222 protein-coding genes, 1 tRNA gene, 2 pseudogenes and 2 riboswitches (2 of these 227 running past the window's edge) are annotated in these 225,016 nt (G+C 69.8%); of the genes and pseudogenes, 103 read left to right on the top strand and 122 right to left on the bottom strand.

Translation table 11 applies throughout. The features are described from left to right. A protein-coding gene (locus tag CKY28_RS01610; RefSeq protein ID WP_095996580.1) for an FRG domain-containing protein crosses the window boundary here: on the top strand, positions 1-499 show its 3' portion. 269 nt of this gene lie to the left of the window's left edge; the window shows 499 of its 768 coding nt (coding positions 270-768); its start codon lies off the left edge, out of view; the stop codon is at positions 497-499. After that, complete coding sequence (locus tag CKY28_RS01605; RefSeq protein ID WP_095996579.1) at positions 496-846, top strand: hypothetical protein; 351 nt, start codon at positions 496-498, stop codon at positions 844-846. The genes CKY28_RS01610 and CKY28_RS01605 overlap by 4 nt, the downstream gene beginning before the upstream one ends. A gap of 3 nt (positions 847-849) precedes the next feature. Here CKY28_RS01605 and gcvPB read toward each other — a convergent pair whose 3' ends face one another. The 5 genes from gcvPB to CKY28_RS01580 all read right to left on the bottom strand — a co-directional run bounded on the left by gcvPB (position 850) and on the right by CKY28_RS01580 (position 6,399). After that, positions 850-2,424 carry an aminomethyl-transferring glycine dehydrogenase subunit GcvPB gene (gene gcvPB / locus CKY28_RS01600; protein WP_095996578.1) on the bottom strand — a complete coding sequence of 525 codons (1,575 nt, stop codon included), beginning with the start codon at positions 2,422-2,424 and terminating at the stop codon, positions 850-852. Further along, positions 2,421-3,779: an aminomethyl-transferring glycine dehydrogenase subunit GcvPA gene (gcvPA, locus tag CKY28_RS01595; RefSeq protein ID WP_095996577.1), complete on the bottom strand. Its 1,359-nt coding sequence runs from the start codon at positions 3,777-3,779 to the stop codon at positions 2,421-2,423. The genes gcvPB and gcvPA overlap by 4 nt, the downstream gene beginning before the upstream one ends. A gap of 40 nt (positions 3,780-3,819) precedes the next feature. Beyond that, complete coding sequence (gene gcvH / locus CKY28_RS01590; RefSeq protein WP_095996889.1) at positions 3,820-4,191, bottom strand: glycine cleavage system protein GcvH; 372 nt, start codon at positions 4,189-4,191, stop codon at positions 3,820-3,822. Further along, positions 4,191-5,309, bottom strand: a complete 1,119-nt coding sequence (gcvT, locus tag CKY28_RS01585) for a glycine cleavage system aminomethyltransferase GcvT (RefSeq protein WP_095996888.1) — start codon at positions 5,307-5,309, stop codon at positions 4,191-4,193. Before gcvT ends, gcvH begins: the two co-directional genes overlap by 1 nt. Before the next feature lie 147 nt (positions 5,310-5,456). Further along, a riboswitch (glycine riboswitch) is annotated at positions 5,457-5,554 on the bottom strand. Next, a riboswitch (glycine riboswitch) is annotated at positions 5,555-5,643 on the bottom strand. A 75-nt stretch (positions 5,644-5,718) separates the two neighbouring features. Further along, positions 5,719-6,399 (bottom strand): hypothetical protein, encoded by a 681-nt coding sequence (locus CKY28_RS01580; RefSeq protein ID WP_425442475.1) that lies wholly within the window; start codon positions 6,397-6,399, stop codon positions 5,719-5,721. A gap of 44 nt (positions 6,400-6,443) precedes the next feature. Between CKY28_RS01580 and ispH the strand changes: the two genes are divergently transcribed. The 3 genes from ispH to rnhA are packed head-to-tail and all read left to right on the top strand — an operon-like array spanning position 6,444 to position 8,778. After that, on the top strand, positions 6,444-7,391 hold the full coding sequence (gene ispH / locus CKY28_RS01575) for a 4-hydroxy-3-methylbut-2-enyl diphosphate reductase (protein WP_095996576.1): 948 nt from the start codon (positions 6,444-6,446) through the stop codon (positions 7,389-7,391). Continuing rightward, positions 7,391-8,341: a homoserine kinase gene (gene thrB / locus CKY28_RS01570; protein ID WP_095996575.1), complete on the top strand. Its 951-nt coding sequence runs from the start codon at positions 7,391-7,393 to the stop codon at positions 8,339-8,341. The genes ispH and thrB overlap by 1 nt, the downstream gene beginning before the upstream one ends. Further along, entirely contained in the window at positions 8,338-8,778 is a 441-nt protein-coding gene (gene rnhA / locus CKY28_RS01565; RefSeq protein ID WP_095996574.1) for a ribonuclease HI, read from the top strand. The genes thrB and rnhA overlap by 4 nt, the downstream gene beginning before the upstream one ends. A 146-nt stretch (positions 8,779-8,924) precedes the next feature. Here the strand turns inward: rnhA and CKY28_RS01560 are convergent, their stop codons facing one another. Both CKY28_RS01560 and CKY28_RS01555 read right to left on the bottom strand, forming a co-directional pair. After that, positions 8,925-9,995 (bottom strand): NAD(P)/FAD-dependent oxidoreductase, encoded by a 1,071-nt coding sequence (locus CKY28_RS01560; RefSeq protein WP_095996573.1) that lies wholly within the window; start codon positions 9,993-9,995, stop codon positions 8,925-8,927. Then, positions 9,992-10,906, bottom strand: a complete 915-nt coding sequence (locus CKY28_RS01555; protein ID WP_245841489.1) for an alpha/beta fold hydrolase — start codon at positions 10,904-10,906, stop codon at positions 9,992-9,994. The genes CKY28_RS01560 and CKY28_RS01555 overlap by 4 nt, the downstream gene beginning before the upstream one ends. Positions 10,907-10,986: 80 nt before the next feature. Here CKY28_RS01555 and CKY28_RS01550 point away from each other — a divergent pair, with 80 nt between their 5' ends. From CKY28_RS01550 to CKY28_RS01515, 8 genes are read left to right on the top strand one after another with little or no spacing between them, the layout of a single operon-like run. Beyond that, the gene (locus CKY28_RS01550) at positions 10,987-11,463 is read left to right on the top strand and encodes an A24 family peptidase (protein WP_176472914.1); all 477 of its coding nucleotides are present in this window, start codon (positions 10,987-10,989) and stop codon (positions 11,461-11,463) included. Between the two features lie 43 nt (positions 11,464-11,506). After that, positions 11,507-12,478, top strand: a complete 972-nt coding sequence (gene cpaB, locus CKY28_RS01545) for a Flp pilus assembly protein CpaB (protein WP_095996571.1) — start codon at positions 11,507-11,509, stop codon at positions 12,476-12,478. A 1-nt stretch (position 12,479) separates the two neighbouring features. Next, on the top strand, positions 12,480-14,057 hold the full coding sequence (locus CKY28_RS01540) for a type II and III secretion system protein family protein (protein WP_245841488.1): 1,578 nt from the start codon (positions 12,480-12,482) through the stop codon (positions 14,055-14,057). 28 nt (positions 14,058-14,085) lie between these two features. Then, on the top strand, positions 14,086-14,682 hold the full coding sequence (locus CKY28_RS01535; protein ID WP_095996570.1) for a CpaD family pilus assembly protein: 597 nt from the start codon (positions 14,086-14,088) through the stop codon (positions 14,680-14,682). Then, on the top strand, positions 14,679-15,977 hold the full coding sequence (locus CKY28_RS01530; protein ID WP_095996569.1) for a CpaE/TadZ family protein: 1,299 nt from the start codon (positions 14,679-14,681) through the stop codon (positions 15,975-15,977). Before CKY28_RS01535 ends, CKY28_RS01530 begins: the two co-directional genes overlap by 4 nt. Before the next feature lie 55 nt (positions 15,978-16,032). Next, entirely contained in the window at positions 16,033-17,007 is a 975-nt protein-coding gene (locus tag CKY28_RS01525) for a type II secretion system F family protein (protein WP_095996568.1), read from the top strand. An 11-nt stretch (positions 17,008-17,018) separates the two neighbouring features. Then, entirely contained in the window at positions 17,019-18,023 is a 1,005-nt protein-coding gene (locus tag CKY28_RS01520) for a type II secretion system F family protein (protein WP_176472913.1), read from the top strand. Between the two features lie 50 nt (positions 18,024-18,073). Beyond that, complete coding sequence (locus CKY28_RS01515; protein WP_095996567.1) at positions 18,074-18,577, top strand: hypothetical protein; 504 nt, start codon at positions 18,074-18,076, stop codon at positions 18,575-18,577. Positions 18,578-18,789: 212 nt separating this feature from the next. On the opposite strand, the gene ppdK is transcribed toward CKY28_RS01515, so the two are convergent. From ppdK to CKY28_RS01500, 3 genes are all read right to left on the bottom strand, one after another. Beyond that, positions 18,790-21,498 carry a pyruvate, phosphate dikinase gene (gene ppdK / locus CKY28_RS01510; protein WP_095996566.1) on the bottom strand — a complete coding sequence of 903 codons (2,709 nt, stop codon included), beginning with the start codon at positions 21,496-21,498 and terminating at the stop codon, positions 18,790-18,792. A 283-nt stretch (positions 21,499-21,781) separates the two neighbouring features. Further along, positions 21,782-24,187: a glycine--tRNA ligase subunit beta gene (gene glyS / locus CKY28_RS01505; protein WP_095996565.1), complete on the bottom strand. Its 2,406-nt coding sequence runs from the start codon at positions 24,185-24,187 to the stop codon at positions 21,782-21,784. 224 nt (positions 24,188-24,411) lie between these two features. Next, entirely contained in the window at positions 24,412-25,320 is a 909-nt protein-coding gene (locus CKY28_RS01500) for a glycine--tRNA ligase subunit alpha (RefSeq protein ID WP_095996564.1), read from the bottom strand. 122 nt (positions 25,321-25,442) lie between these two features. On the opposite strand from CKY28_RS01500, the gene CKY28_RS01495 reads away from it, so the two are divergent. The 6 genes from CKY28_RS01495 (at position 25,443) to CKY28_RS01470 (ending at position 29,643) form a co-directional block, all read left to right on the top strand. Then, positions 25,443-26,351 (top strand): TraB/GumN family protein, encoded by a 909-nt coding sequence (locus CKY28_RS01495; protein WP_095996563.1) that lies wholly within the window; start codon positions 25,443-25,445, stop codon positions 26,349-26,351. 146 nt (positions 26,352-26,497) lie between these two features. Continuing rightward, positions 26,498-27,184, top strand: coding sequence for a 50S ribosomal protein L25/general stress protein Ctc (locus CKY28_RS01490; protein WP_095996562.1), 687 nt, complete (start codon positions 26,498-26,500; stop codon positions 27,182-27,184). A 71-nt stretch (positions 27,185-27,255) separates the two neighbouring features. After that, positions 27,256-27,825, top strand: coding sequence for an aminoacyl-tRNA hydrolase (gene pth / locus CKY28_RS01485; protein WP_095996561.1), 570 nt, complete (start codon positions 27,256-27,258; stop codon positions 27,823-27,825). Between the two features lie 162 nt (positions 27,826-27,987). Further along, positions 27,988-28,188 carry a hypothetical protein gene (locus tag CKY28_RS01480; protein WP_095996560.1) on the top strand — a complete coding sequence of 67 codons (201 nt, stop codon included), beginning with the start codon at positions 27,988-27,990 and terminating at the stop codon, positions 28,186-28,188. A 400-nt stretch (positions 28,189-28,588) separates the two neighbouring features. Then, positions 28,589-28,966 (top strand): hypothetical protein, encoded by a 378-nt coding sequence (locus tag CKY28_RS01475; RefSeq protein WP_095996559.1) that lies wholly within the window; start codon positions 28,589-28,591, stop codon positions 28,964-28,966. A 77-nt stretch (positions 28,967-29,043) separates the two neighbouring features. Next, positions 29,044-29,643, top strand: a complete 600-nt coding sequence (locus CKY28_RS01470) for a TIGR02466 family protein (RefSeq protein ID WP_095996558.1) — start codon at positions 29,044-29,046, stop codon at positions 29,641-29,643. Here CKY28_RS01470 and CKY28_RS01465 read toward each other — a convergent pair. Beyond that, a complete protein-coding gene (locus tag CKY28_RS01465; protein WP_176472912.1) occupies positions 29,627-30,220 on the bottom strand; it encodes a phosphatase PAP2 family protein in 594 nt (197 codons plus the stop codon). The two genes, CKY28_RS01470 and CKY28_RS01465, sit on opposite strands and share 17 nt — an antisense overlap. A gap of 143 nt (positions 30,221-30,363) precedes the next feature. On the opposite strand from CKY28_RS01465, the gene ychF reads away from it, so the two are divergent. From ychF to CKY28_RS01450, 3 genes are all read left to right on the top strand, one after another. Further along, positions 30,364-31,464 (top strand): redox-regulated ATPase YchF, encoded by a 1,101-nt coding sequence (gene ychF / locus CKY28_RS01460; protein ID WP_095996556.1) that lies wholly within the window; start codon positions 30,364-30,366, stop codon positions 31,462-31,464. Between the two features lie 164 nt (positions 31,465-31,628). Continuing rightward, entirely contained in the window at positions 31,629-31,937 is a 309-nt protein-coding gene (locus CKY28_RS01455; protein ID WP_095996555.1) for a hypothetical protein, read from the top strand. A gap of 48 nt (positions 31,938-31,985) precedes the next feature. Next, positions 31,986-33,452 (top strand): hypothetical protein, encoded by a 1,467-nt coding sequence (locus CKY28_RS01450; protein WP_095996554.1) that lies wholly within the window; start codon positions 31,986-31,988, stop codon positions 33,450-33,452. Here the strand turns inward: CKY28_RS01450 and CKY28_RS01445 are convergent. Beyond that, positions 33,441-33,935, bottom strand: coding sequence for a YdeI/OmpD-associated family protein (locus CKY28_RS01445; protein ID WP_095996553.1), 495 nt, complete (start codon positions 33,933-33,935; stop codon positions 33,441-33,443). The genes CKY28_RS01450 and CKY28_RS01445 overlap by 12 nt on opposite strands. Positions 33,936-34,001: 66 nt before the next feature. On the opposite strand from CKY28_RS01445, the gene CKY28_RS01440 reads away from it, so the two are divergent. Further along, positions 34,002-35,291, top strand: a complete 1,290-nt coding sequence (locus CKY28_RS01440) for an alkaline phosphatase family protein (RefSeq protein WP_095996552.1) — start codon at positions 34,002-34,004, stop codon at positions 35,289-35,291. 81 nt (positions 35,292-35,372) lie between these two features. Continuing rightward, positions 35,373-35,819 (top strand): MaoC family dehydratase, encoded by a 447-nt coding sequence (locus tag CKY28_RS01435; RefSeq protein ID WP_095996551.1) that lies wholly within the window; start codon positions 35,373-35,375, stop codon positions 35,817-35,819. Positions 35,820-35,899: 80 nt separating this feature from the next. On the opposite strand, the gene CKY28_RS01430 is transcribed toward CKY28_RS01435, so the two are convergent. The 5 genes and pseudogenes from CKY28_RS01430 to petA all read right to left on the bottom strand — a co-directional run bounded on the left by CKY28_RS01430 (position 35,900) and on the right by petA (position 39,993). Then, a complete protein-coding gene (locus tag CKY28_RS01430) occupies positions 35,900-36,511 on the bottom strand; it encodes a hypothetical protein (RefSeq protein ID WP_095996550.1) in 612 nt (203 codons plus the stop codon). A gap of 83 nt (positions 36,512-36,594) precedes the next feature. After that, positions 36,595-37,125, bottom strand: coding sequence for an adenine phosphoribosyltransferase (locus CKY28_RS01425; protein WP_095996549.1), 531 nt, complete (start codon positions 37,123-37,125; stop codon positions 36,595-36,597). Between the two features lie 113 nt (positions 37,126-37,238). After that, positions 37,239-38,081 carry a cytochrome c1 gene (locus tag CKY28_RS01420; protein WP_095996548.1) on the bottom strand — a complete coding sequence of 281 codons (843 nt, stop codon included), beginning with the start codon at positions 38,079-38,081 and terminating at the stop codon, positions 37,239-37,241. A gap of 28 nt (positions 38,082-38,109) precedes the next feature. Beyond that, positions 38,110-39,394, bottom strand: a pseudogene (locus CKY28_RS01415) (cytochrome b). Positions 39,395-39,405: 11 nt separating this feature from the next. Continuing rightward, the gene (gene petA, locus CKY28_RS01410) at positions 39,406-39,993 is read right to left on the bottom strand and encodes a ubiquinol-cytochrome c reductase iron-sulfur subunit (RefSeq protein ID WP_095996547.1); all 588 of its coding nucleotides are present in this window, start codon (positions 39,991-39,993) and stop codon (positions 39,406-39,408) included. 164 nt (positions 39,994-40,157) lie between these two features. On the opposite strand from petA, the gene CKY28_RS01405 reads away from it, so the two are divergent. Genes CKY28_RS01405 through CKY28_RS01395 form a run of 3 tightly spaced genes read left to right on the top strand, consistent with a single transcriptional unit; the run spans position 40,158 to position 42,130 of the window. Then, positions 40,158-40,631, top strand: coding sequence for a tRNA (cytidine(34)-2'-O)-methyltransferase (locus tag CKY28_RS01405; protein WP_095996546.1), 474 nt, complete (start codon positions 40,158-40,160; stop codon positions 40,629-40,631). Between the two features lie 57 nt (positions 40,632-40,688). After that, positions 40,689-41,543 carry an oxygen-dependent coproporphyrinogen oxidase gene (hemF, locus tag CKY28_RS01400; protein WP_095996545.1) on the top strand — a complete coding sequence of 285 codons (855 nt, stop codon included), beginning with the start codon at positions 40,689-40,691 and terminating at the stop codon, positions 41,541-41,543. Then, positions 41,534-42,130, top strand: a complete 597-nt coding sequence (locus CKY28_RS01395; RefSeq protein ID WP_176472911.1) for a GNAT family N-acetyltransferase — start codon at positions 41,534-41,536, stop codon at positions 42,128-42,130. The genes hemF and CKY28_RS01395 overlap by 10 nt, the downstream gene beginning before the upstream one ends. Here CKY28_RS01395 and CKY28_RS01390 read toward each other — a convergent pair. Both CKY28_RS01390 and CKY28_RS01385 read right to left on the bottom strand, forming a co-directional pair. Next, a complete protein-coding gene (locus CKY28_RS01390) occupies positions 42,106-42,840 on the bottom strand; it encodes a hypothetical protein (protein ID WP_095996544.1) in 735 nt (244 codons plus the stop codon). The genes CKY28_RS01395 and CKY28_RS01390 overlap by 25 nt on opposite strands. Beyond that, entirely contained in the window at positions 42,840-43,694 is an 855-nt protein-coding gene (locus CKY28_RS01385; protein WP_095996543.1) for a hypothetical protein, read from the bottom strand. The genes CKY28_RS01390 and CKY28_RS01385 overlap by 1 nt, the downstream gene beginning before the upstream one ends. Positions 43,695-43,798: 104 nt before the next feature. Here CKY28_RS01385 and lipB point away from each other — a divergent pair, with 104 nt between their 5' ends. The 3 genes from lipB (at position 43,799) to CKY28_RS01370 (ending at position 45,721) form a co-directional block, all read left to right on the top strand. After that, the gene (lipB, locus tag CKY28_RS01380) at positions 43,799-44,461 is read left to right on the top strand and encodes a lipoyl(octanoyl) transferase LipB (RefSeq protein WP_095996542.1); all 663 of its coding nucleotides are present in this window, start codon (positions 43,799-43,801) and stop codon (positions 44,459-44,461) included. A 92-nt stretch (positions 44,462-44,553) separates the two neighbouring features. Beyond that, positions 44,554-44,850 carry a hypothetical protein gene (locus CKY28_RS01375; protein WP_095996541.1) on the top strand — a complete coding sequence of 99 codons (297 nt, stop codon included), beginning with the start codon at positions 44,554-44,556 and terminating at the stop codon, positions 44,848-44,850. A gap of 166 nt (positions 44,851-45,016) precedes the next feature. Beyond that, positions 45,017-45,721, top strand: coding sequence for a hypothetical protein (locus CKY28_RS01370; RefSeq protein ID WP_095996540.1), 705 nt, complete (start codon positions 45,017-45,019; stop codon positions 45,719-45,721). Positions 45,722-45,871: 150 nt separating this feature from the next. Here CKY28_RS01370 and queE read toward each other — a convergent pair whose 3' ends face one another. The 6 genes from queE to CKY28_RS01340 form a co-directional block, all read right to left on the bottom strand. Beyond that, positions 45,872-46,504 carry a 7-carboxy-7-deazaguanine synthase gene (gene queE, locus CKY28_RS01365; RefSeq protein WP_095996539.1) on the bottom strand — a complete coding sequence of 211 codons (633 nt, stop codon included), beginning with the start codon at positions 46,502-46,504 and terminating at the stop codon, positions 45,872-45,874. Further along, positions 46,501-47,187: a 7-cyano-7-deazaguanine synthase QueC gene (gene queC, locus CKY28_RS01360; RefSeq protein ID WP_095996538.1), complete on the bottom strand. Its 687-nt coding sequence runs from the start codon at positions 47,185-47,187 to the stop codon at positions 46,501-46,503. The genes queE and queC overlap by 4 nt, the downstream gene beginning before the upstream one ends. Positions 47,188-47,351: 164 nt before the next feature. Beyond that, a complete protein-coding gene (hslO, locus tag CKY28_RS01355) occupies positions 47,352-48,263 on the bottom strand; it encodes an Hsp33 family molecular chaperone HslO (protein WP_095996537.1) in 912 nt (303 codons plus the stop codon). A gap of 135 nt (positions 48,264-48,398) precedes the next feature. Then, positions 48,399-49,298 carry an ornithine carbamoyltransferase gene (gene argF / locus CKY28_RS01350; protein ID WP_095996536.1) on the bottom strand — a complete coding sequence of 300 codons (900 nt, stop codon included), beginning with the start codon at positions 49,296-49,298 and terminating at the stop codon, positions 48,399-48,401. A 156-nt stretch (positions 49,299-49,454) separates the two neighbouring features. Continuing rightward, complete coding sequence (locus tag CKY28_RS01345) at positions 49,455-50,645, bottom strand: aspartate aminotransferase family protein (RefSeq protein ID WP_095996535.1); 1,191 nt, start codon at positions 50,643-50,645, stop codon at positions 49,455-49,457. Positions 50,646-50,762: 117 nt separating this feature from the next. Continuing rightward, positions 50,763-51,959, bottom strand: coding sequence for a hypothetical protein (locus tag CKY28_RS01340; RefSeq protein ID WP_095996534.1), 1,197 nt, complete (start codon positions 51,957-51,959; stop codon positions 50,763-50,765). Between the two features lie 103 nt (positions 51,960-52,062). On the opposite strand from CKY28_RS01340, the gene CKY28_RS01335 reads away from it, so the two are divergent. Beyond that, positions 52,063-52,320 carry an HU family DNA-binding protein gene (locus tag CKY28_RS01335; RefSeq protein WP_176472910.1) on the top strand — a complete coding sequence of 86 codons (258 nt, stop codon included), beginning with the start codon at positions 52,063-52,065 and terminating at the stop codon, positions 52,318-52,320. 99 nt (positions 52,321-52,419) lie between these two features. Here the strand turns inward: CKY28_RS01335 and parE are convergent, their stop codons facing one another. Continuing rightward, a complete protein-coding gene (parE, locus tag CKY28_RS01330) occupies positions 52,420-54,408 on the bottom strand; it encodes a DNA topoisomerase IV subunit B (protein WP_095996532.1) in 1,989 nt (662 codons plus the stop codon). Between the two features lie 238 nt (positions 54,409-54,646). Next, positions 54,647-55,315, bottom strand: coding sequence for a GcrA family cell cycle regulator (locus CKY28_RS01325; protein WP_095996531.1), 669 nt, complete (start codon positions 55,313-55,315; stop codon positions 54,647-54,649). A gap of 69 nt (positions 55,316-55,384) precedes the next feature. Between CKY28_RS01325 and CKY28_RS01320 the strand changes: the two genes are divergently transcribed. Then, positions 55,385-56,227 carry an ABC transporter permease gene (locus CKY28_RS01320; protein WP_095996530.1) on the top strand — a complete coding sequence of 281 codons (843 nt, stop codon included), beginning with the start codon at positions 55,385-55,387 and terminating at the stop codon, positions 56,225-56,227. Here CKY28_RS01320 and CKY28_RS01315 read toward each other — a convergent pair. Genes CKY28_RS01315 through CKY28_RS01295 form a run of 5 tightly spaced genes read right to left on the bottom strand, consistent with a single transcriptional unit; the run spans position 56,224 to position 59,440 of the window. Further along, positions 56,224-56,472: a hypothetical protein gene (locus CKY28_RS01315; RefSeq protein WP_095996529.1), complete on the bottom strand. Its 249-nt coding sequence runs from the start codon at positions 56,470-56,472 to the stop codon at positions 56,224-56,226. The genes CKY28_RS01320 and CKY28_RS01315 overlap by 4 nt on opposite strands. 44 nt (positions 56,473-56,516) lie before the next feature. Next, a complete protein-coding gene (locus CKY28_RS01310; protein ID WP_245841485.1) occupies positions 56,517-57,044 on the bottom strand; it encodes a GNAT family N-acetyltransferase in 528 nt (175 codons plus the stop codon). Then, positions 57,041-57,829, bottom strand: coding sequence for a LysR family transcriptional regulator (locus CKY28_RS01305; protein ID WP_095996527.1), 789 nt, complete (start codon positions 57,827-57,829; stop codon positions 57,041-57,043). The genes CKY28_RS01310 and CKY28_RS01305 overlap by 4 nt, the downstream gene beginning before the upstream one ends. Positions 57,830-57,836: 7 nt before the next feature. Beyond that, positions 57,837-58,235, bottom strand: a complete 399-nt coding sequence (gene apaG, locus CKY28_RS01300) for a Co2+/Mg2+ efflux protein ApaG (RefSeq protein ID WP_095996526.1) — start codon at positions 58,233-58,235, stop codon at positions 57,837-57,839. Continuing rightward, positions 58,235-59,440 (bottom strand): trans-sulfuration enzyme family protein, encoded by a 1,206-nt coding sequence (locus CKY28_RS01295; protein ID WP_095996525.1) that lies wholly within the window; start codon positions 59,438-59,440, stop codon positions 58,235-58,237. Before CKY28_RS01295 ends, apaG begins: the two co-directional genes overlap by 1 nt. 217 nt (positions 59,441-59,657) lie before the next feature. Between CKY28_RS01295 and CKY28_RS01290 the strand changes: the two genes are divergently transcribed. Continuing rightward, positions 59,658-60,887: a glycosyltransferase family 39 protein gene (locus CKY28_RS01290; RefSeq protein ID WP_095996524.1), complete on the top strand. Its 1,230-nt coding sequence runs from the start codon at positions 59,658-59,660 to the stop codon at positions 60,885-60,887. A 143-nt stretch (positions 60,888-61,030) separates the two neighbouring features. Here the strand turns inward: CKY28_RS01290 and CKY28_RS01285 are convergent, their stop codons facing one another. The 15 genes from CKY28_RS01285 to CKY28_RS01215 form a co-directional block, all read right to left on the bottom strand. Continuing rightward, complete coding sequence (locus CKY28_RS01285) at positions 61,031-62,158, bottom strand: glycosyltransferase (protein WP_245841483.1); 1,128 nt, start codon at positions 62,156-62,158, stop codon at positions 61,031-61,033. A gap of 30 nt (positions 62,159-62,188) precedes the next feature. Beyond that, positions 62,189-62,920, bottom strand: coding sequence for a DNA repair protein RecO (recO, locus tag CKY28_RS01280; protein ID WP_095996523.1), 732 nt, complete (start codon positions 62,918-62,920; stop codon positions 62,189-62,191). 39 nt (positions 62,921-62,959) lie between these two features. Further along, entirely contained in the window at positions 62,960-63,853 is an 894-nt protein-coding gene (locus CKY28_RS01275) for a GNAT family N-acetyltransferase (RefSeq protein ID WP_245841481.1), read from the bottom strand. Then, entirely contained in the window at positions 63,853-64,800 is a 948-nt protein-coding gene (locus CKY28_RS01270; RefSeq protein WP_095996521.1) for a polysaccharide deacetylase family protein, read from the bottom strand. Before CKY28_RS01270 ends, CKY28_RS01275 begins: the two co-directional genes overlap by 1 nt. Positions 64,801-64,834: 34 nt before the next feature. Continuing rightward, positions 64,835-66,757, bottom strand: a complete 1,923-nt coding sequence (gene uvrC / locus CKY28_RS01265) for an excinuclease ABC subunit UvrC (protein ID WP_095996520.1) — start codon at positions 66,755-66,757, stop codon at positions 64,835-64,837. 33 nt (positions 66,758-66,790) lie between these two features. Further along, positions 66,791-68,593 carry a DUF885 domain-containing protein gene (locus CKY28_RS01260; RefSeq protein WP_095996519.1) on the bottom strand — a complete coding sequence of 601 codons (1,803 nt, stop codon included), beginning with the start codon at positions 68,591-68,593 and terminating at the stop codon, positions 66,791-66,793. A gap of 59 nt (positions 68,594-68,652) precedes the next feature. After that, complete coding sequence (locus CKY28_RS01255) at positions 68,653-68,973, bottom strand: DMT family transporter (RefSeq protein ID WP_095996518.1); 321 nt, start codon at positions 68,971-68,973, stop codon at positions 68,653-68,655. A gap of 119 nt (positions 68,974-69,092) precedes the next feature. After that, entirely contained in the window at positions 69,093-69,719 is a 627-nt protein-coding gene (locus CKY28_RS01250; protein WP_095996517.1) for a F0F1 ATP synthase subunit B family protein, read from the bottom strand. Continuing rightward, complete coding sequence (locus CKY28_RS01245; protein WP_095996516.1) at positions 69,712-70,206, bottom strand: F0F1 ATP synthase subunit B family protein; 495 nt, start codon at positions 70,204-70,206, stop codon at positions 69,712-69,714. Before CKY28_RS01245 ends, CKY28_RS01250 begins: the two co-directional genes overlap by 8 nt. A 74-nt stretch (positions 70,207-70,280) precedes the next feature. Continuing rightward, positions 70,281-70,508 carry a F0F1 ATP synthase subunit C gene (locus tag CKY28_RS01240; protein WP_095996515.1) on the bottom strand — a complete coding sequence of 76 codons (228 nt, stop codon included), beginning with the start codon at positions 70,506-70,508 and terminating at the stop codon, positions 70,281-70,283. Positions 70,509-70,548: 40 nt separating this feature from the next. Continuing rightward, positions 70,549-71,340, bottom strand: a complete 792-nt coding sequence (locus CKY28_RS01235) for a F0F1 ATP synthase subunit A (RefSeq protein WP_176472909.1) — start codon at positions 71,338-71,340, stop codon at positions 70,549-70,551. A gap of 41 nt (positions 71,341-71,381) precedes the next feature. Continuing rightward, positions 71,382-71,702 (bottom strand): AtpZ/AtpI family protein, encoded by a 321-nt coding sequence (locus CKY28_RS01230; protein WP_095996513.1) that lies wholly within the window; start codon positions 71,700-71,702, stop codon positions 71,382-71,384. Between the two features lie 191 nt (positions 71,703-71,893). After that, positions 71,894-72,271, bottom strand: coding sequence for a YdbL family probable chaperone protein (locus CKY28_RS01225; RefSeq protein ID WP_095996512.1), 378 nt, complete (start codon positions 72,269-72,271; stop codon positions 71,894-71,896). Continuing rightward, positions 72,271-72,456: a YnbE family lipoprotein gene (locus tag CKY28_RS01220; protein ID WP_425442474.1), complete on the bottom strand. Its 186-nt coding sequence runs from the start codon at positions 72,454-72,456 to the stop codon at positions 72,271-72,273. Before CKY28_RS01220 ends, CKY28_RS01225 begins: the two co-directional genes overlap by 1 nt. Then, positions 72,453-75,563 (bottom strand): intermembrane phospholipid transport YdbH family protein, encoded by a 3,111-nt coding sequence (locus CKY28_RS01215; RefSeq protein ID WP_095996511.1) that lies wholly within the window; start codon positions 75,561-75,563, stop codon positions 72,453-72,455. Before CKY28_RS01215 ends, CKY28_RS01220 begins: the two co-directional genes overlap by 4 nt. Before the next feature lie 92 nt (positions 75,564-75,655). Between CKY28_RS01215 and radC the strand changes: the two genes are divergently transcribed. Beyond that, a complete protein-coding gene (gene radC, locus CKY28_RS01210) occupies positions 75,656-76,360 on the top strand; it encodes a RadC family protein (RefSeq protein ID WP_095996510.1) in 705 nt (234 codons plus the stop codon). Between the two features lie 3 nt (positions 76,361-76,363). Here the strand turns inward: radC and CKY28_RS01205 are convergent, their stop codons facing one another. Next, entirely contained in the window at positions 76,364-76,738 is a 375-nt protein-coding gene (locus tag CKY28_RS01205) for a PLC family EF-hand domain-containing protein (protein WP_095996509.1), read from the bottom strand. A gap of 178 nt (positions 76,739-76,916) precedes the next feature. Here CKY28_RS01205 and purB point away from each other — a divergent pair, with 178 nt between their 5' ends. Beyond that, positions 76,917-78,242 carry an adenylosuccinate lyase gene (gene purB / locus CKY28_RS01200; protein ID WP_095996508.1) on the top strand — a complete coding sequence of 442 codons (1,326 nt, stop codon included), beginning with the start codon at positions 76,917-76,919 and terminating at the stop codon, positions 78,240-78,242. A 234-nt stretch (positions 78,243-78,476) separates the two neighbouring features. Here purB and CKY28_RS01195 read toward each other — a convergent pair whose 3' ends face one another. The 4 genes from CKY28_RS01195 to dnaK all read right to left on the bottom strand — a co-directional run bounded on the left by CKY28_RS01195 (position 78,477) and on the right by dnaK (position 83,209). Continuing rightward, positions 78,477-78,971, bottom strand: a complete 495-nt coding sequence (locus CKY28_RS01195) for a GDYXXLXY domain-containing protein (protein WP_095996507.1) — start codon at positions 78,969-78,971, stop codon at positions 78,477-78,479. After that, positions 78,968-80,077 (bottom strand): DUF2157 domain-containing protein, encoded by a 1,110-nt coding sequence (locus tag CKY28_RS01190; protein WP_095996506.1) that lies wholly within the window; start codon positions 80,075-80,077, stop codon positions 78,968-78,970. Before CKY28_RS01190 ends, CKY28_RS01195 begins: the two co-directional genes overlap by 4 nt. A 48-nt stretch (positions 80,078-80,125) precedes the next feature. Then, entirely contained in the window at positions 80,126-81,241 is a 1,116-nt protein-coding gene (gene dnaJ, locus CKY28_RS01185; RefSeq protein ID WP_095996505.1) for a molecular chaperone DnaJ, read from the bottom strand. A gap of 63 nt (positions 81,242-81,304) precedes the next feature. Then, positions 81,305-83,209 (bottom strand): molecular chaperone DnaK, encoded by a 1,905-nt coding sequence (gene dnaK / locus CKY28_RS01180; protein ID WP_095996504.1) that lies wholly within the window; start codon positions 83,207-83,209, stop codon positions 81,305-81,307. A gap of 158 nt (positions 83,210-83,367) precedes the next feature. On the opposite strand from dnaK, the gene CKY28_RS01175 reads away from it, so the two are divergent. From CKY28_RS01175 to CKY28_RS01165, 3 genes are all read left to right on the top strand, one after another. Continuing rightward, complete coding sequence (locus tag CKY28_RS01175) at positions 83,368-83,814, top strand: copper chaperone PCu(A)C (protein WP_245841478.1); 447 nt, start codon at positions 83,368-83,370, stop codon at positions 83,812-83,814. A 157-nt stretch (positions 83,815-83,971) separates the two neighbouring features. Further along, a complete protein-coding gene (locus CKY28_RS01170; RefSeq protein ID WP_095996502.1) occupies positions 83,972-85,987 on the top strand; it encodes an Ig-like domain-containing protein in 2,016 nt (671 codons plus the stop codon). 84 nt (positions 85,988-86,071) lie between these two features. After that, positions 86,072-86,542 (top strand): vgr related protein, encoded by a 471-nt coding sequence (locus tag CKY28_RS01165; RefSeq protein ID WP_095996501.1) that lies wholly within the window; start codon positions 86,072-86,074, stop codon positions 86,540-86,542. Here the strand turns inward: CKY28_RS01165 and CKY28_RS01160 are convergent. Beyond that, entirely contained in the window at positions 86,513-86,881 is a 369-nt protein-coding gene (locus tag CKY28_RS01160) for a DUF1622 domain-containing protein (protein WP_095996500.1), read from the bottom strand. The genes CKY28_RS01165 and CKY28_RS01160 overlap by 30 nt on opposite strands. 45 nt (positions 86,882-86,926) lie before the next feature. Further along, positions 86,927-87,295 carry a hypothetical protein gene (locus CKY28_RS01155; RefSeq protein ID WP_095996499.1) on the bottom strand — a complete coding sequence of 123 codons (369 nt, stop codon included), beginning with the start codon at positions 87,293-87,295 and terminating at the stop codon, positions 86,927-86,929. A gap of 136 nt (positions 87,296-87,431) precedes the next feature. On the opposite strand from CKY28_RS01155, the gene CKY28_RS01150 reads away from it, so the two are divergent. Beyond that, positions 87,432-87,848, top strand: coding sequence for an acyl-CoA thioesterase (locus CKY28_RS01150; RefSeq protein ID WP_095996498.1), 417 nt, complete (start codon positions 87,432-87,434; stop codon positions 87,846-87,848). Positions 87,849-87,998: 150 nt separating this feature from the next. On the opposite strand, the gene CKY28_RS01145 is transcribed toward CKY28_RS01150, so the two are convergent. After that, positions 87,999-89,222 (bottom strand): threonine synthase, encoded by a 1,224-nt coding sequence (locus CKY28_RS01145; protein WP_095996497.1) that lies wholly within the window; start codon positions 89,220-89,222, stop codon positions 87,999-88,001. Between the two features lie 199 nt (positions 89,223-89,421). On the opposite strand from CKY28_RS01145, the gene CKY28_RS01140 reads away from it, so the two are divergent. Next, positions 89,422-89,871, top strand: a complete 450-nt coding sequence (locus CKY28_RS01140) for a DUF4126 domain-containing protein (RefSeq protein WP_095996496.1) — start codon at positions 89,422-89,424, stop codon at positions 89,869-89,871. Positions 89,872-89,874: 3 nt separating this feature from the next. On the opposite strand, the gene grpE is transcribed toward CKY28_RS01140, so the two are convergent. The 3 genes from grpE to CKY28_RS01125 are packed head-to-tail and all read right to left on the bottom strand — an operon-like array spanning position 89,875 to position 93,155. Beyond that, positions 89,875-90,420, bottom strand: coding sequence for a nucleotide exchange factor GrpE (gene grpE, locus CKY28_RS01135; RefSeq protein ID WP_095996495.1), 546 nt, complete (start codon positions 90,418-90,420; stop codon positions 89,875-89,877). A gap of 18 nt (positions 90,421-90,438) precedes the next feature. After that, the gene (gene hrcA, locus CKY28_RS01130) at positions 90,439-91,485 is read right to left on the bottom strand and encodes a heat-inducible transcriptional repressor HrcA (RefSeq protein ID WP_095996494.1); all 1,047 of its coding nucleotides are present in this window, start codon (positions 91,483-91,485) and stop codon (positions 90,439-90,441) included. A gap of 44 nt (positions 91,486-91,529) precedes the next feature. Continuing rightward, positions 91,530-93,155: an inorganic phosphate transporter gene (locus CKY28_RS01125; protein WP_095996493.1), complete on the bottom strand. Its 1,626-nt coding sequence runs from the start codon at positions 93,153-93,155 to the stop codon at positions 91,530-91,532. 121 nt (positions 93,156-93,276) lie between these two features. Here CKY28_RS01125 and CKY28_RS01120 point away from each other — a divergent pair, with 121 nt between their 5' ends. Together CKY28_RS01120 and CKY28_RS01115 are read left to right on the top strand one after the other, a co-directional pair. After that, a complete protein-coding gene (locus CKY28_RS01120) occupies positions 93,277-95,559 on the top strand; it encodes an ATP-dependent helicase (protein ID WP_095996492.1) in 2,283 nt (760 codons plus the stop codon). Between the two features lie 48 nt (positions 95,560-95,607). Beyond that, the gene (locus CKY28_RS01115) at positions 95,608-96,114 is read left to right on the top strand and encodes a hypothetical protein (RefSeq protein WP_095996491.1); all 507 of its coding nucleotides are present in this window, start codon (positions 95,608-95,610) and stop codon (positions 96,112-96,114) included. A gap of 100 nt (positions 96,115-96,214) precedes the next feature. On the opposite strand, the gene CKY28_RS01110 is transcribed toward CKY28_RS01115, so the two are convergent. Then, positions 96,215-96,577, bottom strand: a complete 363-nt coding sequence (locus tag CKY28_RS01110; RefSeq protein WP_425442473.1) for a hypothetical protein — start codon at positions 96,575-96,577, stop codon at positions 96,215-96,217. A gap of 105 nt (positions 96,578-96,682) precedes the next feature. On the opposite strand from CKY28_RS01110, the gene CKY28_RS01105 reads away from it, so the two are divergent. The 3 genes from CKY28_RS01105 to CKY28_RS01095 all read left to right on the top strand — a co-directional run bounded on the left by CKY28_RS01105 (position 96,683) and on the right by CKY28_RS01095 (position 100,420). Beyond that, positions 96,683-97,180 (top strand): DUF5872 domain-containing protein, encoded by a 498-nt coding sequence (locus tag CKY28_RS01105; protein ID WP_095996490.1) that lies wholly within the window; start codon positions 96,683-96,685, stop codon positions 97,178-97,180. Between the two features lie 159 nt (positions 97,181-97,339). Next, entirely contained in the window at positions 97,340-99,457 is a 2,118-nt protein-coding gene (locus CKY28_RS01100) for a prolyl oligopeptidase family serine peptidase (RefSeq protein WP_095996489.1), read from the top strand. Positions 99,458-99,592: 135 nt separating this feature from the next. Next, positions 99,593-100,420 (top strand): alpha/beta fold hydrolase, encoded by an 828-nt coding sequence (locus CKY28_RS01095; protein ID WP_095996488.1) that lies wholly within the window; start codon positions 99,593-99,595, stop codon positions 100,418-100,420. A 150-nt stretch (positions 100,421-100,570) separates the two neighbouring features. On the opposite strand, the gene CKY28_RS01090 is transcribed toward CKY28_RS01095, so the two are convergent. Together CKY28_RS01090 and eno are read right to left on the bottom strand one after the other, a co-directional pair. After that, positions 100,571-100,900: an FtsB family cell division protein gene (locus CKY28_RS01090; protein ID WP_425442472.1), complete on the bottom strand. Its 330-nt coding sequence runs from the start codon at positions 100,898-100,900 to the stop codon at positions 100,571-100,573. 40 nt (positions 100,901-100,940) lie between these two features. Beyond that, positions 100,941-102,218: a phosphopyruvate hydratase gene (gene eno, locus CKY28_RS01085; protein ID WP_095996486.1), complete on the bottom strand. Its 1,278-nt coding sequence runs from the start codon at positions 102,216-102,218 to the stop codon at positions 100,941-100,943. A gap of 129 nt (positions 102,219-102,347) precedes the next feature. Here eno and CKY28_RS01080 point away from each other — a divergent pair, with 129 nt between their 5' ends. The 5 genes from CKY28_RS01080 to CKY28_RS01060 all read left to right on the top strand — a co-directional run bounded on the left by CKY28_RS01080 (position 102,348) and on the right by CKY28_RS01060 (position 104,766). Further along, a complete protein-coding gene (locus tag CKY28_RS01080; protein WP_095996485.1) occupies positions 102,348-102,851 on the top strand; it encodes a hypothetical protein in 504 nt (167 codons plus the stop codon). Positions 102,852-102,853: 2 nt separating this feature from the next. Beyond that, complete coding sequence (locus CKY28_RS01075) at positions 102,854-103,267, top strand: phage holin family protein (protein ID WP_095996484.1); 414 nt, start codon at positions 102,854-102,856, stop codon at positions 103,265-103,267. Continuing rightward, positions 103,264-103,812: a hypothetical protein gene (locus CKY28_RS01070; RefSeq protein WP_095996483.1), complete on the top strand. Its 549-nt coding sequence runs from the start codon at positions 103,264-103,266 to the stop codon at positions 103,810-103,812. The genes CKY28_RS01075 and CKY28_RS01070 overlap by 4 nt, the downstream gene beginning before the upstream one ends. Continuing rightward, entirely contained in the window at positions 103,809-104,348 is a 540-nt protein-coding gene (locus CKY28_RS01065; protein WP_176472908.1) for a hypothetical protein, read from the top strand. The genes CKY28_RS01070 and CKY28_RS01065 overlap by 4 nt, the downstream gene beginning before the upstream one ends. A gap of 190 nt (positions 104,349-104,538) precedes the next feature. Beyond that, entirely contained in the window at positions 104,539-104,766 is a 228-nt protein-coding gene (locus tag CKY28_RS01060) for a DUF4170 domain-containing protein (protein ID WP_095996482.1), read from the top strand. Positions 104,767-104,918: 152 nt separating this feature from the next. On the opposite strand, the gene CKY28_RS01055 is transcribed toward CKY28_RS01060, so the two are convergent. The 5 genes from CKY28_RS01055 to carA all read right to left on the bottom strand — a co-directional run bounded on the left by CKY28_RS01055 (position 104,919) and on the right by carA (position 110,874). Then, positions 104,919-105,506, bottom strand: coding sequence for a rhomboid family intramembrane serine protease (locus CKY28_RS01055; protein WP_095996481.1), 588 nt, complete (start codon positions 105,504-105,506; stop codon positions 104,919-104,921). A 6-nt stretch (positions 105,507-105,512) separates the two neighbouring features. Then, positions 105,513-105,989 carry a transcription elongation factor GreA gene (greA, locus tag CKY28_RS01050; RefSeq protein WP_095996480.1) on the bottom strand — a complete coding sequence of 159 codons (477 nt, stop codon included), beginning with the start codon at positions 105,987-105,989 and terminating at the stop codon, positions 105,513-105,515. Positions 105,990-106,068: 79 nt separating this feature from the next. Next, a complete protein-coding gene (gene carB / locus CKY28_RS01045) occupies positions 106,069-109,416 on the bottom strand; it encodes a carbamoyl-phosphate synthase large subunit (RefSeq protein ID WP_095996479.1) in 3,348 nt (1,115 codons plus the stop codon). Continuing rightward, positions 109,416-109,703, bottom strand: coding sequence for a hypothetical protein (locus CKY28_RS18100; protein ID WP_141243826.1), 288 nt, complete (start codon positions 109,701-109,703; stop codon positions 109,416-109,418). The genes carB and CKY28_RS18100 overlap by 1 nt, the downstream gene beginning before the upstream one ends. Before the next feature lies 1 nt (position 109,704). Further along, positions 109,705-110,874 carry a glutamine-hydrolyzing carbamoyl-phosphate synthase small subunit gene (gene carA, locus CKY28_RS01040; RefSeq protein WP_095996478.1) on the bottom strand — a complete coding sequence of 390 codons (1,170 nt, stop codon included), beginning with the start codon at positions 110,872-110,874 and terminating at the stop codon, positions 109,705-109,707. A 113-nt stretch (positions 110,875-110,987) separates the two neighbouring features. On the opposite strand from carA, the gene CKY28_RS01035 reads away from it, so the two are divergent. The 4 genes from CKY28_RS01035 (at position 110,988) to CKY28_RS01020 (ending at position 118,127) form a co-directional block, all read left to right on the top strand. Next, positions 110,988-111,440 (top strand): GatB/YqeY domain-containing protein, encoded by a 453-nt coding sequence (locus CKY28_RS01035; protein WP_095996477.1) that lies wholly within the window; start codon positions 110,988-110,990, stop codon positions 111,438-111,440. Between the two features lie 146 nt (positions 111,441-111,586). Then, on the top strand, positions 111,587-113,443 hold the full coding sequence (gene dnaG / locus CKY28_RS01030; RefSeq protein ID WP_095996476.1) for a DNA primase: 1,857 nt from the start codon (positions 111,587-111,589) through the stop codon (positions 113,441-113,443). Continuing rightward, positions 113,443-115,476 carry an RNA polymerase sigma factor RpoD gene (gene rpoD / locus CKY28_RS01025; RefSeq protein WP_095996475.1) on the top strand — a complete coding sequence of 678 codons (2,034 nt, stop codon included), beginning with the start codon at positions 113,443-113,445 and terminating at the stop codon, positions 115,474-115,476. Before dnaG ends, rpoD begins: the two co-directional genes overlap by 1 nt. A 131-nt stretch (positions 115,477-115,607) precedes the next feature. Then, positions 115,608-118,127: a calcium-binding protein gene (locus tag CKY28_RS01020; protein ID WP_141243825.1), complete on the top strand. Its 2,520-nt coding sequence runs from the start codon at positions 115,608-115,610 to the stop codon at positions 118,125-118,127. A 128-nt stretch (positions 118,128-118,255) separates the two neighbouring features. On the opposite strand, the gene CKY28_RS01015 is transcribed toward CKY28_RS01020, so the two are convergent. Beyond that, on the bottom strand, positions 118,256-119,755 hold the full coding sequence (locus tag CKY28_RS01015) for a terminase large subunit domain-containing protein (RefSeq protein WP_245841476.1): 1,500 nt from the start codon (positions 119,753-119,755) through the stop codon (positions 118,256-118,258). Beyond that, on the bottom strand, positions 119,742-120,260 hold the full coding sequence (locus CKY28_RS01010) for a hypothetical protein (RefSeq protein WP_095996472.1): 519 nt from the start codon (positions 120,258-120,260) through the stop codon (positions 119,742-119,744). Before CKY28_RS01010 ends, CKY28_RS01015 begins: the two co-directional genes overlap by 14 nt. 157 nt (positions 120,261-120,417) lie before the next feature. On the opposite strand from CKY28_RS01010, the gene CKY28_RS01005 reads away from it, so the two are divergent. From CKY28_RS01005 to CKY28_RS00945, 14 genes are all read left to right on the top strand, one after another. Beyond that, positions 120,418-121,863, top strand: coding sequence for a L,D-transpeptidase family protein (locus CKY28_RS01005; RefSeq protein ID WP_245841472.1), 1,446 nt, complete (start codon positions 120,418-120,420; stop codon positions 121,861-121,863). A gap of 291 nt (positions 121,864-122,154) precedes the next feature. Then, positions 122,155-122,331, top strand: coding sequence for a hypothetical protein (locus CKY28_RS18475; protein ID WP_176472907.1), 177 nt, complete (start codon positions 122,155-122,157; stop codon positions 122,329-122,331). Between the two features lie 101 nt (positions 122,332-122,432). Further along, on the top strand, positions 122,433-125,402 hold the full coding sequence (locus tag CKY28_RS01000; RefSeq protein ID WP_095996471.1) for a M10 family metallopeptidase C-terminal domain-containing protein: 2,970 nt from the start codon (positions 122,433-122,435) through the stop codon (positions 125,400-125,402). Positions 125,403-125,466: 64 nt separating this feature from the next. Next, entirely contained in the window at positions 125,467-126,063 is a 597-nt protein-coding gene (locus CKY28_RS00995; RefSeq protein WP_095996470.1) for a hypothetical protein, read from the top strand. Between the two features lie 137 nt (positions 126,064-126,200). Next, positions 126,201-127,895, top strand: a complete 1,695-nt coding sequence (locus tag CKY28_RS00990) for an ABC transporter transmembrane domain-containing protein (protein ID WP_095996469.1) — start codon at positions 126,201-126,203, stop codon at positions 127,893-127,895. Next, on the top strand, positions 127,879-128,961 hold the full coding sequence (locus CKY28_RS00985; RefSeq protein ID WP_095996468.1) for an efflux RND transporter periplasmic adaptor subunit: 1,083 nt from the start codon (positions 127,879-127,881) through the stop codon (positions 128,959-128,961). Before CKY28_RS00990 ends, CKY28_RS00985 begins: the two co-directional genes overlap by 17 nt. Continuing rightward, on the top strand, positions 128,958-130,415 hold the full coding sequence (locus CKY28_RS00980) for a TolC family protein (RefSeq protein WP_217989537.1): 1,458 nt from the start codon (positions 128,958-128,960) through the stop codon (positions 130,413-130,415). Before CKY28_RS00985 ends, CKY28_RS00980 begins: the two co-directional genes overlap by 4 nt. 349 nt (positions 130,416-130,764) lie before the next feature. Continuing rightward, positions 130,765-131,424, top strand: coding sequence for a DUF6975 family protein (locus tag CKY28_RS00975; RefSeq protein ID WP_095996467.1), 660 nt, complete (start codon positions 130,765-130,767; stop codon positions 131,422-131,424). 31 nt (positions 131,425-131,455) lie between these two features. Next, a complete protein-coding gene (locus CKY28_RS00970; RefSeq protein WP_095996466.1) occupies positions 131,456-132,307 on the top strand; it encodes an AAA family ATPase in 852 nt (283 codons plus the stop codon). A gap of 8 nt (positions 132,308-132,315) precedes the next feature. Continuing rightward, a complete protein-coding gene (locus CKY28_RS00965; RefSeq protein WP_095996465.1) occupies positions 132,316-133,227 on the top strand; it encodes a helix-turn-helix domain-containing protein in 912 nt (303 codons plus the stop codon). 49 nt (positions 133,228-133,276) lie between these two features. Further along, a complete protein-coding gene (locus tag CKY28_RS00960; protein ID WP_095996464.1) occupies positions 133,277-133,819 on the top strand; it encodes a CHAP domain-containing protein in 543 nt (180 codons plus the stop codon). Positions 133,820-133,875: 56 nt separating this feature from the next. Beyond that, entirely contained in the window at positions 133,876-134,856 is a 981-nt protein-coding gene (locus CKY28_RS00955) for a hypothetical protein (protein WP_095996463.1), read from the top strand. 40 nt (positions 134,857-134,896) lie between these two features. Then, positions 134,897-136,075, top strand: coding sequence for a vWA domain-containing protein (locus tag CKY28_RS00950; protein WP_095996462.1), 1,179 nt, complete (start codon positions 134,897-134,899; stop codon positions 136,073-136,075). A gap of 54 nt (positions 136,076-136,129) precedes the next feature. Then, positions 136,130-136,420 carry a hypothetical protein gene (locus tag CKY28_RS00945; RefSeq protein ID WP_095996461.1) on the top strand — a complete coding sequence of 97 codons (291 nt, stop codon included), beginning with the start codon at positions 136,130-136,132 and terminating at the stop codon, positions 136,418-136,420. On the opposite strand, the gene CKY28_RS18470 is transcribed toward CKY28_RS00945, so the two are convergent. Next, the gene (locus CKY28_RS18470) at positions 136,410-136,553 is read right to left on the bottom strand and encodes a hypothetical protein (RefSeq protein WP_176472906.1); all 144 of its coding nucleotides are present in this window, start codon (positions 136,551-136,553) and stop codon (positions 136,410-136,412) included. The genes CKY28_RS00945 and CKY28_RS18470 overlap by 11 nt on opposite strands. Positions 136,554-136,746: 193 nt before the next feature. Here CKY28_RS18470 and CKY28_RS00940 point away from each other — a divergent pair, with 193 nt between their 5' ends. Continuing rightward, a complete protein-coding gene (locus CKY28_RS00940; protein ID WP_095996460.1) occupies positions 136,747-137,205 on the top strand; it encodes a hypothetical protein in 459 nt (152 codons plus the stop codon). Here CKY28_RS00940 and CKY28_RS00935 read toward each other — a convergent pair. Beyond that, a complete protein-coding gene (locus CKY28_RS00935) occupies positions 137,202-138,290 on the bottom strand; it encodes an anhydro-N-acetylmuramic acid kinase (protein WP_095996877.1) in 1,089 nt (362 codons plus the stop codon). The two genes, CKY28_RS00940 and CKY28_RS00935, sit on opposite strands and share 4 nt — an antisense overlap. 239 nt (positions 138,291-138,529) lie before the next feature. Between CKY28_RS00935 and rimO the strand changes: the two genes are divergently transcribed. From rimO to CKY28_RS00920, 3 genes are all read left to right on the top strand, one after another. Beyond that, positions 138,530-139,876, top strand: a complete 1,347-nt coding sequence (rimO, locus tag CKY28_RS00930) for a 30S ribosomal protein S12 methylthiotransferase RimO (protein ID WP_095996459.1) — start codon at positions 138,530-138,532, stop codon at positions 139,874-139,876. A gap of 161 nt (positions 139,877-140,037) precedes the next feature. Further along, positions 140,038-141,435: a serine hydrolase domain-containing protein gene (locus CKY28_RS00925; RefSeq protein WP_095996458.1), complete on the top strand. Its 1,398-nt coding sequence runs from the start codon at positions 140,038-140,040 to the stop codon at positions 141,433-141,435. Beyond that, positions 141,432-142,853: a leucyl aminopeptidase family protein gene (locus tag CKY28_RS00920; protein WP_095996457.1), complete on the top strand. Its 1,422-nt coding sequence runs from the start codon at positions 141,432-141,434 to the stop codon at positions 142,851-142,853. Before CKY28_RS00925 ends, CKY28_RS00920 begins: the two co-directional genes overlap by 4 nt. Positions 142,854-143,037: 184 nt before the next feature. Here CKY28_RS00920 and tpiA read toward each other — a convergent pair whose 3' ends face one another. Then, the gene (gene tpiA / locus CKY28_RS00915; protein ID WP_095996456.1) at positions 143,038-143,784 is read right to left on the bottom strand and encodes a triose-phosphate isomerase; all 747 of its coding nucleotides are present in this window, start codon (positions 143,782-143,784) and stop codon (positions 143,038-143,040) included. A gap of 125 nt (positions 143,785-143,909) precedes the next feature. Here tpiA and CKY28_RS00910 point away from each other — a divergent pair, with 125 nt between their 5' ends. Both CKY28_RS00910 and CKY28_RS00905 read left to right on the top strand, forming a co-directional pair. Then, positions 143,910-145,850, top strand: coding sequence for a peptidylprolyl isomerase (locus CKY28_RS00910; protein WP_095996455.1), 1,941 nt, complete (start codon positions 143,910-143,912; stop codon positions 145,848-145,850). A 12-nt stretch (positions 145,851-145,862) separates the two neighbouring features. Then, positions 145,863-147,359, top strand: a complete 1,497-nt coding sequence (locus tag CKY28_RS00905) for an anthranilate synthase component I family protein (RefSeq protein WP_095996454.1) — start codon at positions 145,863-145,865, stop codon at positions 147,357-147,359. Between the two features lie 365 nt (positions 147,360-147,724). Here CKY28_RS00905 and CKY28_RS00900 read toward each other — a convergent pair whose 3' ends face one another. After that, positions 147,725-148,168, bottom strand: a complete 444-nt coding sequence (locus tag CKY28_RS00900; RefSeq protein WP_095996453.1) for a hypothetical protein — start codon at positions 148,166-148,168, stop codon at positions 147,725-147,727. 121 nt (positions 148,169-148,289) lie between these two features. On the opposite strand from CKY28_RS00900, the gene CKY28_RS00895 reads away from it, so the two are divergent. From CKY28_RS00895 to CKY28_RS00875, 5 genes are read left to right on the top strand one after another with little or no spacing between them, the layout of a single operon-like run. Further along, positions 148,290-148,874 (top strand): anthranilate synthase component II, encoded by a 585-nt coding sequence (locus CKY28_RS00895; RefSeq protein WP_095996452.1) that lies wholly within the window; start codon positions 148,290-148,292, stop codon positions 148,872-148,874. Then, positions 148,871-149,866 carry an anthranilate phosphoribosyltransferase gene (trpD, locus tag CKY28_RS00890; protein ID WP_095996451.1) on the top strand — a complete coding sequence of 332 codons (996 nt, stop codon included), beginning with the start codon at positions 148,871-148,873 and terminating at the stop codon, positions 149,864-149,866. The genes CKY28_RS00895 and trpD overlap by 4 nt, the downstream gene beginning before the upstream one ends. Continuing rightward, positions 149,863-150,645 carry an indole-3-glycerol phosphate synthase TrpC gene (trpC, locus tag CKY28_RS00885; protein ID WP_095996450.1) on the top strand — a complete coding sequence of 261 codons (783 nt, stop codon included), beginning with the start codon at positions 149,863-149,865 and terminating at the stop codon, positions 150,643-150,645. Before trpD ends, trpC begins: the two co-directional genes overlap by 4 nt. After that, positions 150,642-151,112, top strand: coding sequence for a cyclic pyranopterin monophosphate synthase MoaC (gene moaC, locus CKY28_RS00880; RefSeq protein ID WP_095996449.1), 471 nt, complete (start codon positions 150,642-150,644; stop codon positions 151,110-151,112). The genes trpC and moaC overlap by 4 nt, the downstream gene beginning before the upstream one ends. A 49-nt stretch (positions 151,113-151,161) precedes the next feature. Then, a complete protein-coding gene (locus CKY28_RS00875) occupies positions 151,162-152,787 on the top strand; it encodes an MFS transporter (RefSeq protein ID WP_095996448.1) in 1,626 nt (541 codons plus the stop codon). 4 nt (positions 152,788-152,791) lie between these two features. Here the strand turns inward: CKY28_RS00875 and CKY28_RS00870 are convergent, their stop codons facing one another. Beyond that, entirely contained in the window at positions 152,792-155,008 is a 2,217-nt protein-coding gene (locus tag CKY28_RS00870) for a TonB-dependent receptor (protein WP_095996447.1), read from the bottom strand. 127 nt (positions 155,009-155,135) lie between these two features. Here CKY28_RS00870 and CKY28_RS00865 point away from each other — a divergent pair, with 127 nt between their 5' ends. Together CKY28_RS00865 and CKY28_RS00860 are read left to right on the top strand one after the other, a co-directional pair. Then, entirely contained in the window at positions 155,136-155,624 is a 489-nt protein-coding gene (locus CKY28_RS00865) for a sterol desaturase family protein (RefSeq protein ID WP_095996446.1), read from the top strand. Positions 155,625-155,659: 35 nt separating this feature from the next. Beyond that, positions 155,660-156,472 (top strand): fatty acid desaturase, encoded by an 813-nt coding sequence (locus tag CKY28_RS00860; RefSeq protein ID WP_245841469.1) that lies wholly within the window; start codon positions 155,660-155,662, stop codon positions 156,470-156,472. Here the strand turns inward: CKY28_RS00860 and CKY28_RS00855 are convergent. Continuing rightward, positions 156,435-157,706, bottom strand: coding sequence for a glycosyltransferase (locus CKY28_RS00855; RefSeq protein WP_245841467.1), 1,272 nt, complete (start codon positions 157,704-157,706; stop codon positions 156,435-156,437). The two genes, CKY28_RS00860 and CKY28_RS00855, sit on opposite strands and share 38 nt — an antisense overlap. 177 nt (positions 157,707-157,883) lie before the next feature. Then, complete coding sequence (locus CKY28_RS00850) at positions 157,884-158,189, bottom strand: UrcA family protein (RefSeq protein ID WP_095996445.1); 306 nt, start codon at positions 158,187-158,189, stop codon at positions 157,884-157,886. 148 nt (positions 158,190-158,337) lie between these two features. On the opposite strand from CKY28_RS00850, the gene CKY28_RS00845 reads away from it, so the two are divergent. The 3 genes from CKY28_RS00845 to lexA all read left to right on the top strand — a co-directional run bounded on the left by CKY28_RS00845 (position 158,338) and on the right by lexA (position 161,189). Beyond that, the gene (locus CKY28_RS00845) at positions 158,338-159,231 is read left to right on the top strand and encodes a LysR family transcriptional regulator (protein ID WP_095996874.1); all 894 of its coding nucleotides are present in this window, start codon (positions 158,338-158,340) and stop codon (positions 159,229-159,231) included. Positions 159,232-159,265: 34 nt separating this feature from the next. Further along, complete coding sequence (locus tag CKY28_RS00840; protein WP_095996444.1) at positions 159,266-160,462, top strand: molybdopterin molybdotransferase MoeA; 1,197 nt, start codon at positions 159,266-159,268, stop codon at positions 160,460-160,462. Positions 160,463-160,529: 67 nt separating this feature from the next. Continuing rightward, entirely contained in the window at positions 160,530-161,189 is a 660-nt protein-coding gene (lexA, locus tag CKY28_RS00835; protein ID WP_095996443.1) for a transcriptional repressor LexA, read from the top strand. Here lexA and CKY28_RS00830 read toward each other — a convergent pair. Beyond that, positions 161,180-163,291 carry a ComEC/Rec2 family competence protein gene (locus CKY28_RS00830; protein ID WP_095996442.1) on the bottom strand — a complete coding sequence of 704 codons (2,112 nt, stop codon included), beginning with the start codon at positions 163,289-163,291 and terminating at the stop codon, positions 161,180-161,182. The genes lexA and CKY28_RS00830 overlap by 10 nt on opposite strands. Positions 163,292-163,369: 78 nt before the next feature. Here CKY28_RS00830 and gltX point away from each other — a divergent pair, with 78 nt between their 5' ends. The 3 genes from gltX to CKY28_RS00815 are packed head-to-tail and all read left to right on the top strand — an operon-like array spanning position 163,370 to position 166,293. Then, a complete protein-coding gene (gene gltX / locus CKY28_RS00825; protein WP_095996441.1) occupies positions 163,370-164,782 on the top strand; it encodes a glutamate--tRNA ligase in 1,413 nt (470 codons plus the stop codon). 22 nt (positions 164,783-164,804) lie between these two features. Continuing rightward, positions 164,805-166,088, top strand: a complete 1,284-nt coding sequence (locus tag CKY28_RS00820) for a citrate synthase (RefSeq protein ID WP_095996440.1) — start codon at positions 164,805-164,807, stop codon at positions 166,086-166,088. A gap of 4 nt (positions 166,089-166,092) precedes the next feature. After that, positions 166,093-166,293, top strand: a complete 201-nt coding sequence (locus CKY28_RS00815) for a hypothetical protein (protein WP_176472896.1) — start codon at positions 166,093-166,095, stop codon at positions 166,291-166,293. A gap of 6 nt (positions 166,294-166,299) precedes the next feature. Here the strand turns inward: CKY28_RS00815 and CKY28_RS18465 are convergent, their stop codons facing one another. From CKY28_RS18465 to CKY28_RS00790, 5 genes are all read right to left on the bottom strand, one after another. Beyond that, on the bottom strand, positions 166,300-166,488 hold the full coding sequence (locus CKY28_RS18465; protein ID WP_095996439.1) for a hypothetical protein: 189 nt from the start codon (positions 166,486-166,488) through the stop codon (positions 166,300-166,302). Between the two features lie 186 nt (positions 166,489-166,674). Beyond that, positions 166,675-167,994, bottom strand: coding sequence for a sensor histidine kinase (locus CKY28_RS00805; RefSeq protein ID WP_095996438.1), 1,320 nt, complete (start codon positions 167,992-167,994; stop codon positions 166,675-166,677). Beyond that, positions 167,991-169,079: a DUF2336 domain-containing protein gene (locus CKY28_RS00800; RefSeq protein WP_095996437.1), complete on the bottom strand. Its 1,089-nt coding sequence runs from the start codon at positions 169,077-169,079 to the stop codon at positions 167,991-167,993. The genes CKY28_RS00805 and CKY28_RS00800 overlap by 4 nt, the downstream gene beginning before the upstream one ends. 43 nt (positions 169,080-169,122) lie before the next feature. Further along, positions 169,123-170,298, bottom strand: coding sequence for a hypothetical protein (locus CKY28_RS00795; RefSeq protein WP_095996436.1), 1,176 nt, complete (start codon positions 170,296-170,298; stop codon positions 169,123-169,125). 41 nt (positions 170,299-170,339) lie between these two features. Continuing rightward, on the bottom strand, positions 170,340-170,636 hold the full coding sequence (locus tag CKY28_RS00790) for an Hpt domain-containing protein (RefSeq protein ID WP_095996435.1): 297 nt from the start codon (positions 170,634-170,636) through the stop codon (positions 170,340-170,342). A gap of 102 nt (positions 170,637-170,738) precedes the next feature. Between CKY28_RS00790 and CKY28_RS00785 the strand changes: the two genes are divergently transcribed. Continuing rightward, positions 170,739-172,973: a coiled-coil domain-containing protein gene (locus CKY28_RS00785; protein WP_095996434.1), complete on the top strand. Its 2,235-nt coding sequence runs from the start codon at positions 170,739-170,741 to the stop codon at positions 172,971-172,973. Here CKY28_RS00785 and CKY28_RS00780 read toward each other — a convergent pair. From CKY28_RS00780 to gap, 32 genes and pseudogenes are all read right to left on the bottom strand, one after another. Further along, entirely contained in the window at positions 172,970-173,254 is a 285-nt protein-coding gene (locus CKY28_RS00780) for a DUF1467 family protein (protein ID WP_095996433.1), read from the bottom strand. The two genes, CKY28_RS00785 and CKY28_RS00780, sit on opposite strands and share 4 nt — an antisense overlap. Before the next feature lie 13 nt (positions 173,255-173,267). Continuing rightward, positions 173,268-174,905 (bottom strand): ribonuclease J, encoded by a 1,638-nt coding sequence (locus CKY28_RS00775; protein WP_095996432.1) that lies wholly within the window; start codon positions 174,903-174,905, stop codon positions 173,268-173,270. Between the two features lie 48 nt (positions 174,906-174,953). Then, positions 174,954-175,739: a type III pantothenate kinase gene (locus CKY28_RS00770; protein ID WP_095996431.1), complete on the bottom strand. Its 786-nt coding sequence runs from the start codon at positions 175,737-175,739 to the stop codon at positions 174,954-174,956. 8 nt (positions 175,740-175,747) lie between these two features. After that, positions 175,748-176,452, bottom strand: coding sequence for a biotin--[acetyl-CoA-carboxylase] ligase (locus tag CKY28_RS00765; protein WP_095996872.1), 705 nt, complete (start codon positions 176,450-176,452; stop codon positions 175,748-175,750). 152 nt (positions 176,453-176,604) lie between these two features. Continuing rightward, positions 176,605-178,059: an NADH-quinone oxidoreductase subunit NuoN gene (gene nuoN, locus CKY28_RS00760; RefSeq protein ID WP_095996430.1), complete on the bottom strand. Its 1,455-nt coding sequence runs from the start codon at positions 178,057-178,059 to the stop codon at positions 176,605-176,607. Then, a complete protein-coding gene (locus CKY28_RS00755) occupies positions 178,059-179,600 on the bottom strand; it encodes an NADH-quinone oxidoreductase subunit M (RefSeq protein ID WP_095996429.1) in 1,542 nt (513 codons plus the stop codon). Before CKY28_RS00755 ends, nuoN begins: the two co-directional genes overlap by 1 nt. Positions 179,601-179,607: 7 nt before the next feature. After that, complete coding sequence (nuoL, locus tag CKY28_RS00750) at positions 179,608-181,674, bottom strand: NADH-quinone oxidoreductase subunit L (protein WP_095996428.1); 2,067 nt, start codon at positions 181,672-181,674, stop codon at positions 179,608-179,610. Positions 181,675-181,678: 4 nt separating this feature from the next. Further along, positions 181,679-181,993 (bottom strand): NADH-quinone oxidoreductase subunit NuoK, encoded by a 315-nt coding sequence (gene nuoK / locus CKY28_RS00745; RefSeq protein WP_095996427.1) that lies wholly within the window; start codon positions 181,991-181,993, stop codon positions 181,679-181,681. Continuing rightward, a complete protein-coding gene (locus tag CKY28_RS00740) occupies positions 181,990-182,601 on the bottom strand; it encodes an NADH-quinone oxidoreductase subunit J (protein WP_095996426.1) in 612 nt (203 codons plus the stop codon). The genes nuoK and CKY28_RS00740 overlap by 4 nt, the downstream gene beginning before the upstream one ends. Positions 182,602-182,743: 142 nt before the next feature. After that, on the bottom strand, positions 182,744-183,229 hold the full coding sequence (gene nuoI / locus CKY28_RS00735; protein ID WP_095996425.1) for an NADH-quinone oxidoreductase subunit NuoI: 486 nt from the start codon (positions 183,227-183,229) through the stop codon (positions 182,744-182,746). Positions 183,230-183,297: 68 nt separating this feature from the next. Next, positions 183,298-184,344 (bottom strand): annotated as a pseudogene (gene nuoH / locus CKY28_RS00730) (NADH-quinone oxidoreductase subunit NuoH); the annotation flags it as partial. Then, positions 184,341-186,341 carry an NADH-quinone oxidoreductase subunit NuoG gene (gene nuoG, locus CKY28_RS00725; protein WP_095996423.1) on the bottom strand — a complete coding sequence of 667 codons (2,001 nt, stop codon included), beginning with the start codon at positions 186,339-186,341 and terminating at the stop codon, positions 184,341-184,343. The pseudogene nuoH and the gene nuoG, both read right to left, overlap by 4 nt. 1 nt (position 186,342) lies before the next feature. Beyond that, complete coding sequence (locus CKY28_RS00720) at positions 186,343-186,573, bottom strand: hypothetical protein (protein WP_095996422.1); 231 nt, start codon at positions 186,571-186,573, stop codon at positions 186,343-186,345. Beyond that, the gene (gene nuoF / locus CKY28_RS00715) at positions 186,570-187,880 is read right to left on the bottom strand and encodes an NADH-quinone oxidoreductase subunit NuoF (RefSeq protein ID WP_095996871.1); all 1,311 of its coding nucleotides are present in this window, start codon (positions 187,878-187,880) and stop codon (positions 186,570-186,572) included. The genes CKY28_RS00720 and nuoF overlap by 4 nt, the downstream gene beginning before the upstream one ends. Then, positions 187,877-188,545, bottom strand: a complete 669-nt coding sequence (locus CKY28_RS00710; RefSeq protein WP_095996421.1) for a complex I 24 kDa subunit family protein — start codon at positions 188,543-188,545, stop codon at positions 187,877-187,879. The genes nuoF and CKY28_RS00710 overlap by 4 nt, the downstream gene beginning before the upstream one ends. Continuing rightward, complete coding sequence (locus CKY28_RS00705; RefSeq protein ID WP_095996420.1) at positions 188,545-189,801, bottom strand: NADH-quinone oxidoreductase subunit D; 1,257 nt, start codon at positions 189,799-189,801, stop codon at positions 188,545-188,547. The genes CKY28_RS00710 and CKY28_RS00705 overlap by 1 nt, the downstream gene beginning before the upstream one ends. After that, positions 189,798-190,658: an NADH-quinone oxidoreductase subunit C gene (locus CKY28_RS00700; RefSeq protein ID WP_095996419.1), complete on the bottom strand. Its 861-nt coding sequence runs from the start codon at positions 190,656-190,658 to the stop codon at positions 189,798-189,800. The genes CKY28_RS00705 and CKY28_RS00700 overlap by 4 nt, the downstream gene beginning before the upstream one ends. Further along, positions 190,655-191,245, bottom strand: coding sequence for a NuoB/complex I 20 kDa subunit family protein (locus CKY28_RS00695; RefSeq protein WP_425442471.1), 591 nt, complete (start codon positions 191,243-191,245; stop codon positions 190,655-190,657). The genes CKY28_RS00700 and CKY28_RS00695 overlap by 4 nt, the downstream gene beginning before the upstream one ends. Next, on the bottom strand, positions 191,215-191,589 hold the full coding sequence (ndhC, locus tag CKY28_RS00690) for an NADH-quinone oxidoreductase subunit A (protein WP_095996870.1): 375 nt from the start codon (positions 191,587-191,589) through the stop codon (positions 191,215-191,217). The genes CKY28_RS00695 and ndhC overlap by 31 nt, the downstream gene beginning before the upstream one ends. A 110-nt stretch (positions 191,590-191,699) precedes the next feature. Beyond that, positions 191,700-192,515 carry an inositol monophosphatase family protein gene (locus tag CKY28_RS00685; protein WP_095996417.1) on the bottom strand — a complete coding sequence of 272 codons (816 nt, stop codon included), beginning with the start codon at positions 192,513-192,515 and terminating at the stop codon, positions 191,700-191,702. 140 nt (positions 192,516-192,655) lie between these two features. Beyond that, a complete protein-coding gene (efp, locus tag CKY28_RS00680) occupies positions 192,656-193,219 on the bottom strand; it encodes an elongation factor P (RefSeq protein WP_095996416.1) in 564 nt (187 codons plus the stop codon). 37 nt (positions 193,220-193,256) lie between these two features. Continuing rightward, a complete protein-coding gene (locus tag CKY28_RS00675) occupies positions 193,257-193,859 on the bottom strand; it encodes a M23 family metallopeptidase (protein WP_095996415.1) in 603 nt (200 codons plus the stop codon). Position 193,860: 1 nt separating this feature from the next. Further along, positions 193,861-194,889 carry a L,D-transpeptidase family protein gene (locus CKY28_RS00670; protein WP_245841462.1) on the bottom strand — a complete coding sequence of 343 codons (1,029 nt, stop codon included), beginning with the start codon at positions 194,887-194,889 and terminating at the stop codon, positions 193,861-193,863. A 61-nt stretch (positions 194,890-194,950) separates the two neighbouring features. After that, positions 194,951-195,637 carry a thiamine phosphate synthase gene (gene thiE / locus CKY28_RS00665; RefSeq protein WP_095996414.1) on the bottom strand — a complete coding sequence of 229 codons (687 nt, stop codon included), beginning with the start codon at positions 195,635-195,637 and terminating at the stop codon, positions 194,951-194,953. Positions 195,638-195,680: 43 nt separating this feature from the next. After that, the gene (locus CKY28_RS00660; protein ID WP_095996413.1) at positions 195,681-195,932 is read right to left on the bottom strand and encodes a DUF5654 family protein; all 252 of its coding nucleotides are present in this window, start codon (positions 195,930-195,932) and stop codon (positions 195,681-195,683) included. Between the two features lie 18 nt (positions 195,933-195,950). After that, positions 195,951-196,691 (bottom strand): SDR family oxidoreductase, encoded by a 741-nt coding sequence (locus CKY28_RS00655; protein ID WP_095996412.1) that lies wholly within the window; start codon positions 196,689-196,691, stop codon positions 195,951-195,953. Next, complete coding sequence (locus CKY28_RS00650; protein ID WP_095996411.1) at positions 196,688-197,605, bottom strand: class I fructose-bisphosphate aldolase; 918 nt, start codon at positions 197,603-197,605, stop codon at positions 196,688-196,690. Before CKY28_RS00650 ends, CKY28_RS00655 begins: the two co-directional genes overlap by 4 nt. 15 nt (positions 197,606-197,620) lie before the next feature. Then, entirely contained in the window at positions 197,621-197,947 is a 327-nt protein-coding gene (locus CKY28_RS00645) for a type II toxin-antitoxin system PemK/MazF family toxin (RefSeq protein ID WP_095996410.1), read from the bottom strand. After that, positions 197,944-198,204 (bottom strand): ribbon-helix-helix protein, CopG family, encoded by a 261-nt coding sequence (locus tag CKY28_RS00640; protein WP_095996409.1) that lies wholly within the window; start codon positions 198,202-198,204, stop codon positions 197,944-197,946. The genes CKY28_RS00645 and CKY28_RS00640 overlap by 4 nt, the downstream gene beginning before the upstream one ends. A gap of 51 nt (positions 198,205-198,255) precedes the next feature. Further along, positions 198,256-199,446, bottom strand: a complete 1,191-nt coding sequence (locus CKY28_RS00635) for a phosphoglycerate kinase (protein ID WP_095996408.1) — start codon at positions 199,444-199,446, stop codon at positions 198,256-198,258. Further along, positions 199,443-199,850 (bottom strand): MOSC domain-containing protein, encoded by a 408-nt coding sequence (locus tag CKY28_RS00630; protein ID WP_095996407.1) that lies wholly within the window; start codon positions 199,848-199,850, stop codon positions 199,443-199,445. The genes CKY28_RS00635 and CKY28_RS00630 overlap by 4 nt, the downstream gene beginning before the upstream one ends. 175 nt (positions 199,851-200,025) lie before the next feature. After that, a complete protein-coding gene (gap, locus tag CKY28_RS00625; RefSeq protein ID WP_095996406.1) occupies positions 200,026-201,033 on the bottom strand; it encodes a type I glyceraldehyde-3-phosphate dehydrogenase in 1,008 nt (335 codons plus the stop codon). 190 nt (positions 201,034-201,223) lie between these two features. Between gap and CKY28_RS18460 the strand changes: the two genes are divergently transcribed. From CKY28_RS18460 to CKY28_RS19225, 5 genes are all read left to right on the top strand, one after another. Next, positions 201,224-201,400, top strand: coding sequence for a hypothetical protein (locus tag CKY28_RS18460; RefSeq protein WP_176472905.1), 177 nt, complete (start codon positions 201,224-201,226; stop codon positions 201,398-201,400). Then, complete coding sequence (locus CKY28_RS00620; protein ID WP_095996405.1) at positions 201,400-201,693, top strand: cell division protein ZapA; 294 nt, start codon at positions 201,400-201,402, stop codon at positions 201,691-201,693. Before CKY28_RS18460 ends, CKY28_RS00620 begins: the two co-directional genes overlap by 1 nt. A gap of 310 nt (positions 201,694-202,003) precedes the next feature. Continuing rightward, on the top strand, positions 202,004-202,531 hold the full coding sequence (locus CKY28_RS00615) for a 5-formyltetrahydrofolate cyclo-ligase (protein ID WP_281253184.1): 528 nt from the start codon (positions 202,004-202,006) through the stop codon (positions 202,529-202,531). Then, positions 202,528-202,734: a DUF2842 domain-containing protein gene (locus CKY28_RS00610; RefSeq protein WP_095996403.1), complete on the top strand. Its 207-nt coding sequence runs from the start codon at positions 202,528-202,530 to the stop codon at positions 202,732-202,734. The genes CKY28_RS00615 and CKY28_RS00610 overlap by 4 nt, the downstream gene beginning before the upstream one ends. After that, positions 202,635-203,171, top strand: a complete 537-nt coding sequence (locus tag CKY28_RS19225) for a DoxX family protein (RefSeq protein ID WP_281253195.1) — start codon at positions 202,635-202,637, stop codon at positions 203,169-203,171. Before CKY28_RS00610 ends, CKY28_RS19225 begins: the two co-directional genes overlap by 100 nt. 86 nt (positions 203,172-203,257) lie before the next feature. Here CKY28_RS19225 and CKY28_RS00600 read toward each other — a convergent pair. Next, positions 203,258-203,334 (bottom strand) — tRNA-Asp (locus CKY28_RS00600). Positions 203,335-203,379: 45 nt separating this feature from the next. After that, positions 203,380-204,594 carry an AI-2E family transporter gene (locus CKY28_RS00595; protein WP_095996401.1) on the bottom strand — a complete coding sequence of 405 codons (1,215 nt, stop codon included), beginning with the start codon at positions 204,592-204,594 and terminating at the stop codon, positions 203,380-203,382. Positions 204,595-204,651: 57 nt separating this feature from the next. Here CKY28_RS00595 and glpK point away from each other — a divergent pair, with 57 nt between their 5' ends. The 3 genes from glpK to CKY28_RS00580 all read left to right on the top strand — a co-directional run bounded on the left by glpK (position 204,652) and on the right by CKY28_RS00580 (position 207,257). After that, positions 204,652-206,112, top strand: a complete 1,461-nt coding sequence (gene glpK / locus CKY28_RS00590; RefSeq protein ID WP_095996400.1) for a glycerol kinase GlpK — start codon at positions 204,652-204,654, stop codon at positions 206,110-206,112. Beyond that, a complete protein-coding gene (locus CKY28_RS00585; protein WP_095996399.1) occupies positions 206,109-206,819 on the top strand; it encodes an SIMPL domain-containing protein in 711 nt (236 codons plus the stop codon). The genes glpK and CKY28_RS00585 overlap by 4 nt, the downstream gene beginning before the upstream one ends. 87 nt (positions 206,820-206,906) lie before the next feature. Further along, on the top strand, positions 206,907-207,257 hold the full coding sequence (locus tag CKY28_RS00580; RefSeq protein WP_095996398.1) for a PRC-barrel domain-containing protein: 351 nt from the start codon (positions 206,907-206,909) through the stop codon (positions 207,255-207,257). Positions 207,258-207,296: 39 nt separating this feature from the next. On the opposite strand, the gene CKY28_RS00575 is transcribed toward CKY28_RS00580, so the two are convergent. Together CKY28_RS00575 and CKY28_RS00570 are read right to left on the bottom strand one after the other, a co-directional pair. Then, positions 207,297-208,127 (bottom strand): TIGR00266 family protein, encoded by an 831-nt coding sequence (locus tag CKY28_RS00575; protein ID WP_095996397.1) that lies wholly within the window; start codon positions 208,125-208,127, stop codon positions 207,297-207,299. 216 nt (positions 208,128-208,343) lie between these two features. Next, positions 208,344-210,047, bottom strand: a complete 1,704-nt coding sequence (locus CKY28_RS00570; RefSeq protein WP_095996396.1) for a class I adenylate-forming enzyme family protein — start codon at positions 210,045-210,047, stop codon at positions 208,344-208,346. Between the two features lie 195 nt (positions 210,048-210,242). Here CKY28_RS00570 and CKY28_RS00565 point away from each other — a divergent pair, with 195 nt between their 5' ends. The 6 genes from CKY28_RS00565 to CKY28_RS00540 all read left to right on the top strand — a co-directional run bounded on the left by CKY28_RS00565 (position 210,243) and on the right by CKY28_RS00540 (position 218,479). After that, positions 210,243-211,466, top strand: a complete 1,224-nt coding sequence (locus CKY28_RS00565) for a serine hydrolase domain-containing protein (protein ID WP_095996395.1) — start codon at positions 210,243-210,245, stop codon at positions 211,464-211,466. 11 nt (positions 211,467-211,477) lie between these two features. Next, positions 211,478-213,508 (top strand): 3-hydroxyacyl-CoA dehydrogenase NAD-binding domain-containing protein, encoded by a 2,031-nt coding sequence (locus tag CKY28_RS00560; protein ID WP_095996868.1) that lies wholly within the window; start codon positions 211,478-211,480, stop codon positions 213,506-213,508. 121 nt (positions 213,509-213,629) lie between these two features. Further along, a complete protein-coding gene (locus tag CKY28_RS00555; RefSeq protein ID WP_095996394.1) occupies positions 213,630-214,952 on the top strand; it encodes an amidase family protein in 1,323 nt (440 codons plus the stop codon). 5 nt (positions 214,953-214,957) lie between these two features. Further along, entirely contained in the window at positions 214,958-216,142 is a 1,185-nt protein-coding gene (locus tag CKY28_RS00550; RefSeq protein WP_095996867.1) for an acyl-CoA dehydrogenase family protein, read from the top strand. A gap of 137 nt (positions 216,143-216,279) precedes the next feature. Next, positions 216,280-217,422: an acyl-CoA dehydrogenase family protein gene (locus tag CKY28_RS00545; RefSeq protein ID WP_095996393.1), complete on the top strand. Its 1,143-nt coding sequence runs from the start codon at positions 216,280-216,282 to the stop codon at positions 217,420-217,422. Positions 217,423-217,588: 166 nt separating this feature from the next. After that, the gene (locus tag CKY28_RS00540; protein WP_095996392.1) at positions 217,589-218,479 is read left to right on the top strand and encodes an acyl-CoA thioesterase; all 891 of its coding nucleotides are present in this window, start codon (positions 217,589-217,591) and stop codon (positions 218,477-218,479) included. Here CKY28_RS00540 and CKY28_RS00535 read toward each other — a convergent pair. From CKY28_RS00535 to CKY28_RS00515, 5 genes are all read right to left on the bottom strand, one after another. Then, positions 218,476-219,276, bottom strand: coding sequence for an SDR family NAD(P)-dependent oxidoreductase (locus CKY28_RS00535; RefSeq protein WP_095996391.1), 801 nt, complete (start codon positions 219,274-219,276; stop codon positions 218,476-218,478). The genes CKY28_RS00540 and CKY28_RS00535 overlap by 4 nt on opposite strands. 14 nt (positions 219,277-219,290) lie before the next feature. Beyond that, positions 219,291-220,055 carry an SDR family NAD(P)-dependent oxidoreductase gene (locus CKY28_RS00530; protein ID WP_095996390.1) on the bottom strand — a complete coding sequence of 255 codons (765 nt, stop codon included), beginning with the start codon at positions 220,053-220,055 and terminating at the stop codon, positions 219,291-219,293. A 2-nt stretch (positions 220,056-220,057) separates the two neighbouring features. Next, complete coding sequence (locus CKY28_RS00525) at positions 220,058-221,122, bottom strand: phosphotransferase family protein (RefSeq protein WP_176472904.1); 1,065 nt, start codon at positions 221,120-221,122, stop codon at positions 220,058-220,060. A gap of 118 nt (positions 221,123-221,240) precedes the next feature. Beyond that, positions 221,241-222,326, bottom strand: a complete 1,086-nt coding sequence (locus CKY28_RS00520; protein WP_095996389.1) for a Zn-dependent alcohol dehydrogenase — start codon at positions 222,324-222,326, stop codon at positions 221,241-221,243. Between the two features lie 272 nt (positions 222,327-222,598). After that, a complete protein-coding gene (locus tag CKY28_RS00515; protein WP_095996388.1) occupies positions 222,599-223,924 on the bottom strand; it encodes an acyl-CoA dehydrogenase family protein in 1,326 nt (441 codons plus the stop codon). A 122-nt stretch (positions 223,925-224,046) separates the two neighbouring features. On the opposite strand from CKY28_RS00515, the gene CKY28_RS00510 reads away from it, so the two are divergent. After that, positions 224,047-225,016: the 5' portion of a TetR/AcrR family transcriptional regulator gene (locus CKY28_RS00510; protein ID WP_095996387.1), read on the top strand. Its footprint extends 275 nt past the window's final position; only the first 970 of its 1,245 coding nucleotides appear in the window; its start codon is at positions 224,047-224,049; its stop codon lies beyond the right edge, outside the window.

Genomic DNA, 225,016 nt, shown 5'->3' with positions numbered 1-225,016 from the left:
CCATGGCGTGCCGACCCGCTTGTTGGACTGGTCAACCAATCCATTCGTTGCAGCCTACTTCGCTGCGTCAAGTCCGGCCGGACCTAAAGATGTATGTATCGACGGTGTGGACGTCAGAGCCACCCCGGAACGATCGGCGGTCGCGTGTCGCATCGTCGCTACCCGCGTTCGCCGCGCTCAAATGTTGAACATCGATGGAAATACCGACCCGTTCTTGGAAACGGAAGTGCGGTTCGTACAGCCTCGCGCGATTTCAAGCCGCATCGGCTCGCAAAGTGGCCTATTCAGCCTTCACCCTCGCCCTGACCAGAGCTGGGACCTGCCGCTCCAGAAGACAAGGCACATCTTCGATGTTGCGGGCCAGCACCGCGAATTCTTTCTGAGGCGATTGTTTTACCTCGGTGTCGACCCGCTTTATATAATGGGTGGGCTCGACGGTTTAGGCGCACGAGCGGCTTGGCAAGCGGCTCGGGGTGTTCGTTTAGGAGTGATCTCATGACCATCGCCAGAACGACCGAAGAGCGAAGCTCGGTGGATGAGATCATCAACGAGATCAACGCGCTGGATCAGAACGCCTTGGAGGATTTTGGAGCGTGGCAGGCTCTCGCTGACCTCTCGTCGCGAACGCAATTTGAAACGGTCGACGGCGATCCGGACAGCGTCGTCATGGACACGGAGGGCAGGTTCGAGGCGATTGCCACCGTGTATGTGACCCTTGTCTACGGATCATCCGACGATGAGGACTCAATAAGCGACGAGTATCTCGCCACGGTGCGCGGTCGATCCGGTGTCGGCGATGTCACGATCGAAAGCATTCACGTCGACACCAGATCTTTCTACGAATAAGCCTTACTCCGCCGCCTCGGCCAGCGGCTGCTCCTTCCAGACCAGCACGGGCTTGCGCGCCGCCAGCGTCTCGTCGAGCCGCGCGCGGGGGGCGAAGTGCGGGGCGCTCTTGAGGCTCGCGTCGCCGGCCTTGGCGCGCTCGGCGACCGAGCGGAGCGCGTCGATGAACTGGTCCAGCGCCGCCTTCGACTCGGTTTCGGTCGGCTCGACCAGCATCGCGCCGTGGACGACGAGCGGGAAGTACATCGTCATCGGGTGGTAGCCCTCGTCGATCAGCCCCTTGGCGACGTCGAGCGTGGTGAAGCCCTCCGCCAGGCCTTCGTCCGAGAACAGCGCCTCGTGCATGCACGGGCCCGACCCGCCGAACGGCGCGTCGAGCACGTCCTCCAGCCGGCGGAGCACGTAATTGGCGTTGAGCACCGCGTCTTCGGCGACCTGGCGCAGGCCGTCCGCGCCGTGGCTGAGAATGTAGGTCAGCGCGCGGGTGAACATGCCCATCTGGCCGTGGAACGCCACCATGCGGCCGAAGCTGGAGCCGTGCTGCTCCTGCCTCGCCGTCTCCTCCTCGACCAGGACGAAGTGGTCGCCGTGCTTCTCGACGAAGGGCAGCGGCGCGTAGGGCGCGAGCGCTTCGGAGAACACCACGGGTCCCGACCCCGGCCCACCGCCGCCATGCGGCGTGGAGAAGGTCTTGTGCAGGTTGATGTGCATCGCGTCGATGCCGAGGTCGCCCGGACGAACGCGGCCGACGATGGCGTTGAAGTTCGCGCCGTCGCAGTAGACGAAGCCGCCCGCCTCGTGGACCGCGTCCGAGATCGCCTTCATGTCGCGCTCGAACAGGCCGCAGGTGTTCGGGTTGGTGATCATCACACCCGCCACGTCCGGCCCCAGCCGCGCGGTCAGCGCCGCCAGGTCCACGCGGCCCTCCGGCGTCGCGGGAATGTCCTCGACCGTGAAGCCGGCGAAAGCGGCGGTGGCGGGGTTGGTGCCGTGCGCGCTCTCCGGCACAAGGATGACCTTGCGGCCGCTCTCTCCGCAGGCTTCGAGCGCCGCCTTGATCGCCAGGATGCCGCACAACTCGCCGTGCGCGCCCGCCTTGGGGCTCATCGCGACCGAGTGCATGCCGGTCAGCGTAACGAGCCAGTGCGCGAGCTGGTGGATCACCTCCAGCGCGCCCTGGATCGAGTCGACGGGTGCGAGCGGGTGCACATCCGCGAAGCCGGGCAGCCGCGCCATCTTCTCGTTGAGGCGCGGATTGTGCTTCATCGTGCACGACCCGAGCGGGAAGAGACCCAGGTCGATCGCGTAGTTCTGGCGCGACAGCCGCGTGTAGTGGCGCACCGCCTCGGGCTCCGACAGGCCGGGCAGGCCGATCGGGCGCTCGCGGGCGAGGTCGCCGAGGCGGCTCGCGGCCGCATCGACCTCGGGCAGGTCGACGCCGCAGGTCTCGTCGGAGCCGATCTCGAAAATCAGCGCCTCCTCGAGCATCAGCGCCTTGTTGCCCGTCGAGGTCATGGGCGCGCCGCCCTCGCGGGCGTTCATCTGCGGCTTCCAACCGCTCTGGTTGATCGCGTTCATGCCAGCACCTCCTGCAGCGCCGTCGCCAGCGCCTCGACATCCTCGTCGGTCACGACCTCCGTGACCGCGACGACCAGTCCGTTCTTGAGCTCGTCCGCGTCCGGGTAGAGGCGGCCGAGCGATACGCCCGCGAGCACGCCTCGTTCGGCGAGCGTGCGCACTACAGGCCGTGCCTCGGTCGGCAGCTTGAGCGTGAACTCGTTGAAGAAGCGGTCGGTCACGAGCTCGACGCCCGGCACCTGCGCCAGCCGCTCGGCCGCCGCGACCGCTTTGGTGTGGTTCACCATCGCCAGCCCGCGCAGGCCCTTCTCGCCCAACAGCGTCATGTGGATCGAGAAGGCGAGCGCGCAGAGGCCGGAGTTGGTGCAGATGTTCGACGTCGCCTTTTCGCGGCGGATATGCTGCTCGCGCGTGGACAGCGTCAGCACGAAGCCGCGGCGGCCGTCGGCGTCCACCGTCTCGCCGCAGAGCCGGCCGGGCATCTGACGGACATACTTATCCTTGCACCCGAACAGGCCCACATACGGGCCGCCGAACTGCAGGCCGACACCGAGCGACTGGCCTTCGCCGACTACGATGTCCGCGCCCATCTCGCCGGGCGACTTGATCGCGCCAAGCGCCACCGGCTCGGTCACGACCGCGATCAACAGCGCTTTCTTGGCCTGGCACGCGGTCGCGAGCTCCGAAAGGTCGGCGATGCGGCCGAGGATGTCGGGATATTGCACGACGACGCAGCTCGTATCGGCGTCGATCCGGGCGATAAGGTCGGCGACGTCCGTCTCCGCGGAGAGCGTCGGGGCCGCGCTCTCCAGCACGTCGCCCGTGAACTTCGCCATCGTCTTCGCGACGGAGACATAGTGCGGGTGGAGCCCCGACGAGAGGATCGCCTTGCCCCGCTTGGTGATGCGCCGCGCCATGCCGATCGCCTCCCAGCAGGCGGTCGAGCCGTCGTACATCGACGCATTGGCGACGTCGGTCCCGAGCAGGCGCGCGACCTGCGTCTGGAACTCGAACAGCATCTGCAGCGTGCCCTGCGCGATCTCGGGCTGGTAGGGCGTGTAGGCCGTCAGGAACTCGCCGCGCTGGATCAGGTGATCGACGCTGGCGGGCACGTGATGCTTGTACGCGCCGCAGCCCAGGAAGAAGGGCACCTCCCCTGCGACGGTGTTTTTTCGCGCGAGCGCGGTCATATGCCGTTCGACCGCGAGCTCGCTCGCGTGGTCGGGCAGGCCGTGCACGGGGCCGTCGAGCTGCGCGGCCTCGGGAACGTCGACGAACAGGTCGTCGATCGAGCCCGCGCCGACGACGGACAGCATCGCCTCGCGGTCGTGTTGGGTCAGGGGAAGGTAGCGCATTCAATCATCTCCGCCCCTTCCCACGGGAGGGGCTCTCGGGTCAGAGCTTCTTCACGAAGCTCGCATAGGCGTCCTCGTCCATCAGCTCCTCGAGCTCGCTCGAGTCAGACAGCGAGATGCGGAAGAACCAGCCGTCGCCTTCCGGGTCCGAGTTGACGAGCGACGGGTCGTCGGTCAGCGCCGAGTTGCCCTCGATCACCGTGCCGGACGCGGGCGCGTAGACGTCGGACGCGGCCTTGACCGACTCGACCACCGCGGCCTCGTCGCCCTTGGCGAACTCCTTGCCCTCGTCGGGCACATCCACGAACACGATGTCGCCGAGCTGGCTCTGGGCGTACTCGCTGATGCCGACGGTGCCGACGTCGCCGTCGATCTCGATCCACTCATGTTCTTCGGTGAAGTAACGGGCCATCATTTAGCTCCTGCGCGGACATAGCGGTGGGGGACGAAAGGCATGGGGGCGACGGTCGCCCGGTGCAGCTTGCCGCGCTGCGCCAGGGTGACGACGGTGCCGGGCTGCGCCATCGCGGCGGGGACATAGGCCATCGCGATCGGCTGGCCCAGCGTCGGCGCGAAGCCGCCCGACGTGACGCGGCCGACCTCGGACGCCTCGTCGTCGACCACGACCGCGCCCTCGCGCACCGGCTGGCGGCCCTCGACGATCAGGCCCACGCGTTTGGCGATCGGCCCCTGCTCGCGCTCGAGCAGGATGCGTGTCGCGCCGAGGAAGTCGGCGGCCTCGCGGCGACGCTTCGACAGCGCGAAGCCGAGATCTGCCATGACGGGCGAGATCTCCGGGTCCATGTCGTGGCCGTAGAGCGGCAGCCCCGCCTCGAGCCGGAGCGAGTCGCGCGCGCCCAAACCGATCGGCTTCACCTCCGGCTGCTCCAGGAGCGCGTCGGCCAGCGCCTCGGCGTGGCTCTCAGGCACGGAGATCTCGAAGCCGTCCTCGCCGGTGTAGCCGGAGCGGCTGATCCAGAGCGTGGCGCCCCGCCACTCGAACGCACCGCCCGTCATAAATACCAGCCGCTCGACGCCGGGCACGAGACGCGAGACGGCGTCGATCGCCTTGGGACCCTGCACCGCAAACAGCCCGCGGTCGTCCATCAAATTGATCGTGACGTCCTCGGGCAATTGGTCGAGCAGATAGGATACGTCGTCATATTTGGTCGCGCCGTTCACGACCATGTAGAGCGCGCCCGGTTCATCCGAGAACGGGTTGGCCGTGGGCAGGCGCGTGACCATCAGGTCGTCGAGCACGCCGCCGTTTTCGGCCAGCAGCAGCGAGTAGCGCAGCTTGCCCTCGCCCAGCCCCGTCACGTCGCCGGGCAGCAGCCGTTCGAGCGAGCGGTCGACTTCCGCGCCGGTCAGCAGCACCTGGCCCATATGGCTGACGTCGAACAGTCCCGCGGACGTACGCGTCCAGAGGTGCTCGGCCATGATGCCCTCGTACTGGACGGGCATCTCGTAGCCGGCGAACGGGACCATGCGACCGCCCTGCGCGCGGTGCCAGCGATCGAGCGCCAGCATCTGCGGCGCGGGCTCGCCGCCTTCCTCGTCGTGCCGGAACTCGGTGCCTCTGGCGCCGTGTTCGGTGGAACCGCCATGGACTGCTTCGCTCATCAACTCAGCTCCAGACAAAAGGGCGGACCGCGGAAAGCTTCTTCCACTACATCCAGTTCCCCCTCTGTCACGGAACCTGAGAGCTTTCACCGGCCGGCCGGCTTACCCCTTCGGTGGCCCGGCCGAAGGCCGAGCGCTTTCCAGAGTGTCGATGGCCTCGCGCGGTCCTGGTGCCTGAGAGATTCCGGGGCGGTTGCTCCTTCGGCGGCTGCTGAAAGCAGCGCTCTCCCGCGCGCGCCTATGCCGGTCGCCCGACATCGACCCTGTAGGCTGTGCGAGAGCGAAGGGCGGCTGTCAACGCCCGACCGCGCGTCGATCAACGTGTGGCGTTGTAGCGCAGCTGCTCATCGGTGAGCTGAAAGCCGACCAGCGCCTCGAATGTCGCGGCAAGCACGGCCTGGCGCACCTCGGGCTGGGTCAGCGGGTCGACCGCAGCGTCCTCGTCGCCGGCCTTGCGACGGCGGGTGAGCTGGCGACGTACCTCCTCCGGCAGGGTGGCGGCGGCGCGGCTGACGTAGCTTACCGCCTGCGCCTGCGCGCTCGCACGGGGCTGGCCCGCTTCGAAGCGGAGCGCGACTTGGCCGACGCGCTTGGCGGTGACGTTGCTGCCGCCGCGAACGATGGCGATGTAATAGGGTAGCGTGACCTCGCGTGGGGCGTCGGTGCGCGTACGGCGGCCGAGCACATCGAATGTGACGGTGGTCGCGATCTGGTCGCCGGTATCGTTGCACGTCGAGCGCACGTTGGTGATCACCGCCGTCACGTCGATCGCCGACTGCTCGCGGCTGGTGGGCGGGTCGAACAGCGTGATATCGCCCGTCCCCGCCGCCACGCCCACGGTCGGGCAGGCGGAGCGCACCGCGCTGATGCCGCCGGTCGCGTCGATCTCGCCCGTGCGCGCGCAACCGGCGAGGATCAGCGCCGGCGTGAGGAGGACGGCGAAGCGGGGTGATTTCACAGGGAGACCTTCGGACGGGAACGCGGGATGCGCCGTCATAGGAACCGCCTTTCGCGGGGGCAAGGGAGGGGTTAGATGGGGGTGTGACCTATCCAGTCCTCCAACTGTTCATCGCGGCGCCGCGCGGGTTCTGCGCGGGCGTCGATCGCGCGATCCGAATCGTCGAGCTCGCGATCGAGAAGCACGGCCCGCCCGTCTACGTCCGCCACGAGATCGTGCACAACCGCTTCGTCGTGGACTCGCTCAAAGCCAAGGGCGCGGTGTTCGTGGAGGAGCTGGACGAAGTGCCGGACGGCGCGCCCGTGGTCTTCTCCGCGCACGGCGTGCCCAAGTCGGTGCCGACGGCGGCGCAGGACCGCGGCCTCGATTACCTGGACGCGACCTGCCCGCTGGTGAGCAAGGTGCACCGGCAGGCGGAGCGGCAAGTCGCGGCGGGACGGCACATCGTGTTCATCGGCCACGCCGGCCACCCGGAAGTGATCGGCACGTTCGGCCAGGTGCCCGCGGGCACGATGACGCTGGTCGAGACGGTCGACGACGTGGCGAAAATGGAGGTCGCCGACCCGCTGAACCTGTCGTTCCTGACGCAGACGACGCTGTCGGTGGACGACACGGCCGAAATCGTGGCGGCGCTGAAGCGGCGTTTCCCGGCGGTGGAGGGGCCGCGCGGCGAGGACATCTGCTACGCCACGTCGAACCGGCAGGCGGCGGTGAAGGCGATCGCGCCGCGGGTGGACGCGATGCTGGTGATCGGCGCCCCCAACTCGTCCAACTCCTTGCGCCTGGTCGAGGTCGCCGAGCGCGAGGGCGTCAAGGCCAAGCTGATCCAGCGCGCCGCCGAGCTCGACTGGGCGTTCCTGGACGGCGTGTCGACGCTGGGCATCACGGCGGGCGCGTCGGCGCCGGAGCTGCTGGTGCGCGAGCTGGTCGACCGGCTGTCCGAGCGGTTCCAGGTGGTCGAGCGCGAGGTCGAGACGACGCGCGAGAACATCGCCTTCAAGCTGCCGCGCGGACTCGACGCGGCCGCCTGATGGCGGTCTATACGCAGGTGGGGGCCGACGAGCTCGCGCGCCTACTCGAGCGATTCGACGTCGGAGAGCCCGTCGCGCTCAAGGGCATCGCCGAGGGAATCGAGAACTCGAATTTCCTCCTCGACACGACGCGGTCCAGGTACATCCTCACGCTTTATGAGAAACGCGTTTCCGAGATCGACCTGCCGTTCTTTCTGGATTTGATCCAGCACCTCGCCGGGCGGGGCCTGCCCGTGCCGCGCGCCCTGGCGAATCGGAAAGGTGAGCGGATTCAACGGGTCGCCGGCCGTCCGGCGTGCCTGATCGAGTTCCTGCCGGGGCTGGCGGTTACAGAATCCACACCGGAGAAAGCACGGGCGGCGGGTGAGGCGCTGGGGCGCATGCACGCCGCCAGCGTCGGCTTCGACCGAACTCGGCCGAACTCGCTCGGTATGGAGGCCTGGCGGCCGCTTCTGGAGCGGTGCGGGACGGCGGCGGACGAAGTCGCGCCGGGCCTATATGCGCGGCTGGACGAGGCGCTCGCGCAGATCGAGCGTGAGTGGCCGCACCAGCTGCCGCGTGCGGTGATCCACGCGGACCTGTTCCCGGACAATGTGCTGATGCTCGGCGACCGGGTCACGGGGCTGATCGACTTCTATTTCGCCTGCACGGACGTGCGCGCGTACGACCTGGCGGTCATGCACTCGGCCTGGGCGTTCGACCTCGCGGGCGAGCGCTACGACGCGGGGGTCGGGCGGGCGCTGGTCGAGGGGTACCGGTCGGCGTTCCACCTGTCGAACGAGGAGCGGCGCGCGTTGTCGGTGCTGGCGCGCGGCGCGTGCGTCAGGTTCGCGCTGACGCGCACCTGGGACTGGCTCAACACGCCCGCCGACGCGCTGGTGACGCGCAAGGACCCGCTGGCCTATGTCCGCCGGCTCGAATCGTACGAGCGGGAGGATTTGTTCGCGTGACGGAAGTGGAGATCGCCACGGACGGGGCCTGCAAGGGTAATCCCGGCCCCGGCGGCTGGGGGGCGGTGATCCGGGCGGGGGACAAGGAGAAGGAGCTCTTCGGCGCGGAGAACCCGACCACCAACAACCGCATGGAGCTGACCGCCGCGATCGAGGCGCTGAACGCGCTCAAGCGGCCGTGCCAGGTCAAGCTGTCGACGGACAGCCGCTACGTGATGGACGGGCTGACCAAGTGGATCCACGGCTGGCAGCGCAACGGCTGGCGGACGGCGGACAAGAAGCCGGTCAAGAACGCGGAGCTGTGGCAGGCGCTGTTGGAGGCGGCGAAGCGGCACAAGATCGAGTGGGTCTGGGTGAAGGGTCATGCCGGGCACCCGGACAACGAGCGTGCGGACCGGCTGGCGAGCGATGCGGCGTTGGGGGTGGAGAAGCGGTGAAATCCTCCCCCGCTTACAGCGGGGGAGGGGGACCGCGCCCGTAGGGCGTGGTGGTGGGGGTACGGGGCGAAGCCGTATCCCGTCGCTCCCCCTCCGTCGCGCTACGCGCGCCACCTCCCCCGCTGTTAGCGGGGGAGGAATCATAATTAAGAGAAGCGGGTCGGGGCGTAGCGGCTCGGGTCCAGGCCGTAGGCTACGTCGCGGTCGAGGATCAGCGCCGCGCAGAGCGCCGCGGCGGCGGGGGCGGTCTGGATGCCGAAGCCGCCCTGGCCCGCGCACCAGAAGAAGCCGGGAAGGAGCGCGTCCCAGCCGAACACGGGCAGCCGGTCGGGGGCGAAGCTTCGCAGGCCCGCCCACTTCCGTTCCACGGCGGCGACGCGCCAGTCGACCACACGCTCGAAGCGGTCGATCGCGACCGCCACGTCCAGCTCCTCGGGCGCGGCGTCGCATGGGTCGGTAGGCGTCTCGTCGTGCGGGGAGAGCCATAATCGCCCGCCCGCCTCCGGCTTGAAGTAGAAGCCGCCGGCGATGTCAATCACCATGGGCAGGTCGGACGGCGCAGGCGGGTCGGTGCGCAGCTGCGCGAGCGTGCGGCGGTACGCCTTGATCTCCAGCGGCGACGCGCCCGCGCGTTCGGCGACCGGGTCCGCCCATGCCCCCGCCGCGTTCACGAGGATTGCGGCATCGACCTCGCCGACGGGGGTGCGGATGCGCCAGCGGCTCTCGGCACGTTTGGCCTCCTGGAGCGAGGCGCTGGTCATCACCGTCGCGCCTGCCCGGCGCGCGGCGGCGAGGCGATCGGCGTGGAGGCCCGCCACGTCGATATAGGCGCAGCTCGGCTCCCACACGGCCAGCGTCCATTCGGGGCGCAATCCCGGCACCACCATCTTCGCATCGACGGGGCGGAGCTCGACCTGCGTGTCGCGGAAGTCGCGAAGCAAGCGCTCGATCGCGGGCGAGTCCTTCGCACGGCCGATGTGGAGCGAGCCGAGCGGCTGGAGGAAGTTGCGCAGGCTCTGGGCGGAGGCGGAGGTGAGCGGCTGGATGCCGGGTCCGCCGTACGTCTCCGACCAGAAGGCGGCGGAGCGGCCGGTGGCGTGATAGCCGGCGACGTCCTCCGATTCGAGCAGCACGACCGACGCGTGCGGCGCGAGCTCGGCCGCGAGGCTAGCGCCCGCGATCCCCGCGCCGACGATCGCGACGTCGCACCGCGTCATCCCCGCCCCGCCATGCGGTCGAGGAAATCGTCGATGGTGGCGAAGGCGCGCGCCTGGACGGGGAGCGACTCGCGCAGGATCTCGTGCGCCGACTCCGCCGCGCCGAAGCGGACGAGCTCGCACCGGGGCAGCTTGGCCGCGACGCGGAATGACGCGCGCGCGTCCACCAGCTTGTCCGCGTCGGCGACGAGCATGAGGACCGGCGTGCGCACCCGTTCCAGGCGCGGGTCGTTCTCCAGCGCCGCGCCGGCGGCGAAGGCTTCGGCGATCCAGGCCCAGCTCGGCGGCCCGAGCTCCAGGTCGGGCTTGTCGTCGTACCACCAACGCTCGTCCTGCCCGCGCGCGTTGTCGAGCGTGAGGCGCCGTCGGCGACGCTCCACCGCCGTCTGCTCGTCGCTCCACTTCCATGCGGGGCGGGCGGGATCGCCCTTCCCCGCCATGTAGCGCGCGATGCGGGTGCTCGCCCATGCTCCGAAAGGCGAGCGCACCCGGATCATGGGTGCGGACAGGATCGCGCCCGCGGGATCGATCGCGCCCTCCGCCAGCGCGCGGAGCGTCATGTGCCCGCCCATCGAGTGGCCGAGCACGACGTGCGGTCCCTCCCCTTCGGCCGTCCACTCGGCCCAGAAGGCGGCGAGGTCGCGGACGAACACCGAGAAGTCGGTGGCGTGCCCGACGCGCGGATCGGGCGAGAGCCGGCCCGAGCCGCCCTGCCCCCGCCAGTCGAACGACGTCACCGACCAGCCGCGGGCGTGCAGGTGGCCGATCGCCTCCAGATACTTCTCGAACACGTCCGACCGGCCGCCCTGGAAAAGTAGGCGACCGCGCGCGCGTTCCGCGGCCAGGTCGAAGCGGCGATGCCGCCATCCGTCGGGCGCGGTCCAGTCGCCGAGCACGGCGGCGGGAGGCAAGCGTGAAGAAAGAGCGGTAACGCTGTTCACTGACGCGGCGGTTACCCTTTCGTAAGCCGGGCCGTCTAGCCTGCGGGACGATGGGATGGGATTCGGTCATGGCGGCGACGCTGGTCGCCGGGCTTATGCTTCTGCTGTTGTCGGCGGGGCTGCAGGACGTGCGCACGCGCGAGATCGCCAATTGGAAAAACGGGCTGATCGCCGCGCTCGCCCCCTTCTGGTGGTGGGCGGTCGGCCTCGAGCTCTGGCCGGGCGTCGCGGTGCAGCTGGGCGTCGCTGTCGCGGTGTTCGGCCTGTTCGCCGCCGCATTCCGGCTGGGCATGATGGGCGGCGGCGACGTGAAGATGATCGCGGCGCTGGCGCTGTGGTTCCCCTTCCCCGCGCTGGCGCAGCTGCTGGTCGTGATGTCGATCGCGGGCGGCGTGATCACCGTCCTGCTGATGATCGAGCGGCGGTGGCGCAAGGGCGAGATCGAAGTGCCCTACGGCGTGGCCATCGCCATCGCGGGCCTGCTCTCGCTCCGCGAACCGATCCTTAATCACCTCCAGCATACTTAATCCGAGAGAAACCGTCCGCGGTACCGAAAGGCACGAGTGAAGCATGGATAGTCGCAAGGTCATTCTGCTGGTGGGCGCGCTGATCGTGGCGGCGGTCACCGCCTTCATGGCGCGCTCGCTTATCATGGGCGACCCCGCACCCGTGGCGGTCGCCGCGCCGCCCCCCGTCAAGGTCGACGGGCCGGAGGTGCTGGTCGCCACGCGCGCGCTGCCGGTCGGCACCATCCTGGACGCGACCGCGGTCAAGTTCCAGCCCTGGCCCAAGGAGCTGGTGGACGGCGCCTATTTCCTCAAGGAAGGCACCGACATCGGCAAGCTCCAGGGCACGGTCGTGCGCAATCCCGTCACCGCGGGCCAGCCGATCACGCAGGGCCAGCTCGTCAAGCCCGGCGACCGCGGCTTCCTGGCGGCGGCGCTGAGCCCAGGCATGCGCGCGGTCACCTTTCCGGTCTCCGGCGTGAACTCGGTGTCCGGGTTCGTGTTTCCGGGCGACCGGGTCGACTTGATGCTGACGCAGGAGGTCCAGGGGGCCGGCACCGGCGATCCGCTTCGCGTGTCGGAGACGGTGGTGCGCAACCTCCGCGTGCTCGCGACCGACCAGCGCACCGACAACCAGGTCGGCGAGGACGGCAAGACGCAGGTCCGCAACTTCTCCAGCGTGACGGTGGAGGCGACGCCCCGCATCGCCGAGCAGGTCGCGGTGGCGCAGACGCTGGGTTCGCTGTCGCTGTCGCTCCGGGCGCTCGCGGACAGCGGGGCGGAGCTCGACGCGGCGATCGCCGGCGGCACGGTCAACGTGCCTGCGGGCGGGCCGAATGCCGAGGCGGCGGTGCTGACGCGCGCCGTCAGCCGCCCCCAGTCCGGACGCTCCACCTTCTCGACCGGCGGCGACGTCTCGCGCTTCGAGCGCCGCACGGTGCCGGTCAAGGAGATCCAGGCGCCGCCGCCGGCGCCGCCCAGCATGAACATCGCGCGCGGCCGTGCGGTCGAAAAGCTCGAGATCAAAGGAAAGTAAGATGCGGATGGCAGGCAAGTACGGCCGTTCCCTAGCCGCGATCATCGCCGCCGCGCTCGCGGGGGGCATGCCGGGCGGTGCGGCGCCGGCGGCGGCGCAGAGCCCGGCGGCGCAGAAGGCCGCGGTGCAGCGGGCGCTGGCGCGCAAGACGGTCGGGTCGACCGTGGTCCATGTGGCCACCGGCAAGGGCCGGTTGATCACGTTGAACCGACCGGTCACCGACGTGTTCATCTCCAACCCCGGCGTGGCGGACGTCCATGTCCGCACGCCCACCGAACTCTACCTGTTCGGCACGGCGGTGGGCGACACGACGATCTCGGCGACGGGCAAGAACGGCGAGATCGTGTTCTCCGCGACGGTGCGCGTCGGCAACAACATCGACTCGCTGGCGTCCATGCTGAAGCTGGCAATGCCCGAGTCGAAGATCACCGCCACGTCGCTGAACGGGCTGGTGCTGCTGACGGGCACGGTCGCCGCGCCGGAGGACGCCGCCGAGGCCGAACGCCTGGTGCAGGCGATCGTCGGCGACCAGACCAAGGTGCTCTCGCGCCTGAAGACCGCGACGCCGCTGCAGGTGAACCTGCAGGTCCGCATCGCGGAGGTGAGCCGGACGTTCATCAAGAACATCGGCGTCAATTTCGAGGCTCAGGACGCGACGAGCGGCTTCCTTTTCGGCGCGGTGTCCGGACGCGATCCCGGCACGATCACGCGGGGGCCGACGGGTACGTCCTATCTCTACCAGCAGGGTTCGCAGCGGACGACGCTGGGCCTGGCGGGCCGGCTCCTCGGACTCGACATCCTCTCGGCGATCGACCTGGGCGAGACGCTCGGGCAGGCGACGACGCTCGCCCGGCCCAACCTGACGGCGCTCTCCGGCGAAACGGCGAGCTTCCTGGCAGGCGGCGAGATCCCGATCCCGCTCGCTCAGGGGCTGGGCGCGGTGTCGGTCGAGTTCAAGCCTTACGGCATCGGTCTCACCTACACCCCGACCGTCCTGTCGGACGGGCGCATCTCGCTGCGGGTCCGGCCGGAGGTGTCGCAGATCACCTTCGAGGGCGCGGTGCAGATCAACGGCACCAGCATTCCGGCGCTGAGCACGCGTCGCGCCGAGACGACGCTGGAGCTGGGATCCGGCCAGAGCATGATGATCGCCGGGCTGCTGTCGAACGTGCACAGCAACTCGATCGAGCGGACGCCGGCGCTGGGCAACCTGCCCATCATCGGCGCGCTGTTCCGGTCCAACGCGTTCCGCCGCAACGAGACGGAGCTGGTGATCGTGATCACGCCCTACCTCGTGAAGCCGGTGAGCAACCCCGCGGACATCGCGCTGCCGACCGACGGATACCGCACCGCGACGGACGTGGAGCAGGTACTGCTGGGCAGGATGAGCGGGCAACCGGGCCCGAGCCGTCCGGTCCCGACCGTGGCGCCGCCCGTAGCAACTCCCGCGATCGGCGCCGCCGCTCCGGTTCCGCCGGCGCCCGCGCCCGTGCAGCCGAACCGCGACGCCGAGGACCGGCGGGCGCCCAAGGCGGCGCGCAAGGTCAGGGCCGGCGCCGCTCCGGGCTTCTTTAACTGATCCGCCAAGGGCTGGAGGACCGAACCATATGATCCACGCCAAATCCTTTCTAGCCTCGGCCGCGCTGCTGCTGGCGGGCTGCATGGGCACCCAGAACCGCGGGCTCGAGTCGGTGCACCAGCCGGTGGTGCAGCGCTCCGACTATCTCCTCGACCTGCGCGCCGCGGGCCAGGGGCTCGCCCAGGGCGAGCAGGCGCGGCTCGCCGGATGGTTCGACGCGCTTCGCCTCGGTTACGGCGACCGCGTCACCGTTGACGATCCCTCGGGCACGGCCCCGGGCGCGCGCGCCGAGGTGGCGGGCGTGGTCGAGGGCTACGGCCTGCTGCTCGCGGGCGACGCTCCGGTGACCCCTGCGCCGGTCGCACCGGGTACGGTGCGCGTCGTCGTCAGCCGCGCGCGCGCCTCGGTGCCGGGCTGCCCCGACTGGAGCCGCGACGTGACGCAGAACAACGACAACCACACCTCTTCCGGCTTCGGTTGCGCGACCAACGCGAACTTCGCAGCGATGGTCGCGAACCCGGTCGACCTGGTGAACGGCCGCGACGGCGCGGAGTCGGCCGATCCCGCGATTTCCGGTCGGGCGATCAACGGCTACCGTACGCGCTCGACGGGAGGGTCCAAGTGAACGCGCCCTGGAAGCCCGCAGGGCTAGGCTCGCGCGAGCCGTTCATGGCGTTCGTCTGCGACGACGTCGCGGGCGACGCCGTCCGCCCGATCGCGCTCGAGCTCGGCTGGAACGCGGAGAAGGTCAACAAAGGCGGCCTACGCAATGCGGTGCAGACGCTGTCGGTGTCGGCGAGCCCACAGGTGCTGTTCGTCGATCTGTCGGAATCGGGCGACCCGCTCCACGACATCAACTCGCTCGCCGAGGTGTGCGAGCCGGGGACGGTGGTGATCGCCGCCGGGCAGATCAACGACGTGCGGCTGTACCGCGACTTGGTGGCGAGCGGCATCCAGGATTACCTGCTTAAGCCACTGTCGTCCGACATGCTGCGCGACGCGTTCAGCCACGCGCAGGCGGTGCTCAACGCGCCGCGCCACGCCGAGGCCGCGGTCGAGCGGCCGCATTGCGCGGTGGCGGTGATCGGCACGCGCGGCGGCGTGGGCGCGTCCACGGTCGCGACCTCGCTCGCCTGGCTCTTGTCGGCGAAGGAGGGCCGGTCGACCGCGCTGCTCGACCTGGACGTGCATTTCGGCACGGGCGCGCTGGCGCTCGACCTGGAGCCGGGCCGCGGGCTCACGGACGCGATCGAGAACCCCAGCCGCATCGACGGGCTCTTCATCGAGCGCGCGATGGTGAAGGCGTCGGAGAAGCTGGCCGTGCTGTCTGCGGAGGCGCCGATCAACGCGCCGGTGATGACGGACGGATCCGCCTTCTTCCAATTGCAGGAAGAAATGCGCGCCGCCTTCGAAGCGACGGTCGTCGACCTGCCCCGCGCCATGCTGGTCCAGCATCCGCACCTCATCGGCGACATCCAGGTCGCCGTGGTGGTGACGGAGTTGACGCTGGCGTCCGCGCGAGACGCGATCCGCGTACTGTCCTGGCTCAAGACCAACGCGCCGGGCACGCAGGTGATCGTGGTCGCGAACAAGATGCACGGCGGCTCGCAGCTCGAGATCACGCGCAAGGACTTCGAGAACTCGATCGAGCGCAAGCTCGACCTGGTGGTGCCCTTCGACCAGAAACTCGCGGCGCAGGCGGCCAAGCTGGGCAAGCCCCTCGCCGAGGCCGGCAAGAACGGCAAGACGGCCACGCCGCTGGTGCAGTTGGCCGGCCGCGTGACCGGCGCCGTCGAGACGCTGGCCGACGACGCGGAGGCGAAGGGTAAAGGCAAGGGCAAGCCCAAGGGCGACGCCAAGGGCACGTCGCTGCTCGGCGGGCTGAAGGGCCTGCTCGCCAAGAAGCCGGCCGGCAAGTGAGGGGCTCGGCCCGCCGCGCGAGGGTGGCGGGTCGTTGGGAGGACGCGAGCGCGCGATGGAACTGATGCCGGTCATGCTCGTCGCGCTCGGCGCGGTGACGCTCCTGGGAATGCTGCTGTTCGCCTTCGCGGGGCCGTCGGGCGGGCGCGCCCAGTCGCGGCGGCTGCAGGCGGTGCGCGAGCGCCACTCGGAAAACCGCGCCGTCGCCGCCGACGCGCAGCTGCGCAAGATCACCGCGGCGCGCGACACCAAGATGGACTTGGCGGTCGGCCGCCTTCTGCCCAACCCCGCGCAGCTCGCCAAGCGGCTCGCCATGACGGGCAAGAGCTGGACGGTGGGCCAGTACGGCTTGGTCAGCGCGGGCGCCCTCGTCGTGATCGCGACGCTCGCCTGGGCCAAGGGCGCGCCGTTCTTCCTGGCGATGTTTTTGGGGCTGTTTATCGGCATCGGCTTTCCGCACCTGGCGGTCGGGATCACCATTTCGCGGCGCGTGAACGCGTTCAACACGCGCTTTCCGGACGCGATCGACTTGCTGGTGCGCGGCCTGCGTTCCGGTCTGCCGATCACCGAGACGATTGGCGTGGTCGGCCAGGAGGTGAGCGGTCCTGTCGGCGAGGAGTTCCGCGCTATCGCCGACAAGATGAAGATCGGCCGCTCGATGGACGCCGCGCTTCAGGAGACCGCCGACCGGCTCGGCACGCCCGAGTTCCAGTTCTTCGTGATCACCATCGCGATCCAGCGCGAGACGGGCGGCAACTTGGCCGAGACGCTCGCCAACCTCGCCGACGTGCTGCGCAAGCGCGCGCAGATGAAGCTGAAGATCAAGGCCATGTCATCGGAAGCAAAGGCGTCCGCCTATATCATCGGCGCGCTGCCCTTCATCGTGTTCGCGCTGATCTACAACCTCAACCAGAAGTACATGGTGCAATTCTTCGTCGACGAGCGGCTGATCGTCGCAGGGCTGTTCGGCCTGATTTGGATGACCATCGGGGCCGGCATCATGGCCAAGATGATCCGGTTCGAGATTTGAGGGCGTAGACGATGGCGCAGGCAACCGGACCGACGCTGCTGGGCGTGGATGTGATCTGGGTGGCGACGGTCCTGTCGGGGGTCGCCACCTTCGCGGTCATGCTCGCGCTTTACGCCGCGCTCACCGTGCGCGACCCGATGGCGAAGCGCGTCAAGTCGCTGAACGACCGCCGCGAGCAGTTGAAGGCCGGCATCACCGCGTCGACCAAGCGTCGCGCCAAGTTGGTCCAGCGCAATGAGACCACCGACCGCATCCGCAACCTCCTGCAGTCGATGAAGGTGCTGCAGGACGATCAGGTCAAGGTCGCGCAGATCAAGCTGATGCAGGCGGGCATCCGGTCCAAGGATTGGGCGGTGGCGGTGATCTTCGGACGCCTGGTCACGCCCATCATATTGGGCCTGCTCGTCGGGTGGTACGTGTACGGGACCGACCAGGTCGCGCACTGGTCGCCGCTCAAGCGCTACCTGTTCCTCGCGGGCACGCTGGTGCTGAGCTACAAGGCGCCCGACATCTACCTCAAGAACAAGATCCAGAAGCGCTCGGACGCGATCCGCAAGGGCCTGCCTGACGCGCTCGACCTGCTGGTGATCTGCGCTGAAGCAGGCTTGACGGTGGACGCCGCGTTCCATCGCGTCGCCAAGGAGCTGGGCCGCGGCTATCCGGAGCTGGGCGACGAGTTCGCGCTTACCGCGATCGAGCTGGGCTTCCTGACCGACCGACGCCAGGCGTTCGAGAACCTGGCGATGCGCGTCGACTTGGAAGCGATCAAGGGCGTGGTCACGACCATGATCCAGACGGAGAAGTACGGCACGCCGCTGGCGTCCGCGCTCCGGGTGCTGTCGGCCGAGTTCCGCAACGAGCGCATGATGCGCGCGGAGGAGAAGGCCGCCCGGCTTCCCGCGATCATGACGGTGCCGCTGATCCTGTTCATCCTGCCCGTGCTGTTCATCGTTATCCTCGGCCCCGCCGCGTGCTCGATCAAGGACACGCTGATGGCCGGCGGCGGCGTGGGCTGAAACCGGGCGCGGTTCCGATCGTTGATCCTCCGTAACAGGAGGACGGGTCCATGTTGTTCACCACCGCGACCGAATGGGCGGCGCTGGCGCTGACCTTGCTGGGGGGATGGCTGCTGGGATTGGCGAGCCACCCCGGCGGGCGCAAATGGCGCGACCGGTACAATGCCGAGCGCGACGCGCACGCCGCCGTCCGACGCGACTATGAAGCGAAACTGACAGCGACGGAGGAGCGGCTGCGGACCTACGACGCGGACCGGGGCCGCCTGGCGCAGTCGGACGCGCGCATCGCCGAGCTGGAGCGCGACCGCGCGGCGCTGGTCCATGCCAACGAGCGGATCGCGGAGCTGGAGCGCGAGAACGCCCGCCTGCGCACCACGCCCGCGCCGATGCCGACGGGGATGATGTCGGGGCAGCCCGCGCCGGTCGCGACCCGCGCTGCGCCAGTCGCCGCGCCGGAGCCCATGCCTCTGACCCGGCGCGTGGTGGGCGGTTCGTCCAAGCGCGGGTGGTTCGACTGGGGTCCGGGTGGCGACTCGCGCGCGCGGCGGGTGTGACGCACTCCCCTCTCCCGCTTTCGCGGGGGTATCAGGTCGATCATGCCCCCCGGCATGATCTAAACCGTCCGGGGGACGGTTTACCTGATGCGGGTGGCCGAGCGTAGCAAGGTCGGGTGAGGGCCTGTTCTTCGGGATGCGCCCTGTTCAGGCCCTCACCCTGGCGCGTGCCGCACCTGTCCCTCTCCCGCGAAAGCGGGAGAGGGTTCGCACTAGGCCGCTGCCCGCAGGGCTGACTGGGCCGCCGCAAGGCGGGCAATCGGCACGCGATAGGGGGACGCCGACACGTAATCCAGGCCGACCTGCTCGCAGAAGGCGATGCTCGCGGGGTCGCCGCCGTGCTCGCCGCAGATGCCGAGCTTCAGGTCGGGGCGTGTTCCCCTGCCCCGCTCGGCGGCCAGGCTCACCAGCTCGCCGACGCCCTCCACGTCGAGGCTGACGAACGGGTCCTTGGCGTAGATGCCCTGCTCCACATAGGCGGAGAGGAAGCGGCCGGCGTCGTCACGGCTGACGCCGAGCGTCGTCTGCGTCAGGTCGTTGGTGCCGAAGGAGAAGAACTCGCCCACCTCCGCGATCTCGCCGGCGCGGAGCGCAGCGCGGGGGAGCTCGATCATGGTGCCGACCAGGTAGTCGACGCGACGGCCTTTCTCGGCGAACACCGCTTCGGCGGCGCGGTCGACGACGGCCTTCATCAGCTCCAGCTCGCGGCGGGTGGCGACAAGCGGGATCATCACCTCGGGAATAGGCGCCTGGCCGGTGCGGGTCGCGACCTCGATCGCGGCCTCGAAGATGGCGCGGGCCTGCATCTCGTAGATCTCGGGATAGGTCACGCCCAGGCGGCAGCCGCGATGGCCGAGCATGGGGTTGAACTCGTGGAGCTCGGCGGCGCGGCGCTTGAGCTGCTCGACGTCCAAGCCCGTCGCGGCCGCGACGTCGGCGAACTCAGCCTCCTCGTGCGGTAGAAATTCGTGGAGCGGCGGGTCGAGCAAGCGGATCGTGCAAGGCAGACCCGCCATGACGAGGAAGATCTCGGCGAAGTCGTCGCGCTGCTCGGGGAGGAGCTTGTCGAGCGCGGCGCGGCGGCCGGGCTCGTCGGAGGCGAGGATCATCTGGCGGACCGCGGCGATTCGGGCGGCGTCGAAGAACATATGCTCGGTGCGGCAGAGGCCGATGCCCTCCGCGCCGAACTCGTGCGCAGTCTTGCAGTCGGCGGGCGTCTCGGCGTTCGTGCGGACGCGGAGGCGGCGGGTCTTGTCCGCCCATTCCATCAACGTGCCGAAGTCGCCGGCGAGCTCGGGCTGCACGGTCGCGACCTCGCCCAGCATCACCTCACCGGTCGAGCCGTCGATGGTGAGGCGGTCGCCCTCCCTCACCTCGCGGCCGGCCACGCGCATGACGCGGGTTTTGACGTCGATGCTGATCGAGCCCGCGCCGGAGACGCAGGGACGGCCCATGCCGCGCGCGACGACGGCGGCGTGGCTGGTCATGCCGCCGCGCGCGGTCAGGATGCCCCTTGCCGCGTGCATGCCGTGGATGTCTTCGGGGCTGGTCTCCGTGCGGACGAGGATGACCGCCTCGCCGGCGGCCGCGCGCTTCTCGGCGGTGTCGGCGTCGAACACCGCGGCACCGCTCGCCGCGCCGGGGCTGGCGGGCAGGCCCTTGGTGAGCACGTCACGGGGTGCATCGGGGTCGAGCGTGGGGTGGAGGAGCTGATCGAGCGCGGCGGGGTCGACGCGGAGCACGGCCTCCTGCTCGGAGATCAGGCCCTCGGTCGCCATGTCGACGGCGATCTTGAGCGCGGCCTTGGCAGTGCGCTTGCCCGAGCGGGTCTGGAGCATCCAGAGCTGGCCGCGTTCGACGGTGAACTCGATGTCCTGCATGTCGCGATAGTGGCGTTCGAGCGTGTCGAACACGCGCGTCAGCTCGGCGTACAGCTCCGGCATCGCCTCCTCCATCGAGGCGGGCTTGGCGCCGGCGGCCTCGCGGGCGGCGCGGGTGAGGTATTGGGGCGTGCGGATGCCGGCGACGACGTCCTCGCCTTGCGCGTTGATGAGGAACTCGCCGTAATAGGCGCGCTCGCCCGTCGAGGGGTCGCGGGTGAAGGCGACGCCGGTGGCGGACGTGTCGCCCATGTTGCCGAACACCATCGCCTGGACGTTGACGGCGGTGCCCCAATCGCCGGGGATGTCGTTCAGGCGGCGATAGACCTTGGCGCGCTCCGACTGCCAGGAGCCGAACACCGCGCCGACCGCGCCCCAGAGCTGGTCGTGGACGTCCTGCGGGAAGTCGCGGCTCCACTGGTCGCGGACGAGCTGCTTGTACTCGGCGACGAGCTCCTGGAGGTCGCTCGCCGACAGCTCGGTGTCGAGCGTAAGCCCCCGGTCCTCCTTGGCGACCTCAAGCGCCTCCTCGAACGCGCCGTGGTCGAGGCCGAGGACGACGTCGGCGTACATCTGGATGAAGCGGCGATAGCTGTCCCAGGCGAAGCGCTCGTCGCCCGAGGTGGCGGCGAGGCCCTGCACCGTCTCGTCGTTCAGCCCGAGGTTGAGGACGGTGTCCATCATGCCGGGCATCGACACGCGAGCACCGGAGCGGACGGAGACGAGGAGAGGGTCGGCGGGGTCACCGAAGCGCTTGCCCGTGACCTGCTCGATATGGGCGATGCCCTGAGTGACCTCGGCCGCCAAGCTGTCGGGGAAGCGCTCGCCTTCTTGGTAGTAGCGGGCGCACATGGGCGTGCCGATCGTGAACCCCGGCGGGACCGGCAGGCCGATGGACGCCATCTCGGCGAGGTTCGCGCCCTTGCCGCCGAGCAGGTTCTTGTCGCCCCTGCCCCCGTCGGAGACGCCGCCGCCAAAGCGATAAACATAGCGCGGCTCGGCCGCCCGGGGTTGCGCCTCAGCCGTCAGCACGCTCGCCATGTCGGTCGTCCTTCCCTGAATACGTATGTTGTGCGCTGCAGCACGCGCGCGCGTCAAGCAATGAACGGCTGTTCAGGTTCCGGAACGGGACGAACCGTACCGGGCGTTCCAAAGTTCAGGAAGTTCAGCCTACGGGGTGGCTTGTTCGGCATCCTGCTAAATTCGAAAACAGGCGTCCGCCGCGCACGCCGCGGCGAAGCCGCGTCGTCGAACGTAGCTGCGCTACGCCGGCCGGGCTTGGGCGTCTCGCTTCGAGCTTCGCTCGGCGCGTACGCCCGGCGCCTCACCCTTCGATGCGCGAGAAATCCGCCACCCGGTGCACCGCGTCGCGGACACGGGCGAGCAGGTTGAGCCGCGCCTCGCGCTTGGCCGGATCGGGGTCGTTCACCGTCACCTTGTCAAAGAACGCGTCGATGGGCGCGCGGAGCGTCGCCAGCGCGGCCATCGCGCCTTCGAACTCCTCCGCCTCCACCGCGGCCGCCGCCCGCGGCTCGGCCGAGTCAAGGGCGTGGCGGAGGGCAGCTTCCTCCGGTTCGGGCGTGTAGGACAGCGATTTCTCGCCCGCGCCCTCCGCGGCGGTCCAGCCTTCTTTCTTCAGGATGTTGGCGGCGCGCTTGTAGCCGGCGAGCAGGTTGGCCCCGTCCTCCGTCCCCACGAACGCCTGCAGCGCGCGGACGCGGGCGAGCAGGCGAACGAGATCATCCTCGCCGCCGAGCGCGAACACCGCGTCGATCAGGTCGTGCCGGACACCGGCCTCGCGTTGCTGGACTTTGAGGCGGTCGGCAAAGAAGGTGGCCAAAGTAGCGTGAGCGGTAGATTGAGAGTTGGTGAAGCTAGCAAGTACGACGGGCACAATACCCTGAACGGTCGCTATCTTTTCAAGACTAACCTCGTCAACAACACCCTTTAATTCATCCTTAACGCGATCGGATGCTTCGTTCATGTTTTCGGTAATCTGCACGATACGAAATGCCCATGCGAGCGTCAGCGCCTTAATCAGCTTGAACCTGAGCTGGTGCTGCTGAATAAGCGCTAGCACGGCTAATGCGGACCGTCGCAGAGCGAATGGATCCCGAGAGCCGCTTGGACTTTCACCGATAAAGAAAAACGTGGAAATTGTATCCAGCTTGTCCGCCAAGCTCACCGCCACGGTCACGGGCGCAGTGGGGACCTCGTCGCCTTGACCGACAGGCTTGTAGTGGTCGCGGATGGCTTCGGCGGCGGCCGGGTGCTCGCCCTGGGCTGCGGCGTAGTAGCCGCCGATCAGGCCCTGGAGCTCGGGGAACTCTCCGACCATGCCGGTGACGAGGTCGGCCTTGCACAAGCGGGCGGCGCGTTCGGCGAGGGCTGCTAGCTCCTCGCGTGACGACTCTGCGCGTCCCCGGCGTAGGCCGGGGTCCAGTTCGGATACGGCTTGCGGGGTAGGCGCTTCCGATTGAGAGGTGACCGTGACTGGACCCCGGCCTTCGCCGGGGAGAGATCGGACGTTGGTTGCGGGGACAGGATTTGAACCTGTGACGATCCCCTCTTCCACCAACCACCGTGCGAGCTTGGCGACGCGGTCGACCTTGTCGGCGACGGTGCCGAGCTTCTCGTGGAAGACGATCTTGTCGAGCTTCTTCGCCTGTTCCTCCAGCGGCACCTTGAGGTCCTGCTCGTAGAAGAAGCGGGCGTCCGACAGGCGAGCGGCGAGGACCTTGCGGTTGCCTTCGACGATCTTCGCGCCGCCGTCGGTCGCGGCGATGTTGGCGGTGCAGATGAAGGCGTTGGCGAGGGTCGCTCCCGTCGCAACCGCCCCTCCACCAGCCCTCGGCTGGTCCCCCTCCCCGTTCCGGGGAGGAACACGGCAGACGAAGTATTTCTGGTTCACGCGGGCGGTGAGCTGGATGACCTCGGGCGGGACCTCCAGGAACGCCTCGTCGAAGCGGCCGATGAGCGGCACGGGCCATTCGGTGAGGCCGGCGTTCTCGGCGACGAGGCCCTCGTCTTCGATCAGCTCGAGGCCAGCGTCGCGCGCGAGCTCGGCGGCGCGGGTGCGGATGATCGCGGCGCGCTCGTCGGGGTCGACGATGACGTGGCAGGCGCGGAGCTTCTCGACATAGTCGTGCGCGCCGCCGAGCGTGATCGGGCCGGGGTGGTGGAAGCGGTGGCCGAGCGTGGTGGCGCTCGACCGCACGCCGGCGACCTCGACGGGCACGATCTCCTCGCCGAAGATCGCGACCACGCTCTGCAGCGGGCGGACCCAGCGGGGGCTGTCGGTCGCGAGCGAGGCCGCGCCCCAGCGCATCGACTTGGGCCAGGGAAAGGCGCGGACGATCGTCGGGATCGCGGCCGCGAGCACGTGCGCCGTGGGGCGGCCGGGCTTGTCGATGACGGCAAAGAGCACGCCGTCGCGCTCGACGAGCTGCTCGCGGGTGAGGCCCGTCTTGCGGAGGAAGCCGTCTAGCGCTTGCGGCGGGGCGGAGCTGCGGGGGCCCTTGATCTCCTCGGAGACGGCAGCGGTTTCGGGCGGCAAGTCGCGGGCGATCAGCGCCAGGCGGCGGGGGGTGGCGTAAGTGGTGACGCTGCCCGCCTGGAGACCGGCGGCGGCGAGCTCGGCCGCGAACAGGCGCTGGAGGTCGTCCCGCGCCTTGGCCTGCATGCGGGCGGGGATCTCTTCGGAGCGGAGTTCGAGGAGGAAGTCGGGCATGTTCTTACCTTACTCCTCCCCCGCTTTAGCGGGGGAGGGGGACCGCTCGCGTAGCGAGTGGTGGTGGGGGTACAGGGTGATGCCGTATCCCCCACGGCTTGCTTCGCAAGCCGGCTCCGGTCGGCGACAAGCCCCCGGCTTGTCGCCGACCGACCTACGCCCCCCTCCACCAGCTACGCTGGTCCCCCTCCCCCGCTGGGAGCGGGGGAGGAATGGGTCAGCGGTCACGCCGCCCACCCGTTCTTCTCCATCCAGGCCTGGCACGCGCCTTTCGCGAGGTCGCGGACGCGGCCGATATAGGCCTGGCGTTCGGCCACCGAGATCACGCCGCGGGCCTGGAGGAGGTTGAAGGTGTGGCTCGCCTTGATTGCCTGCTCGTACGCGGGGATCGGCAGGCCGCGCCCGAGCGAGTTCTCGCATTCGGCGGCGTGCTTGCGGAACTGGTCGAACAGGCTGTCCGTGTCGGCGACTTCGAAGTTCCAGGCCGACATCTGGCGCTCGTTCTCCAGGAACACGTCGCCGTAGCTGAATTGCGGCGAGTGGGCGCGCAGGTCCTCCGCCGCGCGGTTGGCGAGCGCGCCGCCCTCCACCGCGCCGCTCGGGCGGTCGTTAAACGCCAGGTCGTACACCGAGTCCTTGTTCTGGATGTACATGGCCAGGCGCTCGAGGCCGTAGGTGAGCTCGCCCGATACCGGTTTGCAGTCGAAGCCGCCCATCTGCTGGAAGTAGGTGAACTGCGTCACCTCCATGCCGTCACACCAGACCTCCCAGCCCAGCCCCCAGGCGCCGAGCGTCGGGCTCTCCCAGTCGTCCTCGACGAAGCGGATGTCGTGGCGGGTGAAGTCGATGCCGATCGCGGCGAGGCTGCCCAGGTAAAGTTCCTGCAGGTCGGGCGGGCTCGGCTTCAGGATGACCTGATATTGGTAGTAATGCTGGAGCCGGTTGGGGTTCTCGCCGTAGCGGCCGTCGGTGGGGCGGCGGCAGGGCTGGACGAAGGCGGCGTTCCACGGGTCTGGGCCGAGCGCGCGCAAGGTGGTCGCGGTATGGAACGTCCCCGCCCCCATCTCCATGTCGTAGGGCTGCAGGATCAGGCAGCCGCGGTCGCTCCAATATTGGTGGAGCGTCAGGATCATGCGCTGGAACGATAGGGGCTCGGTCACGGGCGGGGCCGATGCCGCATGGCGGGCGGGGAATCAAGCTGACGCCGGACGGCGCGCATCCTATATCGCACGGATTGCAATTCGGGAGGGATCACATGCCCAAGCTTCTCCGCGGCGCCGTCGCCGCCGCGCTCGCCTTCGCGGCGCTCCCCGCCTGCGCCCAAGTTCCGTCGGCTTCCGGGCCGGCGGCGACCGCCGACGCGGACCCCGCGCTGTGGGTCGTCAAGGACGCGGACACGACCGTCTATCTGTTCGGCACGGTGCACGTGCTGAAGCCCGGCATGAGCTGGTTCGACGAGGCGGTGAAGACCGCGTTCGACGGGTCGAAGGAGGTCGTGCTCGAGATCGCCGACCTCGATCCCAAGGCCGCGCAGCAGGTGGCGATCGCCAAGGGGCTCAACATGTCCGGCCCGGGGCTGACCGAGAAGCTGCCCGTCGACAAGCGCGCGGCGGTCACCAAGGCGTTGACCGACCTGGGGCTACCGCAGCAGGCGTACGACCGCATGGACCCGTGGCTGGCGGCGGTGACGCTGGTGGCGGCCCCGCTGGAGAAGCTGGGCTTCAAGGGCGACAGCGGCGCGGAGAAGGTGATCACCGCGTCCGCCAAGGGCGCGAGCAAGCAGCTCGTCGGGCTGGAGACGATCGAGCAGCAGCTGGGCTATTTCGACTCGATCTCGGAGCCGGAGCAGGTGAAGTTCCTGGTCTCCGCGGCCGAGGACCTGCCGCAGCTGGGCCGCGAGATGGAGCGGATGATCGACACCTGGGCCAGGGGCGACGCCGACGGCCTGGCGGCGATCATGAACGAGAATCTGAAGGACTCGCCGGAGGTGGCGCGCATCCTGCTCACCAACCGCAACAAGCGCTGGGCCGAGTGGATCAACGGCCGCATGGCGCAGCCGGGCACGGTGTTCGTCGCGGTCGGCGCGGGGCACCTGGCGGGCGCGGGATCGGTGCAGGACCAGCTGAAGGCGTACAAGCTCCGCGCGACGCGGGTGAAGTACTAAGTCCTGCCCTCTCCCGCGAAAGCGGGAGAGGGCTTTGGGTTTGCGTTTGCCGGTGTGCGCCGCTACACGCCCGCGCTTCCGCTCATGGTCATCCCTGGAGGCGTGGGCGGAGATCGGAACAACAAGCATCTCGGAGTTAACACTGCATGAGCGACACGCTGACGCTCGCAGCCGAGACGCGTGACCGGGTTGGCAAGGGAGCCTCCCGGGCGCTGCGTCGTGAAGGCCGCGTCCCCGCCGTGATCTACGGCCAGAACCAGGCGCCCCAGGGCGTCCACCTCGAGGAGAAGGCGCTCGTCAAGGCGCTGGGCACCGGGCACTTCTTCAACTCGGTCATCATGGTCGAGGGTGTGGGCGGTCAGGCCGTGCGCGCGCTCGCCAAGGACGTGGCGTTCCACCCCGTCACCGACCGTCCACTCCACGTCGACCTGTTCCGCGTGGGCGAGCACTCGACGGTCACCGTCGCGGTGCCGGTCGCGTTCACGGACGAGGACAAGTCGCCGGGTCTGAAGGCTGGCGGCGTGCTCAACATCACGCGCCACGAGGTCGAGCTGGTCGTCGACGCGGCGAGCATCCCGTCGGAGATCGCCATCTCGCTGGCGGGCCGCGAGGTCGGCGCGTCGATCCACATCTCGGACGTGACGCTGCCGCAGGGCGCGACCCCGGCCATCACCGACCGCGACTTCGCGATCGCCACCATCGTGCCGCCGACGGTCCCGACCGCGGCCGACGACGCGGCCGACCGCGAGGCGGGCGTGCCGACTCTCGACGAGGCGCTGGACCAGCCGGCCAACAGCGACGAGCCGCAGGCGGACACGTCCGAGCAGGGCTGAGCCTCCGAGCTTAGGTCAATAAGGGGCAGGGAGGCGGCGCTTCCCTGCCCTTCTTCGTTCCGGAGAGCGCGATGCAGATCTGGGTGGGGCTCGGCAATCCGGGTCCGCAATATGCGATGCACCGGCACAATGTCGGCTTCATGGCGGTGGACGCCATCGCCGAGGTGCACGGCTTCGGGCCGGTGAAGAAGCAGTTCCAGGGCTGGACGCAGGAAGGCCGGATCGGGTCGGAGAAGCTGCTGCTCCTGAAGCCCGCGACGTTCATGAACGAGAGCGGCCGCGCGATCGGCGAGGCGCTGCGCTTCTACAAGCTGGGCGTGGACGCGCTCACCGTGTTCCACGACGAACTCGACCTCGCGCCGTTCAAAGTCAAGGTGAAGCGCGGGGGCGGCACGGCGGGCCACAACGGCCTGCGCTCGACCGACAAGCATCTCGGCCCCGACTTCCGCCGCGTGCGGATCGGCATCGGCCATCCGGGGCACAAGGACCGGGTGAACGGCCATGTGCTGGGCAACTACGCCAAGAGCGAGCTGGAGCCGCTGACCGACCTGCTCGGCGCAGTCGCCGCGGAAGCCGAGTGGCTGGCGGCGGGTGACGACGCGCGGTTCATGAACGAGGTCGCGCTTCGGCTGCAGGATTAAGATTGCGAGTAAGTCGCATTTCTACTTCGGCCAGTTCGGATTGAGAATAATTTGCAGCTTCGGTGAGAGTTGTTCGCAAGAGTTGTTTGTTGTTGTTTTAGGAACTCTTCGGCGATACTTCGGTTGTCAACGCCGACAACTGATGCACGAGGAGCAACCATCATGGCCCTGACCACCGCCGGAGTCGCCGCTTGCGGCAAGTGCCGCTACTTCGACCAGGCCTCGACCGAGTCGCACGGCGCCTCGCTCGGCCTGTGCCGCTACAACCCGCCGATCAGCCAGCCGACGCAGGACAGCCACGGCGTGTGGCCGAAGGTCGAGGCGAGCGACTGGTGCGGCCACTACGAGCGCGCTGAGGCGTAACGCCTTCCCCTGAGCGGGGTTGACGGGGCCGGGTGCGACGCAAGTCGCGCCCGGCCTTTTCATTCCTCCCCCGCTTACAGCGGGGGAGGGGGACCGCGCCGCTTGCGGCGTGGTGGTGGGGGCACGACGGGATGCGGCTTGAGAGGTGGTCGGTTGCTGGCCCGCGTTATAAAATCGACCCGTCCAACGCGCATCCCTCACGGCTTGCTTCGCAAGCCGGCTCCGGTCGGCGACAAGCCCCCGGCTTGTCGCTGATCGAACTACGCCCCCTCCACCAGCTGCGCTGGTCCCCCTCCCCCGCCGTGGGCGGGGGAGGAACTAGCGGTGGCTTCCACCTGCGTTGACCAGCCCCTCACAATCCGCTACTAAGAGTTATTCTCATTAGCGGATCGCGCCCGTCATGTACGACCTGATCGACCGTCCCGTTGCCGAGCTCCCCACTGCCGACCGCCGCTTGCTTGCCGCCACGCGCGCCTGGGTGCATCAACTGACGATGGCGGGCGAGGCGAGCCCAGCTGCGGCCGAGTCGCTGGGCCGCGGGTCGGCCGCGTTTGATGCGGCGATGCGGGCGCTGGACGAGGGATCGTCGGAGACGCTGGTGTTCCAGCGACCGTGCCACCCGACCGTGTCGGAAACGGAGGCGATGTGGCTGGCCGTGTGGCGGCTGGTACGTGCCGACCGGCTCGGGCACGCTAAGGGCGCGCTCGGCGCACTGGCGGACGAGGCGGCGGTGCCGGCAGTGCTCGCGGCGCTGGTGCGCGCGGCGGCGAAGGTCTGATCCACTCCCCCTCTCCCGCGAAAGCGGGAGAGGGCTTGAGGTTGCGTCGCTCTCGCCTGCCGTGCATCGCGCGGCGGATGACCACGCGGCGGCTCTTCCCCACCCTGCTCCACCAGGCCCGCCTCGGGAACGAGGAACTGCTCGCCGAGCTGGACCACTCCGTCCGCGCGTTGGCCGAGGACGACATGGCCGGCCGCCGATGGTCGCGCGAGCACGGCTATAAGGGCTATACCTCCTATGCGTCGCTCGACGACCTGCCCCGCCGCGACCCGGCCTTCGCCGAGCTGAAGCGCCGGCTCGACCGGCACGTCGCGGCGTTCGCGCAAGCATGCGCGTTCGAGCTCGGGGCCAAGCTCAAGCTCGACAGCCTGTGGGTGAACCTGCTCCGCCCGGGTGGGCACCACTCCGCGCACATCCACCCGCACAGCGTCGTCTCCGGCACGCTCTACCTCGCGTTGCCGCCGGGCGCGGGGGCGATCCGATTCGAGGACCCGCGCCTGGGCCTGATGATGGCCGCTCCGACGCGTGATCCGGCGGTCGAGGAGATGCGCAGCTTCCACACCGTCGCGCCCGAACCCGGCGACGTGCTGTTGTGGGAGAGCTGGCTGCGTCACGAGGTGCTGCCGCACACGGGAAAAGGCGAGCGGATTAGCGTCAGCTTCAACTACCGCTGGTAGCGAGCTTCTCCTCCGCCCAGTCGAATAGGCGCGAGCTGGCCTGCTCCGCCGCCCAGCCGATCACCGCGCCCGCTGCTACGTCGCTGACGAAGTGCTTGCAGCGCGGTATCTGCATCGCGCCGACCCAGGCGGAGAAGGCGAGCCCCGGCGCGGTCGTTTGCGGATAGTCGCGCGCCAACGCTTGGGTGACAGCCAGCGCGCCCGCCGTGTGGCCGGACGGGAAGGACGACAGATCGTGCTCGCGGCTCTCGCCCCGTTCCATGCGGTAGCGCGTCTCCAGCGCCACGTCCGGGCGGGTGCGGTCGATCGAGCGCTTGATGACGGTCTTGATCGCAGTAGCGAGCGTATGGGCGGCGAACATGCGCAGGCCCGTCCGCGTGAGCCGCGGATCGCGCAAGGCGAGCCCGGCGGCCGTCGTGCCGAGGGTCAGGACGCGCATAGGCGGCTGATCGCCAACTTCACTTAGGAACCCGAGCACGCGCACCCAGGGGCGCTCGCTCTGCTCCGCCACGGCTTCGGTCACAGTGACGTCGATCTTCTCGACCGCGGTTTCGGCGTCTTCGAACGGATTGGCCAACTTGCTGAAATCCTTGACGGGGGTCGGGCCTGGGTAACTCATGAGACCGCGCCGAGGTTGCCCTCGCCCGCGAGGCGCGGCAAAGCGCCCCGCATCCTCGCCCGCCCCGTCGCGCGGGCCCTCACCTTCCGGAGTTTTATCGAATGGGTTTCCGCTGCGGCATCGTGGGCCTGCCGAACGTCGGCAAGTCGACGCTCTTCAACGCGCTTACCGAGACCGCGGCCGCGCAGGCCGCCAACTATCCCTTCTGCACGATCGAGCCGAACGTGGGCAACGTGGCCGTGCCCGACGAGCGGCTCTATAAGCTCGCCGACATCGCCAAGTCGGCCAAGGTGATCGAGACGCAGCTCGGCTTCGTCGACATCGCCGGGCTAGTACGCGGGGCGAGCAAGGGCGAGGGCCTGGGCAACCAGTTCCTCGGCAACATCCGCGAGGTGGACGCGATCGTCCACGTGCTGCGCTGCTTCGAGAACGGCGACGTCACGCACGTGGAGGGCAAGGTCGATCCCGTCGCCGACGCGGAGACGGTCGAGACGGAGCTGATGCTCGCCGACCTGGAGAGCCTGGAGAAGCGCGTCCCCAACCTGCAGAAGAAGGGGCAGTCGGGCGACAAGGAGGCCAAGGCCGCCGCGGTCGTGCTGGGCCGCGCGCTCGATCTCTTGCGCGACGGGAGACCTGCGCGCCTCGTCGAGCGCAAGGATCCGGAGGAGGAGCGGCTGTTCGCGCAGGCGCAGCTGCTGACCGCCAAGCCGGTGCTCTACGTCTGCAACGTCGGCGAGAGCGAGGCCGCGGAGGGCAACGAGCACTCGGCCCACGTCTTCGCCAAGGCGGCAGCCGAGGGCGCGGAGGCGGTGGTCGTCTCCGCCGCGATCGAGGCGGAGATCGCGACCATGCCCGCGGAGGACCGGGGCGAGTTCCTGGCAGAGCTGGGACTGACCGAGACCGGCCTCGCGCGCGTGATCCGCGCGGGGTACAAGCTGCTGCACCTCCTCACCTTCTTCACCGTCGGGCCGAAGGAGGCGCGCGCCTGGACCGTCGAGGTCGGAGCCAAGGCGCCGCAGGCGGCGGGGCAGATCCACTCCGACTTCGAGCGCGGCTTCATCCGCGCGGAAACGATCGCGTACGACGACTACATCAAGTTCGGCGGTGAGACCGGCGCGCGGGATGCCGGCAAGTTGCGGCAGGAGGGTAAGGAGTATGTGGTGCAGGACGGCGACGTGATGCTGTTCCGGTTCAACGTATAGTCGCGATCGCGCTTACTTTCTCCGTCATGCCGGACTTGTTCCGGCATCCATCGTTGTGCAGTCGATCCCGACGGAGTGCGCGGACGACGATGGACCCCGGAACAAGTCCGGGGTGACGGATAGCGATGTTGCGCTTATCGCGCCCCGCCCCTAACTCCCGCCCCATGCTCGCCCGCCTCCTCCTGGCGCTGCTCGCCATCGTGTTCGCGACGCCGGTTGCGGCGGCGGCTTGCCACGTGCAGCCGGCGCGCGAGCAGCATGCGGACATGGCGCATCACGGTTCCGCGCCGGCCGATAGCGACGAGGCCGCGCCCGCGGACGCTTGCGTCGGCTGCGTGCCACCGTCCACCTGGATCGCGCCGCGCGTGGCCGAGCCGGTCGCATTCGCCGCGCCGATGCTCGCCGCAACCGTAGCGCTGCTGAGCCTCGGGCGGGGAACGCCGCCCGCTCTGCCCCCTCCGCGGATCGGCTGAGTTCAGCGGGCCTCAGCGCCCGTCCTCGGTACATCCACGGAGTTCACCATGACCAAGACGACCCTGCTCGCCGCGAGCGCGGCGGCGGCGCTGTTCGCCGTTCCGGCGGCGGCCCAGCATCCGCATCACGGCGCGCACGCGCAGCATCAGCAGCCCGCTGCGCCCTCACCTACACCTACCCCTGCTCCCGCGCACGACCACGGCGCGATGGATCACAACCGGCATCAGCCCGCGCCCGCCGCTCAGCCGACGCAGGATCATAGTCAGCACCAGGCCGCTCCGCCCGCGCAGAACGATGGCCAGCACGGCCCCGACCACGCCGGCATGGACCACGCCGCAATGGGTCACGGCCAGGCCATGATGAACATGGGCATGGGCGCGACCGACTATCTCAACGGTTCAGGCACCAGCCGCCTGCCCTACAACGAAGCCCCGATGCGCGGCGCCATGTTCCACGCGGGCGACTGGATGCTGATGGCGCACGGTTACGCCTGGGCGACCTACACCGACCAGGGCGGCCCGCGCGGCGACGATATGGCGTTCGTCACCAGCATGGCGATGCTGATGGCCGACCGCGACCTCGGCGACCGCGTTCATCTCCAGCTCCGCGGCATGGCGAGCCTCGAGCCCGCGATCGGCCCGCGCGGCTATCCCAACATCTTCGCGGTGGGCGAGGTCGCGAACGACCAGCCGCTCGTTGATCGCCAGCACCCGCACGACCTGTTCAGCGAGCTGTCGGCGCGCCTCGATTATCGGCTAGGCGGCGGCGACAGCCTGTTCCTCTACGGCGGCCCGGTCGGCGAGCCCGCGCTGGGGCCGGCGGCGTTCATGCATCGGGCGTCCGCGCGCTACCTGCCGCTGGCGCCGATCACGCATCACTGGTTCGACTCGACGCACATCACCTACGGCGTCCTCACCGCCGGTTACGCCGCCCCGCGCTGGCAGCTGGAGGCGTCGGCGTTCCGTGGGCGCGAGCCGGACGAGCGGCGCTGGAACATCGAAACGCCGAAGCTGGACAGCTGGAGCGTGCGCGCGAGCTGGACGCCCTCGCCCCAGCTCGCCGTGCAGGTCAGCCATGGCTGGCTGAAGAGCCCGGAGGAGTTCCACCCCGACGAGAACGAGGCGCGGACCACGGCCAGCATCAACTACGCCACCGGCCCGCTGACGACGACATTCGCCTACAGCCGCAAGAACCGCATCCCCGGTCCCGTGCTGCCCGCGTGGCTGGCGGAAGCGAGCTACGAGATCGGGCGGCGGCACGCGGTGTTCGGGCGGCTGGAGCACGTCACCGCCGACGAGCTCTTCCCCGACCACGACGACCCGCTCCACGATCGGCAGTTCAAGGTGACGAAGCTGGAGGCGGGTTACGCCTATCGCCTGCCCATCTACGGCCCGCTCGGCGTGGCGCTGGGCGGCACGGTCGCGGGCTATCTCAAGCCGGACGTGCTGAACGCGGCGTATGGCAAGAACCCGGTCAGCTACACGATCTTCTCCAAGCTCGTGCTAGGCCTTTGATCTTCGAGCGAACGGGTCGGGGCCGCCGGACAGGGCGCTCGTAAGCTCGACCAGCCGTTTAAGCCGGGTCGGCGCGGTCTTGGCCGAGCCGACCCGGTGCGTCCAGCCGCGCCGCTTGCCGGGCGTGAGCGCGTCCCATGCCCGGCGCAGCGCGTCGTCGGCGTCGAGCGCGCGCTCGATGTCCGGATGCGCGTCGACCTGGTCCGTCGGTTCGATGCGGAAGCGAACCTCCGCCACATCACCGACCGCCAGCCCGGCGTCGCGGAGCAGCTTCTTGGATAGCATCATGTACCAGCGCCCGCGCGAGGGCTGCCACGCGGCGGCGAAGGCGACGTCGTTTACCTCGCCCGTCGCCCGGAGCCTCGGGCCGTCGAAGGGCAGCTCGGCCGCGAGTTCGTCGGGCAGGAAGATCGCGGTGTAGATCATGCCGCCCAGGTCGTGATGGACGACCGCGCCCTCGAACGCGTAAGGGAAAAAGGCCATGGCCGCGCCCTCCCCGCGCGTCCGATCATTCACGCCCGCGTCACTTACGTTCGTCAAGGCGGCCCCATGCGTTTCAGCTTCGCACCCATCCTCCCCGCCCTGGCGCTCGGCCTGTCGGCGTGCGTCTCCGTCGTCCAGCGTCCCGCTCCGCCCGCGCCGCAAGTGGCGGTGGAGGCGCGCGCGCCCATCACGGTCCTCGTCTCGATCGACGGCTTTCACCTGAGCTACCTCGACCGCGGCGTCACCCCCAACCTGTCGCGTCTCGCCGCAGAGGGCGCGACGGGGGAGATGCGGCCGAGCTTCCCGTCCAAAACCTTCCCGAACCACTGGACGCTGGTGACGGGCATGGTGCCCGACCGGCACGGCATCGTCGCGAACAGCTTCGAGGACCCCGCCCGGCCCGGCGAGACCTTCACCATGGCGTCGGACGACCCGTTCTGGTGGAACGCGGCCGAGCCGATCTGGGTGACGGCGGAGAAGGCCGGCGTGCGCACGGGCACGATTTTTTGGCCGGGATCGAACGTAGGCTGGGGCGGCGCGCGCGCGGGCGAGTGGCCGAACAAGGTTGCGGGCGGTACGCGGCCCTCGTCTTGGCAGCAATACGCCGAGCCGGTGAGCGAAGCGCAGCGCGTCGACGCGGTCGTCGACCTTCTGCGTCGGCCGGCGGCGACGCGGGCGCGCTTTCTCACCCTCTACTTCGAGGCGGTCGATACGGCCGGGCACCAGTTCGGCCCCGCCGCGCGCGAGACGACGGACGCCGTCGCGGAGGTGGACCGCTCGATCGGGCGGCTCTTGTCCGAGCTCGCCGCGCTGGGCCAGCCCGCGAACCTGGTGATCGTGTCCGACCACGGTATGGCGGCCACCTCGACCGAGCGCACGGTGGCGCTCGACAAGGTCGTGCCCGCCGCCGACGCGCGCGTGTTCGAGGCCGGGCCGTACGCGACCTTCTACCCCGCGCCGGGCCGCGAGCGCGCGGTCGAGCGCGCGCTGCTCAAGCCGCACCCGCACATGCAGTGCTGGCGCAAGGGCGAGATGCCGGCGCGTTTCCGCTACGGGACCAACCAGCGCATCCCGCCTTACCTCTGCTTGGCCGAGATGGGCTGGACGCTCGCCAAGACCGCGCCGGCCAAGCCCATGGCGGGCGGCAACCACGGCTACGACCCGCACGCGCCCGAGATGCGGGCGTTGTTCGTAGCGAACGGGCCGGCGTTCCGGCCGGGCGTGAAGCTCCAGCCGTTCGACAACGTGTCGGTCGCGCCGCTGCTGCGCGAGCTGATCGGGCTGCCGGCGGGTCGGGGGCTGGACGGGACGGCCGCGCCGTTCGAGGACGCCCTCACCACCTCCCGTTCGCGCTGAGCTCGTCGAAGGGCTGTACTTCCGCCGCCGACAGCAGGAAGGACGGTGCCTCGACAAGCTCAGCACGAACGGGGTGGTGGCATGCTCTATTGGGAGGACATCGAGGTCGGGGCCGTCCAGCGCTTCGGCGCGTATCCGGTCACGCGCGAGGAGGTGGTCGAGTTCGCGGGCAAGTACGACCCGCAGCCCTTCCATCTTTCCGACGAGGAGGCGGCGCGTACGCATTTCGGGCGGCTGTCGGCGAGCGGCTGGCACACCTGCGCGATGACGATGTCGATGGTGGTCGCGAACCTGAGGGAGCACCGGGTGGCGGGCCTAGGCTCGCCGGGGATTGACGAGCTGCGCTGGCTACGGCCCGTCTACCCGGGCGATACGCTGAGCTGCGAGACGGAGGTGCTGGACAAGCGTCGGTCGGAGTCGCGGCCGGAGATGGGGATCTCGCGCAGCCGCATGACGGTGTTCAACCAGGCGGGCGAGCGGGTGATGACGTTCGTGTCGACGCACCTGACGGCGACGCGGCCGGGCTAGCAGCGTCGCAAACTTACGCCGCCGGTCACGGCGAAGCCGCGCCCTATGGCGCGGTTCGCACGTGCCGGTCGCGCGAAGCGTTACCGCCGAATGTCCCGCCGGTTCTCCCGCCTCAAGCCACGGAAGTCCTGACGCCGCTCCTGCCGGAACGCGCGGCGGTCGGCCTGGCGCTCGGCGCGGAACTGATCGCGGGTGATAGTACCCGCGCGGAAGGCGTCGCGATTGGCCTGACGCTCGGCGCGATAGGCCTGGAGGTCGCCGCGACGGTCCTGGCGGAAGCCGCGGAAGTTCTCGCGCACCTCGCGCCGGTCCTCGCGATACTCGCGACGGCCGCCGGGATAGTCGTAGTTGCGGCGGTCCAGCTGGCGCGTGCCGGCGAAATTACGGCGGTTCTGGAAATAACGGCGCTGGTCGTCGCTCCAGCGATAGGGCCGGCGGTTGCGGTCGTACACGTACACGCCGGAGCCGGGGTAGAAGAAGCCGTTGTACCAGCCTGAATAGCCCGGAAAGCCGCCATAGGCGTAGTCGCCGTAGAAGCCGTCGTCGTAATAGCCGTAACCCGGGTAGCCGTCGTAATAACCCGCGCCGTAGCCGAGCCCGACGCCGCCATAGCCGTAGTCGCCGTAAGCGCAGCCGCCCGCGCCTAGTCCGAGGGCGACGACGCCCAACGCGACTTTGATCCGCTTGATCATGATCTTACACTCCCGCAAAGGGACACGGGTCGAAAACGCGCCCGTGAACAAGCGTGGAACGTACACGCTTCGCCGCAGGTTCCCTAGTGGCCGGGGAACGACACCAGAGCGTCGACCTGGATGCCGTCCGAGCGCAACGCATCGGCGCCGCCCAGGTCGGGCAGATCGACCAGAAACTGCGCTTGGCCCACCTCCGCGCCCGCGCGGCGGAGCAGGCGCACGGCGGCGCGTGCGGTGCCGCCGGTGGCGATCAGGTCGTCGATCAGCAGCACGCGCGCGCCGGGCGCGCAGGCATCGGCGTGCATGGCGATGCGATCCTCGCCATATTCGAGCGCGTACTCTTCGGCGATCGTCGCGCCGGGCAGCTTGCCGTCCTTGCGGATGAGCAGCACGCCCGCGCGGAGCGGCACGGCGAGCGCGGCGGCGAACAGGAAGCCGCGCGCCTCGATGCCGGCGACGAGGTCGACGGGCCCACGGGTCGCGTCGACCATGCGCCGGACGGCGGTCGCGAGGCCGTCGGGGTCGAGAAGCAGCGTGGTGATGTCGCGGAATTGAATGCCCGGCTTGGGGAAGTCGGGGATGGTGCGGATGAGGGAGGCGAGGTCGTCGTTCATGCCTTCCTCCCGTCGTCCGGTGTACGTCACGCCGTCAGACGTGACCGCTACGCGGCCCCGCCGGCCGCCGTGGCGAGTCCTCGGCTCAGCTGCGCTAAGCCGAGGCCGCCTGCCTAGTGCTTCACCCCCGCCCAGACGTTCTTGTACGCGCCATAGGCCAGGAAGCAGAAGATCAGGATGAAGAGCACGCTCGCCAGGCCCGCCGCGTGGCGGCGCTCGAGGTTCGGCTCGGCGGCCCAGGTCAGGAACGCGGACACGTCCTTCGACATCTGGTCCACCGTCGCAGGCGTGCCATCCGAGTAGGTCACCTGCCCATTCGAGGTGATGGGCGGCGGCATGGCGATGTTGAGGTTGGGGAAGTACGGGTTGTAGTGCAGCCCCTGCGGCGTCTTCAGGTCCGGGAACTTCTTGAGCAGCTCGGCCGGCTGCGGGCGGTACCCCGTCAGCAGCGAGTAGACATAGTCGGCGCCGTCGTCGCGCGCCTTGACCATCAGCGACAGGTCGGGCGGCACCGCGTTGTTGTTCGCGGCGCGGGCGGCGACCTCGTTCGGATAGGGCGAGGGGATGCGGTCGGACGGGATGTTCTTGCGCGTCGCGGGCTCGCCCGTCTCCGCGTTCACCGACGGCTGCTCGACCTGCCACTGGGTGGCGATCGCCTTCACCTCGGCCTCGTTGTAGCCGAGCTGCTCCAGGTGGCGGAACGACACGAGGCGCATCGAGTGGCAGCCCGCGCACACCTCCTTGTACACCTGGAACCCGCGCTGCAGCTGCGCGCGATCCCAGCGGCCGAACACGCCCTCGAACGAGAAGCCGGCCGGCCGCGGCTCGAGGTGGAACTCGTGCTCCGCCGTCTCGGGCTGCGGGTTGCGCACCGCTTCGACGACGGTCCCGATCAGCGCGATCAGGAGCACGCCCACGAAGCCGAGCCCGATCAGGAAGGCGATCTTACGTACCATGTTCTCTAGTCGTCCTTGATCGGGAGCTTCAGGCCATCGCCGTCTTGGCGGGGCTGGTGCCGCCGTGGCGGGCGAGCACCGCTTCGGTGATCGAGTTGGGCATGGGGCGCGGACGCTCCAGGCGCGACACGATCGGCAGGATGATGAGGAAGTGCGCGAAGTAGTAGGCCGTCGCGATCTGCCCCAGGATGATGTTGAACGGGATCGCCTCCGCGCCGCCGACATAGCCCAGCACGAGCACGTCGATGATCAGGATCCAGAAGAACCACTTGTACGCAGGCCGGAAGTTGGCGGAGCGCACGGGGCTCGTGTCGATCCAGGGCAGGAAGAAGAGCAGCAGGATCGAGCCGAACATCGCCAGCACGCCCCACAGCTTCGCGTCCAGGATGAAGTCGACGGTGAACGACTTCAGGATGGCGTAGAAGGGCAGGAAGTACCATTCGGGCACGATGTGCGCCGGCGTCGAGAGCGGGTTGGCCGGGATGTAGTTGTCCGGGTGGCCCAGCAGGTTCGGCGAGAAGAAGATCAGGAGCGCGAAGATCAGCAGGAACACGCCCAGGCCCACGCCGTCCTTGGCGGTGTAGTACGGGTGGAACGGTACGGTGTCCTGCGGCCCCTTCACCTCGACGCCCGTCGGGTTGGAGCTGCCGGGAATGTGCAGCGCCCAGATCTTCAGGATCACCACGCCCGCCGTCACGAACGGCAGGAGATAGTGGAGCGAGTAGAAGCGGTTGAGCGCGGCGTTGTCTGGCGCGTAGCCGCCCAGCAGGAACACGCGCAGCGTCTCGCCCACGCCGGGAATCGCCGAGAAGAAGCCGGTGATGACCTGCGCCCCCCCAGAAGCTCATCTGACCCCAGGGAAGCACATAACCCATGAACGCGGTCGCCATCATGAGCAGGAAGATGACTACGCCCAAGAGCCACACCATCTCGCGCGGCGCCTTATACGACCCGTAATAGAGGCCGCGGCCGATATGGATGTAGACGACCGCCAGGAACATCGACGCGCCGTTGGCGTGCGCGTAGCGGAGGAACCAGCCGCCCGGCACGTCGCGCATGATACGCTCCACCGAGTCGAACGCAATCAGGCCGTTCGCGGCGTAGTTCATCGCCAGCGTCACGCCCGTCACGATCTGGATGAGCAGCGCCGCGCCCGCGAGCACGCCGAAGTTCCAGAAATAATTGAGGTTGCGCGGCACCGGATAGCCTGCGCCGATCGCGTTGTAGACCATGCGCGGCAGCGGTAGCTTCTCGTCGAAGTACCGCATCAGGGGGTGCTTAGGCTCGTACTGCTTGGCCCAGGGGAAGCTCATGGCGTGTTACCTCAACCCACCGTGATCACGGTGTCGGAACTGAAGACGTACTCGGGAACCTGGAGATTGGTCGGCGCGGGGCCGGAGCGGATGCGGCCCGCCGTGTCGTAGGCGGAACCGTGGCACGGGCAGAAATAGCCGCCATACGGCCCCTTGTTCTCGCCCTCGCCCGCGCCTAGCGGCACGCAGCCCAGGTGCGTGCAGACGCCCAGGGTCACGAGCCACTGGTTCTTGCCCTCCTTGGTGCGCTCGGCCAGCGTCTGCTTGTCGCGCAGGTCGCCGATCGGCGTCGCGTTGGCGGCCTGGATCTCCTGCGGCGTCAGGTGGCGGACGAAGAGCGGCTGCTTGCGGAACTGTGTCTTGATCGCCTGGCCCGGCTCGATCGCGGAAATGTCGACCTCGGTGGTGGACTCGGCGAGCACGTCCGCGGCGGGCGCCATCTGGTTGACCAGCGGGAACACGATGGCGACCGCGCCTACGCCGGCAAAGGCGACGGCGGCGACGTTGATGAAGTCGCGGCGGCGCGGATCGGGCAGCTCGCCCTCCGCCGCCATCACCGGCGACTCGCCTGGGGGAAGCTGGTCTTCAACAGTCGCCATTCAACACCCTTGAACTGTCTCTGCGTGGCGCGGGCATGACCTCGCGCATGGAAGGTGGTCGGCGCGTTTTCCGAACGGGCCGTCTCGGCCGGCCTGATAGCCACGGCCAGCCGCCTTTGCCAACTCCAATTTACCGCGCCGTCATGCTGGGTTAACGCACCGCGATGCGTGTGGCCCTGTTCGAGCCGGACATCGCCGGGAATGTGGGCACGATCCTTCGCACGGCGGCGTGCTTCGGCGTGCCCGTCGACCTGATCGAGCCGATGGGCTTCCCCTGGGGCACGGCCGCGCTCCGCCGGTCAGGGATGGACTACGCGGACGCCGTAGAGGTGCGTCGGCACGAGGACTGGAACGCGTTCCGCACGGCGACGCCGGGACGTTTGGTGCTCGCGACGACGCGCGGCGCGGTCGGGCTGTGGGACGCGCGGTTCGAGGCAGGCGACGTGCTGCTGTTGGGGTCAGAGGGACGCGGCGCCCCCGACCACGTCCACGCCGCAGCGGGCCTGCGCGTCGCGATCCCGATGCGGCCGGGTATGCGCTCGCTCAACGTAGCGGTCGCGGGCGCGATGGTGCTGGGCGAGATGCTGCGGCAGGTTCACCCAAAACCGTTCGTGTCGAGCCCAGTCGAGACACGGTAAGCGGAGCACCCGCATCCGTTTCTCGACTTCGCTCGAAACGAACGGCAGGAGGAGATCATGTCCCCCCTTCCCGCTCCGCTCGACGCCGAGCAGCAAGCCGCCCGCACCTGGTTCGAGTCGCTCCGCGACCGCATCTGCGCCGAGTTCGAGGCTATCGAGCGAGAGGCCGGTTCCGACGCGCGGTTCGAATACGTCGCCTGGGACCGCGTCGACCCGAGCGGCGGGCCGGGCGGCGGCGGGGTGCGCGGCGTGATGAAGGGCCGCGTGTTCGAGAAGGTGGGCGTCAACGTCTCGACGGTGGCCGGCACGTTCGAGGGCGAGTTCGGCCGCACGATCCACGGTGCGGGCGACGACCCGCGCTTCTTCGCCACCGGCATCAGCCTGGTCGCGCACATGGCCAACCCGCACGTGCCCGCCGTGCACATGAACACGCGCTTCTTGGTCACCACCAAGCGCTGGTTCGGCGGCGGCGCCGATCTCAACCCACCGCTGCCGATCGAGGAGGACACGGCCGACTTCCACCACACCCTGCGCGCCGCGTGCGACCGGCACGACCCGGAGCACTATCCGCGGTTCAAGAAGTGGGCGGACGAGTATTTCTACATCCCCCACCGCGGCGTGCACCGCGGCGTCGGCGGCATCTTCTACGACCACCTGGAAGGCGATTTCGACGCGAACTTCGCCTTCACGCGCGACGTGGGCGAGGCATTCCTGAATGCCTACCCCCGCATCGTCCGCCGGCGTATGCACACGCCCTTCACCGACGCCGACCTAGCGACGCAGCGCGCATGGCGTGGGCGCTACGCCGAGTTCAACCTCGTCTACGATCGGGGTACGCTGTTCGGGCTCAAGACGGGCGGCAATATCGACGCGATCCTCATGAGCTTGCCGCCGGTCGCGACGTGGGACTGACGCCCGTTCCTTCGGACGAGGTCGCGACCGTCGTGACCACGCTGGAGATGCGGGAGCGCTCGCCGCTGTGTCCGCTACCGCCCTCCCCGCTTCGCCTCGTCCGCTGGCGCACGCCGGACGCGAACAAGTACCGCGCGCTGTTCCGGCGCGTCGGCGAGCCCTGGCTCTGGTATTCGCGGCTGCTGATGGACGAGTCGCGGCTGCTGTCGATCATCCACGACCCCGCCGTCGAGGTGTACGCCGTCGAGGACCGCGCGGGCGTGGAGGTCGGCTTCCTTGAGCTCGACTTCCGCCGCGAGCGCGCGACCGAGCTGTCCTATTTCGGCCTCGTACCCGAGCTCGCCGGCCAGGCTCACGGACGCTGGCTGATGGCGCACGCGCTCCAGCTCGCCTGGCGGTCGGGAACCGAGCGCGTCTGGCTGCATACCTGCACGCTGGACCACCCCAAGGCGCTCGGCTTCTATCGCGCGCAGGGCTTCACGCCCGTGAGCCGGACGCTCGAGACCTTCCCCGACCCGCGCGCGCTGGGCGTGCTGCCGGAGGACGCGGCTCCGCAGATCCCCTATCTGGCGACGAGCCGTCGATAGGCGCTGACGGCGATTAGTGCCTGCGCCAGGCCGGTCAGCATCGACACGCCCGCCACCCCGGCGGCGCCGATCGCTACCGTCAGCGGGCTCGCGCCCGCCGTGTCCTTGAGCGCCAGGAAGGGCTGACCCGCGACTACGCCGACCAGCATGGTGATCGCTGCCAGCGCCATCAGCGGCAGTCCCGCCCCGCTGGTCAGCGAGAAGGAGCGGGCCACCGCCGTCGCCGCCGCGATCGGCCGCTCGGCAAGCAGCGCGGGGCCGGTGAGCATGGTGCGTCCCATCAGGTAGACGCCGGGCAGGATCCAGAGGAACAGCCCCGCGCCCACCGGGATCGCGACCAGGATGGCGGCGAACAGGTAGCGCGGCAGCAGCGCGCCCGCCCGGCCCAGCGCGTCGCGGACGCTGTCGGACGCGCGGTCGAGATAGGCGGCGTAGAGCGCGGCGGTCCCGAAGGCGGTGACCAGATAGGCCAACACGTACCAGACGCCGTGCTCGCCCGCCCAGGCCGTGAACCCGTCCGCCCAGGCGAGCAGGCGGGCGTCGCGCGCCTGGCCCGCCCCGTCCGGCGCGGCGGGCCAGGCCGGCACGAACAGCGCCAGCGCGAAGGACGGGAGGAAGAGGAACGGCCCGGCGACCGCGAGCAGCCAGTCCCGGTCCCGCCGGAACAGCGCCCAGGCCTCGGCGAGGACCGGCTGGATACGGATAGGCATCAGGCTGGGCTGCGCGCGTCCTCGAACACGTCCGCCAGGTCGCGGCCGCTGAGCATGGCGTAAAGGCGCGCCACGAAGGCGTAGCTGAGCACGGAGAGGATCGTCGCGACGACCGCGCTCGCGATCCCGCCGACGAACTGCGCGGTGGCGCTGCCGTCCTGTCCCAGGGCGAACCGCGCGACGAGGCCGAAGACGAGTTGCGCCGCGCCGCTCGCGACGATCAGCACGATGAAGTAAAGCAGCACCACGCCCACCAGCTTCAGCCCCATGCCCTTGGTCATGCGGAACGCGCGGCCGATCGCGCGGACGCCCAGCCGCTCGTGCAGCACCGTCGGGACCAGCGGCAGCAGGCGCGCGAAGATCCAGAGCAGCAGACCGAGCAGCACGAGCATGTAGAGGAAGGCGAGCGCGCCGAGCCCGCCGCTGATCTGCGGCGTCTGCCCCGGCGTCATGTTCTCGAAGTCGACGCCCGCCGCGATCAAGAGCGCGATCAGCGGCAGGCCGAGCAGCGTCAGCGCGAATCCGATCACCAGCGACACGCCGATCAGCGGCAGCAGCCGAGCCGTCGCTTGGCGCGTCGCGTCCGCGCTGGTGGTGCTGGGGTGGCTGGTGATCGCGGTGATGGCGAGCGCCCCCCACAAGGTCACGACCAATGCGATAATCGTCACTAGCGAGCCGACGGCGGCGGAACCGGCCGCGGCGACGGCGCCGGGCTGCGGGGCGAGATAGGCCTGCACGGCCGCCTGCGCCACGCTGGGCAGGAAGATCGCCGCCGTGGCGATCGGCGCGATCAGCCCCGCGCGCCCGCGGACCGCCTCGACCGCCGAGTCCCACACCGTGTTGATCCTGACCATCGGCCGCGCCCTCCGCTCGCGTGTCGGGGCGACGCTAGCCCAAGCGGCGGCGCTTTGCCACCGGCGCGGTTGCATCGCGGACGCCGCCGCCGCACATCGCGCCCGTGCACATCCCCCCCGACATCGAATGGCGGGTCAGCGCCGGCCTGACGCCTTATCAGGAGGCCGTGACCGAGATGGAGGCGCGGGCGGCCGCGGTCGCCGCCGGCCAGGCGCGTGAGCTCGTCTGGCTGCTCGAGCATCCGCCCGTCTACACCGGCGGCACCAGCGCCGACGAGAGCGACCTCTGCGATCCACGCTTCCCCGTCGTGCGCACGGGCCGCGGCGGCAAGTACACCTATCACGGTCCCGGCCAGCGGATCGGATACCTCGTGCTTGACCTCGCGAAGCGCGGCCGCGACGTGCGCTGTTTCGTCCACGCGCTGGAGAATTGGGTCATCGCCGCGCTGGCGCGTTCCGGCGTGGAAGCCTTCGCCGTGCCGGGCAGAGTCGGCATCTGGACGATGGACGGCGACGCGCAAGCGAAGATCGGCGCGATCGGCGTGCGCGTGAAGCGCTGGGTAACGCTGCACGGCTTTTCGGTTAACCTGTCGCCCGACCTGTCGCATTTCGGGGGCATTGTCCCCTGCGGAATCAGCGATTCGGGCGTAACCAGCATGAAAAAGCTGGGGATTAACATGGGCCAGGAAACTTTCGACATGGACCTGGCGTTAACGTTCCCGCCCTTTCTCGAAACTCTTTCTTGCCCCCGGCAAAAGGAGGCTTGAGGGCTGGCGGCGTTGCGTTTAATGTCCACCCCGATTTGGGTGATAGGGGCCAGCGAGCAGCCGTCCAAATCCTTCATCTAGGGAGCTTCAGAATGCGTGCACTCATTTCCAAGGTTCTGACCGGCTCGATGGTCGCCGGCGCTGCGCTGCTGGTTTCGGCTTGCGGCGGCAACAACGAGGCCACCACCGAGAACACCACGGTCACTGACCTGAACGCGACCGAGGGCATGGACACCATGACCGACAACATGACGGCGGTCGACGGTGCGACCAACACCGGCATGATGTCGAACGACATGATGATGTCCAACGACATGATGATGTCGAACGACACCATGATGAACACCACCACGACGACCACCAACACGACCACGACCAACACGCTGTAATCAGCGGGTCGGGTTGACCGATCGAAGGGGCCGTCCGGGCGACCGGGCGGCCCCTTCTTCTTTGCGCGACGCGCCCGGCGCATAACGCGACGAAATGGTTAAGAAGCGTTTGAGCCCGGGAGCGGAATGCCCTAGTTTCCGCGCGTTAGGGTCCGGAGGGGTTTCCATGTCTTTGTCGCGTACGGCCGTCGCCGCTCTGCTGGCCGTCGGCGCCGCCGCCAGCCCGGCGCAGGCGCAGTTCTTTCTTAAGTCCAAGAGCCTGGCCGGCCAGCCCGTGCGCGGCGACGAGCCGGGCGTGCTCGCCGCGCCGCTGCCCAACGCCAAACCCGAAGAGCTGCGCGCCGGCCTTGTCTGGACGATGCGCGCCGCGCTCAACGTCGCCGCGCTCCAGTGCCAATTCGAGCCGACGCTCACCACCGTGCGCAACTACAACGCGCTGCTGCTCGACCATCGCGACGAGCTGAAGAAGTCGTTCGACACGCTGACCGGCTATTTCGCCCGCACCGCCAGGTCCAAGGCGGACGGCCAGAAGGCGCTCGACCAGTTCGGCACGCGCACCTATTCCAGCTTCTCCTCGGTCTCGGGCCAGTTCGGCTTCTGCCAGACCGCGCACGCGATCGGGCGCGACGCGAACTTCACCCCGCGCGGCCATTTCGGCGAGTTCAGCGAGACGCGCATCCAGGAACTGCGCAACAGCCTCGTCCCCTTCGGCGAGCAGCGGTTCGTGTGGGTGTCCGATCTCAGCCGCCTCACTGTCTCGCGTCCGCGCCTCGACCCGGTGTGCTGGGACAAGAAGGGCAACTGGCGCGAGAAGAAGTGCGGCCCCGCCGGCTGGCCAACGCCCGCCGCGGTAGCGATGGCGGCGCGCTGACCGATCCTCCCCGGAACGGGGAGGGGGACCGCGCCAGCTTGCTGGCGTGGTGGAGGGGCGCCTGCGACGAGAGCCGTCCTTCGCAACTGCCCCTCCACCACTCGCCCAAGAGGGCGAGCGGTCCCCCTCCCCCTGCGGGGGAGGATTAGGTCACCTCAACCCCAGCAGCTTGTGCGTCTGTAGGCTCAGGCGCCACGACGGCCGCTCCATCACCAGCGCGATCGCCGCGTCCTGGTTCGCCGCGGCGTCCGCGTCATCCATCGGCTGCACCAGCCGGTGCGCGAACCGCCAGCCCTCCAGCGCGTCCAGGTCGATCCCCGTCTGCGGCCAGACGAGCTTGAGCTCGTCGCCCGAGCGCTGGACGACCTCGCTCCCCGCCTTGGGGCTGACGCACACCCAGTCGATGCGCGGGTGCGCGGGCAGCGTACCGTTGCTCTCGATCGCGATTCGAAAACCCGCCGCATGGAGCGCGCCGACGAGCGCGTCGTCGACCTGCAGCATCGGCTCGCCGCCCGTCAGCACGACGAAGCGCCGCTCGCGTCCCTCGCCCCAGTGCGCCTCGACGGCCGAGACCAGCGCGTCGGCGTCGGCGAACTTGCCGCCGCCCGCGCCATCCACGCCGACGAAATCCGTATCGCAGAAACGGCAAACCGCCGTCGCGCGATCCTGCTCGCGGCCCGACCAGAGATTGCACCCGGCGAAGCGCACGAACACCGCGCGGGCACCGGCGTTCACGCCCTCGCCCTGCAGCGTCAGGAACATCTCCTTGACGGCGTAGCTCATGGCCTGGCTGCGTAGTCGGTCGGGTCGGGCACGCCCGCTTCCGCGAAGCCGTCTATCCGTAAGCGGCACGTGTCACACAGCCCGCAATGCCGGTCGCCCGGCGCGGGATCGTAGCACGACCAGGTGATCGACAGGTCGAGCCCGAGCCGTGCGGCCTCGCGGACGTTGTCGGCCTTGGTGTTGGTCATCAACGGCGCGTGGACCTGGAACGGCCGCCCTTCGACGCCCGCCTTGGTCGCGACCTCCGCGAGCCGCTCGAAAGCGCGCACGAACTCCGGCCGGCAGTCTGGATAGCCGGCGTAATCGAGCGAGTGGACGCCGATCCAGATGTCGCGCGCGCCCGCTGCTTCCGCCCAGCCCAGCGCGAGGGAGAGGAAAATCGTGTTGCGCGCTGGGACATAGGTGACGGGAATGCCCTCCCCCGGCCCGTCCTTGGGCACGGCGATATCGTCGGTCAGCGCCGACCCGCCGAACGCGCGCAGGTCGAGCGGCATGACGACGTGCCGCTCGGCGCCGAGCGCGGCCGCGACCCGGCCGGCGGCGGCGAGCTCGACGCGATGGCGCTGGTTGTAGTCGACCGACAGCGCGAGCAGCCGATAGCCCGCTTCGCGCGCGAGCGCCGCCGACACCATCGAGTCCAGGCCGCCCGAGACCAGGGCGACCGCGAGAGGCTGTTCGTGCATGATGGCGCGCGCTAGGCCGGTGGCGGAGCGAGCGCAAGAAAAAGGCCGCCCTCGAGGAGCGGCCGAGTTCGGCTGACTTGCCGACAAGGGAGAGAAGCGTGCCGAGCGGGCACGCCACCTTCATAGGCGCGCAGGCGTGAAGAACCGGTAAACGCCACGGCCGTTCAGGCCATTTCCTCGCCGACCTCGACCGCGAACTTCTGCGCGCAGAAGCGGCAGTCGACGGTGATCATGCCGTCCGCGCCCGCCATCTCGCGCCGTTCCTCGATGGGGAACTTGGCGATGACGCCGCGGATATGCTCGGGCGTACAGCGGCACCCGCGAGACAGCTCGGTCGACTGCAGCGTGCGCACGCCCTCCTCCTCGTGGAACAAGCGCCACACTAGCGTCTCCAGCGACACCGTCGGATCGGCGAGCTCGTCGGCGTGCATGGTGTTGCCCAGCGCCGCGACATGCTCCCACTCCGGGTGGTCGAGCCGCACGTGCAGGCGCTCGCGGCCCAGCTCGCCCTCCGGCAGATGCTGGAGGAAGAGGCCGCCCGCGACCGTAGCGCCGTCGCCGCGCTTGTCGATGCCGACGCGCACGAAGCTCGGGATCTGCTCCGACTGCACGAAGAAATACTGCGCCGCCTCCGACAGGCTCGCGCCGTCGAGCGGCACGATGCCCTGGTACCGCTCCTTCGTCACCGCCAGGTCGAAGGTGATCGCCAGATAGCCCTCGCCGAACAGGTCGCGCAGCGAAGGCTCGGCGGGCAGCTCAGCCAGCCGCTCTTCGTCGAACTGGGCGTAACCGCGCAGCTCGCCGCCCTTGTAGTCGCAGACGAGCAGGCTGACGACGCCGTCCTTGGTCTGCGCCTGCATCGTCATCTGGCCCGAGGGGTCCTTGAGCGTCGAACCCATCAGCGCGGCCAGCGTCAGCGCCTCGGCGAGCAGCGCCTCGATCGCGGGCGGATAGGCGTGCGCGGACAGCACGCGGTCGAGCACCGCTCCCAAGCGCACGATACGCCCCCGCGCGCTGCGCGACGGGATCGCGAAACCGAGCGCGCGGTCGAGGTCGAGATTGTTCGAGTCCTGCATAAACACCGTTCGGGCTGAGCCTGTCGAAGCCCCGTACTCTCCTTCCCACGGTGGCGGAAAGAACGGCGCTTCGACGAGCTCAGCGCGAACGGGGATGAGGGGAACGGGACCTAAATAGGTGTCGCCACCTCCCGATCAACCAACCTGCCCGAAGCACCAGCGCAGGATCGACTTCTGCGCGTGCAGCCGGTTCTCCGCCTCCGCCCAGATCAGCGACCGCGGCCCGTCGATCACCTCGGCGGCCACCTCCTCGCCGCGGTGCGCGGGGAGGCAGTGGAGGAACACCGCGTCCGGCTTGGCCTCCGCCATCAGCGCGGCCGTCACCTGGTACGGCGTCATCGCGGCGAGCTTCGCGTGGGCGTGCGCCTGGCCCATGGAGATCCAGGTGTCGGTCACGACCACGTCCGCGCCCGCCACCGCCTCGCGCGGGTCCGCGACAATCGCGCCATCGCCTGCCAGCCGATACTTCTCTGGGCAGGCCGCGACGACGTCGAACCCGAGCAGCCGCCCCGCTTCGTAGAAGGACGCGAGCACGTTGTTGCCGTCGCCGAGCCACGCGACTTTCAGCCCCTCTAACGCCCGCCCCGTCTCCAGGATCGTCAGCAGGTCCGCGACGATCTGGCACGGGTGCGACGCGTCGGTCAGGCCGTTGATGACAGGCACCGACGCGTGCGCCGCCAGCTCCTCGAGCTTGGCGTGGTCGTCGGTCCTGAGCATCACCGCGTCGACATACCCCGACAGCACGCGCGCGGTGTCCGCCACCGTCTCGCCGCGTCCGAGCTGCATGCTGCCCGCGTCGCTGACGATCGACGTCCCGCCGAGCTGCCGGATCGCCATGTCGAAGCTCACCCTCGTGCGCGTCGAGTTCTTCTCGAACACCATGGCCAGCACGCGGTCGCGGAGCGGCGCGTCGGCGTCCACCCGCCCCTTGGGCCACCCCGCCCGCGCCCGCTTGCGCTCCAGCGCGTCGGCGAGGATCGCGCGCAAGCCCTTCGAACCAACGTCAGAGAAGTTTAAGAAGTGCCGCTCGTTCATGTTCCTCTCCCGCTTACAGCGGGGGAGGGGGACCAGCCGAAGGCTGGTGGAGGGGGAACAACGGGATGCGGTTTCCCGTCATACCCCCTCCACCACTCGCTACGCGAGCGGTCCCCCTCCCCCGCAACTGCGTTGCGGGGGAGGATTTGAGCGACCTTAATCATCCGCCGCCGGCACATACACCCGCGCCGCCTCGCTCAGCTTCTCCACGCACTCCGCGATGTGGCTCTCGTCGATGACGAGCGGCGGGAGCACGCGCACGACGTTCTCACCCGCCGCGACGAGCAGCAACTGATGATTATCGCGCGCGTGCGCCACGAAAGCGCGGCTGTCGCTCTTGAGTTTGATGCCCAGCATCAGCCCGTGCCCGCGCACATGGTCGAACAGCCCGTCGTGGTTCGGGATCATCTGCTCCAGCGCCCCGCGCAACCGCCGCCCCATCTCCTCGACATGGCTTAGGAAGCCGGGCTCCAGGATCACGTCGAGCACCGCCTCGCCCGCCGCCATCGCCAGCGGGTTGCCGCCATAGGTCGATCCGTGCGTACCCGCGATCATGCCCTTGGCGGCCTCCTCGGTCGCCAGGCACGCGCCGAGCGGGAAGCCGCCGCCGATCCCCTTCGCCACCGCCATGATGTCGGGCATAACGCCGTACAGCTCGTGCGCGAAGAAGCGGCCCGTGCGCCCGTAGCCGCACTGCACCTCGTCGAGCACGAGCAGCAGCCCTTGGCTGTCCGCCGCCTCGCGCAGCCCCTTCAGGAACGCCTCGGACGCGGGCCGGACGCCGCCCTCGCCCTGGATCGGCTCGACCAAGAAGCCCGCCGTATGCTCGTCCACCAGCGCCAGCGCCGCGTCGAGATCGTCGAACGGCGCGTACTTAAACCCCGGCAGCAGCGGCTCGAAGCCGTTCCGGAGCTTATCCTGGTTCGCCGCCGAGATCGTGCCGATCGTGCGTCCGTGGAAAGCGTTGTTGAACGTGATCAGGTCATGCCGCTGCGGGTTGCCGTTCGCGAAATGGTAGCGCCGCGCCGTCTTGATCGCGCACTCTACCGCTTCCGCGCCCGAGTTGGTGAAGAACACCGTGTCGGCGAAGGTCGAGTCCACCAGCCGTTGCGCCAGGTGCTCCCCCTGAGGCGACCCGTACAGGTTCGACACGTGCATCAGCGTCGCGGCTTGGCGCGCGATCGCGTCCACCAGCTTGGGGTGGCCGTGCCCCAGCGCGTTCACCGCGATGCCGCTGGCGAAGTCGAGATACCGCGTCCCGTCCTCGCCATAGAGGTAGCACCCCTCGCCTCGCACCGGCCTGACCCCGCAGCGGGGATAGACGGGCATGAGCGGGGTGATGGCCACGGCGGCGGTCCTCCTGAAACGGGAAAGGCGGCCCGCTCGGGGCACCCAGCAAAGCAGTACTTTGCTGGGATCCCGAGGCCGCCCGACCCGCCTAATACGGACCGCCGCGCCCGAGCGTCAACCGCTGGGCGGCGCGTCCGCCGTCAGGTCGGTGACGATGATGCGCGGCTCGCCGCTGCGCATCCGAATACGCGTGCCCGTCGGGACGAAATAGTCCGACGTGAACGTGACGCGCTCCACTCGGAACAGGCCGGGAGCGTCCGCCCCCGCCGTCCTGAGCGGGGCGTAGCGCCGGCCGCGCACCTGGCGCAGCACGGGCTCGACCCACAGCGGCTGGAGCTCGTCGCTGCCCCGCAGCATCTCCGCGTCCTTGACGGTGCCGTCGGGCGCGATGCGGAAGCCGACGTCGATCCACTGCTTCTCGAAGACGTCGGTGCGGACCGGCCCCGTGCTGCTGCGCACTCCGGTTAGCGGGTCCTGGAGACCATTGACCGTTACCGGCGCCATGCCCGGCGCGAACGGGTCGATCGGCGGCGAGTAGACCAGCAGCGGCCGCTCGCTGGAACGCGCGGCCAAGCGCGCGATCAAGCGATCGATCGCCGCCGGGTCGCCGTTCCTCGCGGCGAGCTTCGCCTCCAACAACCCGGCCGCTTCCCGAAAGGCGGCCACCCCCGGCCCGGTCAGGCGTGACAGCTCGCCGATCGCGCGCCGCGCCTCCTGCTCCGCGGCCGCCGACCGGACCCGCCCCGCCGCCGCGCCCGTCCAGATCGACGCGATCCGGAGCAGCGCGTGACCTTCGAACACGGGGCGGTCCAGCGACCGCGCGCGGCGCGCCACGCCCTCGTAGATCGCCAGTCCCTGGCGGAAACGCCCCATCTGGACGAGATTGTCGCCGAGCTCGATCCGCTGCGCGAAGACGCGCGGATCGTCGTCGGGCAACCCGGCCTTGAGCGCGAGCAACGACTCGCTCGCCGCGATCCTGGACCGGTCGCCTTCGCCCAGGTGCGCGTCGATGCGCGACTTCCCGCGCCAGATGTTGCCGATCTCCACGGGAAACTCCCGCTCGCGCCCGCGGACATGGCCGATCGTGCGCAGCAGCGTGCCGCGCGCCGCCTTGTAGTCGCCCGCGACGAACTGGTTCTCCGCGTGCGCGACGGCGGCCGCGATCTCCTGGTCAGGCGGGCACTTGCGCGCCATGCAGTCGAGCCACGCCCGCTCCGTGTCGGCCAGCGGCCTGGCGGTGACGACGACCTCGCGTCCCTCGGCCTGGGCGGGAGCGGCTTGAAGCAACGCGATCACGGCGAGCAGGGTCATGGGCGGGGACCTCCGGCTAGGAGTCGCGACTTAGCATCGCCTGCAGGCGCATCCAATCACCGCCTCGCGCTTTGTCCGGGACGCACCATCAGAGGAGGCCGCGTTGACGCATCTCGAACTCGTCGCCCACGTCGCCGAACGCGAACAGCTGGACGAGAAGGACGTCCGCCGCGTCCTCGACGCCGCGTTCGAGGCGATCGTCGACCGAGTGGCTGAGGACGACAAGGTCGTGGTCGGCTCGTTCGGCACGTTCAAGCGCGGGCTCAAGCGCCGCGGGCCGAAACAGGCCAAGGACTCGCCCCGCAAGGGCAAGCTGGTGCTGACGCCATCGAGCACGATGGATGGCAAGCTGAACGGGTAAACGCGTAGCGCCGCGGCGAAGCCGCGTCGTCGGTCCTCGCTAGAGCGAGGCCGGCCGGCCTTCGCGGTCTCGCGAACAGCTTTGCTGTCCGCGTGCCGCTCAGGCGTCGATGGCCTCGTCCTCCAGCCGCGCCGCGTTCTCCTGGATGAAGGCGAAGCGGTGGGCGGGGTTGTTGCCCATCAGGCGATCGACCAAGTCCTTCACGCCCGCACGCTCCTCATATTCCTGCGGCAAGGTGATGCGGATCATCGAACGCGTCGCCGGGTCCATCGTCGTCTCGCGCAGCTGGGCGGGGTTCATCTCGCCCAGGCCCTTGAAGCGCGACACCTCGACCTTCTTGCCGCGGAACGCGGTGCGTTCGATCTCGGCGCGGTGCGCGTCGTCGCGGGCATAGAGCGACTTGGCCCCGGCGGTCAGGCGATAGAGCGGCGGCTGCGCGAGGTAGAGATGCCCGCGCCGCACCAGGTCCGGCATCTCCTGAAAGAAGAATGTCATCAGCAGCGTCGCGATATGCGCGCCGTCCACGTCCGCGTCCGTCATGATGACGATGCGGTCGTAGCGGAGCGCGCTCGGGTCGCAGTCCTTGCGCGTCCCGCAGCCCAGCGCCTGGATCAAGTCGGCGATCTCCTGGTTCGCCAGGATCTTGGCGCTCGTCGCCGACGCCACGTTCAGGATCTTGCCGCGGATCGGCAGGATCGCCTGCGTCTTGCGGTCGCGCGCCTGCTTGGCCGAGCCGCCCGCCGAGTCACCCTCTACGATGAACAGCTCGGTCCCCTCCGGCGCGTCCGATGAGCAGTCGGTGAGCTTGCCCGGCAGCCGAAGCTTGCGCCCGGCGGTCGCCGACTTGCGCTTGACCTCGCGCTCCTGCTTGCGCCGCAGCCGCTCGTCGAGCTTGTCGAGAACATAGCCGAGCAGCGCGCGCCCGCGCTCCATGTTGTGGCCGAGCCAATGGTCGAAATGGTCGCGCACCGCGCGCTCGACCAACCCCGCCGCTTCCGGAGAGGTAAGCCGGTCCTTGGTCTGCGACTGGAACTGCGGGTCGCGGATGAAGACGGAGAGCATCAGCTCGGAGCCCACCATGACGTCGTCCGCCGTCAGCTCCTTGGCGCGTTTGTTGCCGACCAGCTCGCCGAACTGGCGAAGGCCGCGGACCAGCGCCTGGCGCAGCCCCTGCTCGTGCGTGCCGCCGTCGGGCGTCGGAATGGTGTTGCAGTACCAGCTATAGCTGCCGTCGCTCCACAACGGCCACGCGACCGCCCACTCGACGCGGCCCTGCTCGTTCGGAAAGTCCTGCGAGCCCGCGAAGAAGTCGGCGGTGGCGCACTCGCGCCCGCCCAGCTGCTCGCGCAGGTGGTCGGCGAGCCCGCCCGGGAACTGAAACACCGCCTCGGCCGGCGTGTCGTCGGTCAGGAGCTCGGGCGCGCACCGCCACCTGATCTCGACGCCCGCGAACAGGTACGCCTTGGACCGCGCCAGCCGGTACAGGCGCGCGGGCTTGAAGTGCAGTTCCGGCCCGAAGATCTCTGGGTCGGGCGTAAACGCGACGGTGGTGCCGCGCCGGTTGGGCGCCGCGCCTACCTCCTCCAGCGGCCCCAAGGTGCGGCCCTGGCTAAAGCGCTGACGGTACAGCTTCCGCTCGCGCGCGACCTCCACGACCGTGTCGACCGATAGCGCGTTGACGACGCTGACGCCCACCCCGTGCAGGCCGCCCGACGTGGCGTACGCCTTGCCCGTGAACTTGCCACCCGAGTGGAGCGTGGAGAGGATCACCTCCAGCGCCGATTTGTCGGGGAATTTGGGATGCGGGTCGACGGGGATGCCGCGGCCGTTGTCGGTGATCGTCAGCCGGTTGCCGGGCTCCAGCACCACCTCGATCCGCGTCGCATGGCCCGCGACAGCCTCGTCCATCGCATTGTCGAGCACCTCGGCCGCGAGGTGGTGCAGCGCACGCTCGTCGGTGCCGCCCACATACATGCCCGGCCGCCGGCGGACGGGCTCCAGCCCTTCAAGCACCTCGATGGCGGAGGCGTCGTAGTTGCTCGCTTGGGGCGTCGCGGTGGAGAAGAGGTCGGAAGGCGATGTGGACATAAGGGGAACTTAGGGCGCAGGGCGCACGTTTGCCAGCAAAAGCTGGCAACGAGACGCCCAAGCCCGGCCGGCCTAGCTTCAGCTAGGACCGACGACGCGGCTTCGCCGCGGCGTCCGCCTGAAGAGCAGCAGGCACCTCGAGCCCGAAGCTGTTCACCACCAGCGCCGCAGCGAAGCCGCGTCGTCGGCCCTCGCTATGGCGAGGCCGGCCGCGCTTGGGACCGCGGCTACGCCGCCCTTAGCGGACGCGCGGACCCCCGAACGGCAGGGGCGGCGGCGGCCTGCGGTCCCGGCGCGGCATCTGCGCCTGGTACGCGTGCCCGCAATGCTCCACGCAATACGGGAACCCGGGATTCACCTTCTCGCCGCAGAAGTGGAAGTCCGGCTCTCCTGGATGCCCGAGCGGCCACTTGCACACGCGGTCGTTCAGGTCGAGCAGCGTCGTCTTGCCCGCGATCTCCGGCGAAGGCTTGGCGGGGACCAGGCGGCGCGGCGGCGCAGGCGCGATCGGGGGCTGCTGCTCGCCCGGCGCTTGACGCACGAAGCCGCCGGGGCCGACGGAGCGCAGCACCGGCTCGGCGTCGCGCTTCGGCTCGGGCGTGGGCGGCACGGCGGCCGGAGCGGGCGGCGCGGCGCGGACCGGCTCGGGTTCCGGATCGGGCTCGGGCTCCTCCCAAGGCGCGACGTCCGGCTCGGGCGCGGCGGCGACGGGCTCGGCCGCGGCCGGCTCCGCCGCGACCTCGTTCGGCTTCACGGGCGAGGGACGCGCCTGGAGGCCCAAGCGGTGGGCCTTGCCGATCACCGCGTTGCGGCTCACCCCGCCCAGCTCGTCGGCGATCTGGCTGGCGGTCTTGCCCGCCTCCCACATCGCCTTCAGCGCCTCGATCCGCTCGTCGGTCCAGCTCATCCGCTCATGTTCCAGTATAAAGAGAAAGGGCGTTGCCGGCCCGGATGACGGGGTCTAGTCCCGCCGCCGATGAGCAGCCACCCCGTCGACAAGTCAATGGTTCGCCACGCCCCCGGCGAGCCCGTCATCCGGAACGTCAACTGGGGCGGCTTGAAGACGCTCTATGTTAAGGAGGTGCGCCGTTTCTTCAAGGTGCAGCTCCAGACGATCTGGGCGCCCGCGATCACGACGTTGCTCTATCTCGTCATCTTCACCGTCGCGCTGGGCGCCCGGCACGAGGTGGTGCTCCAGGGCCGCCCCGTGCCTTTCGCCGACTTCATCGCGCCCGGGCTCATCGTCATGGGCATGCTCACCAACGCCTTCGCCAACTCCAGCTTCTCGCTGCTGGTCGGCAAGATACAGGGCACGATCGTCGACTATCTCCAGCCGCCGCTCTCCACCGGCGAGCTGCTGGCGGGGCTGGTCGGCGGCGCGGTGACGCGCGCGTTCCTGGTCGGCGCGGCGGTGTGGCTCGCGATGGCGCTGTGGCCGGGCGTCGACGTCACGCCGCGGCACTTCTGGGCGGTGCTGTGGTTCGGCCTGCTGGGCTCGACGTTTCTCGCGCTGCTCGGCGTTCTCACCTCGATCTGGGCGGAGAAGTTCGACCACGCCGCCGCGGTGACGAACTTCGTCGTGGCACCCCTGTCGCTGCTGTCGGGCACCTTCTACTCGGTCGACGCGCTCGCGCCCGCCTTCCGCGCGGTCAGCCACGCCAACCCGTTCTTCTACGTGATCAGCGGCTTCCGCTACGGCTTCCTCGGCATCGCCGACTCGCCCGTGGCGCTCGGCAGCTTCGTGATCCTGGCGATCGACGCGGCGCTTGCGGTGCTGTGCTACCAGCTGCTCCGCCGCGGCTGGAAGCTGAAGAGCTAGGGGCTGTCAGGCTCATCCTCGTCCTCGTCGTCCACGACGAGGTAGATGCCGCCCGCGATCACCAGCGCCGACAATATAAGGCCGATCGCCGCGCCGGGCGCGCTGAGCTCGCTATCGCCGCTCGTGGCGCTCGCCGTCCGTATCTGCGAGAGCGACAGGCTCGCCGCCGGGTTCGCGGCCGCCGCGACGGGGGCCGCCGCGAGCGCGAGCGCCGCGACGCTCGACGAGATGAGTTTCAGGGACATGCTCGACTCCTCGGAAGCTTGAGCCGACAACAGGCCGCGTCGCGCTAAGGTTGCCACCGCGCTTTCCACTCGTCGCGCAAGAGCCCCCAGACGACGCTATCCCGCACGCCGATATGCGTCTCCCACTCGGCCCGGAGCAGTCCTTCGCGCCTGAAGCCAAGCGACTCGAGCAGCCGGATCGAGGGTCCGTTCTCCGGATCGGTGTCGGCGAAGACGCGCCGGCGCCCCTCCTCCAGGAACAGCAGGTCGAGCAGCCGCGCCACCGCTTCGCGCGCATAGCCGCGTCCCCAGTGCCGCCGCACGAGCAGGTAACCGATCTCGGACACGCCCGACCGCCGCTCGCTGGTGAACAGCGTGCCGGTCACCTCGCCCGTCTCCTTCGCGACGATCGACCAGCCCCGCCCCTCGCCGCTCGGCGTCAGGTATGCGACCGTGTCGTCCAGCGTCCGATGCGGCGCGCTGGACCAGTAGCGCATGAGCGCCTCGTCCCGATACGCCTCGTGCAGCGCCTCCGCGTCCTCGATCCGTTGCGGCCTGAACCGCAGCCGCTCGCTCTCGAACTCGGCGCTCACCCCGCCAGCGCGTCGACCAGCGCGCGCACCTTCTTCTGCCGCCATTGCGGCACGGGCGCGACGAGCCAATAGCCGAGCCGCGACGGCCGCGCCTCGCCCAACACTTCCACGCGGCCGCCCGCGATGTCGGCGCGCGCCAGCAGCTCCGGCACCGTCGCCCGCCCCAGCCCCGCCGCCGCGGCGTCGATCGCCAGCCCCGCGTCGCCCAGACGCACCGGCGCGGTCGCGTCCTCGTCCGGCGAGCCCGGCCAGCCGATCGCGAGGTCCGCCCCGCCGCCCGGCCGCGCCACCGTCACGAACCCGTCCGACTCGAGCGCCTCGCCCTCCAGCCCGCCCGGCCCCTCGCCCCAGCGTATCGCCAGGTCGAGGTTCGCCTCCGTGAAGTCCACGCCCTCATCGGCCATGACGGCGAAGCGCATGTCGCCGTCCGCCGCCGCGATCGCCGCCAGCTTCGGCAGCAGCCACTTGCCCGTCAGGTCGCGCGGGGCGGCGATCGTCAGCGCCTTGGAGGATTGGCCGGCCTGCATCGCCGCCACCGCCTCCTCGAAGCGCATGAACCCGCCGCGCAACGCCTGCAGCCCCGCGTCCGCCTCCGGCGTCAGCTCCAGCCCGCGCGCGGTTCGGCGGAACAGCACCACGCCCAGCGTGTCCTCCAGCGCGCGGATCTGCTGCCCCACCGCCGCCGGCGTAACCGCCAGCTCGTCCGCCGCGCGCGTGAAGCTCAGGTGCCGCGCCGCCGCGTCGAGCACGCGCAGGCCGTTGAGCGGCAGGTGCGTCCGCTTCAACCCGCCCTCACTCGGCCACGGCCGGCGCGACCAGCGCGAATTTCGGGATCGCCACGTCGAAGCTCGCCCCGTCGGCGGCGACCATGTGGTAGCTGCCCTGCATCGCCCCCGTCGGCGTCGCGAGCGGACAACCGGAGACGTAATCGTAGCTCGCGCCCGGCTCGATCATCGGCTGCTCGCCGACCACGCCTTCGCCCTCAACCGTGTGCCGCGCCCCGCGCCCGTCGGTGATGATCCAGTGCCGCGTCAGCAGCTGCACGGGCTGGTCGCCCTCATTCTCGATGCGGATGTGGTACGCCCAGAACCAGCGCCCGCGCCGCGGCTCCGACTGCTCGGGAAGGTAGCTCACCGACACGCGCACGGTGATTCCGCGCGTCGTCGCCGCCTGCGGGAAGAAGGCCTTCATCACAGGCCCGCCCTCCCCAACGCCTGGTCGAGGTCGTCGAGGAGGTCGGCCGCGTCCTCCAGCCCCACGTTGAGCCGGAGCAGCCCCTCGGTGACGCCCATCTCCTCGCGCTTGTCGGGCGCGACGCTGGCGTGCGTGGTCGAGGCCGGGTGCGTCATCAGCGACCGCGCGTCGCCGATGTTGTTCGAGATGTCGATCAGCTCCAGCGCGTCGAGCAGCGCGTGCGCCTGTTCGCGCCCCTCCACCTCGAACGCGAAGATCGGCCCGCACGCGTCCATCTGCTTGCATGCCAGATTATGCTGCGGATGGCTCGGCAGACCGGGGTGCAGGATGCGCGGCACCCGGCCCTCCAGAAAGCGCCCTACCTCCAGCGCGTTGTCCGACTGTCGCCGGATGCGCAGGTCCAGCGTCTCCAGCCCCTTCAGCACCACCCAGGCGTTGAACGGCGACAGCGTCGGTCCCGTGTTGCGCGTGAAGGGCAGCAGCACGTCGTCGATAAAGGCGCGCGTCCCGCACACCGCGCCCGCGAGCACGCGCCCCTGCCCGTCCATCATCTTGGTCGCCGAATAAGCGGTCACGTCCGCGCCCCACTCCATCGGCCGCTGCAGCGCGGGCGTGGCGAACGCGTTGTCGACGACGGTGGTGATCCCGTGCCGCCTGGCGAGGTCGCAAACCGCCCTGAGATCAACCACATCCATGGTGGGGTTAGCAGGCGTCTCGAAGAAGAAGACCTTGGTGTTGGGCCTGATCGCGTCCGCGAATTGCTGCGGGTCGCGCGCGTCCACCACCGTCGTCTCGATCCCGAACCGCGGCAGCAGCGTGTCGGTCAGCCAGCGGCACGACCCGAACGCCGCGCGCCCGCCGACCATGTGGTCGCCCGCCGACAGCTGGCAGAGCAGCGCCGCCGTCATCGCCGCCATGCCCGTCGCGGTCGTCCGGCACGCCTCCGCGCCCTCCATCAGCGCGATGCGGTGCTCCAGCATCTCGACCGTCGGGTTCTGCAGCCGCGAATAGGTCATGCCGACCTGCTCGCCCGCGAACCGCGCCGCCGCGTCGCCCGCGCGCTCGTATGTGTAGCCCGACGTCAGGAACAACGCCTCCGACGTCTCCCCATGCTCCGTCCGCGCCGTCCCCCCGCGCACCGCACGCGTCGCGGGCCGCCACTTGGCGGTGAGCTCACGGTCCTGTCCGGAAAGACGCTTCATGCCCCAGCCTTTGCCGGGGCAGGATCGTACGGGCAAGCCCGCAGTGGGGGTGCACCTCTCGTCAGGCCCCACAACGGTCACCCCGGACTTGTTCCGGGGTCCATCGTCGTACGCGCACACCGATCGGATCATGCGCACTACGATGGACTCCGGAACAAGTCCGGGGTGACGGGGAGGAACTTGCGCGGGCCCGCCCACCCAAGGCAGGACACCCCCCGTGCCCGCCTTCCTATCCCGCCCCCTCCCCGTCGCCATCCTCCTCGCCTTCGCCGCCCAGGCGCTCTTCTCCTACGGCCTCGGCACCCCCGCCATCCTCGTCTTCGACGAGATCCACTACGTCCCCGCCGCCCGCGCCATCCTGGCGCTCTCGCACCCCGTCAACACAGAGCACCCGCTGCTCGGAAAGACGCTCATCGCCGCCGGCATGGCGTTGTTCGGCGACAACCCCGTGGGCTGGCGCGCGCTCTCGACAGTGGCCGGCACCGCCACCGTGCTCGGCGTGTACGCCATCCTGCTCCGCCTGTTCGCCAGCGTCCGCACCGCCGCGTTCGGGGCATTGTTCGCGCTCTTCAACTTCACGATCTTCGTCCACGCGCGCATCGCAATGCTCGACGGTTTCATGGCGGCGTTCGTCGTGCTCGCGGTCGCGGCGATGCTCCAGGCGACGCGCAGCCGCCCGCGCCTGTGGTGGACAGTCAGCAGCACGTTGCTCGGCCTGGCCGTCGGCGTGAAATGGGCGGCCGCGCCCTATGTCGCCTATGCGGGTGCGGCGTTCCTGCTGCTCAAATGGCGACGCCCCGATCTCTGGCCGGGCCTGAGCATCGTCGGCGGGCTCGCGATCCTCGGCGTCGTCAGCATCGCCACCTACTTCCTGACCTTCGCCCCCGCCTTCTTCTACGCCGCCCGCCCGCTCACGCTCGCGACGCTGATCCCGTTCCAGCTCGAAATGTACCAGCTCCAGACGCAGGTCTTGAGCCCCCACACCTACCAGTCGCAATGGTGGAGCTGGCCGCTCCTCCTCCGCCCCATCTGGTATCTTTACGAGCCCGTCGACGGCGCACAACGCGGCATCCTGCTCGTCGGCAATCCAGCGGTCATGTGGGGCGGCCTGATCGCCGTCGCCGCCTGCGCGTGGGCCTTCCTGCGTGACCGCGACTGGAAACTCGGCGGCGCCGCGGCGCTCTGGATCGGCTCATACGGCGTATGGGCGATTATCCCCAAGTCGCTGGGTTTCTTCTATTATTACTACCTCCCCAGCATCTTCCTCTCTATCGCCCTCGCCGCCGCCGCGCACCGCTACATGCGCGGCAAGCTCGAGAGCTGGGACGAGTCATTCCTGGCGCTGGCGGCCGGTCTCTTCCTCTACTTCTACCCCATCCTCTCGGCCGACGCTCTCCCCAACCCCGGCGCGTTCCGCCGCTGGACCTGGTTCGAGACCTGGGTGTGAGCCGCTATTCCTACCCTCTTCCTCGTCATGCCGGACTTGATCCGGCATCCATGCGCGTCCGCTTGCTTGGAAGCGCCTTCGCAAACTGAAGTGCCGCGCATGGACCCCGGCTCAAGGCCGGGGCGACGGGTGGGCGGCTCTCCCTAGTACCGCCCCCAGACGAACCGAGACGACAGCGCGTAATTCCACACCGCGCTTACCGCGATCCCCGCCAGCGCCGGTACGACCCACGCCCCCGCACGCACCCCGTGCAGGAAGTCCGCCACGCCCACATTCGCCACCGCCCCCACCGAACAGGCCAGGCAGAACGACACCCATCCCCCGAACAGCGCCCGCGCGCCCTTCAACCGCGCATCGCGATAGGTCAGCGCGTTGTTGAGGAAGAAGTTGGCCGTCATCGCCACCCCCGTCGCCGCGATCTGCGCCGTCCGGAAGCCCACGCCCAGCCCGGCGTGCATCAGCGCCAGCACGGCCATATGCGGCACGACGCCGATCAGCCCGATCAGGCAAAACAGCGCGAACCGCGCCGGCACGATCCGCCCCACCATGCGGTCCCACAACGCGATGAGGTACTCCATCGCGACCACGTGATCGAGCTTGCTCTCGCCGACCGCCCGCGTTCGGAACGTGTACGGCAGCTCGACGAAGCGCAGCGGCCTGCGTGACGCCGTCATCAGGTCGAGCAGGATCTTGAAGCCGATCCCCGACAGCTCGGGCGCCAGCCGCCGCACGATCTCCGTCCGGATCGCGAAGAAACCGCTCATCGGGTCCTTCAGATCGGCTCTCAATACCCGCCGCGAAAGCCTGGTCGCGAAAGCGGACTTCGCCACACGATCCCGATCCCACTCGCCCGTACCGCCGCCCGCGACGAAGCGCGACCCCACGACCACGTCCAGCGCCGCATCCTCTTGCAACGCGCGCAGCATCCGCGGCAGCAGTGCCTCGTCGTGCTGGAGGTCGCCGTCGATCACCGCCACGACCGGCGCGGCGGTCGCGCACATCCCTTCGATGCACGCGGTGGACAGTCCGCGCCGCCCGATCCGCTGGATCACCCGCACGCGCGGATCGCGCCGCGCCAGCTCGCGCGCGGCCTCCGCGGTGCCGTCGGGGCTGTCGTCGTCGACGAACACCACCTCCCACGCGACGCCCTGCAGCGCCGCCTCCAACTGCTCGACGAGCAGCGGCACGTTGCCGCGCTCGTTGAACGTCGGCACGACGACGGCGAGCTCCAGCGCCCGGACGCCGGTCAGACCTGCGGTAATGTGGTTCACGGCGCGCCCGACATGCCGGGCTACGTCACGTCAGGCAACCGCGCGCCGCAACCGATCGACGAGCCGCGTCCGCGCTGCCAGCGTATCCGTCGCCCGCTCGACCAGCACGTCGCGCGACAGGAAGTGCTCGGACAGCTTCAGCGCCGCGAAGATGTCCGCCCACTCCGCCGTCCCGCCCTCGCGCAGGAACGGCGGCAGCGCGAGCAGCTTGGCCTCATAGCCGCACGCGGCGCCCCGCGACACCGCGCCGCCGCTCCGCGGGCTAACGAACGCCAGCTCGTCCTCCTCGCCCGTGACGACGCACCGCTCCAGGTCGAGCCCGAACCCCAGTTCCGCGAGCACCACCAGTTCGTACCGCGCCAGCGCCGCCGCCCAGCCGCGCGCCGACGGCGCCGCCTCGATCGCGTCCAGCGTCGCCGACAGCGCATCGAAGATGTGCGGATAGGGCTGCGCCTCCGGCAGCGCTGCCGCGGCGAGCGCCGTCGCCCATTGCAGCGCCGCCGCGGGCAACGGCTCCTCGAATAGCGCCGCGCGGCTATGGACCAGCTCGACCGTCAGCCCCGCCAGCTGCTCGCCCGTCCGCGCCCGCCACTCGCCCAGCACCAGGTTCGCGGGCTGCAGCACGGGCCTGATCCGCCGCGACCGCCCGCCGCGCACATAGCCGGGCTGCACGCCGTGCTCGCGCGTCAAGGCGCGCGCGACCGCGCCGTGCTCGCCGTGATTGCGGGTGGAGAGGACGATCGCCTCGGCACGGATGTGCATGGCCCTTAGGTGGCGATTGCGAGCCGTTTCGGCAACGTTTCAGGCCCGTCGCCCCCGCCTCGCCAGCGTCGCGAATGCGGGCCGCTCGGCCAGCCGCTTGGCGACGTCCACCGCCCGGTCGAACGCCTCGACCGCGCCCACCGCCGCCCGGTTCGCGACCGTGTCGCGGAGCAGCAACAGGTCCACGCACGCCACCCCGTCCGTCGCGAACTGGCGCTTGTGCTGCCCTTCGCCTTCCGTGAAGTCGAACCGCTTGAACCGCTGTTCGGCGAACAGCTCCTCGAACGCCGCCGCGTGCAGCACCGTCCCCGGCGACAGCTCCGAGTACGCGGGATCATGCCCGACATAGTCGTAGCGCAATGCGTAGCCCTCCGCCGAGCACCACAGGTAAGCGATCGCCCGCCCGCCTAGCGTCATCAGCCAAGCGCGCGCCCGATCCTCCGCCGCCAGCGCGCGCATCTCGGCCACGAACTCAGGGCCGTTCGGCAGACCCATGCCCATCAGCCGCTCCTGATACGTCACGATCGCCACCGGCCGCGCAAGCGCATGGAACTCCGCCATCTCGTCCGGCAAGCGGAACGACCTGATCATCATCCCGTCAGCATGTTGCGCAAGCTTCTTCTGCTTGCGTCTCAACCCCGACCGCGCGTTCCCGCTCAATCCCGCCAGCCACTGATCATACCGAAGATCCTCGAAGGTGGCGTAATACCGGGTGTAGCGCTGTCGCACAGCGTAGAAGAAACCTCTCCCAACTACCTCACCGACAAGCATTTCCGGCAGCGACGTAATCAGAAATCCGTCCTGCGACCCCGCTAGGCGCGGCACCTTCGGCACCTTCCCCGCCACTGCTTCGTCCAGCGACACCGCCACCCGCTCCAGCCGCCGCGGGATCGAGAACAGGGTCCGCGCCCCAATCTGGAAGCGCAGCGACACTAGGCGCGCTCCTCCACCAGGTTCGACCAAAGCTGCTCCGCCTGCCGCCACCGCCGCCTCAGCGCGCTCGGCCCGAGCGGCTTGTCGTCCCGGTCCAGCGGCAACGCCGGCCGGTCCCGGAAGTGCGCCGTCGGCAGCACGTCCCGCCGCTCCGCCAACATCGCGCACAGCGCGTCGAACCGCCGCACATGCACCCTGTTCGCCTTGAGCCCGCCCCGTGCCGCCAGCTCGAAGCTATGGCTGACGATCGTCACCGCCGCATGTTCCTCCGCGACCGCATGCTCCAGCATGGCCCGCATCTCGCCCGTCGACAGCGCGCAGATCTGCGCCGTGCGCAGGCTCCCCGACGCATCCTCGATGACGGTCACCGGCACCTCGACCACGCCCTGCTCCACCGGCGCGATCCGCCGTCGGTCGAAGCTCGTTTTGCACGGCCAAGGATGGAACGCACCGTTATGGCTGCTGTCATACGCGAAGCCGAGCGCCGCCAGCGCCGCCAACGTCCGATCGTCCGCCGCGTAGCTCCCGGCCCGAAACGCGACCGGCTCCGGCGCGCCCGCCGCGACCAACAGCTCCGTCGCTCGCGCAATCAACGCCCGCTGCTCCGCTTCGAGATAGTCGCACAGCTCGAACCGCACCTCGACCTCGCCCCGGTCGCCCGGCCGCGCCGCCGCCCAGTTCGGATGCAGGTGCAGCTGCACCTCCTGCCCCGCCTCCAAGATCGGCGCGACGAACCGCCGCACCGCGTCCACGCCGTACGTCACCGCCGGCATAGGATCGACGAAGAAGCAGCCCTTCAGCCTATGCTCCGCCATTCGCGCGAGCTGGTATGCGACGCCCACGTCCGCCGGCTCGATCGAGCGGCGATGGATCTCCGGCACGGGCAGCCCATCGACGTGATGACGCCAGGCGAACTCGGTATCGACGGTCAGGAAGACGGTAGTCACCCGCGCGGACTAGCGCGGCCGCGTGAAGGAAGCGCTACCGGGCGTGATAGAAATCGTACACCTGCTGCGCCACCGCCGCCGACACGCCGGGCGCGCGCTTCAGATCGTCGAGGCTCGCGTTCCTGACCGCGCGCGCAGTGCCGAAGTGCATCAGCAGCGCCTTCTTGCGCGCGGGCCCGATGCCCGGCACCTCGTCCAGCGGGCTCGCGCCGATCGCCTTGCGCCGCTTCTCGCGATGCGCGCCGATCGCGAACCGGTGCACCTCGTCGCGCAACCGCTGCAGGTAGAAGAGCGTCGGCGAGTTGGTCGGCAGCGTCAGCTCGCGCCCGTCCATCAGGTGAAACACCTCGCGCCCCTCACGCCCGTGATGCGGGCCCTTGGCGACGCCGACAAGGCACACGTCCTCGATGCCCATGTCCTCCAGCGTCTCGCGCGCGGCGTTTAGCTGCCCGCGCCCGCCGTCGATCAGCACCAGGTCGGGCCACTCGCCCGAGTCGCGGTCCGGGTCCTCCGCCCGCGCCCGCGCGAAACGGCGCTCGAACACCTCGCGCATCATGGCGTAGTCGTCGCCCGGCTTGGTCTCCGCGCGCTTGATGTTGAACTTGCGGTACTGGCCCTTGCGAAACCCTTCCGGCCCCGCGACCACCATCGCACCGAGCGCGTTGGTGCCCTGGATGTGGCTGTTGTCGTACACCTCGATCCGGTCGGGCGGCTCGGGTAGCTCGAACAGGTTCGCCACCTCCTGCATCAGCCGCGCCTGCGTCGTCGACTCGGCCGCGCGCCGCTCCAGCGCCTCGACGGCGTTACGCTTGGCCTGATCCATCAACCGTCGGCGGTCGCCGCGCTGCGGCACCGACAGCGCCACCTTGAACCCGGCGCGCTCGCCGAGCGCCTGCCCCAGCAACTCGCCGCCCGGCAACTCGCGGTCGAGCAGGATCGTCTTGGGCGGCGGCACCTCCTCGTAGAACTGGGCGAGGAACTGCACGAACACCTCCTCCTCGGGCACCTCGGTAGTGTGTTGGGGGAAGAAACTGCGATGGCCCCAATTTTGTCCGCCGCGGATGAAGAAGGCCTGGATACCGATCACGCCCTCGCGGTTCGCCATCGCGAAGATGTCCGCGTCGCCCACGCCCTCCGCGTTGATCGCCTGCGTGCCCTGCACGAACGTCAGCGCCCTGAGCCGATCGCGCAGCACCGCGGCGAGCTCGAAATCCATCGCCTCCGCCGCCGCCTGCATCTGGCTCCCAAGCTTTGCCTGCACCTTGGTCGACTTGCCAGCCAGGAAGTCTTTGGCGTCCGCGACGAGCTCGGCGTAGCCGTCCTTGTCGATACGCCCCGTGCACGGCGCCGAACAGCGCTTGATCTGGTAGAGCAGGCACGGCCGGTCGCGCGTCTTGAAAAACGCGTCCGTGCAGCTCCGGAGCAGGAACAGCTTCTGCAGCGCGTTGAGCGTGTTCGTCACCGACCCCGCGCTCGCGAACGGGCCGTAGTAATTGCCCTCGAACCGGCGCACGCCGCGATGCTTCTGCACGCGCGGGAAGTCGTGGTCGGCGCGGAGCAGGATGAACGGGAACGACTTATCGTCGCGCAGCAGGACGTTGTAGGGCGGGCGGTAGCGCTTGATCAGCTGCGCCTCGAGCAGCAGCGCCTCCGCCTCGTTGTTGGTCGTGACGATCGTCATGGCGCGCGTCTGCGACACCATGCGCTGCAACCGTCGCGGCAGGCCGTTGATCTGCGTGTAATTGGCCACGCGCTGCTTCAGCTGCCGCGCCTTGCCGACGTACAGCACCTCGCCCTTGGCGTCCTGCATCCGGTAGACGCCGGGCCGTAACGGCAACGTCTTCAGTACGTTGCGGATCGCGGCTACGCCAGCATCGAGGTCGGGCGTGTCCGATCCGCGAACGGTGAACGCGGATTTCTCCTCGTTGAAGCGGTCGGGCGTACTCGTCACATCCATCTGGCGGCACTTAGGAATCCGAGGAGTCGGACGCTAGGCCATGCGCTCCTTCACCACGCGCTCGAGCACGGTCAGCGGCATCGCGCCCAGCGTCAGCACGTCGTGGAAGCGCTTGAGGTCGAACCCCGGCCGCTTCCTCGCCTCGTCGCGCAGGCGCACCCAGACCGAATGGCCGATCTTGTAGCTCGTCGCCTGACCCGGCCAGGCGCAGTAGCGGTCGATCTCGCCCTGGCTGCGGCCGCGCGCGATGCCGGTGGTGGCGATCAGGTAGTCGGTCGCCTTTTCGCGGCTCCAGCGCTTGGCGTGCAGGCCGCTATCGACGACCAACCGCGTCGCACGGAACAGCAGCGACTGGAGGTACCCAACGCGCCCGAGCGGGTCGCCCTCGTACATTCCCATTTCGTCGGCGAGCTGCTCCGAGTAGAGCGCCCAACCTTCCGAATAGCCGCTGAACCCGCCGCGCCGGCGGATGAGCGGGATCGACGCGGATTCGAGCGCGGTCATGACCTGGTGGTGATGACCCGGCACCGCTTCGTGGTACGACAGCGTTGCCAGCCCGAACTTCGGCCGGTCGAACGTGTCGCGCAGGTTGATGAAGTAGATGCCGGGCCTGGACCCGTCGAGCGTCGCCGCCTGATAGTAGCCGCCCGGCGCACCCGCCTGGATCGCGGGCGGCACGCGGCGGACCTCGACCGGCGCCTTGGGAATGACGGAGAACGCCTCCGGCAGCCGCGCCTGCATCGCGCGCACCTGTTTGTTGAGCTCCGCCAGTAAAGCCTCGCGGCCCGGGTCGGTGTTGGGGAAGAGCTGGTCGGGCCGCTTGTTGAGCGCGACCAGCCGCTCGCCGACGCTGCCCTGCGACATGCCTTGCGTCTTCAGGATCGCGTCGATGCGGCTGGCGATCTCGGCGACCTGCTCCAGCCCCATGCGGTGGATCTGATCGCCGGTGAGCCGGACGGTGCTCGCCGCCTCCGCCGCCGCGGCATAATAGGCGTCGCCGTCGGGCAGTCGCCACGCGCCCACGTCGTGCGTCGCCTTGCTCCGGAGATCGGTCACGAGCGCGCGCTGGCGGTCAAGCGCGGGGAAGACGTCGCGCTCGACGATATTTGCCGCCTTCGCCGCGTAATCCTGCGTCAGGTTTGCGGTCCGCAGCTTGGCGGCGAACGAGGTCACCGGCATCGACTGGGCCGCGGGCTGGTCGCGGAATGATCCCATCTGCCGGAGCGTGGTGTCGAGCAGGAAGTCGGGCGCGAACACCCCGCGCGCTGCGTCGGCGCGCTGGCGCTCGGTCTCGTCGTCGATCGCCTTCGGAAGGGCCGACAGGCGTGCGAGATAGGCGTCGGCGTCCGCGGCGTTCGCGACGCGATGCTGCGTGTCGAGGAAGTCCGGCACGTCGCGGTACGCGCCGGTCAGCTGGCTCAGCACATAAGGCGCATACCGCCCCGTGCCGCCGCCATAGGTGAAGCGCTCGCCGCCGGAGATGGCGCGGTCGAGCTGATAGTCGACCACGTCATAGTCGAGCCGCGACGCCTCCGAGAGCGCGCCGCGGTTGACGCGGCGCAGTTCGGCGCGCTCCGCCTTGGCCCGCGCCAGGTCGCGCGTCCGCCGCGCGATCGAGCGGTCCGACAATTGCGACTTCAGCGCCGTTCGCTCGCCCGTGTCGAGGCCGAGGCTCGTGGCCGACTCCGGGCTGTCCTGCAGCCGGTCGTAGAAGAAGCGGTCGAGCAGCGTGCGCAACCGCGCATCTTCGTCGGTGGCGGGAGCCTGAGCCCCCACGCCGCCCGACGCCATCAGCGCGGCCGTGCCCGCTCCGGCCATGAACTGACGACGATCCATAAACTCCGCTCCCGATTACCTTTTCAGGAGCGATAGGAGCGGCGGCGCCGCACGGTCAATCAGGCGGGCGAGAGCAGCTTGGTCCCGACCACGCCGACCACCGTCAGCGCCATGAAGCAGCCCTGCGCCAGGCTCACCCGCTCGCCGAACAGCAGGATGCCGCCGAGGATCACGCCCACCGCGCCCAGCCCGCTCCAGATCGAATAGGCCGTCCCCGCCGGCAGACCGCGCATCGCGAGCGCGAGCATGCCCATCGTCGCGAAGCTCAGCACCACCGGCACGACCGCCGCGGCCCAGGTGCCGACGTTCGACGCCCATTTCAGGCTGAGCGCCCAGCAGATCTCCGTCAGCACCGCGAGCACGAGGATGAGCCAGGACATGGGCGATCTCCGTTGACGAAAAAAGCGGGACCCCGGCTCAAGGCCGGGGTGACGAGGGAGGTTGCGGCTGCTTCCACTCCCGTCACCCCGGCCTTGAGCCGGGGTCCCGCTGTCAAATCTTAGGCCGCTCGCCCGAGCCCCAAGATCGTCCGATCCACCAGCGCCCGATCCGTCTGCGCGTCCAGGTTCTCGCGCATCAGCAGCGCGGCGGCCTTGACCGCGGCGTCGGCGGCGGTGGCGCGGACCTCCGCCATCGCGGTGCGCTCGGCGGCGGCGATCTTGTCCTCGGCCATCTTGGCGCGGCGGGCCATCAGCTCCTCCGCGTCCTTCTTGGCCTTGGCGATGATCGCGTGCGCCTCGTTGTGCGCGTGGGAGCGGATCGTCTCCGCATCGTTGTGCGCGGACGCGGCCTTGCTCTGATACTCGGCGCGCAGAGCCTCCGCCTCGGCGCGCAGCCGCGCCGCGTCGTCGAGCTGCCGGCGGATCTCGGCGATGCGCCCGTCGAGCGAGCGGCCGATCAGCTTGGGCACGCCCTTGAACAGCATCAGGAGCAGCACGACCAGCGACGCGAGGCCAACCCAGCCCGTGGTATCGAGGAAGAAGGCGGTCGCTTCGGCGGTGTGCGTGCCGCCGTCGCTGACCTCGCCCGTCAGCGCGTCGCCGCCGTGACCGGCGTTCTCGTTCGTCAGCGGCGTGTTCTCCGCCGCGTCGGCCAGATTGGCGGCGGGGCTGCCGTGGTTAGCCATTGACCATCACCCTGCGCACCGCCGCGTTCGCGGCTTCGGGGCTGACCTGCGCCCCGGACAGCTTCGCCACCAAGTCGCGCGCGGCGTCGGCGGCGATCGCCTCTAGATTGCCCATCGCCGCGCTCTTGGCCTCCGCAACCGCGCGGTCGTGGTGGGCCAAGCGCATCGCGAGCTCGCCGTCGGCGGCCTTGACCTGCGTCTCCATGGCGGCGGTCGCCCGCGCCTTGGCGGCAGTGGTCTCCGCTTGAGCGGCGGCGCGCGCCTGGTCCATTTCGACGCGCCACGCCTCCTCCGTCTCGTCGGCGGCGCGGCGAGCCGCTTCCGCCGCGGCGAGATCGGCCGCGATGCGCTGGTCGCGGCTCTCCACGGCGGCCTGGATCTTCGGCACCATCAGCTTGCCGATGCCGAAATACACGGCGCCGAACGTGACGAGCAGCCAGAAGATCTGCGACGCGTAGGTCGCTGCGATCTGTTCAATCTGAGGCATGGCGATTTCCCGGACCTGTGACGTCGAACCGGAACGCCGACCGGCCAAGCCGGCCGGCTATTCCGGCCGGCCGGTCAGGCGACGAACACCAGGATGATCATCGTCACGAACGCGAGCAGACCCAGAAGCTCGGCGCCCGCGAAGCCGATGAAGAGGCGGCCCTGCTGGCTGTCGGCGGCGCCGGGATTGCGCAGCGCGCCCTCGAGGAATGACGCGAACACGTTGCCCACGCCCAGGGCGGCGATGCCCATGCCGATCGCGGCGAGACCGGCGCCGAGCAGCTTGGCGGCTTCTTGATCCATCTGAAACTCCTGTGGGAAATGTTGAAGAGAAGGACGAAACTCAGTGCAGATTGACGGCGTCGTTCAGATAGACGGACGTCAGCAGCGCGAAGACGTATGCCTGGATGGCGGCGACCAGCAGCTCGAGGAGCGTGATGCCGATCATCAGGATGAAGCTCGGCACCGTGATGATCGCGGCGTAAGCCGGGCCGAGATTGATGCCGTTGATGACGAAGGCGGCGAGCACCTTCAGCAGGATGTGCCCCGCGGTCATCGCGACGAATAGTCGCAGACCCAGCGAGAAAGGACGCACCAGGAAGCTCAGGAGCTCGACGACGAAGATCAGCGGAATCATCAGCGCCGGCGTGCCGTGCGGCACGAAGAGCGAGAAGAAGTGGAAGCCGTGCCGCCCGAAGCCGACGATCAGCACGATGGCGAAGCTGATGATCGCCAGCACGCCCGTGACCGTCAGGTGGCTGGTGACGGTGAAGGGGTGCACGCCGGGGATGACGCCGAAGGGCAGCAATCCCAGCACGTTGGCGAACAGGATGAACATGAAGAGCGAGAAGACATAGGGCACGAAGCGCTTGCCTTCGGGCCCGATGTTCGACGTCAGCATGTTCTGGATGAAGCCGGTGAAGCTCTCCACGGCCATCTGCCAGCGGCCGGGCACCAGCTCGCGGCGGGAGCCGAGCAGCACGAACAGCCACAGCGCGCCGAGCGTGATCACCATCCAGAGCGCCGAATTGGTGAACGTCAGGTCATAGCCGCCGACGATCCAGCGCTGCTCACCGAACGCCGGTTCGATGAGGAACTGGTGCATCGGGTCGATTCTGCCGCTTTGTTCCGCCACGACGGTAGCCCATGCCTCGCTTGATACGGAAAGCGCCCGGGTTACTCCGGGCGCTCGCCTGAAATCCTGATGATCTGCCTGAACGCGACGGCTATCCCGAGGAACAGCATCACGATCAGCGCCCAGGGCGTCGTGCCGAACCAGCGGTCGATGAGCCAGCCGATCAGCGCGCTGCCGACGAGGCTCCCGATGAGCGCGGCGAGGACGCGGTTGCCTTGCGAGTAGCCGCGGTCGGCCTCCTCGCGCACCTGCCCCGTCCGCAACGCTTCGCGACGCCGGGCCTCGCGCAGCCGGTCATCCAGCGCGTCCAGCCGCGGGTCTTCCGCACTCCGGGAATCCCGTCCGGAACCGTTCTCCGCCACGCGGTCCTCCTTCGAACATGCTAAGGGGAACGCACGAGCGGCGAGCGACCCCGCCAAGGCACGGGCCGTTTAGCAGGGGCTTGGGGCCTGTCAACAGGCCCCGGCCCGGCCGGCGTCGGCGTCAGCCGACGTTCGACGACGTGGGACTTGCTCCCACGTCGGGCCTCACTTCGGGATGTTAGGACACCACCTCAAACGCACCGCGGGTCCCGCTCCGGCGCACCCGCGCCGCGCGTCGCCCAGGCCCCGCCCGGCGTCCGGTACTTCTCCCCCGGCGCGGTCTGCGCGATCAGGTTGCAGCCGCTGGTGAACGCCAACTGCTCGACGGTGGCCCCGCTCTCCTGCGCCTTCTGCGTGTACGCCGCCTTGCGCTGAATGTTGATCTTGTTGACCAGCGCGCGGACGTCCGCACCGCCGGACACCACGCCCAGATAGCCGTCGGGCTGCTCGCCCACCTGCCCCGCCGAGCGCGCCGCCGCGTAGGCCGGATCACGCTGCGCCCAAGCGGCTCCCGCGACGCCCACCGCCGCAATCGCCGCCACCGCCATCACCCAATTCCGCCTGCGCATCAGAAGATCCTCGGATTCTGCTGGATCAAGGACTTGGCCTCGTTGTCCAACCTATACACGACTTCCTGCGTCACGTTGATATTGAGATTGATCTGGATCGGCTTGTCGGGCGCAGTGATGTTCACGCATCCCGGCAACGCCGCGATCAGCCCCGATATGGTCGCGACTCTCATCATCACCTTCATGGCATTTTCCTGCTTGCGGGAGGCTGAACCTGTGGTTGCGGCGGCGCGGCGCGCTTGTTCTGCTCCATCAACAGCGCCGGCAGGTTGCGCTGGATGAGCCGCTTCGGGTCGTAGAAGCTCGCGGCCGAGTCGATCAGGCTGCGGAAAGGCGCCTTGATCCGGATGTTGAACACGAAGGGCAGCCGCTGGAGCCGGCGGACGATGAAGTTCGACTTGGCACCCTCGCCCTGGCTCACGCCCGCGAAGCGCACGTCCGTCACCATCTCGCCCGCCAGCGGCCCGTTCACGCCGATGGTCAGATTTTGATAGCGGATTGACTTCAGCGCCTGGAACGCGAGGTCGCCCCAGAAGCCGAGCTCGCGCTGCGTCAGCTCGCCGACATAGGCGAGCGTACCGCCGCCGGGCCGCACGACCAGGCTGCCGCCCTCCACGCGCCCGCTCCGCTCGTCGAACACCATGGGCAGCACGCCGTCGAACACGCCCGTGGCGTTGATGTTTTCGAACTCGAACTGCTGCAGGAACTGCGCCGCCTCCATAGCCGTCACGCGGAAGGTCAGCCGCTTGGGCACGGGCTGCGAGAAGTCGAGTAGCGTCGGCTCCAGCCTGAGCTCGCCGCCCGCGAACGGCCAGCGCCCGCCCTCCACCTGCACGCGCGTTTCGGGCAGCGTCTGGTACCGGATCACGCCGTCGGTCACCCGCACGCCCGGGTTGATCGAGCGCACCGTCGCGACCTGCCCCGGAGCGGAGCGGAGCTGGAGCAGGTCGGTGAAGCGGATGGTGGTCGCCAGCCCCTCCACGGGTCCGAATGCCGCCGCCAGGTCGGTGTCGTCGGTGCGGAACTCGCCGCTGCTCGTCACCGCCTGCGGCGACCAGGCAATCCGCCCCTCGCCGCGCACCGTGCCGCGCACGTCGGCGATCACACCGAAGGTCAGCGGCGTCAGCGCCTCCGGCTGCAGCCGCTCGGTGAACGTCACGCCCGGCACATCGAGCAGCGCCTCCCCGCGGCCGCTTGGCAGGTCGTGCGCGATCCGCACGTCCGCGACCTCCGTCCGCGTCGTCGGCTCGACCAGCGTGCCCGTCATCCAAATGCGGTTGTCCGCCAGCCGGAACGCCACGTCGGGGCTCAGCAGCGGCTCGAACCGCCGCTGCTCCGCGTCGGTGACGGTGGTCGCGCCGCCTAGCGTGAGGACGCCGCCTGCCAGCCGCCACTCGCCCGCCGCGTCCGACAGCAGCAGCGGCACGTTGGCGATCCGCCCACCCGTGCCGGCGAACGTGCCCGCGACCGCGCCGCCGCTGATACGGCCCTGCAATCGCCCAACGTCGATACGCGTGACACGCCCCGGGCTGCCCAGCCGAGCCGCCACGTCGCGCAAGGTGAAGCCCCGGCCGGCGAGCGACACCTCGCCCCCGCTCGCCGCCAACTCGACAGGCGTCGCGCCCAATCGCCCGGCGATGCGCGGCGCGACGATACTTGCGCCGCCGGTCACGCGCCCGTCCGCCACCCGCATGAGCGTGCCCTCGGTCGCGCACAGGCGCAGCCGCGTCGGCGCGAGCGTCAGCCCCGCCACCCGGAGCCGATCGAGCGACGCCGGCGTGCAGCCCGGATTGATCGCGAGCCGGTTCCCGCCGTCCCACACCAAGTTCAGCGGCATCGTAAGACCATCCACGCGTCCGTCGCCGATCGGTCCCGACAGCGTCGCCGTGGTGGCGATCCGCGTAGCCCCGCCGCCCGCTGCGGTGAACGAGACGGGCGTCAGCGCCAGCCTCGCCCCGCCCGCCTCATAGGCGGCGACCCGCGCCAGCCCGCCGATCGGCGCACCCGGCGCGGCCTGGTCGAGCGACACGCGCATGCCGGGCAGCCCGCCCCCGCTCACCAGCGCCGTCCCGTCGACGAGCAGCCCCGCGCGCGACCAGCTCACCCCCTCTCCGCCGTCGAGCCGCACCCGCGCGCCACTCGCCGATCTTGCCGCAAGCTCCGCTACCTCGATCGCCAGCCCCTCGCGCGTGTCGACCGTCAGGCCCATGTCGACCGCGAACGCCCGGCCCGCCTGCGCCGCCGCGGCGGCGACTTGCCGTGCGATGGGCTCCAGCGGCGTACCCGCCAGCGCGTCCGCATCGAGCCGCACGCCACTCGCCGCAACACCCTCGCCCCGCACGCGTCCGTCGAACGCCACGCCGTCGCCGATCCGATATTCACCCCTGAGCGCCAGCCGCCGCGCCGTCGCCGGCTCGCTCGCCAGCCCCGCCAGGGCCAACTCCGCCCGTCCCGCCGTCGCACGCGCATCGCCGTCAAAGCTCACGCTCCCCGACGCCGACGCCGCCCGCGCCACCTCCGCCGCGATCGCGCCCGTCGCGAGCCGCGCCGACCCGCGCCAGCCGTCCAGCGCCGGCGTGAACGCCACGCGCGCGTCCGTCCGCACCGCCTCCGCCGACCCGCCCTCGCAGACCAGCCGCGCCGCGCGCACCGGCCCGTCGACCGTCGGTGCGGTGTCGCTCACGCTCACCCGCGTCGCCGCCGCCACGCCCAGCGCGACGCAACCGCCCGCCTCCACGCGCCGGCTCACCGCCGCGAGCCGCCCGTCGAACCCGTCGTCCAGCCGCCCGCGCCCGCTCAGGCGCAGGCCGACGACGCCCATCGGCGTCTCCAACCTGATCCGCGCGTCCGCCACGTCCAGGAACAGCCGGGGCAGCGCGAAGGGTTTGCCCGACGGCGGCGGCAGCAGCCGGTCGATCGCGCCCAGCGACACGCGCCCGTCCACCAGTCGCCCGCGTAACCGCACATGCCCCGCGCGCACCGCGGTGACCGTCGCCCCGCTCCAGCTCAGCCGCGTGCCCGTTTCGATCCAGTCGGCGACGAGGTCGGGCCGCTCCGGGTCGCCGATGACGACGTCCGTCAGCCGCTGCCGCCCGAGTTCCAAGGTCTCGACATTATAGCGCGCCGGAACGCCCGCGCTCGCCAGCTCGCGGTCGATCGCGCGGCCCGCGATCGGAATGCGCAGCAGCCACGACCCGGCGAGCAGCACGACCAGCGCGGAGAGGACGGTGAGCGCGACGCGCAGGCGACGGCGGGCCGGGCGGGCTGGGCTGCCGTCGCTCTCCTCCGTCAACGCGTCGCTCCGTGGACTAACTCAGGTTCGGGCGTTCGCATGGCGCGACGGTCCTTGCAATCGCGTGAACCGCCGCCCTAGGCTCCCGAGCAATGGCCGACGCCGACCCCGCAGAGAACGAAGCCGTTAACGATGGGGCCGGCCACCGCGCCCGCCTGCGCCAGCGGCTCGCGACCGGCGGCGGCGACGCGCTGCTCGACCATGAGCTGATCGAGTACCTCCTCGCGCTCGCCATCCCGCGCCGCGACACCAAGCCGCTCGCCAAGCGCCTGCTGCGCGAGTTCGGCGGCGTGGGCGGCGTGCTGACGGCGGACGGCGAGGCGCTGCGGCGCGTCGACGGCATGGGCGAGACCTCGGTCGCCGCGGTGAAGATCGCGCAAGCCGCCGCCCTTCGCCTGCTCCGCGCGCCCATCGCCGAAAGGCCGGTGCTGTCGAACTGGCAGGCGCTGCTCGACTATCTGCGCGCGGGGCTCTCACACGAGAGCGTGGAGCATGTCCGCGTGCTCCACCTCAACACCAAAAACATGCTGATCCGCGACGAGCTGATGAGCCGCGGCACGACCGACCAGGCCGCCGTCTACGTCCGCGAGGTGATCCGTCGCGCGATCGACCTAGGCTCGGCGGCGATCATCCTCGTCCATAACCACCCTTCGGGCGACCCCTCGCCCAGCCGCGCCGATATCGACATCACCCGCGCGGTCGTCCAGGCGGGCAAGCCGCTCGGCATCGCCGTCCACGACCACCTGATCATCGGCGCGAACGGCCATGTCAGCCTCCGCGTCCAGGGCCTGATCTGATCCTCAAGCGGGCGAAAGAAAGCCCGTCAGCTCGCCCAGCGTCAGCGACCGCGACTTGTCCGAGTCCGCCTGCGCGAACGCGGCGTTAAGCCAGGTCTTGGTCGAAGGCGCGTCTGCGCGCACGTTCGGGTCGGCGATCGTCTTAAGTTTCACCATCCACTCACCGAACTCGTTCTGGTTCAGCGAGCCGTCGCGGTCGCGGTCGTAGGACGGGAACTCGCGCGCGACGATGGAGGCGACGTCCGCCGAAGTGGCGACCGGCGCAGTCGTGATCGAGCCCGCGCCCGACGTGACGCCGTTCTGCGCGGGCGCCGTCGCCTGCTGCGCCGATACGGGAGCGGCGACGAGAGTCGCGGCCGCGAGAAGAAACTTCCTCATCCCATGTCCTTTCCAAGCCGAGCTCCGGCGTGACTTAGGCTCGACGCGCCGATCACGCGGTCTTTGCTCGACCAGCTACGTGGATGTTTAGCATATAGTTGCGGCGTCGCGTCGTTTGTAGGCCGCCACCCATCCCTGCTAACGCCCGCCCGGTCTCAATCCAGCCGTCAGGATGTAAATGGTCCCCCGCTACGCCCGCCCCGACATGGTCGCGATCTGGACGCCCGAGTCGCGCTACCGGATCTGGTTCGAGATCGAGGCGCACGCGACCGACGCGCTCGCCGACCTCGGCGTAGTGCCGAAAAGCGCGGCGGAAGCGCTGTGGCGCTGGTGGGCGACGGACCCCACAATAGATGTCGAGCGCATCGACGCGATCGAGGCGGTGACCAAGCACGACGTCATCGCTTTCCTGACCTGGGTCGCCGAGCAGGTCGGCGACGAAGCGCGCTTCATGCACCAGGGCATGACCTCCTCCGACGTGCTCGACACCTGCTTAGCGGTGCAGCTCGCGCACGCCGCCGACATCCTGCTCTCGGACCTCGACCAGCTCCTGGCCGTGCTCAAGCGCCGCGCCTACGAGCACAAGCTCACCCCCAACATCGGCCGTAGCCATGGCATCCACGCCGAGCCGGTCACGTTCGGCCTCAAGCTCGCCCAAGCGCACGCCGAGTTCGCGCGCCACCGCGACCGCCTCGCCGCCGCTCGAACCGACGTGGCCACCTGCGCGATCTCCGGCGCGGTCGGCACCTTCGCCAACATCGATCCCCGCGTCGAGGAGCACGTCGCGGCCAAGCTGGGCCTCACGCCCGAGCCGGTCTCGACGCAGGTCATCCCCCGCGACCGCCACGCGATGTTCTTCGCCACCTTGGGGGTGATCGCCGGCTCGATCGAACGGCTCGCGACCGAGGTCCGCCACCTCCAGCGCACCGAGGTGCTCGAGGCCGAGGAGTATTTCTCCCCCGGCCAGAAGGGCTCGTCGGCGATGCCGCACAAGCGCAACCCGGTGCTGACCGAGAACCTCACCGGCCTCGCCCGCATGGTCCGCGGCTACGTCACGCCCGCGCTCGAGAACGTCGCGCTCTGGCACGAGCGCGACATCAGCCACTCGTCCGTGGAACGCTACATCGGTCCCGACGCGACGGTCACGCTCGACTTCGCCCTCGCCCGCCTGACCGGCGTAGTGGACAAGCTGCTCGTCTACCCCGATCGCATGCAGCGGAACATGGACCGCATGGGCGGCCTCATCCACTCGCAGCGCGTGCTGCTCGCGCTGACGCAAGCCGGCGTCAATCGCGAGGACAGCTACCGCCTCGTCCAGCGCAACGCGATGCGCGTATGGGAGAGCGACGGCGCGCTCTCGCTCAAGGACCTGCTCCTGGCCGACCCGGAGGTGACCGCCGCCCTTTCCGCGCAGGAGATCGAGGACAAGTTCGACCTCGGCTACCACCTCAAGCATGTCGATACGATCTTCGCCCGCGTGTTCGGGAGTGCGGAACCCGCCTGACGAGTGCATCCGCTGCATTCGCGATCGCACGCGATAAACGTGCGCCGCCGCGCAACGAACCCATATCTTCCGTGCCGGGCTCTTCCGGCATAGGAGACCATACCATGCGCAGCTTGGAAGCGGTCGCGAGCACCTTCGTGGCGATCGCGACGCAGGCGCTGGTGGTCGGGGTGGTCGCGACCACCTTCTAACCATCGGCCCCCGCCCTCTCGTCGAGAGGGCGGTCTGGCCGTCTCAGGGCGCGGGCTCGAGGTGGGTGGCGATCAGCCGTCCACTCCGCGTCAATCGTGAAACCGCCACCATCGGCCGAGTCTGAAGCTGCCGCTCGAGTTCGGGCGCACGCGCCTCCGATACCCAGATGCGCGTCGCGGCGGTCGCCCGCGTTCCACCACCTTCCGTCGCGTAGCGCACGAACAGCCCGCTCGCCACCGCATCAACGGACGCCGGACAGACGGCACTCCTCGGCTCGACGCGGACGCGTCGCCCGCCATCCTCCATGCACAGCACGCAATCGCCGCTCGGACATGCCGTCCGCCTGCCCGCGACCGTCCAGTCGTACTGAAAGGCGACGTAACGCCCGCGCAGCGGATCGCGCGGATCATAGCCGGTGATCGGGATCCGCCACTCGGTCGCGTCGCGCAGCTGCGCCTCGTTGATCGCGACGCTCGCCAGCGTCCCCGCCACCGGTGCGGCGATCACCAGGATCGCGAGCAGGCCGGCGCGCGTCATCGTCCGCTCCGGCGCATGATGCGCGACCAGCCCCAGGTCAGCGCGATCAGCAACACGCCCGCGACGATCAAGCCGACACCGGTGAAAGCTAGGCTGTAGAACAGCTCGAAGTAGATCAGGAACAGCCGCAGGGCCGCCGCGGCGACCGCAACGCCGAACAGCCTTCGCCAGCCCGCACGCGTCGCCGCAGCCGCGACCGCGCCCCACAGCGCCAGATAGACGAGCGCGCCGAAGAACCGCTCCAAAGGCCCGCTCCCATGGGGCAAGGCGAGCGCGAGCGCTGCGGCCATCGCCGAACCACTGACCACCGTCGCCAGTAGCACCGCCTCTGACCGCGAACGCAGCCAGAACGCGAGCGCCCCGACCAACGCCGCGAGCGCGACCGCGAGCGGCAAGCGGACTGCCCAATCGCCGGCATCGTCCCGATCCACCCCGAACGTCCAGCCTAGCTGCGCCAGGCTAGCCCCGAGCAGCGCCAACACCACCCCGAGCTCCAGCAGTGCATCGTGGAATGCCTTGCGCCGCTCGCCGCCCGACCGAACGAGCCCGATCAGTACCAGCGCCGACGGCAGCGCCGCGGCCAGGTTTCCGCCCAGCACGTCCGCCTCACGCTCTGTGACGTACGCAATCGCGAGCGCCACGAGCATCCCGCCATAGCCATAGGCGGTAAGCCGCGTGCGCCCGAGCAGGAGCAGCGCCGGGGACACCATTAACGTCCACCAGGCGAGCGCCTGCCACAAGGGTCCGGTGAGCTGATACACCTGCGAATGAAGCGCGATCCCGGCCAGGGTCAGCGCCCCAAGGAGGAACAGCGACACCTCGCCCGCGCCGACCCGGTCGTTGCGCGTGAAATGAAGCGCGGCCGCACCGGCCAACGCGAGGAAGAACAGGTGAGCCGCTAACTTGCTCCAGGCGGGCAGCGCGTCCCAGTTCGCCGCCACGACGAGCAGCACGCCCAGCCCGAGCGCCAGCGCGCCGAGCCCGGCGACCGCGAACAGCGCCACCGGCCGATGCCGCCCGTCCTCGTGCGCGCGGATCGCGGCCGCAGCGTCGCCGTCGATCAGGCCCGCGGCCTGCCACTCGTCGAGCTTCGCCCCCAGCCGCATCAACGGCAGCTTAGGAGCGGGTGGGCGCGTCCGCCAGCGGCTTGTCGCTTACCCCGCCACCGCCTTCTTGATCTTGGCGAAGAAGCCCTGGCTCTCGGGGCACTCGTCGCCCGTCTCCGTTTCGCGGAACATCTCCAGGAGCTCGCGCTGGCGGGTGGACAGCTTGGTCGGCGTCTCCACTTCGATCTGCACGACCAGGTCGCCGCTGCCGCGGCCCTGCAGCACGGGCATGCCAGCACCGCGCTGGCGGAGCTGGCGGCCCGACTGGATGCCGGCAGGGATGCGGATCTCGTGGCTCTTGCCGTCCAGGCCGGGGATCTGGAGCGTGCCGCCCAGCGCCGCCGTGGTGAAGCTGATCGGCGCGCGCGCGAAAAGCGTCGTGCCCTCGCGCTCAAAGATCGCGTGCCGCTTCATGTGCAGGAAGATGTAGAGGTCGCCCGCCGGCGCGCCGCGCGCGCCCGCCTCGCCCTCGCCGCCCAGCCGGATGCGCGTGCCCTCGTCGACGCCGGCGGGGATGTTGACCTCCAGCGTCTTGGTGCGCTCGACGCGGCCGTCGCCGCCGCAATCGCCGCACGGGTCGGCGATGACCTGGCCCGATCCCTGGCAGACGGGGCAGGCGCGCTCGACCACGAAGAAGCCCTGCTGCGCGCGTACCTTCCCCTGGCCGGCGCAGGTGTGGCAGGTGCGCGCCTTGGTGCCCGGCTTCGCGCCCGATCCCTGGCAGCCGTCGCACTGCGCCGAGACGTCCACCGTGATCTCGGTCGCCTTGCCGTGGAACGCCTCCTCCAGCGTGATCTCCATGTCGTAGCGGAGATCGGCACCGCGGCGCTGCTGCTGACGACCGCCGCCGCGGCCGTTCATGAACTCGCCGAAGACGCTCTCGAAGATGTCGGAGAAGCCCGAGAAGTCCTGCGCGCCCGCATGCCCGCCGCCATTGCGGAACGCGGCGTGGCCGAACCGGTCGTACGCCGCGCGCTTCTGCGGGTCCTTGAGGCAGTCATAGGCCTCGTTGACCGCCTTGAACTTGGCCTCGGCGTCCTTGCACCCGGCGTTCTTGTCCGGGTGGTACTTCATCGCGAGCTTGCGGTAGGCGGACTTGATGGTCGCGGCGTCCGCCGTCCGCTCACATTGGAGCAGTTCGTAATAGTCGATATCGGTAGTCATACCCGCCCCCACGCCTTCCCCTCGCCACCCCGTTTAGCGGAATGACGAGGGAAAAACATAGCCTTACGCTTTCTGCGAGTCGTCGACTTCCGAGAACTCGGCGTCGACCACCTCTTCGTCGCCGCCGGCCTCGCCCCCCTGCGCCGGGGAGGCGTCGGCCTGCTGCTGCTTCTCGTAAATGGCCTGGCCCATCTTCATCGCGACCTGCGCCAGAGCCTGGCTCTTCTCGGTCATGCGGTCGGCATCGCCGCTCTCGACCGCCGACTTGGCGTCGGCGATGGCGCTCTCGATCTCGCCCTTCAGCGAAGCGTCGATCTTGTCGCCATTGTCGGCCAACTGGCGCTCGGTCGTGTGGATCAGCGACTCGGCGTTGTTCTTCGCCTCGGCCGACGCGCGACGCTTCTTGTCTTCCTCGGCGAAGCGCTCCGCGTCGCGGACCATCTGGTCGATGTCGGCGTCCGACAGACCGCCCGAGGCCTGGATGCGGATCTGCTGCTCCTTGCCCGTGCCCTTATCCTTGGCGGACACGTTGACGATGCCGTTGGCGTCGATGTCGAACGTCACCTCGATCTGCGGCACGCCGCGCGGCGCGGGCGGGATGCCGACCAGATCGAACTGGCCGAGCAGCTTGTTGTCCGCGGCCATCTCGCGCTCGCCCTGGAAGACGCGGATCGTCACCGCGCCCTGATTGTCCTCGGCGGTCGAGTAGGTCTGCGACTTCTTGGTCGGGATCGTCGTGTTGCGGTCGATCATGCGCGTGAACACGCCGCCCAGCGTCTCGATGCCCAGCGACAGCGGCGTCACGTCGAGCAGCAGCACGTCCTTGACGTCGCCCTGCAGCACGCCCGCCTGGATGGCGGCGCCCATGGCGACGACCTCGTCCGGGTTGACGCCCGTGTGCGGCTCCTTGCCGAAGAATTCCTGCACGACGGCGCGCACGCGCGGCATACGGGTCATGCCGCCCACGAGCACCACCTCGGAGATGTCGCCCGACTTCACGCCCGCATCGGCCAGCGCCTTGCGGCACGGCTCCAGCGTCCGCTTGATCAGGTCCTCGACCAGGCGCTCCAGGTCGGCGCGGCTGATCGACTTGACCAGGTGCTTCGGGCCGTTCTGGTCGGCGGTGATGAAGGGCAGGTTGACCTCGGTCGTCTGCGCGGACGACAGCTCGATCTTGGCCTTCTCGGCCGCCTCCTTCAGGCGCTGCAGCGCGAGCTTGTCCTTGGTGAGGTCGATGCCCTCATCCTTGCGGAAGCCCTCGGCGAGATAATCGACGATCTTGTTGTCAAAGTCCTCGCCGCCCAGGAAGGTGTCGCCGTTGGTCGCCTTCACCTCGAACACGCCGTCGCCGATCTCGAGGATCGAGATGTCGAACGTGCCGCCGCCCAGGTCGTAGACGGCGATCGTCTTGCCGTCCTGCTTCTCCAGGCCGTAGGCGAGCGCGGCCGCCGTCGGTTCGTTGATGATGCGCAGCACCTCGAGGCCCGCGATCTGGCCGGCGTCCTTGGTCGCCTGGCGCTGCGCGTCGTTGAAGTAGGCGGGCACGGTGATGACAGCCTGGGTGACGGTCTCGCCCAGATACTGCTCGGCCGTCTCCTTCATCTTCTGCAACGTGAACGCCGAGATTTGCGACGGGCTGTAATCCTTCCCGCCCGCCGCAACCCACGCGTCGCCGTTCGGGCCGCGCGTGATCTTGTAGGGCACCAGCTCGGTGTCCTTCTTGGTGATCGGGTCGTCGAAGCGCCGCCCGATCAGGCGCTTCACCGCGAACACCGTGTTGTCGGGATTGGTCACCGCCTGGCGCTTGGCGGGCTGGCCGATCAGTCGCTCCCCGTCCTTGGCGAACGCGACGATCGAGGGCGTGGTGCGCGCGCCCTCCGTGTTCTCGATCACCTTGGGCTTGCCGCCCTCCATCACCGCGACGCAGCTGTTGGTGGTGCCGAGATCGATGCCGATAACTTTTGCCATGTGTTGCTCGTCTGCCCCTTACGATAAACATGTGGCCGCGCCCCGTTACGGCGGCGCAACCTATTCCAATGGGCCGCGATATAGGTGGGCGTCCGCTTGCCGCAAGGATGCGCCGGCTCTAGGCGGAACCAAAGTGGCGTGAAGGGGATCGGGCGGGCGTGCGACGTATCGTTTCGGCACTGATGGCGCTGGGCGTGGCCGCCTGCACGGGACCGGCCGACCTGGATGTGGAGGACGCCTGGGTGCGCCTGCCCGCCGTGCCCGGCCGCCCCGCCGCCGCCTACTTTACCGTCCAGGGCGGTCCCGAGCCGCGCACGCTGATCCGCGTTACCGCCGACCTCGCGGTCCGCGCCGAGATGCACGAGACGATGTCGGGGATGGGGTCGGGCGGCGGGCACATGTCGATGCGGCCGATTACGGCCGTTCCAATTCCCGCCGGCCAGGAGGTCGCGTTCGAGCCCGGCGGCCGGCACGTGATGCTCTTCGACCTGGACCGCCGCGCAAAGCCGGGCGCGACCACGCTGCTAACGCTGACGTTCGACGACGGCCAGCGGCTCTATCGCAAGGCGTGGATCGCCTCCGCTGCGAGCCAAACTCCCGACTAGTCTAGTCCCGATACGCGAACGCGCATTGGACAAAATGAACGCCGGACCAAGTTGTTCGCAAGTCGAACCTCAGTTAAGAGACAGCTCCACAAGAATAAGGCGGTCGCAACCCACAACCGGGGCGCGGTAAGCGCCCCCGAACGGGAGGACGTGCGCCATGTCACTCACTGCGAACTATACCTTCGTCGGCAAGGGGAACTGGTCGATCGACGGAGCCGGCGGCCAAGCGTCGGGGGCGAACCAGACCTTATCGGCCATCGTGCCCGACGGGTCGCGGATCGAAGCCGCTTTCCTGTACACGTCGACTTACTCGTCCAGCTCGCCGCCCAGCTCGGTCACGCTCACCCGCGGATCGGACTCCGCGACGATCACCAGCTACACGGGTCTCGGCGCGACCGCGGGCCTCCAGGCGTTCCGGTCCGACATCACGACCTTCATCCGTGAAGCGATCGACGACGGCGGCGCGGGGACGTTCGACTTCGACATCTCGGATATCGTCGGCAGCAGCATCGACGGCTACGCGCTCGTGGTCGTCTACTCCAACCCCGGCGAGAGCGTACGCACCATCAGCCTGCTCGACGGCTTCAGCGCCACCACGGGCGACGATTTCGAGCTCGAGTTCTCCGAACCGGTGGACACCGACAGGCCCGGCTTCGAGGCGCAGATGTCGCTCGGCATCGGCTTCAGCTTCTGGCCGAGCAGCCAATTCTCCCGCGTCACGGTCGACGGACGGCAGCTCACCCAGTCCGCCGGCGCCCAGGACGACGGCACCACCGATTTCAGCTCGATCGGCAATGGCGGCCTGCTCACCATCGGCGGCATCGGCGACAGCACGGGCAATCCGGATCCCGACCAGCCGATCAACGGCGTCCGCACCGACGACGAGCTCTACGACCTCGCCAAGGGCAATGTCGACGACGCCACGCCCTACCTGGCCGACAACGCGGAGAGCATCACGGTCAACACCGTGAACCCGTCCAACGACGACAACATCTTCTTCGCCGGTTTCAACATCACCGCCGTGGTCGCGGTCGATACCGACGAGAACGACGCGCCTGTGGCGGTCGGCGACGAGGTGGCCGTCGACGAGGACGACACGGCGACCTTCAACGTGCTGGGCAACGACTTCGACCCGGACGACGACGACACGTTCTCGATCACCTCGATCGACACCTCGGGCCTGGTCGGCACGTTGACCGACAACGGGGCCGGCGGCTTCACCTACGACCCGAACGGCGAATTCGACGCCCTCAACGAGGGCGACGAGGCGACCACCAGCTTCACCTACACCATCTCCGACGGCGAGGAGAGCGCGACGACCACCGTCACGATCACGGTGAGGGGCGTGGGCGACGACGGCCCGCCGCCGCCGTCCGGCTGCCCCACCGTGGACCGTCCCGGCACCCAGGACGGCTCCGCCTCGGCCAACGAGGTGCTGACCGGCCCCGGCTACCACAACACCTTCTTCTTCGATAACGCGGGCGGCTCCACGGGCGACGATCGCATCACCAACTTCGCCAAGGACGACGTCCTGGTCGTCACCGAGCGCCTCGTCGACAGGAACAACGACGGCGTCGTGAACTTCGGCGGCAACGCGCTGTTCGACCTGGGCGGCGGCGACACCGTGCGCATCGACGGTGGCGTGCGCGCCCTCCGCTACCTCGGCGAGGCTTGCGAAGGCAATTTCGTCTATGCGGACGCCAGCGTGCGGCCGAACCGCGCGCGGGAAGGCTTCGTGCTGTCGGACGACGTCCTGTCCGGCGACGCGATGGACGCGAGGGCCGACATCTTCTTCTTCGACACGGCGCTCGACCTCGATCTCGGGGACGACAGGGTCGTCGGCTTCGGCGCGCGCGACATCCTGGTCACCACCACCCCCGTGTTCGACAGCGACTCGGACGGAGTCGTCGACTTCGGGGGCAATGGGCGCCTCGACCTGCCGGGCGGGTTGGGCGGCCCGGGCGATCCCGGCGCTCCGGGCGAGGGCGGGTCCGTCCGCATGACGAACGTCATGGGCGGGCAGATCACGCGCCTGGAGTTCGACGGCGCGGCGACGCGCAACGGCGTCACCTACTATGTCTACAGCGCCCTAGGCTCGGACGCAGGCGTCGACGACCTCGGCCCGGGTTACGCGCCCGTCATGGCGCCTACCGCCCTCATGCCGATGCTCTGACGGGGTTGGGGCGGGTTGCCCTTAGGCGGCCCGTCCCCGCTCGCCCGCGGGAACCGCGGACCTACGGCCGGACTTTGGACGGGCATGCCCGCCGCGTCGCGCCCCCTCACCCCCGGCGAGGTCGACCTCGCCCGCTCCGTGTTCGGCGAGAGCATCGACTATGCCCGCGTGGCGCTGTCCCGCACCAAATGGGCCTTCTTCCAGCCGCGCGGGGTCGTCATGGCCCCGCTCGGCTGCATCCACTTCCATCCCAAAGGCACGCTCTGGCGCGACGACTTCGCGTCGGCCGCGCTCGGCGACCAGGGCCTGTTCATCCACGAGATGGTGCACATCTGGCAGCACCAGCGCGGGCTGTTCCTGCCGCTCCGCCGCCATCCTTTCTGCCGCTACGGCTACAGCCTCAAGCCCGGCCAGCCCTTCAGCCGCTACGGCATCGAACAGCAGGCGGAGATCGTCCGCCACGCCTTTCTGCTCCGCCATGGGCAGCGCGTGCCGGCAGCGCCCGCGCTGTCGCAGTACGAGAGCCTAATCCCCTTCCGCCCCGCCGCCGCCTGACCGCGGCTCCTGCTGCTGCCACGGCCAGCGCCCCTCGATCTCCACCTCCAGCGAGAAGCTGAGGAACGTGCGGATCAGCACGATGCCCGCCAGCACCGCGAGGCTGTCGAGCGTCGGCTCGATCGCCACCGTGCCGACGATGTCGGCGGCGACCAGGAACTCGAGCCCCAGCAGGATCGACCGGCCCAAGGTCGATCGGAACTCCTCGTAGATCCGCTCGCTGAACCCCTGACGGAGCGCCCGAGCGGCGAACACGGCCAGCGATCCGAACGAGCCCGCGACGATGATCGCGATGCCCGTCCATTCGACGATGCGGACGATCGGCTCGACGGCGTCCATCGTGATCGGCCGGCCGGACGGTATTCCCGCCCGGCCGGCGCCCTATCAGTTGTTGTCGGGGCCGTCCTTGTCGTCCTTGCCCTCCGACACTTCCAGCGTGGGCGTGGTGATGTTGACCGTCTCGGTCTTCGTCTCCAGCTCGACCTTCTTGGCGTCCAGGTCGACGTCGGGCACCGATCCGCCCTTCACGCTCACGTCGACGTCCGGCGCCTTCAGCTCGCCGCTCGTATCCGCGCGGAAGAAGCCGGTGGCGAAGCCGATCGCCGCCAGAATGGCGAGCAGCGCCAGCAGGATCAGCAGCCAGCGGCCGATCCCGCCTCCGCGGCGCTCGTGATGGACATGACCGTGGGAGGGTCCCACGTCGACGCGGCGCGCACCGTCGGTATGCGTCCCGTCGCCTCGATAATCACTCATGGCGTCCTCCTGTTATGACGCGGCGTGAACGAGGGTGGCTTGAGGTTGTTCCTGTCCCGCAACGGATAACGAAGTTAATGCGCGGCTTATCTACATTCGTGTCGACCGCGCCGCGGCCGAGTGCTAATCTCGGCGCATGTCCGCGAGCGTCCCCCACGACTTCCCCGTCGGCATCGACCCGGCCGACATCGACTTCATGGGTCACGTCAACAACGCCAGCTACCTGAAGTGGGTGCAGGAGGCGGTGCTCAGCCACTGGCGCAAGCTCGCCCCCGCCGAGGCCGTCGCGACGCACCTCTGGGTCGCGCTCAAGCACGAGATCACCTATCGCAAGCCGACCTTCCTCGACGACGAGGTGATCGCCACCGTGCTCCTCGAGAAGGTACAGGGCGCCCGCGCCTTCTACCAGACGGTGATTCGTCGCGGCGAGGATGTGCTGGCCGAGGTCAAGTCGAGCTGGTGCTGCCTCGACGCGGAGACATTACGTCCCGCGCGATTGGCGACCAACGTGGTCGAGCGCTTCTTTCCCAAGGGGTTCGACGGTCCGGTTTGACCTTCTCCCCTCTCCCGCTTTCGCGGGAGAGGGTGGCCGAGCGCAGCGAGGTCGGGTGAGGGCCTAATTAGCGGGATGCGTCCTGTTCAGGCCCTCACCCTGCTGCTTCGCAGCTGTCCCTCTCCCGCGGAAGCGGGAGAGGGGTGGAGACTAAAGCTTATCGAAATCGATCGGCTGGTGTCGGTCGAGCCAGTTCGGCGCCTCCGGCATCGGGTACTTCAACCCGGTCGCGCAGTTGAACAGCACCACCCGCTCCTCCTCGTCGACCAACCCGTCGCGCAGCGCCTGGTGGTACGCCGCGAGCGTCGCGCCACCCTCCGGACAGAGCAGCAACCCGTCCTTCTTGGCGCACTCGTCCACCGCCTTCAGGATCGCGGGATCGCCGACCGCCAGCGCTTTGCCGCCGCTCTCGCGCACCGCGCGCAGGATCAGGAAGTCGCCCACAGCGCGGGGCACGCGGATGCCGGCCGCGACCGTGGCGGCGTCCTCCCAACGCTCCGCATGCTCCTCGCCCTGCTCGAACGCGCGCACGATCGGCGCGCAGCCGGACGCCTGCACCGCGTACATGCGCGGGCGCTCCGGGCCGATCCAGCCCAGGCGCTCAAGCTCGTCGAACGCCTTCCACATGCCGATCAGTCCCGTGCCGCCGCCCGTCGGATAGAAGATCGCGTCCGGCAGCCTCCAGCCCATCTGAGCGGCGAGCTCCAGGCCCATCGTCTTCTTGCCCTCGATCCGGTACGGCTCCTTCAGCGTCGAGAAGTCGAACCAGCGGCCCTCGGCGGCCCCCTTGCCGACGATTGCGCCGCAATCGTCGATCAGGCCGTTCACGCGCCAGACACGCGCGCCCTGCATCGCGATCTCGCGGACGTTCACCTCCGGCGTGTCCTCCGGGCAGAACACGATCGTCTCGATCCCGCAGCGCGTCGCGTAGGCCGCCAGCGCCGCACCGGCGTTGCCGTTGGTCGGCATGGCGATGCGCGTGACGCCCAGCTCGCGCGCCATCGCCACCGCCATCACCAGCCCCCGAGCCTTGAACGAGCCCGTCGGCAGCCGCCCCTCGTCCTTGACGAGCACATTGGCCCCGCCCGACGCCGGGACCGGCAGCAGCGGCGTCTCGATCTCGCCGAGGCTGACGATCGACTCCGTCCGCCGCACCGGCAGCAGCTCGCGCCAGCGCCACATATCGGTGGCGCGCCGAGCGAGCTCGTCGCGCGAGACTGCATCGCGGACGCCGTCCAAATTATAGCGCACGAGCAAGGGCCGCCCCACGCGTGACAGCCCATGCAGCCGGTCGGCCTCGTACCGCTCGCCGGTCATGGAGCATTCGAGATGCGTGACGAAGGTCGGGCGATCGGCGACTAGATTCTCGTTCATGAGGGCGGCCCTACCCTCGCCACCCACCGTCGTCACCCCGGACTTGTTCCGGGGTCCATCGGGGTACGCGCACTCCGGTCGGTTTGCTCGCACAACGATGGATGCCGGAACGAGTCCGGCATGACGGCTAGTACCGACTTCGGGACCCGCGGCGGGGCCCGCCCGTTGGCGATCTCGACCAACCGCGAGGAACCCCACCATGCTCCGATCCATCCTCATCGGCCTAGTCGCCGGCCAGCGCTCGATGACGCCGCTCGCGATCCTGGCGGGCGCGGCCCGGCGCGGGACGCTGCCGCCCGACGCGTTCGGGGCGAAGCTGCTCGCGAGTCCCCACGGCGCCGCGGGCGCGGTGGCGCTGGCGGCGGGCGAGATCGCCGGGGACAAGATGCGCGACGCGCCCGACCGGATCACCCTACCCGGCCTCCTCGGCCGCGCGCTGACCGGCGGCTTCGCGGGCGCGGTGCTCGCGGCGCGCGACCGCCGGCTGACCGGCGCGCTGCTCGGGGCCGCCGCGGCGGTGGGGTCATCCTTCCTCGGCTTCCACGCCCGCGTCGCCGCGATGCGCCGCTTCGGTCAGACCTCCACCGGCTTCGCGGAGGACGCGCTCATGCTCGGCGCCGCGTCGGCGGTCGTGAACGCGCGCGCCTGAGCGTCAGCCCGCCGCCTTGGCCACCCCCACCAGCGCCGGCCGGAGCAGCCGGTCGCGGATCATGTACCCCGCCTGCATCTCGGTCACGATCGTGCCCGCGGGCTGATCACTCGGCACCTCCAGCATCGCTTGGTGGCGGTTGGGGTCGAGCTGCTCGCCCATCGCGGTGATCTTGGTGATGCCGTGCCGCTGGAACACGCTCTCCAGCTCGCGGCCCGTCGCCTCCAGGCCGGTCACCAAGCCCTTCATGCGCTCGTCGTCGCGCAGCTCGGCCGGGATCGCCTGGAGTCCGCGCTGGAGATTGTCCGCCACCGACAGGATGTCGCGCGCGAACGCCGTCGCGGCATAGGCGCGCGCGTCCGCCGCCTCCTTCTCCGCGCGCCGGCGCACGTTCTGCACCTCGGCCTGCGCGTAGAGCGCCTGCTGCTTCGCCTCGGCGAGCTCCTGCTCCAGCCGGAGCGCGCGGTCGTGCTCCTGCAGCTCGGGCGCCGCTTCCGCCGTCTCCTCGCGCAGGTCATCGGTCTCGTTCACATTGGTTTCGTCGGTCATTCTATCCCCGTTGTTCGGTCAGTGGCCCATAAGGCGGGCCAGCGTCGCCGCCGTGAAGTCCACCATCGGTACGACGCGCGCATAGTTCAACCGGGTGGGCCCGATAACCCCCACCACGCCGACCACGCGCCCGTCCAGCCCCCTGAACGGCCGCGCGATCACCGACGATCCCGACAGCGCGAACAGCTTGTTCTCCGCACCGATGAAGATGCGCGTGGCGTCGCCCGCGCGCGCGCTGTCCAGCAGCGCCGCCACCTCCTGCTTGCCCTCCAGGTCGTCCAGCAGCTCGCGCACCCGGTCCAGGTCCGCCGCGGCGCCCTCGTCGATCAGCCGCGACTGGCCGCGCACGATCAGCACGGGCCGCCGGTCGCCGTCCTCGCTCCACACCGCCAGCCCACGCGCGACGAGGTCGCGCGCCGCGCCCTGCAGCGCCGCGCGCCCGTCCGCCAGCTCGCGCTCGATCCGCGCCCGCGCCTCCGCCAGCGTGGCGCCCGCGGCGGTCGCCGACAGGTAGTTCTGCGCCTCCACCAGCGCCGACGCGCTCATGCCGTGGGGCAGCTCAACGACGCGGTTCTCGACCGACCCATCCTCGCCGACCAGCACCGCCATCGCCTGGCGCGGGCCGAGCGGCACGAAGCCGATCGACCGCAGCCGCGTCTCCTGCTTGGGCACCATCACCAGCCCGGCGCAGGCCGACAGGCCGCTGAGCGCCGCCGTGGTCGCCGCCAGCGCCTCCTCCACCGGCCCGCCGCCCGCGACCTGCCGTTCGATCGCCGCGCGCTCCTCCGCGGACGGCTCCGACACCTGCATCATGCCGTCGACGAACAACCTGAGGCCGCGCTCGGTCGGCATCCGTCCGGCGCTGGTATGCGGGCTCGACAGCAGCCCGCGCTCCTCCAGCTCCCCCATCACGTTGCGGATGGAGGCGGGCGACAGGTTCAGGCCCCCGCCCGCCGCGATCGTCTTGGACCCGATCGGCGCGCCCGTCTGCAGATAGCCGTCCACCACCGCGCGGAATACGTCGCGCGCGCGGTCGGACAGTTCGGTGACGGGCGGCGTAGCCATGCGGAGCTAGTTAGGTCGTCCCGGCCCCGCGTGGAAGGACGGCATCAGCCCACGAACCGCAGGAATAGCCAGTACAGCCCGCCCGACAGCGCCATCGTCGCGGGCAGCGTCGTCACCCAGGCCAGCGCCATGTTGGTGATCGTGCGCCGCTGCAGCCCCGCGCCGTTGGCGACGCTCGCGCCCGCCACGCCCGACGACAGGATGTGCGTCGTCGACACGGGCAGCCCGAACCGCTCGGCGAGGAGGATCGTCGACGCCGCCATCAGCTCGGCCGACGCACCCATGCCGTAGGTCATGTGCGTCTTGCCGATCTTCTCGCCCACCGTGACGACGATGCGTTTCCAGCCGACCATCGTGCCGAGCCCCAGCGCCAGCGCGACCGCCACCTTGACCCAGCCGGGGATATAGCGCGTGCCGCCCTGCAGCAGGTCCTGGAACTCCGACACGGCGACCAGCTCGGGCTCGGTCAGCACCGACGGCCCCTTGCCCGCGATCATGTACTTGGACGTGTCGGCGATCAGGTACATGTCGTTGCGTAAGCCTGCGGTGTCGCTGGCCGGGACCGCCTGGAGGCCGCCATAGCGCGACACTTCGTTCCGCACCGACTCCGTCACCGCGTCGAGCGCCGCGAACGTGCGCGGGTCGTTGACGCGCCGCGCGCGCAGCTCCTCCGTCAGCACGCCGCGCGCCTGCTCGACCGGGAGCACCAGCCCGCTCGCGCGCCGCTCGAACACCGCCTCCGCGCTCGTCGCCGCTTGAACGAACGCCGGGGCGGCCGGCCCGTCCGCCGTGCGGTTGAGCGCGTACGCCGTCGGCGCGCAGCCGATCAGGATGAGCATGATCAGCCCCATGCCCTTCTGCCCGTCGTTCGACCCGTGCGCGAACGACACGGCGGTGCAGGTCGCGATCAGCAGCGCCCGAATGCCGCGCGGCGGCGCCTCGTCGCCCGGCTCGCGGTACAGCTCCGGGTTGGGCAGGAACGCCCGAAGCAGCTTCAAGAGCACGAACGCCCCGATAAACCCGATCACCGGCGCCAGCAGCAGGCCCGTGAACACCTTGCGCGCCTGGCTCCAGTCGACGCCCGCCGTCCCCGCCAGCCCGCCGACGATCAGCTGGTTCGCCAGCCCCACGCCCAGGATCGACCCGATCAGCGCATGCGAGGACGAGTTGGGCAGCCCCACATACCAGGTCGCCAGATTCCACCCGATCGCCGCGATCAGCAGCGCGAAGATCATCGCGAAACCCGCGCCCGATCCGACGTTGAGCAGCAGGTCCACCGGCAACAGCGCGATGATGGAGTAGGCGACCGCCCCGCTCGCGAACATCACGCCCAGGAAGTTCCACACCCCCGCCCAGACCACCGCCACCGGCGCGGACATGGACCGCGTGTAGATGACGGTCGCGACCGCGTTGGCTGTGTCGTGGAAGCCGTTGACGAACTCGAACCCCAGCGCGAGCAGCAGCGCCAGACCCAGGAACACGAGCGTACCGCCCGCCAGGCTCTCGCCCACGGTGGAGGTGTCGGAGATGACGCCATAGGCCGCGTAGAGCAGCCCGCCCACCAGCGCCGCGCCGAACGCGATGCGTCCCGCCACGCCGAAACCGTCGTCGAGCCGAGGTCTCGGGGCATGCGAGACCGACTCACCGCCGGTGAAAGCCGTTGTAGCCATGATGGCTACGAGCCCTGACGTGGATCAGTGACGGTTTTATGACACGGATTGGAGCTGTAACGATGCGGGATGTCGCACGCGCGCTTGCCCCGCCCGCGCGCGTTCCCTAGCTGTTCACGCCGTGACCGACCCCGCCCAGCTCCCAGCCGACCCGCCCTATCTGCGCGGCCTCAACCCCGAGCAGCGCGACGCCGTGCTGACCACCGAGGGCCCCGTCCTCGTGCTCGCGGGCGCGGGCACCGGCAAGACGGCGGCGCTCACCGCGCGGCTCGCGCACCTCCTCTACACACGCCGCGCCTGGCCGTCGGAGATCCTGGCCGTCACCTTCACCAACAAGGCCGCGCGCGAGATGCGCGAGCGCGTCGGCCGCCTCGTCGGCGAGGCCGTCGAGGGCATGCCCTGGCTCGGCACCTTCCACGCGATCGGCGCGAAGATGCTCCGCCGCCACGCCGAGCTCGTCGGGCTCCAGTCGAACTTCACCATCATCGACACCGACGACCAGCTCCGCCTGCTGAAACAGCTCATCGTCGCCGCCGACATCGACGAGAAGCGCTTCCCCGCCCGGTCGCTTGCCGGCCTAATCGATCAATGGAAGAACAAGGGCCTGACGCCCGAGCAGATCGACGCGGGCGAGGCCGAGCGCTACGCCAACGGCCGCGGCCAGGAGCTCTACGCCCAGTACCAGGCTCGCCTCAAAGCCGTAAACGCCTGCGACTTCGGCGATCTGCTGCTCCACATGCTCGTCCTGTTCCGAACCGAACGCGAGGTGCTGGAGCTCTACCAGCAGCGCTTCCGCTACATCATGGTCGACGAGTATCAGGACACGAACAGCGTCCAGTACCTCTGGCTCCGCCTCCTAGCCCAGGAGCGCAAGAACATCGCCTGCGTCGGCGACGACGACCAGTCCATCTACTCGTGGCGTGGCGCGCAGGTGGAGAACATCCTCCGCTTCGAGCGCGACTTCCCCGGCGCCAAGATCATCCGGCTGGAGCAGAACTACCGCTCCACCCCCCACATCCTAGCCGCCGCGTCAGGCGTCATCGCGCACAATGGCGGCCGCCTAGGCAAGGAGCTGTGGACCGAACTCGACCAGGGCGAGAAGGTCCGCGTCCTCGGCGTCTGGGACGGCCCGGAGGAGGCGCGCCGCGTCGGCGAGGAGATCGAGTCCGTCCAGCGCCGCGGACAGAGCCTGGACGACGTCGCCATCCTCGTCCGCGCCCAGCACCAGACGCGCGAGTTCGAGGACCGCTTCATCGCGATCGGCCTGCCCTACAAGATCATCGGCGGCTTTCGCTTCTACGAGCGCGCCGAGATCCGCGACGCGCTCGCCTATCTCCGCGTCGTCCACCAGCCCGCCGACGACCTCGCCTTCGAACGCATCGTCAACGTCCCCAAGCGCGGCCTCGGCGACAAGGCGGTCGCCCGCATCCACCAGCTCGCCCGCGGCATCGACGCGCCGCTGAGTACGGCGGCCGCCCGCATCCTCGACACCGACGAGCTCACCGGCGCCGCGCGCAAGTCGCTCGGCCGCTTCGTCGGCGACATCGCCCGCTGGCGCGACATGGCGAACGAGCTGCCCCACCCCGAGCTCGCCCGCCAGATTCTCGACGAGAGCGGCTACACCGCCGCGCTCCAGGCCGAGAAGTCGGCCGAAGCCGCCGGCCGCCTGGAGAACCTGACCGAGCTCGTCCGCGCCATGGAGGAGTATGAGTCGCTCGAAGCGTTTCTCGAGCACGTCTCCCTCGTCATGGACAACGACGCCGCGAAGGACGCGCCCAAGGTCACCATCATGACCATCCACGCCGCCAAGGGCCTGGAGTTCGACACCGTGTTCCTGGCAGGCTGGGAGGAAGGCCTGTTCCCCTCGCAACGCGCGATGGACGAGGGCGGCACCGCCAGCCTCGAGGAGGAACGCCGCCTGGCCTATGTCGCCATCACCCGCGCCCGCCGCCGCGCCACCATCCTCCACGCCGCCAACCGCCGCATCTACGGCCAGTGGACCAGCTCATTGCCGTCCCGCTTCGTCGGCGAGCTCCCCCAGGAGCACATCGAAACCGAGACCAGCATGACCGGCGGCGAGAGCCTATGGCGCGCCAATTGGTCCGAACATGCGGACCCCTTCGCCAACCTCGCCCGCGGCTCCGGCCGCGGCCCGGGCTGGCAACGCGCCGCGAGCGCCGGCAGCGGCTTCACCACCACCGCCCAACCCCGCGTCATCGAAGCCCGAGCCTCCGCCGTCACCCTCGGCGCCAAACCCCGCGCCGACTTGGCAGTCGGCCAGCGCGTGTTCCACCAGAAGTTCGGCTACGGCGCGATCGCCGAAATCGAGGGCAACAAGCTCGAGATCGACTTCGAGCATGCGGGGCGAAAGCGGGTGATGGACAGCTTCGTAACCGCCGGTTGAGCGCGATCCGCCGTTGTGGCGATCCGGTGCGCACGGTATTCTCGCGCCATGCGCCGCCTCGCCCTGCTCGCCGCCCTGACCGCCGCCTCGCCGGCCTTAGCGCAGCAGGAGATCGTCCCGCCGCCTGGCGCGGTGGCGTACAAGGCGGCGGAGAAGGACTTCGACCAAGTCCGTTACGCCACGATCGAGAGAGGCCAGCTCGCCGGTCCAACCGTCGAGGGACCGCGCCGCTGGACCGTGTACCAGGGGCCGCGCCAAGGCTCCGGCTCCTTCTCCGTTTTTCGCCATCTCCAGAGCCAGGCGGCGCAGGCCGGCTACACGACCGTCTACACCTGCACGCGCACCTGCTCGCACGACCTATTCTACAAAGCGCTGGGCGGTCTGCTCGGCGAAGAAGCCGGCGCCATCGCCCGCGCGGGCAGCGGGTCGATTGAGGACCGCAACTATCTGGTCGCCCGTCGCGAGCGGGCGGACGGAACCGACTGGCTACGCATCGCGACGATCGGGTCGACCCTGCCCGTCGCCTTTGTCGACCAGACATTCGCGCGTCGCTGACGCGGCAATCCGACCTACGCCTTCCCCTACTGGAGACCTCACTCGTTCCGTCGCACGAACCACGCTGCTTCGCGCGCCTCTCGTCACCTTCGACCCGCGCTCAGTCCGCCACCGCCATCAGCGTCTCGCCTCGGTAGCGCGGCTCGCCGGGCCGGAAGAGGCCGCTCCGCTCGAACCGCCGCGCGGTGATACGCAGCGGGTGCAGCCCGGCCAGCTTGAACGTGCCCAGCTTCAGCTCCTTGGGCGGCCTGCCCTCGCGCTCCAGCACGACGCCGTCGACGTACAGCTCGCCGTGCCGCGTGTAGAGGATGTGCGGCGCCAGCGTCACCTCCTGCCGGTTGTAGGTCGCCGCCACGCAGAGCTGCTTGACGATGGCCTCCAGCACGACCGGGGTCGCGCCCGGGTCGACGGGAGCTGGCGTGCGCGGCGCCTCGGCCGTGGGCGCGTCGTCGGTCATGCTCATGACGCTATGCTAGCTCCGCCTTTGCTGCGCTGCAACAAACGAGCACACCCGCGCGCACGTTCCGGCCCGTCGGAACGCACCTGCGCGCCATCGGTTCTGTCCCGCATGAGCGAAACCGCCGAAAAAGTAGACCCCGCCCTGTGGGAGAAGGTCAAAGCCGAGGTGACCGCGGGCGACAAGGGCGGCAAGCCCGGCCAATGGTCCGCGCGCAAGGCGCAGATGGCGGTGCGCGAATATGAGAAGCGCGGCGGCGGCTATGTCGGCCCGCGCGACGACGCCCACAACTCCCTCCACCAATGGACCGAGGAGGAGTGGACGACCAAGTCGGGCAAGAAGAGCCTGGAGACGGGCGAGCGCTACCTGCCTAAGAAGGCGATCGAGGAGCTCTCGGACGAGGAGTACGCCCGCACCTCCGCCGCGAAGAAGGCGGACCTGAAGAAGGGCAAGCAGTTCTCCTCCCAGCCCGAGGACGTCGCGCATAAGGCGGCCAAGCACCGCGACCACCGCACCCGCGCCGAGCTGTACGAGCTCGCTCAAAAGCGCGACATCCCCGGCCGCTCCAAGATGTCCAAGGACCAGCTCCGCGAGGCGCTGGCGTCTTGAGACCCCTGAAACCCGTTCGCTTCGAGCCTGGTCGAGAAGCCTTCACACGACACCGGCCGGCTCCGTTTCTCGACAATGCTCGAAACGAACGGTTTGGGGTGGATCAGGCCGGCAAGAACATGCTCTAACTCGCGCGCTTGTCCCTCTCCGGAGCACCCGATGCGCGCGTTCCTCCTCGCCACCTCTCTCCTCGCCGCTCCTGTCATGGCCCAGACCGCACCCGCCAATCCCAACGACCCCTATGTCTGGCTCGAGGACAAGGACGGCGCCAAGCCGCTCGCCTGGGTCGAGCAGGAGAACAAGCGCACGCTGGCCCGGCTCCAGGCCGATCCGCGCTACCAGAGCTTCTATCAGGAGGCGCTGGCGATCGCGTCCGCCAAGGACCGCATTCCCATGCCGTCGCAACGGAACGGCCGGATCCTCAACTTCTGGCGCGACGCCGACCATCCCCAGGGTTATTGGCGCGCGACGACCGCCGAAAGCTACGCGACGGCTAACCCGCAATGGACGACGCTGCTCGACCTCGATCAGCTCTCCAAGGCCGAGGGCAAGAAGTGGGTCTGGAAGGGCGCCAACTGCCTTCAGCCCGAGGAGCGCTACTGCCTCGTCGCGCTGTCGGAAGGCGGCGAGGACGCGATCGAGTATCGCGAGTTCGACCTCCAGACCGGCCAGTTCGTCCCGAACGGCTTCCGCCTGCCCACTTCCAAGCAGGGCGCGGCCTGGGTCGACAAGGACACGCTGCTCGTCAGCCGCGACTGGGGTCCCGGCACGCTGACCGACTCCAGCTACCCCTTCGTCGTCAAGGAGGTGAAGCGCGGCCGGCCGCTGGAGCAAGCCCGCGAGATCTTCCGCGGCGACAAGACCGACCAGCTCGGCACTTACGCCGAGGTGCTGCACGACGCCGACGGCAACCGCGCCGTCCTGATCGAGCGCCGCCAGACCTTCTTCGGCGGCGACAAGCACATCATGGGGTCCGACGGGAAGCTGGTGAAGCTCGACGTCCCGAACCGCGCCTTCACCGTCGGGCTGGTCAAGGGTCAGCTCGCCTTCACCACGCAGGACCCCTGGGGTTCGCTCCCCGCCGGCTCCATCGCCGCCGCCCCGCTCGCGGAGGTGCAGAAGGGCCGCTTCACGCCCACCGTCGTGTTCGCGCCCAACAGCCGCCAGTCGGTCGACGGCGCGACCGTCACCCGCTCGACGATCCTCGCCAACGTCTACGACAATGTCCGCGGCCGGGCGATGACGTTCACGCCCGGCCCGAACGGCTGGACCGCGACGCGGCTCCAGCTCCCCGACAACCTGGCGGTCGATCTCGCCAGCGCGACGGAGGACAGCGACACCGCCTTCGTAACCGTCACCGGCTTCCTCGACCCGACCACGCTATGGCAGGTCGATGCCTTCGGCCGCACCGCGCCTAAGTCCCTGAAGTCGCTCCCCGCCCGCTTCAACGCCACGACGCACGTCGTCGAGCAATTCGAAGCGACGAGCAGCGACGGTACCAAGGTCCCCTACTTCGTCGTCCGGCCCAGGAACGCGCCGCTGAACGGCTCCACGCCGACGATCATGACCGCGTACGGCGGCTTCAACATCTCGAACACGCCCAGCTACGCCGCCACCGTCGGCAAGCTCTGGCTGGAGCGCGGGGGCGCGTACGTCCTCGCCAACATCCGCGGCGGCGGCGAGTTCGGACCCGCCTGGCACAATGCCGGCCGCAAGACCAAGCGCCAGCTCATCTACGACGACTTCGCCGCGATCGGCCGCGACCTGATCGCGCGCAAGATCACCAACCCGCAGAAGCTCGGCATCTATGGCGGCTCCAACGGCGGCCTGCTCATGGGCGTGCAGTTCAACCAGCAGCCCGACCTCTGGAAGGCGGTGACTATCCAAGTGCCGCTGCTCGACATGGTCCGCTACGAGCAGATCGCCGCGGGCGCGAGCTGGGTGGACGAATATGGCAGCGTCAGCGTTCCCGAGGAGCGCGCCTTTCTTCAGAAGATCAGCCCCTACCACAACATCAAGCGCTCGGGCGTGAACTACCCCGAGCCGTACATCTGGACCACGACCAAGGACGACCGCGTCGGCCCCCAGCACGCCCGCAAGTTCGCCGCGCGCCTGAAGGAGTACGGCCTGCCCTACCTGTTCTACGAGGATACGGCGGGCGGTCATTCGGGCGACGCCGACATCGAACAGGGCGCCCGGCTGCAGGCGCTGCAGATGACGTACTTCGCGCAGAAGCTCATGGGCGGCGCAGGCCAGCAGTCGGCTTCGACCGACTGACTCGGCCAAGCCCGGCCGGCGCGAGCCCGCTCGCGACCGACGACGCGGCTTCGCCGCGGCGCTTGTTCGACTAACCGGTCGGGGAACACCGCCCCACCCCGCCCGTTAGGCGCGCGACCCGACGGGAGGACGCACATGCCCTACATCAAGACGCGCGACGGCACCGACATCTACGTCAAGGACTGGGGCCAGGGCCGTCCCGTCATCCTGACGCACGGCTGGCCGCTCAACGCCGACAGCTGGGATGCGCAGGCCATGGCGCTCGCCGACGCGGGCTTCCGCGCCATCGCCTACGACCGCCGCGGCTTCGGCCGCTCGGGCCAGCCCTGGACCGGCTACGACTACGACACGCTCGCCGACGACCTCGCCGACGTCATGCAGGCGGTGGGCGCCACGTCCGACGCCGCGATCGTCGGCTTCTCGATGGGCGGCGGCGAGGTCGCGCGCTACATGAGCCGCCACGGCGGTCGCGGCGTCATCGCCGCGGGCCTGGTCGCCTCCGTCGTACCCTACCTGCTCAAGACCAAGGACAACCCGGACGGCGCGCCGGAAGCGGTGTTCCAGCAGATCATCGAGGGCATCAAGACCGACCGCCCCACCTTCTTCCGCCAGAAGTTCGCGCCGCAATTCTACGGCGTCGGCTACATCTCCAGCCCCGTCAGCGACGACGTGCTCGACCACTTCACCAGCTTGGCGCTCATGGCCGGCCTCAGGCCCACGGTCGCCTGCGTCGAGGCGTTCGGCCACACCGACTTCCGTCCCGACCTGGCGAGCTTCAACGTGCCGACGCTGATCGTCCACGGCACCAAGGACCAGACCGTCCCCATCGACCCCAGCGCTCGCGCCGCCGCGGCCGGGATCAAGCAGGCGCAACTCGTCGAGTATGACGGCGCCCCCCACGGCCTCAACGTCACGCACCAGGACCGGCTGTCGAAGGACTTGATCACCTTCCTGGGCGGGTAATCGCAATCCTGTCCCACAAACCACCGTCACCCCGGCCTTGAGCCGGGGTCCATGCGCGGTACATCTGTCCGTGAAGGCGCTCCCGAAGAAGCGGACGCGCGTGGATGCCGGATCAAGTCCGGCATGACGGAGAGGCGCGGCCAGCCCGCCCTACCTCAGCGGAACGATTACCTCGTCCGGGTGCGCGACGTTCAGCTTCTGCCGCACCATCTCGTCCACCATGTCCGGGTTCGCGTGCCGCGGATCGAGCAGCGCCACCCGATTGGCGAGCACCGCCCGCTTGCGGTCGAGCTCCTGGTAATAGAGCTCCCGCTTCTCCAGCTGGCTCTGGTACTCGCCGTACGCGAGCACGCCGTTCGCCCCGAACACCGCATAGCCGCCGAAGAAGCTCAGCACCGTCAGCCCCAGCGCAGGCATCGCGGCCCGGCGGAGCGTCTTGTTGATCTTCGGGGCGGAGTTTGGGGCGGGGCGCGGCGTCACGCCCCGACTAATCCCCCTTTAACCACGGCGAATCAAGAGTCTATCGACGCAATACATCGCGTCCTGCGAACCGCGCGGCTCCGGCGAGCTCCTCCTCGATCCGGATCAGCTGATTGTACTTCGCCAGCCGGTCCGACCGCGCCAGCGAGCCCGTCTTGATCTGTCCGCAATTGGTCGCGACTGCCAGGTCCGCGATCGTCGCGTCCTCCGTCTCGCCCGAACGATGGGACATGACGGCGGTGTAGCCCGCGCGCTGCGCGGTCGCGACCGCCTCCATCGTCTCGGTCAGCGTGCCGATCTGGTTGACCTTGACCAGCAGCGAGTTCGCCAGCCCGTCCGCTATGCCCTGGCGCAGCCGCTTGGGGTTGGTCACGAACAGGTCGTCGCCCACCAGCTGCGCCCGAGCGCCCACGGCTTCCGTCAGCATGCGCCAGCCGTCAAAATCGTCCTCGGCCATGCCGTCCTCGATCGACACGATCGGGTAGCGGTTCACCAGGTCCTCCAGGTACCGCGCCATCTCCTCGCTCGACAGCGACAGCCCCTCGCCCGAGATCTCGTAGCGGCCGTTCTTGAAGAACTCGGTCGCCGCGCAGTCCAGCGCCAGCACCACGTCGTCGCCCGGCTTGTACCCCGCCGCCTCGACCGAGCGCATGATGAAGTCGAGCGCGTCCGTAGTGCTCGCCAGGTTCGGCGCGAAGCCGCCCTCGTCGCCCACGCCCGTCGCCAGACCCGCCTCGTGCAGCGCCTTTTTCAGCGTGTGGAAAATTTCCGACCCGCAGCGCACCGCCTCGACGATGTTCGCCGCGCCCACCGGCATGACCATGAATTCCTGGAAGTCGATCGGGTTGTCGGCATGCTCGCCGCCGTTGATGATGTTCATCATCGGCACGGGCAGGAGGTGCGCCGACACGCCGCCGACATAGCGGTAGAGCGGCAGCCCCCGCGCGTCCGCCGCCGCTTTGGCCGCCGCCAGGCTGACGCCCAGGATCGCGTTCGCGCCCAACCGGCCCTTGTTCTCCGTGCCGTCCAGCTCGATCATCGCGGCGTCCAGGTCGGCCTGGTCCTCCGCGTCCATGCCGACGACCGCTTCGGCGATCTCGCCGTTGACGCTCTCGACCGCCTGCTCGACGCCCTTGCCCAGCCAGCGCGCCTTATCACCATCGCGCTTCTCGACCGCTTCATGCGCCCCCGTGGACGCGCCCGACGGCACGGCGGCGCGACCGAAGCTCCCGTCCTCCAGCAGCACGTCGACCTCGACCGTCGGGTTGCCGCGACTGTCGAGGATCTGCCGGCCGTGAATGTCGATGATCGCTGTCACTTGGATTGCTCCCTGTCCTGAGGTCGGGCAGCCTGTATCGCGCAGGTCGGAGCCAAGCAAATACGCACCCGTAATGGAACCGCACGCTTACCCGTACCGTTTTGCGGCAAACTTCTGAAAGGGACCGATATGTCCGACACCGGCATCAAGTATAACAGCGACCTCGACTCGCCTCCCTCGGGCACCTCGTTCGAGCCCGCCGGCTCGCTCGACCAGGGCGTGGAGTTCAACGCCGACGCCCAGGGCGGCTCGCGCCTCGATACCGCCAAGCAGGCCGTCCGCGACAACGCCTCCAAGCTCACCGGCCAGGCCGGCGACAAGGCGCGAGAGTACGCCGACATGGGCAAGGCTAGAGCGTTCGACGCGCTGGGCCAGCTCGCCCGCATGCTTGAGGATGCGGCCGGCCAGGTCGACGAGAAGCTGGGAGGCCAGTACGGCCAGTACGCCCGCTCCGCCGCCGGACAGGTGAACACGCTCGCCGACCGGATCAATCAGAAGGATGTCGACGAGCTAGTCGAGGATGTGCGCGGCTTCGTCCGCCAGAGCCCGGCCGCCGCGATCGGCGCCGCGGCCGCGGTCGGCTTCGTGCTCGCCCGCCTCATCCAGGCCGGCATCGACGATCAGCGGCGCTGATCATGGCCACCGCCGCCCCCACCACCAACGGCTCCGGCCATAAGCCCGGCGATGGGCGCCCCGTCGCCGTCAAGCTCTCCGACGAGAGCGTGCCCGAGCTCGTCGGTCGCCTGGTCGACGACACGCGCGGGCTCGTGGCGGCGGAGGTCGAACTCTACAAGGCCAAGCTGTCGGAGCGCGTCGCAGCCTACAAGGGCGCGGCGATCTTCTTCGCCGCCGCGGGCGTGCTCGCGCTGCTTGCGGGGATCGGCTTGGTCGTCGGCCTGATCATGACGCTCGCCACGCTGATCGGCCCGGGCTTCGCGACGGCGGCGGTGGTGATTGTCCTCCTGACGATCGCCGGCGTCCTCGCGATGATCGGCCGCGGCAAGCTCGCCCCACCAAAGACCGGGGCCAAGACGGGAGCACCCCGATGAGCCAGAACGATCAGACCCGTCGCGAGGAGCAGCGTCAGGACCCGACCCCGCCGGTGGTCCGCCTGGCGTCCGCCGAGGTGGACGTCGCCGCCGCCAAGGACCGCCTCAACGACACGGTCGCGCGCCTTCAGTCCAAGCTCGATCCCAAGCTCCTCGCCAAGGAAGCGACGGACGAGGCGAAGCGCGTCGGCGAGAAGGGCGTGGCCTATGCCCGCGACAATCAGGCGATCATCGGCGGCCTCGCCGGCGGCGCGCTCATTTACCTGATCGGTCGGCCGCTGCTGCGGCTGATCTTCCGCCGGCGTAAGTACCCCAAGCCGCAAAAGGCCGCCAAGCCGATGACGGCGACCGCGCCCAATAAGCGGCTCGCGGCGCGACCGCACCCGACCCAGGCCGCGCAAGCGCCGATGCCGCCTCAGGCCGTAACGCCGCCCCAGGCGCCGCCCACGCCCAAGGCGCCGCTCGCGCCCGCCCACCCGACCATGACCACCGCGCCCGCCGCCCAGAGCAACGAGGGCGCGCAACTGCAGGGAACCCACGCATGACGACCCAGGCCGACAACGACCAGAACTCCAACGGCCGCATCAAGGACGGCCTCGACAGCGCCCGCGCGACCGCGTCCCAGGCGACCGCGCGCGCGTCCGAGACGCTGGAGACGAACCCGCTCGCCATGCTAGCCGGCGGCCTCGCCATCGGCGCCATCGCCGGCGCGCTGATCCCCCGCACCGACAAGGAGCGCGAGCTGCTCCGCCCCGTCGGCGCGAAGCTCGGCGCCACCGCCGCGGCCGCGATCGCCGCGGCGAAAGAGGCCGGCCGCACCGAGCTGGAGAACCGCGGTCTGACCAAGGACTCCGCGCGCGACCAGGTGAAGACGCTGCTTAAGGACGTGGGCAAGGCCGCCGGGGGCGCCGCAAGCGCCGCCGTCAAGTCCGCGCGCCAGGAGGCGACCGGCGCTGAAGCTCAGGGCCAGGGCGGCCAGGCCGACTCGACCGGCGGCAACGGCGACAGGGTGCCCCCGATCAACCCGCACCAGCAGGTCATGACCGGCGACCGCGAGACGAGCTTCTCGCCGAGCGTCTAACCGCGCCGAGAACCGTCTTTCCTTCCAAGTCGTCATGCTGAACTCGTTTCAGCATCCAGCGCCGTTCCCGCGACTGTGGTCGTGGTCGCACGCTGGACCCTGAATCAAGTTCAGGGTGACGGCGAAGGATTGGCGAGGCTTCCGAACAGGACGGTTCACCTTCGCATTCCGACCCGTTAGAGGCGGCCGCATGAGCAAGCTCCACCTCGTTTTCGGCGGCCGCGTCCGCGACCCGCAGGGCCTCGACTTCGTCGATCCGTCCAACCTCGACGTCGTCGGCATCTTTCCCGACTACGCCAGCGCCGAGAAGGCCTGGCGCGGCGCCGCCCAGCGCACCGTGGACGACGCGGAGATGAAGTTCGTCGTCGTGCATCTCCACCGTCTGCTCGAGCCGGACCTGGAAACCGACGGGGCGTAAGCGGCCGTCGACCCTTCCTCCGTTCGCTGGTTGCCCCCCTTCCGTTCGCTTCGAGCGCAGTCGAGAAGCTTTAGACGGCCTCGCTGGTTCCGTTTCTCGACTGGGCTCGAAACGAACGGGTGGAGTTCAGACCGCCTTCTGCTCGCTTACGCTCAGCGCCTCCGCAACGGTCCCGCCAGCGCAAGCCCCGCCAGGAACCCGCCGATATGCGCGCCGACCGCGATCGGCGCGCCCCCGGTCTGGATCGCGCCGATCAGCAACTGGATAGTGATCCACCCCACCGCGAGCATCCCGGCGCGTGCCCAGCCGCCCGTGACCCTTCGACCGAAAAGCATCGCGAACGCCCCGACCAGCGCGGAGATCGCCCCGCTGGCCCCGATCAGCGCGCCGCCGGTCAGCAGCCACTCCGTCCCCGCGGCCGCGTATGCGCCCGCCGCGTAGAGCGTCAGCAGCCCGCGCCACCCGACGTTCCACTCGACCTGCGCGCCGCAGAAGCCGAGCACGGCGATGTTGAGGAGCAGGTGCCCCGGCCCGCCATGCACCAGCGTGGCCGACAGCGGCGTCGCCCAGGCGGGCACGGCGAAGCCCAGCTCCGGCGGCAGCGCCAACCCGCGGAACCGATCGGGGATAAACCCGCCCATCACCGCCATCGGCTCGACCCAGCCGGACAGCAGGATGAACGTCGACGCCGCCGTGATCGCGGCGACGAGCGCGACCGTCGCGGGCGCGCTCGGCTTCATGCGGGGTTAGACGAACTCGATCTTGGACACGAGGTAATAGCGGTCGCCCGACGGCACCGTCACCTCGACCTCGTCGTCGACCCGGCGGCCGATCAGCGCGCGGCCCAGCGGCGAGTTGTAGCTGATACGGCCCGTCTTGGCGTCCGCCTCCGTCTGGCCGACGATCTGGTAGCGCACCGGCTTGTCGTCCTCGTCGAGCAGCGTGACGGTCGCGCCGAACACGATCTTGTCGCCCGACAGGTCGCGCGGATCGATGATCTGCGCGCGGCTGAGCTTGTCCTCGATGTCGGCGATCGACGCCTCGATCTGGCCTTGGCGCTCCTTGGCGGCGTGGTATTCGGCGTTCTCCGACAGGTCGCCGTGCGCACGCGCTTCCTCGATCGCGTCAACCACCTGGGGCCGTTCCTCTTTCAGACGCTTCAGATCCGCGTTGAGCTTCTCATAGCCCTCCTGGAGCATCGGCATCTTCTCGACGGTCGCCATTGGTCGCGCTTCCTTCAACGATACGCCCCCCGGCCGAGCCCGCTAGAGCCCGGCCGCGCAATCTCTGTTCATGCAGGGGTCAGTTTTGCAGCTGCGAATGATAAGCCTGCAACGGGAGCACTTCAAGCCGCCCCTCCTCGCCCTGTACGCCGGCACGGGCGGCGATGGCCTTCGCCGCCTCCACGCTCGCCGACGCGGTGGTGAAATACGGGATCTTCCCTTGCAGCGCCGACTCGCGGATCGCCTTGGAGTCCTTGAGCGACTGCCAGCCCTCCGTCGTGTTGAAGATCAGCTGCACGCCGCCGTCCTTGATCCGGTCGACGATGTGCGGCCTGCCCTGCGCCACCTTGTTGACCGTCACCACCGGCACGCCCGCCGCCGCCAGGTGGCCGGCCGTGCCCTGGGTCGCCAGGATCGTGAAGCCCGCCTCCACCAACATCGTGACCGCCGGCAGAACCGCAGGCTTGTCACCGTCCTTGACACTGACGAACACCGCGCCGTCCCGCGGCAGCACCGTGCCCGCGCCCAACTGCGACTTGGCGAAGGCGGTGGTGAAATCCCGATCGATGCCCATCACCTCGCCCGTCGACTTCATCTCCGGCGACAGCACCGGATCGACGCCGGGGAAGCGCGCGAACGGGAAGACCGACTCCTTGACCGCGTAGAAGTCGATGTGCCGGTCGATCGCGCCCAAGTCGCGCAACCGCTCGCCCGCCATCACGCGCGCGGCGATCTTGGCGATGGGTGCGCCGATCGCCTTGGCGACGAACGGCACGGTCCGCGACGCGCGCGGGTTGACCTCGATGAGGAAGACGCGCCCGTCCTTGACCGCGAACTGGACGTTCATCAGCCCGCGCACCTTGAGCGCGCGCGCCAGCAGCTCCGCTTGCCGCTCGATCTCGGCCACGATCTCGGGGGCGAGACTATAGGGCGGGATCGAGCAGGCGCTGTCGCCCGAATGGACGCCCGCCTCCTCGATGTGCTGGAGCACGCCCGCGACGACCACGTCTTCACCGTCCGAGATCGCGTCCACGTCGACCTCGACCGCGTCGCGCAGGTACTGGTCGATCAGCACGGGCGCGTCGCCCGACACCTGCACCGCCGTCTGGATATACTCCTCCAGCTGCGGCCGCCCGTCGACGATCTCCATGGCGCGTCCGCCCAGCACGTAGCTCGGCCGCATCAGCACGGGGTAGCCGATGCGCTCCGCCACGGCGACCGCCTCCTCGCGGCTCCGCGCGATGCCGTTCGCCGGCTGCGACAGCCCCAGCCGCGCGACCAGGTCCGCGAAGCGCTCACGGTCCTCCGCCAGGTCGATCGCGTCCGGGCTCGTGCCGAGGATCGGGATCCCCGCCTTCTCCAGCGCACGCGCCAGGTTGAGCGGCGTCTGCCCGCCGAACTGCACGATCACGCCGTGCAGCGTGCCCCGGCTCTGCTCGACGTGCAGGATCTCGAGCACATCCTCGGCCGTCAGCGGCTCGAAATACAACCGGTCGGACGTGTCGTAATCGGTCGACACCGTCTCCGGGTTGCAGTTGATCATGATCGTCTCGAACCCGGCGTCCGCCAGCGCAAAGCAGGCGTGGCAGCAGCAGTAATCGAACTCGATCCCCTGCCCGATCCGGTTCGGCCCGCCGCCCAGGATCACGACCTTGCGCCGGTCGGACGGCATGCTCTCGTCCTCGGGCGCGCCGAAGCTCGGCGCTTCATAGGTCGAATACATGTACGGCGTTCGCGCCTCGAACTCCGCCGCGCAGGTGTCGATGCGCTTGAACACCGGCCTGACGCCCAGCTTGCGGCGGTGCTGGCGCACCTCCTCTTCGGTCACGCCGCCCGTCATCGCGACCACCGCCTCGTGGATCAGCCCCGACCCGCGAGCGATGCCGCGCCGCATCCCGCGCAGGTTCGCCGACTGCAGCGCCAGCCAGGCGAGCCGCTTGTCGCTGAACCCCATGCCCTTCAGCCGCCGCATGCCCTCGGCCTCGATCGGCAGCCCGTCGGTCATCACCTCGCGCTCGGCGGCCACGATCTCCTCGATCCGCTGGAGGAACCACGGATCGTACTTCGCGATCGCGTGCACCTCCTCGACCGAGAAGCCCTCGCGCAACGCCTGCGCCGCGATCAGCAGCCGGTCGGGCGACGCCGTCGCCAGCGCCGCCTCGATCTCCGCCCTCGGCGCGCCTATCAGCCGCTCGACCTCGTCGAAGCCGCTGAGGCCCGTCTCCAGCCCGCGCAGCGCCTTCTGCGTCGACTCGTGGATGTTGCGGCCGATCGCCATCACCTCGCCGACCGACTTCATCGCGGTCGACAGCACCGCCTCCGACCCCTTGAACTTCTCGAACGCGAAGCGCGGGATTTTGGTGACGACGTAATCGATCGTCGGCTCGAACGACGCGGGCGTGGCGCCCGTGATGTCGTTCTGGATCTCGTCCAGCGTGTAGCCGACCGCCAGCAACGCCGCGACCTTGGCGATCGGAAAGCCCGTCGCCTTGCTCGCCAGCGCCGAGGAGCGACTGACGCGCGGGTTCATCTCGATCACGATCAGGCGGCCGTCCTTGGGATTGACCGCGAACTGCACGTTCGACCCGCCCGTCTCCACGCCGATCTCGCGCAGGCACGCGATGCTCGCGTTGCGCATGATCTGATATTCCTTGTCGGTCAGCGTCAGCGCCGGCGCAACGGTGATCGAGTCGCCCGTATGCACCCCCATCGGGTCGACGTTCTCGATCGAGCAGACGATGATGGCGTTGTCCGCGCGGTCGCGGACCACCTCCATCTCATACTCCTTCCACCCGAGCAGCGACTCCTCGATCAGCACCTCGGTGGTTGGGCTCGCGTCGAGCCCGCCCCGGACGATCGCGATGAACTCCTCGCGGTTGTACGCCACGCCGCCGCCCGTGCCGCCGAGCGTGAAGCTCGGCCGGATGATCGACGGCAGCCCCGTCCGCTCCAGCACGGCCAGCGCCTCCTCGACCGAGTGCGCAATCCCCGACCGCGCCGACTCCAGCCCGATCTTGGTCATCGCCTCGCGGAACTTGAGCCGGTCCTCCGCCTTGTCGATCGCGTCGGCGTCCGCGCCGATCATACGGACGCCGAACTTGTCGAGCGTCCCGTCCCTGAACAGCGCCAGCGCCGTGTTGAGCGCCGTCTGCCCGCCCATCGTGGGCAGCACCGCGTCCGGCCGCTCCCGCTCGATGATTTTGGCGACCACCTCCGGCGTGATCGGCTCCACATACGTCGCGTCCGCCAGCTCCGGATCGGTCATGATCGTCGCCGGGTTGGAGTTGACCAGCACGATCCGGTAGCCCTCAGCCCGCAGCGCCTTGGCTGCCTGCGTCCCCGAATAGTCGAACTCGGCCGCCTGCCCAATGACGATCGGCCCCGCGCCGATGATCAGGATGGAGGAGATGTCGGTGCGTTTGGGCATCAGTTTCTATCGTGCTCCGCGCCATAGGCCTCATTGCCGACAAAGCCTAAGTTCATCGGCAAATTACTCTTTCTCATTTGTGCAATTAGGCAGCCCACCTGCTCGAACTTCGCGCGCCGAGAAGGCCTAAATAGCACCTCGTTGTTGGGAGGGGCTTTTAGCCACTTACGTGGTGTCGCGCAGGCATCCGAAAACGCGTCGAGTTCCGCTTGATGTATCCTCCGCTCCGATGAAGCAGGCGGCGCATCACCAACTTGCGACACGAGCACGGCGAGCAACTCGAACACCTTAGTTACTCCTCAGTTGCCCCACGAACTTCTCGAACAGGTATACGCTATCCTGCGGCCCCGGGCTCGCCTCGGGATGGTATTGCACGCTGAACGCCGGTCGGTCGGTCAGCTCCAGCCCCGCGTTGGACCCGTCGAACAGCGACACGTGCGTCTCGCGCGCGTTCGGGGGCAGGCTGTCGGGCTCGACCGCGAAGCCGTGGTTCATACTGGTGATCTCTACCGCGCCGTCGGACAGCCTCTTCACCGGATGGTTCGCGCCGCGGTGGCCTTGGAACATCTTGGTCGTCCGCGCGCCCACCGCGAGCCCCAGCAGCTGGTGGCCGAGGCAGATGCCGAACAGCGGCACGCCCGCGTCCAGCACCTGCCGGATCACCGGCACGGCGTACGCCCCCGTCGCCGCCGGGTCGCCCGGTCCGTTGGACAGGAAAACGCCGTCCGGCTCCAGCGCCATGATCTCCTCAAACGTCGCCGTCGCGGGCACGACCGACACCTTGGCGCCCGCGCGGGCGAGATTGCGGAAGATGTTGTGCTTGCTGCCGTAATCGATCGCGACGACGTGCGGCTTCCCGTCCGCTTCGCCTGCGCGGTCATACCCGAACCCCAGCCGCCAGACGCCGCCGTCCCAACCGTAATGCATGTTGGTTGACACGTCCTTCGCCAGGTCCATGCCCTCCAGCCCCGGCCAGGCCCGCGCCTTCTCGATCAGCCGCTCGACGTCGAACCGCCCGTTGCGCCGATGCGCGATGACGCCGTTCGGCGCGCCGCCCGTCCTGATCCGCCGCGTCAGCGCCCGCGTGTCCACGCCCGCCAGCCCGACCCGCGCGTGGCTCCGCATCCACTCGTCCAGCCGCTCGACCGATCGGAAGTTGGACGGCGCGGTCACGTCCTCGCGCACCACGATCCCCAGCGCATGCGGCGCGTCCGCCTCCAGGTCCTCCGGGTTCGCGCCGACATTGCCGATGTGCGGGAAGGTGAAGGTGATGATCTGCCCGGCGAAGCTCGGATCGGTCATGACCTCCTGATAGCCGGTCATCGCGGTGTGGAAGCACACCTCGCCGACCGCGTCCCCCTCCGCACCGAAGCCGCGGCCCCACAATACGTCCCCCGACGCCAGAACTAAGCACCCCGTAGCTCCGGCAGGCGCGGCGAAGGGATTGGCGTCGGCCATGGTCGGCGGGCACTCCTGCGGGAACAACGATGTCGCTAAGCCCCGTCCGCTAGTCGTGGCGTCCGCGCCCGTCAATCTGATAAAGCCCGCCGTTCGAACGTAAGGGGACGAGAGTGATTCGAGACGACATCAAGGCGGCGCAGGTCGCCGCCATGAAGGCCGGCGACAAGACGACGCGCGCCGCCGTCGGCCTGATCCAGGCCGCGATCAAGAACCGCGACATCGAAGCGCGCACCAGTGGCGCGCCCGCCGACGACGACGCGCTCGTGGTCGAAGTGCTGCAGAAGATGGTCAAGCAGCGCCGCGAATCGATCGCGATGTACGAACAGGGCGGCCGCCAGGAGCTCGCCGACGCCGAACGCGCCGAGGTGGAGGTGATCGAGCGGTTCCTGCCCCGCCAGATGGACGAGGCCGAGACGACCGCCGCCATCGAGGCGATCAAGGCCGAGCTCGGCGCGTCCGGCATGAAGGACATGGGCCGCGTCATGGCCGAGCTGAAGGCGCGCCACGGGCCGCAGCTCGACATGAGCAAAGCGAGCGGGCTGGTGAAGGCGGCGCTGGCGTAGCGCGCACGCGTCCAGCCTCGCTGGACGCGAGACGTGCGAGCGCGGCCGGCGCGGCCCTGCCGCGTCCGACGTCACGCGATTTACTCGCGTGACGCGCCCCGCCCGTTGCCTTTGGTCGCCGAAGAGAGCAGTATAAAATCGCGCGCATGAGTCTTTCGCCGCAGTTCCTCGACGAGCTCCGCGCGCGCACCTCGCTGTCGGCTCTGATCGGCAAGACGGTCAAGCTGACGCGCGCGGGCCGCGAGATGAAGGGGTGCTGCCCCTTCCACAACGAGAAGACGCCCTCCTTCTACGTCAACGACGACAAGGGCTTCTACCACTGCTTCGGCTGCTCGGCGCACGGCGATGCGATCCGCTGGATGACCGACCAGCGCGGCCTGCCCTTCATGGACGCGGTGAAGGAGCTCGCCGCCGCGGCCGGTCTGGAAGTCCCCGCCCCCGACCGCCGCGCCGCCGAACGCCAGGAGCGCGCCAAGGGCCTGCACGACGCGATGCAAGCCGCGTCGGACTGGTTCGAGGCCCAGCTCGGCGGCCTGGACGGCGCCGACGCGCAGGTGCTGCTCAAGAAGCGCGGCCTCACCGCCGTAACCGCCAAGGCGTTCAACCTAGGCTACGCCCCCGACAGTCGAGTGAAGCTCCGTCAGCACCTCAAGGACTATGGCGACGCGGCGCTGATCGAAGCCGGCCTGCTCATCAAGGTAGAGGACAAGGAGCCGTACGACCGGTTCCGCGGCCGGTTGATGATCCCCATCCGCGACCCGCGCGGCCGCGTGATCGCGTTCGGCGGCCGCGTCATCGGGGACGGCGAGCCGAAGTACCTCAACTCCCCCGACACGCCCCTCTTCGACAAGGGCCGCACGCTCTTCAACCTCGACCGCGCCGCGCCCGCCGCGCGCAAGGCGAACCGCGTCCTCGTCGTCGAAGGTTATATGGACGTGATCGCGCTGGCTCAGGCCGGCATCGCCGAGGCCGTCGCGCCGCTCGGCACCGCACTGACCGAGGCGCAGCTGGAACGGCTCTGGCGCATGGTCCCAGTGCCCCTCCTCTGCTTCGACGGCGACGCCGCCGGGCAGAAGGCCGCGCTTCGCGCCGCCCATCGCGCCCTGCCCCTGCTCGCCCCCGGCCGCAGCCTCGCCTTCGTCACGCTCCCTGAGGGCCAGGATCCCGACGACGCCGTCCGCACCAGAGGCCGTGACGCGTTCGAGGCGATCCTACAGCGGTCGGAACCGCTCGTTGACCGCCTGTGGACCGCCGAGCTCGCCGCCGAGCCGCTCGACACGCCCGAGCAGCGCGCGGGGCTCAAGCGCCGCCTCGCCGAGCTGGCGGGGATCATCGCCGATCCGGCGGTGAAGTACGAATACGGCCAGGAGTTCCGCCGCCGCTTCGACGCGCACTTCGCGCCCGCCCCGCGCCAGTTCCAGCGCCGCCAATCCGGCGAGAAGTGGAAGCCCCCGCCCGCCCCCGTCACCCCCGACGCTAAGGCGGTGCGCGCCGCGGGCATCGACCGTGTTCTCGCGAAAGCCGTGCTCGCCGGCCTGATCCGCCATCCCGCCGAGATCGCCCGCCACGTCGAGGTGCTGGGCTCCTTGCGCATGGCGGACGGCGCGCTCGGCCGCCTGTTCGAAGCGGTGGTCGACCTGGCGCTCGAAGACCGTGCGCTTGATAGCGACCGCCTCGTCTCCATATTGGCGCGATCCGGTTTCGAAGCGGTCAGCTCCGACCTGCTCCGGGCCGACACGATGCCCTATTCGTTCACGCGGGCGGGCGGCGATCCGGTGCGCGCGCACGTCGACCTCGACGAGGCGATCGCGATCATGGTCGCCCAACCCGAGGTGGAGCAGGAGCTGGCGCACGCGACCGCGGCGCTTCAGGCCGGTTTCACGGAGGAGGCGTTCGAACGGCAGGTGGCGCTCGTGAAGGAGCAACAGGCGTTGAGGGATAGACTTGCAAATCTGTGCCAAGCCGCCGAAGACGCCCGGCAATTCGGGTCTGAGGACGATTAATGGCGAAGGCGAACATGGCGGACGCGGCCGACACGACGGATACGGGCGACGCGCCGCTGATCGATCTCAACGACGCCGAGATCAAGAAGCTGATCGCGCGCGCCAAGAAGCGCGGCTACATCACCGTGGACCAGCTCAACGAGATGATGCCCCAAGATCAGTTCACCACTGATCAGATCGAGGACATCATGTCGGCGCTCAACGAGATGGGCGTGAACGTCGTCGAGAACGACGAGCAGGGCGAGGAAGGCGAGGCCGAGGAGCGTCCCGAAGAGGAGGACGACGCCCCCGACCAGTCCGACGACGGCTCCGCGCCCGTCGTCGAGAAGAAGAAGGAGACGGTCGACCGCACGGACGACCCCGTCCGCATGTACCTGCGCGAGATGGGGGCGGTCGAGCTCCTGTCGCGCGAGGGCGAGATCGCGATCGCCAAGCGCATCGAGGCCGGCCGCGACACGATGATCCTGGGCCTGTGCGAGAGCCCGATCACCTTCAACGCCATCATCGACTGGTCCACCGCGTTGAACGAGGGCACGATGCAGCTGCGCGAGATCCTGGATCTCGACGCGATGCTCAACAAGGACCCCGCCCCCGAAGCGCTGTCCGACGACGCCGACGACGCCGCGGACGGCGAGATCAGCGCCAAGACCGCCGGCCCCGCCTTTAAGGAAGAGGAGGAGGTCGAGGAGGTCCAGTCCGCCGACGAGGAGGACGACCTCACGGAGCGCCGCGCCCCGCGCCCGTCGGACGACGAGGAGGAGGACAATACCCTCAGCCTCGCGCAGATGGAGGAGACGCTCAAGCCCCAGGCGCTGGAGAAGTTCGCCAACATCACCGCGATCTACAAGAAGTTCTCCAAGGTGCAGGGGCAGCGTCTCGACGCGATGGCGGCGGGCGGCGAGCTGTCGGCGGCGGACGAGAAGAAGTACCAGAAGCTCCGCGAGGAGCTGACCGCGGAGGTGGAGAGCGTCCAGTTCCACCAGCAGAAGATCGAATACCTCGTCGACCAGCTCTACAGCTTCAACCGGCGCCTGACCGCGCTGGGCGGGCAGATGCTGCGGCTCGCGGAGCGGCACAAGGTGCCGCGCAAGGACTTCCTCGACCGCTATGTCGGCAACGAGCTCGACGAGAACTGGCTCGACGGCGTCGGCAAGCTCGACAAGAAATGGACGAACTTCGCGACCAACGAGGCCGCGGCCGTCGCGCGCATCCGCAACGAGATCGCGGAGATCGCGCAGGCGACGGGCATGAGCCTGGCCGAGTTCCGCCGCACGGTGAACATGGTGCAGAAGGGCGAGCGCGAGGCGCGCATCGCCAAGAAGGAGATGGTGGAGGCGAACCTCCGGCTCGTCATCTCCATCGCCAAGAAGTACACCAACCGGGGCTTGCAGTTCCTGGACCTGATCCAGGAGGGCAATATCGGCCTGATGAAGGCGGTGGATAAGTTCGAGTACCGCCGCGGCTACAAGTTCTCGACTTACGCGACGTGGTGGATCCGGCAGGCGATCACCCGCTCGATCGCCGACCAGGCGCGCACGATCCGCATCCCGGTCCACATGATCGAGACGATCAACAAGCTGGTCCGGACCTCCCGCCAGTTCCTCCACGAGCAGGGCCGCGAGCCGACGCCCGAGGAGATGGCCGAGCGCCTGAGCATGCCGCTCGAGAAGGTCCGCAAGGTGATGAAGATCGCCAAGGAGCCGATCAGCCTCGAGACGCCGATCGGCGACGAGGAGGACAGCCACCTCGGCGACTTCATCGAGGACAAGAACGCCGTCATCCCGGTGGACGCCGCGATCCAGGCGAACCTGAAGGAGACGGTCACCCGCGTCCTCGCGTCACTGACGCCACGCGAGGAGCGGGTCTTACGCATGCGCTTCGGTATCGGCATGAACACCGACCACACGCTGGAGGAGGTCGGCCAGCAGTTCAGCGTGACGCGCGAGCGTATTCGGCAGATCGAAGCCAAGGCGCTGCGGAAGCTGAAGCATCCGAGCCGGTCGCGGAAGATGCGGAGCTTCCTGGACCAGTAGGCCGCCAGCGGCAAGACGGATTAGCGGCGAGCTAATCCGCACGCCGCCAGGCCGGCCGGCGGTTCGACCTTGACCTAGCCGCCCCTCCGACCATGGTGTCCGACGAGCAGCGGTCGCCGGGGAGAGTTAGCGTGTTGCAAGCGTTCGGATCTCGTCGCTTTTACAATGCGGCTGGCGCGCAGCAGACTTATTACAGCTTCGACGAGGCCAACGTGCCTCGGAACACGTACGACTATGTCGAGAACACCTCCGGGATCGGAGCGCTGACCGGCGGCGGCTATGTCGTCGCCTTTATCGACACGCTGCCGAGCGCGACCACGGTAAAGGCCCAGATCTATACCGCGACCGGCGTACCCGTGGGAGCGGCGATCACGGTCGCGGGTGACGTCGGCTACGATCAGATCCAGCCGGACGTGGTCGGCCTCGCCGGCGGGGGGTTCGCGGTCAGTTGGACGACGGAGTACCCGCCATCACGCAGCTTCGACATAAACGCCCGCGTGTTCGACAGCGCCGGTCGGCCGGTCGGCGCCGCGTTCACGGTCAACTCGTCCGCCGAGGGCTTCCAGACCGCGTCGCACATCGCCTCCCTCGCCGGCGGCGGGTTGGTGGTCGCATGGGAACAGGCCGACGACGGAGTGAACGGCACAAGCGTCCGGGCGCGCGCCTTCGACGCGACCGGCACGGCCGTCACCGGCGAGATAATCACGCTCGCCGGCGCGCCGGACCGTGAGCTCGGCGACGTGATCGGGCTGGCGAACGGCGGCTTCGTCGTGGCGCTGACCGATCCGACGGCTGAAATCGTCGACGGCGCCGCGAGCGCAGGCGCGCGCGCCTTCATCTACGACGCCGCGGGGCGACCGGTCGCCGACGTGGCGATCAACGACTTCGCGCCGGGCGTCCAGCATCGACCCAACCTCGCCGCGACGGCCGATGGCGGTTTCGCGGCGACCTGGATAGGCGTCGGCAGACCCGAGGTCGGCGTCTTCGTGCAACGCTTCACGGCGGACGGGGCCCGGAACGGCGAAGCCACGCCGGTGCTGTTGCGGATCGCCGGAGGCACGCCGTATCTCGACAGCCTTCCCGATGGTGGGTTCCTGCTGTCCATCCCAGACCTGCCGACGTTCTCCAGCGGCGAGCCCATAGCCCGGGCCGGCAGCATCTTCGTTCTGGACTCGGCGGGTCAGGTCGCGAGCGAGAGATTCGCGTTCGGCCCGCCCTATTTTACGGGAAGCTTTCCACCATCTTCAGTCGGCCAGGCCGACGTGGCCGTGCTCGCCGACGGCGGGCTGGCCTTCTCCTACGATGTGACGCCGCGGTTCACGCGCTACCAGCGTGAGGTCGACACGTTGGTGTTCCGCCCCACCATCCGCGGCACCGACGGAGCGGACCTGGTCGGCGGCACGGCGGGCGCGGATTACCTGGTCGGTTATGCCGGGCCTGACACGCTGACCGGCGGCGACGGCGCCGACACGCTCGACGGAGCCCTGGGCGCGGATCGGCTGACGGGCGGCCTGGGCGACGACGGCTACATCGTGGATCAAGCCGACGATGCGATCGTGGAGGCGCCGGGCGAGGGCTACGACGTGGTGCAGGTCACCGCTTCCGCCTATCAGCTCGCCGGCGGCGTCTCGATCGAGCGGCTTTACGCATCGAGCGGGTTCGCAAGCGTCAACATCGCCGGAAACTCGGACAGCCAGGTCATCGAAGGGAATGACGGGGCCAACATCCTTTCCACCGGGGGCGGCGCGCCGGATACGCTGCGCGGCTATGGCGGAGACGATACCTACCGGGTGTTCGCGACCGGCGACGTGATCGAGGACACTTTCGGTTTCGATACGGTGTACGCGTCGGGGACGAGCTATTTCCTGTATTCCACGGCCGCGGTGGAGTACCTGTCCACCGCGTTCCAGGCGGGAACGGAGGCGTTCTACCTCGTAGGCAATGGCGCGTCTCAGGTCGTCGCAGGCAATTACGGCGACAACATCCTCAATGGCCGGGGCGGCGACGACGAGCGGCTGCCCGATACGCTGATCGGGCTTCTCGGCGACGACACCTACGCCGTGTTCACGCAGGGCGACGTGGTCAGGGAAGAGGTGGGGCAAGGCCAAGACGTGGTCTACGCGAACACGAGCTATCAGCTTCGGCAGGGCGCGGAGGTGGAAGCGCTCGCGGCCGTGGTCGGGTCCGCATCGGACGCGGGCTCGGCCTACACGCTGCGCGGCAACGAGTTCGCGCAAACGGTGGTGGGCAACGACGCGGCCACCATCATCGACGGACGCGGCGGAAACGACACTCTGATCGGCTTGGGCGGCGCGGACGTGTTCGCCTTCACCACGGCTCCGGCCGCAGGCAACACGGATACGATCCGGGACTTCGGGGCTGATGACCGCATCGGCCTCGTGGCCGGGCTCTTCCCCGGTTTGGCCGAGGTGACCACCGCCGTGGCGAACGATCGCTTCGTCGTCGGCGCAAGCGCCCAAGATGCCGACGACCGGATCATATACGATCAAGCGACCGGGCGGCTGTTCTACGACGGCGACGGCAACGGCGCGGGCGCTCAGGTGCAGTTCGCGCAGCTCGCAGCCGGCACTCAACTCACAGCCGCGCAGTTCACCATCGTGCAGCCGATCACGGACCTGCCGGGAGCGTAGAGCAACAGTGCGTCGTGCGCGCCCTCTCTCGGGAGTGCCCGATCGACGATGGACCCCGGAACAGGGGTTCCCAGCAAAGTAGTACTTTGCTGGGAACCCCCCGTCCGGGGTGACGGGGAAGTGAGCGCTCAGAAGATGTGCACCCCTACCCTCGCCTGCCGTTTGAGCATCAATTCGGTCAGCGCCCAGACCATCGCGTCGGCGCGGTCGGGGCTGGGGCCCGGGCCTTGGTAGGGCGCGCCGGCGACGAGGCCCAGCAGCTCCGCCTCCAGGTCGGGAAGGCGGCCGTGGAGCGTCACGCGGCCCGCCTCGAACAGGAGGGCGACCGGGTCGGCGCGGGTGGTCTTGCCGTCGCTGGCGTGGACGAGGCGGACGTGGAGGCCGGTGTCGGCGGCGCGGAGCACGGAGGCGACCATCTGGCCGCCCTGGTTGCGCTCGGCGACGACTTCCCGTGTCCCGTGGACCGCGGCGGCGTCGGCGACGGCGCGGGCCCAGCCTTCGGGCGAGCGGCCGGTGACGCTGTGGTCGGCCAGGACGTGGCCGGCGCGGTCCTCGTCCAGCGCGCAGGCGACGATGCCGCAGGTGCCGTCGCCGGAGGGTGGGTCCACGCCGATCAGGGTGCGGGTGAAGGCCGCCCCCTCCCGTTCGTCTCGACCACCCCCTTCCCGTTCGTTTCGAGCGCAGTCGAGAAACCGCGACGTACCCGACGTCGAAGGCTTCTCGACTGCGCTCGAAGCGAACGGGGGAAGGGACGCGCCGCTCCATCGCCGGCACTTCTCCAGCGTCTCGGGAGTCCAGAGGGCGCCGCCGTCGGGGAGGAGGAGGCCGTCGAGTTCCTGCGCGCCGAGCCTGGTGCCGGCGAAGAGTTGTTGGACCGTTTCCTTGTAAGCGGCGGAGGTGTGCGGGTTGTCGGTCGTGCGGCCGCCTGTGGCGACGCAGCCGGGCTCGGCCATGATGCGGCGGAGCGCGGGGCCGGGGCGCGGCGTGGTGGTGACAAGCGCGCGGGGGTGCCGCCCCAAGCGCAGGCCGAGCTGGAGGTTGTTCCAGGTGTCGAGCGGCTTTTCCCATTTGGCGAGCTCGTCGCACCAGGCGATGTGGTGCTCGGGGCCGCGCAGGCGGTCGGGGTTCGCGCCGGAGAAGAGCGTCGCCTCCGCGCCGCCGACGAAGCGGATGAGGTCGCGGCTGGGGCTCCATTCCTCGATCCAGCGGTCGGCGACGCTGAGCAGGCCGCTGCGGCCGTCGACCATGACGCGGCGCGCCTCGTCCAGCGTCGCGGCGACCAGCGCGATACGGAGCGAGCCGTCGGCCTTGGCGGCCTCCAGCACCCAGTTCGCGCCCGCGAGCGTCTTGCCGAAGCCGCGGCCCGCCATCAGGACCCAGGTGCGCCAGTCGCCGGGCGGCGGCCGCTGGCCGTCATGCGCCCATTCGGGCCAGTAGCGCTCGACCGCGTCGCGCTCCTCCTGGCCCAGCTGCCCGATCGCCCGCGCGCGCTTGTCGGCGTCGCAGTCCCAGAGATAGCGGAAGACGGTCATGTCGGGGGCGAGCCGCCGTCGGCGGCCGCGGGGGCGAGGGCGATGGAGGTGGCTCCAGTCGCGTGCCCGCCCCGCGATGCCCTCAGCGCTTGCCATGCATGGCCTCGATCGCCTCGAACTTGGCGAGGATGCCGGCGCTGAGCTCCTCGAGCGAGCGCGGGCGCGCGGGCCGGCCGGGGAAGCGCCCCTCCCCCTTCACGCTCGCGCGGTGGAGCTGGAGCACGGCGATGGCGTCGCGCGCGTTGGTCACGAGGATGGGCGCGTCCGCGTCGGGCGCGAAGCCCTCCAGCGCGTTTCCGGTGGCGGCGACCAGCGCCATCTCGATGCGGGCGTATCCCTGCTCCAGCGCGGCCTGCCACCGCTGGGCGAAGCCGGGGTCGTCGCGGCGGCGGCGGTAGATCGCGACGGTCGAGAAGCCCGCGGCGTCGGCGGAGAGCCGGACGTTGCAGCTCGACGCCAGCGCGTCGAGGAAGATCCGTTCCGCCTCGTCCGACCAGCGTTTGCCGGTGGTGGCGACGACCTGCGGGCCGTCCTTGCCGCCGCGGCGCGTGATCGTGCCCGCCGGACCCCGTGCGTCCGACGGTTTTCCCCTGCTCGCCATGTCTCGTGCTCCCCTGCCCTGTTCCTGCTATGTTCCACATCGGGCCCGGATTGTCAAGGGTGCGAACCGGGGTGGTTCGTTGGGGTGGAGCTCCGTGCGGGCGGGACCCGTTCGCCGCTTGCCGCGTTACCGTCCGCCTAGTTCCAAGGAGTAACGGGTGCGTATCAGCCTGTTCGGTCCGTCACTGCTGGCCCTCTCCCTCGCGGCCTGCAACGTCAGCTTCTCCACCGAATCCAACAGCTCCGCCGCCGAGCCGCAGGCCGCCGCGCCCACCGGCGAGGCGCGCTGGACGGAGGAGACGGCCAAGCAGCTCCGCGACGCGATCGCCGCTCGCGCGGCGCACGGGCTCGACCGGATGCCGTTCGATACCGGCGGGAGCGGCGTCGACGCGGCGGCGCTGAACCGGGCGGCGCTCGCTTATGCGGGGGCGCTGGCGCGCGGCGCGACGGACCCGACGAAGCTCCACGAGGTCTACACGGTGCCGCGGCCCGACCCCGATCTGGAGCAGGGCTTGCGCGGGGCGCTGGCGGCGGGCGACGTGCGCGGGTGGCTGGAGGGGCTGGCGCCGCAGGACGCGAGCTACAAGAAGCTGTCGGCGGCGTATCTGGCGCTGCGCCGCGAGCCGGACCGGGGCGCGCCCGTCGTGCCGCCGCCGCCCGAGCCGCTGAAGCCGGGCGCGACCGACCCGCGCGTGCCGCTGATCGCGCGGCAGCTGGTGGCGAGCGATTACCTCGCGGCGGAGCAGGCTCGGGGCGACCGCTACACGCCCGCCATGGCGGTGGCGGTGAAGCGGCTGCAGGCGGACTACGGCATCAAGCCCGACGGGGTGATCGGCGCGGACGCGCTGGCGATCCTCAACCTGGACGACGCGGACCGGGCGCGCGCGATCGCGGTGGCGATGGAGCGGCTGCGCTGGCTGGAGCGCACGCCGGCCGAGACGCGGATCGACGTCAACATCGCCGCGGCGCGCCTGAGCTACTGGAAGGACGGTCAGATCGCCGACAGCCGCAAGGCCGTCGTCGGCGAGCCGGGGAACGAGACGCCGCAGCTGGGCTCGCCGATTTTCAGGCTGGTGGCGAACCCGACCTGGACGGTGCCGAAATCGATCGCGGCGGAGGAGATCGCGCCCAAGGGGGCGGGCTATTTGCGCGCGAACAACATGGCTTGGGAGGACGGCTGGATCGTGCAGCAGCCGGGGCCGAAGAACTCGCTCGGCCTCGTCAAGTTCGACATGCAGAACGAGCACGCGATCTACCTGCACGACACGCCCGCCAAGCCGCTGTTCAACGAGGTGGAGCGGCACCGTAGCCACGGCTGCGTGCGGGTGGAGGATGCGCTGGGCTTCGCGGAGATGCTGGCGCGCGACGGGGGCGTGACGGATCAGTGGCACCAAGCGCGCGCGACGGCCGAGGAAACGTTCGTGAAGCTCCCGCGCCAGATCCCCGTCAGGCTGCTCTACCACACGGTGCTGTTCGACGAGGTGGGGGAGCCGGTGGTGCGCAACGACCCCTATGGCTGGAACGAGCCGGTAGCGGCGGCGCTGGGGTTCCAGGGCCGGGCGGGCGTCGCGGTGCAGGCGAGGCACGTGGATGTGGGGCCATAAGGCGCCGGGCGCACGCCCGCGCCCCGCGGGCGAGACGCCCAAGCCCGGCCGGCCTAGCGTCAGCTAGGTCCGACGACGCGGGACTTGCTCCCGCGTCGGGCCGCGAGGCGTGGTTAAGCAGCGACCGTGCGCCTCGGCTCGCGCGAACGGAAATTGTACGAATTACCGCGCGATCGACGGCCTCACCCGCCCCTATTCATCGTCAACGTCAACACTTTGGAAACCAGAACAACGCATATTGGCCGCATAAAGGGTCGGTGTTGCGTCAGGTTACTTCCGTTAGGGACGAACATGAGCTGGACGCTGGACGATCTGGAATCCTGGGCCAAGCACGAGGAGCGCCTGGCGCGCGGTGAGGCTATCCCCGCATTACGGGAGGCGCATGTGAGGGCCGCGTCGGTCTACCGCGCCCGCGCCGACGATATGCGCTCGCATTTCCGCGCCTCGTTGGGGCTGGCGCGCCGCTGACCGCCCCGCGCCGGCCGTGGCAAACGGCCGCTATTAACCACGCCTCTTGTCGGTTACGCTAACTGGCCCGGCTATGCCGCGCGGCCAGGGAGGGTGGGACCATGTGCGGTGTTTGCGAGCAATGGGCGCGTGCGCTGGATGCCGAAGGGCAAGGCGGCGCGACGCTCGTCCCGGCGGCGGCGGGCATGATGGTCAGCGACCATACGGCGCTGCTGTCGGGCTCGACGGTGAACGGCGCCGTCGGCCGGCTCGCCTATCTCAGCTTCTCCTTCCCGACCGCCGTGCCGGCGCATCACCGGACGCGCTACGACGCGGATGGGCTGGCGACGTTCGCGCCCTTCGACGCGGGCCAGCAGGACATGGCGCGCAAGGCGCTGCGGGCGTTCGCGGACGTGTCCGGCCTGTCCTTCATCGAGGTCGCGCCGGGCGAGGGCGACGTCCTGTTCATGCGTTTCGAGATGGACATGCTGCGGCCGGGAACGGCGGGCTTTGCCTTTTACCCGTCCAACGGCTGGGGCGGCGAGGTCTATAGCGACATCTTCATGGACCATAGCTGGGCGGGCGACCTGGGCATCCTGCTGCACGAGATCGGGCACGCGGTGGGGCTCAAGCACCCGCACGAAGGCGACGTGACGCTGACGCCCGAGACCGACCATTACGGCAGCACGGTCATGAGCTACAAGTCGGGCGGGTACAGCCGAACAGGGCTCGGGCCGTTCGACGTGTCGGCGGTCAAGCACCTCTACGGCGATCCGGCGGCCAAGCCGGCGGACGCCTGGAACGCCGCGACCTCGACGCTGACGCAAGGTGGGACGGCGGCGTCGGACCGGTTGGGCGCGGTCGGCGGCGCGACCAACGTGATCAGCGGGCTGGCGGGGGACGACCTGCTGCGCGGCGGAAGCGGCGCGGACCGGCTGGACGGCGGCGACGGCGCGGACACGCTGCGCGGCGCGGGCGGCGCGGACCAGCTGATCGGCGGGCTCGGCGCCGACTCGATCGAGGGCGGCGACGGCGCGGACCTGATCGACGCCGGCGGGGACCGCGACACGGTGTGGGGCGGCGCGGGCGCGGACGTGATCGACGGCGGCGACGGCGCTGACATCCTCAACGGCGAGGACGACGCCGACGTGCTGCGCGGCGGGCTTGGGAACGACACATTCCAGGGCGGCGCGGGCGCGGACTCGCTGGAGGGCGGCGACGGCGACGACCTGTTCCACGCGGACGGCGACGACGTGCTCGTCGGCGGCGCGGGTCAGGACACGGCCAATATCGCCGCCACGGGCTCGACCGCGCGGCGGATCACCCTGTCGCAGGCGGCGCGCGAGGTGGAGACGGTGTACGTCACCCTCGGCGCGGGCGACGACGCGGTCGCGGCGGACGGCGCGTTCGGGGGCTCGATCCGCGCGGGCGACGGGGCGGATACGCTCAGCGCGGGGACGGCCCGGCTCGACCTGTACGGCGAGGGCGGCGACGACACGCTGGTCGCGGGAACGGGCATGAACCTGCTCTACGGCGGCGCGGGCGCGGACGACTTCGTCTGGACGGCGGCGTCCCAGTCGACGACGGGCGCGGTCGACCAGGTGATGGACTTCCAGGCGGGCGTGGACGTGATCGACCTGTCCGGTTTCGCGCCGACCGACCTGAAGCTCCAGCCGAGCGGAGGCTGGACCTGGGTGACGGCGTCGAGCGCGGGCGTCGCGTTCAACCTGTGGATCGGCAGCGCCGCGACGCTCGCCGACTTCGTCCTGGGCAGCGGCGCGATCGGCGGCACGGCGGCGAACGACGTGCTGCGCGGGTCGGCGGGAGCCGACACGCTGAGCGGCTTGGGCGGCGACGACGTGCTGGACGGCGGCGCGGGCGACGACCTGCTCGACGGCGGCGAGGGGCGAGACACGCTGGCGGGCGGGACCGGCGCGGACACGCTGCGCGGCGGCGCGGGCGACGACCTGTACCGCGTGTCGTCCACCGCGACGCTCGTCGTCGAGGCCGCGGGCGAAGGCCGGGACGCGCTCGTGGTCGAGCAGGGCAGCTACCTGCTTAGCGGCGGCGCGTCCGTGGAGCTGCTGCGTGCGGCGGCGGGCACGGCGGCCATCAACATCGGCGGCAACGAGCAATCGCAGCGCCTGGAGGGCAACGACGGCGCGAACATCCTGAGTTCCGGCGGCGGCGGCGGCGTGGACACCATGGCGGGCGGGCTGGGCGACGATGTGTACCGGGTGTTCGCGACCGGCGACGTGATCGAGGACACGGGCGGGTTCGACACCGTGTATGCATCCGGCACGAGCTACTTCCTGTACTCCACGGCTGCGGTTGAGTACCTGTCCAACTCGGACCAGGCGGGCACCGAGCCCATCTATCTCGTGGGCAACGGCGCGAGCCAGGTCATAGCCGGCAACTACGGCAACAACATCCTGAACGGGCGCGGCGGCGACGGCCAGGCCTTGCCCGACACGCTCATTGGCCTGTTCGGCAACGACACCTATGGCGTGTTCAGCCAGGGTGACGTGGTGAGGGAGCAGGCGGGCCAGGGCGCGGACGTGGTCTACGCCAGCGCCAGCTACCAGCTGCGGCAAGGGACCGAGGTGGAGGGCTTGGCCGCGACCGATGGCCGGGCGGCGGACGCAGGCTCCGCGTACACGCTCAGGGGCAACGAGTACGCGCAGACCGTGGTCGGCAACGCCGCCGGCAACGTGCTGGACGGGCGCGGCGGCGCCGACACGCTCATCGGCCTGGGCGGGGCGGACACGTTCGCGTTCACCGCCGCGCCGGGCACGAGCAACGTGGACACGGTCCAGGACTTCGCCTCCGGCGACCTCCTCGGGCTCGCGTCCGACGTGTTCGCGGGCGTGGCGGACGGCGGCGTACAGGCGGGCGAGTTCGTGCTCGGCACCGCCGCACAGGACGCGGACGACCGGCTCGTCTACGACCAGGCCACGGGCCGGCTGTTCTACGACGCGGACGGCTCGGGCGCGGGCGCCGCCGTGCTGTTCGCGCAGCTCGCGGCAGGTACGGTGCTCACCGCGGCGAGCTTCGCCGTCGTGCAGCCGGTGGGCGACATACCGGCGGCTTGACTCGCGCGCACGGGTGTAATCTCCTGTCCGAACCGGCCTTTCCGGCCGGCAAGGGGGAACATACATGATCAGACCGACCGTCGCGCTCGCGGGCGCGCTTCTCGTGGCGACCGCCGCTTCCGCGCAGGTCGCGCCGCTCGCGCCCGTGGCGCCCGCGGGCGCCGCCGTGCTGCGCACCGGCACGCCCGTCGCGCTCCGGACGCGCGAGGAGCTCACCATCAAAGGTAAGACCCTGCGCGTCGGCCACCGCTTCCAGATGGAGGTCGCGGAGGCGGTGACGGTGAACGGCCAGGTGGTGATCCCCGCCGGCAGCCCGGCGATGGGCGAGATCACCGACGTGCGCAACAAGGGCATGTGGGGCAAGTCGGGCAAGATCAACGCCCGCGCGCTCCACGTCCGCGTCGGCGACCGCACCATCCGCCTGACGGGCCAGCTGGACGACAAGGGCAAGGCCGGCGGCGTCGGCGCGGTGGCGGCGTCCGCGCTGATCTTCGCGCCCGCGGGCTTCTTCATGACGGGCACGTCCGCCCGGATCCCGCTGGGCGCGCCGATGAGCGCGTTCATTGACGAGGACGTGCCCCTCGCCTTCAGCGCGGCCGCCCAGGCCCCCCTGCAGGTCGGCGCGCCGGCCGCGCCCATGGCGGTGCCGACGTCCCGGTGACGCGCGCGGTCGCGGGCGCGCCGCGCCCGCGACCGCGCCCCCATAGGACGATCCTATAGTCGATATCGGACGGACGCGGTTGCGCGGCGGGCCGTCGCGCCGATATGGGCGGCGGTCCTGTTTGCGGGGTGGGTGACGTGGCGTCGGAACGTTTGGGGTTCAGGGAGGCGGCCGGCTGGCTGGCGGAGATCGTCGGGCCGGACGCCGCCTATGTGCGGCTCGGCATCGTCTACACCGCGGCGATCAGCCTCCTCTCGCTCGCGACGCCCATCTCCGTTCAGCTGCTGATCAACTCGGTCGCCAACATCGCGCTGCCCGCGCCCTTGTGGACGTTGTCGGGCGTGCTGTTCGTGCTGCTGCTGCTGGTCGCGGCGCTCAGCGCGTTCCGCGTCTACGTCATGGCGCTGTTCGAGCGGCGCGTATTCGCGCGCGTCGTCGCCGAGATCACCATCCGCGCCGTCCACGCGCAGAACCCCTTCTTCGCCGACGCGAACCGGGGCGACCTGTTCAACCGCTACTTCGACCTGACGGTGGTCCAGAAGGCGGTGCCGAGCCTCGTCATCGGCGCTTTCACCATCGTGCTGCAGAGCGTGGTGGGGCTGGCGATCACCAGCTTCTACCACCCCTTCTTCCTCGCCTTCAACGCGGTGCTGATCACGGCGCTGCTGCTCGTCTGGCTGATCTGGCGGCGGGGCGCGATCACGGCGGCGGTCGCGCTCTCCCACGCCAAGCACGACGCCGCGCGCTGGCTGGAGAGCGTGGGCGGGTCCAACGGCTTCTACAAGTCGAGCCGGCACTTGGGCTTCGCCATGGACCGGTCGGAGGAGGTCACCGCCACCTATATCGCCAAGCACCGGCGCTATTTCCGCTACAGCTTCGCGCAGACGCTCTCCTTCTTCCTGATCTACGCCACCGCCAGCGCGGCGCTGCTGCTGCTGGGCGGCAACCTGATCCTGCGCGGCGAGCTGTCGATCGGGCAGCTGGTCGCGGCCGAGCTGATCCTGTCGGGCGTGTTCTACGGCGTCAGCCAGCTCGGCTGGTACCTCGACACCTTCTACGACCTGGTCGCGAGCTCGGAGGAGCTGTCGCTGCTCTTCTCCATCCCGCAGGAGAAGTCGCTGACCGACGGGTCGGGCGGCCCGCGCGACGGCGAGCTCAGGCTCACGGACGTGCGCATCGACGGCGCGCGCTTCGACTTCGCGCTCGGCGCGGGCGAGCAGCTGGTGACGGTGGCCGATCCGGGCGCGGAGCGCATGCTGGCGCTGGTGCTCAAGCGCCACGCCCAGCCCGCGCAGGGCCTGGTGTCGATCGGCGGGGCGGACCTGGGCTCGCTCGACATGTACCTGCTGCGGTCGGGGGTCATGGTGCTCGACCGGCCGACGATCGTGGAGGTGACGATCCGCGAATACCTCCGGCTCGCGGCGGGGGACGCATCGGCGGGGCGGATGCTCGACGCGCTGGCGGCGGTGGGCCTGTCGGAGCGCGTCGCGCAGCTGCCCAAGGGGCTGGACACGCAGCTGGCCTCGTCGGGCTTCCCGCTGGGGTTGGGCGAGGTGATGGCGCTGAAGCTCGCCAACGCGCTGCTCGTCGCGCCCAAGTTCCTGCTCTTGGGCCAGCTCTACGACCTCCTGCCGCCGCCCAAGCTCGTCGCGGTGCTCCGGATGCTCAAGGAGCGCGGCACGACGACGCTGCTGTGCACGGGGCGGCCGGAGGACCTGACGCTGGACGGCTGGTTCCACCTCGGGCTCACCGAGCAGCGGCGGTTCGGCGCGCTCGCCGAGCTCGACGAGCACCTCGCGCGACGGGAGGCCGCGAATGCCGTACCGGTCTGAGCACCTGTCGCACTTCCACACGCTGGCCGGGCTCAAGCCGCCGCGGCTGACGGTGTCGCTCGCCTGGATGATCCTGATCGGCATCGCCACGGCGGCGGCGATCATGTTCTTCGTGCCCTGGGTGCAGACCGCGCAGGGCCAGGGACGGACCGTGGCGCTCGATCCCGACGATCGCGTGCAGGACGTGGCGGCGCTGGTGGGCGGACGCGTCGAGCGTTGGTTCGTCCAGGACGGCCAGCACGTTGACCGCGGCGACCCGATCGCGCGCGTGGTCGACGTCGATCCCAACCTCCTGTCCCGCCTCGCGGCGGAGCGCGCGCAGGTGGAGGCGGAGATCGCCGCCGTGCGCCAGTCGCAGCAGGTGGCCTCGATCGACGTGGACCGGACGCGCCAGCTGCTCGCCGAGGGTTTGGCGGCGCGGCGCGACTTCGAGCAGGCGCAGATCAAGGTCGCCGACGCCGCCGCCAAGCTCGCCGAGTCTCGCGCCAAGCTCAACCGCATCGACGTGCAGCTGAACCGGCAGTCCGCGCAGGTCGTGCGCGCGCCCCGCGACGGCCGCATCCAGAACCTGAACGCGGCCGCGGGCGGCGCGCTGGTGTTGCCCGGCACGGTGCTGGCGGTGGTCGCGCCCGAGCGCGTCGAGCGGGCGGTCGAGCTGTACGTGGACGGCCGCGACCTGCCGCTGGTCCGTCCCGGCCGCCCGGTGCGGCTGGAGTTCGAGGGCTGGCCCGCGATCCAGTTCTCCGGCTGGCCCGCCATCGCGCAGGGCTTCTTCGACGGGCGCGTGCGCGTGGTCGACCCCACCGCTAACGCCGACGGCCTGTTCCGCGTGCTCGTCGAGCCCGCGCCCGGCAAGCCCGCCTGGCCCGACCGGCAGTTCGTGCGGCTGGGCACCAAGGTCTATGGCTGGATCCAGGGCGAGACGGTGTCCGTCGGCTACGAGCTGTGGCGACTCCTCAACGACTTCCCGCTCGAGTTCAACGAGGGCGCCCCCGGCGGCGAGGGCAAGGGCCGCTTCAAGGAAGACGAGGACAAGGCGGCGCTCAAGGCGGGCAAGGCGAAGTGACCGGGCGCCTCGTGCTCGCGCTGCTGTGCGCGGCGGTTCCGGCCGCGCCCGCGGCGGCCGCGCAGGCCGGCCCGGCCGCGGCCGCGTCCGACCCCGTCGTCGACCGCGCGGGGCCGCCGCTGACCCTCGACGAGGTGCTGCGCGCCTCCGCGCGGACCGCGCCGCAGATCGTGGAGCAGCTCGCCCGCGTGCGTCAGGCGGAAGGGCGCGCGCTCGCCGCGGAGGGGGCGTTCGATACGGTGTTCGACGTGGACGGGCGCAGCCGCGCGCTCGGCTATTACGACGGCACGGTGGTGGACGCGCGCGCCGTGCGGCCGCTCACGAACAACGGCGGCCAGCTCTACGGCGGATACCGGATCACGCGCGGCGACTTCCCGATCTACGAGGACCAGTTCTACACCAACCGGCTGGGCGAGCTGAAGGTCGGCGTGCTCTACTCGCTCCTGCGCGACCGGCTGGTGGACGCCAGGCGGACGCAGCGCACGCTGGCGGCGGGCGACATCGACGTCGCGCGCTTCGAGACGGAGGCGGTCGCGATCGGCGTGCAGCGGCGCGCGATCGACGCGTATCAGAACTGGGTCGCGGCGGGGTTGCGGCTGCGCGCTTACCGCGAGCTGCTGGAGCTGGCGGAGAACCGCCGCGGCGCGATCACGCGGCAGGTGGAGCTGGGCGCCCGGCCGCAGATCCTCATCACGGAGAACGACCAGAACCTGGTGCGCCGCCGCGCGCTGGTGGTGCGCGCCGAGCAGGACTTCCAGGCCGCGGCCAACACGCTCTCCTTCTTCTACCGCGACGACGAGGGCCGGCCGGTGCTGGTCGGCGCGGGGCGGCTGCCCGCCGACGCCTCCGCGCTGGCGGGCGTGCAGGTCGCGGCGGCGCAGGCCGACCTGGCCGCGCGCCGGCCCGACCTCCAGACGCTGCTCAGGCGCATCGACCAATCGCTGGCCAGGCTGGCGCTGGCGGAGAACGAGCTCAGGCCCCGTTTCGACGTCCGCGGCGAGCTGGGCAAGGATATAGGCCCCGAGGGGCTGGGCGGTTCGACGCGCACGCCGCTCGAGGCGATCGTCGGCTTCCGCTTCTCCCTGCCGCTCCAGAACCGCGCCGCCCGCGGCCGCGTCGCCGAGGCGCGCGCGGAGATCGACGCGCTGGAGGCGCGCAGCCGCTTCCTCCAGGACCAGATCGCGGTCGAGGTGGAGGGCGTCGCCATCGCGGTGGGCGGCGCGGAGCGGCTGGCGGAGGCGGCGGAACAGGAGCGCGCCCTCGCCGACCGGCTCGCGGCGGCGGAGCGGCGGCGCTTCGACCTGGGATCGAGCGACTTCTTCCTGGTCAACCAGCGTGAGGAGACCGCGACCGACGCGCAGGTCCGGCTGATCGACGCCCAGGCGCGCATCGCGGCGGCCAGGGCCGAGCTGGCGGCGGCGACGGCAGACCGGGCGGCGTTGGGGTTGGAGTAAATTCCCCTCTCCCCTCCGGGGAGAGGGGCGAAGCTGCGCAGCAGCGAGGGGAGAGGGGCAGTGTCGAAGCGGCGGTACACTGCCCCTCTCCCGCCTTCGCTTCGCTCAGGCACCCGCATCAGGTAAACCGTCCCCCAGACGGTTTAGGTCATGCCGGGGGCATGACCGACCTGATGCGCCCCGGAGGGGAGAGGGAGATGGGCGTTCTGCGCTCCACCCACCCCATCCCCCGCCCCCTTCGCCTTCCTTAACCCGGCGTATACCCCGTCTTTACGCACCTCGTTATACATGACTCCCCGATAGCCGCTCTCGGCCGCGCTGGTGCGGTCGGCAGCCACATGGACGGAGCATGACGCACGGAACGGCGACCGCCTGGGGCGGCACGGCATGGGAGGCGCTGGACGCGCTCGTCGACGTCGACGGGACCGCGACGCATCCCCATGCGCGGCGGCTCCGCGAGCGCGGCGCCACTCGACGCGACCTGGCGGACGCGGCGCATGCGCTGTGCGCGGTCCACGGCACGCATCCGGGCCTCGCCGACGACGCGTTCGGGCGCGCGGTCGGCGGACCCGCCGCGCCCTGGCTCGACGAGGTGGCGCGCGCCTTCGCCGGCGAACGCCAGCTGCTCGCGCGCGTCGTGTCGGCCGCGGGGCCGCTTCCCTCCACGCCCGGCCAGGCGATGACCGACGTCGCCTACGCCGCGCAGCGCCACGCCTTTCAGATGCTCGCCAAGTCCGATCGCCCCGGCGTGGGCGTCGGCGCGGCCGCCGCGCTGGCGCTCGACTGGGTGGCGATTCGCCGGATCGTGGCGCACGCCGCCGACCTGTTCAGCGCGCCCGTGGTCCCGCTGACGCTGCCGCCGCCGCAGGAGACGGCGACGGTGCTGGGAGCGCTGGGCGACGGCGCCGCGGCCGAGCGCGCGCTGCTGTTCGGCGCGCGGGCGCTGCTCGAGCAGCACCGGGCGCTCTGGTCGCTGCTCGAGGCCCGCGCCGCGGCGCGCGGGGATTGACGGCCAATCCCTCCGGCCCCATCCGGGGCGGATGCAGCGCTTCGAAGGAACCAGCAGTTACGTCGCGACCGATGACCTGAAGGTCGCGGTCAACGCCGCGGTGACGCTCCGCCGCCCGCTCCTCGTGAAAGGCGAGCCGGGCACGGGCAAGACGGTGCTGGCGCACGAGATCGCCCGCGCGGTCGGCGCCGACCTGATCGAGTGGAACGTCAAGTCCACGACCAAGGCGCAGCAGGGCCTGTACGAGTATGATGCGGTGGCGCGGCTTCGCGACGGCCAGCTCGGCGACCCGCGCGTCCACGACATCGCGAACTACATCCGCCGCGGCAAGCTGTGGGAGGCGTTCACGCACTCGACGCCGCCCGTGCTCCTGATCGACGAGATCGACAAGGCGGACATCGAGTTCCCCAACGACCTGCTCCAGGAACTCGACCGCATGGAGTTCCACGTCTACGAAACGGGCGAAACCGTCCGCGCGGCCGAACGCCCGATCGTGGTGATCACCTCGAACAACGAGAAGGAGTTGCCCGACGCCTTCCTGCGCCGCTGCTTCTTCCACTATATCAAGTTTCCCGACCGCGACACCATGCAAGCCATCGTGGACGTGCACTTCCCCGGCATCCAGCGGATGCTGGTGTCCAAGGCCATGGACGTGTTCTACGACATTCGCGAGGTGCCGGGGCTCAAGAAGAAGCCGTCGACCAGCGAGCTCTTGGACTGGCTCAAGCTGCTGCTGCACGAGGACATGCCGCTGGACGTGCTGCAGAACCGCGACCCGACCAAGGCCATCCCGCCGCTCCACGGCGCGCTGCTCAAGAACGAGCAGGACGTGATGCTGTTCGAGCGGCTGGCGTTCATGGCGAAGCGTCAGGCGCGGCCTTGAACGCTTAAGTGATCGAGAGCGGCACGCACACGCCGGGCGTCGACGCCCGCGACTTCGCGTTGCCGCCGCAGACCGCGCTCCGGTACGAGCTGCCCGCGCCCGCCTTGCGGGACTATGTGGCCGATTATCACGTGCTCGACTCGGAGGGGCCGGACGTCGAGGGCGCGGTCAACTTCCTGTTGCCGAGCTGGCCGGCGATCCGCCTGATCCTGACGGATCGGCCGATCTCGCTGCAGGTCGGGCCTCGGTTCTATGATCCCCTGCCGCGCTACGCGCTCTACGGCACGACGAGCCAGGCGATGCGGATGACCTCGAACGGCGGGGTGACGATCGGGGTGGCGCTGAAGCCGTCGGGCTGGGCGCGGCTGTTCGACAGGCGGGCGGACCTGTACCGCGACCGCGTCGCGCCGCTGGCCGACGTCATGGCGTCGGCCCACGTCAACGAGCTCGTCGCGCGACTTGGGGCGTCGGACCGTGGGCCGGCGGTCAAGGGCATCCTGGACGAGTTCCTCGAACGCCGGCTCGGGCCGCCGCACCCGGACGAGCCGCTGATCGGGCGCCTCACCGCGCTGATCAACGACGACGAGACGTTCGACCTCGCCACCGCGTGCGAGCGCGTGGGCCTGGCGCCCGCGACGATGCGACGGGTGAGCCTGCGGCATTTCGGCTTTCCGCTGAAGACGCTGCTAATCCGGACGCGCTTCCTGCGCTCCTTCGCGCGCATCATGATGGAAGGCGCCGACTATTCCAGCGTCGCGCCGGGCTATTACGACGCGTCGCATTTCCTGCGCGACGCGAACCGCTTCCTGGGCATGACGCCCAAGCGGTTCCTGCAGCGGACGCAGAACCCCTATGCCCAGGCCGTGCTGCGCGCGCGGGCGCTGGTGACGGCGGCGGATCGGGCGTCAAGGAACCGCTAACCATGTCGCGCAACCGGGCGCTCACCCTGTTCCGCTATGCCCGGGCGCCATGCGGAAGCTCGCTCTTCGGACGGCGATCGGCCTCGCGGCGCTGCTGACGGCGGCGCAAGGGTCGGCGCGCGAGCTGCTCGATTACTGGGGTCAGTGCGTGCCCTTCGCGCGCGAGGCGTCGGGCATCCGGATCTTCGGCGACGCCTGGACCTGGTGGGAGCAGGCCGAGGGCCGCTACGCGCGTGGGTCCAAGCCGAAGGTGGGCTCCGTGATCGTGTTCGCGAAGACCGATCGCCTGCGCTTCGGCCATGTCGCGGTGGTGAGCCGCATCGTGGAGAAGCGCGTGCTGATGCTGACCCACGCCAACTGGTCGAGGCGCGACGGCAAGCGCGGCTTCGCCGAGCAGGACGTGACGCTGCACGACGTGTCGGACGGCAACGACTGGAGCCTGGTCAAGGTCTGGTACCGCGACACGGGCGGGCTGGGCGGCGGCGTGTACCCGGTCAAGGGCTTCATCCACGGCGGCAAGCCCGCGGACGAGCTGTCGGGCGAGAACCCGGACTATGTGGGCGCGCTGATCGACGCCTACGTGCCGCGCTGATTGCGCGGCGGCGCGGTCCGGCGTAACTTCCGGGAAACGCTCGGGAAGCCGCCGCCATGTTCGTCCGCATCACCGCCGCGCTCGCGGCCGTCCTCCTTCCCGCGGCCGCCCGGGCGGATTGGCGTCATGAGCTGAGCGGCGTCACCGTGCCGGACGTCGTCGGCGACATGTGCCGCGGCGCGGAGCGGCGCGTCGAGCAGGACGGGTCCGACATCTTCGTCCAGTACGGCACCGACGCGGAGCCGGCGACGCTCTACGTCTACCGGTCGAGCCATCCCAACCCCGCGCTCTGGTTCGAGCGCACGCGCATCGCGATGCTGGGCAATGTCGGCGCGTTCGACGGCTCGGCCGCGCCGCGCCCCTTCACGCTCGGGCTGGCTGGAGCGCCCAATGGCCTGCGCGGCGCGTTCGCGCTGCCTGGCCGGCCGTGGAAGTCGACGGCGGTCGCGATCGCCCAGCACGGCGAGTGGCTGGTCAAGGCGCGCGTGACCTCGCAGACGCTCGACCCGGCGGGCGCGGCGAAGCGGATGGACGCGCTGCTCGCCGCGATCCGGTTCGCGGACGCGCCCAAGAGCGCGTCCCTGCCCCTGACCGCACCGGCGGCGTGCGCGGACGCGGCGACGTTCGCCGGCAAGCCGACCACGGACGACAAGCTGCGGGGCACGGGCGCCGCGGTCGGCGTGGTCGCGCTCGCGGAGGCGCACGGGGCCGTTTCGGGACTGGCGGGCAAGCCGGACGAGTGGTGCCGCGAGGAGGTGGGCGAACTCGCCAAGGCGGTCACCTACTATCGCAAGCGCGACGGCAGCGCCTGGACCGCGCTGCTCGGCGACGCGGGCGTGACCGCATCGGCCTACGCCTTTCCGGAGGGCGTGGGCGCGAAGGGCGCGGCGGTGTATCTGAACCGCACCGGCCCCGCGCTGCTGGTCGAGACGTACGACGCGATGCCCGACCTGCGCACGGGCGCGGGCGCGGCCCTGGCGGTGATGGCGGGCCAGCGTAAGCCGCTGGCGAGCATCGGGACCAAGCCGAAGAGCTAGGCCCCTCCCCGAACCGGTTCGGGGACGGTAAGGGGAAGCCATGTTCCTCAACTTCCTCGACGAGCTCCGCCTGGCGGGCATCCCGGCCAGCATGAAGGAGCACCTCGTGCTGCTGGAGGCGCTGGACCGCGACGTGATCGGGCGGTCGCCGGAGGACTTCTACTATCTGGCGCGCGCCACCTATGTGAAGGACGAGGGGCTGCTCGACCGGTTCGACCAGGTGTTCGCCAAGGTGTTCCGCGGATTGGAGACGAGCTATGGCGTGCAAGGCGCGGAGATCCCGGAAAAGTGGCTGAAGGCCGTCGCCGAGAAGTACCTCACGCCCGAGGAGATGGCCGCGATCAAGTCGCTGGGCTCCTGGGACGAGATCATGGAGACGCTGAAGAAGCGACTCGAGGAGCAGCAGGGGCGTCACCAGGGCGGCAACAAGTGGATCGGGACGGGCGGGACCAGCCCCTACGGCAACAGCGGCTACAACCCGGAAGGCGTGCGGATCGGCGGCGAGTCGGTCCACAAGCGCGCGCTGAAGGTCTGGGATCAGCGCGAGTTCCGCAACCTCGACAGCACGCGCGAGCTGGGCACGCGCAACATCAAGGTCGCGCTGCGCCGTCTCCGCCGCTTCGCGCGCGAGGGCGCGGCGGACGAGCTCGACATCGACGCGACGATCAACGGCACCGCGCGCCAGGGCTGGCTCGACGTGGTCATGCGGCCGGAGCGGCACAATGCGGTGAAGCTGCTGCTGTTCCTGGACGTGGGCGGGTCGATGGACCCCTGGGTCGAGCTGTCGGAGGAGCTGTTCTCGGCCGCGACGAGCGAGTTCAAGAACATGGAGTTCTTCTACTTCCACAACTGCCCGTACGAGGGCGTGTGGAAGGACAACAGGCGCCGTTTCACCGAGCGCACGCCGACCTGGGACGTGCTGCACAAATACGGGCACGACTATAAGCTCGTGTTCGTCGGCGACGCGTCGATGAGCCCGTACGAGATCACGCATCCGGGCGGGTCGGTGGAGCATTTCAACGAGGAGTCGGGCGCGGTCTGGCTTCAGCGGATGACAAATACCTATCCGGCGGCGGCGTGGCTCAACCCCATCCCGGAAGCGCAATGGGGCTACTCCCAGTCGATCCGGATCGTGCGGGAGCTGCTGGGCGACCGCATGTACCCGCTGACGCTGGAGGGGCTGGACGACGCGATGCGGGAGCTGACGCGGAAACGGTAGGGCGTTCTGACGCGCCGCGGTTCGTGCTATGCTCCTCCTATCGGAGGTAGTCCCATGCGTGCCATCGTCCTGCTGCTAGCGCTCGCGTCGCCGGCCGTCGCGCAGATGCCCATGACAGGTGCGCCCGAGCCGGCGCGGTGCCGTTCGCCGGGCGCGGACCGGGCGCAGGTCCAGCCGAAGGGGCCGGCGCGGCCTCGGCCGCTGATCGAGATGCCGGACGCGCGGCCGGTGCTGACCGTCTATCGGCAGGTGAACGGGTGCAGCGTGCTGCTGGTGAAGGAAGGAGGCCGCATCGTCGAGGAGCCGGTGGGCGCCCCCGAGCGGCGGCGCGTCTTCAGGCCGTAAGCAGCTCGATCTTGCGTTCGTAGCTCGCCACCAGCTGCAGACGGCGTGCACGCGCCTCCGTCGTCACCGCGCGCGCCGCGGCCAGCTTCTCGGCGCCCAGACGACGAGTGTAATACCGAAGATCAGATTCCATACGAAGTTCCCCGCCCCCGAGTCCCCGCAAACGTTCTAGAACGACCGGAGCGGACATTCCATACAACTTCTCGCACTCGTGCGCCGATTTGAGGGCCTGCTGCGCCGAACGGATCGGGGGCGATACGAAAAGGAACCGGGAAGGTGACCGGCGGTTAACCAGATCACCGGTTTTCCCAAGGAGTCCCACGTAGATGTCGCACATTCCCGCCAGCAAGATGCCCCACGCGCATGCCGAAGGTGACACGATCGACGAGCAGCCGCCGCAGCCGAATAACGCCCAGCCCGAGCCGGAGCCGACCACGGCCACCCCGCTGACCTCGCAGGCGCCCGCCACCGCGACCGGCAACCGCGAGGGTAGCAGCGCGGACGAGACGGCGCGCGACGCGGGCGCGCCGCAGGCGGCGGGCGGCGCGACCGCCCAGCCGGCGGTGGACGGCACGGTGACGGCTCAGGGCGAGAACGCGGACGCCGGGTCGGACGCGACCTCCACGGCCTCCAAGGTCCGCAGCGGCCTGCGCTCGCGCACCGGCATCGCGGCGCTGGCGATCGGCGGCCTCGCAATTGCGGGCGGCATCGCCGCCGCGCTCTTCCCGCGCGGTCAGGCGAAGGATGAAGGCAAGAGCAAGAAGCGGCGGCGGAAGAAGAGCTAAGCGCCCGCCTTGAACAGCGTCCCGCCGGTCAACGGCTCCGGTACGCCGGTCGTGCCGGGAAAGCTGATCGGCAGGCCCTTGAGGCTCCGCACGGCCATATAGGCGAAGCCTTCCGCCTCCACCGCGTCGCCGTTCCAGCCCAGCGCCTCCGCCGGCTCGGGCGTCAGGCCGGTGTAGGACGCGATCATTCGCAGCATCGTCGGGTTGTGGCGACCCCCGCCGGCGACGAGCAGGCGCTTGGGCCGCGCCGGCAGGTGCTCGAAGGCGGCGGCGACGCTGGCGGCGGTGAAGGCGGTGAGCGTGGCCGCGCCGTCCGCCGCCGACAGGCCGCGCGCGGGCTGGATCGTGAAATCGTTGCGGTCGAGCGACTTGGGTGCGGGCAGGTCGAAATACGGGTGGTCGAGCATCGCGGCGAGCACGTCCTCGCGGACCCGGCCCGCCGCGGCGAGCGCGCCGTCGGCGTCGTAACGCGCGCCCGTCTCCGCCTCGACCCAGGAGTCGATCAGGCCGTTGGCGGGGCCAGTATCGAACGCGACGAGCCGGTCGCCGTCGATGAAGGTGACGTTGGCGACGCCGCCCAGGTTGAGCACCGCCACCGGCTGCTCGAGCCCGCCCGCCAGCGCGCGATGGTAGACGGGGAGCAACGGCGCCCCCTGCCCTCCCGCGGCGACGTCGGCGGAGCGGAGGTCGGCGACGACGTCGATGCGGAGCGCCCGGGCGAGCGCGTCGCCGTCGCCGATCTGCCACGTCCAGCCGCGATCGGGCCGGTGCGCGACGGTCTGGCCGTGGAAGCCGACGACGCCGACTTGGTCGGGCGACACCTCCGCCTGCTTCAGCAGCTTGTGGACGGCGAAGCTGTGCGTGCGCGTGATGAGCTCGGTCGCGGCGACGATCTCCGGACTGGGGCGCGGGCGGTCATAGGTGAGCGCGAGCGCGGTGGCTTCGGCGAGCTGCTGGCGGGCGGCGTCGGAATAGGGCTCGCCGCGGAACGCGATCGGGCGGACGAAACCCTCGCCGTCGGTCTCGATCAGCGCGGCGTCGACGCCGTCGAGCGAGGTGCCGGACATCAGGCCGATCGCGAGCATCTTGTCGGGCACAGTTTCAACCTTTCTCCGTCACCCCGGGCAGGGGACCCCAGCAAAGTACTACTTTGCTGGGAACCCTGACCCGGGGTCCATGCGCGGCACCTCTGTTCGCGACCGCGCTCTCGATCAAGCGGACGCGCATGGATGCCGGATCAAGTCCGGCGTGACGAGGGATAGTTAAGGCGGACCGGAGGCCGGCTGGAAAAATCCCGCACCCTCCACTATGTGCGCGCGCTCCCATGGCCACCGTCCTCCCCTCCCCGCCGCGCGTCGGCATGGTTTCGCTCGGCTGTCCGAAGAACCTCGTCGACTCCGAGCGCATCCTCGGGCGCCTGCGCGCCGACGGCTATACGATGTCGCCCGACTATCAGGGCGCGGACGTGGTGCTGGTGAACACCTGCGGTTTCCTCGACAGCGCCAAGGAGGAGAGCCTGGAGGCGATCGGCGAGGCGATCGCGGAGAACGGGCGCGTCATCGTCACCGGCTGCATGGGCAAGGAGGCGGAAGTCATCCGCGCCAAGTTCCCGCAGGTCCTCGCCGTCACGGGCGCACACCAGTACGAGCAAGTGGTGGAGGCGGTGCACGAGGCCGCCCCGCCCGCGCGCTCGCCTTACCTCGATCTGGTGCCCGGCGGCGCGGTCGAGGATACCGGCCTCAAGCTCACGCCCCGGCACTACAGCTACCTGAAGATCTCGGAGGGCTGCAACCACCGCTGCTCCTTCTGCATCATCCCCTCGCTTCGCGGCGACCTCGCCAGCCGGCGGCCGGACGCGATCCTGCGCGAGGCGGAGAAGCTGGTCGCGGCCGGCACGCGCGAGCTGCTGGTGATCAGCCAGGACACGTCGGCGTACGGCGTCGATATCCGCAACGAGCCGCGGATGTGGCAAGGCCGCGAGGTCTGGCCGCACATGACCGACCTCGCGCGCGAGCTGGGGCGGATCGCGCCCTGGGTGCGCCTGCACTATGTCTACCCCTACCCGCACGTCGATCAGGTCATCCCGCTGATGGCCGAGGGACTGGTGCTGCCGTACCTCGACATCCCGTTCCAGCACGCCTCGCCGGCGGTGCTCAGGCGCATGAAGCGGCCGGCGAACGACGCCAAGGTCCTGGAGCGCGTCCGCGGCTGGCGTAGCGTGTGCCCGGACATCGCGATCCGGTCGAGCTTCGTGGTCGGTTTTCCCGGCGAGACGGAGGAGGACTTCCGGTACCTCCTCGACTGGCTCGACGAGGCGCAACTCGACCGCGTGGGCGCGTTCCGCTTCGAGCCGGTGGAGGGCGCGGCGGCGAACGACCTGCCCGACCATGTGCCCGAGGAGGTGAAGGAGGAGCGCTACGCCCGCGTGATGGAGCGCACGGCGGCGATCTCCGCGGCGAAGCTGCAGGCGAAGGTCGGGCGGATGCTGGACGTGATCGTCGACGAGGTAGGCGACGAGGGTGCGACGGGGCGGAGCCAGGCGGACGCGCCGGACATCGACGGGCAGGTGTTCCTGCGCGACGCGGGGCACCTCCAGGTCGGCGACATCGTGCGCGTGGAGATCGAGGACGCGGACGAGCACGACCTGTATGGGGTTCCCGCTTCTATCTAGCCCTTCCCCGGCGAAGGCCGGGGCCCAGCTAGGGCCATATCGCGATCGAGAGTGTCCACCTACAACGGCCATCGTGACTGGGCCCCGGCCTTCGCCGGGGAGGGAGCGATATGAAGGCTCGTGCTTGCCGTTCCGGCGGCGGTCTTGCACAAACCGGGGCCATGAACCCCTACCGCCTCGCGCTCGCGCTTCCGCTCGCCTTCCTTGCCGCCCCCGCCCTCGCCCAGCAGCTCAGCCCTGAGGAGGCCGCCGCCGTCGACCGGCTGGTCACGATGACGCTCGCCGACACGGGCGTGCCCTCGGCGTCCGTGGCGATCGTACGCGGGGGCGAGACGGTGTTCACCAAAGCGTACGGCAAGCAATCGGAGCGGGCTGGCGCGGCGGACGCGAAGGCGATCTACCCGATCGCGTCCATCTCCAAGCAGTTCGTCGCCGCGGTGCTCCAGCAGCTGGAGAATGAGGGTAAGCTGTCGCTCGACGACCGGGTCGCGAAATACGTGCCCGACGTGAGCGGGGCGGATCGGATCACGATCCGGCAGCTGCTGGCGCACACCTCCGGCCTGCAGGATTACTGGCCGCAGGACTACAGCTTCGCGGCCATGTCGACCGCGACCAAACCGCAGGGCATCATCGACCGCTGGGGCAAGAAGCCGCTCGACTTCGAGCCGGGCGCGCAGTGGCAGTACTCCAACACCGGCTATGTCGTCGCCGGCCAGATCGCGAGCAAGGTGACGGGCAAGCCGATCGTGCAGCTTATGCAGGAGCGGTTGCTCAAGCCGCTCGGCATCCGTGCGGTGGATCAGGATGACGCCGTCGGGCCGGGCCATCCGCAGGGCTATCAGCGCTTCGCGCTCGGGCCGGTGCGGCTCGAGCCGCCGGCGGCGCGGGGATGGCTGTACGCGGCGGGCGACCTGGCGATGTCGGCGGGCGACCTCGCCAAGTGGAATATCGCACGGCTCAACCGCGCCGCGCCGCTCACGCCTGACGACTGGGCGGAGCAGGAGACCCCCGTCAAGCTGACGAACGGCGAGAGCAGCGGATACGGACTCGGCGTCGTCGCGGGCAATCGCGACGGGCGTCGCACGATCGAGCATTCGGGCGGCGCGGTCGGCTTTCTGCTGCAGAACATGGTCTTTCCCGACCAGAAGGCGGCGGTGACGGTGCTGACCAATGGCTCCTTCTCCGACACGAGCACGCGGATCGCGACGGGGCTCGCGCGCGTCGTGCTGCCGCCGACCAACGCGGAGGACGCCGCGGTGTTGACGGCGGCGCGGACGCTGTTCGACCAGCTGCGGCGGGGGCAGCCGGACGCGGGCCGGCTGACGGAGAACGCCCGCTTCTATTTCACGCCCGCGGCGCTCGCGGACTATCGCCAGAGCTTGAGCGCGTTGGGCGAGCCGACGAGCTTCACGCAGGCGGGCCGCGCGTCGTTGCGCGGCGGGTTCGTGCAACGGCGGTTCCGCGTGACCTACCCGAACCGGACGCTCGCCATCTCCACGTTCGCCGAGCCGGGATCGAATGGGCGGTGGGAACAGTTCATGGTCTCGCCGACCCAATGATCGACTTCTCCCAGCTCCTCCGGCCCGATCGCGGCGAACAGGCCCGCACCATCACGCTCGTCGACCCGGCGGCGCATGAGGAGTGGCTGGCGGCCCAGCCCAACGCCGTGCGTGACGCGGCGGAGATGCACCGCTTCTCGGCGAAGGACGGCACGCACCTCTTGGTGCCGAGCCCGGGGTCGGACCCGTGGCGCGTCGTGGCGGGCGTGAAGGACCGGACCTCGCCCTGGGCGCTCGCCAAACTGGCGCAGTCGCTGCCGCCGGGCCTGTACCGCATCGCCGGCGACAGCCCGCCCGCTTTGGGCTGGCTCCTCGCGCAGTACCGATTCGAGCGCTACCGCAGGAGCGACGACGCGGAGCCTCGCGTGCTGCTGACGGGCGACGCCGCGGGCATCGACGAGACGGTGCGCCAGGCGGAGGCGGTGGCGCGCGTGCGCGACCTGGTCAACACCGCCGCCGCCGACCTCGGCCCCGCCGAGCTGGAGGCGGAGACGGAGGCGCTGGCGCAGGCGTTCGGCGCGAGCACGGCGGTGACGCGCGGCGATACGCTGGCGAGCGACTATCCGATGATCCACGCGGTCGGCCAGGCGGCGCTGCCCGCGCGCTCGCCCCGGCTGATCGAGCTGGAATGGGGCGACCCGACCGCGCCCCGCGTCGCGATCGTCGGCAAGGGCGTGTGCTTCGACACGGGCGGGCTCGACATCAAGCCGTCGTCGGCGATGCGGCTGATGAAGAAGGACATGGGCGGTGCCGCGCACGCGTTGGGGCTGGCGCGGCTGATCATGGGCGCGAAGCTGCCGGTGCGGCTGCACCTGCTGATCCCGGCGGTCGAGAATGCCGTATCGGCGGCGAGCTTCCGGCCGGGCGACGTGCTCAAGACACGCAAGGGGCTGACGGTCGAGAACACGAACACCGACGCCGAGGGACGGCTGATCCTGGGCGACGCGCTCACCAAGGCGGCGGAGGGGTCGCCCGCGCTGATCTTAGACTTCGCGACGCTGACGGGTGCGGCGCGCGTGGCGCTGGGGCCGGACCTGCCTGCCACGTTCGCGAACGACGAAGCCTTGGCGGCCGAGCTGCTCGCGGCGGGCGCGGCGGTGGAGGACCCGCTGTGGCGGCTGCCGCTGTGGGACGGTTACGACGACATGCTGAAGTCGGACGTGGCCGACATGGTCAACGCGCCGGAAGGCGGCATGGCGGGCGCGATCACCGCGGCCCTGTTCCTCCGGCGGTTCGTGCCGGAGGGCGTGGCCTGGGCGCATCTCGACACGTTCGCGTGGCGGCAGGCGGCGAAGCCCGGACGGCCCAAGGGCGGCGACGCGCTGGGATTGCGAGCGGCGTGGGCGCTGCTGACGCGGCGCTACGGCGCGGCGATGCAGGCGCTGCCCCCGCCCCCGGTGGCGCTGCCGCGGGGGTAAGGATTCCCTCTCCCCTCTGGGGCGCATCAGGCCGGTCATGCCCCCGGCATGACCTAAACCGTCCGGGGGACGGTTTACCTGATGCGGGTGGCCGAGCGCAGCGAGGTCGGGAGAGGGGCAGTACCGAGCGTGGTGATTGCCCCTCTCCCCAACCCTCTCCCCGGAGGGGAGAGGGAGAAGAAGGTCAGCCCAGCTTAGCCGCAGCCTCAATGATCGGCACGAACTTCGCCGCCGTCAGGCTGGCCCCGCCCACCAGCGCGCCGTCGACGTCGCCCGCCCCGAGCAGCGCGGCGGCGTTGGCGTCGTTGACCGAGCCGCCGTAGAGTAGCCGGATCGCATCCGCCTCTCCGCCCGCCAGCTCGCGCAGCCGGGCGCGGAGCGCGCCGTGCATCGCCGCCACGTCCTCCACGGTCGGCGTGCGGCCGGTGCCGATCGCCCAGATCGGCTCATAGGCGACCGACAGCCATTCCCCCGCCGCGCCTTGCGGCAGCGACCGGGCGAGCTGGTCGGTGACCACCTGCTCCGCGCGGCCCGCGTCGCGGTCCTCCAGGCTCTCGCCCACGCAGAGGATGACGGACAGGCCGGCGGCGCGCGCCGCCTCCGCCTTGCCTTTCACGTGCGCGTCGCTCTCCGCTTGGTCGGCGCGGCGTTCCGAGTGGCCGACGATCGAGAAGCGCGCGCCCACCTCGCGCACCATCACGGCGGAGATGCAGCCCGTGTGTGCGCCGCACTCGCCCTGGTGGACGTCCTGCGCGCCGATCGCGACCGCGGACACCCGTTCGACGGCCGGATTGATCAGCGTCGCCGGCACCGCGACGGCGACGTCCACGCCCGGCGTCCCCGTCGCGGCCGCCTCGATCGCGTCCAGCTCGGCCAAGGCCCCGAGCGAGCCGTTCATCTTCCAATTGCCCGCGATCAGCTTGCGACGCATGCACCCTCCCCCGTTTCCGTCCGGCTTCCGATAGCGGGGCCCCGCGGACGCACAAGCTTGAACGACCCGGAACGGGCCCGTAAAGGTCCGCGCTTCGCGTTCATCTCGATCGGTCCAGCCCGCCCATGCTCAATTCCTTCCGGCGCTTCGTCAGGTCACGCGCGGGCGCCGTCGTCGCGTTCGTCGTGCTCGGCCTGATCGCGCTCGCCTTCGCCGCGACCGACATCACGGGCCTGACGCCCGGCGGCGGCGGGGTCGCGCGCAACGACGTGGCCGAGGTGGGCGGCCAGGGCATCGGCGCGGCCGAACTGCGGCAGGTGGCGCAGAGCGAGGTGGAGGCTGTCCGCACGCGCCAGCCGACCTTCGACGTGCAGCAATATCTGGCGGCGGGCGGGCTCGACCAGACGCTGGAGCGGCTGATCGGGTCCCTGGCGCTGTTCCGCTTCGGCGAGGAACAGGGGATGGCGGTCAGCAAGCGCTCGATCGACGGCGAGATCGCGAGCATTCCGGCGCTGCGCGGGCCCACGGGGCAGTTCGATCAGACGCTCTACGAGAGCCTGTTGCGCGAGCGCGGGCTGACGGATGCGCAGATCCGGCAGGACATCGCGCGCGACCTGATGGCGCGCCGCCTGCTCGCTCCGACGCAGGGCGCGAGCCAGGTGTCGCAGCAGCTGGCGCTGCCCTACGCCGCCTTGCTGCTCGAGCGGCGGCAGGGGCAGATCGGCTTCATCCCCAACAGCGCCGCGCCCGCCGGCCCCGCGCCGACGCCGGCGGAGGTCCAGGCCTTCTATCAGCGCAACATCCCACGGTACACCGTGCCCGAGCGGCGCGTGGTCCGTTACGCGGTCGTGACGCCGGGCCAGGTCGCGGCGCGCGCGCAACCGACCGACGCGGAGATCCAGCAGGCCTACAACGCCGACCGCGCGCGCTACGCGCCGACCGAACGGCGCACGATCACGCAGGTAGTCGTGGCGGACCAGGCGGGCGCGAACGCGCTCGCGGCGCGCGTACGCGGCGGCACGAGCGTCGCCGACGCGGCGCGCGCGGCGGGGCTGGCGGCGACGACGCAGGAGGAGCTCGATCGCAACGCCTATGTCGGCATCGCCGGGCAGGCGGCGGCGCAGGCGGCGTTCTCCGCGCAAGAGGGCGCTGTGATCGGGCCGGTGCGCGGGCCGATCGGTTTCATCGTCGCGCGCGTGGACGATGTCGTCCAGGTGCCCGGCCGCACGCTGGAGCAGGTACGTTCGGAGATCGTCGCCGCGCTGACCCAGCGCAAAACGGCGGACGCGCTGGCGGAGACGCAGCAGGCGATCGACGACGCGCTCAACGACAACGCCACCTTCGACGAGATCGTCACCGACCGGCGGTTGCAGCCGACGACCACGCCGCCCCTGCTGGCGAGCGGGATCAACCCAGAGGCGCCGGCCCAGCCGGACCCGGCGCTCGGGCCGGTCGTGCAGACGGCGTTCCAGGTCGAGGCGGACGACCCGCCGCAGCTCGTGCCGACGGGCGCGGACGGCGGCTTCGCGCTGGTGGACGTGGGCCAGGTCGTGCCCGCCGCACCGCGCCCGTTGGCGCAGATCCGCGATCAGGTGGCGCGCGACCTCGTCGCCGACCGCGCGCGTCAGGCGACGCGGCGGATCGCGGCGCAGGTGGTGGCCGCGGCGGGCCGCGGCGGCACGCTCGCCCAGGCGCTGTCCGCGAGCGGGGTGAACGTGCCCGCGCCGCGCCCCGTCGACGTCACGCGTGCGCAGGTCGCCGCCCGGGCGCGCGGCGCGGAGCCGGGCCAGGTGCTGTTGTTCAGCATGGCGCCAGGCACCGCCAAGCTGCTCCAGGCGCCCGACGGCTCGGGCTACTACGTCGTCAAGCTCGACCGCTCGGTCCCGGGCGACGCGCGCGCCAACGCCGGGCTGGTGCGCGACGTCCGCGCCGATCTGGGGCGGCAGATCGGCCGCGAATACGCCGAGCAGTTCGTCCGCGCCGCGCGCGCCGCGGTGGGCGTGGAGATCGACCGCGACGCGGTGACGCGCGTGCGAAGCGACCTCGCCGGCAACAACGCGCAATGAGAAAAGTCCGGCATGACCGGAGCGAATGAGCGGGCACTAAAGGACGGCCGCCCCGTCCTGCTCTCCCGCCGGCAGGTCGCCGACACCGAAACGCCCGTCGCCGCCGCGCTCCGGCTGATGGAGCCGGGCCGGGGCGATTTCCTGCTGGAGTCGGTCGAGGGCGGCGCGATCCGCGGGCGCTACTCGCTCATGGGCCTCGCGCCCGACCTCCTGTTCCGCGCTCATGGCGAGCGAGCGGAGGTCAACCGCGACTGGCTCGCCGACCGCGGCGCGTTCCGGCCGTGCGCCCGGCCTACGCTCGACGCGCTCCGGGAACTGGTGGCGGAGTGCCGCGCGGAGGTGCCCGACGGGCTGCCGCGCGCGCTGGCCTGCCTGGTCGGCTATTTCGGCTACGAGACGGTCGGGCTGGTCGAGCGGCTGCCGCAGCCGGAGGCGGACGCGCTCGGGCTGCCGGACATGGTGTTCGTCCGCCCCACGGTGATCCTGGTGTTCGACCGGCTGGCGGACGAGCTGCACCTCGTCGCGCCCGCCTGGCCCGACCCCCGACGCGATCCGGCGGCGGTGCTCGCCCAAGCCGAGGAGCGGCTGGAGGGTGTCGCGGCGCGGCTGGCGAACACGCCCCTGCCCCCGCCCGTCCGCGCGGAGGCGGCGGAGCCCGCCTACACGCCCGCGCTCGCGCCCGGACGCTACGCCGCGATGGTGGCGCGCGCGAAGGAGTATATCGCGGCGGGCGACATCTTCCAGGTGGTGCTGGCGCAGCGCTTCTCCGCGCCGTTCGCCCTGCCGCCGTTCGAGCTGTATCGCAGCTTGCGGCGCATCAACCCGTCGCCGTTCCTATATCATCTCGACCTGCCCGGCTTCGCGCTGATCGGCTCCAGCCCGGAGATCCTGGTGCGCGCGCGCGACGGCGAGGTGACGATCCGGCCGATCGCCGGAACCCGCCCGCGCGGCCGCACCGCGGCGCAAGACGAGGCGAACCGCGCGAGCCTGCTGGACGATCCCAAGGAGCGCGCCGAGCACCTGATGCTGCTCGACTTGGGCCGCAACGACGTGGGCCGTGCGGCGCGGCCGGGCAGCGTGCGCGTGACCGACAGCTATACGGTCGAGCTGTACAGCCATGTCATGCACATCGTGTCCAACGTCGTGGGCGAGCTCGATCCCACCAAGGACGCGCTGGACGCGCTGTTCGCGGGATTTCCGGCGGGCACGGTGTCGGGCGCGCCCAAGGTGCGGGCGTGCGAGGTTATCGCGGAGCTGGAGCCGGAGCGGCGCGGCGCCTACGCGGGCGGCGTGGGGTATTTCTCGCCGGACGGGTCGATGGACTCGTGCATCGTGCTGCGGACGGCGGTGGTGAAGGACGGGACGATCCACGCGCAGGCGGGCGCGGGGATCGTGGCGGATAGCGATCCGGCATATGAGCAGCGCGAGTGTGAGGCGAAGGCGGGGGCGATATTGGCGGCGGCGTGCGACGCTGTATCGAGGGCGGGAGAGACTCGGTTCGGACAGTAGGACGCCGGGCGGCTTGGCGCGCGCCGCGCCAAGACTCGCCCAAGCCCGGCCGGCGAGCGGGCGAGCCTACTCGCCCGACTCGTTCGACGACGCGGCTTTGCCGCGGCGGGCCGTGTCTCGTCGCCGCGTCCGCCTCGTCACCCCGGACTTGTTCCGGAGTCCATCGTGGTACGCGCGCTCCGGCCGGTTCGTTGGCGCAACGATGGATGCCGGAACAAATCCGGCATGACGGTGTAAGAACGGAGGCTGTGGATAGCGCCGCGGCGAAGCCGCGTCGTCGGCCGACACGCGCGAGAGCGAGTTCGCGCGGTCGCCGGCCGGAGTTCGGCTGATCCTTGCTTAGCGCTCTGCGCTAAGCTCGGGCCTTACTCGTCCTCACCCCCCGGCACCGCTCTCTCCGCCCGCCGCTGCTCCCGCCGCCCCGCGACATAGTCGGGGCTCTGGAACGTGGCGCAGCCCGTCTGGCCGCCCGTGCCGATCGGCGAACAGGTGTTGGGCAGGCCGCCCGCGACCCGGCTCGCGTCGCGCACCACCTGCGCGCGCGCGGCCCAGGCCTGGTTCTGCGCCGGGATCGGGCCCTCGTCGCGCACCGCGGGCGGGATGCGGTAGGGGCTGCCGCCCGGTGAATAGCACACGACTACCTCGTCGGAGGTCGACGGCGGGCACGTCTCGCCCGGCTGCACGGTGACGGAGCGGATGCGCTGCGGCGTGTCGCCGGTCTGCGCGGCCGCGGGAACGGGCGTGCGTGGCCCCTCCTGAATCTGTGCTCCGTTCTGCGCCAGGACCGCCAATATCGCCAGATACATCATCGACCCGTTCTCCTTCCTGCCCCAACGTTCGGCGGGGCGGCTTGCTCCGCGATGGACCGGCGTTCGTCGCAGGGCAACGACCCATTGCGCATGCCCGGCTATAGCTTTAGCCGATCGCCCCATGATCCTCGTGATCGACAACTACGACAGCTTCACCTGGAACCTCGTCCACTACCTTATGGAGCTGGGCGCGGAGGTGGAGGTCGTGCGCAACGACGCGATCTCCGCGGGGCAAGCCTTGTCCAGCGGCGCGAGCGCGTTCCTGATCTCGCCCGGCCCCAAGACCCCGGACGAGGCGGGCGTCAGCCTCGACCTCGTCGCCGCGTGCGCGGACCAGGGACGGCCGCTGCTCGGCGTCTGCCTCGGCCACCAGGCGATCGGGCAGCATTTCGGCGGACGAGTCAAGCGCGGGCACCTGATGCACGGCAAGACCAGCCCCGTGCTTCACGACGGCACCGGCCTGTTCCGCGACCTGCCGAGCCCCTTCCAGGCGACGCGCTACCACTCGCTGGTGGTGAACGACGTGCCCGACGCGCTCACCGTGAACGCGCGCTCGGAGGACGGGGCGGTCATGGGCTTCCGGCACGCCACGCTGCCCATCCACGGCGTCCAGTTCCATCCGGAGTCGATCGCGACCGAGCACGGGCACGCGATGCTGGCGAACTTCCTGCGCGAGGCGGGCGTGAAATTGAAGGAGCGCGCGTGACCTCGCTCGCGCTGCTGCCCGATCCGTCCACGCCGCTCTCGCGCGAGTCCGCGCGTCAGGCGTTCGCCGACATCCTCGACGGGCGGGCGTCGGAACAGGGCATCGCCGAGTTCCTCGTCCGCCTCTCCGACCGCGGCGAGACGTCGTTGGAGATCGCGGAGGCGGCGCGGTCCTTGCGCGAGCGGCTGATCCCCATCGACGCGCCCGCGGGCGCGATCGACGTGTGCGGGACGGGCGGCGACGGGCACCATACGCTTAACGTCTCGACGGCGGTCGCGCTGGTGGTCGCGGCGGCGGGCGTGCCGGTGGCGAAACACGGCAACCGCGCCGCGAGCAGCAAGGCGGGCGCGGCCGACACGTTGGAGGCTTTAGGGCTCGACATGGCGCGCGCAGGCGCGACGGCGGAGGGCTCGCTAAGGGATCTTGGCATCTGCTTCCTGTTCGCCGCCAACCACCACCCCGCGATGCGGCGCATCCAGCCGATCCGGCAGCGGCTGGGGCGGCGGACGATCTTCAACCTCATGGGCCCGCTCGCCAACCCGGCGCACGTCACGCGCCAGCTGCTCGGCATCGCTCGGCCCGACTACGCGCCCGTGTTCGCCGAGGCGCTGACGCAGTTGGGTACGGAGGCGGCGCTGGTGGTGTCGGGCGAGGAGGCGGTCGACGAGGTGTCCGGCGCGGGACCCACGGTTGTGGTGTCCGTGGGTTCGGTCAGCCTGCCTGAACACGTCGCGCCGGAGGACGCCGGTCTGCCGCGCCACCCGATCAGCGCGATCCGCGGCGGCGACGCCTATGAAAATGCCGCCGCGCTCCGCCGTCTGTTGAACGGCGGTGACGGCGCGTACCGCGACGCGGTGCTGCTCAACGCCGCCGCTGCGCTGGTCGTGGCGGGGCGCACAGCCGACTTGCGGCAAGGCGCGGAGATCGCGGCGGGCGCGCTCGACGGCGGCGCGGCGGGGCGGCTGCTCGATGCGTGGATCGCCTACGGGTGACGATCCTCGACCGTATCCTGGAGACCAAGCGCGAGGAGGTCGCCGAGCGCCGCGCGCGCGTGTCGCTGGCCGAACTAGACCACCGCATCGCCCAAGAAGGGCCGCCCCGCGGCTTCAGGGCGGCGCTCGACTGGCGCAGCGCGGACGGTTACGCGCTCATCGCCGAGGTCAAGCGCGCCAGCCCGTCCAAAGGGCTGATCCGCCCCGACTTTGACCCGCCCGCGCACGCGCGCGCTTATGTGGAGGGCGGGGCCGCGTGCCTGTCGGTGCTCACCGACGAGCGGTATTTTCAGGGCTCGGACGACTATCTCGTCGCCGCCCGTGCTGCGGTCCCCCTGCCCGCGATCCGCAAGGATTTCCTGATCGACCCGTGGCAGGTCGCCGAGTCCCGCGCGCTCGGCGCGGATGCGGTGCTGCTGATCATGGCGGCGCTCGACGACGCGGCCGCCGCCGAGATCGAGGCGGCGGCGCTGGAGCTGGGCATGGACGTGCTCGTCGAGGTGCACGACCGCGACGAGATGGATCGTGCGGCGCGGCTCCGGTCGCGGCTGATCGGTGTGAACAACCGCGACCTGCGCACCTTCACCGTCGACTTCGCCAGGACCTACGAGCTCGTCGCGCACGCACCCGAAGGCTGCACCTTCATCGCCGAGAGCGGCCTCACGACGCGCGCCGACCTGGACGCGATGGCCGAGCACGGCATCCGCTGCTTCCTAATTGGCGAGAGCCTGATGCGGCAGCCGGACGTCGCCGCCGCGACGCGGGCGCTGGTGGGATGAGCGGGCTCACCCACCTCGACGAGAGCGGCGCGGCGCGGATGGTGGACGTCGCCGGCAAAGCGATCACCCGGCGCGAGGCGACCGCGACCGGACGGATCACCATGTCGCCGCAAGCCGCCGCCGCGATCCGCGAGGGCGCGGTGAAGAAGGGCGACGTGCTCGCCGTCGCGCGCGTGGCCGGGATCATGGGGGCCAAGCGCACGAGCGATCTGATCCCGCTCTGCCATCCGCTGCCGCTGACCTCGGTCACGCTCGACGTCGTGCCTGACGACACGGGCGTCACCGCCAACGCCACCGTTTCGACCGACGGCAAGACGGGCGTGGAGATGGAGGCGCTGACCGCCGTCTCCGTCGCGCTGCTCACGATCTACGACATGGCCAAGGCGCTCGACCGCGGCATGGAGATCGGCGGCGTGCGCCTTCTCGCCAAGTCGGGCGGGCGGTCCGGGGACTGGACAGCGGATTGATCCGATATATTAGGCGCGCGCTTCGCCGTCCCTCCCCGAGCCGCCCTTCATGATCCTTTCACCACAGGCCGAGGTCTCCGCGACCGAGCGCGAGCGGGGATTGCGCAACCTGCTGATCGACGCCGCCTTCGCGACCGCGATCGGCGCGTTGAATTCCGGCGTGGTGCTGCTCGCGCTCGCGATCCACATCGGCGCGAGCAACCTGCAGATCGGCGTCCTTGCCGCTATCCCGCTCCTTACCCAGATCCTGCAAGCGCCCGCGGTGACGCTGGTCGAGCGCGTTCGGCGACGGCGGCTCATCTCGGTCGCATGCGTCTTCACCGCCAGGCTGGCGCTGCCGATCTACGCGCTCGTCCCCTTCATCCCCGACCGCGACGCGGCCGCCGCTGTGCTGATCCTGGCGGCGCTGATCCATTACGGGCTGAACGCGGTGGGCTCGTGCAGCTGGAACAGCTGGATGCGCGACCTCCTGCCGCAGGATCGGCTGGGCGCCTTCTTCTCGCGGCGCAACCTGTACGGGACGGCCGTAAGCGCGGCGGCGACGGTGGGCGCGGCCTGGGCGTTGCAGCGCGCGACGGGGTCGGAAGCGGCGGGCGACCGCGTCTACGCGTCGCTCTACGCCGTCGGCTTCCTGTGCGGGCTGGTCAGCACCGCCGCGCTCGCGCGCGTGCCCGAACCGCGCATGCCGTCGCCGGCCGGCGCGCCCTCGCTGCGCCGCCTGCTCCTGCAGCCTCTGCGCGACGTAAACTTCCAGCGCGTGCTCCGCTATCTCGCAAGCTGGCAGTTCGCGGTGAACCTCGCCACGCCGTTCTTCACCGTCTATTTCGTGCGCGAGCTCGGTTTCAGCATGGGCTTCGTGCTGATCCTGTCGGTGGTGAGCCAGCTCGCGAACGTCGCGGTGGTGCGCGGCTGGGGACGGCTGTCCGACCGGTTCGCGAACAAGTCGGTCCTCGCGGTCGCCTCGCCGCTCTACCTCCTCTGCATCGCCGCCATGGCGTTCGCGAGCGAGTTCGAGGGTGCATGGACCCGTGCGGGCTATCTGGTGCTGCTGCACGTTCTCATGGGCGCGGCGCAGGCGGGCGTGGGGCTGGCGACGAACAATATCGTCATCAAGCTGAGCCCTGCGGGCGCCGCCACCGGGTACATGGCGACCAACGCGCTGGTGGGCGCGCTCGCGTCCGGCACAGCGCCGATCGTCGGCGGCTGGCTCACCGATTTCTTCGCGCGCCGTCAGCTCACCCTGTCGCTCGACTGGACGGGGCCGAGCGGCACGGCCGAGCTGTTCGGCGTGGGCGTGGCGCACTGGGAGTTCTTTTTCCTGCTTGCCGCCGCGCTCGGCCTGTACGCGCTCCACCGGCTGGCGGCGGTCGACGAGCCGGGTTCGGTCGAGGGCCGCGAGGTCGTCGACCACATCGTCGCTCAGGCGCGCTACAACCTTCGCAACGCTTCCTCGGTGGCGGGCGTGCGCCAGGCGCTCGCCTTCCCGGCGGGCGCGCTCATCAAATCGCGCGAGGGCACGCGCTTCGTGCTGGAGTCGCTGTTCGAGCGCCACCGCGACGTGAAGCAGCCCGCGGCCGCGTCGGAGGCGGTCGGCACGCTGCTCGACGCGACATTCGAGCCGATCCCGGACGACGAATTCGAGGCGTTGCTCAGGAAGCTCGACGAGCGGAGCTGACGCCTTACCCGAACTGGTGCTTCAGCGTGACGTAGGGCAGCAGGTGCTCGTTGCGCTTGCGCAGCTCGAAGAGCGACGGCTCGCGCGTGCGGCGGTCGGGAAAGAAGAAGGTGCGCTCGCGATAACCCGCCGCGTTCGTCAGGTTGTCGATCCCCAGCGTGATCGTGGTGCGCGGGCTGGGCCGGTACTCCGCGAAGATCTCGACATAGGGATAATCGAACCGGCTCAGATCCTCCTCGTCGCGCCGATAGAAGACCGACGGCTCCGCGCCTTCCAGCGAGAAGCCCCAGGCGAAACGCTTGAGGTCCTGGCGGAAGCTCGCCTCGAATACGAAGGGCGACGTGCCGGAGAACTGCCGGAACTCCTGCGTATACGGGTCGCGCACCGACGTATCGACGTACGACAGGTACAGCGTCGCCCGCCCGCCGGGCACGCCTAGCGTCTTCAGGGGCGCGTCGACGCGCCCGCGCGCCAGGAACAGCTCGCCGTCGCCCAGATTGCCCGGCGCGTCGAAGCCTTCAGGCGTCGGCACGCGGTCCTGCACCAGCGAGATGCGGTTGTAGCCGAGCTCCAGCCGGACAAGCCCGTCGCCCAGGATCGGCCGCTCCACGAACGCCAGCCCCTCCCAGGCGCGCTGCGGCTGGAGCTGCGCGTTGCCGCCGTTGACGCGTTCGCTGGCGAGCTCGGCCGCGCTGATGAAGTCCTCGAACTGGAGCTGCGCCACCGTGCGCTTGACCGAGAGCTGCGCGTGCCACTTGCCGCCGGGCCGCCAGTCGAGTGTCGCGCGGGGCTTCAGGAAGGTGAGCACGCGCGACGCCTCCGCGTCGCCCGTCACCGTCAGCTCGGACGCCTCGAACGTGACTCCGACGTCGAGCCGCAGGTTCTTCGACAGGGGCCGGCCGGCGTTCACAAAGATCTCGCCGCGATACTCCTCCACCACCGCATCGTCGATCGGCAGGTCGATGCGCGCCCGCCCGCCCGGCGCGCCCGCGCCCAGTTGGAACAGGTCGGTGCGGCTGTCGAGCCGGTTGAGCACGCCCTCCACGCCGGTCTCCACCGTCCAGCCGTTCAAGTTCGGCCGGTTCCAGACGACGCGCACCAGCGTCTCGTCGCGTTCCTGCTCGACAAGCTGGTCGAAGCCGAGGAAACCAGGGTCGCCGATGCCTTCGAAGAAGAAGTCCTGGTACTCGCGCTGGCGGCGCGTCGCGAGGCCGATCAGCTTGATCGTACCGCCCGCCATCGGCACCGAATAATCGCCGCCCAGCTCCTGCGCGTGCACCACGTACCGCTGGAGCAGCGCGTCGTCGCGCGTCGGGCCCGTAGGAAAGGACACGAGGCTGGTCTGGTCGAGCGACTGCCGATTGCGCGACACGCGCGCGTTCAGGTGCATGGCGCGGCCTTCGCCGCCCAGATGCTCCCAGGCTCCCGATATGTAGCCGTTCGGCGCGCGAAAGCGGTTGAGCTTGTCGCGGAACTCGAGCTCGCGCCCGCTCGGCGTCTCGGCGATGCGGTCGAACCCTTCCTCGGCGGTCTGCCTGTTCTCCACGCCCACCGCGCCGGTGAAGCTCGACCGACCGCGACGGATCAGCGCCGACGCGCTGCCGGTCGGGAAGTACCGCCCCGTAAAGTCCCGCGACACCGTGCCTTCGACGGTCCCCGCGACGCCGCCCTCCGCGCTCAGGACGAGGTTGGCGACTTGCGGCCGGCCCGCATACTCCGCGCCGAACAGGTCGCCGCGCCCGACTTCGACGCGGAGCACGCGCGTCGCCGGAATGCGCTGGAGCACCGTCTCCAGCGTGTCGCTCTTGCTGCTCGGCCGCTGGCCGTTGATGACGACGTTGCCCGCCGCCTGAGAGAAGCCGCGCACCTCCGTGTCGCCCTCGTCCAGCGTGAAGCCGGGCACGCGTTCGATGATCTGGAGCGCGTTGGCGGGCGAGAAGGCGGCGAAGAAGGACGGCTCGTACACCAGCCGGCCCTCCGCGGCCGCGGTGGCGCCGGGCGCGGCCGGGGCGGCGGGCGTCTGGACCGGACGGGGCAGCGAGTCCGCCGCCGGGGCCGTGGCCGGGTCCTGCGCGGGCGGGACGCCGGGCGTGGGCGCAGGCTCGTCGGAACGGGTGGTCGACGGGTCGGCGGCGGGCGCGGGCGGGGTCTGCTCGACCGCTTGCCCGGACGCGGGGTGCAGGCCGGCGACGCCCAATGCGAGCGCGGCGACGCTTCCCAACCTACCAATCAACGACCCGACCCCTTATGATCATGACGCGCGACCCCCCGATCGCGCGCTGCGCGCCGATGCTTACCCTCGCGGTCCGGCGCGGCAAGCGTTATGATGGCGAACGGAAAGTAAAGTGATGAGCTGGGTCGAAAAAGTCACGATCGTCGTCGGCATGGTGCTGTTCATGGAGTGCTTCGCTTGGGGCACGCACAAATATGTCATGCACGGCCGGCTCGGCTGGGGCTGGCACCGCTCCCACCATGAACCGCACGACCACAAGGTCGAGAAGAACGACCTCTACGCCGCCGTCTTCTCCGTCGTCGTCACCGCCATGTTCACGGTCGGCATCTGGTACCCGCGCATCTGGTGGGCGGCGCTGGGGATCACCGTCTACGGGCTCATCTACCTGTTCGTGCACGACATGCTTGTGCACCAGCGCTTCGGCTTCCGCTGGGTGCCCAAGCGCGGCTACGCCAAGCGGCTCCTGCAGGCGCACCGGCTGCACCATGCGGTGAAGGGTCGCGAGGGCACGGTGAGCCACGGCTTCCTCTTCGCCCCCTCCCCCGCCCGTCTGAAGGCGCAGCTCCGCGCGATCGACGAGCGGGCGAAGGCGGACGCGCAGTGACGGAGAGACCCTCTCCTCCTCTCGTCACCCCGGGCTTGACCCGGGGTCCCGCTTCTTCTCTGTCTGCAGGACTAAGCGGGACCCCGGCTCAAGGCCGGGGTGACGGTGGTAGAAGGCGTCCGCGCCAGACCGCGATCGGCCTCACCCTCGCCGCCGCCATCGCGACGGCCTGGCTCGCCATCCACATCGGCGGCATCTTCTTCTGGAAATGGACGCCGGCCGGCATCCTGCCCGCCGCCGTGCTCATCCTGATCCAGGCCTGGCTCTCCACCGGCCTGTTCATCGTCGCGCACGACGCGATGCACGGCAGCCTCGCGCCGGGCCGGCCGCGATTGAACCGCCTCGTCGGCACGGTCGCGCTGGGCATGTACGCCGGGCTCTCCTATCGCCGGCTCGAGCCCAAGCACCACCTGCACCACCGCCATGTCGGCACCGCCGACGACCCGGACTTCAGCGCCGACCACCCGCGCTCCGCGCCGCGCTGGTTCCTCAGCTTCTTCGGCACCTACTACACGCACGCGCAGATCGGACGCATCACCATCGTCGCGATCGCCTACATGCTGCTCGGGGCCTCGCTCCTGAACATCGCGATCTTCTGGGCGCTGCCGGCGCTCACCGCGCTCTTGCAGCTGTTCTTCTTCGGCACCTACCTGCCGCACCGGCACGACGAGGAGCCGTTCGCCGACAAGCACCGCGCGCGCTCGACGCGGGTCGGGCCGATCCTGTCGCTCCTCACCTGCTACCATTTCGGCGGCTACCACCACGAGCACCACCTGTCGCCCGGCACGCCTTGGTGGGCGCTGCCCGCGTTCAGGCGCTCCCGTGCACCGGCGTCCGTTCGGTCGTAAGCGCCTCGTCGATCAGGTCGGCGGCGAGCGCCGCGCCGCCCGACCGGGCGATCTCCTCGCCTAGCTCGCCGGCCGCCCGCGCATAGCTCGGGTCGGCGATGACGCGCTCCAGCTCGCGGCGGATCTCGCCGCGGGTGAGGAGCGTGCCGACCACCCGCCCTGCCCCCGCATGCGCCACCCGCGCGGCGGTGGCGGGCTGCTCGAAGGCGATGGGCGCGATCACGCTCGGCACCCCCGCCGCGAGCGCGTCCATGACGGTGTTGAACCCGCCGTGCAGCACCGCCGCCACCGAGCGCGCGAGCACCGCCTCCTGCGGCCAATAAGCCCGCACCAGCGCGCCCGAGCCGATCCGCGCCGCATCCGCCTCCGACAACAGGCCGCCATGGCCGATCACGGCGCGGAGCTTCAGGTCGGCGCAGGCGCGCGCCATCGCGCGGAACACGCTCAGGCGGTCGCCCTGCAGGCTGCCGAGCGAGCAGAAGACGAGCGGCTCGTCGGGCAGGTCCGCCGCCTCGGGCGGATCGCGGAACGGCCCGCAGTAACGGAACGACGGCGGCAGCGCGCGACGCGGGAAGTCGAGACCGGTCACGCACTGCGCGACCTGTAGAAGCGGCGAAAAGCCGGGCTCCGGCTCTAGCCCCCACGCCTCCGCCGCGCGCGCGACCGCGCCATCGATGGGCCGGAGCAGCCAGTCGGACACGCGATAGCCCCAGGCGTTCCGCTCCAGTCCGCGCGCATCGTCGCGGTAGGACCAGCCGAGATAGGGCGGCGGCACCAGCGGCTCGCGGTTGAGTGGCAGGCCGGTGTGGCTGGTGACGTGAGGAAGCCCCAGCTTGCGCGCGACGAGCGCGCCCGCCGGTTCCGCCGCCTCGGCGACCACCGCCTCCGCACCGATCCGCTCGAGCGTCCCTGGCAGCTCGTCGAGCAGCATGCGCGTGATCCCGGCCGACGCACGGATCATCGCGGGCAAGCCGACCGGCCCGGATGCGCGCGCGAGCCGCCGGCCGTAACGCTCCAACGCGCCGGGGCCGTAGCCCGCCTGACCGACCGCGTGAAACGCGGCCCCGCCGCCGACCAGCGCCCGCGCGTCCGCCATGTGCACGAACGTGACGCGGTGCCCGCGCTCGCCGAGCGCCTCCGCGAGCACGGAGAGCGGGCGGAAATGCCCCGGCACCGGCGGCGCCACGACGGCGATGTGCTTGCCTCCCCCGCTCACCTCGCCCGTGTCGCTCAAACGGGCATAGAAGTCGCGTCCTTTCGCTCCTTCACCCCTCTCCCGCTTTCGCGGAAGAGGGATAGCTGCGAAGCAGCAGGGTGAGGGCCTGTTCCTCGGGATGCGCCCTGCTCAGGCCCTCGCCCTGGCGCTCACGCGCCGGTCCCTCTCCCGCCAAAGCGGGAGAGGGGATGGAGATCACCTTGCCGCCACCGCCGTCGGTCGCGCCGCCGCGACGAGCCGGTCGCGCTCCGCCGTCACGGCGGCCCGCGTCTCCGCCCGGCAACGCCGCGCCTCGTTCTTGCCGCGCACGTCATAATCCGCCGCCACCCCGCACGCGTCGCGGACGGCTCGCCCGATGCGGCGGTCCAGCGTCCTGACGTCGCCCTCCCGGTCGAGGTGCAGGTCGGCGTAGGACACGCGGCGCGTGCGGTCGTCCTGCGCGGACGCGGGCGTCCCCAGGGCCGCGGCGGCGAGCGCCGCGGCCAGCATTATCTTCAACATCGCTGTTCTCCGCTTCGTCGAGAAACCGAAGCGCCGGCGCGGGATCGTTATACGCCCGCCGACCCCCGTCCGCCGAACAACGATGTTGCGCGCCCGTTCTGCATTCCTGCAGATTGGCGGCGCTTATGCGTTACGGCAGGAGGTGCGCGTGCTCGACTGGGACGACCTGCGCCACTTCCTCGCCGTCGCCGAGACGGGCAGCACGCTCGCGGCCGGGCGGCGGTTGCGCGTCAGCCAGACCACCGCCGCGAGACGCGTCGCCGCGCTGGAAGAAGCGCTGGGACTTCAGCTCTTCGACCGCCGCCAGGCCGGGTACGCGCTCACGCCCGCGGGCGAGGCGCTGCTCGACCGCGCCCGCGCGGTGGCGCACGCGGCGGGCGACTTCGCCGACGCGGCGGGCGCGCTCGCGCGCGACGCGGGCGGCGAGGTGCGCGTCACCGCCGCGGCGATCATCGCCACCACCATCATGCCGCCGATCCTGCGCGACCTGCACCACGCGCACCCGGCGATCAGCATCGAGCTCGACGGCAGCGACGAGTTGCGCGACCTGGCCGCGGGGGCCGCCGACGTGGCGGTCAGGACCGGCGGGCCGCCGGACGGCCCCGGCCTGGTCGCGCGCCGCCTCTGCGACGACGAGTGGACCGTTTACTGCAGCCGCGGCTACGCCGCCGAGCATGGCCGGCCCGAGCGCCGCCGCGACCTGCCCGGCCACGAGTTCATCGGCGGCGGTGAGCCCGGCGTCTGGCGCATCTACCAATCGTGGCTGCAGGCCAACGATCTCGAGGCCGCGGTGGCGATGCGCCACAGCACGACCACCGGGCTGCTCGCCGCGGTGCGCTCGGGCGCGGGGCTGGCGGTGCTGCCGTGCCTCGTCGCCGACCAGGATCCCGACCTCGTCCGCTGCCTGCGCCCGCTGCCCAAACCCGAGCGCGGCCTCTGGCTCATCACGCACGAGCGCCTGCGCCGCACGCCGCGTGTCAGAACGGTGCTCGATTTCCTCGCCGCGCGCCTGCACGCGCTCGCCCGCGCATCGGCGGGCTGACGCGGCGGGCGGCTTGGCGGTAAGGGAGCACGCCATGCCCGCCCTGCTCCCCGTCGCCGAAGCGCAAGCCCGCCTCCTCGCCCTGGCCGAGCCCGTCGCGGCGGAGACGGTACCGCTCGCCCAAGCCGCGGGGCGCTGGGCCGTCGAGGACGTGCGCGCGCTCCGCACCCAGCCCGCCGCCGACCTGTCGGCCATGGACGGCTATGCGATCCGCCACGCCGACCTGCCCGGCCCCTGGACCGTCACCGGCGAGAGCGCGGCCGGGCGACCCTTCGCGGGCGCGGTCGGCAGGGGGGAGGCGGTGCGCATCTTCACAGGCGCCGCCGTGCCGCCCGGCGCCGACGCGGTGCTGGTGCAGGAGGAAGCGGAGCGCGAGGGAGCGACGCTGCGCCTGACGGGCGAAGGTCCGCCCCGCGTCGGCGGCAACATCCGCCCGCGCGGGCTCGATTTCTCAACGGGCGACGTCCTCATCCGCGCCGGCGAACGCCTGACCCCCGCCCGCCTGGCGCTCGCCGCGATAGGTGGCCAAAGTGCACTGAAGGTTCCACGCCCCATCCGCGTCGCGGTCGCCGCGACCGGCGACGAACTCGTCCCGCCCGGTTCACAACATATCTCAGCAGACCCGGCCAAGCTGCCGGAATCGAACGGCTTGATCCTGGCCGCACTGCTCGCCGGCTACCCCGTCGAGCTGATCGACCTGAGCATCCTGCCCGATGATGAGGCCGTGATGCGCGACACCTTCGCCAACATCCGCGCCGACCTCCTCGTCACCACCGGCGGAGCGTCGGTCGGTGACCACGACCTGGTCCGCCCCGCGCTGGAGGCGGCGGGCGGCTCCATCGACTTCTGGCGGATCGCGCTCCGGCCGGGCAAGCCGATGATGGCGGGGCGCTTGGGCGATGCGGTCGTGCTAGGCCTGCCGGGCAATCCCGTCTCCGCTTTCGTCACCGCGCTCCTGTTCGTCCGCCCGACGGTGGCGCGGCTGGCGGGGGCCGCCGACCCGCTTCCGCGCACCGCCGCCGCGATCCTGGGCGAGGACTTGCCCGCGAACGGCGAGCGCGCCGACTATCTCCGCGCCGCGCACGGACCCGACGGACGGGTGCGCGCATCGTCGGTGCAAGACAGCTCCATGTTGCTGACGCTGGCGCGTTCTACTTGCCTGATCGTGCGCCCGCCCCATGCGCCCGCGGCTAAGGCGGGCGACTCGGCTGAAATCCTAGACATAAGTTGAAGGTCCGGTTGACAGGGCAGTCGGCGTTCCATATTGGTTCCGCGTTCGTTCCCAGCGGAGACCCGCCATGCTCACGCGCAAACAGCACGAGCTCGTCTGCTTCATCAACGACCGCCTCGCCGAGACGGGCGTTTCGCCTTCCTTCGAGGAGATGAAGGAGGCGCTCGACCTCAAGTCCAAGTCGGGCGTGCACCGCCTGATTTCCGCGCTGGAGGAGCGCCAGTTTATTCGCCGCCTGCCCAACCGCGCCCGCGCGCTGGAGGTGCTGCGCATGCCGGAGCGCCCCGTCGATAAGAAGGCCGCGCCCAAGCCCGCCAAGGCCGCGCCGCCCCAGCCCGCCAACGACGTGGTCGAGATCCCGCTGCACGGCCGCATCGCCGCCGGCGTGCCGATCGAGGCATTTGAGGGCTCGACCATGCTCCCCGTCCCCGCCGCGCTGCTCGGCCAGGGCGAGCATTACGCGCTCGAGGTCGCCGGCGATTCGATGGTGGAGGCCGGCATCCTCGACGGCGACTATGCGCTTATCAAGCGCCAGGAGACGGCGCGCGACGGCGAGATCGTGGTCGCGCTGATCGACGGCGTGGAGGCGACGCTCAAATATTTCCGCCGTGAGGGCGCGATGGTGCGGCTCGACCCGGCGAACCGGGCCTATGATCCCCAGCGCTACGCGCCGACTCAGGTGCAGGTGCAGGGTCGGCTGTCGGGAATCCTACGCACCTACAACTGAGACGGTGCTCGCCGTCCCGGTGAAGACCGGGGCGGTAGCATCCGCCATCGGCCCGTGCGCCACGGATGCCGATCGCCCGGCCTGCGCGTCGTCACTACCCGCCCAGCCGCGAGCTCCACCGCTACACCCCCGCTCCGCTCCAGCGCCGGCCGGTCCAGCTTCAGCCACTTCGGCGCGCAGGTCCGCGGCAGCCGCCGTTCGCTGACGATAATGTCGACCGAGCGACACAGCGCGACGACCTGATCGATCGGCATCAGGTACGCGCTCCGCGTCGCCGCCACCCTGCGCCCACCCACTTCCGCTACGCACATGTCCCGATTGCACGCCGCCTCCGCTTGCTCGGCCAGCAGCAGCGGCTCGCCGTCCACGCCGCCGTTTTCCGCCAGCATGTCGCGGACGTAATCGCCCGTCCGGTCGCGGAGCATCGCGAGGCGGCCGTCACCTAGACGCAGCGCCACGTGCCGCCCGTCGCCGGTGACGAGCAGGTCGGGGGCGGGCGTCGCGATCGCCCAGACCGCGCCCGCCAGCACCGGCGCCGCGCCCCAGCGTCGCCATCGCGTGCGCCACAGCGCGACCCACAACCCGCCGCCGGTCATAAGCGCGAACGACTCCGTCGGCATGGCGGGCAGCGCCGCTACCGCGCCGGGCAGATCCGCGATCCAGCGGGACAGGCCGAGCAGCGCCGCGATGGCGTGGCCGGTCAGCCACCATACCGGCCCACCCAGCCCCACGCCGTCGAGCAGCAGCGCCAGCGCTTCCAGCGGCATGACGACGAACGTCGTGAACGGGATGGCGAAGATGTTGGCGAGCGCGCCGTAGAGCCCGGCCTTGTGGAAGTGGAACACCGCGATCGGCATGAGCGCGAGCTCCACCGCGATGCCCGTCAGCAGCAAGGACGCGACGCTGCGCCCGAGCCGCCGCGCCCACTCTTCCTCGTGCGGGCCGAACCAGGCGCGGACGCGCGGGTGCTCGTGAAGCGCGACGATGGCGGTGATCGCGGCGAAGGAGAGCTGGAAGCTCGGTCCCGCGACCGACTCCGGCCAGACGAGCATGACCAACAACGCGCCCACCGCGACGAGCCTCAGCGTCAGCGCCTCGCGTCCCATCGCGATCGCGGCGAGCACGAGCAGCGCGGCGACGCAGGAGCGGATCGTCGGCACCTGCGCGCCGGTCAGCCACGTATACCCGATCGCCGCGACCGCCCCCGCCCCCGCCGCCACGAGCGGCAGCCTGAGGTTGAGCGCCAACCAGGGCGAGAGCGCTAGCAGCCTGAGCGTGACCAACATCGTCGCGGCGACCACGGCGGTGATGTGTAGGCCGCTCACCGACAATAGGTGCGCGAGCCCCGCCCGGCGCATCGCCTCCGCGTCCTCCTCCGTGATCGCACCGACGTCGCCCGTCGCCAGCGCCGCCGCGATCCCGCCTGCGCTGCCCTCCAGCCGTGACTCGACGTGGCGCGACAGGCGCTCGCGTAAGCGCGACCCACCCTCGCCCGCGCGCAGCACCTCGACGGGTGCGAAGGCCCGACCCGTCGCGCCGACGCCGTCGAACCAGGCGACGCGGGCGTAGTCGTACGCGCCCGGCAGCGCCGCTTCGGGCGGCGGCATCAGCCGCGCGCGCATCCGCACGACCGCGCCGCGGCCGAGACCGGCAGGCGCGTCCACTTGCCCCAGGTTGACCCGTACGCGCGGCGGTAGCCCGGCATCCGGCGCAGGCGCGATCGTAACGCGCACCAGCTCGCGCGCGGGCAGCGGCTCGACACGCTCGACCGTGCCGGAAAAGCTGGCGATCACCGGCCGCGCGAGCACGGGTGCGGCGACCCGCTCCGCGCGCCACCATACCAGCCCCAGGCCGATCATCATCGCCAGCGCGCCGCCCGCGAGCACGACCGACAGCCGTCCTCCCCGCGCGAACGCCGCCCCGCTACACGCGACCGCGCCCAGCGCCAGCAGTGCCGCCCCCCAGCTGCGCTCATCGGGAAGTACGAACCATGCCGCGATGCCGGCGAGCACCGCGACCGGTAACCATAGAGGAAGCTGCTCGCGCTCGGCTTCCAGCTTCTGCTCGACCGCCACGCCCACTCGCGCGTGCCACTCGGCCATTGTTCGCCGCGCGGAGCCTATGCTAGCGGCGCTCGTGGCTGAACTTGCCATTCAACATCACAATGGGAGTAGGCGCGTTTGAGCGCAACCGAAACGAACTCGGGCGTCGTCACACGCTTCGCGCCTTCGCCTACCGGGTTCCTGCATATCGGCGGCGCGCGAACCGCCCTGTTCAACTGGCTGTTCTCGCGCCACCACGGCGGCAAGTTCCTGCTGCGCATCGAGGATACGGACCGGGCGCGTTCGACCGACGCGGCGATCGAGGCCATACTCGACGGCATGCGCTGGCTGGGCCTCGACTGGGACGGCGACGCGGTGTTCCAGTTCTCCCGCGCCGCGCGCCACGCCGAAGTCGCGAACGAGCTGGTCGCGGCCGGACGCGCCTACCGCTGCTATATGACGCAGGAGGAGCTGGCGGAGGCGCGCGCCGCGGCCGAGCGCGAGCGCCGGCCCTTTCGCCTCAACTCGCCCTGGCGCGACGCCGACCCGTCGAGCGCGCCCGCCGACAAGCCCTTCGTCGTACGCATCAAGGCGCCGCGCGAGGGCGAGACGGTGATCGACGACCAGGTCCAGGGCCGCGTGACGGTGAGGAACGAGGAGCTGGACGACATGGTCCTGCTCCGCTCGGACGGCACGCCGACCTATATGCTGGCCGTCGTGGTGGACGATCACGACATGGGCGTGACGCACGTCATCCGCGGCGACGACCACCTCAACAACGCCTTTCGGCAGCTGACCATCGTCAAGGCGATGGGCTGGCCCGAGCCCGTTTACGCGCACATCCCGCTGATCCACGGGTCGGACGGCGCCAAGCTGTCCAAGCGCCATGGCGCGCTCGGCGTCGAGGCATACCGTGACGAACTCGGCATCCTACCCGAGGCGCTGGGCAACTACCTGCTCCGGCTCGGCTGGGGCTACGGCGACGCCGAGATCGTCAGCCGCGAGCAGGCGATCGAATGGTTCGACCTCGCGAACGTCGGCAAGTCGCCGTCGCGCTTCGACCTGAAGAAGCTCGAGAACCTCAACGGCCACTATATCCGCGAAGCGGCCGACCAGCGCTTGGCTGGGCTCGTCGCCGAGCGCCTCGCCATGCCGGATCCCGCGACACGCGACCTGCTCGCGCGTGCCATGCCGGTGCTGAAGGTGCGCGCGGCCAATCTCAACGAGTTGGCCGACGGCGCGCGCTTCCTATTCGCGGTGCGGCCGCTGCCGATGGACGAAGCGGCGACGGGTCTGCTCGGCAGCGACGCGCCCGCGTTACTGGCCGCGGTGCACGCCGCGCTTGACGCGGTGGAAAGCTGGGATACGGAAGCGCTCGAAGGTGCGGTACGGCAGGTCGCGGAGGCGCAGGGCGTCAAGCTCGGTCAGGTCGCGCAGCCGCTCCGCGCCGCGTTGACCGGACGTAAAACCTCGCCCGGCATCTTCGACGTCCTGGTCCTGCTGGGCCGCGACGAGAGCCTGGCGCGGATCGCGGACCGGACGGCCGCCTGAGACGATTGGAGGGTAAAAGGTAATGAGCGACACGGCCAAGCTGAGCCTGGGCGGCAAGGATTTCGAGTACCCGGTCCTGTCCGGCTCGGTAGGCCCAGACGTGGTCGACATCCGCAAGCTGTACGGCCAGACGGACGCGTTCACCTACGATCCCGGCTTCACCTCGACGGCGAGCTGCCAGTCGAAGCTGACCTATATCGACGGCGACCAGGGCGTGCTGCTCCATCGCGGTTACCCGATCGGCGAGTTGGCGGAGAGCTCCAGCTTCATGGAGGTCGCCTATCTGCTGCTGAACGGCGAATTGCCCGCCAAGGACGAACTCGACAAGTTCACCTACACGATCACGCGCCACACCATGGTGCACGAGCAGCTGGCGAACTTCTTCCGCGGCTTTCGGCGCGACGCGCACCCCATGGCGATCATGTGCGGCGTGGTGGGGGCGCTGTCGGCTTTTTATCACGACTCGACGGACATCCACGATCCGGTCCAGCGCGTGATCGCGTCGCACCGGCTGATCGCGAAGATGCCTACGATTGCGGCGATGGCGTACAAGTACTCGGTTGGCCAACCGTTCATGTACCCGGACAATTCGCTCAGCTACACGGGCAATTTCCTGCGCATGACGTTCGGTGTTCCGGCAGAGCCTTACGAGGTGAACCCGGTCGTCGAGCGGGCGATGGACCGCATCTTCATCCTCCATGCGGATCATGAACAGAACGCGTCCACCTCGACGGTGCGTCTCGCCGGTTCGAGCGGCGCGAACCCGTTCGCGTGCATCGCGGCGGGCATCGCCTGCCTGTGGGGCCCGGCGCACGGCGGCGCGAACGAAGCGGCGCTCAACATGTTGCGCGAGATCGGCACGCCCGACCGCATCCCGGAGTTCATCGCGCGCGCCAAGGACAAGAACGACCCGTTCCGCCTGATGGGGTTCGGGCACCGCGTCTACAAGAACTACGACCCGCGCGCGACGGTGATGCAGAAGACGGTGCGCGAGGTGTTCGACGCGCTCAAGGTCTCCGACCCCGTGTTCGAAGTGGCGCTCCGGCTCGAGGAGATGGCGCTCAGCGACGATTATTTCATCGAGAAGAAGCTGTTCCCGAACGTCGACTTCTACTCGGGCGTGATCCTGTCGGCGGTGGGCTTCCCGACGTCGATGTTCACTGCGCTGTTCGCGCTCGCCCGCACGGTGGGCTGGGTCGCGCAGTGGAACGAGATGATCACCGACCCCGACCAGAAGATCGGCCGCCCGCGCCAGCTCTACACCGGGCCGACGCAGCGCTCCTACGTCCCCGTCGGGGAGCGCTGAGCTCGTGCGGCTGCGCCCGCTCTTGATGGTGGCGGGCGCGCTGCTGACGCTTATGGGCCTGCTCTGGATCGGCCAGGGGCTGGGTTACATAAGCTGGCCGTCGTCCAGCTTCATGCTCGGGCAGCGCGCCTGGGCCGATTACGGCGCGGCGCTCGCGGTGCTGGGGCTCCTGATGATCCTGGCGGCGCGGCGGATCAGGCGGTAGCGGCGCTCAGCCGCTGCCGGGCGTCCCCGCCGAGCCCACGCCGCCGCCGGGCGCGTGCGCGTTCGAGTCCTGGCCGCCGGGCGCCTTGCCCGTGTGGCCGCCGCCGGACTTGTTGTCATCGGTAGGCGCGTGCCCGCGGCCGTGCTCCGGCCCGCCGCGCGTGTCGTCGCCGCTGTCGCGTCGCGTTCCGCTCATGTGAAGTCTCCTGAGGTGGGGAGAGCCAACGATCGTGAGTCGCGACGGTTGCGCCTCTTTCCTCTCCCGCTTTCGCGGGAGAGGGACAGCGGCGCAGCCGCAGGGTGAGGGCCCGTTCTAGCGTAAGAGGGTGCCCTCACCCTGGCGCTGAAGCGCCTGTCCCTCTCCCGCAAAAGCGGGAGAGGGTTAGAGAGGCGGGCGGAGTTGCAGCGTGAAGCGCGCGCCCTCGCCCGGCGCGCTCTCGACGGTCAGGTCACCGCCCATCGCGCGGGCGAGGCGGCGGGCGATGTAGAGGCCGAGACCGCTGCCGCCGGGTTCGGACGGATCGACGCGCTCGAACTTCTCGAAGATGCGCGCCTGGTCGTCCGGCGCGATCCCTTTGCCCGTATCGGTGACGGTGACGCTCGCATCCGGATGGACGACGGCGTCAACCGTCGAGCCCTGCGGCGAGTAGCGTACCGCGTTGCCGATAAGGTTGACGAGAATCTGCAAAACGCGCCGGAAATCGCCAATTGCGGGGACGCTCATGTCGGCTTCCGGTCGGGCGATCGTGACGCCCGCGTTGGCGGCGCGGACGGAGAGGAGGCCGGCGGCGCGGCGGGCGAGGTCGGCCAAGTCGATCGGCTCGAGCTCGGGCTGAAAGTCGGGCCGCTCCACCGCTTCGAGGTCGGCGAGGTCGTCGACCAGGCCGAGCAGGTGCCGCCCGGCGCTGGCGATGTCGGCGGCGTAGGCGGCGTAATCGGGTGCGAGCGGGCCGTCGGCGCCCGCCTGGATGCTGTCGGCGTTGGCGATGATGCGGCCGAGCGGCGTACGCAGCGCGCGCTCCAGCCGGTCGCCGATGCTGGCGGCGACGCCCTCGGGCTGAGGACGCTCGACCAGCACGACGCCGCCCGCGAACCCGGCGAACGCGCCCTGGGCGTCGCGGCGCGCGAGCGCGGAGACGAGCACCGGGCGGCCCGACGGGCGCAGCTTGGCGGGCTGGCCGCTGAACGAGCGGCGATTGGCGAGCGCGTCGATGATGGGGAGCTGCCCGGCCGTGTCCGGCTCGAAGGTGAAGAGCTCGGTCACGGGCTTGCCGAGCAGGCCCACGGCGTCGAAGCCGTAGCGGAGGCCCGCCTCGATCGACGCGAAGCGCAGGCGCAGCGCGGCGTCGCTCTCCCAGCGCCAATCGGCGGCGGTGTCGAGCAGGTCGGCCTCGGCGTCCTCACCCTTTGGACGCCAAGCCTGCCGCTCGCGCCAGCCGGCGACGGAAAGGCGGACCCCCTCCGCCTCGGGCTGGGCGCGGACGAACAGCTCGATGTCGGCGTCGCGGTCGGCGACGGTGACGCTGCGCGCGATCGGCACCTGGAGACGCCGGGCGAGCCGCGCGAGCGTGGCGAGTTGCGGCACGGCGACGGGCCGGCCGAGGCCGCCGCCCGCGCGCATGACGAGGCCGAGCAGCGCGTCCTCCGCCTCCGCGAGCCGTCCGTCGGCGTCGACGAGGCCGTGCGCGATCTCCGCCGTCATCGCCGGCTCCTCGCCAGCGCGCGCACGGCGGCGCGGAAATCGTCGGCGAGCGCGAGCGGGGCGAGCGCGACACGCGCCGCGTCGCGGTCGTGCGCTACCGCCCAGTCGATCGCGTCGGCGAGCTGTTCCAGGTCGCGGCGCGGATCGGCTTCGGTCAGCGCGACGCCGATGCGCGCAATGCCGACCCGGTCGAGGCCGACGGCGTGCATGAGCAGGAGCAGCAGGTCGCCGCTCGGGTCCACGGCGAGGTGGCGCACCTGCTCGTAATCCACGCCCGCCGACCGGGCGAGCACGGCCACGAACAGCGTTAGCCGCCGATCCGCGACGGCCTCGGTCAAGAGCGGGCCGAGCTCGTCGGGCTGCGGGTCGAGCGCGGCGGCGAGCCTGGCGGCGGCGGCCTCGGGCCGGTCGGATTCGTCGTGCGCGGCGAGGCTGCGCAGGCTCGCTTCGGTGAGCGCACGGTCGCGGTCCGCCATGCCCGCCATGTCGGGCGACTGTTCGCGGACGGCGGCGGCGACGTACCAGGTGAGCCGCTGGTGCAGCTCGGCGGGCAGCTCGCTGCGGACGGGGCCTGAGCCCTCATGGGCGGCGCGGCGGCGGTTTTCGGTCGCCAGCAGCGCGAGCGCCGCGGTCGCGACGACGCCGTCGGGCGCTTCGGCGAGGCGGATGAGCAGGCTCGGACGGTCGGGTTCTATGACGGCGGTCGGCAGCGATCGGGCGAGCAGGTCGAGCTCGACGCGCGCGATCAGCTCCTCCATCAGCTCCGGGTCGCGGAGCAGGCCCGCCCGGCTCAGGCGGTCGAGCACGGGCTCGCCCCGAAGCAGCGCTTCGGCTTGGGACGTGCCGCCGCGGCCGGCGAGCAGGCGCGCGGCATGGCGGCGCACCTCCGCCTCGGTGGCGGCGACGATGCCGGCGACGACGGCGTGGACGGCGGCGCGCGTCCGGTCGGACAGCCGCGCCTCCTCGGGCATGAACAGGTCGTCGATGGCGTGGCGCAGCCTCGTGTCGACGCGCGCGTCCGCCCCGACGGCGCGCGCATGTGCGCCGTGGGCGGGCCCGTCTTGAGGAGGTGAGCCGGTCGACATCTACCCGCCTCCTAGCCGCGATGCGGTTAAGGGCGCACTAAGCCTAACGACTTCGTCGCCCTATCGCGTCGTACAAGGTGGCGGCGGCGTAGAGCTCGGCGGCGAGGAGGCCGGTGACAGGCGCGCCCGCGAGCGTGGCGGCGAGCGTGATGAGCAGGTACGCGCCGGGGCTCGCCCACCAGAGCGGCCGCTCGACGCCCGCCGCGGCGCGCTCGACCAGCACGCCGAACAGGACGAGCGAGATCGCCGCGACGATCGCCGTCCCCTCGCCCGACCAGCGGCCGAGCGTCCAGGCGAGCAGGAGCAGCGCGAGCGCGGGCAGGACGGCGCGCGCGATCGCCTGCCCGCGCGCGAGCGCCGCCTCGTCGCGCAGGTCGGCGAGCGTACCGCCGAGCGCGAAGGCGATCGTCGAGCCCAGCGCCGCCAGCAGACCGACCGCGTGCAGGTCGGCGTAGATCGCGGCCAGTCCGCCCGCGCCGAGCAGCGCTCCCGCCAGCGCCGCTCCCGCCGTAGGTATGCCGCGGGTGACGAGCGCGGGCAGCAGCAGCCGGCCGACGGGCGCCACGACCCAGCGGTCGAACCAGCCGCGCGCGCCCGACATCGCCGCCTGGAGCACGGTGCGCCCGCGCGCCTCCAGCGCCGCCGCGCGATGCTCCAGCCCGTGGCCCTCGGCCTTGGCCGTGGGCGGCAGCAGCAGGTGCGCGGCCCCCGCCTGTACGCCCGCGCGCAGCAGCGCCGACTGCAGGTCGTAGTCGCGCGGCATGCGGGCGACGTCGCGGATGCGCGGCACCGTCACGCGCGCGGCGCCCGCCCAGGCGAGCTTGCCGCCGATGCGCTCGAAATCGGGCCCGGCCTCGTCCTCGCCGACGACGAGCAGCGTGTCGCCGCCCTCGCCCGCGAGCGGACGCAGGACGTTCTCCGTGGTGACGAGCCCGTCGGCCAGCACGATCACGCGCGCGAGCGGGTGCAGCTTCTCCGCCGCCTCCGCCGCGGTGCGGACCGCGTCGACCGCCAGCCCGCGCTTGCCGATGCGGCTGATCGCGCCCAGCAGGTCGGGGGTGAGGCGCGCGACCGCCACGACGATCTGCGACGCGCCCGCGGCCGCCAGCAGGCGCGCCTGATACTCGATCAGCGTCGCGCCGGCGAACGGCAAGGTGGCGGCAAGCCGGTCGGGCCGGTCCTCCGCGTCGTTGATGGCGAAAAGCAACCCCGCAAGCATGGGGGGCGCTGTTAGGCGCGCGGAGCGGCCTTAGTCCAGTGTCACGCCAGACGGTCGACGGCGCGGCGCAGGCGGCGGAGCGTCTGTTCGCAGCCGACGGGCTGGTCGGCGACGTCGGCGGCGAGCGCCATCAGCCGCACCGCGCCGAAGCTCGCGGCCAAGCCCTTCAGCCGCCACGCGTTCTCTCGCCATTCCGCCTCGTCGGACGCTTTTTCGAGCTGGGCGAGCGCGCGCTCGGCGCTCTCGTGGAAAGCGACGCGGAGCTCGGCGATCAGGCCGGGCTCGTCGCCCACCGCCGCAGCCAGAGCCGCATCGATCGCACCGGGATCATATGCCATGACCTCGGCTCTAGCCTTCCGCGGTTAACGCGGAGTAACGGCTCGCATTGTCGCACGCCGGAAACATGGTAAACCGGCGGTAAGTAATCGGGGGCTTGTGTAGTGGAATATCGCGCCGAAGAAGGTTTCGTGGCGGCCGGCGGCTGGGATCAGCCGGAAGGCGCGATCGAGCATTTCGAGCCCGAGGAGAAGAATTGGCTGCGTCCCGCGGTCGCCGGCGGCGCGGTCGCGCTCTGGTTCGCGCTGGCGCTGTGGCTAGCGGGACCCAGGCTCGGCGCGCTCGACGGGCTCGGCCTCGTCCAGTTCCTGGCGACCCTGTGCGTGGTGCCCGTGCTGGTGATCGGGCTGTGGCTGCTCATCGAGCAGAACGGGCGCGCCCAGGCGCGGCGCTTCGGCGAGACGACGCGGTCGGTCCACGCGGACGCCGCGCAGCTCGACCGCACGGTGGCCGCGCTGTCGCGCCAGATCGACGCGAACCGCACGAAGCTGGCCGAACAGGTCACCGCGCTGCTCGCGATGGGCGACGCGGCGAACACGCGGTTGAGCGGCATCGCCAACGACGTGGGCGTGGAGATCAGCCAAATCGAGGACCATGCGCGCAGCCTGGCGCAAGCGGGCGCGACCGCGCAGACGAGCGTCACCGCCCTCCTCTCCGCGCTGCCGCTGGCGCAGCAGGGCGTGGACGACGCCGCGGACCGGCTGGATCGCACGTTGACCACGACGGCGGAGCAGGCGGCGCACCTCGAGGCGAAGCTGCTGACGTTGTCCGACCGCGGCCGCGACGCCGACGAGATCGCGCGCAGCTCGGCGCAGGCGCTGACGGATCGCGCCACCGACCTGGAGGCGCGCAGCGCGGCCGCCGCCAAGCAGCTGGAGGCGGTCAGCGCCAACCTGTCGCGCACGGTGGACGACCTGATCGCGCGCACCGCAGCGACCGTGGAGGGCGCGCGCGAGGGCCTGGCGGCGCAGGGCGAGGCGATGGTGGCGACGATCTCCGCGCATCAGCGCCAGCTGGAGCGCGTGTCGCGCGAGGGCGCGGAGGCGCTGATCGAGCGCATGGAGACGATCGACGCGCTCGCCGAGCGGCTGTCGGGCCGACTCGACGCTCAGGTGGCGTCGGGCGACCTGATCGTGGAACGTATGCGCACCGGCATCTCGGACGTCGAGGAGCGGATGAACCGCCTCGGCTCCGAGGGCGCGGAGCGGGCGCAGATGCTCGCCGCGTCGATCAGCGCGCTCGGCGGATCGGCCGACGCGATGACGGAGGCGCTGAAAGCGGGCGACGCGATGGCGACGCGGACGATCAGCACCACCGAGTCGCTGCTCATCGCGCTCGACGCCGCGACGCGCGAGATCGACGAGACGATGCCCGAGGCGCTGGAGCGGCTCGACACGCGCATCACCGCCAGCAAGCGGATCGTCGCCGAGACCAAGCCGGAGCTGCTCGCGCTCGTCACCGCGGCCGAGAGCACGCACGACGCGATCGAGGCAATCGCGGGCGTCATCGCCGAACAGCGCCGCACGCTGGATCAGCTGTCGGGCAACCTCATCGAGACGCTGCAGCAGGGCCGCGCCAAGGCGGACGGGCTGGGCCATACGGTCGAGGAGGCGGTCGAGCGGACGCAACGCTTCGTCGACGTCGCCGCGCCGCAGCTCGTCCAGGCGCTGGACCGCATCGGCGACGCCGCCGCCGCCACCGCCGAGGAGGCGCGGCGCACGCTGACCGCGATCATCCCGGAGGCCGCCGCGAAGCTCGGCACCGCGGGCGTGGAGGCGTTCCGGCGCGCCGCGGCCGGCTCGGTCGAGCGGCAGGTGCAGGCGCTCACCGCCGCGACCGAGGCGGCCGCTGAGGCGTCGTCGCAAGCGGCCGAGCGCGTCGCGCGCGAGACGCAGGTCATCGCCGACCAGACGGCGATCATCGAAGCGCGCATCGAGGAGGCGCGCGAGGAGCGCGAGCGGCAAGGCCGCGACAGCATGGCGCGGCAGACGGCCAATCTGATCGAGCAGCTCAACTCGGCCGCGATCGACGTCACCAAGATGATGAGCCCGGAGGTGGCGGACAGCGCCTGGGCGGCGTACCTCAAGGGCGACCGCGGCGTCTTCACGCGCCGCGCGGTGCGCCTGCTCGACGCCGCCGACGCGCAGCGCGTGACGCGCCTCTACGACTTGGAGGAGGGCTTCCGCGACGCGGTGAACCGGTACATCCACGATTTCGAGGCGATGCTGCGCTCGGTGCTGCAGCAGCCGGAGGGGTCGTCGCTGTCGATCACCCTGCTGTCGTCGGACATGGGCAAGCTGTACGTGGCGCTGGCGCAGGCGATCGAGCGGCTGCGCTAGGGTTTCATCCCCGCCCGCTCCCACAGGAACGCGTTCACCGTGGCGGGCGTGATCCAGCCGTTAACGTAGTTGGCGTAGTAGAGCGCGAAGGCGATCGCGGAGACGATCGTTGTGCGCCGCACGAGCTTCTTGAGTGAGAATTCGTGCGGCGCGCTGTCGGCCTGGCCGGGAACGCGCTCACCCCCGGCCTCGTCCGTGGTCCTGACGCCGAACGGCAGGACCACGAACACGGTAAATGACCAGAACAGGATGTAGATCGCGAGGGCGGAGGTCCACCGCATCGCGCCGCCCCCGTCAGGCCTGGATCAGCAGCACGTCGACGACGGGCTTCTTGCCCGTCCAGCGCGTGGCGACGCGGCGGACCGCCAGGCGCACGTCCTCGCGAAGCTTGTCGGCGGGGCGCTTGCGGCCGTTGACCGCCTCCTCCACCGCCTCGACCGCGTCGTCGATGAAGGGCTCGCGGTCCTCCTCGACGGGCACGCCCTGGAGACGAATCTGCGGCTCGCCCAGGATGCCGCCGTTGCGGCCGATCGCGACCGCGACGGAGATCTGGCCGTTAAGCGCGAGCTTGCGCCGTTCGTTGATGGTGGCGCCGTCGGACGGCAGGATCACGTCGCCGTCGAGCACGAGCCGGCCGACCGGCGCGTCGCCGATCTTCTTCGCCGGGCCGGGCAGAAGGCGGACGACGTCGCCGTCGCTCTGGACGAGCGTGTCGGGCACGCCCTCGGCCGCGGCGAAGCGCGCCTGCTCCATCATATGCCGCGCCTCGCCATGCGTGGGCACGAGCAGCTTGGGACGGATCCAACGGTACATCTGAGCGAGCTCGGGCCGGCCGGGATGGCCGGAGACGTGCACGTGCGCCTGGCGCTCGGTGACCATCATCACGCCCTTCTTGGCAAGGATGTTCTGGATGCGGCCGATCGCGACTTCGTTGCCGGGGATCTGGCGCGAGGAGAAGACGACGGTATCGCCCGACGACAGAGACAGCGCGTGGGTGCCCTCGGCGATGCGCGCGAGCGCGGCGCGGGGCTCGCCCTGCCCGCCCGTCGCGACGACGAGCACCTGGTTGGGCGGCAGGCGCATCGCCTCCTCGGGCGAGATCGTGCCGGGGAAGTCGGTCAGATAGCCGCACTGGCGCGCGACCTTGGTGATCCGGTCGAGCGAGCGGCCCGCGATGCAGAGCTTGCGCCCCGTCTCCTCGGCGACGCGGCCGAGCGTGGCGACGCGCGCGACGTTGGAGGCGAAGGTGGTGACGAGCACGCGACCCCGGGCTGCGCCGATCACCTGCAGCAGGCCCTCGCGCACGCTCGACTCCGAGCCGGACGGGTTGGCATTGAACGCGTTGGTCGAGTCGCAGACCATGACGTCCACGCCCTCGTCGCCGATCGCGGCCAGCTGCTCGGGCGAGGACGGCGCGCCGATCACGGGATCATCGTCGAGCTTCCAGTCGCCCGTGTGGAACACGCGGCCATAGGGCGTCTCGATCAGCAAGCCGTTCGCCTCCGGGATCGAGTGCGCGAGCGGCACGTAGCGGAAGCCGAACGGACCCAACGCGAAGCGCTCGTCGGGCTGGATCACGCGGATCTTCACGCGATCCGCGATGCCCTCCTCCTCCAGCTTGCCGCGGATGAGGCCGGCGGTGAAGGGAGTGGCGTAGAGCGGCACGCCCAGGTCCTCGGCGAGATAGGGCAGCGCACCGATATGGTCCTCATGGCCGTGCGTCAGCACCACGCCGAGCAGGTCGTCGGCGCGGTCCTCGATAAACTGGAGGTCGGGCAGGATCACGTCGACGCCGGGATAAGCGCTGTCGGCGAAGGTGATGCCGCAGTCCACCATCACCCACTTGCCGTCGGCGCCGTAGAGATTGACGTTCATACCGATCTCGCCCGAACCGCCGAGCGCGCAGAAAAGAAGTTCGTTTTGCGGAGTCATTCCGTTCTTTCGTGGAGGGTTCGCTGAGCCGGGTTCGGCGCGAACGTTTCAGGTCCGGATATGGGCGCGCTCGCACATGATCGCCAGTCCCTGGATCGTCAGATCGGGCTCGATCACGTCGAAAACGTCCGTGTGCGGCTCGAAGAGCGTGGCGAGCCCGCCGGTAGCGAGAACCTTCACGGGTCGGCCGACCTCGCGCTTCAGGCGCGCGACCAAGCCCTCGATCATCGCCACATAGCCCCAGAAGATGCCGATCTGCATCTGATCGACGGTGTTGCGGCCGATCACCGCGCCTTGATTGGCGGGCGGTTCGATGGCGATACGGGGCAGCTTGGCGGCGGCGGTGACGAGCGCGTCCAAGGACAGGTTGATGCCCGGCGCGATGATGCCGCCCTTATACGCGCCGGTGTAGTCGCTGACGTCGAACGTGGTCGCCGTGCCGAAGTCGATCGTGATGAGGTCGCCCGCGTGCAGCGTGTGCGCCGCGATCGTGTTCACCGCGCGATCGGCGCCCAGCGACTGCGGCTCGTCCACGTCGAGGTTGATGCCCCACTCCAGCGGCGCGCGGCCGGCGATCAGCGCCTCGGTGCCGAAATATTTGGAGCTCAGCACCTGGAGATTGTGGAGCGCGCGCGGGACGACGGTGGCCATCGCCACCGTCTTCACGTCCGCGCGGTCAAAACCTTCGAGCTGGAGCAGCTGGTTAAGCCACACGGCATATTCGTCGGCGGTGCGGCGCGGATCGGTGGCGATGCGCCAGCGCGCGCGGATGCGCCGGCCCTCGACGAGCGCGAAGACGACGTTGGTGTTGCCGGCGTCGATGGCAAGAAGCATGCGTTGCGCTAACCCAGGAGAATGTCGGCGGCGTGGATGACACGGGTGCTCCCGTCCGCCAAGCGCAACCGGAGCGCGCCGTCGGCGTCCAGTCCCGCGAAGAGACCGGGAAGCACGCTCCCGTCCGGCAGACGCGCGGTGAGCACGGCGCCTTCCGCGTGCGCCCGCTCGAGCCAGCGGGTGCGAATGGGTGAGACGCCTTGCCCTCGCCAGGTTCCGAGCCATCGGGCGAACGCCTCGGCCAGCGTTTCGGCGAAGTGGGCGGGCGCGACCGCCAGCCCGTGCTTGGCGAGGCTCGTCGTGGGACGGTCGGGCAGGTTGGGATGGTGCGCGAGGTTCACGCCGACCCCGACCACCACCGCGTCGTCTACGCGCTCCAGCAGCACGCCGGAGAGCTTCGCGCCGTCGAGGAGCAGGTCGTTGGGCCATTTCAGCCGCAGGTCGCCGTCGCGCAAGTAGACGCGGATCCCCTCGTCGAGCGCGACCGCAGTCAGCAGGCCGAGCGTGGCGGGCGGCGGATCGGGCGGGCGCAGGCGGATGAGCGTGCTGGCGTAGAAGTTGCCGGACGGGGACACCCACGACCTGCCCTGCCGCCCGCGCCCGGCGGTCTGGCGCTCGGCGCGGAGCCAGACGCCCTCGCCCAGGCCGGTGCGCGCGAGCGCCGCCATGTCGGCGTTGGTGGAGCCGGTCTCGGGGACGGTGCGGATGGTGATCGTCACGCCTCCTCACCTTATCCCGTCATGCCGGGCTTGACCCGGCATCCATGTGCGTCCGCCGTTTACGAAAACACCGCTTGCAGACACGGACGCGCGTGGACCCCGGGTCAAGCCCGGGGTGACGAGGGTAGAGGTGAAAGGATCGCCCCTCAGAACAGCGAGCGCGCCGCCGTCAGCGACCAGGCGCCGAGCGGGACGATCAGGAACCAGCCGACCGGGAACAGGAACACCGCCGACGCCGCGATCAGGCCGCCTTCGATCCGGCTCGTGACCGGCGGGAAGGAGCCGGCGGGCTCGTCGAAGTACATCGTCTTGACGATGCGGAGATAGTAATAGGCCCCGATCGTCGACAGCGCGATGCCGATCGCCGCCAGCGGCAAGAGCCCCGCCTGCACCGCCGCGTCGAACACGACGAACTTCGACCAGAAGCCGAACAGCGGCGGGATGCCGGCGAGCGAGAGCATGAAGATCGCCAGCGCCGCCGCCAGCGCCGGCCGCGTGCGCGACATCCCCGACAGCGACGCGATGCTCTCGACGGGTGTGCCGTCATGGTCGCGCATCTGCAGCACGACGAGGAAGCTGCCCATCGTCATCGCGATGTAGATCGCCATGTAGGTCAGCACCGCCGACACACCTTCCGGCGTGCCTGCCGCGAGCCCGATCAGCGCGAAGCCGACATTGTTGATCGACGAATAGGCGAGCAGGCGCTTGATGTTTTGCTGGCCTATCGCGGCGACCGCGCCGAGCACGATCGACGCCAGTGCGGCGAAGATGACGATCTGGCGCCACTGAAACAGCGCGGGGCCCATCGCCTCGATCGCTACGCGGACGCCGAGTGCTACGGCCGCGACCTTCTGCGCGGTGGCGAACAGCGCGGTGACGGGTGTCGGCGCGCCCTCGTACACGTCGGGCGTCCACATGTGGAACGGCACGGCGGCGAGCTTGAACGCGATGCCGGCGAAGACGAACACCAGGCCGAAGAGCAGGCCCTTGGACAGCTCGGCCGAGGGCACGGCGTAGGCGGCGGCGATGCCCTCAAACAAGGTCGTGCCGCTGAAGCCGTACACGATCGAGATACCGTAGAGCAGGATGCCCGACGCGAGCGCGCCGAGGATGAAGTATTTCAGCCCCGCCTCCGCCGAACGCGCGTCGCGGCGCATGAAGGTGGCGAGCACGTAGGAGGCGAGCGACTGCAGCTCGAGCCCGACGTACAGCGTCAGCAGGTCGCCCGCCGACACCATGATCCCCGCGCCCGCCGCGGAGAGCAGGACGAGGACCGGGTATTCGGGCCGCAGGTCGTCACCGCTGGTCCGCTCGAAGAAGCCGGGCGCCATGACGATGGCGATCGCGGCGGCGACGTAGATCAGCACCTTCGCGAAGGCAGCGAAGGCGTCGGCGCGGAACAGGCCCTCAAAGGCGACGCCTCCCCCGGACGCCGGGCCGGCGAGCGCGATCAGCGCGCCGCCGACAATTGCGACGGACGTCCAGGACACGGCGCGCGTGGAGCCCTGCCCGCCCCAGGCCGAGACGAGCATCAGGATGATCGCGCCGATCGAGAGGACGAGCTCGGGCAGCGTCAGCAGCAGGTTGGTCGCGTAATCCATCAGTGCGCGCCCCCGTGCGCGGCGGAAGCATGCTGTTCGGCGGCCGGCGCACCGCGGCCGGGCGTCGGGTTGGAGTCGCCGTGCGGCGTCGCGCGCTCGATGCGGGCGAGCAGGCGGCCGACGTCGTTCCTCATCGGGCGCATGAAGCTCTCCGGGTACACGCCCATCCACAGCACCACGCCGGCGATGGGGGCGAGCAGCCACAGCTCGCGGCCGGTGAGGTCGGGCATGGCGCGCACCTCCTCCGACTTCACCTCGCCGTACGCGACGCGGCGGTAGAGGTAGAGCATGTACGCCGCGCCCAGGATGATGCCCGTGGTGCAGAGGAACGCGGTCCAGGTCGACACCTGGTAGCTGCCCATCAGCGACAGGAACTCGCCCACGAAGCCGCTCGTGCCCGGCAGGCCGATCGACGCCATGGTGAAGAGCAGGAAGAACACGGCGAAGGTCGGCATCACGCTCGACACGCCGCCGTAGCGCGCGATCTCGCGGGTGTGGAGGCGGTCGTAGATGACGCCCACGCACAGGAACAGCGCGCCCGACACCAGGCCGTGGCTGAGCATCACGATCATCGCGCCCTCGATGCCCTGCCGGTTGAAGGCGAACAGGCCGATGGTGACGATCGCCATGTGCGCGACCGAAGAGTAGGCGATGAGCTTCTTCATGTCGCTCTGCACCAGCGCCACGAGCGACGTGTAGATCACGGCCACCGCGGAAAGCGCGAAGATAAGCCAGGTGAGCTCGCTCGACGCTTCGGGGAACATGGGCAGCGAGAAGCGCAGGAAGCCGTAGCCGCCTAGCTTCAGCAGCACGCCCGCCAGGATCACTGAGCCCGCGGTCGGCGCCTGCACGTGCGCGTCCGGAAGCCAGGTGTGGACTGGCCACATCGGCATCTTGACCGCGAACGACGCGAAGAAGGCCAGCCACAGCCAGGTCTGCGCCCGGACCGGGAAGTCGTACGCCATCAGGTCGGGGATGTAGGTCGAGCCTGCCGTCCGCGTCATATACAGCATCGCGATCAGCATTAGGAGTGAGCCGAGCAGCGTGTAGAGGAAGAACTTGTACGACGCGTAAATGCGGTTCGCGCCGCCCCAGATGCCGATGATCAGGAACATCGGGATGAGGCCGGCTTCGAAGAAGATGTAGAACAGGAAGATGTCCTGCGCCGCGAAGGTGCCGATCATCAGCACCTCGGTCAGCAGGAAGGCCGACATGTACTCCGGCACGCGCTTCTCGATCGCGCGCCAGCTGGCCCCGATGCAGATCGGCATGAGGAACACCGACAGCAGGATCAGCAGCAGCGCGAAGCCGTCGATGCCGAGCGCCCAGGCGAAGCGACCGAAGACGGGCTGGAACTCCTGGAACTGCCACTGGGCGCCGTTCGGGTCGAAGCCGGCCCAGAGCACGAGCCCGAGCGCGAGGTCGACCAGCGTCGCGCCCAGCGCGATCCAGCGGGCGTCGCGGGGGCTGGCGAACAGGCAGGCGACCGCCGCGACGGCGGGGATGCCCAGCATGAGCGAGAGGATCGGGAACGTCTCCATGGCGGCGTCAGCCCGCGATGGCCCAGGTGACCGCGGCGGTAAGCCCGATCAGCATAACGAAGGCATAGGTATAGACATATCCCGTCTGGAGCTTGGCCGCGGCGCGCGAGCCGGCCTGGGCGAGCCAGGCCGCGCCGTTCGGCCCGAAGCGGTCGATCGTCTTCTCGTCGCCGCGGTGCCAGAAGAAGCGGCCGAAGGCGAAAGCGGGACGGACGAAGAGCAGGTCGTAGAGCTCGTCGAAGTACCACTTGTTGAGGAAAAAGTCGTAGGCGACGCGGAACGTGTCCGCCGTCTTGGACGCCGCGTCGCGCGAGCGGATGTACATGGCGTAGGCGAGCAGGAGCCCCGAGATCATCGCGATCGTCGCCGACAGCTTCACGAGCAGCGGCACCTCGTGCATCGCGTGCGCCAGGTGCTCGCTAAACGCGATGCTGCCGCGCCAGAACTCAGGGCCACCCTCGGGCTCGATGAACGCGTGGTGGAAGGCGAAGCCAGCCGCAATCGCGCCGAGCGACAGCACGCCCAGCGGGATCAGCATGGAGAGCGGGCTCTCGTGCGGATGGTAGCCGGCGGTGCCGTGGGGCACGTCTTCGTGACCGTGATGCGGGTCGGGCGAGTCGCCGTGCTCGGCCTCGGGGTGCGCTTCCTGGTCGTGGCCGTGATGGGCATCACTAGTGTGATGCCCGTGGACGGCGTGCTGGATGTGCTCGGAGCCCGCCCAGCGCGGCTGGCCGAAGAAGGTCAGGAACACGAGCCGCCAGGAGTAGAAGCTCGTCAGGAACGCGACGAGCATGCCGACCATCGACACGCCGAGCCAGCCGCTCGCCCAGGCCGCCTCGATGATCGCGTCCTTCGAGTAGAAGCCCGCGAAGCCGCCCACGCCATAGATGCCCACGCCCGTGATCGCGAAGGTGCCGATCATCATCGCCCAGAAGGTGAGCGGGATCGAGCGACGCAGGCCCCCGTAGAAGCGCATGTCCTGCTCGTGGTGCATCGCGTGGATGACCGAGCCCGCGCCGAGGAACAGCAGCGCCTTAAAGAAGGCGTGCGTGAACAGGTGGAACATCGCCGCGCCGTACGCGCCGACGCCGGCGGCGAAGAACATGTAACCGAGCTGCGAACAGGTCGAATAGGCGATGACGCGCTTGATGTCGTTCTGCACCAGCCCGACGGTGGCGGCGAACAGGCAGGTCGCGGCACCGACCGCGGTCACGACGGCGAGCGCCGCAGGCGCGGCCTCGAACATCGGGCTCAAGCGGCAGACCATGAACACGCCCGCGGTCACCATGGTCGCGGCGTGGATCAGCGCGGAGACGGGCGTCGGGCCCTCCATCGCATCCGGCAACCAAGTGTGGAGGCCCAGCTGTGCCGACTTGCCCATCGCGCCGACGAACAGCAGCAGGCAGAGCACGGTCAGCGTATCGGCGCGCATCCCCAAGAAGCCGATCGTGGAGCCGGTCATGCCGGGCGCGGCCGCCAGGATCTCGGGGATCGAGACGGTGTCGAACACCAGGTAGATGCCGAAGATGCCGAGCATGAAGCCCAGGTCGCCGACGCGGTTGACGACGAACGCCTTGATCGCGGCGGCGTTGGCGCTGGGCTTGTAGTACCAGAAGCCGATCAGGAGGTAGCTGGCGAGGCCCACGCCCTCCCAGCCGAAGAACATCTGGACGAGGTTGTCGGCCGTCACCAGCATCAGCATCGCGAAGGTGAACAGCGACAGGTAAGCGAAGAAGCGCGGCTGGTCCGGGTCCTCGCTCATATAACCCCAGCTATAGAGGTGGACGAGCGCGGAGACGGTGGTGATGACCACCAACATGACGCTGGTCAGCGCGTCGACGCGCAGGCCCCAGGACACGTCCATGTCGCCGGAGATGATCCAGGGCATGACGGGCTCGACATGCGCCTGCGCGGAGCCGGTCAGGAAGCCGAGGAAGATCGGCCAAGACAGCGCGCACGACACGAACAGCGCGCCGGTCGTGATCGCCTTGGCGGGCACGTTCCCCAGATTGCGGTTGCCCAGCCCCGCGATGACCGCCGCCAGAAGCGGCAGGAAGACGATTACCGAGATCAAGCCGTCACCCCTTCATCCGGCTGGCGTCTTCAACGGCGATGTCGCCGCGGTTGCGGAAATAGATGACCAGGATCGCGAGTCCGATCGCCGCCTCGCCGGCCGCGACCGTCAGCACGAACATCGCGAACACCTGCCCCACCAGGTCGTTCAGCGCCGCGGAAAAGGCGACGAGGTTGATGTTCACCGCGAGCAGGATCAGCTCGATCGCCATCAGGATGACGATCAGGTTCTTCCGGTTCAGGAAAATGCCGAGCACGCCCATGGTGAACAGAATGGCGGCGACCACGAGATAGTGGATCAGGCCGATGCTGCCGTTCATAGCTCCACCCCCACGCCGATCGGCTGGTTGACGTTGCGCGTCGCGTCCTCCGGACGGCGCGCGTTCTGGCGCGGGATGCTCTGCGGGCGGACGCCGCCGCGCTTGCGATAGGTCAGCACGATCGCGCCGATCATGGCGACGAGCAGCACCAGGCCCGCCACCTCGAAAATGAACAGGTAGCGCGTGTAGAGCAGGTTTCCGAGCGCCTGGATGTTGGGCACGGGCTGCGCGGCCGGCGCGGTGCGCGCGGCGAGCTCGATGCCCCCCGCCCCGTATGCGCCGATGCCGATGACGATCTCAGCGAGCAGCGCCACCGCGAGCGCGAGGCCCAGCGGCAGGTAGCGCACGAAGCCCGCGCGCATCTCAGCGACGTCGATGTCAAGCATCATGACGACGAACAGGAACAAGACCGCGACCGCGCCGACGTAGACGATGATCAGCAGCATCGCGATGAACTCGGCGCCCGCGAGCACCATCAGCCCCGCCGCGTTGAAAAAGGCGAGGATCAGCCACAGCACCGAGTGGACCGGGTTGCGCGACGAAATGGTCAGCGCGGCCGAGGCGATCGTCACGGTCGCGAAGAGGTAAAAGGCGATGGCCTGGATCAAAGCCGGTCCCTGTTGTTTGCGCCCCCGCCTCGATCTCCCATCGAAGTGGTACTTCGATGGGGTCCCTTAGCGAGGGCCCAGCCCTAACCTAGAAGCCCGGCCCCCCGCGGTGGGCGGCCAGGTGAACGGATTGGCCGCGCGCTTACCGGTAAGGCGCATCCTGGGCAAGGTTGCTCGCCAGCACGCGCTCCCAGCGGTCGCCGTTATCGAGCAGCTTCGCCTTGTTGTAGATCAGCTCCTCGCGCGTCTCTGTCGAGAAGTCGAGGTTCGGGCCCTCCACGATTGCGTCGACCGGGCACGCTTCCTGGCACAGGCCGCAGTAGATGCACTTGGTCATGTCGATGTCGTAGCGCGTCGTGCGGCGCGAGCCGTCGTCGCGCGGCTCCGCCTCAATCGTGATCGCCAGCGCGGGGCACACCGCTTCGCACAGCTTGCACGCGATGCAGCGCTCCTCGCCGTTCGGGTAACGACGCAACGCGTGCTCGCCGCGGAAACGGGGCGAGAGCGGGTTGCGCTCGAACGGGTAGTTGATCGTCGCCTTGGGCTTGAAAAAGTAGCGCAGCGTCTTGGCGTGGGCCTTCAGAAACTCCCACAGCGTGAACGCCTTGATGGTGCCTGCGATGCTCACAACTCAACTCCCGCGCGCGCCGGCGCTTGTGCATGTGCGGTGGTGATCCCGCGTCCCCCCGCCCCTTCGACGCCGACGCGGTCGAACATGAGGATGCCGGAGACCAGGAAGACCCAGAAGAGCGACACGGGCAGGAACACCTTCCAGCCCAGCCGCATTAGCTGGTCGTAGCGGTACCTCGGCACCGTCGCCTTCACCCAGCTGAAGAAGAAGAAGAACAGGCACATCTTGAGGAACAGCCAGATGATGCCCGGCACCGCGTAGAGCGGCGCCCAGTCGATCGGCGGCAGCCACCCGCCCCAGAAGAGCGTGGCGTTGAGCACGCACATCAGAATGACGTTGGCGTACTCACCCAGCCAGTAGAGCGCGAAACTCATCGACGAATATTCGGTCTGGTAGCCCGCGACGAGCTCCGACTCGGCCTCCGTCAGGTCGAACGGCGCGCGCTGCGTCTCCGCGAGCGACGAGATGAAGAACATCACCGCCATGGGCAGGAACAGCGGGTTCAAGCCGAACCCGTTGATCACGCCGAAGATGTGGCCCTTCTGCGCCATCACGATTTGCGACAGGTTGAAGCTGCCGGCGTAGAGCACGACCGAGATCAGGATGAAACCTATCGCGACCTCGTACGACACCATCTGCGCGGCCGCGCGGAGCGCCGAGTAGAAGGGGTACTTGGAGTTCGACGCCCACCCTGCGATGATGATGCCGTAGACGCCCAGTGACGACGCCGCGAGCACGTAAAGCAGGCCGACGTTGATGTCGGCTAGCACCACGCCCGCGTCGAACGGCACCACCGCCCACACGATCAAGGCGACGGTGAAGGTGATGATCGGCGCCAGCAGGAACAGCCCGCGGTTCGCCGCCGACGGGATGATCGTTTCCTGCAGAAAGACCTTGAGGCCGTCGGCGAAGCTCTGGAGCAGGCCGAAGGGGCCGACGACGTTCGGCCCGCGGCGCAGCGCCATCGCCGCCCAGATCTTGCGGTCGGCGTAGATAATCATCGCCACCGTCAGCATCAGCGGCAGCGCGATCAGGAGGATGCCCGCGATCGTGGCGAGGAACCACGACCAGCCGTAGGGCAGGCCGAGGGTGGTGTTGAAGAACTCGGTCATTCCGCGGCCTCGGCGAACGACTCACCGTGGATCAGCTCGGCCGAGCAACGCTGCATCGTCGGGCTGGCGCGGCAGATCGCGTTGGTGAGGTAGAAATCCTGGATCGGGTAGCGCCCGACCGCGCCCGACGCGCTCTCCGAGAGCGACGGCGGCGTCCAGTCGAAGCTGAGCAGCCCCAATTTGGCGAATTGAGGCACGTTCTGGCCCATATGCTCGCGCAGGCCCGGCAGCGAGTCGAACGGCAGCGTGTGGCCGAGCCGCTCGGACAGGGCGCGGAAGATCGACCAATCCTCGCGCGCGTCGCCGGGCGGGAACACCGCACGCTCGCCGCGCTGCACCCGGCCTTCAAGGTTGACGTAGGTGCCCGACTTCTCGGCGTAACTCGCACCGGGCAGCACCACGTCCGCCGCGGCCGCGCCGCGGTCGCCGTGGTGGCCGACATAGACCTTGAAGCCGGTGAAACGGCTGAAGTCGACTTCGTCCGCGCCGAGGAAGAAGGTCAGGCGCGCATAATGCAGGTCGGCGATACCGCCCGGCCGCGCGTAGCCGAGAATCAGCCCGCCCATGCGCGACGCGGCCATGTGGACGACGTTGAAGCCGTTCCATCCCTCACGGACGAGGTTGAACCGCTTGGCGAGCGCGAGCGCCGCGCCGTGGCCGCCCTTGAGCGCTGCCGCGCCGACGATCACCGTTGGCCGCTCGGCACGCTCGAACAGGTCGGCGACGTGACTCGGCAGACTGCCCAATAGCGACAGGTCGTCGCCGAGCCACTCGACGCGATAGGTCAGGTCGACCTCCGGCCCGATCGCGAAGACCTTGGCGCCGCGCTTGATCGCCTTGCGCACACGGGTGTTCAGCAGCGGCGCTTCCCACCGCAGGTTGCTGCCCACCAGCAGGATCGCGTCCGCGCGCTCGAGGCCAGCGATGGTGGTATTGAAGTTCACCGCGGCGAGGCTGGACGTGTCGTAGTCGAGCCCGGTCTGCCGCCCCTCGAGCAGCGACGACCCCATGCTGCCCAGCATCAGCTTGGCCGCGTACATCGTCTCGCAATCGACCAAATCGCCAGCGACCGCGGCGACGCTGCCGCCGGCCTGAGCCGCCATGTCGGCGATCACGTCGAACGCCTCCGGCCAGCTCACCGGCTGGAGCTTGCCCTCGCGGCGCACGAACGGGCGGTCGAGGCGGCGGCGCACCAGGCCGTCGATCATGTAGCGGGTCTTGTCGGTCGCCCACTCCTCGTTGACGTCGTCGTTGATGACCGGGTGGCACTGCAGCACCTGCCGCCCGCGCGCGTCGAGCCGGACGTTGGTGCCGACCGCATCCGACACGTCGATCGCGGGCGTCCGGCGCAGCTCCCAGGGACGCGCTTCGAACTGGTACGGCTTGGAGGTGAGCGCGCCGACCGGACAGAGGTCGACGGTGTTGCCCGACAGCTCGGACTTGACCGCGCTCTCCAGGTAGGAGGTGATCTGCATATCCTCGCCGCGGAAGATCGCGCCGATCTCCTCGACGCCCGCCACCTCCTCGGCGAAGCGGACGCAGCGCGTGCACTGGATACAGCGGTTCATCGTCGTCTTGACGATGGGACCCATATACTTGTCGGTGACCGCCCGCTTGTTCTCGTCGAAGCGGCTATGGCCCTTGCCGTAGGCGACGGCGATGTCCTGGAGGTCGCAATGGCCGCCCTGATCGCAGATCGGGCAGTCGAGCGGGTGGTTGATGAGGAGGAACTCCATCACCCCCTCGCGCGCGTGCTTCACCATCGGCGAGGTGGTGAACACCTCCTGGTTGTCCGCCGCGGGCAGCGCGCACGACGCCTGGGGCTTGGGCGGCCCCGGCTTCACCTCGACCAGGCACATGCGGCAGTTACCCGCGATGCTCAGCCGCTCGTGGTAGCAGAAATGGGGGATCTCCTTGCCGGCGGCATTGCACGCCTGCATCACGGTGGCACCTTGCGGCACCTCCACTTCGATCCCGTCGACCTTCAGCTTGGGCATGTCAGTGTTCCGTATCCGTGAGACCGAGGCGCACCTCGATCCGGTCGACGCGGGTTTTGAGATCGCTGATGTCGGACTGCATACCGTAAATCGAGGTCATAATCCCGCGCTGATGGTCCTCGATTGCGGCGAGCCGAACGCCTTGCGACGCTTGCTCGCGCTTGATCGAGGCGACATCGCTTTGCACTTTCTTCAGGATCTCAAGGATGAGGTCGCCCTGCTCCAGCGTCACTCCGCCGCCTCCTGCATCGGCGCGAACCCGCCGGTACCGTTCCGCTCATGGATGCGGCGCTCGATCTCCGGGCGGAAGTGCTTGATCAGACCCTGGATAGGCCACGCCGCCGCGTCGCCGAGCGCGCAGATGGTGTGGCCTTCGATCTGCTTGGTGACCTCATGGAGCGTGTCGATCTCGCTCACCTGCGCCTCGCCGGTACGCAGGCGCTCCATCACGCGCCACATCCAGCCCGTGCCCTCGCGGCACGGCGTGCACTGACCGCAGCTCTCGTGCTTGTAGAAGTAGGAGATGCGGCTAATCGCGCGGACGATGTCGGTGGACTTGTCCATGACGATCACGGCCGCGGTGCCGAGACCGGAGCCCAGCGCCTTGAGGCCATCGAAGTCCATGGGCGCGTCCATGATCTGCTCGGCCGGCACCAGCGGCACCGAAGAGCCGCCGGGGATGACGGCCAGCAGATTGTCCCAGCCTCCGCGGATACCGCCGCAATGCTTCTCGATCAGCTCGCGGAAGGGAATGCTCATCGCCTCCTCGACCACGCAGGGCTTCTCGACGTGGCCGGAGATCTGGAAGAGCTTGGTGCCCTTGTTATTCTCGCGGCCGAAGCTCGAGAACCATTCGGGCCCGCGGCGCAGGATGGTGGGGACGACGGCGATCGACTCGACATTGTTGACCGTCGTCGGGCAGCCATAGAGGCCCGCGCCCGCCGGGAAGGGCGGCTTGAGGCGCGGTTGGCCTTTCTTGCCCTCCAGCGACTCGAGCATCGCAGTCTCTTCGCCGCAGATGTACGCGCCGGCGCCGCGACACAGGAACACGTCGTAGTCGTAACCGGAGCCGGCGGCATTCTTGCCCAGCAGCCCGCGGTCATACGCCTCGGCGATGGCGGCGTAGAGCGTCTCCGCCTCGCGAATATACTCGCCGCGAATGTAGATGTAAGCGGCGCGCGCGCGCATCGCGAAACCCGCGATCAGCGCGCCTTCCAGCAACTTATGCGGATCGTGGCGGATGATCTCGCGGTCCTTGCACGACCCCGGCTCCGACTCGTCGGCGTTGATGACGAGGAAATTCGGGCGGTCGGGCTTGGGCTCCTTGGGCATGAAGCTCCATTTGGTGCCGGTCGGGAAGCCCGCGCCGCCGCGGCCGCGCAAGCCGCTGGCCTTGACCACGTCGATGATCGCGTCCTGCCCGCGCAGCATCAGCGCGCGCGTATCGTCCCAGTCTCCGCGCATGATCGCGGCGTCGAGGTTCCAGCGCTGGAACCCGTAGACGTTGGTGAAGATGCGGTCCTTATCGGCGAGGCTCATGCCCACTCACCTCGGTAGTCGTGGTTGGCGTCGGCCATCTCGCGCAAGGTCGTCGGTCCGCCCTCCGGGCAGCTCGCGCGGCGGCCGATCTGCGAGCCGGCGTGCGGGGTCTCGCCGCGGGCGAGCGCCTCCAGCACCGCCGTCGTCCGATCGTAGTCGAGGTCCTCGTAATTATCGTCGTTGATCTGGACCATGGGCGCATTGGCGCACGCGCCCAGGCATTCGACCTCCGTCAGCGTGAACAGGCCGTCGGGCGTCGTCTTGCCCTTGACCAGCCCCTTGTTCTTGCACGCGGCGATCACCTCGTCCGAGCCGCGCAGCATGCACGGCGTCGTGCCGCACACCTGGACATGGTAGCGGCCGACGGGCGCAAGATTGTACATCGTGTAGAAGGTCGCGACCTCGTACACGCGGATGTACGCGACGCCGATCTGCGCCGCGACATACTCGATCACGGGCACGGGCAGCCACCCTTGCGTCCGCGTCTCCGCGCCGACCTGGCGCTGGGCGAGGTCGAGCAGCGGGAGCGAGGCGGACTGCTCGCGCCCCTTCGGGAAACGCGCGATGATCTCCGCCGCGCGCCGCTCGTTTTCGGGCGTCCACTTGAACCCGCCCCAGCGCGCGCGGACCTCGGCCTCGTCGGGGATGTTCGGCGCGTCAGCCATCAGCGATCACACTCCCCGAACACGATATCCATGGCTCCCAGGATAGCGGTGGTGTCCGCGAGCATGTGCCCGCGGCTCATGAAGTCCATCGCCTGAAGGTGGCTGAACGCCGTCGGGCGCACCTTGCAGCGGTACGGCTTGTTGGTACCGTTCGACACCAAATACACGCCGAACTCGCCTTTCGGGCTCTCGGTCGCGACGTACACCTCGCCGGCGGGGACGTGGAACCCTTCCGTGAACAGCTTGAAGTGGTGGATCAGCGCCTCCATCGAGCGCTTCATGTCGGCGCGCGCGGGCGGCGAGACCTTGCTGTTGAGGCTCTGGACCGGACCCTCGGGCATCTGCTGCAGGCACTGCTTCATGATGCGCGCGGACTGGCGGACCTCCTCCACGCGGACCATGAAGCGGTCGTAGCAGTCGCCCCGCGTGCCTACCGGCACGTCGAAGTCGACGCGGTCGTACGCGTCATAGGGCTGCGACTTGCGCAGGTCCCAGGGGATACCCGCCGCGCGGATCATCGGGCCGGAGAAGCCCCAGGCGATCGCGTCGTCGCGGCTGACGACGCCGATGTCGACGTTGCGCTGCTTGAAGATGCGATTGTCGGCCACGAGGCTGATCGCGTCCTCGAACAGCTGCGGGAGGCGCGTGTCGAGCCAATCGCCGATATCGGTCAGCAGCTTCAGCGGCACGTCCTGGCGCACGCCGCCCGGGCGGAAATAGTTGGCGTGCATGCGCGCGCCCGACGCACGCTCGTAGAAGTTCATCGTGTCTTCCCGCAGCTCGAACAGCCACAGGTTCGGCGTCATCGCGCCCACGTCCATCACATGCGAACCGAGGTTCAGCATGTGGTTCATGATGCGCGTCAGCTCGGCGAAGAACACGCGGAGGTACTGGGCGCGGAGCGGCACCTCGAGGTCGAGCAGCTTCTCGATGGCGAGCACGTAGCTGTGCTCCATGCACATCGGCGAGCAGTAATCGAAGCGGTCGAAGTACGGCAACGCCTGGATGTACGTCTTGTACTCGATCATCTTCTCGGTGCCGCGGTGAAGCAACCCGACATGCGGATCGATGCGCTCGACGATTTCGCCGTCCAGCTCCATGACGAGGCGCAGCACGCCGTGCGCGGCAGGGTGCTGGGGGCCGAAGTTGATCGTGTAATTCTGGATGGAGACGTCGCCCGCAGGATCGTGCTCGCCCGCGTCAACGGCGAGCTTGCGCGCGACGGCCGGGTCGACGGCTTCGCGTACGTCGGTCATTGATTATGTCCCTCGCCCTTGGTCGGGATCACGTCCGGATCGACCGGCTTGCTCTCGGGCTGATTGCCGGGATGCGGCTGGCCCGCGCCGGTCTGCTGCGTCTGGTCAGGCTTGCCGGTGCCGCCCTTGGCGTAGGTCGAGTCGGACGCCTTGGGAGGCGTCTGCGGCGATTCCTGCGTCGCGGCCTTCTGGACCTTCTCGGCGTCGGCGGTCGTGTGCGCACCCTTGGCCTGCGGCACGGCCCCGCCCTTCTCGTCGCCCGGCAGCACGTACTCGGCACCTTCCCAGCTGGAGAGGAAGTCGAAGTTGCGCCAGTCCTGCGGCAGGTCGGTCGGCTGATAGATGACCCGCTTCTCCTCCTCCGAATAGCGGACCTCGACGAAGCCCGTCATCGGGAAATCCTTGCGGAGCGGATGGCCGCGGAAACCATAGTCGGTCAGGATGCGGCGCAGGTCGGGGTTGCCGGCGAACAGCACGCCGAACAGGTCGTACACCTCGCGCTCTAGCCAGCCCGCGACGGGCCAGAGGTGCGTCACGGTCGGCACCGGCGTGTCCTCGTCGGTGTTCACGCGCACCTGGATGCGGTGGTTACGCGTCAGCGACAGGAGCATGTAGACGATTTCGAAGCGGTCGGGCCGCTCCGGATAGTCGACGCCGGCGATCTCCATGAGCTGCTGATACTCAAGCCCCGGCGTGTCACGCAGCGCCGCTAGAGCCTGCGGCAGCCGCTCGCGGTCAACGAACAGCGACACCTCGCCGACCTTGTCCTGCGCGTGCAGGAGCATGTCGCCGAGCGTGCTCGTCGCGAGGTCGACGACGCCGTCATTGGGGGCGTAGCGGGGAGCGGCAGCCCTCAACGCTCAATGCTCCCCTGGCGGCGGATCTTACGCTGCAGCTGCATGATGCCGTAGAGTAGCGCCTCGGCGGTCGGCGGGCAGCCGGGCACGTAGATGTCGACGGGCACGACGCGGTCACAGCCGCGCACCACCGAGTAGCTGTAATGGTAGTAGCCGCCGCCATTGGCGCACGAGCCCATCGAGATGACGTATTTCGGCTCCGACATCTGGTCGTACACGCGACGCAGCGCCGGGGCCATCTTGTTGCACAGCGTGCCGGCAACGATCATCACGTCCGACTGTCGCGGAGACGCGCGCGGGGCGACGCCGAAGCGCTCCAGGTCGTAGCGCGGCATGTTGACGTGGATCATCTCGACCGCGCAGCAGGCCAGGCCGAACGTCATCCACCAGAGCGAGCCGGTGCGCGCCCACTGGAACAGCTCCTCGGTGCTGGTCACCAAGAAGCCCTTGTCGGTCAGCTCGCCGTTGAGCGAGTCGAAGAAGCCCTGATCGGGCAATACGACGCCCTGGCCGGGGTCGGGCCGCGGCTTGAACTCGACGGGCCCGGAGCTCGGGGTCACTCCCACTCCAACGCTCCCTTCTTCCATGCGTACACCAATCCCAATGCGAGCTCGGCGATGAAGATCATCATCGCGATCCATGCAGTCCAGCCGAGCGAGAAAACCGATACCGCCCAAGGATATAGGAACGCCGCCTCCAGATCGAAGACGATGAACAGGATGGCGACGAGATAAAAGCGGACGTCGAACTGGCTGCGCGGATCCTCGAAGGCGGGAAAGCCGCACTCATATTCGGCGAGCTTGTCGGGGTTCGGCTTGTTGGTGCCGGTCAGCCGCGACACGAGCATCGGCGTGAACACGAACGAGGTCGACAGCAGCAGCGCCACGCCGAGGAAGAGCAGGATGGGCAGATATTGCGACAGGTCGACCATGTAACTCTCGCACATGCGGTTTCGAGCGGCTCTGTAGGCGCGCAGGGGTGGACCGGCAAGGTGGCCGGCCCGTGATAATCACTCGCAGTTAACCCGTTTTGTTCCGCAGGTTAACGCAGCGCACCGGCCAGCAGCTTGTGCAGCTTGGAGTGGAGTGCGTCGTTGGCGGCGAGGAACTCCAACCGCTCCATCGCGCGGTCGCCACCGCGGAAGTCGGTGACGAAGCCGCCCGCCTCCTTGACGAGCAGCACGCCTGCCGCCGCGTCCCAGGGCTTCAGGTCGGATTCCCAATAGCCGTCGTAGCGGCCCGCCGCGACCCAGGCGAGGTCAAGCGCGGCCGAGCCGAAGCGGCGGATGCCGGCCACCTGCGGGGCGATCGCGCCGAAGATGCGGCTCCACTGCGCGAAGTCGCCGTGGCCCATGTATGGAATGCCGGTCGCGATCAGCGCCTCGGACAGCTCCCGCCTGGCGGACACGCGCAGGCGCTGGTCCTGGAGCCAGGCGCCCCTGCCCTTCTCCGCCCAGAAGCTCTCGTCGGTGAGCGGTTGGTAGACATAGCCGTGTGTGATCTCCGGACGACCGCCTGCGCCGCGCGGATCCTCCACGGCGACGGAGATAGCGAAGTGCGGCACGCCGTGGAGGAAGTTGGACGTGCCGTCGAGCGGGTCGACGATGAAGCGGGGCTTGTCGGGATCACCGGGCAGCTCGCCGCCCTCTTCGCCCAGAATGCGCCAATCAGGACGTGCTTTGCGCAGCTCCTCGATCAGCGTCTGCTCGGCGCGGCGGTCGGCCTGGCTGACGAAGTCGGCCGGGCCCTTGCGGCTGACCTGGAGGTGCTGGACCTCGTTGAAGTCGCGACGCAGCCGCGGCCCCGCCTTGCGGCAGGCGCGCTCGATAACGGTGATAAGGCCGGAATGGGCGGGCATTTCAACTTCTTTCTCCCTCTCCCCGCTGGGGAGAGGGTCGGGGAGAGGGGCAGTGCTGAACGCTTCGACGGCGGCTTACTGCCCCTCTCCCGCCCTCGCGTTGCTCGGGCACCCTCTCCCCGGCGGGGAGAGGGAGAAGGTCAATCAGCGCGACGAACGTAGGTCTGCTCGTACACGTCCACCACGATCCGCGTACCGCTCGCGATGTGCGGCGGAACCATCACGCGAACGCCGTTGTCGAGCACCGCGGGCTTGTAGCTGGACGAGGCGGTCTGGCCTTTCACCACCGCGTCGGCCTCGACGATCGTCGCCTCGATCTGGTCGGGCAGCTGCACGGAGATGGGCTTCTCGTTATAGAGCTCCATCACGACGTCCATGCCGTCCTGCAGGAAGGCGGCGGCGTCGCCGAGCAGGTCGCGGGGCAGCGTGATCTGCTCGTAGGTGTCCTTGTCCATGAAGGTCAGATCCTCGCCGTCGGCGAAGAGGAACTGGAAGTCCTTGGTGTCGAGGCGCACGCGCTCGACGGTCTCGGCGGAGCGGAAGCGGACGTTGGTCTTGCGGCCGTCCACCAGGTTCTTCATCTCGACCTGCATGTACGCGCCGCCCTTGCCGGGCTGGGTATGCTGGATCTTCACGGCGCGCCAGATGCCGCCCTCATACTCGATGATGTTGCCGGGACGGATGTCCACGCCGCTGATCTTCATGGCCTGACCTGTTGGAAAGAGCTGGTGGCGGCAGCCCTTATCGGCGGTCCTTCGGCTCGGCAAGCAGCGGGTACGGGTTGACCGGCTCGCCCCCGTACCACCTGTCGCCGTCGGCCATGCGGGATACACCGAAATGCAGGTGATTGTTGCCCGCGCCCGAATTGCCGGTGTCGCCGACAAAGCCGAGCAGCTGGCCGCGCCTCACCGTCAGTCCTTCGCGCATGCCCGGCGCATAGCCGCGGAGGTGGGCGTAATAGTAGCTGGTGCGGCGGTCGGGCGAGCGAACATAGAGCGTGATGCCGCCCGCGCGGCTGTTGAACAGCTTCTCGACGGTGCCGGGCGCGGCGGCGAGGACGGGCGTGCCGCCGGGCGCCATGATGTCGATCGCCTCGTGCGTCCTGGCCCCGCCGGCGCGTGACTGGCCCCAGGTGTCGAGCAGCGTACCGCGCGCGACGCCCTGAACGGGGACGCCCATCCGACCGGTATCGGGCGGCGCGGGCGCGGGCGTGACCGCGAGCTGCCGGACCCGCGGCGCGACCGGCTCCGGCTCGACGCTGATGCGGACCACGCCCGTCGCGAGCAGGGCGGCCGAGGCCAGTGCGACGGCTCCACCAGCGGCGAGGCCGAGGCGCGCCAGCATGTTACGCCTGAAAGATCACCGGCGCGCCGGGCTTCACCATCAGCGCGACGCGCGCGGCGTCCCAGTTGGTCAGGCGCACGCAGCCGTTCGACTCGGCGCGGCCGATCTGGTGCGGCTCGGCGGTGCCGTGGATCCCGTAATGCTCCTTGGATAGGTCGATCCAGACGACGCCGACGGGGTTGTTCGGCCCGGGCGGGATCAGCTGCTCCTTCTTGGTGTCGGGCACGCCCTTCAGGATCTTGGGTTGAAAGCGCCAGTCGGGCAGCGGCGAGATGCTGAGCACCTTCCAATTTCCGAGCGGAAGCGGGTCGCGCTCGGACCCCATGGTCGCCTGGAATTGCGCGACAAGCTTGTCGTTCGCGTCGAGCACGCGGAGCACCGCGTCCGACTTGTCGACGACGATCGTCTCGCCGCGGGGCTGGTTGGCGTCGACGTTGAGCTGGCTGAGCGTCTGCCGCCACTCGGGCTTCACGTCCTCGGGGTAGGCGCGCGACGTGGGAAGCGCGTTGGGGAAGACGAGCTGCTGGCCGGGCGCGAGCCGCCCGTTCGGGTTCAGGGCGGCGAGCACGGCGGGGGTGGTGTGGAACATCTCCGCCAGTTTCTCGATCGGCGCGCGGTACGCCATGGCGGGCAGCTTGGCCTGCGCCTCCGGCTCCTTCGGCAGCGGGTTGATGTACTGGCCCCGGAGCGCGGCCTCGGTTAGGCGCAGCGTGCGCGTGGGGCGGAGCTGGCGATAGGGGTGGAGCGCGCGGAGTGTCGCCTGGTCGGGCTTGCCCGTGATTGGCAGGCCGCGGCTCTCCTGGAAGCCCTTGAGCGCGGCGGTCAGCGACATGCCGCCGCGGCCGTCGAGCACGCCCGGGCCGAAGCCGAGATGGTCGAGGATGACCTGGACGTGGAGGATGTTGCGGTCGATCTGGACGGCCTGGCTCGCCTTGCCCTGCGCCTGGCTCGTGTTCTGCTGGGCGGTCGCCACCGTCATGCCCATGGCCGCTATCGACGCCGCCGCCAAGCCTATTCCAATACGCCTCACGCCCAGTCTCCGATAACCCATGTGAGCGCGAGAACGATCGGGGATGCGGTTGTTTCCGGGCCTAGCGCCCCCCGAGCAGGTCCGTGAAGGCGCGCACGGCCGCGATCTCGTCGCCGTTCCACACCGCGCCGGATACGGCGATGAAATCGGCTCCGGCGTCCACCAGCGGCCGCGCGTTGGCAGCCGTGATGCCGCCGATCGCGACCGAGGGCAGCTCGAACAGCGCCGACCACCAGCTCAGGATCGACGGCTCGGGCCGATGCCGGACCTCCTTGGTCGTGGTCGGGTAGAAGCTGCCGAACGCGACGTAGTCCGCGCCCGCCTCGCCCGCCTCCATGGCGAGATGGCGGCTGTCGTGGCAGGTAACGCCGATCTGCGCGGAGGGGCCGAGCGCGGTGCGGGCCTCGCGCGGGTCGCCGTCGTCCTGGCCCAAGTGGACGCCGTCGGCTCCGAGGCGCTTGGCGAGGCTGATCGAGTCGTTGACGACGAACGCGACCTCGCGGTCGGCGCAAATGCGCTGGAGCGGTTCGGCGAGGCGGGCGGCTTGGTGCTGGTCCATGCCCTTTACGCGAAGCTGGAAGGCGGCGACCGGCCCGGCGTCGAGCGCGCGGGCGAGCCGGTCGGGGAAGTCGCCGCCCACGTCCAGCGGCGAGACGAGGTAGAGCTGGCACGGCGGGCGGCGGTCGTCGCGCTTGAAGTTGGCGGCGAAATCGGGATCGAGAGGTCCAAGAGGGTCTTCATCGCTCATGCCGGGCCCCCTAGCACCGGGTCCGCCATTCACGAAGCGCGGTTCAACCCTCCGCCTCGCGGGTGAACGCAGCCTCCCCGCCGACGCGTGACGCGAGCCGGCCGAGCCAGCTCAGCACGATCACCGCGACGACTGTGGCAATGATCGCATAAGTGTAGAGACCGGCCAGACTGTCGCCCAGGCCGAGCATGGCGAGCGTCGCCTTGATCGCCTCGTTCCACGCGAGCGCGGCGACGAGGCCAAGCGATGCGGAGGCGAGTGCGATCATGGTCTGGACGAAGGCGGCTCTGTTCATGACGTTCTGCTCCGTTTTTCAGAAGTGGCTGAGGTAGCCGCCGTCTACGGCGATCGTCTGACCGGTGACGTAGGACGCGGCGGGTGACGCCAGAAACAGGGCGGCGCCGGCGATCTCATCGGGCCGGCCCCAGCGGCCGAGCGAGGTGCGGCGCTCGAGCCAGCCGGTCACGTCCGGGTCGGCGGCCATCGCCGCGTTCGCCTCCGTCGCGAAATAGCCGGGGGCGACGGCGTTCACCGTCACGCCGCTCGGCCCCAGCTCGGCGGCGAGCGCGCGGGTCATGGCGTCCAGCCCGCCCTTCGCCATGGTGTAGGGCACGTCGCCGCCCCGCGCGATCGGGCCGGCGATGGAGGTGACATTGACGATGCGCCCCCAACCCGCCGCGACCATCGGCCGCGCGGCCTCGCGGGCGAGCGCGAAGGCGGCGACGAGGTTGGCGTCGAGGAGCGCGCGTACTTCGCCGAGCGTAAACGCGTCGAGAGGACGACGGTCGCGGCGGCCGACATTGTTGACGAGAATGTCGAGCCGCCCGAGCCCGCGCACGGCAGCCGCGGCCGCGGCCGTGTTGCCCACGTCGAAGGCGAGCGGCTCCGCCCCCGCTCCGATCCGTGCGGCGGCTTGGCCGAGCCGTTCGGCGTCGCGCCCGTTCAGAAAGACGCGCGCGCCGGCCCCGACCAGCGCGCGCGCGATCTCATATCCCAACCCCCGGCCCGCGCCCGTCACCAAGGCGACGCGGCCGGTCAGGTCGAAGGGGTTCAGGCCTCCTCGCCCTTGTAGATGCCCACGATCTTGTCGAGCATCGCCAGCGCCTCGTCGCGCGGGCGCTGGAAAGTGTTGCGGCCGATGATCGAGCCGTTGCCGCCGCCGTCGCGGATGTCGCGCGCGTCCTGGTAGACGGCGTCCGAGCCCTTGGCCGCGCCGCCCGAAAAGACGACGAGGCGGCGGCCGGCGAAGCAGCTCTGGACGACGTGCTTCACGCGGCTCGCCTGGGACGAGAAGTCCTGGCCTTCGTAGGACTTGGCGGCGTCCTTTTGCTCGACGTGCGAAGTCGGCAGCTTGACCTTGATGATGTGCGCGCCGAGCAGCGCAGCCATGTGCGCGGCGTAGGCGCCGACGTCGAGCGCGAGCTCGCCTTCCTTGGAGAGCTTGCCGCCGCGCGGATAGGACCAGATCACGGTGGCGATGCCGACCGAGGCGGCCTCGGCGCGCATCTCCTTGATCTCCTCCATCATGTCGAACACGTCGTCCGCGCCCGGATAGATGGTGAAGCCGATCGCCGAGCAGCCGAGCCGCAGCGCGTCGTCGACGCCGCCGGTGACCGCCTGGTTGACGCCGGTCGCCCAGCTGTTCGAGCTGTTGACCTTCAGGATGGTCGGGATCTGGCCGGCGAAGGTGCCCGCCCCCGCCTCCAGCATGCCGAGCGGCGCGGCGTAGGCGGACAGGCCCGCGTCGATCGCGAGCTGGAAGTGATAGTGCGGGTCGTAGGCGGGCGCGTTCACCGCGAAGCTGCGCGCGGGGCCGTGCTCGAAACCCTGGTCGACGGGGAGGATCACGAGCTTGCCCGTGCCGCCGAGACGACCCTGCATGAGGATGCGGGCCAGGTTGGCCTTCACGCCGGGATTATCGGATTCGTAGTTGGCGAGAATGGCCTTCACGGTCGGCGTCATCGTCATACAATCTTCCTCAATTCAGAGATCCAGCCAATTCTTCAGCGAACGATTGATCCGGCGCATGACAGTATCGGGCAGAGCGCCGACGACCTGAGCGACGTTCGATCGACGCAGAGTAGTTATGCGGTCGATCTCGACCTCGCTGTCCGCCTGAAGTCCCGTTCCAGGAGCAGCGGCAACGGGCACACGTACGCGCCCAATACCGAAGAGATCGGTCGTGATCGGGCAAAGCGTAACCGTGGCGGCGAGTTCAAGCGTCCAGTCGCCTTGAACGACGACATAGGGCCGCGGCTTACCCGTAAACTGCCCGCGAGCGGCCGCGATGACCACATCCCCTCGCTTCATGCCGCCCGGTGTCGACCGGCCGCAGCTTCCTCATCGCCCTGGAGTTCGGCGGCGAACGCCTCGAGCTCGTCCATCTCCCCGTCATCAACGCTAGCGGCGATGAGGCGCAACTCGCGCTCGCGCTCCAAATCGTCACCCGTTTGGTCAAGGAATCGTCGGATCGCCTCGCGCACGACATCGCTGGCCGAGCGTCCATGCTCGCGCGCGATCCGCCTTACTCTTTGCTCCAGGTCCGGGTCGAGCCGCAGGCCAATCATACGAGTCTCTGTTTAACGTGTTCAACAGATAACCCCGGACACCGTAAGTCGTCAACGTGAAAGAGCCGCGACCCCCGGCAGCTCGCGGCCCTCCATCCACTCCAGGAACGCGCCGCCCGCTGTGCTGACGAAGGTGAAGCGGTCGGCGACTTGCGCCTGGTTGAGCGCGGCGACCGTGTCGCCCCCGCCGGCGACGGAGACGAGGCCGCCGTCTTGCGTCAGCGCTGCCGCGGTGCGGGCGAGCGACACGGTGGCGGTGTCGAAGGGCGGCGTCTCGAACGCGCCCAAGGGGCCGTTCCAGACGAGGGTACGGCAGTTCTTGAGAACGTCGCCCAGCGCTTCGACGGCGGCGGGGCCGATGTCGAGGATCATCTCGTCCGCGGCGACCTCGTGGACGTTGACGGTGCGGGTGGGCGGGTTCGGCTTGAACTCGGTCGCGACCACCACGTCATAGGGCAGGTGCACGGTGCAGCCGGCGCGGTCGGCGGCTTCCATGATCTCTTCGGCGGTGCCCGCAAGGTCGTGTTCGCACAGGGATTTGCCGACGTTCACGCCGCGCGCGGCGAGGAAGGTGTTGGCCATGCCGCCGCCGATGATGAGGTGGTCGACTTTGCTGACCAGATGCTTGAGCACGTCGAGCTTGGTCGAGACCTTGGCGCCCCCGACGACCGCGGCGACGGGGTGCTCGGGGCCGCCCAGCGCCTTGTCGAGCGCGTCGAGCTCGGCCTCCATCTGGCGGCCGGCGAAGGCGGGAAGCCGGCGCGCGAGACCCTCGGTCGAGGCGTGGGCGCGGTGGGCGGCGGAGAAGGCGTCGTTGACGTAGAGGTCGCCGAGCGAGGCAAGTCGTTCAACGACTTGCGGGTCGTTCTTCTCCTCGCCCGCGAAGAAGCGGGTGTTCTCCAGGATGCCAATGTCGCCGGGCTGGAGCGTCGCCACGTTCGCCTCCGCGCCGTCCCAGTCGATGAAGCGGACGGGGCGGCCGATCAGCAGCGTGTAGGGCCGGGTCAGCTGGGCGAGCGACATGGTGGGGTCGGGCACGCCCTTGGGCCGGCCGAGATGAGCTAACAGCAGCACGATCGCGCCGCGGTCGGCGAGTTCGGTGACGGTCGGGATCGTGGCGCGCAGCCGCGTGTCGTCGGTGACCTCGCCGTCCTGCATCGGCACGTTCAGGTCCTCGCGGACGAGCACGCGCTTGCCCGCAACCTCGCCCATATCGTCCAGCGTCTTGAATGGCTTGCTCATGGTTCCTCAATCGTGATGCGATCGCCGACGGTGATCGTGCCGCCCTCCAGCACGCGGGCGAGCGCGCCGCCGCGCCAGTCGGGCGTGAGCGCCGCCTCCAGCCCTGCTGCCACCGCCTCCATACGGATGCAGGGGTCGCATTCGGCGGTGACCGTCAGGAGCACGGGGCCGACGCGGATAAGCTGGCCCGGCGTCTGCGGCAGGTCGAGGCCGTCGACGAGCAGGTTGGCGCGGCGCTCCCACCAAGGCACTTGCCGGCCGAGCTCGGCCATGACCGCGTCCCAGTCGGCGCGCTCCATGAGCGAGACCTGGCGCTTGCCCTTGCCGCCCGGCTTGATGATCCCGCGGCAGTCGCCCTCGACGCCGCGCTCGGGCGTGACGAGGACGGAGGTCAGCACCTCCATCGGTGCCTTCGGGTAGGCGCGCCGGGCTATGCCGGCGAGCGTGCCTTGGCCGTTAGCCCCCACCCTCCCCCGTTCGGTTCGAGCGTGGTCGAGAACGGGATCCAGGCGTGACGCCTGCCCCGGTGTCTCGACTAAGCTCGACACGAACGGAGTTGGGGTGTCCAGCACCTTGTGGTTACAGGAACTTCGCCATCGCGGTCGCGGTGTCGACCATGCGGTTTGAGAAGCCCCATTCGTTGTCGTACCAGCTGACGACGCGCACCAGCTTGCCGTCGATCACCGCCGTCTCCAGGCTGTCGACGGTCGAGGACGCCGGCGTGTGGACGATGTCGATCGAGACGAGCGGCTCGTCCGAATAGGCGAGCACGCCCTTCATAGGGCCCTCGGCGGCGGCGCGGAGCAGCTGGTTGACCTCGTCCTTCGACGTCTCGCGGCCGGGCTGGAAGGTCAGGTCGACGAGGCTGCCGTCGGGCACGGGCACGCGCACCGCCGAGCCGTCGAGCTTGCCCTTGAGCTCGGGCAGCACCTCGCCCACCGCGCGCGCGGCGCCGGTGGTGGTCGGGATCATCGACATGGCGGCGGCGCGGGCGCGGCGCAGGTCCGGGTGGATCTGGTCGAGGATCTTCTGATCGTTGGTGTAGGCGTGGATCGTCGTCATCAGCCCGCGCTCGATGCCGATCGAGTCGTTCAACACCTTGGCGACGGGCGCCAAGCAGTTGGTGGTGCACGACGCGTTGGAGACGATGTGGTGATCGGCGGTCAGCTTGTCGTGGTTGACGCCGTAGACGACGGTCAAGTCGACGCCCTTGGCTGGTGCGGAGACGAGCACCTTCTTGGCGCCCGCGTCGATGTGCTTCTGCGCCGACGCCTTGTCGGTGAAGAAGCCGGTGCACTCCATGACGAGATCGACGCCCATGTCGCCGTGCGGGAGCGCGGCGGGGTCGCGCTGCGCGGTGACGCGGATGCGGCGGCCGTCGATGACGAGGTCGTCGCCCTCGGCCGCGACCTCGCCCGGATATTTACCGTGGACGCTGTCGCGGCTGAACAGCCAGGCGTTGGACTTGGCGTCGGCGAGGTCGTTGATCGCGACCAGCTCGAGGTCGCTCCCCTGCCGCTCGAGCATCGCGCGCGCGACGAGGCGGCCGATGCGGCCGAAGCCGTTGATCGCAACCTTGACCGTCATCCAAGTTCCTCCTGTAGATCGTTGTGATCGCGCCGAAAGCGCCTATCCGAGTCGTTGAAGGCCGCCCCTGGCCGAGCACGGAGGCGAGTCTCGGCCTCGCCCATGCGGGGCGGCGCGCCCGGCTGTCAACACCGGCGCTCGCCCAAGTTTCCCGCTTGTGGACCGGGCATGCTTTGCTAATTCGTCGACCATGACCAGCCGCCCCGCCAGCCAGAGGATCGAAGCGGCGCTCGCCCGCATCGAAGCCGCGATCGACGCCCGCGCCCGCGCCGCCGACGCGCTCGCCCGCCGCCACGACGCGCTCAAGGCGCGCATGGCGGAGGCGGTCTCCGCGTTGGACGACGTGATCGCGCGGGGCGAGCGCTGATGGCGCAGGTCACGCTGCAGCTCGGCGGGCGCGGGTTCGTCGTGGGATGCCGCGACGGCGAGGAGGCGCGCGTCGAATATCTGGGCCGCATGATGGCCGAGCGCTGGGGCGCCGCGTCCAAGGCGGGCGGCTCCTTGGAGCGCTCCTTCCTGTTCCTGGCGCTGATGCTGGCGGACGAGCTGGACGAGGAGATCAACCGGCCGCTGCCCGACAATCTGGTCAGCGAGGAGGAGCTGGAGGTGATCGCCGACCGGTTGGAGCAGCTCGCGGGCACCCTTGAGCAGAAGGCTTGAGGGTTCTGGCCCCAGCGCTTAGATAAGGTCCCGGCGGGTACTGCCCGGTGCGAGCCTCGCATAATCCCTGAGGCTATTCATCATCCATGGGGGCTGTCCCTGCACGGATCCTGGTCCGACGTACACGGTCCCCACCTGACGTGTTGGGCGTCAGTGGATATCAAGGCAAACGGCCATGGCGGTCCCGCCACCGCACGGCGCGCATCGCCGCAGCTCAGCTGCGGCGAAGACGCGCCAGCGCGGCCGGCGGGCGCTAGCGCCCGTTCGACGTCACGAAGCGGCTTCGCCGCGGCGCCCCCCGCTTACCGGCGTGAATAAGCGCTCGCTCCGTGCGCGGATGCGTGAGGCGCGGCTGGCGTTCGCGTCGGTCGAGCCGATCCGGGTCGCGCCCGAGTTCATCAAGCGGCTGCGTGCCGGATCGGTGGTCGCGAGCTACCGGCCGATGCCTGGCGAGGCCGACCCTGCGCCGCTGGAGCGCGCCGCGAGGCAGGCGGGCTGCGCGCTCGCCCTACCCTTCCTGACCGACCGTAGCGCGCCCATGCGCTTCCGGCGCTGGGACGGCGCGCTCGCTGCCGGGCCGTACGGGATCGAGCAGCCGCCGGCCGACGCGCCGGAGGTCGCGCCCGACGTCATCCTGACGCCGCTGGTTGCGTTCGACCGGACGGGCGCGCGTCTGGGCCAAGGCGCGGGCTTATACGACCGGGCGTTCGCCGCGCATCCGGGCGCGTGGCGCGTGGGCGTGGCATGGTCGGTGCAGGAGGTGGACGTGTTGCCGATCGACGCTTGGGACGTTCCCCTCCACGCGATCGCGACGGAGAAGGAGTGGATCACGCCATGACGCCATCCTGGCGCAAACCCGCGGGCGCGCTCGCGATCATCGGGATCATCGTCGTCTGGGCGGTGGTGGTCACGAGCCTGTGGCCGGTGGTGAACGGCTGGCCCTGGTTCGCGCAGGCGCCGTTCTGGCTGGTGGCGGGCATCATCTGGATCGCGCCGTTGAAGCCGTTGCTGCTCTGGATGGAGACCGGCCGCTGGCGCTGAACCTCGCCCGCCTGATCGCCCCGCCCCTGCTGTCACGCGGGGCCGACGCGGCGCTGCTCGCGGCGCGGCTCGTCGTCGGCGCGTTTCTGATCTGGGGCGTGTGGGACAACATCGTCAGCGCGGAGCGCATGAGGGAGTTCGAGGGCTTCCTCGCCGCGCACAGTTTCGCCTCGCCGCCGCTCATGGCGCGGCTGTCGGTCTATGCGCAGTTCCTGGTCGGGCTGTCGTTCGTGATCGGGCTGGGCACGCGCTGGGCGGGGCTGGTGTGCGCGTTCAACTTCGCGGTGGCGGTCGCGATGGTGGACGCGAAGCTGGGCGTGCGCGGCGCGTTTCCTGCGACGGCGCTGGTGCTGTTCGGGCTGCTGTTCGCGACGATCGGCGCGGGGCGGTTTTCGGTGGATCGGGTTTTGGGAAGGTCTGAGATGCGCCGCGGCTGAGCCGCGTCGTCGATCCTGGCCTTGCCAGGTCGGCCGTGCTTGCGCGTCTCGTCGCCAGCTCCGCTGGCGGCGTGCGCGCTGCGCGGTGGCGCGAGTGACGGGGCTCGAACCCGCGACCTCCGGCGTGACAGGCCGGCGCTCTAACCAACTGAGCTACACCCGCTTGGAACCGCGGTGGGGGGCCGATTAGGCGGGGTGCCCCACCCTGTCAACGGCCATTTTCGTCCCCCGCGCGGCGCTCGCGCCGCTGCTGCACCAGCGTGCCGTGCTCGAACAGGAAGCCGGCGATGTCCGGTTTGCCCGCCGCCCCCAGCACCGTCTGCAGGATGATGAGCAGCGGCACCGCCAACAGCGCGCCCGGCGTTCCCCAGACCCAGCCCCAGAAGCTCAAGGAGACGAGGATCAGGATCGGGTTGATCGTCAGCCGATGGCCGACGATGAACGGCGTGATCGCGTTCGCCTCGATCAGGTGACAGACCATCACCGTCGCGGGCGGGATCATCGCCATCCAGATGTCGGTGAACGTCATCAGCCCGCCGATCGCCAGCAGCAGGGCGGCGATGACAGGGCCGAAATAGGGGATGTAGTTCAACAACGCGACGATGCCGCCCCACATGAGCGGATAGGGCATGCCAATCGCCCACAGGATCCCCGCCACCACGAGCCCGAGCGCGACGTTGATGACGGTGATCGTGCCCAGATAGGCGGACACGTCGTCCACCACGTCCTGAATCACGCGCGCGGTCGCCATGGCGCCGTTGAAGCTGGCGCGGTTGGTGATCGTGCGCTTGCGCATGCCCGTCCAGCCGGACAGGAAGAAGAACACCACCAGGATCGCGAAGAAGAACTGCACGATCGCGTGCGGCGCGGAGGAGGCGAGGAAGCCGAGCAGCGAGCTGGGCGGCGCGACCGCGTCGGGCCGGGCCTGGCGGACGGGCGTGTCGGCGATGCGGCGGAGCGTGCGGTTCGCGTACTGCTCCAGGTTCGAATAGAGCTCGAACAAAGGCTGGAGGTTGGTCTGGATCCGCTCGAGCCGCGTCGGCAGCAGCCGGAAGAAGTCGGTCGCGGGCACCACGATCGCCGCGAGCACGACGTTGGCGATGAACAGGAACAGGAACAGGCAGATGAGCGCGGCGAGCGGCGACGGCACGCGCCGGCGCTCCAGCCATTCGAGCGCGGGCACCAGCGCAACCGCGATCACGAGAGCGGCGGTCAAGGGCAGGAAGAACTCCGCCCCCGCCTTGAGCGCGAAGGGAAGGCCGAGCGCGAGGCCGACGCCCGCGGTCAGCGTCAGCGCGGCGAGCAGCCGGTCGCGGCGCAGCGCGATCCGCATCGCGTCCTCCGTCGCGATGCCCGCGGGCACGCCGATCAGCGAGTCGGGCGCGGCGTCGGACACGGGCAGGCTGGGATCGCGATCGGCCATATACCGGTCCTTTTAGCGCGGTTTGCGGGGCCGCGTCATCCCGGCTAGCCTCGGCTGATGGGCGAATATCTGCTGGTCATCGACGAAGGCACGACCTCCACGCGCGCCATGCTGTTCCGGCCCGACGGCGCGTGCATGGCCAGCGAAGCGGCCCCGCTCACCCAATCCTACCCCCGCCCCGGCTGGGTCGAGCACGACGCGGCCGAGATCTGGCGCAAGTCGTTGCGCGTCGCGGGCGCGATGGTCGCGCAGGCCGGCGGTCCGGAGCGGATCGCCGCGATCGGCATCACCAATCAGCGCGAGACGGTGGTGTTCTGGGATCGGGAAACGGGCGAGCCGCTGGCGCCCGCGATCGTCTGGCAGGACCGCCGCACCGCCGACATCTGCCGCGACCTCGCCGAGAACGGGCACGAGGGGATTGTGCAGGAACGGACGGGCCTGCTGCTCGACCCATATTTCTCCGGGTCCAAGATCGGCTGGGCGATGCGCGAATGGCCGCAGCTGACGCAGGCCGGCGACCGGCTGGCGGTCGGCACCGTCGAGAGCTGGCTCGTCTGGAAGCTGACGGAGGGCTTGCATCTGACGGACGCGACCAACGCCAGCCGCACCGCGCTGATGGACGTCCGCTCGGGCGGATGGGACCCGGAGCTGTGCGACCTGTTCGGCGCGCCGCGCGGCGCGCTGCCGGATATCATCGACTGCGCGGGCCAGTTCGGCACCACCCGCGCGTTCGGGCCGCCCATCCCGATCTGCGGGCTGGCGGGCGACCAGCAGGCGGCCTCGATCGGGCAGGCATGTCTGCGCCCCGGCGAGACCAAGGCGACGTTCGGGACGGGCGCGTTCATCCTGACGCACACGGGCGCGCAGCTGCTGCCGTCGGACCACCGGCTCTTGTCGACGATCGCGTGGCGGATCGGCGGCGAGACAGCCTATGCGCTGGAAGGGTCGGTATTCGTCGCGGGCAGCCTCGTCCAGTGGCTGCGCGACGGGCTCAAGCTGATCGACTCCGCGCCGGAGACGGAGGCGCTGGCGCGCGAGGTGCCGGACAATGGCGGCGTGTACCTCGTGCCCGCGCTGTCGGGCCTCGGCGCGCCGCACTGGCGGCCGGAGGCGCGCGCGGCGATCTCCGGCCTGACCTTCTCGGCGACGCGCGCGCATGTGGCGCGGGCGGCGCTGGAGGCGCAGAGCTATCAGGCGCACGACCTGAAGCGCGCCTTCGCGTCGGACGGGCAGGACTGGCGCACGCTCCGCATCGACGGCGGCATGGTCGCGAACGACTGGATGGCGCAGGACTTGGCGGACATGCTGGGCGTCACCGTCGAGCGGCCGCGCTTCGCCGAGACGACCGCGCTGGGCGCGGCGATGCTGGCGGGACTGGGATGCGGGCTGTTCGCGAGCCTGGAGGAGGCGAGCGCGATGCGCGGCGACGTCGAGCGGTTCGAGCCGCGCATCGGCGAAGACGAGCGCGCGGCGCGGCTTGCGGGGTGGGCCGAAGCGGTGAGGAAGGTGCTGCCGTGAATAGACCAGCGTGGCTCACGCCCTTAGTGCTGCTCGCCGCGTGCGACCGGGCCGCGCCCGACCCGCGCGGGGTCGACCGTAATGAGACGCTGCTGCAGGTCACCGCCGACGGCGAGGCGGAGGTCAGGCCCGACGAGGCGCGCTTCTCCGTCGGCGTGTCGTCGATCGCGCCCACGGCGGCCGAGGTCACGGCGGCGAACAACCGCAAGATGAACGCCGTAGTCGAGGCGCTCAAACGCCAAGGCATCGCGGAAGCCGACATGCAGACGCGCCAGCTGACGATCGGCCGCATCGGCTACGGTCCGAATCGCGGCCGGTTCGAGGCGAACAACGTGCTCAACGTCCGCGTGCGCCAAGTGGGCCGCGCGGGCGAGGCGATCGTCGCCGCAACGGGCGCGGGCGCGAACGTCCTGTCCGGCCCCGACCTCCGCGTGGGCGATCCGGAGCGCGCCGGAAGCGCCGCGCGCGCGGCCGCTTTCCGCAACGCGCGCACCCGCGCCGACGCCTATGCGGGAGCCGCGGGCCTGCGCATCGCCCGCGTGCTCGCCATCCGCGACGGCGGCGCGGCCAGGCCGCCTTCCCCGTCCTACGACATGGCGGTGGAGGCGCAGGCCGCGCCCGCGCCCGTCGCCACGCCGCCCGTGCTGGCCGGCACCGACACGCGCACCGCGACCGTCTCCGTCGACTTCGCGCTGGTGCCCCGCTGACGCCCTAAGTTGTTGGCGACTCGACCGGAAAATGGTACAGTTCTGGCCATAACAGGGGACCGAGCGGGGGCTTCACGGAGGCTCAAGATGCTGGACACCGATACCGACCACCACCTTATCGCATCCACCCGTGTCGAGGGCACGGCGGTGTACGACCGCTACGCCAAGAAGGTGGGCACGGTTCACGCGATCATGATCGACAAGGTGAGCGGCCAGGCGGAGTACGCGACCCTGCTGTTCGGCGGCTTCATGGGCATGGGCGCACGCGCCTACCCGATCCCCTGGGCCATGCTGAAGTACGATCGCGACCTCAGAGGATATTGCATCGACGTCCGGCGCGAGGACATCGAGGCCGCGCCGTACATCACGCTCGACAAGGCCGACCGGCCCCACGAGGTGCCGGAACCCGCGTACCGCCACTGGGACCAGTATATGTGACGGCGCTCCGCTCCCGCGCGGGCGGGAGCGGGGCCGCGCTCAGTCGCCGTCGAACATGTCGCCCAGCCCGCCGAGCACGCTGCCCTCGCCGCGGCTGCCGCCGCGTCCGCCGGCGGCCGCGAACATGCGCGCGGCGAGCCGGGAGAAGGGCAGCGACTGGATCCAGACCTTGCCGGGGCCGGTCAGCCGCGCGAAGAACAGGCCTTCGCCGCCGAAGAACATCGATTTGACCCCGCCCGCGGTGACGAGGTCGAAGTCGACGGACGGCGTGAACGCGGCGAGGCAACCCGTGTCGACGTGGAGCTGCTCGCCGGCCGCCAGCTCGCGCTCGACCACCGCGCCGCCCATCTGGACGAACACCCAGCCGTCGCCCTCCAGCCGCTGCATGATGAAGCCCTCGCCGCCGAATAGGCCGGTCAGCACGCGGCGCTGAAAGTGGATGCCGATCGACACGCCCTTGGCCGCGGCGAGGAACGCGTCCTTTTGGCAGATCAGCGTGCCGCCGACATGGTCGAGCTTGATGGGCAGGATGGAGCCGGGCACGGGCGACGCGAAGGCGACGCGCGCCTTGCCATGGCCTTGGTGCGTGAACACGGTGGTGAACAGGCTCTCGCCGGTGACGAGCCGCTTGCCCGCGCCCAAGAGCTTGCCCATGAACCCGCCACCCTGGTCGCCGCGGCCGTCGCCGAAGACGGTGGTCATGTCGACCGACGCGTCCTTCCAGACGAGCGCCCCGGCTTCCGCCACCGCGCTCTCGCCGGGGTCGAGCTCGACCTCGACGAACTGGAGCTCCTGGCCCTTGATCTCGAAGTCGATGTCGTCGGCGACGCCGGCCGAACGGGAGTGGGACCAGGGGGATTGATAGGCCATGCGGGAGGTCTCCGGATGAGGTGCGCGCCCGCTATAGCCGAAGGTGTGTTGCAGGGCCAAGACGCTCTAGGTCCTCCCCCGCTCACAGCGGGGGAGGGGGACCGCGCCGCTTGCGGCGTGGTGGTGGGGGTACAGGGTGATGCCGCATCCCGTAGCTCCCCCTCCACCAGCTTCGCTGGTCCCCCTCCCCCGCTGTAAGCGGGGGAGGAGTTGAGGTCAGGCCGCCACCCTGTCCTCGAACAGCGCCCTCAGCTCGCGCTTCAGGATCTTACCGTTGGCGTTCCTGGGCAGCACGTCGGGCGAGAAGCGGATCGCGACGGGAACCTTGAAGGCGGCGAGGTGCTTGCGCACCCAATCCTGCAGCTCCTGCTCGGTGGCGGTCGCGCCGGGGGCGAGGTGGACCACCGCCGCCGGCTCCTCGCCCAGCGTGCGGTGGGGCACGCCGACCAGCGCGGCGTCCGTCACCGCGGGGTGCGCGTAGAGGCAGTTCTCCACCTCGGTCGAGTAGATGTTCTCGCCGCCGCGGATGATCATGTCCTTGGCCCTGTCGACGATGTAGACGAAGCCTTCCTCGTCGACGCGCGCGAGGTCGCCCGTGCGGACCCAGCCGTCGACGAAGGTCTCGGCGGTCGCTTGCGGTTTGCGCCAATAGCCGCGCACGATCATCGGCCCGCGCGCCCAGAGCTCGCCCACCTCGCCGACCGGCATCTCGTGGCGGCCCTCGGCGTCCATGACCTTGACGTCGGCGGCGGCGACGGGCGCGCCGGCGCTGGTGGGACGGTTGAGATAGTCCTCGGCGGAATGCGTCGTGACAGTGGCGGTCGTCTCCGTCATGCCCCAGCCGTTGCCGGGCAGCGCGCCGAACTCCTGGTGAATGCGCCGCACCAGGTCGGGGGCCGACGGGGCGCCGCCGTACGCGATCGTCTCGAGCGAGGAGAGGTCGTATTTGTCGCGGTCGGGGTGCTCAAGCAGCTGCCACGCGATCGTCGGCACGCCGCCCGTCATGTGGACGCGCTCGCGCTCGATCAACTCCATCGCGCGCACCGTGTCCCATTTGCGCATGAACACGAGCGTGGAGCCGCTGGCCATCGCGCCCATTAACGTCGCCGACAGCGCGGTCGCGTGGAACAGCGGGATGACGGTCAGGAACGTCTTCGGCTCGGGTGCGGCCGGCGGCGTCTCGCCCCGGCGCAGCATCTGGCGCGCCGCGGCGTAGCCCGAGGACAGGATGTTGGTCATCAGGTTGCGGTGCGTGCCGAGCGCCCCCTTAGGGGCGCCGGTAGTGCCGCTGGTGTAGAGGATAGTGGCGTCGTCGTCGGGCGCGACCTGGATCGGCGGCAACGCGCGGTCTGGCAGGTTCGCCCAGTCGTGCGGCGTGCCGACCATGTCTTCCAGCCGCGACGCGTGCCCGTCAAGCGGGACGCGCGAGCGGGCGACTATGACGTGGCGCAGCTCGGGCAAGCGGGCGTAGCAGTCGCGCAACCGCTCGTGCCGCTCGTCGTCGACGAAGGCGACGCTCGCGCCCGAGTCGGACAGGCCGTATTCGAGTTCCGGCCCCGTCCACCAGGCGTTGAGCGGAACGGCGATCGCGCCGAGCGCCGTGACGCCAAAGAACGCGGCGATCCATTCGGGCAGGTTGCGCATCGCGATCGCGACGCGGTCGCCCTTCCCTACGCCGAGCGCCTGGAGGTGCGCGGCGATGGCGGCGGCGGCGCGGTGGTTCGCCTCGTAGCTGACGCGCTCGTCCTCGTAGACGCTGATGAGCCTGGGACCGTAGGCGCGCGTGGCGGTGAGGAGGAAAGGCAGGCTCGGCGGCGCGTTCCTCCATACGCGCGTGGGACGGCCGTCGATCTCGACCGTCTCCATCTCGAACTTGGCGCCGGGGGCGGTCAACACCGCCTCGATCTGCCCCATCGACATGACGGGCCAGTTGGGCGGCAAGGGCACCTCATTCAAAAGGGAGCCTGGGGGTTCGCTGGCCACGGCTGCATCTCTCTCCGATAGAAGAACGGGTTTGCGCCCGCTTATGTCTGTTGACCGAGGTTATAGTTGATCCGCGCGCCGCTCAAGGCCATAGGAGCGCGAGGCGTTTAGAAGCGGGGGTATGGAGAGCGCATGAAGGTTGCGGACCCGGCCGGGCACGGTTTCGACCCCGCGCGCCTCGCCCGCATCGACGCGTTCCTGCGCGCCAAGTATCTCGACACCGGCCTGCTCCCCCACGCGCAACTGCTCGTCGCGCGCGACGGCCAGCCCTTGCACTTCTTCTCGGAAGGCGCCGCCCGAGAAGGCGGTGCGCGGGTCGATGACGGCACGCTGTTCCGTATCGCGTCGATGACCAAGCCCGTGACCTCGATCGCGTTCATGATGCTGGTGGAGGAAGGGCTGGTCGCGGTGGACACGCCCGTCCACCACGTGCTGCCCGAGTTCAAGGGCGTCGGCGTCTATAATGGCGGCGGCGCGGGCGTGCCGTTCGTGACCAAGCCGACCGATCAGCCGATGCGCATGGTCGACCTGCTGCGGCACACGGCCGGGCTGACCTACGGCTTCCAGAACCGGACCAACGTCGACGCGGCCTATCGCGAGCTGGAGCTGGAGACGCTGCCGGGCGCGAAGCACAGTCTCGACGAGTTCGTCGCGCTACTGGGCACGCTGCCGCTGGAGTTCTCGCCGGGGACGAGCTGGAACTACTCGGTCGCGACCGACGTGCTCGGCGCGGTGGTGGAGCGGGTGTCGGGAATGAAGCTCGACGCGTTCTTCGCCGCACGCATCTTCGAGCCGCTCGGGATGCGCGACACCTTCTTCCGCGTGCCCGAGCGCGAGCTCGACCGTCTCGCCGACTGCTGGACGATGCACCCGAAGCGCGGGCGCGTCATGTACGACCGGGCGGCGGAGAGCCGCTGGGCGCAGGAGGTCCGCTTCCTGTCGGGCGGCGGCGGGCTCGTGTCGACCAGCGCCGACTATCACCGGTTCAACACGATGCTGCTAAACGGCGGCGCGTTGGCCGGCGCGCGCATCGTCGGGCGCAAGACGCTGGACCTGATGACGCGCAACCACATCCCCGGGAACGGCGACCTGGCGGGCTGGTCCAAGTCGATGTTCAGCGAGGCCGCGAACGCCGGGACCGGCTTCGGGCTCGGCTTCGCGGTCAACCTCGACCCGGTGCGCACCATGATCCCCGGTTCGGCGGGCGAGTTCTACTGGGGCGGGCTGTTCTCGACCGCCTTCTTCGTCGACCCACAAGAGCGCGTCACCATGACCTTCATGACGCAGCTCTCGCCGTCCAGCACCTATCCGATCCGCCGCGAGATCAAGACCATGATCTACGCGGCGCTGACTTGAAGGAGACAGAAGTGACCAGCTCCCCGATCCGTTACGAGCGCCACGACAACGTGGCCGTGATCGTGTCCGACAACCCGCCCGTCAACGCGCTGGGCGCGGCGGTGCGGCAGGGGCTGGAGGCCTATGTCAAGCAGGCGGTCGCCGACGAGACGATCGGTGCGATCGTGATCCGCTGCGACGGCAAGACCTTCTTCGCGGGCGCGGACATCACCGAGTTCGGCAAGCCGATGCAGGACCCGCCGCTCCCCTTCCTGGTCGACATGATCGAGGCGTCGACCAAGCCCGTCGTCGCCGCGATCCACGGCACGGCGCTAGGCGGCGGGCTGGAGGTGGCGCTGAGCTGCCACTACCGCGTCGCCGTGCCGTCGGCGAAGCTCGGCGTGCCGGAGGTCAAGCTCGGCCTGCTGCCGGGCGCGGGCGGCACGCAGCGGCTGCCGCGCGTGGCGGGCGTGCGTTTGGCGTTGGAGATGTGCGCGACGGGCAACCCGATCTCGGCCAAGCGCGCGCAGGAGGCGGGGCTGGTCGACCGCATCGTCGGCGAGGACAGTCTGGCGGCCGACGCGATCAGCTACGCGCGCGAGGTCGTGGGCCGACCGATCCCGCGCGCGAGCGAGCGCAGCGTCTCCCCCGAGCCGGAGACGGTCGAGGCGTTCCGCCGCGAGAACGCCAAGCGCTTCCGCGGCTTCGACGCGCCCGCCGCGAACATCGCCTGCGTGGAGAAGGCGACGCAGGTGCCGTTCGAGGAGGGCGTGCAGTTCGAGCGGCAGGAGTTCATGAAGCTGATGATGGGCGTGCAGTCCGCCGCCCAGCGCCACATCTTCTTCGCCGAGCGCCAGGCCGCCAAGATCGACGACGTCCCCGCCGATACGGCGCTGCGCCCGATCCGCAAGGTCGGCGTGATCGGCGCCGGCACGATGGGCGGCGGCATCTCCATGAACTTCCTGTCGGCGGGCATCCCCGTCACCATCGTCGAGATGCAGCAGGACGCGCTCGACCGCGGCACGGGCGTGATGCGCAAGAACTATGAAGCGAGCGCCGCCAAGGGCCGCATGAAACCCGAGCAGGTCGAGGCCGCGATGGGCGCGCTGACCCCGACGCTGAACCTTCAGGACCTCGCCGACTGCGACCTCGTGATCGAGGCGGTGTACGAGAGCATGGACGTGAAGAAGGAGATCTTCGCGAAGCTCGACGGCATCTGCAAGCCGGGCGCGATCCTGGCGTCGAACACCAGCTACCTCGACATTGACGAGATCGCGTCGGTGACGAAGCGGCCGGAGGACGTGCTGGGCATGCACTTCTTCTCGCCCGCGAATGTCATGAAGCTGCTGGAGGTCGTCCGCGGCGCGAAGACCGCGCCCGACGTGCTCGCGACCGTCATGTCGCTCGCCAAGAAGATTGGCAAGGTCGCGGTGGTCGCGGGCGTCACCTACGGCTTCATCGGCAACCGCATGCTGATGCCGCGCCAAGTCGAGGCCAACAAGCTGCTGATGGAGGGCGCGACGCCGGAACAGATCGACCGCGTCCACGTCGCGTTCGGCATGCCGATGGGCCCCTTCCAGATGAGCGACCTGGCGGGCGTCGACATCGGCTGGCACCGCGACCCGAGCCGGATCGAGAACATCCGCGACGCGCTCTGCGCGGAAGGGCGCTGGGGTCAGAAGAAGCAGGCGGGCTTCTACGATTACGACGAGAAGCGCACCCCCTCGCCTTCGCCTCGCGTCCAGCAGATCATCGACGAGTTCCGCGCCAAGTCGGGCGCGACCGTCCGCGAGGTGACCGACCAGGAGATCGTCGAGCGCACCATCTACCCGATGGTGAACGAGGGCGCGCTGATCCTGGAGGAAGGCAAGGCGCAGCGCGCGAGCGACATCGATGTGGTGTGGATCTACGGTTACGGCTGGTCCGTCTATCGCGGCGGCCCGATGTTCTGGGCGCAGAACGAAGAGACATTACCTAAGATCGTGGCCGGGCTGGAGAAGCACGGGTTTACGGTGGCGCGGACGCTCAAGGACGCCGCGGCGAGTGGGGGCCGGCTGAAGTGACCGCCCGCCTCGCTCCTCTCCTACCCTCGTCACCCCAGCGAAAGCTGGGGTCGCGGGCCGAGAGCGCACCCGGCCCGAACCGCGCGATCCCAGCTTTCGCTGGGATGACGAGCTAATTCAGATGCGCTCCGCCTTCGACACCGCTCGCGCGATCCTTAAAGGCGAGACGAGCGCGCTCGCCGAGTGCGAGGCGGCGATCGCGCGGATTGAGGCGGGCGACGGGCCGATCAACGCGGTCGTGGTACGCGACTTCGACCGCGCGCGGGCGACCGCGAAGGCGATGGACGAGGCCGGCCCGCAGCCCGTCCACCGGCCGCTGTTCGGCGTGCCGATGACGGTGAAGGAGAGCTTCGACGTCGCCGGTCTGCCGACGCACTGGGGCTTTCCCGAGCACGCCGACTACATGCCCGCCGAGGACGCGATCGCGGTCAAGCGCCTCAAGGCCGCGGGCGCGGTTGTTCTGGGCAAGACCAACGTGCCGCAGAACCTGGACGACCTCCAGACCAACAACCCCGTCCACGGCCGCACCAACAACCCGCACGACCATTCGCGCGTCAGCGGCGGGTCGTCGGGCGGTTCGGCGGCCGCGCTGGCGGCGGGGTTCGTGCCGCTGGAGCTCGGCTCCGACATCGGCGGCTCGATCCGCGTGCCCGCCAGCTTCTGCGGCGTGTGGGGGTTGAAGACGAGCTACGGCCTGCTCGACAGCTTCGGGCACAACCGGCCGCGGACCGATCAGTCGGGCGTCGCGCTCAACGTCATCGGCCCGATGGCGCGCGACGCCGCCGACCTGATCGTCGCGCTCGAAGTGCTCAGCGGCACCCCTCGACCGCACGAGCCTAGGCAGGCCGGTGCGCCGGTGGAGAAGAAGTCGCGCTTCCTCATCCTCCCCGCCCACTCGCTAGCACCCACCGAGCGCGCGGTGAGCGGCGCCGTGGAGCGCGTAGGCGACGCGCTCGCGAACGCGGGCTGTCCGGTAGACCGCGCATCGCCGCTGTTCCCCGACCTCGCCACGCAGCATGCCAATTACGTCCGCATGCTCCTGACCGCGCTCGCCCGCGGTGCGGGCACTGAGCATATCGAGCCGATGACGCTCGCCGCCTGGTTCGAGCTTCAGGACGAGCAGGCGCGCAACCGCCGCGCCTGGGGCCGACTGTTCACCGAGTACGATGCGGTGATCGCACCCTGCTGGGGCACGACCGCGTTTCCGCACGACGACACGCCCTTCGCGAACCGGCAGCTTCTCGTCGATGGCGAGCCGACCTTCTTCGGCGCGCAGATGGCCTACCCCGGCCTCGCCACCTTCCCCATGTTGCCCGCGTGCAGCGTGCCCGTCGGCGCCGACGCGCACGGCCTGCCGATCGGGGTCCAGGTGATCACCGATTTCGGCAAGGACTACGACGCGATCAAATTCGCGCGACTCGTCAATATGTTGATGCTGGGATGACATACATGACCGACCTCGACACCTTCCGCCTCGAGACCCGCGCCTGGCTCGAGGAGAACTGCCCGCCCTCCATGCGCGAGCCCGTCCGCTCGGACGAGGACGTGTGCTGGGGCGGCCGGAACTACCGGCCCGCCAACCCCGAGCAGAAGCAGTGGCTCGACCGCATGGCGACACGCGGCTGGACCGTGCCCGATTGGCCCAAAGAATATGGCGGCGGTGGGCTCTCGCCGGAGGAGACCAAGGTGCTGCGGTCCGAGATGGCCCGCATCCGCGCGCGCAATCCGCTCAACTCCTTCGGCATCTCGATGCTCGGGCCGGCGCTGCTGAAATATGGGACGGAGGAGCAGAAGCTCGAGCACCTGCCCCCCATCGCACGCGGCGAGATCCGCTGGTGCCAGGGCTATTCGGAGCCGAACGCAGGCTCCGACTTGGCGGCGCTCGCGACCTCGGCCGAGAGCGACGGCGACGACTACATCGTCAACGGCCAGAAGGTCTGGACCTCTTACGCCGACAAGGCCGACTGGATCTTCTGCCTCGTGCGGACGTCCAAGGAGTCGAAGCAGGGCGGCATCAGCTTCCTCCTCTTCGACATGAAAACGCCGGGCGTCTCGACCAAGCCGATCCTGCTCATCAGCGGCTACTCGCCCTTCTGCGAGACGTTCTTCGACAACGTGCGCGTGCCCAAGCGCAACCGCGTCCACGAGGAGAACCGCGGCTGGGACGTCGCCAAGTACCTGCTCGGCCACGAGCGCGAGATGATCAGCGGCATGGGGCTCGCAAGCTCCGGCCGTAACCCGTTGATCGAGGGCGCGATCGCGACCGTCGGGCTCGATCACGACGGCCGCCTCGCCGACCCGCTGCTCCGCGCGCAGATCGCGCAGTTCGAGGTGCGCGCGCACGCGTTCGGGGCCATGAGCGAGCGCTTCATCGACGAGCTCAAGCACGGCCGCGCGCACCCCGCGCAGCCGTCGATGATGAAGTACTACGGCACCGAGCTCAACAAGCAGCGCCACGAGCTGATGATGGCGGCGGGCGGGTCGGACGCGCTGGAGTGGGAGAGCGAGCGCTCCAACGGCGGCGCGCCCGCGCGCGCGTGGCTCCGCACCAAGGCCAACTCGATCGAGGGCGGCACGAGCGAGGTGCAGCTCAACATCGTCGCCAAGCGCATCCTGGAGCTGCCGGGGGCGTGACCTGATCTCCCTCTCCCCTCCGGGGAGAGGGTGCCGAGCGCAGCGAAGGCGGGAGAGGGGCAATGCAGGTCGATACGATTCGTCCCGCCCCTCTCCCCAGCCCTCTTCCCGGAGGGGAGAGGGAGAAGGAGTAACAAATGCCCCTTTTCCTCAACGACGAACAGACTATGCTCCGCGATACCGCGCGCGACTTCGTCGCCGACGCCGCCCCCGTGTCGCACCTCCGCAGCTTGCGCGACGCCGACGACCCCACCGGCTTCTCCCGCGACCTCTGGAAGCAGTTCGCCGAGATGGGCTTCATCGGCATCCTGATCCCCGACGACCAGGGCGGGCTCGGCCTCGGCCACGTCGAGGCGGGCGTGGTGCTGGAGGAGATCGGCCGCAACCTGTCGCCCTCGCCCTTCCTCACCACCGCCGTCGCCGCCGTGGAGGCGCTCCGCGGCACGCCGCACGCCGAGCGCTGGTTCCCCGGCATCGTCGAGGGGAGCACGGTCGCGGCGCTCGCGATCGACGAGCGCGCCAAGCACGGCGACGGCGTCGGCTTGCGCGCCGAGCGCTCGGGCAACGGCTTCCGCCTGTCCGGCGCCAAGCAGTTCGTCACCCACGGCCACGTCGCCGACCTGCTGATCGTCGCCGCGCGAACCGCCGGCTCGGACGCGGACGAGCAGGGCGTGACGCTGTTCGCGGTCGAGAAGGGCGCGGCGGGCCTCTCTGCCAGCCCTGAGCGCCTGACCGACTCCAGCATCGCCGCGCGTCTCCAGTTCGAGGGCGTCGAGGTCACCGCCGACGCGGTGATCGGCGAGGTGGACGCCGGGCGCGATCCGCTCAATCGCCTCCTCCGCGCCGGCCGCACGGGCGCGTCGGCCGAGATGCTCGGCGTCGGCGCGGGCGCGATGGACATGACGATGGGCTACCTCAAGGAGCGCAAGCAGTTCGGCACCGTCATCGGCAGCTACCAGGCGCTCCAGCACCGCGCCGCGCATCTCTATTCCGAGATGGAGGTCGCACGCGCCGCCGTGCTCAAGGCGCAGCAGATGCTGGATGCCGCCAAGAATGATGGGGCCGACGAGAACGCCGACCACGCCGTCTCCGTCGCCAAGGCGATGAGCGGGGCCGCGACGACGCTGAGCGTGCAGGAAGGCATCCAGATGCACGGCGGCATCGGCATGACCGACGAGTACGACATCGGCTTCTACATGAAGCGCCAGCGGGTGCTGGCCGAGATGTTCGGCGACGCGAACTACCACGCCGACCGCATCGCCCGAATGGCGGGTTACTGAATCTGAAATCCTCCCCCGCTCACAGCGGGGGAGGGGGACCGCTCGCGTAGCGAGTGGTGGAGGGGGTGCGACGCGATGCCGCATCCCGTAGTTCCCCCTCCACCATACTTCGCATGGTCCCCCTCCCCCGCATCTGCGATGCGGGGGAGGATTTAAAAGGACCAACATGGATCTCCTCACCCCCCACGACACCGCGCCGGAAGCGCTCGTCGCCATCCTCGTCGACCTGCTCGACGTGGAGGAGATCGACACCGACCTCTTCCGCGGCTCCCGCCAGCCCGGCGGCGTCGGCCGCGTCTTCGGCGGCCAGGTGATCGCGCAGGCGCTCCAGACCGCGCAGCGCTCGACCGAGGAGCCCAAGGTCGCCCATTCGCTCCACGCCTACTTCATGCGGCCGGGCGACGAGGAGCACCCGATCACCTACCGCGTCGTGCGCGACTTTGACGGCCGCAGCTTCGCCACGCGCCGCGTGATCGCCTCGCAGCGGGGGCAGCCCATCCTGAGCCTCACCGCCTCGCTCCAGACACCCGAGGACGGCCTCCATCACCAGGACGGCATGCCCGACGTGCCCGGCCCCGACGAACTCCGTTCCGAGCGGGAACTCCGCGCCGAGATGATCAACGAGATCCCGGAGAAGTGGCGCCCCCACATGCTCCGCCCTCGCCCCATCGAGTTCCGCCCCGTCCACGCGCGCAGCTGGTTCCGCCCCGAGAAGCGCGAGCCGCATCAGGCCGCCTGGTTCCGCCTCGTCGCTCCCATCGGCAACGACGCCGCGATGCACCGCGCGATCCTGGCCTATGCCTCCGACATGACGCTGCTCGGCACCTGCACCTTACCGCACGGCGTTAACTGGATGACGCACAAGCTCCAGACCGCGAGCCTCGACCACGCGCTCTGGCTGCACGAGCCGTTCCGCGCCGACGAATGGCTGCTCTACGCCACCGACAGCCCCTGGGCGGGCCACGCCCGCGGCTTCAACCGCGGCCGCATCTACGCCCAGGACGGCCGCCTCGTCGCGAGCGTCGCGCAGGAAGGGCTGATCCGCCTGCGCGATTAGACGGCGGTGCGGCCGTAATCCTGCTTGGTGACCGGATGGCTCGACGACAGCCCACCGTCGACCGCGAGCGCCTGGCCGTTGACGTAGCTTGCGTCGTCGGAGGCGAGGAACAGCGCGACGCGTGCGAGCTCCTCCGGCTGCGCGCCTCGGCGCAGTGGGTTGAGCCGCCCGACGCGGTCCATCTTCCCGGCCTCGCGGGCGTAGTCGAAGGTCGGCTTGGTCATGCCCGTCTCGGTCAGGCCAGGGCAGATCGCGTTGACGCGGACGTTGGAGCCCGAGAGCTGCTGCGCCGCGACCTGGGCGAGGTTGATGACCCCCGCCTTCGACGCCGAATAGGCTGGCGAGCCCGCGCCGGAGCGGATGCCCGCGACACTAGCGGTGAGCACGATCGCGCCGCCCCCGCGCTCGGCGATCCGGGGGGCGGCGTGCTTGATGGCGAGGAACGGGCCGATCAGGTTGACGCGCAGCACCTCAGTGATGAGCGCCACGTCGGTATCGAAGACGTTGGCGAGCCCGCCCGAGATGCCGGCGTTCGCGAACATCACGTCGAGCCCTCCGAACTCCGAAACGGCGAGCTCGACCGCGCGGACCACGTCGGGCTCGGAGCCGGCGTCCATGCGGATCGCGCGCGCGGCGCCGCCCGCTTCGGCGATCATCCGCGCGGTCTCGTCCGCGCCGTCGGTCACGTCCGCGGCGAGCACCGACCCGCCCTCGGCGGCGAACAGCAGCGCCGCCGCACGCCCGATGCCGGAGCCCGCGCCGGTGACGATGATCGACTTGCCCGTGAACCGCGCCATGCCCGTCCTCCCGTTCAGATCGTCACCCCGCCGTCGACCACCATCACTTGCCCCGTCATGAAGCTCGACGCGGGCGACGCCAAGTACACGATCGCGCCCGCGATCTCGTGCGGCTCGCCGATGCGGCGTAAGGGCACCTGCTCGTTGGCGGCGCGGATGCGCTCCGGGTCTTCCCACAGCGCACGGGCGAAGTCGGTCTTGATGAGACCCGGAGCGACGCAGTTCACGCGCACGCCGCGCGGCCCGTATTCGACGGCGTAGTTGCGCGCGAGCTGGAAGTCGGCGGCCTTGGACACGTTGTACGCCCCGATCACCGGTGACCCACGCAAGCCGCCGATCGAGGACACGATGACGATCGAGCCCTCCCCGCGCTCCAGCATCTCGGGCGCGACCATCTGGATTAGCCAGTGGTTGGACAGGACATTGTTGTCGAGGATCTTGCGGAACTGCTCGTCGGCGATGCCCGCCAGCGGCCCGTAATAAGGGTTGGACGCCGCGTTGCAGACGAGCACGTCGATGCGGCCCCATGTCGCCCGCGTCCGGTCGACGAGGTTGTGAAGCGCCGCCTTGTCCGAGATGCTGGCGGCGACCGCGATCGCGGTTCCCTCGCCGTACTTGCCGTTCAGCTCGGCCGCGACTGCCTCGCATGCGTCCTGCTTGCGGCTGGAGATGACGACCTTGGCCCCGTAATCGGCCAACTCGAACGCCGCCGCCCGCCCGATCCCGCGCGACGATCCGGTGACGACGCACACCTTGCCGGTCAGGTCGAACAGCGACACGGCTACGCCCCCGCCTTTACAGCGAAGTCCCAAGCCGACTGCGCGAGCTGGTCCAACCGCGCGACCGTCCGCTCCGCCTGCGCCGAGGACGCCGTGCCGAGCTGGATGCGCTTCTTGATGCCCTGCACGATGCCCGTCAGCCGGAACAGGCTGTAACTGAAATACCAGTTCAGGTCCGGCACGCCGTCTCGGCCTGTGGCGGCGCAGTAGCGCGCGACCATCTCGTCCAAGGTCGGAATGCCCGTCTCCGGCCCGGTGATGCCCATTACCCCCGACCGCCCTTCGGGCTGCGTCACCCAGCTCATCATGAGGTAAGCGAAGTCGGCGAGCGGGTCACCGAGCGTCGACAGCTCCCAATCGAGCACCGCGACGACCCGCGGCTCTTCAAGCGCGAAGATCATGTTGTCGACGCGGTAATCGCCGTGAACGATGCTGGTCCGCGTCTGCTCGGGCACCGTGCGCGGCAGCCACTCGATCAGCCGCTCGACGGGCTCCAAGCGCTCGGTCTCGGCGGCACGGTACTGCTTGGTCCAGCGCTCGACCTGGCGGGCGAAATAATTACCCGGCTTGCCGTAATCGCCCAAGCCCGCCGCGATGTAATCCGTGTTGTGGAGCGCCGCCAGCGTGTCGACGATCGCGTGGTAGTGCGCGGTCCGCTCGGGCGGGGTTAGGTCGGGCATGGAGCCGTCCCAGATTGTCCGCCCCCGCACCATCTCCATGACGTAAAAGGGCGCGCCGATGACGTCGGGATCCTCGCACAGCCCGTACGGCCGCGGCACGGGAAAGCCCGTCGGGTGTAGCCCCGCGATCACCCGATACTCGCGCTCGACCGCGTGCGCGGAGGGCAGGATCGGCCCGAACGGCTTGCGGCGGAGCACGTAGCTCCGCGCCGGCGTATCGAGCCGGTAGGTCGGGTTCGACTGCCCCCCTGCGAACTTGGCATAGTCGAGCGGGCCCTCGAAGCCGTCGACGTGCCCGCGCATCCATTCGGACAGCCGGTCGAGGTCGAGCCGGTCCTTCTCCGCGACGGGGATGGTGCCGGACATCGAGTCCTGCGCGGAGGTCATGCGCGCACTCCCACCACTCCGTTCGTGTCGAGCCTAGTCGAGACACGCTCGCAACGGCACGCCCGGATTCGTTTCTCGACTGCGCTCGAAATGAACGGAAGAGGGGCGCGCGTTCCCATCACTCGAACACGATCATGCTGCGCACCGTGTCCCCTTTCCGCAGATTGTCGAGCGCATGGTTGACATCGGACAGCGCGATCCGCTCGGCGACCATCGTGTCGAGGTCGAGCCGCCCGTCGAGATACATCTCGCACAGGCGCGGCATGTCGATCGGGAATTGTGTGGAGCCGAGCAGCGATCCCTGGAGCCGCTTGCCCGACAGGAAGCTCGGTCCGGGGATGCTGACCGACTTGCCCGGCGCGATCATGCCCAGGATCGTCGCCGTGCCGCCGCGGCGCGTGATCGTCCAGGCGAGCTCCGCCGTCTCCGGCCGTCCCACCGCCTCTATCGCGTAGTTCACGCCGCCCTCGGTCAGCGCCAGCACGCGCTTGCCCACGTCCGGGTCGCTCGCGTCGAGCGTATGCGTCGCGCCCAGCTTCTCGGCGAGCGCGCGCTTCTCCGGCACGGGGTCGATCGCGATCACCTTGCCCGCGCCCGCGATCTTGGCGGCGTTGACCGCGGCGAGGCCGATGCCGCCCGCGCCGATCACCGCGACCGTCTCGCCGGGCTTCACCTTGGAGTCGTTGAACACCGATCCCGCCCCCGTGATCACCGCGCAGCCGAGCAGCGCCGCGCGGTCGAGCGGCATGTCCTTGGTGATCGCGACGCACGCGTTCTCGTGCACCAGCATCATCTCGGCGAAGCTGGAGAGATTCAGAAACGGGTGTAGCGGCGTCGAGTCCGCCAACGACAGCCTGGGCGCGCTCGTCGGCGGCCGCCTGGTCGACGGGTCCATGCAGAGCGACGGGCGGCCCGAAATGCAGAACTCGCAGGAGCCGCAGAACGCGGTGAAGAAGGTGATGACGTGGTCGCCGGGCTTCACGTGCACCACGTCGGTGCCCACCGCCTCGACCACGCCCGCCGCCTCGTGCCCCGGCACCGTCGGCACGGGATGCGGCCACGCGCCGTCGACGAAGTGGAGGTCCGACCGGCACACGCCCACCGCGACCGTGCGGATCAGCACCTCGCGCGGGGCGGGCTTGGAGACGACCACCTCCTCGATCTGGAGCGGCGTCTTGGCTTCAAAGAGGACGGCGGCTTTCACTTGTTTTTGCCAGACGATGCTGCCGCGACACTTGCAAATAGTGCGAATGGAAAGGAGGTCATCTGAGTCACTATCATGAATGGGCCAAGCTCAAACACAGTGTACCTTGCTCGCAGCAGAGCATACGTAACCAAGACGGCGATTGTTGAAGACAGGAGATGTACTGTCCCCGACATCTTGGCATATCTTGAGCAAAACCATGCCACTGTGAGCGTCAGCACTGCAGGGAAAAAGAAGGCGAACTCACCCACGGCAAGAGCGCCTCGAGTAATCTACCGCGCCACAGCCATATCGCCGCTCGATAGCCGCTGCCCGCCGCCGTCCTGCACCGCCGCACCCCGCTCAGGCGGGGTCGCGCGATAATCGGCGTACTTGCCGAACTCGTTCCTGGCGATCGCCCGGTTGTGCACCTCGTCCGGCCCGTCCGCGAAGCGCAGTGTGCGCAAGCTGGCCCACTGACCCGCGAGGTCGAAGTCGCCCGACACACCGGCGCCGCCATGCGCCTGGATCGCGTCGTCCAGGATCTTGAGCGCCATGGTCGGCGCCTGCACCTTGATCATCGCGATCTCGAGCTGCGCCGACTTGTTGCCCGCGCGGTCCATCATGTCGGCGGCCTTCAGGCAGAGCAGCCGCGTCATCTCGATGTCGATGCGCGCGCGCGCGATCCGCTCCTCCCAGACCGAGTGGCTCGAGATCGTCTTGCCGAACGCGACGCGCGACAGGAGGCGCTTGGCCATCGCCTCGATCGCCGTCTCGGCGGTGCCGATCGTGCGCATGCAGTGGTGAATGCGCCCCGGCCCGAGCCTACCTTGCGCGATCTCGAACCCCCTGCCCTCGCCGAGCAGGATGTTCTCGGCCGGCACGCGGACATTCTCCAGCACCACCTCGCCGTGGCCGTGCGGCGCGTGGTCGTAGCCGTAGACGCTCAGCATCCGCTCGATCCGGACGCCGGGCGTATCGAGCGGCACGATGATCTGCGACTGCTGCGTGTGACGCGACGCGTCCGGGTTGGTCTTGCCCATCACGATCGCGACGGCGCAGCGCGGGTCGCCGACGCCCGACGACCACCATTTACGCCCGTTGATGACATAATGGTCGCCGTCCCGCTCCATGCGCGTCTCGATGTTGGTCGCGTCCGAAGACGCCACCTGCGGCTCCGTCATCAGGAACGCCGAGCGGATCTCACCTTCCATCAGCGGCCGGAGCCACCGCTCCTTCTGCTCGCGCGTGCCGTAGCGGTGGAACACCTCCATGTTGCCCGTATCGGGCGCGGAGCAATTGAAGCACTCGGACGCCCAGCCGATCTTGCCCATCTCCTCCGCGCAGAGCGCGTATTCGAGGTTGGTGAGCTGCGTGCCCTGGAATTCGAACGTGTCGTCCACATGGTGCTGCCCCGAGTGCGGCGGCATGAAGAAGTTCCACAGGCCCTGCGCCTTGGCGATGGCTTTCACCTCCTCCACGACCGGAATCACCTTCCAGCGGTCGCCCCCATTCGCCTGTTCGTGATACTCGGCGTCGCGGGGTGCGATGTGCTGGGCGATGAAGTCGCGTACCCGATCCCTGAAATAGGTCTCGCGCTCGGTCAGCGTGAAGTCCATCGGCGCACTCTCCTTCGATCCGTTCCGCCGACGCTTAAACCGTACCGCTCATTCGGACAAGCATGCCACGACCCTACGGAAAAGGACTGTTCGTTCCGGACCGCGATGATACATTCGTGCTCATGCAGGCGACCGAAGGGGGTGCCGCGGGGGAGGACAAGGCGACCCGGCGCTTCATGGCGAAGCGCGACGCCATCCTCGCCGCCGCGGCGGAAGCGATCAACGAGCAGAGCGCGAAGGGCATGACCTTCGCCGACGTGGCGCGCCGCGTCGGGCTCAACACCACGTCCGTCACCTACTATTTCCGCCGCAAGGAGGACTTAGCGGCCGCCGCATTCGAGAACACGCTCGACACGCTCACGGCGATGCTCGACGAAGCCGCCGCCGAGCCGACGCCCGAGCTCCGCGTCCGCCGCTTCCTACGCCTCAACATGGATCGCCTGCAGCGCATCAATCGCGGCGAGGAGACCGCCTTCGCCGTCCTGTCCGACCTGCGCGCGACCGAGGACCCGGTGCGCGGGCGGCTGATGGCGGGCTGGCAGCGCGTGTTCCGCAAAACGCGCGCGCTCTGGGGTCCGGCGGAGGGCCGCGCCAAGACCGATCTCCACGGCGCGCGCGCGCACGTGCTGCTCGAGAACATGTTCTGGGTGCCGGCCTGGCTCAACCGCTACGAGCCTGACCAGTTCGACCGCGTCGAGGAGAGGCTGTTCGACGTGTTCGCGCACGGCCTCGCCGGTCCCGGCCAGCGCTGGGAGCCGGCGATGCTGGAGCTCCCGCACGACGACCCCGTGCCCGGTCGCGAGTCGTTCCTGCTCGCCGCCACGCGCCTCATCAACGAGCTCGGCTATCGCGGCGCGTCCGTCCAGCGGATCGCGTCCGAGCTCAACGTCACCAAGGGCAGCTTCTACCACCACCTCGACGCCAAGGACGACTTGGTGATCGCCTGCTACAAGCGTAGCTTCGACACCATCGGCCACGCCCAGCGCCTCGCCGACGACGCGGGCGGCAGCCACTGGACGCGGCTGTCGAGCGCGGTGGCGACGCTGCTCGACATCCAGTTCTCCGAGCGCGGCCCCCTGCTCCGCACGACGG

Source organism: Sphingomonas lenta (assembly GCF_002288825.1).
In the GTDB taxonomy this organism is placed as follows: domain Bacteria; phylum Pseudomonadota; class Alphaproteobacteria; order Sphingomonadales; family Sphingomonadaceae; genus Sphingomonas; species Sphingomonas lenta.
This window is presented reverse-complemented; position numbering and strand designations above follow the sequence as displayed.

Coding starts and splice junctions, on each gene's coding strand:
- CKY28_RS01435 (WP_095996551.1), top strand. CDS start 35,373: ATGCTCTATTGGGAGGACATCGAGGTCGGGGCCGTCCAGCGCTTCGGC.
- CKY28_RS01220 (WP_425442474.1), bottom strand. CDS start 72,456: ATGAAGGTGATGATGAGAGTCGCGACCATATCGGGGCTGATCGCGGCG.
- CKY28_RS00575 (WP_095996397.1), bottom strand. CDS start 208,127: ATGGCCTATCAATCCCCCTGGTCCCACTCCCGTTCGGCCGGCGTCGCC.
- CKY28_RS00675 (WP_095996415.1), bottom strand. CDS start 193,859: ATGCTGGCGCGCCTCGGCCTCGCCGCTGGTGGAGCCGTCGCACTGGCC.
- ychF (WP_095996556.1), top strand. CDS start 30,364: ATGGGTTTCCGCTGCGGCATCGTGGGCCTGCCGAACGTCGGCAAGTCG.
- dnaJ (WP_095996505.1), bottom strand. CDS start 81,241: ATGACTACCGATATCGACTATTACGAACTGCTCCAATGTGAGCGGACG.
- thiE (WP_095996414.1), bottom strand. CDS start 195,637: ATGAGCGATGAAGACCCTCTTGGACCTCTCGATCCCGATTTCGCCGCC.
- CKY28_RS00580 (WP_095996398.1), top strand. CDS start 206,907: ATGCTGGACACCGATACCGACCACCACCTTATCGCATCCACCCGTGTC.
- grpE (WP_095996495.1), bottom strand. CDS start 90,420: ATGACCGACGAAACCAATGTGAACGAGACCGATGACCTGCGCGAGGAG.
- CKY28_RS01455 (WP_095996555.1), top strand. CDS start 31,629: ATGCTCGCCCGCCTCCTCCTGGCGCTGCTCGCCATCGTGTTCGCGACG.
- CKY28_RS01535 (WP_095996570.1), top strand. CDS start 14,086: ATGATCCACGCCAAATCCTTTCTAGCCTCGGCCGCGCTGCTGCTGGCG.
- CKY28_RS00685 (WP_095996417.1), bottom strand. CDS start 192,515: ATGCCCGCCCATTCCGGCCTTATCACCGTTATCGAGCGCGCCTGCCGC.
- CKY28_RS01475 (WP_095996559.1), top strand. CDS start 28,589: ATGTACGACCTGATCGACCGTCCCGTTGCCGAGCTCCCCACTGCCGAC.
- CKY28_RS01195 (WP_095996507.1), bottom strand. CDS start 78,971: ATGACGCGCGCCGGCCTGCTCGCGATCCTGGTGATCGCCGCACCGGTG.
- CKY28_RS01155 (WP_095996499.1), bottom strand. CDS start 87,295: ATGAGTGATTATCGAGGCGACGGGACGCATACCGACGGTGCGCGCCGC.
- CKY28_RS00570 (WP_095996396.1), bottom strand. CDS start 210,047: ATGTCGATGGGGCAGATCGAGGCGGTGTTGACCGCCCCCGGCGCCAAG.
- CKY28_RS00955 (WP_095996463.1), top strand. CDS start 133,876: ATGTTCGTCCGCATCACCGCCGCGCTCGCGGCCGTCCTCCTTCCCGCG.
- uvrC (WP_095996520.1), bottom strand. CDS start 66,757: ATGGATGTGACGAGTACGCCCGACCGCTTCAACGAGGAGAAATCCGCG.
- greA (WP_095996480.1), bottom strand. CDS start 105,989: ATGGCGACCGTCGAGAAGATGCCGATGCTCCAGGAGGGCTATGAGAAG.
- CKY28_RS00640 (WP_095996409.1), bottom strand. CDS start 198,204: ATGATTGGCCTGCGGCTCGACCCGGACCTGGAGCAAAGAGTAAGGCGG.
- radC (WP_095996510.1), top strand. CDS start 75,656: ATGGCCGACGCCGACCCCGCAGAGAACGAAGCCGTTAACGATGGGGCC.
- CKY28_RS00840 (WP_095996444.1), top strand. CDS start 159,266: ATGCCCGCCCTGCTCCCCGTCGCCGAAGCGCAAGCCCGCCTCCTCGCC.
- CKY28_RS01495 (WP_095996563.1), top strand. CDS start 25,443: ATGCCCAAGCTTCTCCGCGGCGCCGTCGCCGCCGCGCTCGCCTTCGCG.
- CKY28_RS00790 (WP_095996435.1), bottom strand. CDS start 170,636: ATGGCATATGATCCCGGTGCGATCGATGCGGCTCTGGCTGCGGCGGTG.
- CKY28_RS00850 (WP_095996445.1), bottom strand. CDS start 158,189: ATGTTGAAGATAATGCTGGCCGCGGCGCTCGCCGCCGCGGCCCTGGGG.
- CKY28_RS00595 (WP_095996401.1), bottom strand. CDS start 204,594: ATGGCCGATCGCGATCCCAGCCTGCCCGTGTCCGACGCCGCGCCCGAC.
- cpaB (WP_095996571.1), top strand. CDS start 11,507: ATGGATAGTCGCAAGGTCATTCTGCTGGTGGGCGCGCTGATCGTGGCG.
- CKY28_RS01140 (WP_095996496.1), top strand. CDS start 89,422: ATGCTCCGATCCATCCTCATCGGCCTAGTCGCCGGCCAGCGCTCGATG.
- CKY28_RS01500 (WP_095996564.1), bottom strand. CDS start 25,320: ATGATCCTGACGCTCCACCAATATTGGAGCGACCGCGGCTGCCTGATC.
- CKY28_RS01470 (WP_095996558.1), top strand. CDS start 29,044: ATGACCACGCGGCGGCTCTTCCCCACCCTGCTCCACCAGGCCCGCCTC.
- CKY28_RS01540 (WP_245841488.1), top strand. CDS start 12,480: ATGCGGATGGCAGGCAAGTACGGCCGTTCCCTAGCCGCGATCATCGCC.
- CKY28_RS01255 (WP_095996518.1), bottom strand. CDS start 68,973: ATGTCCTGGCTCATCCTCGTGCTCGCGGTGCTGACGGAGATCTGCTGG.
- CKY28_RS18470 (WP_176472906.1), bottom strand. CDS start 136,553: ATGGAATCTGATCTTCGGTATTACACTCGTCGTCTGGGCGCCGAGAAG.
- CKY28_RS01100 (WP_095996489.1), top strand. CDS start 97,340: ATGCGCGCGTTCCTCCTCGCCACCTCTCTCCTCGCCGCTCCTGTCATG.
- gcvT (WP_095996888.1), bottom strand. CDS start 5,309: ATGCTGGCGCTCGATCGCTGGCACCGCGCGCAGGGCGGTCGCATGGTC.
- CKY28_RS01245 (WP_095996516.1), bottom strand. CDS start 70,206: ATGCCTCAGATTGAACAGATCGCAGCGACCTACGCGTCGCAGATCTTC.
- recO (WP_095996523.1), bottom strand. CDS start 62,920: ATGCACATCCGTGCCGAGGCGATCGTCCTCTCCACCCGCAATCACGGC.
- nuoG (WP_095996423.1), bottom strand. CDS start 186,341: ATGCCCAAGCTGAAGGTCGACGGGATCGAAGTGGAGGTGCCGCAAGGT.
- CKY28_RS01240 (WP_095996515.1), bottom strand. CDS start 70,508: ATGGATCAAGAAGCCGCCAAGCTGCTCGGCGCCGGTCTCGCCGCGATC.
- gcvH (WP_095996889.1), bottom strand. CDS start 4,191: ATGGCCCGTTACTTCACCGAAGAACATGAGTGGATCGAGATCGACGGC.
- CKY28_RS01110 (WP_425442473.1), bottom strand. CDS start 96,577: ATGAGCATGACCGACGACGCGCCCACGGCCGAGGCGCCGCGCACGCCA.
- CKY28_RS00660 (WP_095996413.1), bottom strand. CDS start 195,932: ATGAACAGAGCCGCCTTCGTCCAGACCATGATCGCACTCGCCTCCGCA.
- parE (WP_095996532.1), bottom strand. CDS start 54,408: ATGTCCACATCGCCTTCCGACCTCTTCTCCACCGCGACGCCCCAAGCG.
- CKY28_RS01440 (WP_095996552.1), top strand. CDS start 34,002: ATGCGTTTCAGCTTCGCACCCATCCTCCCCGCCCTGGCGCTCGGCCTG.
- CKY28_RS01515 (WP_095996567.1), top strand. CDS start 18,074: ATGTTGTTCACCACCGCGACCGAATGGGCGGCGCTGGCGCTGACCTTG.
- CKY28_RS00920 (WP_095996457.1), top strand. CDS start 141,432: ATGATCGACTTCTCCCAGCTCCTCCGGCCCGATCGCGGCGAACAGGCC.
- argF (WP_095996536.1), bottom strand. CDS start 49,298: ATGAACGAGCGGCACTTCTTAAACTTCTCTGACGTTGGTTCGAAGGGC.
- CKY28_RS01225 (WP_095996512.1), bottom strand. CDS start 72,271: ATGCGCAGGCGGAATTGGGTGATGGCGGTGGCGGCGATTGCGGCGGTG.
- CKY28_RS01105 (WP_095996490.1), top strand. CDS start 96,683: ATGAGCGAAACCGCCGAAAAAGTAGACCCCGCCCTGTGGGAGAAGGTC.
- dnaG (WP_095996476.1), top strand. CDS start 111,587: ATGAGTCTTTCGCCGCAGTTCCTCGACGAGCTCCGCGCGCGCACCTCG.
- apaG (WP_095996526.1), bottom strand. CDS start 58,235: ATGAAGGCCTTCTTCCCGCAGGCGGCGACGACGCGCGGAATCACCGTG.
- CKY28_RS01390 (WP_095996544.1), bottom strand. CDS start 42,840: ATGCCTATCCGTATCCAGCCGGTCCTCGCCGAGGCCTGGGCGCTGTTC.
- gcvPB (WP_095996578.1), bottom strand. CDS start 2,424: ATGAACGCGATCAACCAGAGCGGTTGGAAGCCGCAGATGAACGCCCGC.
- CKY28_RS00945 (WP_095996461.1), top strand. CDS start 136,130: ATGCGTGCCATCGTCCTGCTGCTAGCGCTCGCGTCGCCGGCCGTCGCG.
- gcvPA (WP_095996577.1), bottom strand. CDS start 3,779: ATGCGCTACCTTCCCCTGACCCAACACGACCGCGAGGCGATGCTGTCC.
- CKY28_RS01065 (WP_176472908.1), top strand. CDS start 103,809: ATGACGACCCAGGCCGACAACGACCAGAACTCCAACGGCCGCATCAAG.
- CKY28_RS01580 (WP_425442475.1), bottom strand. CDS start 6,399: ATGACGGCGCATCCCGCGTTCCCGTCCGAAGGTCTCCCTGTGAAATCA.
- glpK (WP_095996400.1), top strand. CDS start 204,652: ATGGGCGAATATCTGCTGGTCATCGACGAAGGCACGACCTCCACGCGC.
- CKY28_RS00830 (WP_095996442.1), bottom strand. CDS start 163,291: ATGGCCGAGTGGCACGCGCGAGTGGGCGTGGCGGTCGAGCAGAAGCTG.
- thrB (WP_095996575.1), top strand. CDS start 7,391: ATGGCGGTCTATACGCAGGTGGGGGCCGACGAGCTCGCGCGCCTACTC.
- CKY28_RS01160 (WP_095996500.1), bottom strand. CDS start 86,881: ATGGACGCCGTCGAGCCGATCGTCCGCATCGTCGAATGGACGGGCATC.
- CKY28_RS00695 (WP_425442471.1), bottom strand. CDS start 191,245: ATGGAAGAAGGGAGCGTTGGAGTGGGAGTGACCCCGAGCTCCGGGCCC.
- CKY28_RS00995 (WP_095996470.1), top strand. CDS start 125,467: ATGATCAGACCGACCGTCGCGCTCGCGGGCGCGCTTCTCGTGGCGACC.
- CKY28_RS00550 (WP_095996867.1), top strand. CDS start 214,958: ATGACCGACCTCGACACCTTCCGCCTCGAGACCCGCGCCTGGCTCGAG.
- CKY28_RS01055 (WP_095996481.1), bottom strand. CDS start 105,506: ATGAAGCCGAGCGCGCCCGCGACGGTCGCGCTCGTCGCCGCGATCACG.
- moaC (WP_095996449.1), top strand. CDS start 150,642: ATGAGCGGGCTCACCCACCTCGACGAGAGCGGCGCGGCGCGGATGGTG.
- CKY28_RS01080 (WP_095996485.1), top strand. CDS start 102,348: ATGTCCGACACCGGCATCAAGTATAACAGCGACCTCGACTCGCCTCCC.
- CKY28_RS00540 (WP_095996392.1), top strand. CDS start 217,589: ATGGATCTCCTCACCCCCCACGACACCGCGCCGGAAGCGCTCGTCGCC.
- CKY28_RS01405 (WP_095996546.1), top strand. CDS start 40,158: ATGCGTGTGGCCCTGTTCGAGCCGGACATCGCCGGGAATGTGGGCACG.
- CKY28_RS01250 (WP_095996517.1), bottom strand. CDS start 69,719: ATGGCTAACCACGGCAGCCCCGCCGCCAATCTGGCCGACGCGGCGGAG.
- CKY28_RS01165 (WP_095996501.1), top strand. CDS start 86,072: ATGCCCGCCGCGTCGCGCCCCCTCACCCCCGGCGAGGTCGACCTCGCC.
- CKY28_RS00895 (WP_095996452.1), top strand. CDS start 148,290: ATGATCCTCGTGATCGACAACTACGACAGCTTCACCTGGAACCTCGTC.
- CKY28_RS00755 (WP_095996429.1), bottom strand. CDS start 179,600: ATGGAGACGTTCCCGATCCTCTCGCTCATGCTGGGCATCCCCGCCGTC.
- CKY28_RS00950 (WP_095996462.1), top strand. CDS start 134,897: ATGTTCCTCAACTTCCTCGACGAGCTCCGCCTGGCGGGCATCCCGGCC.
- CKY28_RS00975 (WP_095996467.1), top strand. CDS start 130,765: ATGACGCACGGAACGGCGACCGCCTGGGGCGGCACGGCATGGGAGGCG.
- CKY28_RS01115 (WP_095996491.1), top strand. CDS start 95,608: ATGCGCCGCCTCGCCCTGCTCGCCGCCCTGACCGCCGCCTCGCCGGCC.
- CKY28_RS00525 (WP_176472904.1), bottom strand. CDS start 221,122: ATGACCTCCGCGCAGGACTCGATGTCCGGCACCATCCCCGTCGCGGAG.
- CKY28_RS01430 (WP_095996550.1), bottom strand. CDS start 36,511: ATGATCAAGCGGATCAAAGTCGCGTTGGGCGTCGTCGCCCTCGGACTA.
- CKY28_RS18465 (WP_095996439.1), bottom strand. CDS start 166,488: ATGAGCGGAACGCGACGCGACAGCGGCGACGACACGCGCGGCGGGCCG.
- CKY28_RS00635 (WP_095996408.1), bottom strand. CDS start 199,446: ATGAGCAAGCCATTCAAGACGCTGGACGATATGGGCGAGGTTGCGGGC.
- CKY28_RS01325 (WP_095996531.1), bottom strand. CDS start 55,315: ATGAGCTGGACCGACGAGCGGATCGAGGCGCTGAAGGCGATGTGGGAG.
- carA (WP_095996478.1), bottom strand. CDS start 110,874: ATGGCCGACGCCAATCCCTTCGCCGCGCCTGCCGGAGCTACGGGGTGC.
- nuoN (WP_095996430.1), bottom strand. CDS start 178,059: ATGGATTACGCGACCAACCTGCTGCTGACGCTGCCCGAGCTCGTCCTC.
- CKY28_RS00515 (WP_095996388.1), bottom strand. CDS start 223,924: ATGGACTTCACGCTGACCGAGCGCGAGACCTATTTCAGGGATCGGGTA.
- ppdK (WP_095996566.1), bottom strand. CDS start 21,498: ATGGCGAGCGTGCTGACGGCTGAGGCGCAACCCCGGGCGGCCGAGCCG.
- hemF (WP_095996545.1), top strand. CDS start 40,689: ATGTCCCCCCTTCCCGCTCCGCTCGACGCCGAGCAGCAAGCCGCCCGC.
- CKY28_RS01060 (WP_095996482.1), top strand. CDS start 104,539: ATGAGCAAGCTCCACCTCGTTTTCGGCGGCCGCGTCCGCGACCCGCAG.
- CKY28_RS00775 (WP_095996432.1), bottom strand. CDS start 174,905: ATGACTCCGCAAAACGAACTTCTTTTCTGCGCGCTCGGCGGTTCGGGC.
- CKY28_RS01000 (WP_095996471.1), top strand. CDS start 122,433: ATGTGCGGTGTTTGCGAGCAATGGGCGCGTGCGCTGGATGCCGAAGGG.
- glyS (WP_095996565.1), bottom strand. CDS start 24,187: ATGCCCGACTTCCTCCTCGAACTCCGCTCCGAAGAGATCCCCGCCCGC.
- CKY28_RS01315 (WP_095996529.1), bottom strand. CDS start 56,472: ATGTCCCTGAAACTCATCTCGTCGAGCGTCGCGGCGCTCGCGCTCGCG.
- lexA (WP_095996443.1), top strand. CDS start 160,530: ATGCTCACGCGCAAACAGCACGAGCTCGTCTGCTTCATCAACGACCGC.
- rimO (WP_095996459.1), top strand. CDS start 138,530: ATGGCCACCGTCCTCCCCTCCCCGCCGCGCGTCGGCATGGTTTCGCTC.
- CKY28_RS01525 (WP_095996568.1), top strand. CDS start 16,033: ATGGAACTGATGCCGGTCATGCTCGTCGCGCTCGGCGCGGTGACGCTC.
- nuoK (WP_095996427.1), bottom strand. CDS start 181,993: ATGAACGGCAGCATCGGCCTGATCCACTATCTCGTGGTCGCCGCCATT.
- CKY28_RS01095 (WP_095996488.1), top strand. CDS start 99,593: ATGCCCTACATCAAGACGCGCGACGGCACCGACATCTACGTCAAGGAC.
- CKY28_RS00925 (WP_095996458.1), top strand. CDS start 140,038: ATGAACCCCTACCGCCTCGCGCTCGCGCTTCCGCTCGCCTTCCTTGCC.
- CKY28_RS00800 (WP_095996437.1), bottom strand. CDS start 169,079: ATGTCGACCGGCTCACCTCCTCAAGACGGGCCCGCCCACGGCGCACAT.
- CKY28_RS01420 (WP_095996548.1), bottom strand. CDS start 38,081: ATGGTACGTAAGATCGCCTTCCTGATCGGGCTCGGCTTCGTGGGCGTG.
- CKY28_RS00940 (WP_095996460.1), top strand. CDS start 136,747: ATGTCGCACATTCCCGCCAGCAAGATGCCCCACGCGCATGCCGAAGGT.
- CKY28_RS00935 (WP_095996877.1), bottom strand. CDS start 138,290: ATGCTCGCGATCGGCCTGATGTCCGGCACCTCGCTCGACGGCGTCGAC.
- gap (WP_095996406.1), bottom strand. CDS start 201,033: ATGACGGTCAAGGTTGCGATCAACGGCTTCGGCCGCATCGGCCGCCTC.
- CKY28_RS00780 (WP_095996433.1), bottom strand. CDS start 173,254: ATGCGGTGGACCTCCGCCCTCGCGATCTACATCCTGTTCTGGTCATTT.
- CKY28_RS00645 (WP_095996410.1), bottom strand. CDS start 197,947: ATGAAGCGAGGGGATGTGGTCATCGCGGCCGCTCGCGGGCAGTTTACG.
- CKY28_RS01015 (WP_245841476.1), bottom strand. CDS start 119,755: ATGGCAAGCGCTGAGGGCATCGCGGGGCGGGCACGCGACTGGAGCCAC.
- CKY28_RS01295 (WP_095996525.1), bottom strand. CDS start 59,440: ATGAAGCGTCTTTCCGGACAGGACCGTGAGCTCACCGCCAAGTGGCGG.
- CKY28_RS01480 (WP_095996560.1), top strand. CDS start 27,988: ATGGCCCTGACCACCGCCGGAGTCGCCGCTTGCGGCAAGTGCCGCTAC.
- CKY28_RS01070 (WP_095996483.1), top strand. CDS start 103,264: ATGAGCCAGAACGATCAGACCCGTCGCGAGGAGCAGCGTCAGGACCCG.
- CKY28_RS00610 (WP_095996403.1), top strand. CDS start 202,528: ATGACGCCATCCTGGCGCAAACCCGCGGGCGCGCTCGCGATCATCGGG.
- CKY28_RS00960 (WP_095996464.1), top strand. CDS start 133,277: ATGCGGAAGCTCGCTCTTCGGACGGCGATCGGCCTCGCGGCGCTGCTG.
- CKY28_RS01605 (WP_095996579.1), top strand. CDS start 496: ATGACCATCGCCAGAACGACCGAAGAGCGAAGCTCGGTGGATGAGATC.
- ndhC (WP_095996870.1), bottom strand. CDS start 191,589: ATGGTCGACCTGTCGCAATATCTGCCCATCCTGCTCTTCCTCGGCGTG.
- tpiA (WP_095996456.1), bottom strand. CDS start 143,784: ATGCGTCGCAAGCTGATCGCGGGCAATTGGAAGATGAACGGCTCGCTC.
- queE (WP_095996539.1), bottom strand. CDS start 46,504: ATGAGCTACGCCGTCAAGGAGATGTTCCTGACGCTGCAGGGCGAGGGC.
- CKY28_RS01075 (WP_095996484.1), top strand. CDS start 102,854: ATGGCCACCGCCGCCCCCACCACCAACGGCTCCGGCCATAAGCCCGGC.
- CKY28_RS00620 (WP_095996405.1), top strand. CDS start 201,400: ATGGCGCAGGTCACGCTGCAGCTCGGCGGGCGCGGGTTCGTCGTGGGA.
- CKY28_RS00820 (WP_095996440.1), top strand. CDS start 164,805: ATGAGCGACACGGCCAAGCTGAGCCTGGGCGGCAAGGATTTCGAGTAC.
- nuoF (WP_095996871.1), bottom strand. CDS start 187,880: ATGAGCCTCGCCGATAAGGACCGCATCTTCACCAACGTCTACGGGTTC.
- hslO (WP_095996537.1), bottom strand. CDS start 48,263: ATGCAGGACTCGAACAATCTCGACCTCGACCGCGCGCTCGGTTTCGCG.
- CKY28_RS01150 (WP_095996498.1), top strand. CDS start 87,432: ATGTCCGCGAGCGTCCCCCACGACTTCCCCGTCGGCATCGACCCGGCC.
- CKY28_RS01320 (WP_095996530.1), top strand. CDS start 55,385: ATGAGCAGCCACCCCGTCGACAAGTCAATGGTTCGCCACGCCCCCGGC.
- purB (WP_095996508.1), top strand. CDS start 76,917: ATGGTCCCCCGCTACGCCCGCCCCGACATGGTCGCGATCTGGACGCCC.
- CKY28_RS00905 (WP_095996454.1), top strand. CDS start 145,863: ATGACCGGAGCGAATGAGCGGGCACTAAAGGACGGCCGCCCCGTCCTG.
- CKY28_RS00985 (WP_095996468.1), top strand. CDS start 127,879: ATGCCGTACCGGTCTGAGCACCTGTCGCACTTCCACACGCTGGCCGGG.
- CKY28_RS00710 (WP_095996421.1), bottom strand. CDS start 188,545: ATGGCTGACGCGCCGAACATCCCCGACGAGGCCGAGGTCCGCGCGCGC.
- CKY28_RS00535 (WP_095996391.1), bottom strand. CDS start 219,276: ATGGCGCGGTTCACGGGCAAGTCGATCATCGTCACCGGCGCGGGCTCC.
- CKY28_RS01450 (WP_095996554.1), top strand. CDS start 31,986: ATGACCAAGACGACCCTGCTCGCCGCGAGCGCGGCGGCGGCGCTGTTC.
- CKY28_RS18460 (WP_176472905.1), top strand. CDS start 201,224: ATGACCAGCCGCCCCGCCAGCCAGAGGATCGAAGCGGCGCTCGCCCGC.
- CKY28_RS00910 (WP_095996455.1), top strand. CDS start 143,910: ATGCTCAATTCCTTCCGGCGCTTCGTCAGGTCACGCGCGGGCGCCGTC.
- CKY28_RS00795 (WP_095996436.1), bottom strand. CDS start 170,298: ATGCTTGCGGGGTTGCTTTTCGCCATCAACGACGCGGAGGACCGGCCC.
- CKY28_RS00805 (WP_095996438.1), bottom strand. CDS start 167,994: ATGACGGCGGAGATCGCGCACGGCCTCGTCGACGCCGACGGACGGCTC.
- petA (WP_095996547.1), bottom strand. CDS start 39,993: ATGGCGACTGTTGAAGACCAGCTTCCCCCAGGCGAGTCGCCGGTGATG.
- pth (WP_095996561.1), top strand. CDS start 27,256: ATGCAGATCTGGGTGGGGCTCGGCAATCCGGGTCCGCAATATGCGATG.
- CKY28_RS01260 (WP_095996519.1), bottom strand. CDS start 68,593: ATGGATCGTCGTCAGTTCATGGCCGGAGCGGGCACGGCCGCGCTGATG.
- CKY28_RS01550 (WP_176472914.1), top strand. CDS start 10,987: ATGGGATGGGATTCGGTCATGGCGGCGACGCTGGTCGCCGGGCTTATG.
- CKY28_RS00970 (WP_095996466.1), top strand. CDS start 131,456: ATGCAGCGCTTCGAAGGAACCAGCAGTTACGTCGCGACCGATGACCTG.
- CKY28_RS00630 (WP_095996407.1), bottom strand. CDS start 199,850: ATGGAGGTGCTGACCTCCGTCCTCGTCACGCCCGAGCGCGGCGTCGAG.
- CKY28_RS18475 (WP_176472907.1), top strand. CDS start 122,155: ATGAGCTGGACGCTGGACGATCTGGAATCCTGGGCCAAGCACGAGGAG.
- CKY28_RS01445 (WP_095996553.1), bottom strand. CDS start 33,935: ATGGCCTTTTTCCCTTACGCGTTCGAGGGCGCGGTCGTCCATCACGAC.
- CKY28_RS00900 (WP_095996453.1), bottom strand. CDS start 148,168: ATGATGTATCTGGCGATATTGGCGGTCCTGGCGCAGAACGGAGCACAG.
- CKY28_RS01170 (WP_095996502.1), top strand. CDS start 83,972: ATGTCACTCACTGCGAACTATACCTTCGTCGGCAAGGGGAACTGGTCG.
- CKY28_RS01125 (WP_095996493.1), bottom strand. CDS start 93,155: ATGGCTACAACGGCTTTCACCGGCGGTGAGTCGGTCTCGCATGCCCCG.
- CKY28_RS01425 (WP_095996549.1), bottom strand. CDS start 37,125: ATGAACGACGACCTCGCCTCCCTCATCCGCACCATCCCCGACTTCCCC.
- CKY28_RS01340 (WP_095996534.1), bottom strand. CDS start 51,959: ATGACCCTGCTCGCCGTGATCGCGTTGCTTCAAGCCGCTCCCGCCCAG.
- rpoD (WP_095996475.1), top strand. CDS start 113,443: ATGGCGAAGGCGAACATGGCGGACGCGGCCGACACGACGGATACGGGC.
- dnaK (WP_095996504.1), bottom strand. CDS start 83,209: ATGGCAAAAGTTATCGGCATCGATCTCGGCACCACCAACAGCTGCGTC.
- efp (WP_095996416.1), bottom strand. CDS start 193,219: ATGAAGATCAGCGGCGTGGACATCCGTCCCGGCAACATCATCGAGTAT.
- CKY28_RS00545 (WP_095996393.1), top strand. CDS start 216,280: ATGCCCCTTTTCCTCAACGACGAACAGACTATGCTCCGCGATACCGCG.
- carB (WP_095996479.1), bottom strand. CDS start 109,416: ATGCCCAAACGCACCGACATCTCCTCCATCCTGATCATCGGCGCGGGG.
- CKY28_RS01205 (WP_095996509.1), bottom strand. CDS start 76,738: ATGAGGAAGTTTCTTCTCGCGGCCGCGACTCTCGTCGCCGCTCCCGTA.
- CKY28_RS01520 (WP_176472913.1), top strand. CDS start 17,019: ATGGCGCAGGCAACCGGACCGACGCTGCTGGGCGTGGATGTGATCTGG.
- CKY28_RS01190 (WP_095996506.1), bottom strand. CDS start 80,077: ATGCGGCTGGGGGCGAAGCTCGACGAGTGGCAGGCCGCGGGCCTGATC.
- CKY28_RS01010 (WP_095996472.1), bottom strand. CDS start 120,260: ATGGCGAGCAGGGGAAAACCGTCGGACGCACGGGGTCCGGCGGGCACG.
- CKY28_RS01375 (WP_095996541.1), top strand. CDS start 44,554: ATGCGTGCACTCATTTCCAAGGTTCTGACCGGCTCGATGGTCGCCGGC.
- CKY28_RS01490 (WP_095996562.1), top strand. CDS start 26,498: ATGAGCGACACGCTGACGCTCGCAGCCGAGACGCGTGACCGGGTTGGC.
- CKY28_RS00865 (WP_095996446.1), top strand. CDS start 155,136: ATGAGCTGGGTCGAAAAAGTCACGATCGTCGTCGGCATGGTGCTGTTC.
- CKY28_RS00565 (WP_095996395.1), top strand. CDS start 210,243: ATGAAGGTTGCGGACCCGGCCGGGCACGGTTTCGACCCCGCGCGCCTC.
- CKY28_RS00555 (WP_095996394.1), top strand. CDS start 213,630: ATGCGCTCCGCCTTCGACACCGCTCGCGCGATCCTTAAAGGCGAGACG.
- CKY28_RS00650 (WP_095996411.1), bottom strand. CDS start 197,605: ATGACGATGACGCCGACCGTGAAGGCCATTCTCGCCAACTACGAATCC.
- CKY28_RS01145 (WP_095996497.1), bottom strand. CDS start 89,222: ATGAACGAGAATCTAGTCGCCGATCGCCCGACCTTCGTCACGCATCTC.
- CKY28_RS00770 (WP_095996431.1), bottom strand. CDS start 175,739: ATGCTTCTTGCCATCGACGCCGGCAACACCAACGTCGTCTTCGCGCTC.
- hrcA (WP_095996494.1), bottom strand. CDS start 91,485: ATGGCTACGCCGCCCGTCACCGAACTGTCCGACCGCGCGCGCGACGTA.
- CKY28_RS00705 (WP_095996420.1), bottom strand. CDS start 189,801: ATGACCGACGTACGCGAAGCCGTCGACCCGGCCGTCGCGCGCAAGCTC.
- CKY28_RS00875 (WP_095996448.1), top strand. CDS start 151,162: ATGATCCTTTCACCACAGGCCGAGGTCTCCGCGACCGAGCGCGAGCGG.
- CKY28_RS01370 (WP_095996540.1), top strand. CDS start 45,017: ATGTCTTTGTCGCGTACGGCCGTCGCCGCTCTGCTGGCCGTCGGCGCC.
- queC (WP_095996538.1), bottom strand. CDS start 47,187: ATGCACGAACAGCCTCTCGCGGTCGCCCTGGTCTCGGGCGGCCTGGAC.
- CKY28_RS01385 (WP_095996543.1), bottom strand. CDS start 43,694: ATGGTCAGGATCAACACGGTGTGGGACTCGGCGGTCGAGGCGGTCCGC.
- CKY28_RS01560 (WP_095996573.1), bottom strand. CDS start 9,995: ATGACGCGGTGCGACGTCGCGATCGTCGGCGCGGGGATCGCGGGCGCT.